The sequence below is a fragment of the Actinoplanes sp. NPDC000266 genome (assembly GCF_042899005.1).
In the GTDB taxonomy this organism is placed as follows: Bacteria; Actinomycetota; Actinomycetes; order Mycobacteriales; family Micromonosporaceae; genus Actinoplanes.
In genome coordinates this window covers 1-226,188 of sequence record NZ_JBIAZI010000014.1, presented here as the reverse complement: position 1 = coordinate 226,188, position 226,188 = coordinate 1, and the positions used below count along the sequence as shown (strand labels likewise).

At 71.4% G+C, this 226,188-nt stretch carries 213 protein-coding genes and 1 pseudogene (1 of these 214 only partly in view); 93 read left to right on the top strand and 121 right to left on the bottom strand.

Going from position 1 to position 226,188, the window contains the following annotated elements; translation table 11 throughout:
• Both ACFY36_RS43645 and ACFY36_RS43640 read right to left on the bottom strand, forming a co-directional pair.
• On the bottom strand, positions 1–1,029 hold the 5' portion of the coding sequence (locus ACFY36_RS43645; protein WP_499751820.1) for a dihydrolipoyl dehydrogenase family protein. 312 nt of this gene lie to the left of the window's left edge; the window shows 1,029 of its 1,341 coding nt (coding positions 1–1,029); its start codon is at positions 1,027–1,029; its stop codon lies off the left edge, out of view.
• A gap of 75 nt (positions 1,030–1,104) precedes the next feature.
• Positions 1,105–1,560 carry a VOC family protein gene (locus ACFY36_RS43640; protein WP_499751819.1) on the bottom strand — a complete coding sequence of 152 codons (456 nt, stop codon included), beginning with the start codon at positions 1,558–1,560 and terminating at the stop codon, positions 1,105–1,107.
• Between the two features lie 89 nt (positions 1,561–1,649).
• Between ACFY36_RS43640 and ACFY36_RS43635 the strand changes: the two genes are divergently transcribed.
• The 3 genes from ACFY36_RS43635 to ACFY36_RS43625 all read left to right on the top strand — a co-directional run bounded on the left by ACFY36_RS43635 (position 1,650) and on the right by ACFY36_RS43625 (position 4,264).
• Complete coding sequence (locus tag ACFY36_RS43635) at positions 1,650–2,918, top strand: FAD-dependent oxidoreductase (protein ID WP_499751818.1); 1,269 nt, start codon at positions 1,650–1,652, stop codon at positions 2,916–2,918.
• 59 nt (positions 2,919–2,977) lie between these two features.
• Complete coding sequence (locus ACFY36_RS43630; protein WP_499751817.1) at positions 2,978–3,388, top strand: hypothetical protein; 411 nt, start codon at positions 2,978–2,980, stop codon at positions 3,386–3,388.
• An 81-nt stretch (positions 3,389–3,469) separates the two neighbouring features.
• Positions 3,470–4,264, top strand: a complete 795-nt coding sequence (locus tag ACFY36_RS43625) for a glycosyltransferase family 2 protein (protein WP_499751816.1) — start codon at positions 3,470–3,472, stop codon at positions 4,262–4,264.
• On the opposite strand, the gene ACFY36_RS43620 is transcribed toward ACFY36_RS43625, so the two are convergent.
• The gene (locus tag ACFY36_RS43620) at positions 4,240–5,226 is read right to left on the bottom strand and encodes a hypothetical protein (protein ID WP_499751815.1); all 987 of its coding nucleotides are present in this window, start codon (positions 5,224–5,226) and stop codon (positions 4,240–4,242) included. The two genes, ACFY36_RS43625 and ACFY36_RS43620, sit on opposite strands and share 25 nt — an antisense overlap.
• A 38-nt stretch (positions 5,227–5,264) precedes the next feature.
• On the opposite strand from ACFY36_RS43620, the gene ACFY36_RS43615 reads away from it, so the two are divergent.
• Positions 5,265–5,780: a GNAT family N-acetyltransferase gene (locus ACFY36_RS43615; protein ID WP_499751814.1), complete on the top strand. Its 516-nt coding sequence runs from the start codon at positions 5,265–5,267 to the stop codon at positions 5,778–5,780.
• Here ACFY36_RS43615 and ACFY36_RS43610 read toward each other — a convergent pair.
• On the bottom strand, positions 5,758–6,231 hold the full coding sequence (locus ACFY36_RS43610) for a hypothetical protein (protein ID WP_499751813.1): 474 nt from the start codon (positions 6,229–6,231) through the stop codon (positions 5,758–5,760). The genes ACFY36_RS43615 and ACFY36_RS43610 overlap by 23 nt on opposite strands.
• A gap of 64 nt (positions 6,232–6,295) precedes the next feature.
• Here ACFY36_RS43610 and ACFY36_RS43605 point away from each other — a divergent pair, with 64 nt between their 5' ends.
• From ACFY36_RS43605 to ACFY36_RS43595, 3 genes are all read left to right on the top strand, one after another.
• Positions 6,296–6,994, top strand: a complete 699-nt coding sequence (locus tag ACFY36_RS43605) for a nitroreductase (RefSeq protein ID WP_499751812.1) — start codon at positions 6,296–6,298, stop codon at positions 6,992–6,994.
• Positions 6,995–7,100: 106 nt separating this feature from the next.
• Entirely contained in the window at positions 7,101–7,580 is a 480-nt protein-coding gene (locus ACFY36_RS43600; RefSeq protein WP_499751811.1) for a hypothetical protein, read from the top strand.
• A 408-nt stretch (positions 7,581–7,988) separates the two neighbouring features.
• On the top strand, positions 7,989–8,852 hold the full coding sequence (locus ACFY36_RS43595; protein WP_499751810.1) for a hypothetical protein: 864 nt from the start codon (positions 7,989–7,991) through the stop codon (positions 8,850–8,852).
• Positions 8,853–8,887: 35 nt separating this feature from the next.
• Here the strand turns inward: ACFY36_RS43595 and ACFY36_RS43590 are convergent, their stop codons facing one another.
• The 6 genes from ACFY36_RS43590 to ACFY36_RS43565 are packed head-to-tail and all read right to left on the bottom strand — an operon-like array spanning position 8,888 to position 13,266.
• Positions 8,888–9,325, bottom strand: coding sequence for an OsmC family protein (locus ACFY36_RS43590; protein WP_499751809.1), 438 nt, complete (start codon positions 9,323–9,325; stop codon positions 8,888–8,890).
• A gap of 10 nt (positions 9,326–9,335) precedes the next feature.
• The gene (locus ACFY36_RS43585; protein WP_499751808.1) at positions 9,336–10,163 is read right to left on the bottom strand and encodes a PfkB family carbohydrate kinase; all 828 of its coding nucleotides are present in this window, start codon (positions 10,161–10,163) and stop codon (positions 9,336–9,338) included.
• A 10-nt stretch (positions 10,164–10,173) separates the two neighbouring features.
• Entirely contained in the window at positions 10,174–11,106 is a 933-nt protein-coding gene (locus ACFY36_RS43580) for an NADP-dependent oxidoreductase (protein ID WP_499751807.1), read from the bottom strand.
• Positions 11,103–11,852, bottom strand: a complete 750-nt coding sequence (locus ACFY36_RS43575; protein WP_499751806.1) for an alpha/beta hydrolase — start codon at positions 11,850–11,852, stop codon at positions 11,103–11,105. The genes ACFY36_RS43580 and ACFY36_RS43575 overlap by 4 nt, the downstream gene beginning before the upstream one ends.
• 33 nt (positions 11,853–11,885) lie before the next feature.
• Complete coding sequence (locus tag ACFY36_RS43570) at positions 11,886–12,683, bottom strand: ABC transporter ATP-binding protein (RefSeq protein ID WP_499751805.1); 798 nt, start codon at positions 12,681–12,683, stop codon at positions 11,886–11,888.
• Between the two features lie 13 nt (positions 12,684–12,696).
• The gene (locus ACFY36_RS43565) at positions 12,697–13,266 is read right to left on the bottom strand and encodes a sigma-70 family RNA polymerase sigma factor (RefSeq protein WP_499751804.1); all 570 of its coding nucleotides are present in this window, start codon (positions 13,264–13,266) and stop codon (positions 12,697–12,699) included.
• Between the two features lie 176 nt (positions 13,267–13,442).
• Between ACFY36_RS43565 and ACFY36_RS43560 the strand changes: the two genes are divergently transcribed.
• Both ACFY36_RS43560 and ACFY36_RS43555 read left to right on the top strand, forming a co-directional pair.
• Entirely contained in the window at positions 13,443–14,513 is a 1,071-nt protein-coding gene (locus ACFY36_RS43560) for an aldo/keto reductase (RefSeq protein WP_499751803.1), read from the top strand.
• The gene (locus tag ACFY36_RS43555) at positions 14,510–15,106 is read left to right on the top strand and encodes a TetR/AcrR family transcriptional regulator (protein WP_499751802.1); all 597 of its coding nucleotides are present in this window, start codon (positions 14,510–14,512) and stop codon (positions 15,104–15,106) included. Before ACFY36_RS43560 ends, ACFY36_RS43555 begins: the two co-directional genes overlap by 4 nt.
• On the opposite strand, the gene ACFY36_RS43550 is transcribed toward ACFY36_RS43555, so the two are convergent.
• On the bottom strand, positions 15,090–15,713 hold the full coding sequence (locus tag ACFY36_RS43550; RefSeq protein ID WP_499751801.1) for a TetR/AcrR family transcriptional regulator: 624 nt from the start codon (positions 15,711–15,713) through the stop codon (positions 15,090–15,092). The genes ACFY36_RS43555 and ACFY36_RS43550 overlap by 17 nt on opposite strands.
• 82 nt (positions 15,714–15,795) lie before the next feature.
• On the opposite strand from ACFY36_RS43550, the gene ACFY36_RS43545 reads away from it, so the two are divergent.
• Positions 15,796–16,452 carry an alpha/beta hydrolase gene (locus tag ACFY36_RS43545; protein WP_499751800.1) on the top strand — a complete coding sequence of 219 codons (657 nt, stop codon included), beginning with the start codon at positions 15,796–15,798 and terminating at the stop codon, positions 16,450–16,452.
• Here the strand turns inward: ACFY36_RS43545 and def are convergent.
• A complete protein-coding gene (gene def, locus ACFY36_RS43540) occupies positions 16,439–16,975 on the bottom strand; it encodes a peptide deformylase (protein ID WP_499751799.1) in 537 nt (178 codons plus the stop codon). The genes ACFY36_RS43545 and def overlap by 14 nt on opposite strands.
• 27 nt (positions 16,976–17,002) lie before the next feature.
• The gene (locus ACFY36_RS43535) at positions 17,003–17,311 is read right to left on the bottom strand and encodes a hypothetical protein (RefSeq protein ID WP_499751798.1); all 309 of its coding nucleotides are present in this window, start codon (positions 17,309–17,311) and stop codon (positions 17,003–17,005) included.
• A 117-nt stretch (positions 17,312–17,428) separates the two neighbouring features.
• On the opposite strand from ACFY36_RS43535, the gene ACFY36_RS43530 reads away from it, so the two are divergent.
• Positions 17,429–17,893, top strand: a complete 465-nt coding sequence (locus ACFY36_RS43530) for a hypothetical protein (RefSeq protein WP_499751797.1) — start codon at positions 17,429–17,431, stop codon at positions 17,891–17,893.
• Complete coding sequence (locus tag ACFY36_RS43525; RefSeq protein WP_499751796.1) at positions 17,890–18,198, top strand: winged helix-turn-helix domain-containing protein; 309 nt, start codon at positions 17,890–17,892, stop codon at positions 18,196–18,198. Before ACFY36_RS43530 ends, ACFY36_RS43525 begins: the two co-directional genes overlap by 4 nt.
• A 10-nt stretch (positions 18,199–18,208) precedes the next feature.
• Here ACFY36_RS43525 and ACFY36_RS43520 read toward each other — a convergent pair whose 3' ends face one another.
• The 4 genes from ACFY36_RS43520 to ACFY36_RS43505 all read right to left on the bottom strand — a co-directional run bounded on the left by ACFY36_RS43520 (position 18,209) and on the right by ACFY36_RS43505 (position 24,313).
• Positions 18,209–19,750, bottom strand: a complete 1,542-nt coding sequence (locus tag ACFY36_RS43520) for an Ltp family lipoprotein (protein ID WP_499751795.1) — start codon at positions 19,748–19,750, stop codon at positions 18,209–18,211.
• A gap of 59 nt (positions 19,751–19,809) precedes the next feature.
• Positions 19,810–20,139: a YciI family protein gene (locus ACFY36_RS43515; RefSeq protein ID WP_499751794.1), complete on the bottom strand. Its 330-nt coding sequence runs from the start codon at positions 20,137–20,139 to the stop codon at positions 19,810–19,812.
• Between the two features lie 66 nt (positions 20,140–20,205).
• Complete coding sequence (locus ACFY36_RS43510; RefSeq protein WP_499751793.1) at positions 20,206–21,588, bottom strand: alpha/beta hydrolase; 1,383 nt, start codon at positions 21,586–21,588, stop codon at positions 20,206–20,208.
• An 88-nt stretch (positions 21,589–21,676) separates the two neighbouring features.
• Positions 21,677–24,313 carry an ATP-binding protein gene (locus ACFY36_RS43505; RefSeq protein ID WP_499751792.1) on the bottom strand — a complete coding sequence of 879 codons (2,637 nt, stop codon included), beginning with the start codon at positions 24,311–24,313 and terminating at the stop codon, positions 21,677–21,679.
• A 56-nt stretch (positions 24,314–24,369) separates the two neighbouring features.
• Between ACFY36_RS43505 and ACFY36_RS43500 the strand changes: the two genes are divergently transcribed.
• From ACFY36_RS43500 to ACFY36_RS43485, 4 genes are all read left to right on the top strand, one after another.
• Positions 24,370–24,615: a hypothetical protein gene (locus tag ACFY36_RS43500; protein ID WP_499751791.1), complete on the top strand. Its 246-nt coding sequence runs from the start codon at positions 24,370–24,372 to the stop codon at positions 24,613–24,615.
• 9 nt (positions 24,616–24,624) lie between these two features.
• Complete coding sequence (locus ACFY36_RS43495; protein WP_499751790.1) at positions 24,625–25,110, top strand: hypothetical protein; 486 nt, start codon at positions 24,625–24,627, stop codon at positions 25,108–25,110.
• A gap of 2 nt (positions 25,111–25,112) precedes the next feature.
• Positions 25,113–25,841 carry a CPBP family intramembrane glutamic endopeptidase gene (locus ACFY36_RS43490; protein WP_499751789.1) on the top strand — a complete coding sequence of 243 codons (729 nt, stop codon included), beginning with the start codon at positions 25,113–25,115 and terminating at the stop codon, positions 25,839–25,841.
• 81 nt (positions 25,842–25,922) lie between these two features.
• Entirely contained in the window at positions 25,923–27,968 is a 2,046-nt protein-coding gene (locus ACFY36_RS43485) for a glycoside hydrolase family 99 protein (protein WP_499751788.1), read from the top strand.
• Here the strand turns inward: ACFY36_RS43485 and ACFY36_RS43480 are convergent.
• The gene (locus ACFY36_RS43480) at positions 27,956–28,276 is read right to left on the bottom strand and encodes an ArsR/SmtB family transcription factor (protein WP_499751787.1); all 321 of its coding nucleotides are present in this window, start codon (positions 28,274–28,276) and stop codon (positions 27,956–27,958) included. The two genes, ACFY36_RS43485 and ACFY36_RS43480, sit on opposite strands and share 13 nt — an antisense overlap.
• Before the next feature lie 183 nt (positions 28,277–28,459).
• Here ACFY36_RS43480 and ACFY36_RS43475 point away from each other — a divergent pair, with 183 nt between their 5' ends.
• Positions 28,460–29,101, top strand: a complete 642-nt coding sequence (locus ACFY36_RS43475) for a class I SAM-dependent methyltransferase (RefSeq protein ID WP_499751786.1) — start codon at positions 28,460–28,462, stop codon at positions 29,099–29,101.
• Between the two features lie 1,223 nt (positions 29,102–30,324).
• Here the strand turns inward: ACFY36_RS43475 and ACFY36_RS43470 are convergent.
• Complete coding sequence (locus ACFY36_RS43470) at positions 30,325–30,990, bottom strand: GntR family transcriptional regulator (protein ID WP_499751785.1); 666 nt, start codon at positions 30,988–30,990, stop codon at positions 30,325–30,327.
• A gap of 96 nt (positions 30,991–31,086) precedes the next feature.
• Here ACFY36_RS43470 and ACFY36_RS43465 point away from each other — a divergent pair, with 96 nt between their 5' ends.
• From ACFY36_RS43465 to ACFY36_RS43420, 10 genes are read left to right on the top strand one after another with little or no spacing between them, the layout of a single operon-like run.
• Entirely contained in the window at positions 31,087–32,127 is a 1,041-nt protein-coding gene (locus ACFY36_RS43465) for a sugar ABC transporter substrate-binding protein (RefSeq protein ID WP_499751784.1), read from the top strand.
• A 10-nt stretch (positions 32,128–32,137) separates the two neighbouring features.
• Positions 32,138–33,223: a mandelate racemase/muconate lactonizing enzyme family protein gene (locus ACFY36_RS43460; RefSeq protein ID WP_499751783.1), complete on the top strand. Its 1,086-nt coding sequence runs from the start codon at positions 32,138–32,140 to the stop codon at positions 33,221–33,223.
• Entirely contained in the window at positions 33,220–34,254 is a 1,035-nt protein-coding gene (locus ACFY36_RS43455; RefSeq protein ID WP_499751782.1) for an ABC transporter permease, read from the top strand. Before ACFY36_RS43460 ends, ACFY36_RS43455 begins: the two co-directional genes overlap by 4 nt.
• Positions 34,251–35,207 (top strand): ABC transporter permease, encoded by a 957-nt coding sequence (locus ACFY36_RS43450; protein ID WP_499751781.1) that lies wholly within the window; start codon positions 34,251–34,253, stop codon positions 35,205–35,207. The genes ACFY36_RS43455 and ACFY36_RS43450 overlap by 4 nt, the downstream gene beginning before the upstream one ends.
• Positions 35,207–36,730: a sugar ABC transporter ATP-binding protein gene (locus ACFY36_RS43445; RefSeq protein ID WP_499751780.1), complete on the top strand. Its 1,524-nt coding sequence runs from the start codon at positions 35,207–35,209 to the stop codon at positions 36,728–36,730. The genes ACFY36_RS43450 and ACFY36_RS43445 overlap by 1 nt, the downstream gene beginning before the upstream one ends.
• A complete protein-coding gene (locus tag ACFY36_RS43440; RefSeq protein ID WP_499751779.1) occupies positions 36,727–37,671 on the top strand; it encodes an aldo/keto reductase in 945 nt (314 codons plus the stop codon). The genes ACFY36_RS43445 and ACFY36_RS43440 overlap by 4 nt, the downstream gene beginning before the upstream one ends.
• Positions 37,668–38,492, top strand: coding sequence for an amidohydrolase family protein (locus ACFY36_RS43435; RefSeq protein ID WP_499751778.1), 825 nt, complete (start codon positions 37,668–37,670; stop codon positions 38,490–38,492). Before ACFY36_RS43440 ends, ACFY36_RS43435 begins: the two co-directional genes overlap by 4 nt.
• Positions 38,489–39,760, top strand: coding sequence for an enolase C-terminal domain-like protein (locus tag ACFY36_RS43430; protein WP_499751777.1), 1,272 nt, complete (start codon positions 38,489–38,491; stop codon positions 39,758–39,760). Before ACFY36_RS43435 ends, ACFY36_RS43430 begins: the two co-directional genes overlap by 4 nt.
• Positions 39,751–41,229 (top strand): aldehyde ferredoxin oxidoreductase N-terminal domain-containing protein, encoded by a 1,479-nt coding sequence (locus ACFY36_RS43425; RefSeq protein WP_499751776.1) that lies wholly within the window; start codon positions 39,751–39,753, stop codon positions 41,227–41,229. The genes ACFY36_RS43430 and ACFY36_RS43425 overlap by 10 nt, the downstream gene beginning before the upstream one ends.
• 51 nt (positions 41,230–41,280) lie before the next feature.
• Entirely contained in the window at positions 41,281–41,997 is a 717-nt protein-coding gene (locus ACFY36_RS43420; RefSeq protein ID WP_499751775.1) for a hypothetical protein, read from the top strand.
• Here the strand turns inward: ACFY36_RS43420 and ACFY36_RS43415 are convergent.
• A complete protein-coding gene (locus tag ACFY36_RS43415) occupies positions 41,963–42,421 on the bottom strand; it encodes an NUDIX domain-containing protein (protein ID WP_499751774.1) in 459 nt (152 codons plus the stop codon). The genes ACFY36_RS43420 and ACFY36_RS43415 overlap by 35 nt on opposite strands.
• A gap of 71 nt (positions 42,422–42,492) precedes the next feature.
• Between ACFY36_RS43415 and ACFY36_RS43410 the strand changes: the two genes are divergently transcribed.
• On the top strand, positions 42,493–43,215 hold the full coding sequence (locus ACFY36_RS43410) for an SDR family NAD(P)-dependent oxidoreductase (RefSeq protein ID WP_499751773.1): 723 nt from the start codon (positions 42,493–42,495) through the stop codon (positions 43,213–43,215).
• Between the two features lie 9 nt (positions 43,216–43,224).
• Here the strand turns inward: ACFY36_RS43410 and ACFY36_RS43405 are convergent, their stop codons facing one another.
• Positions 43,225–43,566: a putative quinol monooxygenase gene (locus tag ACFY36_RS43405; RefSeq protein WP_499751772.1), complete on the bottom strand. Its 342-nt coding sequence runs from the start codon at positions 43,564–43,566 to the stop codon at positions 43,225–43,227.
• Between the two features lie 27 nt (positions 43,567–43,593).
• Positions 43,594–44,226 (bottom strand): HD domain-containing protein, encoded by a 633-nt coding sequence (locus tag ACFY36_RS43400; protein WP_499751771.1) that lies wholly within the window; start codon positions 44,224–44,226, stop codon positions 43,594–43,596.
• Positions 44,227–44,296: 70 nt separating this feature from the next.
• On the opposite strand from ACFY36_RS43400, the gene ACFY36_RS43395 reads away from it, so the two are divergent.
• From ACFY36_RS43395 to ACFY36_RS43375, 5 genes are all read left to right on the top strand, one after another.
• The gene (locus tag ACFY36_RS43395; RefSeq protein WP_499751770.1) at positions 44,297–45,727 is read left to right on the top strand and encodes a GNAT family N-acetyltransferase; all 1,431 of its coding nucleotides are present in this window, start codon (positions 44,297–44,299) and stop codon (positions 45,725–45,727) included.
• A complete protein-coding gene (locus ACFY36_RS43390; protein WP_499751769.1) occupies positions 45,724–48,246 on the top strand; it encodes a LuxR C-terminal-related transcriptional regulator in 2,523 nt (840 codons plus the stop codon). The genes ACFY36_RS43395 and ACFY36_RS43390 overlap by 4 nt, the downstream gene beginning before the upstream one ends.
• 49 nt (positions 48,247–48,295) lie before the next feature.
• The gene (locus ACFY36_RS43385; protein WP_499751768.1) at positions 48,296–49,090 is read left to right on the top strand and encodes an alpha/beta hydrolase; all 795 of its coding nucleotides are present in this window, start codon (positions 48,296–48,298) and stop codon (positions 49,088–49,090) included.
• 20 nt (positions 49,091–49,110) lie between these two features.
• Entirely contained in the window at positions 49,111–50,103 is a 993-nt protein-coding gene (locus tag ACFY36_RS43380) for a nitronate monooxygenase (protein ID WP_499751767.1), read from the top strand.
• 97 nt (positions 50,104–50,200) lie between these two features.
• On the top strand, positions 50,201–50,518 hold the full coding sequence (locus ACFY36_RS43375) for a DUF6401 family natural product biosynthesis protein (protein ID WP_499751766.1): 318 nt from the start codon (positions 50,201–50,203) through the stop codon (positions 50,516–50,518).
• Here the strand turns inward: ACFY36_RS43375 and ACFY36_RS43370 are convergent.
• Positions 50,511–51,326 (bottom strand): PRC and DUF2382 domain-containing protein, encoded by an 816-nt coding sequence (locus ACFY36_RS43370; RefSeq protein WP_499751765.1) that lies wholly within the window; start codon positions 51,324–51,326, stop codon positions 50,511–50,513. The genes ACFY36_RS43375 and ACFY36_RS43370 overlap by 8 nt on opposite strands.
• 109 nt (positions 51,327–51,435) lie before the next feature.
• On the opposite strand from ACFY36_RS43370, the gene ACFY36_RS43365 reads away from it, so the two are divergent.
• Entirely contained in the window at positions 51,436–52,077 is a 642-nt protein-coding gene (locus ACFY36_RS43365; RefSeq protein WP_499751764.1) for a DUF2382 domain-containing protein, read from the top strand.
• Positions 52,078–52,095: 18 nt separating this feature from the next.
• Here the strand turns inward: ACFY36_RS43365 and ACFY36_RS43360 are convergent, their stop codons facing one another.
• On the bottom strand, positions 52,096–52,728 hold the full coding sequence (locus ACFY36_RS43360; RefSeq protein WP_499751763.1) for a hypothetical protein: 633 nt from the start codon (positions 52,726–52,728) through the stop codon (positions 52,096–52,098).
• A gap of 15 nt (positions 52,729–52,743) precedes the next feature.
• Between ACFY36_RS43360 and ACFY36_RS43355 the strand changes: the two genes are divergently transcribed.
• Together ACFY36_RS43355 and ACFY36_RS43350 are read left to right on the top strand one after the other, a co-directional pair.
• Positions 52,744–53,817, top strand: coding sequence for an MFS transporter (locus ACFY36_RS43355; protein WP_499751762.1), 1,074 nt, complete (start codon positions 52,744–52,746; stop codon positions 53,815–53,817).
• 82 nt (positions 53,818–53,899) lie between these two features.
• Positions 53,900–54,826, top strand: a complete 927-nt coding sequence (locus ACFY36_RS43350) for an SLAC1 family transporter (RefSeq protein ID WP_499751761.1) — start codon at positions 53,900–53,902, stop codon at positions 54,824–54,826.
• A 176-nt stretch (positions 54,827–55,002) separates the two neighbouring features.
• Here the strand turns inward: ACFY36_RS43350 and ACFY36_RS43345 are convergent, their stop codons facing one another.
• The 3 genes from ACFY36_RS43345 to ACFY36_RS43335 form a co-directional block, all read right to left on the bottom strand.
• Positions 55,003–55,401: a hypothetical protein gene (locus ACFY36_RS43345; protein WP_499751760.1), complete on the bottom strand. Its 399-nt coding sequence runs from the start codon at positions 55,399–55,401 to the stop codon at positions 55,003–55,005.
• Positions 55,402–55,555: 154 nt separating this feature from the next.
• Entirely contained in the window at positions 55,556–56,344 is a 789-nt protein-coding gene (locus ACFY36_RS43340) for an SAM-dependent methyltransferase (protein ID WP_499751759.1), read from the bottom strand.
• A 48-nt stretch (positions 56,345–56,392) separates the two neighbouring features.
• On the bottom strand, positions 56,393–59,152 hold the full coding sequence (locus ACFY36_RS43335; protein WP_499751758.1) for a DEAD/DEAH box helicase: 2,760 nt from the start codon (positions 59,150–59,152) through the stop codon (positions 56,393–56,395).
• 64 nt (positions 59,153–59,216) lie between these two features.
• On the opposite strand from ACFY36_RS43335, the gene ACFY36_RS43330 reads away from it, so the two are divergent.
• Positions 59,217–59,957, top strand: a complete 741-nt coding sequence (locus tag ACFY36_RS43330; protein WP_499751757.1) for an HAD family hydrolase — start codon at positions 59,217–59,219, stop codon at positions 59,955–59,957.
• A 6-nt stretch (positions 59,958–59,963) separates the two neighbouring features.
• On the opposite strand, the gene ACFY36_RS43325 is transcribed toward ACFY36_RS43330, so the two are convergent.
• From ACFY36_RS43325 to ACFY36_RS43295, 7 genes are all read right to left on the bottom strand, one after another.
• A complete protein-coding gene (locus ACFY36_RS43325) occupies positions 59,964–60,236 on the bottom strand; it encodes a hypothetical protein (RefSeq protein ID WP_499751756.1) in 273 nt (90 codons plus the stop codon).
• Positions 60,237–60,277: 41 nt separating this feature from the next.
• Positions 60,278–61,186, bottom strand: coding sequence for a diacylglycerol/lipid kinase family protein (locus ACFY36_RS43320; RefSeq protein ID WP_499751755.1), 909 nt, complete (start codon positions 61,184–61,186; stop codon positions 60,278–60,280).
• Positions 61,187–61,204: 18 nt separating this feature from the next.
• Positions 61,205–62,170, bottom strand: coding sequence for a twin-arginine translocase subunit TatC (tatC, locus tag ACFY36_RS43315; RefSeq protein ID WP_499751754.1), 966 nt, complete (start codon positions 62,168–62,170; stop codon positions 61,205–61,207).
• A 9-nt stretch (positions 62,171–62,179) separates the two neighbouring features.
• Positions 62,180–62,521 (bottom strand): Sec-independent protein translocase subunit TatA, encoded by a 342-nt coding sequence (gene tatA / locus ACFY36_RS43310; protein WP_499751753.1) that lies wholly within the window; start codon positions 62,519–62,521, stop codon positions 62,180–62,182.
• A 162-nt stretch (positions 62,522–62,683) separates the two neighbouring features.
• Positions 62,684–62,881 carry a hypothetical protein gene (locus tag ACFY36_RS43305; protein ID WP_499751862.1) on the bottom strand — a complete coding sequence of 66 codons (198 nt, stop codon included), beginning with the start codon at positions 62,879–62,881 and terminating at the stop codon, positions 62,684–62,686.
• A 15-nt stretch (positions 62,882–62,896) separates the two neighbouring features.
• Entirely contained in the window at positions 62,897–63,856 is a 960-nt protein-coding gene (locus ACFY36_RS43300) for a helix-turn-helix transcriptional regulator (RefSeq protein ID WP_499751752.1), read from the bottom strand.
• Positions 63,853–64,821, bottom strand: a complete 969-nt coding sequence (locus ACFY36_RS43295; RefSeq protein ID WP_499751751.1) for a helix-turn-helix transcriptional regulator — start codon at positions 64,819–64,821, stop codon at positions 63,853–63,855. Before ACFY36_RS43295 ends, ACFY36_RS43300 begins: the two co-directional genes overlap by 4 nt.
• Positions 64,822–64,982: 161 nt before the next feature.
• Between ACFY36_RS43295 and ACFY36_RS43290 the strand changes: the two genes are divergently transcribed.
• Together ACFY36_RS43290 and ACFY36_RS43285 are read left to right on the top strand one after the other, a co-directional pair.
• Positions 64,983–65,957, top strand: a complete 975-nt coding sequence (locus tag ACFY36_RS43290; protein ID WP_499751861.1) for a cation diffusion facilitator family transporter — start codon at positions 64,983–64,985, stop codon at positions 65,955–65,957.
• Positions 65,958–65,968: 11 nt separating this feature from the next.
• The gene (locus ACFY36_RS43285) at positions 65,969–67,057 is read left to right on the top strand and encodes a DUF3866 family protein (protein ID WP_499751750.1); all 1,089 of its coding nucleotides are present in this window, start codon (positions 65,969–65,971) and stop codon (positions 67,055–67,057) included.
• Here ACFY36_RS43285 and ACFY36_RS43280 read toward each other — a convergent pair.
• Positions 67,032–67,679 carry an O-methyltransferase gene (locus tag ACFY36_RS43280; RefSeq protein ID WP_499751749.1) on the bottom strand — a complete coding sequence of 216 codons (648 nt, stop codon included), beginning with the start codon at positions 67,677–67,679 and terminating at the stop codon, positions 67,032–67,034. The genes ACFY36_RS43285 and ACFY36_RS43280 overlap by 26 nt on opposite strands.
• Before the next feature lie 84 nt (positions 67,680–67,763).
• Here ACFY36_RS43280 and ACFY36_RS43275 point away from each other — a divergent pair, with 84 nt between their 5' ends.
• Positions 67,764–68,156 (top strand): DUF4362 domain-containing protein, encoded by a 393-nt coding sequence (locus ACFY36_RS43275; protein ID WP_499751748.1) that lies wholly within the window; start codon positions 67,764–67,766, stop codon positions 68,154–68,156.
• Positions 68,157–68,286: 130 nt separating this feature from the next.
• Here the strand turns inward: ACFY36_RS43275 and ACFY36_RS43270 are convergent, their stop codons facing one another.
• The 5 genes from ACFY36_RS43270 to ACFY36_RS43250 form a co-directional block, all read right to left on the bottom strand.
• Positions 68,287–69,132, bottom strand: coding sequence for an AraC family transcriptional regulator (locus ACFY36_RS43270; RefSeq protein WP_499751747.1), 846 nt, complete (start codon positions 69,130–69,132; stop codon positions 68,287–68,289).
• A 14-nt stretch (positions 69,133–69,146) separates the two neighbouring features.
• Complete coding sequence (locus ACFY36_RS43265; protein WP_499751746.1) at positions 69,147–69,659, bottom strand: flavoprotein; 513 nt, start codon at positions 69,657–69,659, stop codon at positions 69,147–69,149.
• A 215-nt stretch (positions 69,660–69,874) separates the two neighbouring features.
• Positions 69,875–70,066 carry a hypothetical protein gene (locus ACFY36_RS43260; RefSeq protein ID WP_499751745.1) on the bottom strand — a complete coding sequence of 64 codons (192 nt, stop codon included), beginning with the start codon at positions 70,064–70,066 and terminating at the stop codon, positions 69,875–69,877.
• Between the two features lie 22 nt (positions 70,067–70,088).
• Positions 70,089–71,447: a Pup--protein ligase gene (gene pafA / locus ACFY36_RS43255; protein ID WP_499751744.1), complete on the bottom strand. Its 1,359-nt coding sequence runs from the start codon at positions 71,445–71,447 to the stop codon at positions 70,089–70,091.
• Positions 71,448–71,486: 39 nt separating this feature from the next.
• The gene (locus ACFY36_RS43250) at positions 71,487–72,146 is read right to left on the bottom strand and encodes a TetR/AcrR family transcriptional regulator (protein ID WP_499751743.1); all 660 of its coding nucleotides are present in this window, start codon (positions 72,144–72,146) and stop codon (positions 71,487–71,489) included.
• A gap of 56 nt (positions 72,147–72,202) precedes the next feature.
• Here ACFY36_RS43250 and ACFY36_RS43245 point away from each other — a divergent pair, with 56 nt between their 5' ends.
• A complete protein-coding gene (locus tag ACFY36_RS43245) occupies positions 72,203–73,102 on the top strand; it encodes an alpha/beta fold hydrolase (RefSeq protein ID WP_499751742.1) in 900 nt (299 codons plus the stop codon).
• Complete coding sequence (locus ACFY36_RS43240) at positions 73,099–74,031, top strand: dTDP-glucose 4,6-dehydratase (RefSeq protein ID WP_499751741.1); 933 nt, start codon at positions 73,099–73,101, stop codon at positions 74,029–74,031. Before ACFY36_RS43245 ends, ACFY36_RS43240 begins: the two co-directional genes overlap by 4 nt.
• A 51-nt stretch (positions 74,032–74,082) precedes the next feature.
• Here the strand turns inward: ACFY36_RS43240 and prcA are convergent, their stop codons facing one another.
• The 7 genes from prcA to arc form a co-directional block, all read right to left on the bottom strand.
• Positions 74,083–75,000, bottom strand: coding sequence for a proteasome subunit alpha (prcA, locus tag ACFY36_RS43235; RefSeq protein WP_499751740.1), 918 nt, complete (start codon positions 74,998–75,000; stop codon positions 74,083–74,085).
• A 50-nt stretch (positions 75,001–75,050) separates the two neighbouring features.
• The gene (gene prcB, locus ACFY36_RS43230; RefSeq protein WP_499751739.1) at positions 75,051–75,890 is read right to left on the bottom strand and encodes a proteasome subunit beta; all 840 of its coding nucleotides are present in this window, start codon (positions 75,888–75,890) and stop codon (positions 75,051–75,053) included.
• Positions 75,809–76,495: an endonuclease VII domain-containing protein gene (locus tag ACFY36_RS43225; protein ID WP_499751738.1), complete on the bottom strand. Its 687-nt coding sequence runs from the start codon at positions 76,493–76,495 to the stop codon at positions 75,809–75,811. Before ACFY36_RS43225 ends, prcB begins: the two co-directional genes overlap by 82 nt.
• Before the next feature lie 22 nt (positions 76,496–76,517).
• Positions 76,518–76,733 (bottom strand): ubiquitin-like protein Pup, encoded by a 216-nt coding sequence (locus ACFY36_RS43220; RefSeq protein WP_097321086.1) that lies wholly within the window; start codon positions 76,731–76,733, stop codon positions 76,518–76,520.
• A 99-nt stretch (positions 76,734–76,832) separates the two neighbouring features.
• Positions 76,833–78,350 (bottom strand): depupylase/deamidase Dop, encoded by a 1,518-nt coding sequence (dop, locus tag ACFY36_RS43215; RefSeq protein ID WP_499751737.1) that lies wholly within the window; start codon positions 78,348–78,350, stop codon positions 76,833–76,835.
• Positions 78,351–78,397: 47 nt separating this feature from the next.
• On the bottom strand, positions 78,398–79,624 hold the full coding sequence (locus ACFY36_RS43210; RefSeq protein ID WP_499751736.1) for an acyltransferase family protein: 1,227 nt from the start codon (positions 79,622–79,624) through the stop codon (positions 78,398–78,400).
• Between the two features lie 69 nt (positions 79,625–79,693).
• Positions 79,694–81,475, bottom strand: coding sequence for a proteasome ATPase (arc, locus tag ACFY36_RS43205; protein WP_499751735.1), 1,782 nt, complete (start codon positions 81,473–81,475; stop codon positions 79,694–79,696).
• A 174-nt stretch (positions 81,476–81,649) separates the two neighbouring features.
• Here arc and ACFY36_RS43200 point away from each other — a divergent pair, with 174 nt between their 5' ends.
• Positions 81,650–81,943, top strand: coding sequence for a ferredoxin (locus tag ACFY36_RS43200; protein ID WP_499751734.1), 294 nt, complete (start codon positions 81,650–81,652; stop codon positions 81,941–81,943).
• Between the two features lie 91 nt (positions 81,944–82,034).
• Here the strand turns inward: ACFY36_RS43200 and ACFY36_RS43195 are convergent, their stop codons facing one another.
• The 3 genes from ACFY36_RS43195 to ACFY36_RS43185 all read right to left on the bottom strand — a co-directional run bounded on the left by ACFY36_RS43195 (position 82,035) and on the right by ACFY36_RS43185 (position 84,835).
• On the bottom strand, positions 82,035–82,625 hold the full coding sequence (locus tag ACFY36_RS43195; protein ID WP_360254539.1) for a hypothetical protein: 591 nt from the start codon (positions 82,623–82,625) through the stop codon (positions 82,035–82,037).
• Positions 82,626–82,691: 66 nt separating this feature from the next.
• Positions 82,692–83,684 (bottom strand): tRNA (adenine-N1)-methyltransferase, encoded by a 993-nt coding sequence (locus ACFY36_RS43190; RefSeq protein WP_499751733.1) that lies wholly within the window; start codon positions 83,682–83,684, stop codon positions 82,692–82,694.
• Positions 83,681–84,835, bottom strand: a complete 1,155-nt coding sequence (locus ACFY36_RS43185) for a site-2 protease family protein (protein ID WP_499751732.1) — start codon at positions 84,833–84,835, stop codon at positions 83,681–83,683. Before ACFY36_RS43185 ends, ACFY36_RS43190 begins: the two co-directional genes overlap by 4 nt.
• Positions 84,836–84,890: 55 nt before the next feature.
• On the opposite strand from ACFY36_RS43185, the gene ACFY36_RS43180 reads away from it, so the two are divergent.
• The 4 genes and pseudogenes from ACFY36_RS43180 to ACFY36_RS43165 all read left to right on the top strand — a co-directional run.
• The gene (locus ACFY36_RS43180; RefSeq protein ID WP_499751731.1) at positions 84,891–85,949 is read left to right on the top strand and encodes a RecB family exonuclease; all 1,059 of its coding nucleotides are present in this window, start codon (positions 84,891–84,893) and stop codon (positions 85,947–85,949) included.
• Between the two features lie 152 nt (positions 85,950–86,101).
• Positions 86,102–86,461: a hypothetical protein gene (locus ACFY36_RS43175; protein WP_499751730.1), complete on the top strand. Its 360-nt coding sequence runs from the start codon at positions 86,102–86,104 to the stop codon at positions 86,459–86,461.
• A gap of 267 nt (positions 86,462–86,728) precedes the next feature.
• Positions 86,729–87,421 carry a LuxR C-terminal-related transcriptional regulator gene (locus ACFY36_RS43170; RefSeq protein ID WP_499751729.1) on the top strand — a complete coding sequence of 231 codons (693 nt, stop codon included), beginning with the start codon at positions 86,729–86,731 and terminating at the stop codon, positions 87,419–87,421.
• A 58-nt stretch (positions 87,422–87,479) separates the two neighbouring features.
• Positions 87,480–88,280, top strand: a pseudogene (locus ACFY36_RS43165) (universal stress protein); the annotation flags it as partial.
• Between the two features lie 392 nt (positions 88,281–88,672).
• Here the strand turns inward: ACFY36_RS43165 and ACFY36_RS43160 are convergent.
• Genes ACFY36_RS43160 through ACFY36_RS43145 form a run of 4 tightly spaced genes read right to left on the bottom strand, consistent with a single transcriptional unit; the run spans position 88,673 to position 92,077 of the window.
• On the bottom strand, positions 88,673–89,620 hold the full coding sequence (locus tag ACFY36_RS43160) for a hypothetical protein (RefSeq protein ID WP_499751728.1): 948 nt from the start codon (positions 89,618–89,620) through the stop codon (positions 88,673–88,675).
• Complete coding sequence (locus ACFY36_RS43155) at positions 89,617–90,093, bottom strand: hypothetical protein (protein ID WP_499751727.1); 477 nt, start codon at positions 90,091–90,093, stop codon at positions 89,617–89,619. Before ACFY36_RS43155 ends, ACFY36_RS43160 begins: the two co-directional genes overlap by 4 nt.
• The gene (locus ACFY36_RS43150) at positions 90,090–91,235 is read right to left on the bottom strand and encodes a macrolide family glycosyltransferase (RefSeq protein ID WP_499751726.1); all 1,146 of its coding nucleotides are present in this window, start codon (positions 91,233–91,235) and stop codon (positions 90,090–90,092) included. The genes ACFY36_RS43155 and ACFY36_RS43150 overlap by 4 nt, the downstream gene beginning before the upstream one ends.
• Positions 91,232–92,077, bottom strand: coding sequence for a patatin-like phospholipase family protein (locus ACFY36_RS43145; RefSeq protein WP_499751725.1), 846 nt, complete (start codon positions 92,075–92,077; stop codon positions 91,232–91,234). Before ACFY36_RS43145 ends, ACFY36_RS43150 begins: the two co-directional genes overlap by 4 nt.
• Before the next feature lie 129 nt (positions 92,078–92,206).
• On the opposite strand from ACFY36_RS43145, the gene ACFY36_RS43140 reads away from it, so the two are divergent.
• A complete protein-coding gene (locus ACFY36_RS43140) occupies positions 92,207–93,007 on the top strand; it encodes an alpha/beta fold hydrolase (RefSeq protein WP_499751724.1) in 801 nt (266 codons plus the stop codon).
• Here ACFY36_RS43140 and ACFY36_RS43135 read toward each other — a convergent pair.
• The 4 genes from ACFY36_RS43135 to ACFY36_RS43120 form a co-directional block, all read right to left on the bottom strand.
• Entirely contained in the window at positions 93,004–95,733 is a 2,730-nt protein-coding gene (locus ACFY36_RS43135) for an ATP-binding protein (RefSeq protein ID WP_499751723.1), read from the bottom strand. The genes ACFY36_RS43140 and ACFY36_RS43135 overlap by 4 nt on opposite strands.
• Before the next feature lie 793 nt (positions 95,734–96,526).
• Positions 96,527–96,676: a hypothetical protein gene (locus ACFY36_RS43130; protein WP_499751722.1), complete on the bottom strand. Its 150-nt coding sequence runs from the start codon at positions 96,674–96,676 to the stop codon at positions 96,527–96,529.
• Positions 96,676–98,007, bottom strand: a complete 1,332-nt coding sequence (locus ACFY36_RS43125) for a DUF4097 family beta strand repeat-containing protein (protein WP_499751721.1) — start codon at positions 98,005–98,007, stop codon at positions 96,676–96,678. Before ACFY36_RS43125 ends, ACFY36_RS43130 begins: the two co-directional genes overlap by 1 nt.
• 23 nt (positions 98,008–98,030) lie before the next feature.
• A complete protein-coding gene (locus tag ACFY36_RS43120; RefSeq protein ID WP_499751720.1) occupies positions 98,031–98,519 on the bottom strand; it encodes a hypothetical protein in 489 nt (162 codons plus the stop codon).
• 243 nt (positions 98,520–98,762) lie between these two features.
• Here ACFY36_RS43120 and ACFY36_RS43115 point away from each other — a divergent pair, with 243 nt between their 5' ends.
• Together ACFY36_RS43115 and ACFY36_RS43110 are read left to right on the top strand one after the other, a co-directional pair.
• Positions 98,763–99,503, top strand: coding sequence for an ABC transporter ATP-binding protein (locus ACFY36_RS43115; RefSeq protein WP_499751719.1), 741 nt, complete (start codon positions 98,763–98,765; stop codon positions 99,501–99,503).
• Positions 99,503–102,031 (top strand): ABC transporter permease, encoded by a 2,529-nt coding sequence (locus tag ACFY36_RS43110; protein WP_499751718.1) that lies wholly within the window; start codon positions 99,503–99,505, stop codon positions 102,029–102,031. The genes ACFY36_RS43115 and ACFY36_RS43110 overlap by 1 nt, the downstream gene beginning before the upstream one ends.
• Here ACFY36_RS43110 and ACFY36_RS43105 read toward each other — a convergent pair.
• The gene (locus ACFY36_RS43105; RefSeq protein WP_499751717.1) at positions 102,000–102,662 is read right to left on the bottom strand and encodes an HAD family hydrolase; all 663 of its coding nucleotides are present in this window, start codon (positions 102,660–102,662) and stop codon (positions 102,000–102,002) included. The two genes, ACFY36_RS43110 and ACFY36_RS43105, sit on opposite strands and share 32 nt — an antisense overlap.
• A gap of 86 nt (positions 102,663–102,748) precedes the next feature.
• Between ACFY36_RS43105 and ACFY36_RS43100 the strand changes: the two genes are divergently transcribed.
• A complete protein-coding gene (locus tag ACFY36_RS43100; RefSeq protein ID WP_499751716.1) occupies positions 102,749–103,462 on the top strand; it encodes a YqjF family protein in 714 nt (237 codons plus the stop codon).
• On the opposite strand, the gene ACFY36_RS43095 is transcribed toward ACFY36_RS43100, so the two are convergent.
• Positions 103,443–104,219 (bottom strand): class I SAM-dependent methyltransferase, encoded by a 777-nt coding sequence (locus ACFY36_RS43095; RefSeq protein ID WP_499751715.1) that lies wholly within the window; start codon positions 104,217–104,219, stop codon positions 103,443–103,445. The genes ACFY36_RS43100 and ACFY36_RS43095 overlap by 20 nt on opposite strands.
• A 96-nt stretch (positions 104,220–104,315) precedes the next feature.
• Between ACFY36_RS43095 and ACFY36_RS43090 the strand changes: the two genes are divergently transcribed.
• The gene (locus ACFY36_RS43090; RefSeq protein ID WP_499751714.1) at positions 104,316–104,591 is read left to right on the top strand and encodes a YggT family protein; all 276 of its coding nucleotides are present in this window, start codon (positions 104,316–104,318) and stop codon (positions 104,589–104,591) included.
• On the opposite strand, the gene ACFY36_RS43085 is transcribed toward ACFY36_RS43090, so the two are convergent.
• The 5 genes from ACFY36_RS43085 to hpt are packed head-to-tail and all read right to left on the bottom strand — an operon-like array spanning position 104,588 to position 108,965.
• Positions 104,588–106,033 carry an RNA-guided endonuclease InsQ/TnpB family protein gene (locus ACFY36_RS43085; protein ID WP_499751713.1) on the bottom strand — a complete coding sequence of 482 codons (1,446 nt, stop codon included), beginning with the start codon at positions 106,031–106,033 and terminating at the stop codon, positions 104,588–104,590. The genes ACFY36_RS43090 and ACFY36_RS43085 overlap by 4 nt on opposite strands.
• Positions 106,034–106,045: 12 nt before the next feature.
• Positions 106,046–106,834, bottom strand: coding sequence for a hypothetical protein (locus ACFY36_RS43080; protein ID WP_499751712.1), 789 nt, complete (start codon positions 106,832–106,834; stop codon positions 106,046–106,048).
• Positions 106,835–106,851: 17 nt separating this feature from the next.
• On the bottom strand, positions 106,852–107,565 hold the full coding sequence (locus ACFY36_RS43075; RefSeq protein WP_499751711.1) for an SDR family oxidoreductase: 714 nt from the start codon (positions 107,563–107,565) through the stop codon (positions 106,852–106,854).
• Positions 107,566–107,574: 9 nt separating this feature from the next.
• Entirely contained in the window at positions 107,575–108,402 is an 828-nt protein-coding gene (locus tag ACFY36_RS43070; RefSeq protein WP_499751710.1) for a helix-turn-helix domain-containing protein, read from the bottom strand.
• The gene (hpt, locus tag ACFY36_RS43065) at positions 108,399–108,965 is read right to left on the bottom strand and encodes a hypoxanthine phosphoribosyltransferase (RefSeq protein WP_499751709.1); all 567 of its coding nucleotides are present in this window, start codon (positions 108,963–108,965) and stop codon (positions 108,399–108,401) included. Before hpt ends, ACFY36_RS43070 begins: the two co-directional genes overlap by 4 nt.
• A gap of 103 nt (positions 108,966–109,068) precedes the next feature.
• Between hpt and ACFY36_RS43060 the strand changes: the two genes are divergently transcribed.
• Complete coding sequence (locus tag ACFY36_RS43060; RefSeq protein WP_499751708.1) at positions 109,069–109,839, top strand: CDP-alcohol phosphatidyltransferase family protein; 771 nt, start codon at positions 109,069–109,071, stop codon at positions 109,837–109,839.
• On the opposite strand, the gene ACFY36_RS43055 is transcribed toward ACFY36_RS43060, so the two are convergent.
• Complete coding sequence (locus tag ACFY36_RS43055) at positions 109,802–110,221, bottom strand: GNAT family N-acetyltransferase (protein ID WP_499751860.1); 420 nt, start codon at positions 110,219–110,221, stop codon at positions 109,802–109,804. The two genes, ACFY36_RS43060 and ACFY36_RS43055, sit on opposite strands and share 38 nt — an antisense overlap.
• Before the next feature lie 58 nt (positions 110,222–110,279).
• On the opposite strand from ACFY36_RS43055, the gene ACFY36_RS43050 reads away from it, so the two are divergent.
• The 3 genes from ACFY36_RS43050 (at position 110,280) to ACFY36_RS43040 (ending at position 112,712) form a co-directional block, all read left to right on the top strand.
• Positions 110,280–110,831: a hypothetical protein gene (locus tag ACFY36_RS43050; protein WP_499751707.1), complete on the top strand. Its 552-nt coding sequence runs from the start codon at positions 110,280–110,282 to the stop codon at positions 110,829–110,831.
• Between the two features lie 115 nt (positions 110,832–110,946).
• Entirely contained in the window at positions 110,947–111,816 is an 870-nt protein-coding gene (locus tag ACFY36_RS43045) for a PAC2 family protein (protein ID WP_499751706.1), read from the top strand.
• A 104-nt stretch (positions 111,817–111,920) separates the two neighbouring features.
• Entirely contained in the window at positions 111,921–112,712 is a 792-nt protein-coding gene (locus ACFY36_RS43040; RefSeq protein ID WP_499751705.1) for a GntR family transcriptional regulator, read from the top strand.
• On the opposite strand, the gene ACFY36_RS43035 is transcribed toward ACFY36_RS43040, so the two are convergent.
• The 7 genes from ACFY36_RS43035 to ACFY36_RS43005 all read right to left on the bottom strand — a co-directional run bounded on the left by ACFY36_RS43035 (position 112,698) and on the right by ACFY36_RS43005 (position 118,624).
• Complete coding sequence (locus tag ACFY36_RS43035) at positions 112,698–113,249, bottom strand: P-loop nucleotide/nucleoside kinase family protein (RefSeq protein WP_499751704.1); 552 nt, start codon at positions 113,247–113,249, stop codon at positions 112,698–112,700. The two genes, ACFY36_RS43040 and ACFY36_RS43035, sit on opposite strands and share 15 nt — an antisense overlap.
• A 104-nt stretch (positions 113,250–113,353) precedes the next feature.
• Positions 113,354–113,665 (bottom strand): hypothetical protein, encoded by a 312-nt coding sequence (locus ACFY36_RS43030; RefSeq protein WP_499751703.1) that lies wholly within the window; start codon positions 113,663–113,665, stop codon positions 113,354–113,356.
• Positions 113,666–114,073: 408 nt separating this feature from the next.
• Positions 114,074–115,315 (bottom strand): cysteine--1-D-myo-inosityl 2-amino-2-deoxy-alpha-D-glucopyranoside ligase, encoded by a 1,242-nt coding sequence (gene mshC, locus ACFY36_RS43025; RefSeq protein ID WP_499751702.1) that lies wholly within the window; start codon positions 115,313–115,315, stop codon positions 114,074–114,076.
• A gap of 52 nt (positions 115,316–115,367) precedes the next feature.
• The gene (locus tag ACFY36_RS43020; protein ID WP_499751701.1) at positions 115,368–116,183 is read right to left on the bottom strand and encodes an SCO1664 family protein; all 816 of its coding nucleotides are present in this window, start codon (positions 116,181–116,183) and stop codon (positions 115,368–115,370) included.
• Positions 116,180–116,788 (bottom strand): DUF3090 domain-containing protein, encoded by a 609-nt coding sequence (locus ACFY36_RS43015; RefSeq protein WP_498652184.1) that lies wholly within the window; start codon positions 116,786–116,788, stop codon positions 116,180–116,182. The genes ACFY36_RS43020 and ACFY36_RS43015 overlap by 4 nt, the downstream gene beginning before the upstream one ends.
• Positions 116,789–116,897: 109 nt before the next feature.
• On the bottom strand, positions 116,898–117,572 hold the full coding sequence (locus ACFY36_RS43010) for a histidine phosphatase family protein (protein ID WP_499751700.1): 675 nt from the start codon (positions 117,570–117,572) through the stop codon (positions 116,898–116,900).
• Positions 117,572–118,624 carry an LLM class oxidoreductase gene (locus tag ACFY36_RS43005; RefSeq protein WP_498687369.1) on the bottom strand — a complete coding sequence of 351 codons (1,053 nt, stop codon included), beginning with the start codon at positions 118,622–118,624 and terminating at the stop codon, positions 117,572–117,574. Before ACFY36_RS43005 ends, ACFY36_RS43010 begins: the two co-directional genes overlap by 1 nt.
• A gap of 129 nt (positions 118,625–118,753) precedes the next feature.
• Here ACFY36_RS43005 and ACFY36_RS43000 point away from each other — a divergent pair, with 129 nt between their 5' ends.
• Complete coding sequence (locus ACFY36_RS43000) at positions 118,754–119,731, top strand: aldo/keto reductase (RefSeq protein WP_499751699.1); 978 nt, start codon at positions 118,754–118,756, stop codon at positions 119,729–119,731.
• 7 nt (positions 119,732–119,738) lie between these two features.
• On the opposite strand, the gene ACFY36_RS42995 is transcribed toward ACFY36_RS43000, so the two are convergent.
• Entirely contained in the window at positions 119,739–120,068 is a 330-nt protein-coding gene (locus ACFY36_RS42995) for a hypothetical protein (RefSeq protein WP_499751698.1), read from the bottom strand.
• Positions 120,069–120,165: 97 nt separating this feature from the next.
• A complete protein-coding gene (locus tag ACFY36_RS42990; protein WP_499751697.1) occupies positions 120,166–120,903 on the bottom strand; it encodes a nucleotidyltransferase family protein in 738 nt (245 codons plus the stop codon).
• 263 nt (positions 120,904–121,166) lie between these two features.
• Between ACFY36_RS42990 and ACFY36_RS42985 the strand changes: the two genes are divergently transcribed.
• Positions 121,167–121,358, top strand: coding sequence for a DUF5703 family protein (locus tag ACFY36_RS42985; protein ID WP_360254473.1), 192 nt, complete (start codon positions 121,167–121,169; stop codon positions 121,356–121,358).
• Between the two features lie 51 nt (positions 121,359–121,409).
• Here the strand turns inward: ACFY36_RS42985 and ACFY36_RS42980 are convergent, their stop codons facing one another.
• Positions 121,410–122,081, bottom strand: coding sequence for a hypothetical protein (locus ACFY36_RS42980; protein WP_498652188.1), 672 nt, complete (start codon positions 122,079–122,081; stop codon positions 121,410–121,412).
• Between the two features lie 23 nt (positions 122,082–122,104).
• Complete coding sequence (locus ACFY36_RS42975) at positions 122,105–123,412, bottom strand: M20/M25/M40 family metallo-hydrolase (protein WP_499751696.1); 1,308 nt, start codon at positions 123,410–123,412, stop codon at positions 122,105–122,107.
• 68 nt (positions 123,413–123,480) lie between these two features.
• On the opposite strand from ACFY36_RS42975, the gene ACFY36_RS42970 reads away from it, so the two are divergent.
• The gene (locus ACFY36_RS42970; protein WP_499751695.1) at positions 123,481–124,062 is read left to right on the top strand and encodes a hemerythrin domain-containing protein; all 582 of its coding nucleotides are present in this window, start codon (positions 123,481–123,483) and stop codon (positions 124,060–124,062) included.
• Positions 124,063–124,162: 100 nt separating this feature from the next.
• Complete coding sequence (locus ACFY36_RS42965; protein ID WP_499751694.1) at positions 124,163–125,158, top strand: LysR family transcriptional regulator; 996 nt, start codon at positions 124,163–124,165, stop codon at positions 125,156–125,158.
• A gap of 25 nt (positions 125,159–125,183) precedes the next feature.
• Here ACFY36_RS42965 and ACFY36_RS42960 read toward each other — a convergent pair whose 3' ends face one another.
• Positions 125,184–127,709, bottom strand: coding sequence for an ATP-dependent Clp protease ATP-binding subunit (locus ACFY36_RS42960; protein ID WP_499751693.1), 2,526 nt, complete (start codon positions 127,707–127,709; stop codon positions 125,184–125,186).
• Between the two features lie 130 nt (positions 127,710–127,839).
• Here ACFY36_RS42960 and ACFY36_RS42955 point away from each other — a divergent pair, with 130 nt between their 5' ends.
• The 9 genes from ACFY36_RS42955 to ACFY36_RS42915 all read left to right on the top strand — a co-directional run bounded on the left by ACFY36_RS42955 (position 127,840) and on the right by ACFY36_RS42915 (position 137,396).
• Positions 127,840–128,220 carry an NYN domain-containing protein gene (locus tag ACFY36_RS42955; RefSeq protein WP_499751692.1) on the top strand — a complete coding sequence of 127 codons (381 nt, stop codon included), beginning with the start codon at positions 127,840–127,842 and terminating at the stop codon, positions 128,218–128,220.
• Positions 128,221–128,429: 209 nt separating this feature from the next.
• Entirely contained in the window at positions 128,430–129,608 is a 1,179-nt protein-coding gene (locus ACFY36_RS42950) for an MFS transporter (RefSeq protein WP_499751691.1), read from the top strand.
• 28 nt (positions 129,609–129,636) lie between these two features.
• Entirely contained in the window at positions 129,637–130,584 is a 948-nt protein-coding gene (locus tag ACFY36_RS42945) for a methyltransferase (protein ID WP_499751690.1), read from the top strand.
• A 49-nt stretch (positions 130,585–130,633) separates the two neighbouring features.
• A complete protein-coding gene (locus ACFY36_RS42940; RefSeq protein WP_499751689.1) occupies positions 130,634–131,578 on the top strand; it encodes a methyltransferase in 945 nt (314 codons plus the stop codon).
• A complete protein-coding gene (locus tag ACFY36_RS42935; RefSeq protein WP_499751688.1) occupies positions 131,575–132,672 on the top strand; it encodes a carboxylate-amine ligase in 1,098 nt (365 codons plus the stop codon). Before ACFY36_RS42940 ends, ACFY36_RS42935 begins: the two co-directional genes overlap by 4 nt.
• Positions 132,673–132,898: 226 nt before the next feature.
• Positions 132,899–133,159 carry a hypothetical protein gene (locus ACFY36_RS42930; RefSeq protein WP_097321034.1) on the top strand — a complete coding sequence of 87 codons (261 nt, stop codon included), beginning with the start codon at positions 132,899–132,901 and terminating at the stop codon, positions 133,157–133,159.
• 4 nt (positions 133,160–133,163) lie between these two features.
• Entirely contained in the window at positions 133,164–134,069 is a 906-nt protein-coding gene (locus tag ACFY36_RS42925; protein ID WP_499751687.1) for a hypothetical protein, read from the top strand.
• Positions 134,062–136,695, top strand: coding sequence for an FtsK/SpoIIIE domain-containing protein (locus tag ACFY36_RS42920; protein ID WP_499751686.1), 2,634 nt, complete (start codon positions 134,062–134,064; stop codon positions 136,693–136,695). Before ACFY36_RS42925 ends, ACFY36_RS42920 begins: the two co-directional genes overlap by 8 nt.
• Positions 136,692–137,396, top strand: coding sequence for a hypothetical protein (locus ACFY36_RS42915; protein ID WP_499751685.1), 705 nt, complete (start codon positions 136,692–136,694; stop codon positions 137,394–137,396). Before ACFY36_RS42920 ends, ACFY36_RS42915 begins: the two co-directional genes overlap by 4 nt.
• Here ACFY36_RS42915 and ACFY36_RS42910 read toward each other — a convergent pair.
• The gene (locus ACFY36_RS42910; RefSeq protein WP_499751684.1) at positions 137,316–137,594 is read right to left on the bottom strand and encodes a Fic family protein; all 279 of its coding nucleotides are present in this window, start codon (positions 137,592–137,594) and stop codon (positions 137,316–137,318) included. The two genes, ACFY36_RS42915 and ACFY36_RS42910, sit on opposite strands and share 81 nt — an antisense overlap.
• Before the next feature lie 59 nt (positions 137,595–137,653).
• A complete protein-coding gene (locus ACFY36_RS42905) occupies positions 137,654–139,288 on the bottom strand; it encodes a sensor histidine kinase (protein ID WP_499751683.1) in 1,635 nt (544 codons plus the stop codon).
• 78 nt (positions 139,289–139,366) lie between these two features.
• On the opposite strand from ACFY36_RS42905, the gene ACFY36_RS42900 reads away from it, so the two are divergent.
• A complete protein-coding gene (locus tag ACFY36_RS42900; RefSeq protein ID WP_499751682.1) occupies positions 139,367–142,525 on the top strand; it encodes an NACHT domain-containing protein in 3,159 nt (1,052 codons plus the stop codon).
• Here ACFY36_RS42900 and ACFY36_RS42895 read toward each other — a convergent pair.
• The 11 genes from ACFY36_RS42895 to ACFY36_RS42845 form a co-directional block, all read right to left on the bottom strand.
• The gene (locus tag ACFY36_RS42895) at positions 142,509–143,426 is read right to left on the bottom strand and encodes a type II secretion system F family protein (protein ID WP_499751681.1); all 918 of its coding nucleotides are present in this window, start codon (positions 143,424–143,426) and stop codon (positions 142,509–142,511) included. The genes ACFY36_RS42900 and ACFY36_RS42895 overlap by 17 nt on opposite strands.
• A 2-nt stretch (positions 143,427–143,428) precedes the next feature.
• On the bottom strand, positions 143,429–144,394 hold the full coding sequence (locus ACFY36_RS42890) for a type II secretion system F family protein (protein ID WP_499751680.1): 966 nt from the start codon (positions 144,392–144,394) through the stop codon (positions 143,429–143,431).
• Complete coding sequence (locus ACFY36_RS42885) at positions 144,391–145,761, bottom strand: TadA family conjugal transfer-associated ATPase (protein WP_499751679.1); 1,371 nt, start codon at positions 145,759–145,761, stop codon at positions 144,391–144,393. The genes ACFY36_RS42890 and ACFY36_RS42885 overlap by 4 nt, the downstream gene beginning before the upstream one ends.
• On the bottom strand, positions 145,758–146,930 hold the full coding sequence (locus ACFY36_RS42880; RefSeq protein ID WP_499751678.1) for a CpaE/TadZ family protein: 1,173 nt from the start codon (positions 146,928–146,930) through the stop codon (positions 145,758–145,760). Before ACFY36_RS42880 ends, ACFY36_RS42885 begins: the two co-directional genes overlap by 4 nt.
• Complete coding sequence (cpaB, locus tag ACFY36_RS42875; protein WP_499751677.1) at positions 146,927–147,724, bottom strand: Flp pilus assembly protein CpaB; 798 nt, start codon at positions 147,722–147,724, stop codon at positions 146,927–146,929. Before cpaB ends, ACFY36_RS42880 begins: the two co-directional genes overlap by 4 nt.
• 23 nt (positions 147,725–147,747) lie before the next feature.
• Entirely contained in the window at positions 147,748–148,962 is a 1,215-nt protein-coding gene (locus tag ACFY36_RS42870; RefSeq protein WP_499751676.1) for a pilus assembly protein TadG-related protein, read from the bottom strand.
• Complete coding sequence (locus ACFY36_RS42865) at positions 148,950–149,318, bottom strand: TadE/TadG family type IV pilus assembly protein (protein WP_499751859.1); 369 nt, start codon at positions 149,316–149,318, stop codon at positions 148,950–148,952. The genes ACFY36_RS42870 and ACFY36_RS42865 overlap by 13 nt, the downstream gene beginning before the upstream one ends.
• Before the next feature lie 68 nt (positions 149,319–149,386).
• Positions 149,387–149,566 (bottom strand): Flp family type IVb pilin, encoded by a 180-nt coding sequence (locus tag ACFY36_RS42860; RefSeq protein ID WP_499751675.1) that lies wholly within the window; start codon positions 149,564–149,566, stop codon positions 149,387–149,389.
• 126 nt (positions 149,567–149,692) lie between these two features.
• Positions 149,693–150,100, bottom strand: a complete 408-nt coding sequence (locus ACFY36_RS42855) for a response regulator (protein WP_499751674.1) — start codon at positions 150,098–150,100, stop codon at positions 149,693–149,695.
• A gap of 70 nt (positions 150,101–150,170) precedes the next feature.
• On the bottom strand, positions 150,171–151,409 hold the full coding sequence (locus ACFY36_RS42850) for a cupin domain-containing protein (protein ID WP_499751673.1): 1,239 nt from the start codon (positions 151,407–151,409) through the stop codon (positions 150,171–150,173).
• 14 nt (positions 151,410–151,423) lie between these two features.
• A complete protein-coding gene (locus ACFY36_RS42845) occupies positions 151,424–151,669 on the bottom strand; it encodes a hypothetical protein (RefSeq protein WP_499751672.1) in 246 nt (81 codons plus the stop codon).
• A 96-nt stretch (positions 151,670–151,765) separates the two neighbouring features.
• Between ACFY36_RS42845 and ACFY36_RS42840 the strand changes: the two genes are divergently transcribed.
• The gene (locus ACFY36_RS42840) at positions 151,766–152,518 is read left to right on the top strand and encodes a DUF72 domain-containing protein (RefSeq protein WP_499751858.1); all 753 of its coding nucleotides are present in this window, start codon (positions 151,766–151,768) and stop codon (positions 152,516–152,518) included.
• A 10-nt stretch (positions 152,519–152,528) separates the two neighbouring features.
• Positions 152,529–153,317, top strand: a complete 789-nt coding sequence (locus tag ACFY36_RS42835) for an aminotransferase class IV (protein WP_499751671.1) — start codon at positions 152,529–152,531, stop codon at positions 153,315–153,317.
• On the opposite strand, the gene ACFY36_RS42830 is transcribed toward ACFY36_RS42835, so the two are convergent.
• The 8 genes from ACFY36_RS42830 to secA2 form a co-directional block, all read right to left on the bottom strand.
• Positions 153,302–153,898, bottom strand: coding sequence for a sugar O-acetyltransferase (locus ACFY36_RS42830; RefSeq protein WP_499751670.1), 597 nt, complete (start codon positions 153,896–153,898; stop codon positions 153,302–153,304). The two genes, ACFY36_RS42835 and ACFY36_RS42830, sit on opposite strands and share 16 nt — an antisense overlap.
• A complete protein-coding gene (gene aqpZ, locus ACFY36_RS42825; RefSeq protein WP_499751669.1) occupies positions 153,895–154,683 on the bottom strand; it encodes an aquaporin Z in 789 nt (262 codons plus the stop codon). The genes ACFY36_RS42830 and aqpZ overlap by 4 nt, the downstream gene beginning before the upstream one ends.
• Positions 154,684–154,741: 58 nt before the next feature.
• Entirely contained in the window at positions 154,742–155,233 is a 492-nt protein-coding gene (locus ACFY36_RS42820) for a UTRA domain-containing protein (RefSeq protein ID WP_499751857.1), read from the bottom strand.
• A gap of 305 nt (positions 155,234–155,538) precedes the next feature.
• The gene (locus tag ACFY36_RS42815; protein WP_499751668.1) at positions 155,539–156,420 is read right to left on the bottom strand and encodes a DUF72 domain-containing protein; all 882 of its coding nucleotides are present in this window, start codon (positions 156,418–156,420) and stop codon (positions 155,539–155,541) included.
• A 69-nt stretch (positions 156,421–156,489) separates the two neighbouring features.
• Positions 156,490–156,909, bottom strand: a complete 420-nt coding sequence (locus ACFY36_RS42810; RefSeq protein ID WP_499751667.1) for a TraR/DksA family transcriptional regulator — start codon at positions 156,907–156,909, stop codon at positions 156,490–156,492.
• A 167-nt stretch (positions 156,910–157,076) separates the two neighbouring features.
• Positions 157,077–157,709 (bottom strand): nucleoside/nucleotide kinase family protein, encoded by a 633-nt coding sequence (locus tag ACFY36_RS42805; protein WP_499751666.1) that lies wholly within the window; start codon positions 157,707–157,709, stop codon positions 157,077–157,079.
• A gap of 11 nt (positions 157,710–157,720) precedes the next feature.
• Positions 157,721–158,194 (bottom strand): winged helix-turn-helix domain-containing protein, encoded by a 474-nt coding sequence (locus ACFY36_RS42800; RefSeq protein ID WP_499751665.1) that lies wholly within the window; start codon positions 158,192–158,194, stop codon positions 157,721–157,723.
• Between the two features lie 263 nt (positions 158,195–158,457).
• Positions 158,458–160,752, bottom strand: a complete 2,295-nt coding sequence (gene secA2, locus ACFY36_RS42795) for an accessory Sec system translocase SecA2 (RefSeq protein WP_499751664.1) — start codon at positions 160,750–160,752, stop codon at positions 158,458–158,460.
• A 121-nt stretch (positions 160,753–160,873) separates the two neighbouring features.
• Here secA2 and ACFY36_RS42790 point away from each other — a divergent pair, with 121 nt between their 5' ends.
• The 4 genes from ACFY36_RS42790 to ACFY36_RS42775 are packed head-to-tail and all read left to right on the top strand — an operon-like array spanning position 160,874 to position 165,270.
• Positions 160,874–161,614 carry an ATP-binding protein gene (locus tag ACFY36_RS42790; RefSeq protein WP_499751663.1) on the top strand — a complete coding sequence of 247 codons (741 nt, stop codon included), beginning with the start codon at positions 160,874–160,876 and terminating at the stop codon, positions 161,612–161,614.
• The gene (locus ACFY36_RS42785; protein ID WP_499751662.1) at positions 161,611–162,612 is read left to right on the top strand and encodes a chemotaxis protein CheB; all 1,002 of its coding nucleotides are present in this window, start codon (positions 161,611–161,613) and stop codon (positions 162,610–162,612) included. The genes ACFY36_RS42790 and ACFY36_RS42785 overlap by 4 nt, the downstream gene beginning before the upstream one ends.
• 20 nt (positions 162,613–162,632) lie before the next feature.
• Positions 162,633–164,486 carry a CheR family methyltransferase gene (locus tag ACFY36_RS42780; RefSeq protein ID WP_499751661.1) on the top strand — a complete coding sequence of 618 codons (1,854 nt, stop codon included), beginning with the start codon at positions 162,633–162,635 and terminating at the stop codon, positions 164,484–164,486.
• Between the two features lie 58 nt (positions 164,487–164,544).
• Positions 164,545–165,270 carry an ATP-binding protein gene (locus tag ACFY36_RS42775; protein ID WP_499751660.1) on the top strand — a complete coding sequence of 242 codons (726 nt, stop codon included), beginning with the start codon at positions 164,545–164,547 and terminating at the stop codon, positions 165,268–165,270.
• Here ACFY36_RS42775 and ACFY36_RS42770 read toward each other — a convergent pair whose 3' ends face one another.
• Positions 165,271–166,434 carry a SigB/SigF/SigG family RNA polymerase sigma factor gene (locus ACFY36_RS42770; protein WP_499751659.1) on the bottom strand — a complete coding sequence of 388 codons (1,164 nt, stop codon included), beginning with the start codon at positions 166,432–166,434 and terminating at the stop codon, positions 165,271–165,273. It lies immediately after the preceding gene.
• Between the two features lie 3,040 nt (positions 166,435–169,474).
• Between ACFY36_RS42770 and ACFY36_RS42765 the strand changes: the two genes are divergently transcribed.
• Positions 169,475–169,996: a hypothetical protein gene (locus tag ACFY36_RS42765; RefSeq protein WP_499751658.1), complete on the top strand. Its 522-nt coding sequence runs from the start codon at positions 169,475–169,477 to the stop codon at positions 169,994–169,996.
• A gap of 37 nt (positions 169,997–170,033) precedes the next feature.
• Here the strand turns inward: ACFY36_RS42765 and ACFY36_RS42760 are convergent, their stop codons facing one another.
• The 3 genes from ACFY36_RS42760 to ACFY36_RS42750 all read right to left on the bottom strand — a co-directional run bounded on the left by ACFY36_RS42760 (position 170,034) and on the right by ACFY36_RS42750 (position 185,008).
• Complete coding sequence (locus ACFY36_RS42760) at positions 170,034–171,479, bottom strand: RNA-guided endonuclease InsQ/TnpB family protein (RefSeq protein WP_499751657.1); 1,446 nt, start codon at positions 171,477–171,479, stop codon at positions 170,034–170,036.
• Positions 171,480–171,548: 69 nt separating this feature from the next.
• Entirely contained in the window at positions 171,549–172,856 is a 1,308-nt protein-coding gene (locus ACFY36_RS42755; protein ID WP_499751656.1) for an SGNH/GDSL hydrolase family protein, read from the bottom strand.
• Between the two features lie 1,526 nt (positions 172,857–174,382).
• Positions 174,383–185,008: a hypothetical protein gene (locus ACFY36_RS42750; protein WP_499751655.1), complete on the bottom strand. Its 10,626-nt coding sequence runs from the start codon at positions 185,006–185,008 to the stop codon at positions 174,383–174,385.
• A 416-nt stretch (positions 185,009–185,424) separates the two neighbouring features.
• Between ACFY36_RS42750 and ACFY36_RS42745 the strand changes: the two genes are divergently transcribed.
• Positions 185,425–187,002: a lysylphosphatidylglycerol synthase transmembrane domain-containing protein gene (locus ACFY36_RS42745; protein WP_499751654.1), complete on the top strand. Its 1,578-nt coding sequence runs from the start codon at positions 185,425–185,427 to the stop codon at positions 187,000–187,002.
• 4 nt (positions 187,003–187,006) lie between these two features.
• Here the strand turns inward: ACFY36_RS42745 and ACFY36_RS42740 are convergent, their stop codons facing one another.
• Positions 187,007–187,417: an Imm7 family immunity protein gene (locus ACFY36_RS42740; RefSeq protein ID WP_499751653.1), complete on the bottom strand. Its 411-nt coding sequence runs from the start codon at positions 187,415–187,417 to the stop codon at positions 187,007–187,009.
• A 58-nt stretch (positions 187,418–187,475) separates the two neighbouring features.
• Here ACFY36_RS42740 and ACFY36_RS42735 point away from each other — a divergent pair, with 58 nt between their 5' ends.
• Positions 187,476–188,660, top strand: coding sequence for a low temperature requirement protein A (locus tag ACFY36_RS42735; protein ID WP_499751652.1), 1,185 nt, complete (start codon positions 187,476–187,478; stop codon positions 188,658–188,660).
• Positions 188,661–188,724: 64 nt separating this feature from the next.
• Positions 188,725–189,105, top strand: coding sequence for a hypothetical protein (locus ACFY36_RS42730; protein WP_499751651.1), 381 nt, complete (start codon positions 188,725–188,727; stop codon positions 189,103–189,105).
• A gap of 22 nt (positions 189,106–189,127) precedes the next feature.
• Here the strand turns inward: ACFY36_RS42730 and ACFY36_RS42725 are convergent, their stop codons facing one another.
• Entirely contained in the window at positions 189,128–190,510 is a 1,383-nt protein-coding gene (locus ACFY36_RS42725; protein WP_499751650.1) for an aspartate aminotransferase family protein, read from the bottom strand.
• A 10-nt stretch (positions 190,511–190,520) separates the two neighbouring features.
• Positions 190,521–191,786 carry a 4-aminobutyrate--2-oxoglutarate transaminase gene (gabT, locus tag ACFY36_RS42720; protein ID WP_499751649.1) on the bottom strand — a complete coding sequence of 422 codons (1,266 nt, stop codon included), beginning with the start codon at positions 191,784–191,786 and terminating at the stop codon, positions 190,521–190,523.
• A 105-nt stretch (positions 191,787–191,891) separates the two neighbouring features.
• Here gabT and ACFY36_RS42715 point away from each other — a divergent pair, with 105 nt between their 5' ends.
• Entirely contained in the window at positions 191,892–193,286 is a 1,395-nt protein-coding gene (locus tag ACFY36_RS42715; RefSeq protein ID WP_499751648.1) for an aldehyde dehydrogenase family protein, read from the top strand.
• 2,001 nt (positions 193,287–195,287) lie between these two features.
• Here the strand turns inward: ACFY36_RS42715 and ACFY36_RS42710 are convergent.
• From ACFY36_RS42710 to ACFY36_RS42675, 8 genes are all read right to left on the bottom strand, one after another.
• The gene (locus ACFY36_RS42710; RefSeq protein WP_499751647.1) at positions 195,288–195,848 is read right to left on the bottom strand and encodes a TetR/AcrR family transcriptional regulator; all 561 of its coding nucleotides are present in this window, start codon (positions 195,846–195,848) and stop codon (positions 195,288–195,290) included.
• A gap of 64 nt (positions 195,849–195,912) precedes the next feature.
• The gene (locus ACFY36_RS42705) at positions 195,913–196,755 is read right to left on the bottom strand and encodes an ABC transporter permease (protein WP_499751646.1); all 843 of its coding nucleotides are present in this window, start codon (positions 196,753–196,755) and stop codon (positions 195,913–195,915) included.
• Entirely contained in the window at positions 196,752–197,618 is an 867-nt protein-coding gene (locus tag ACFY36_RS42700) for an ABC transporter permease (protein WP_499751645.1), read from the bottom strand. The genes ACFY36_RS42705 and ACFY36_RS42700 overlap by 4 nt, the downstream gene beginning before the upstream one ends.
• A gap of 1 nt (position 197,619) precedes the next feature.
• Positions 197,620–198,864: a polyamine ABC transporter substrate-binding protein gene (locus tag ACFY36_RS42695; RefSeq protein ID WP_499751644.1), complete on the bottom strand. Its 1,245-nt coding sequence runs from the start codon at positions 198,862–198,864 to the stop codon at positions 197,620–197,622.
• A 1-nt stretch (position 198,865) separates the two neighbouring features.
• Positions 198,866–200,026, bottom strand: a complete 1,161-nt coding sequence (locus ACFY36_RS42690; RefSeq protein ID WP_499751643.1) for an ABC transporter ATP-binding protein — start codon at positions 200,024–200,026, stop codon at positions 198,866–198,868.
• 32 nt (positions 200,027–200,058) lie between these two features.
• The gene (locus ACFY36_RS42685) at positions 200,059–201,495 is read right to left on the bottom strand and encodes a gamma-aminobutyraldehyde dehydrogenase (protein WP_499751642.1); all 1,437 of its coding nucleotides are present in this window, start codon (positions 201,493–201,495) and stop codon (positions 200,059–200,061) included.
• 161 nt (positions 201,496–201,656) lie between these two features.
• On the bottom strand, positions 201,657–202,994 hold the full coding sequence (locus ACFY36_RS42680) for an aspartate aminotransferase family protein (protein WP_499751641.1): 1,338 nt from the start codon (positions 202,992–202,994) through the stop codon (positions 201,657–201,659).
• The gene (locus tag ACFY36_RS42675; protein WP_499751640.1) at positions 202,991–204,478 is read right to left on the bottom strand and encodes a CoA-acylating methylmalonate-semialdehyde dehydrogenase; all 1,488 of its coding nucleotides are present in this window, start codon (positions 204,476–204,478) and stop codon (positions 202,991–202,993) included. Before ACFY36_RS42675 ends, ACFY36_RS42680 begins: the two co-directional genes overlap by 4 nt.
• A 58-nt stretch (positions 204,479–204,536) precedes the next feature.
• Here ACFY36_RS42675 and ACFY36_RS42670 point away from each other — a divergent pair, with 58 nt between their 5' ends.
• On the top strand, positions 204,537–205,850 hold the full coding sequence (locus ACFY36_RS42670; protein WP_499751639.1) for an aminotransferase class I/II-fold pyridoxal phosphate-dependent enzyme: 1,314 nt from the start codon (positions 204,537–204,539) through the stop codon (positions 205,848–205,850).
• Here the strand turns inward: ACFY36_RS42670 and ACFY36_RS42665 are convergent.
• On the bottom strand, positions 205,847–206,743 hold the full coding sequence (locus tag ACFY36_RS42665; protein WP_499751638.1) for an SDR family NAD(P)-dependent oxidoreductase: 897 nt from the start codon (positions 206,741–206,743) through the stop codon (positions 205,847–205,849). The genes ACFY36_RS42670 and ACFY36_RS42665 overlap by 4 nt on opposite strands.
• Positions 206,744–206,861: 118 nt before the next feature.
• Between ACFY36_RS42665 and ACFY36_RS42660 the strand changes: the two genes are divergently transcribed.
• Together ACFY36_RS42660 and ACFY36_RS42655 are read left to right on the top strand one after the other, a co-directional pair.
• The gene (locus ACFY36_RS42660) at positions 206,862–207,449 is read left to right on the top strand and encodes a Uma2 family endonuclease (protein WP_499751637.1); all 588 of its coding nucleotides are present in this window, start codon (positions 206,862–206,864) and stop codon (positions 207,447–207,449) included.
• A 5-nt stretch (positions 207,450–207,454) separates the two neighbouring features.
• On the top strand, positions 207,455–207,991 hold the full coding sequence (locus tag ACFY36_RS42655) for a Uma2 family endonuclease (RefSeq protein ID WP_499751636.1): 537 nt from the start codon (positions 207,455–207,457) through the stop codon (positions 207,989–207,991).
• 4 nt (positions 207,992–207,995) lie between these two features.
• Here the strand turns inward: ACFY36_RS42655 and ACFY36_RS42650 are convergent, their stop codons facing one another.
• Entirely contained in the window at positions 207,996–209,834 is a 1,839-nt protein-coding gene (locus ACFY36_RS42650) for a serine/threonine-protein kinase (protein ID WP_499751635.1), read from the bottom strand.
• A gap of 133 nt (positions 209,835–209,967) precedes the next feature.
• On the opposite strand from ACFY36_RS42650, the gene ACFY36_RS42645 reads away from it, so the two are divergent.
• Complete coding sequence (locus tag ACFY36_RS42645) at positions 209,968–210,981, top strand: LacI family DNA-binding transcriptional regulator (RefSeq protein WP_499751634.1); 1,014 nt, start codon at positions 209,968–209,970, stop codon at positions 210,979–210,981.
• Here the strand turns inward: ACFY36_RS42645 and ACFY36_RS42640 are convergent, their stop codons facing one another.
• From ACFY36_RS42640 to ACFY36_RS42630, 3 genes are read right to left on the bottom strand one after another with little or no spacing between them, the layout of a single operon-like run.
• Positions 210,982–211,875: a carbohydrate ABC transporter permease gene (locus tag ACFY36_RS42640; protein ID WP_499751633.1), complete on the bottom strand. Its 894-nt coding sequence runs from the start codon at positions 211,873–211,875 to the stop codon at positions 210,982–210,984.
• Between the two features lie 2 nt (positions 211,876–211,877).
• Positions 211,878–212,807: a carbohydrate ABC transporter permease gene (locus tag ACFY36_RS42635; protein ID WP_499751632.1), complete on the bottom strand. Its 930-nt coding sequence runs from the start codon at positions 212,805–212,807 to the stop codon at positions 211,878–211,880.
• Positions 212,804–214,132, bottom strand: a complete 1,329-nt coding sequence (locus ACFY36_RS42630) for an extracellular solute-binding protein (protein WP_499751631.1) — start codon at positions 214,130–214,132, stop codon at positions 212,804–212,806. The genes ACFY36_RS42635 and ACFY36_RS42630 overlap by 4 nt, the downstream gene beginning before the upstream one ends.
• Positions 214,133–214,407: 275 nt before the next feature.
• Between ACFY36_RS42630 and ACFY36_RS42625 the strand changes: the two genes are divergently transcribed.
• Complete coding sequence (locus ACFY36_RS42625) at positions 214,408–216,738, top strand: glycoside hydrolase family 3 N-terminal domain-containing protein (RefSeq protein WP_499751630.1); 2,331 nt, start codon at positions 214,408–214,410, stop codon at positions 216,736–216,738.
• A gap of 236 nt (positions 216,739–216,974) precedes the next feature.
• On the opposite strand, the gene ACFY36_RS42620 is transcribed toward ACFY36_RS42625, so the two are convergent.
• Complete coding sequence (locus tag ACFY36_RS42620; protein WP_499751629.1) at positions 216,975–219,836, bottom strand: helix-turn-helix transcriptional regulator; 2,862 nt, start codon at positions 219,834–219,836, stop codon at positions 216,975–216,977.
• A gap of 187 nt (positions 219,837–220,023) precedes the next feature.
• Here ACFY36_RS42620 and ACFY36_RS42615 point away from each other — a divergent pair, with 187 nt between their 5' ends.
• Together ACFY36_RS42615 and ACFY36_RS42610 are read left to right on the top strand one after the other, a co-directional pair.
• On the top strand, positions 220,024–220,887 hold the full coding sequence (locus ACFY36_RS42615) for an alpha/beta hydrolase family protein (RefSeq protein WP_499751628.1): 864 nt from the start codon (positions 220,024–220,026) through the stop codon (positions 220,885–220,887).
• Between the two features lie 104 nt (positions 220,888–220,991).
• Positions 220,992–221,564: a hypothetical protein gene (locus ACFY36_RS42610; protein ID WP_499751627.1), complete on the top strand. Its 573-nt coding sequence runs from the start codon at positions 220,992–220,994 to the stop codon at positions 221,562–221,564.
• Here ACFY36_RS42610 and ACFY36_RS42605 read toward each other — a convergent pair.
• Positions 221,498–221,932 carry a hypothetical protein gene (locus ACFY36_RS42605; protein ID WP_499751626.1) on the bottom strand — a complete coding sequence of 145 codons (435 nt, stop codon included), beginning with the start codon at positions 221,930–221,932 and terminating at the stop codon, positions 221,498–221,500. The two genes, ACFY36_RS42610 and ACFY36_RS42605, sit on opposite strands and share 67 nt — an antisense overlap.
• 330 nt (positions 221,933–222,262) lie before the next feature.
• Between ACFY36_RS42605 and ACFY36_RS42600 the strand changes: the two genes are divergently transcribed.
• The 5 genes from ACFY36_RS42600 to ACFY36_RS42580 all read left to right on the top strand — a co-directional run.
• Positions 222,263–223,264, top strand: a complete 1,002-nt coding sequence (locus tag ACFY36_RS42600; RefSeq protein WP_499751856.1) for a LacI family DNA-binding transcriptional regulator — start codon at positions 222,263–222,265, stop codon at positions 223,262–223,264.
• Entirely contained in the window at positions 223,261–223,707 is a 447-nt protein-coding gene (locus ACFY36_RS42595; RefSeq protein WP_499751625.1) for a hypothetical protein, read from the top strand. Before ACFY36_RS42600 ends, ACFY36_RS42595 begins: the two co-directional genes overlap by 4 nt.
• 51 nt (positions 223,708–223,758) lie before the next feature.
• Complete coding sequence (locus ACFY36_RS42590; RefSeq protein ID WP_498661763.1) at positions 223,759–224,748, top strand: LacI family DNA-binding transcriptional regulator; 990 nt, start codon at positions 223,759–223,761, stop codon at positions 224,746–224,748.
• Positions 224,749–224,816: 68 nt separating this feature from the next.
• Entirely contained in the window at positions 224,817–225,821 is a 1,005-nt protein-coding gene (locus tag ACFY36_RS42585; protein WP_499751624.1) for a 5'-3' exonuclease, read from the top strand.
• Between the two features lie 122 nt (positions 225,822–225,943).
• Positions 225,944–226,188: energy-coupling factor ABC transporter permease (locus ACFY36_RS42580; protein WP_499751623.1), on the top strand; the 245-nt coding region annotated here is incomplete at its 3' end.

The following is a 226,188-nucleotide window of genomic DNA, read 5'->3' as shown; positions in this document are numbered from 1 at the left end:
GGCCACCTGGGGTTCGGTGAAGATGACCCGGGGCGAGTTCGGGCCGTCGGCCAGGTGCTCGGTGACGATGCTGCGGCCCAGGATCTCCCCGGCGGCGATGCCGGCCTGATATTTGGCCATGTGGGTGAACAGCGCCTTGCCGTTCAGGTCGCCGATCACGTAGAGCCAGTCGCGTCCCGGCACCCGCATGCGGTCGTCGACGGCGATGTAGCCGTCCGTCTCCAGCCCGAGGTCGCGCGTCTGGGGCGTCCGGCCGGTCGCCACGAGGATCTCGTCGGCCCGTACCGAGCCGCCGTCGCTGAGCTTGACAGTCACGCCGCTGTCGTCACGGCGTACGGAAACTGCTGTTGCTTTCTCATGGATCTCAACCCCCTGCTTGCGCAGGTACGCCCCGACCTGCTCCCCCGCGAAAGGCTCCTCCCGGGGCAGCAGGCCGTGGTCGCCGACGATCACCGTGACCCGCGAGCCCAGCGAGGAGTACGCCTGGGTCAGCTCGGCCCCGACCACACCGCCCCCGATGACGATCAGCGAGGCGGGAACCGCCCCGGCCGTCGTCGCCTCCCGGTTGGTCCACGGCCGGGCCCCGGCCAGGCCCTCGATGTCCGGCAGCGCCGCGCGGGTGCCACCGGCCAGGATCACGGCCCGGCGGGCCTCGATGATGTCGTCGCCGACCGCGACCCGCTTCTCCCCCGCGAGCCTGCCCCAGCCCCGGATCAGCGTGATGCCCCGCTCGGTGAGCCAGGGCACCTGATAGCCGTCGTCGAGGTGGCCGATGAGCTCGTCCCGGTTGGCCAGCACGGCGGGCACGTCGAGCGGCCCGGCGACCACGCCCGCGGTGGCGCGCGCCTCGGCCAGCAGCTCACCCGGCCGCAGCAGCGCCTTGGACGGGATGCACGCGTAGAACGAGCACTCCCCGCCGACCTTGTCGCCCTCCACGATCGCCACGCTCAGACCCGCCTCGGCCAGTTTCCCGGCGGCCACCTCGCCGCCGGGACCCGCGCCGACCACCACCACGTCGAAACTCTGCATACACAGATCTTCGTATACGGGGACCCCCGGCGGGCCCCCGTGGCGGACCCTGGTGCCCGGGGACCAGGGTCCGCCCTAGTCCCAGCTGCGGCCCGGATGCCGTGTGGTGACCTCCTGCACGAAGAACAGGTTCCCGTCGGGGTCGGCGAAGGAGAACCAGGAGCTGTACGACTTGCGCTCCGGGTGCGCTCCCGGCACCCGGTCGGCGGTGCCGGCGTGGTGGAAGACACCGCCCTTGTCGTGGAAGACGTCACTCACGTCGACACCCTTGCCGGCCAGCTCGTCGCGGGCCTCGTAGATGTCGGAGGTGACCAGCGTGATGCTCTGCGAGGTGCCGGGCGCCTCCTGGGTGATGGCGTTGCCCAGCATGATCGACGCCGCCGACCGGGGCGGGGTGAAGGCCACCAGCCGCAGGCCGTCGGCGCCGGTGTAGTCGGTGTCCTGGCGCCAGCCCAGGCCGGCGAAGAACTCCGTGGACACCTCGACGTCCGAGACGGGCAGGACCACGACCTCGATCTTGAAATCAGCCATGACCCCAGCGTCGCCGCCGCTCCACTGGTCTCGCCCCAGTCGCGGTCCCTGGCATTGAACACTGGGCCCGGTCGCGCGTGGTTCCGGTCATGGAAGACGTCATCATCGTCGGCGCCGGGCCCACCGGGCTGTGGCTGTCGGCGGAACTGGCCCTGGCGGGCCTGTCGGTCACGGTGCTGGAGCGGCGCTGGACGCCCGCGGAGTTCTCCAAGGCGATGGGGGTGCACGCGCGCACCTTGGAGGTGCTGGCCATGCGCGGGGTGGCCGAGCCGCTGATCAAGGCGGGGCATCCGCTGCCCACCTGGCACTGGGGCTTCCTGCGCAGCCGGCTGAACCTGGCCGTGCTGGACACCCCGTACCCGTTCATGCTGGCCGTTCCGCAGACCCGGACGGAGGCCCTGCTGGAGGAGCACGCCGTGCGGCTGGGAGTACGGATCGTGCGCGGTCACGAGGTCGCATCAGTGCGGCCCTTCGACGACCACGTGGCCGTCGACGGCGTCCCGGCCCGCTACGTGGTGGGCTGCGACGGCGGCGGTTCGGCCGTCCGCAAGGCGGCCGGGATCGGTTTCCCCGGCACGGACAGCAGCGTGGTCGCGTTCGTGGCGGACGCGGTGCTGGACGACCCGCCACCGCCCGGCTTGTCGGTGGTCGGCCCGGCCGGCTCGCTGATCGTGGCCCCCGCCCCCGGTGGCCGCTTCCGGGTGGCCGGCTACGACCCGCTCCACCAGGACACGGCGGCCCCGTTCCCGGTGGACGACCTGCGCGACTTCCTGATCCGCGTGACGGGCGGCGACTGCGGCCTGCGCGAGGCGTTCTGGCTGTCCCGTTTCGGCAACGCCACCCGGATGGCCTCGTCCTACCGGGAAGGCCGCCTGCTGCTGGCCGGCGACGCGGCCCACATCCACTTCCCCACCGGCGGCGTAGGCCTGAACACGGGCATCCAGGACGCGATGAACCTGGGCTGGAAACTGGCCGCGGTGATCCGGGGCGAGGCCCCTCCATCGTTCCTGGACACGTACGAGGCCGAGCGCCGCCCGGTGTCGGAGGCGGTGGCCGCGGACACGCAGGCCCAGACCGTCCTGCTCACGGCCGTCACCCCGGAGGGTGCGGCGCTGCGGTCGGCCGTGGACACGATGGTCGCCCAGCCCGACATCAACCGCCGCCTGGCCGAACAGGTCAGTGGGCTCTCGGTGGCCTACCCTTCGGCTGTCCGCGCGCCGGCCTCGACGTTCGCCCTTCTGCACGCCGGCCGCCCGGTGCCCCTGCCCGAGGACCCGAACCAGCTGGTACGCCCCGACGGCTACCTGACCGCCGGCGGATTGTTCCTCCAGAAGTCACGAGCGGTGAGGCCCGCGTAGCCGTAGAGAAGCCGGGAACGAGAAGGGGAGGAAGACTGTCCAGCGCTCGCTTGGCCTGCGTGGCCCGGCTGCTGTCGTTCCTCCTCGCCCGGAGCACCCATCCCGACCACCCGGCCGCGCCGGCGGCCACCGTCAGCAGGGCCGCCGGCAGCACGACGCCACGCGCACCGGAAACGGCGAAGGTCAGCCCGGCCGCGATCGAAAGGCTGACCGCGAGCTTCGAGAACACCCGGGCATCACCCGCGGCCTCGGACCCGAGCGACTCGATCCGCGCACGGTCGTTGCAGGCCGCGAAGGTGACGACGAAGACGATCGCCGCGCCACCCAGCGCGAGCGGCCACGAGAAATCCAGCGCGGCGTTCGAGTCCTTCTTGTCGAGCACGAACAGCGTCGTGAGGATCCCGAAGAAGAAGAAAGGAAGCGACAGGAGCAGCAGCGCGCGGCCTTCGACGATCCGCTCGTACTTGTAGAAATTGTGGCTGCCCGCGGTCGACGGCCCAGTGGGTTTCATCTGAGGGGGAACGGGCGGCCCCAAGGAGAGAACGAGGCTCATGGCGGCCAGGAACGGGCCCGTTCGCGCGTCGGCGGTGATATCGACACCCGCACCGCCCGGAGCCTCGCCGGAATCAGCCGGCGCCCGCCGTTCTCGCCCTCTTCCCTGTCTCAATGAGCGTCCGTCGGTCGGAGAGGTGGTCCGGCATTCACTGGCCACCCTGGAGCGGCTGCGACTCCGGGGCGAGGTGGTCGTGTGCGACAACGGCTCGCACGACGGATCGGCCGACCTGGCGCGGTCGGCGGGAGCCCGGGTGGTGCTGCAGCCGGTGCGCGGATATGGCATATCCGTGCTCACGGCAGCGGCGGCGGCCAGCGGAAGAGTGCTGGTCGTCATGGACGCGGACGGCTCCTACAGTTGCGACGACATCGGCCACCTCGTCGCTCCGGTCCTGTCCGGACACGTGGACTACGCGCGCGGCTCCCGATTTTCGGCCGGCACCTCACCGCAGGCCATGACATTCGCGCGCAGATATATCGGAAATCCCGCCTTGACGGCGCTCCTCCGGCACGTCGGCGGCATCGCGTGGAGCGACGGGCAAAGCGGAATGTGGGCCATTTCGGCCGACAGGCTGCAAAAAATGAATCTGCGGTCACCCGGCATGGAATTCGCCCACGAAATGCTTCTCGAAATTCAGCGGACCGGCGCGAGGTGGGTCGAGATCCCCATAAAATACCTCCCGCGCCAGGGCCGTTCGAAACTCCGGCCGGTACGTGACGGATTGCGGCACCTGTCATTCCTCTGGCAGCGCTACCACCGCCCCGCCGACTACCCGTCATCAGCGGCGAACTGATAAAACCCTCTGCTTCGTACGATGTCGTGCAGCTCCGGATCGGTGTCCTCCAGCGCGTCGTCACCGAACAGGGCGACGGTCACGCCGACCGCGCGCGGATCGTCCGCCGAACGCCGGTGCCGGCGCCGGGCCTCCGCGAGGACCCACGCGCCGTCCGGCGACACCGCGCCCCGGTCCTCGGGAAGCCTGATCGGACGACCCGCCCAGGTCAGCATTCCGGCGACCGTCACCAGAACCGCGGCCGCGGCGAGCCCGCCGTCGGCCAGCAGGACCAGAGGCGCCGCCACCAGGCCCAGCGCGACGACCACAACCGGCCACGGGCTGTGCCACGGGCGTGGGGTGAACTCGTCGCGGACGTCGATGTCGCGCAGCAGGCCCTGGGCCGTCAGCCGTCCGCTCAGGGCGGTCAGCTCCCGGTCGACCTCCGCCGGCCGCTGCGGCCCACTGTGCCGCAGCGGCGACAGGCCCGGCAGGTACAGGTTGTCCGGTCCGGCCGCGACGCGGACCAGGGTGGCGGCCAGCCGGTCCTCGAAGTACGGCGGGGAGGCCGGGGCGACCTGCCGCTCGCGGTGCCGCGGGTGGGTGGCGAGCGCCCCCGCCGCCCGCAGCCAGGCGATCACGCCCAGCAGCGCGGCGCGGTCTCCGCCGGCCAGACGTCCGAGCTCCGCCGGCCCCAGCCGGTCCGGCAGGCCCCAGGGCCGCTGGCCGGCCCCGTCGCCGTCCTTGCCGCGCGCGTGAAGTTCCTCGTACGCCGCCAGCTGCTGACGCCCCCGCCGGCGAATCTCCGCACCCGTGACCACCGCGGCCAGCACGACGAACGCGGCCACCACGGCGAGCACCACGGGCGACCGCAGCCCCCGTCCCGCGCCGGTCGCCACCCCGAGACCGATCACGAGCGCGCAGTCCGCCAGCAGAACAAGCCAGAGCCGAGGACGGGAGGCCTTACCGATCAGATCGATCACGCCGACCATTATGGACCGGCGGGGCGCATGCTGTTGCCATGGAAGACAGACGAGACAGGGCCCTGGCCTACCGCCGTCATCACGGTGGCGAGCTCAGCGGCCTGTTGGCGCTCGCCGTGCCGGCGTCCCCGCCGGCGCCACGGCCGGCGGACGTCGAGGTGGAGCCGGTGGACCACACGTCACCGGTGGCGCTCATCCGGGAGAACCTCGACGTCAACGAGCAGGGGTTCGACCCGGCGGCGAAGCCGGTCGGCGACGACCAGGCCGAGGCGTTCCGGTACGAGCTGGAGTGCGCCCGCGCGGTCACCGTGCGGGCCGGCGGACAACCGGTGGCGGCCGGGATGGTCCTGCCCGTCTGCGCGGGAGTCACCGAGATCGCCGGAGTGACCACCCTGGCGCCGCACCGAGGGCGAGGCTACGGGCGGATCGCCACCGAGGCCCTGCTCGAGGCCGCCGCCGAACTCGGCGCCGACCTGGTGGTGCTCGGTACCGACGATCCGGTCGCGCGGCGGCTCTACGAACGGATGGGTTTCACCGCCGTGCCTGTTCGATGAGCGCTTGGTCGAGCAGGCCCGCCAGACGACGGCTGAATGGGCTGTCCTCGTCGGGAGTCACAAGCGTGACGAGCGAAAGCCCGGCGGTTATCAAGCTTGCCGGGTACGGATCGAAGCGGAAGCCCGAGCGCTCGTACGGCTCCTCATCGACGCGTATCGCGATCGCCGGCTGGGCCGCGGGTTGATAGAACACGGCGAACGGTCCCTCGCCGTCGTCCATGAGCGAGTAGCCGGCTTCATCCCAGTGATGGTCCATCGCGGCATCACGGGCGACAAGAACCTCCCCGGCCCCAGGTTGCACCCCGCCACGCACTCGGGCCCAGGGCAGAAGTGGCCCGTCCAGTCCGACCAGCATGCTGGGCCAGGTGAGATGGACGAGGTCCACCATGGCCCGTACGGCGTCACCGGCCGGCGCGCGGGCGATGACAACCCTGTCGTATCCGGTGATCATGTCTCGCCCCGATCGACTGTCCGCGGGAAGCGCCGGTCGACGATGATCGCAGAAGCGCGACAGGTTGGCGAGCGAGGAGGAGGAGCCGGTGGACGTGTACGAAGCGGTCAGCAGCCGCCGGTCGGTGCGGGCGTTCAGCGATCGGCCGGTGCCCCGGGAGGCGCTCGAGCGAGTGCTGGCCGCGGCGGCGCGGGCGCCGTCGAGCGGAAACCTTCAACCTTGGCGTTTGTACGTCGTGACGGGCGAGGCTCTGGCCGACCTGAAGGAACGGGCGACCGCACGGGCGCTGGCACGCGATCCGGGCGACGAACGGGAGTACCCGATGTACCCGGCGGAACTGGTCCCGCCGTACTCCAACCGCTTTTATGACGCCGCGTCCCAGCGCTACCTCGCGCTGGGAATCGACCGCGACGACCCGGACCGGCCCATGAAGATCGCCGCCCTGAACACGGGAGCGTTCGGAGCACCGGTCGTGCTGTTCTGCTACGTGGACCGGACGATGGGCCCCGGCCAGTGGGCCGACGCCGGGATGTACCTGCAGACGCTCATGCTGCTGCTCAGGGCGGAGGGCTTGCACAGCTGCCCGCAGGTGATGTGGACGATGTACCGAAGGACGGTCAGCCAAGCGACCGGAGCCGCCGACGGCCTATCGCTCTTGTGCGGCGTCTCGGTGGGATACGAACAAGAGGGCGCACCGCAGGTGATGACAGGCCGGGCGCCCCTGCAAGAAACAGTCACATTCGTCGAGTGGCTTCGTCCGTGAGTGCCGGCGCCAACCAGAGCGACACCTCGGGCTCTCGCATTGCTGGCCCTGGGCGCTGACCATGCGCCATCATGCTCACGATCGATTTCATGCGTCAGGAGCACCGATGCGCCGTCAGATCGAAGTGGCCCTCGTGGCGGTGGTCGCCGCCATGGTGGGCGCGGTCGCCTACCACGCCGTCGACACGTGGCCGAGCGCCGCCGAAACCCCGCAGCCCCCGACCATCAGCATCGCGCCGACCACCTTCCGCATCAACGGCGACACGATCAGGATCTACGGCGAGCCGATCCGCATCAACGACGACCCGCTGCCGCTCACTTTCGAGGTCACCGGCACCGGCCAGGTCGACGTCACCTACTCCCCCGACGCGAGCGGCACGACCACCCACACCCGGGTGACGGCGCCGTGGAAGACGACCGTGCAGGCGCCCCCGCACATCGGAGCCAACGCCGTAACCCTGACTGCCAGAACCACCAGCACGCAGGCCGGCGCCACTGTCACCTGCCGCATCGTCATCACCGAGTTCACCGGCATTCCTTTCGCCGAGGACACCGATTCCGGTCCACACGCCGAGGCCAACTGCTGACGCTGACGGTCAGTCATCTCGGATACTCGTGTCGTGGAACGACGTTGGACGCACATCGGCCGGCTCTGGACCAACGGTGAGCCATACCTCGCCGCTGACTTCGGCATTCGGCACCTTTGGCTCGGCTTCACCGAGGACGAGTACTTCGATCGCATCGTGGGCCTGAGCCCGGAGGAGATCAGCATCCCGCTCGGGGACGAAGCGGCGGCACCGCGGAACACGGGCCACCTTCCCGGGACAACGACACGGGACTCCGCCTTCCAGCCGGCGGCGCGAGGTACCGGGTCGAAGCCTGGTCCTACACCGAACTCGGCCCCTCCGGTTGCTTTGCTCGCTGGCTGTTGACTCCCCTGTGATCAACAGCCACCCGGAGCTGCATAATCGAGTGTGCCCGCGGACGAACAAAGTGTGCCCTTCCGCTGGAACCTGGTGACTCCCGATCAGCTCGGCTCGCTGCTCAGCGGCACCACGGCGCCGGACCTTTGGTTCCTCGACGACCTGGTCACATGCGCCGGAAAGGTACTCGCCCGCAGTGGGAACGGCGATCTCGTCTTCGTCGGCAGGTCGTTGGACTCGATGTTCGACCTGCTCAGCGGCGCGCTGGCGAACTGCCGTGAGGAACGGCAGGTGGGCCGGCTGCCGCTGTCGTTTCAGCGGTCCGGTGCCGGGTCGTGGCGACGGTGGCGGCGGCGCCCGCTGACCCCCGCCGAGCAGGCACAAGCACGTCGGCTCGTGAGCGGTGCCGGCGTGACGCCCCACGGCCTCGCGCGCCGTCAGCGACCGATAACGTTCGTGGACGTGGTCCACCACGGCTCGACCTTCACCGAACTGTTCGACTTGCTGCGGGCCTGGATCGGCGATGAGCACGAGGCGTGGCCGGTCATCCGGCGAAAACTACGGTTCGTCGGCGTGACCAGCCGGACGAAGACCAGCCCCAACACCTACCGGTGGCAGCAACAGGCGGCTTGGACCCGGCAGCTACCCGCTCGCGCGGTGACGAATGTGTCCCTGCCCCCTGTGGTGTGGTCGTACTTCGGCGATCACCAGACCAAGCTGACCCGCACGTTCCGACCCGGCCAATGGCTGGCCGACGCGCCCGGACCCCGGCGAGGCGAACAAACCCGCCAAGCCCTCGCCGAAGCCGCCGCAGTGGTGACGTACGGTCGCAGCGCACCCGGACGACGGGCCCTGGCCCGCGCTATCGGCCGCGAGCCCACCCTGTCCCAGCCCTGGCTCCGCGCCCTCGTCACCGACCTGAACCGCGCCGGTTGAACCGCGAAACCAGGGGGCGAGCACCCTGCGTACGGTCACGTCTGCTGGGGCGTGACGCGGGTGTCGACCTGGGTGCCCAGCTCGACCGTGCGGGAGACCGTGCACAAGCGGTCGTGGGACATTCGCGCCGCTCGGGGCAGCATCTCCCGGGCCGCGTCGCCCTCCGCGCCCTCCGGGAAGACGACGCCCAGCTCGATGGCCAAGTTGACCAGGCGGTTGCCGCCCGCCTCGTCCTTGACCTTCTCGCCGGTGACCTGGACCTCGAAGCTCTCCGGCTCCGCCCGCTTGCTGGTGATGTAGTCGACGTCCGCGCCCGTGCAACCGCCCAGCGCCGCCAGCAACAGCTCCACCGGCGTGAAATCCGCCCCGTCCCCCGTTCCGATGGTGATGGTGCCGCCGCGGGGGTTCCGTACCTCGTACTGCCCCAGGCTCTTTCGCTTCAGGCTCACCGATCGCAGTTTGTCGTCCGTCATGGCGACAAACCTAAAGCAACGAGCCGCGCTTCTGGACCGCCTGTGCTCCCACTCGCACCGCCGTGGCCACCGCGTCGGGCAGGGCGCGTCCCCGGCTCAGTTCCACCGCGAGCGCGGCCAGGAACGCATCGCCCGCCCCGCTCGAGTCCACGGCTTCCACATGGGGTGCGCTCACCGCGCCGGTTCCGCTTCTTTGGCCGTACGTCGCCCCGCGCGCCCCGGCCGTGACGACGACACCCGGGATTCCGAGGTCGAGCAGGCCCTCCACCGCCTCCCCCGCGTCCACCCTCGTGGTCCCCAGGACGGCCGCCGCCTCGTGCTCGTTCACCACGTACAGGTCCAGGGCCGCCAGCTCCACCCCCGGCTCCGGGATGAGGTTGCCGATCAGCAGCCTCGGGCGGGGCAGCGCCCGCACCGCCGCCGCCGGCACGTCCAGCTGCGCCACCACGACGTCGGCGTGCACCTGGGCGGCGTCGAACGGGGTCGGGTCGGTGGCCGGTGAGCGGGCGAACGTGACGTACGACTCGCCGTCGGGGGTCACCTCGATGATGGCGGCGCCGGTCGGAACGCCGGGCAGCAGCCGGAAGCCCGTACTGTCCACTCCGAACTCCGCCAGTGTGCGGGCCAGCATGCGGCCCCAGTCGTCGTCGCCCGCGTTCGCCACCAGGGCCGCCCGGCCGCCCAGGCGGGCCACCGCGCACGCCTGGTTGAACGCCTTGCCGCCGGGGGTCACGCTCAGCGGGGAGCCGAAGGCCGTGCGGCCCTCCGACGCCCTGTGCGGCACCCGGACGGTCAGGTCGGCGTTGGCCCGGCCGAAGACCGCTATCCGCTCAGTCACCATCCGATTGTCACGCGGCGAGCGGCGGGCTCAGGACGATCTTGCCGCGCAGTTCGCCCGCGGCGTACCGGCGGTGCACCAGCGGCGTCTCGGTCAGCGGCAGCCGTTCCGCTATCCCCGGGGTCACGCCGTCGCTGTCGACCAGGCGGGCTATCTCGGCGAGCTGCCGGGTGTCCCGGCGCACCGCCATCACCGACGTGGTGACCCGGCGCCGGGGGTCGGCCGGGGCCGCGCCCGTGATCGACACCAGGTGGCCGCCGGGACGGACCTGGGCGACCAGGCCGGTCAGCTCGTCACCGCCCGCCGCCGCCGCGTTCAGGGCCGCGTCGACCATCGGGGTGACGACCGCGCCCCGGTCGCGGCCCATCACCAGGTCGGCTCCCGCCGTCAGGGCGGCGCCGACGCTTCCGGGGCCGGCCCGGCCGATCACCGTGGTCCCGGCCAGCTTCGCGAACTGCACGGCCAGGCGGCCCACCGCGCCGCCGGCGCCGTTGACGAGCAGGCGCTGGCCGGGCTCGACGCGCAGGTGCTCGTGGACGGCCTGCCAGGCGGTCAGGCCGGCCACCGGCAGGGCGGCCGCGTCGGCCAGCGGGATGCTCGACGGCGCCGGGGCGAGCGCCTCGGCCGGCACCACCGCCAGCTGCGCCGTCGCGCCGTCGGCCTCCGGCGGCAGATAGGCGATCACCGGGTCGCCCACCCGATATCCGGTCACGCCCGGGCCGAGGGCGGCCACCCACCCGGACAGGTCGAAGCCGGGGATGTGCGGGAGCCGCACCGCGTACGAGTAACGCATCGACCCGGACCGGATGGCGGCGTCGGCCGGGTTGAACGACGTGCCGGCCACCTCGACCAGCACCTGGCCGGGACCGGGGACCGGGCGCGGCGCCACCTCGTAGCGCAGCACCTCCGGCCCGCCGTACCGGTAATAGCGGATCGCTCTCATGGCCTTCCCTCGGAAAGCTCGATGTAACGCTTACGCAGGCCGGCCGCGTCCGGGCCGGTCAGCGCCAGGGTGTCGTGGCCGACGCCCAGCGACGCCGGCAGGGTCCAGGTCAGCAACCGCAGGCCGCAGGCCTCGGCGATGCGCCGGGGCACGGTGACGGCCGCCACCGGGTCGACCACGCCGTCGGTCTCGCTGATGGCGACCGCGATCGAGCGCAGGCGGGTCCGCCGCGGCGGGTCGGGCAGGCGGTGCACGATCGTCAGGTAACGGGTGACGGCGGCCAGCGAGTAGCCGCGCGACGTGATGCGGTCGGGCAGCAGCCCCCGGCCGTACAGGAAAGTCAGAGGCCGCACCGCCCAGGCCGGCACGTTCGACGGCCCGAAGAACGGCGAGAGCAGCAGCAGACGCCGGACGGTGTCGCGGTTCTGGGCGAGCCAGGTGGCCAGCACGGCGCCGCCGGAGATGCCGACGACGGTCACCTCGTCGCCCAGGCCGGCCACGATGTCGAGCGATTCCGAGGCGTACGCCAACAAACCGTCCACCGTCACCCGGTGATGCGCCAGCGGATCGGCCGTGCCGTGGCCGGGAGCCCGCGGAACCCAGACGTTGTAGCCGCGCTCGAAATAATCGCGCGCGAGGTCGTCGTACTGATCGGGGCCGAGGGTGTAGCCGTGCAGCAGGAGGACGGCACGCGGGGTGCGGCCGCCGTGGCTCAACAGGCGGCTACGCGCGTCGATCAGCTCCATATCCCACTAGCAACGTCCCAGGTGGCGCGCTGTTCATGTCGGCTGCCTCACACGGGCCCGGGCCGCCCAGCGGCCGTCCTCGTGGGCCACGCTGATCGGGTGGCCGAAGGCGGCCGTGACGTTCTCCGTCGTGATGGTGGCCACGGCCGATCCGGCCGCGACGACGCTGCCGCCGCGCAGCAGCAGGGCGTGGCTGGTCGTGGTCGGCAGCTCTTCGAGGTGGTGGGTGACCACGACCGAGGCGAGCTCCGGCTGCGATTCGAAGAGCACGTCCAGGGTCTCCAGGAGCTGCTCGCGGGCGGCCACGTCGAGCCCGGTGGAGGGCTCGTCGAGCAGCAGCAGCCGCGGCCGGATCACCAGGGCCCGGGCGATCAGGGCCCGGCCCCGCTCGCCCTGCGACAGGGTGGGCCAGCGCTCGTCCGCGATCGCGGCCAGGCCCAGGCGGGCGATCAGCGCCTCGCCGCGGGCGAGCTCCTCGCCGGTGGGCCGCCAGCGGTTGGGCGACTCGACCGAGCCGGTGAGGCCGGTCAGCACGACCTCGCGCACGGTCAGCGGCGAGCGCAGCGGGTGGCGCGGGTTGACGTGGCCGATGCTGCGGCGCAGCGTCTGCATGTCGACCCGGCCCAGCCGGTGCCCGAGGATCTCCACCGTGCCCGACGTGGGATGGGTCTGCGCGCCGCAGAAGCCGAGGATCGTGCTCTTGCCGGCGCCGTTCGGCCCGAGCAGCGCCCAGTGCTCGCCGGCGCGGACCGTCAGGTCGATCCCGTGCAGGATCTCCTTGCCCTGCCGGCGGAACCGCACGTCCCGCAGCTTAACGACGTTATCGATCACGCGGTGAAGAGTACTAGCGCCGGGGACGGCTGGCCGGGCGGCCGCCGCGCGGGCGCTCGTTGTCCGGGCCGGCCATCGAGCGGCGCAGCGACTGCAGCGCGTAGAAGGCGCGGGACTTGACCGTGCCGACCGGCACGCCGAGACGCTGGGCGGTCTCCCGGGTGGAGCGGCCCTCGAAGTAGAGCTCGGTGAGGATGCGCTGGTGCATCAGGCTCAGCGAGCCGATCGCCGAGCGCAGCGACTCCATCGCCACCACGGTCTCGGTGATGTCGTCCATGCCGGCCGACGGGAACGCGTCGACCAGCTCGACGCCGACCGGGCGGACCCGGGTGCGGCGGATGGCGTCGATGCCGACGTTGCGGGCCACGATGAACAGCCAGCGGCGGGTGTGCTCGGCCTCGGTGGGCAGGTCGTCCAGGTGACGCCAGACCCGGATCATGGTCTCCTGGAGCAGGTCCTCCGCGCTTTGCCGGCTGGCGGCGGTGAAGCCGTTGAGATATCCGAGCAGGACCTGGCCGTACTCGCGGTGCACGTCGCCGAGCCGCTGCGCCGGTGTAGCCGCTTCCAAGATCGTCGTTGCCACGTCAAGCCCCCAATGCGATTGATTGCCTCGGTATCCACCGTCGCCGTCCAGGGGCCCCCGGCGAACCCGTGCGGCACCCTGGTCGGCGTACTGGTGGCCCCTGGGGCCACCCCCGGTGCCCCGTGACACATCGATTGGACTTGCGGGTCCATTTTTGCGGCGTCACCGTTACCGCCATGAATCACTACTACCTGCTCGGCCGCTCCGGACTGCGCGTCAGCCGCCTGGCCCTGGGAACCATGAACTTCGGCGTCGACGGCTTCCACGCTGCCTACGGCAAGACCGAGGAGGAGGCGGAGCCGATCTTCCGGGAGTACGTCGACAACGGCGGCAACCTCATCGACACGGCCGACTTCTACACGGCCGGTGAGAGCGAGCGCATCCTCGGCCGGCTCATCGCCCGGGCCGGCAACCGTGAGCGCCTCGTGCTGACCGGCAAGTTCACCAACACGATCGACCCGAGCGACCCGAACGCCAGCGGCAACGGGCGCAAGCACATCGTGCGGGCCCTCGACGCCTCGCTCAAGCGGCTCGGCACCGACTACCTGGATCTCTACCTGCTGCACACGTGGGACCGGATCACCCCGGTCGAGGAGGTCGTGCAGACCTTCGACGACCTGGTCCGGGCCGGCAAGATCCGCTACGCGGGCCTGTCCGACACCCCGGCCTGGTACGCGGCACGGGCGCAGACGTACGCCGAGGCGCACGCCATGACCCCGATGGTCAACCTCCAGCTGCCGTACGCCCTCAACAACCGCGGCATCGAGCCCGAGTTCGCGCCGATGGCGCAGACCCTGGGCATCGGCATCACGGCCTGGAGTCCCCTGGCCGGCGGCCTGCTCAGCGGCAAGTACCGGGCCGGCGCCCCGGCCGAGGGCCGGTTGGCCGGCACCGAGATCAGCCCCCGCGACCAGAAGATCATCGACGCCCTGGACGGGGTGGCGACCGAGCTCGGCCGCCCGATGGCCCAGGTCGCGATCAACTGGACCGTCACCCAGCCCGGCATCGCCTCGGCCATCGTCGGCGCGTCGAGCGCCGCCCAGCTCAAGAGCAACATGGCGGCGCTGGACTTCGAGCTGCCTTCCCACGCGCGCCACATCCTCGATGAGGCCAGCGCCCCGGAGACCCCACAGCTCTACTCGATGTTCACGCCCGAGTACCAGTCGTGGATCGTCAGCCCCGGCCTGGCCATCGGCGACAAACCGGCGGGATACGCTCGGCCGGTGATGAACGCGGCGGCGAAGTGACCCGAACCTTGACCCCCAAGGGGGAACAGACCCGCCGCCGCATCGTTTCCGGTGCGGCGGCGGAGCTGCGGGAGCGCGGCGTCGACGAGGTACGCCTCGAGGACGTCATGGCCCGCACGGGGACCAGCAAGAGTCAGCTCTTCCACTACTTCCCCGACGGCAAGGAGGGCCTGCTGCTGGCCGTGGTGCAGCAGGAGGCCGACCAGGTGCTGGCCGATCAGGAGCCGTACCTGAGCCACCTGACCTCATGGGAGGCCTGGGGCAAGTGGCGTGACCGCGTCGTCGACCGCTACGTCTCCCAGGGCGATCGGTGCCCGCTCCGGGGCCTGCTCGGCGACACCGGACGGCGTGCTCCCGCGGCCCGGGCCGTGCTGACCGGCCTGATGGACCAGTGGCAGGCCGCCCTCGCCACGGGAATCCGTCAGATGCAAGAAAGTCACGACATCTCAGACACTATCGATGCCACGAGGGCGGCAGCCGGGCTGATCGCCGGCATCCAGGGCGGCGTGCTGCTGCTGAGCAACACCGGCCGTACGGAATATCTCGAATCCGCCGTCGACCTCGCGATCGACGGCCTCAAGCGGGGCGCCTGAAGGTCCCGTACCACTGGAGCCGGGCCAGCTCCCGCGCGACCGCGCCGTCCTCCTCGGGCGCACCCGACGCCACCTGATGAGCGATGGCCTGCATCCCGCCGTAGATCATGAGCCGGCCGGCCGCGGACGGCTCCAGATCGGCCGTCGTACGCCCGGCTTCCTGCTCGGCCGTCAGCAGCCGCGTGGCCAGCCCGGCGAACTGGTCGAGCTGACCCGCCCACGCCTCGCGCACCGCCTCGTCGTACGCCGTCACCTCGAGCACGGCGGCCAGCGCGGCCGGCCGCGCCCGGTAGAACCGGATCACGTCGGCCATCGTGCGCTCGAACGACTCCAGGGCGTCCGGCGCGCCCGGGTCCCACGCCTGCATGATGGCGTACGCCGCGCCGGCCAGGCTTCCCGCGAGGCTCAGCGCCAGCTCGCTCTTGTCGCGGAAATGCAGGTAGAACGTCGAGCGCGCGACCCCCGCCTCGGCCGCGATGCGCTGCACCCCGAGCTCGGTGAAGGTGGCGCCACCGGCCAGCAGACGCTCGGTCGCGGCCACGATCTGCGCCTGGACGGCGGCGCGCCGGTCGGGCCCGGCCGAGGGGCGGCGTGTGGTGGACGGCATTTCACGATCCTAGATCGCCCGATGTACGGTTTCCCGCGTCGGACACAGTGTCCGACATAGTGTCTCCACGGGAGGACCCACCATGACGACGGTGATGCTCGTACACGGGGCGTGGCACCGGCCGGGCACCTGGTCGAAGCTCGAGAAGGAGCTGCACGGGCTGGGGTACGACACGGTCACCCCGGCCCTGCCGAGCGCCGGCGCCGACCCCACGGGCGACGTGCACGACGACGCGGCCGTGATCCGCGGGGCGCTGGACGCGATCGACGGCCGGGTCGTCGTCGTGGCCCACTCCTACGCCGGCATCCCGGTCACGGAGGCCGCCGCCGGGGTCGAGCGCGTCATCTTCCTGGCCGCCTTCATGCCCGACGCCGGCGAGTCGATGTACACCCTGCTCGGCATGCCCGCGCCGGCCGAGATCCCGGCCGGGCTCTTCCCCCTGCCCGAGGACCCGCACGCCGCCCTCTACCACGACGTGGAGGACGCCGGGGCGGCCCTGAAGGAGCTCGTCGGCCAGACCCACTCGTCGTTCGCCACCCCGGTCGGCCGGGCGGTCTGGCACGACGTCCCGTCCACCTACATCGTCACGGACGACGACCGCTCGATCCCGGCCGAGCTGCAGAACGAGCTCGCCAAGCGGGCACAGGACGTACGCCACCTGGCGAGCTCGCACTCACCGCACCTGTCGATGCCCGCCGAACTGGCGAAGGTCATCGACGAGATCATCAGTGCGGGCTGACCTTGACCTGAGCGTCGTCGAACCACGCGGCCTCGCGGAGAGTGGCCAGCAGCCGCTCCCGCCCGGCCGCGTCCTGCCGGTCGATGAAGAGCACCCCGTCGAGATGGTCGGTCTCGTGCTGGATGCAGCGAGCCAGCAGCCCGGCCCCGACCACCTGCACGGGGTCGCCGTGCTCGGTGTAGCCCTTGGCCGCGACGTTCATGCGGCGCTTGGTGTCGAGGTAGATGCCCGGGATCGACAGGCAGCCCTCGGGCCCGTCCTGCTCCTCCTCGTCGGGGAACTCGAGCACCGGGTTGATCAGGTGATCGAGCTTGGCGTCGTTGCCGGGCAGATCCGGGTTGATCGCGAAGACCCGCAATCCCACCCCGATCTGCGGAGCGGCCAGGCCGGCGCCCCGCGACTTGGCCAGGGTCTCATTGAGATCGCGGACGAGCTGGCGCAGCTCCGCGTCGAAACTGGTGACGGGGTCGGCGACCCGGCGCAGCACCGAATCGCCGACTTTCCGGATGGACACAACGGTCATGGAGAAAACGTACCTCTGCTCTGGCTTTCAGCTCGCGCGGAAGCTCTTGAACTCGCCGGTGCCGAAGCTGCGCAGGGTGCCGAGGTTGTAGGCGTAGCCGGTGCAGTTCGCACCTGTCCAGGCCTCGACGTTCTGCACATTCGACCAGCCGACGAGCAGATTGGCGGTGGACGGGAAGGCCGTGCACGCTCCGTCCGGGTCGGCGTAGTTCGCCACCGGCGTCGTTCCGTTGTAGAAGGTCAGACCGGTGTTCCAGTCCGGCGTGGCCGCGGCGGCGGGGCTGGCCACGAGACCGGCGGCGACGATCGCGGCGGCCAGGGTGACGGTCCTGCGCATATTTGATGCCTCCCAGAGACGGTTTGCCCTTTTGAACGGATCGAACCAGCCGAAGTTCAGAGAGATCTCAGGGAAAGTACTTGCCTAACAGGAAAGTACTAGCCGATACTTCAACCCATGGATCCCATCGACGCCGAGCTCGCCCTCGCCGAGGTCCGCATCCGCCGCGACCAGGTCGTCACGTCCAACCTGGTCCCCACCTGGTTCTGGCCCACGATCGGCGCCCTCATGCTGCTGTTCGTGGCCGCCGTCGAGAGCCGGATCCCGTGGCTGGTCGCCACCGGTTCGGCCGTCTACGGCCTGGGCCTGGCCGCCGCGATCGGTGCGGTCGCCTTCCGCTCCCGCGTGCAGGTCCGCAACGCCCTGCTCGGCCCGCGCGGCGCCCTGGCCATCGCCGCCTTCGCCCTGTCACTGGTCGCCGCCGGCCTCGCCCTGGCCTTCACCCTGAAGGCGCTCGGCACCCCGCACCCGGCCACCATCGCGATGGTGCCCGTCGCCCTGGGCATGGCCTTCGGCGGCCCGCGCCTGATGGCGTACCTCCGCCGCCTGATGCTTTCCCGCCCCTTGGCCGGCGCCCGGTGACCGAGCCACGATTCGACGACCTCATCCACGCACCGACCAGGCTCTCCTTGGTGAGCCTGCTGACCGCCGCCGAGTGGGCCGACTTCAAGTTCCTCCGCGAGCAGACCGGCCTGTCCGACTCGGCCTTGTCGAAACAGCTGACCACTTTGGAGGAGGCCGGCTACATAGACATCCGAAAGTCCTTCGTGGGCAAACGCCCACGCACCTCGGCCCGCCTGACCCCCACCGGCCGCGAGGCTTTCGCCGCCCACGTGGCGGCCCTGCAACAGATCGTCGCCCGCGCGGGCCTGGAGATAACCCCATAGAGGTACGCCGTCAGAGCCCCGCCTTCTCGACTCCATGAACAGCCTGCGAGTGCGTGTAGCCGCCGCCGGCATCCGACTCCAGCTGTGCGATCAGCCCTCTACGGGAGAAACCGGAGAATGCCAGATAGTCCTTGGCCGACCGGACAGCCTGCTCGTTGAAATCGACGCCCAGAGAATCCACCGCGAGGGTCGCCTCCTCAACCGAATAACCGCCACCAGCGTCCGAGGACAGCTGCGCGATCAGCCCTTTGCGAGAGAAACCCGAAATTGACAGGAAGTTCTTGGCCGACCGGACAGCCTGCTCGTTGAAATCGACGCCCAGAGAATCCACCGCGAGGGTCGCCTCCTCAACCGAATAACCGCCACCAGCGTCCGAGGACAGCTGCGCGATCAGTCCCTTACGAGAGAAACCCGAAAACTGCAGGTAATCCCAGGCCGACCGGACGGCGTTCTGCACCGCCAGTGGCTTGACGACTGCGGGCATGGCTACCGGTTCCGGGGTGGGCTCCTCGGCCGGCACCGTATGGGCGTCGGCAACGGGCTCGGTGGCCGGGAGGCCGGCTGTGGGGGCGAGGCGTTCCAGCAAGGCGAACATGACCCGCGCCGAAGCGTGGGCGGCGAAACGCTTGTAGCGATCGTCCTTTCCAGTGTCAGCGTGGTCCATCACGCCCTTGGCGACCAGCCAGGGGATTCCGTGCTCATCGGCCACGGTAGCGATCGTCGCAGCCTCCATCTCCACGGCGGCGATCTTCCGTATTCCCATGACCTGCAACCGATCCCAGATCCCGGCATCAGCGACGACGGCGCTTCCACTGGCCATCGGGGCGGTGAGCACGCGGAACGGAAGGCGTTCCGGTCCGTCGACATCGTCGTACAGCCGCCGCCGCACAACGTCGGATCCCTCGCTGGTCAGCACGGCCTCGCCGCTCGGCTCACGGCGGATCCAGCCTCGCTCCTCAAGGCGATCCAAGCGCGGTCGCCAGGTGCCGGCCGGGAAGTACCGGCTGCGCGCGGGATGGTTACGCGGCTGCTGGCCGCGGAACAACTGCTCGAGGAACCAGAGCAACGCCTCGTCCTCGCTGGCGTCACCCTGCCCGGCCATCGTGCTGATATCGAGGTCCTGCGCGGCGCGCACCCAGCCGGATTCCAGCGAGTACTGCCGGTGATCGCCCTGGAACCCAGAATCCGAGTGTTTGCCCTCGTCCCACTCATAAACGGGATTGCCGACCACAACGTCACCCAGCGCCGTATCGGCCGGATTGCCCGCGCACACGCCACACATGGCCAAAAACGCCGGGCGAAGCCGGTAGACCAGCGACGCGGCAAACTGCCCGGCTACTCGACCGCCCATCCGCGTCGGCCGGGCCAGCGCCACCGTGAACCGGGTCTTCCCGTCAACGCGGTACTCACCCCACAAGAACGGCGGGACACCATCCAGCCCACGATCCTCCCACCGAAGGACTCCGGACGAACCGTCGGCCAGACCGGCCGTCCTGGCCGCCTCGAACTCCTCCGGCAACGCGGCGATCACCAGTACGCCGACCCGGTCCATGCTTCCCCCATTGCGATTCTCTGTGCTTTTCACACGGGCGCCGGCCTGGAGACAACCCCTCAGGGCGGCCCCGGGCACTCCAGCACCGCGATCGAATTGCCGGGGAACAGCACCAGGTGCGGGTGGCCGGAGAAGATCTGTGCCGCCTCGTCGTGCGAGTTCGCCTCCACGATGGCGTAGGCGGTCAGGGCGTCGGTGAAATCCTCGACGCCCCGCGCCGTCACTCGCTTCTTGGCGTTGAGCGGCGCGCCGGGATCGACCAGCGCCCTCTCGTTGGCCCGCGCCCATGACGCCCAGGCATCGATGAACTCGGTCTGCCGCTGTTCGGTCAGTTCGGCCTTGTCGGTCTCGTCGGCGGCGCCGCTGAAGAGCGCGAGGAATCTGGCCATCACGGGATTTTAGAGGAGGTACGCCTCTTCTCCGGGGCGCCGCGCGACTTTCGCGCGTATCAGTGGTCAAGCCGTGATCGGCAACGTGGCGGCGATCGGCCACGCCACCAGCAGCGAACCGGCCAGGGCGATCGCCCAATCGGGGGCCGCCAGGCGGTTGAGCAGGGCGCTCCAGCCCGCCTGCAGCACCAGCAGGACGGCCAGGAGCGGCACCACCAGGAGCAGGAAGCCGTTGGTCAGGCCCAGTGTCGCCGCGGCGGTCAGAGCTACGACGGTGGCCGCCCCGACCGCCAGGACACCGAGCGTGCTGCCCCGGCTGAGCCGCTCGCCGGCGTACGAAAGAACCGCGAAACCCGCCCACACCACCGGAAGCAGCCACCACCGGGCGCCGGCCGGCCACATGTTCGTGAAGCCCAGCTGCAACGGCACGACGATCGTCACCGCTGCGTAGAGGACGAGCACCACCGCCCCGGGCGCCCACCGCGGTTTCTCCCGTGGGGCCACGAGGAGCAGAAGCCCGCCGAACAGGAACGTGAAAGCGACCGCGTAGTCGCCCGAGTCCAGCGGGAACCATGACGTCGGCAGCACGGCCGCCACCAGTGCCGCCACGAGCGCCGCGCCCGCGATCGGCGCCAGCAGGACCGGGCGGAACCGGTCGGGCCGGGCCCGGCCCCGGAACAGCAGGCGGGCCAGCGGATAGAGCCCCACCAGCAGACCCACGAACAGCAGACCGGCGCCGGCCACGCGGCGCAGCGGCGACGGGATCGCCGCCTGCGTGATCGGCCCGCCGAACCGCTGGTCCAGCCAGGCGACCGTCTCCCGGTGGGTCCTGGGGGCGTACAGGATGGAAATGTGCTCCACCCCGGGAATCGTCTCGGCCCGGCTGTCCGCGATCCGCGCGGCGGCGTCGGCCGCCGTGGCCCGGAAGCCCGCAAATTCGGCCTGGCCGACCAGCATCAGCAGGTTCTTCGGGTGGCCGTCGGGCACCGACGGCAGGGAGATGGCCACGGTGGCCACGATGTCGGGGTGCTCGGCCGCGTACGCGGTGACCGCCGTGGCGCCCATCGAGTGGCCCACCAACGCGATGCGGGCGTTGTCCACGTCCCGCAGGCCGCGCAGATGCCGCACCGCCACGTCGAGATCCTCCTGGAGGACGGCGTTGCCGGTCCGGGGCTTCGCGTTGGCCCCGTGACCGGCGAAGTCCAGCAGGACCACCACATAGCCCCGGGCGGCCAGGGTGTCCCCGAACTGCGCCATCAGCTTGGCCGAGCCCGCGTAGCCGTGGGCGACCACCACGCCGGGGCGCCGCTCCCCCGGTTTCAGCCCGGCCGGATGGACCTCGTGGAGAGGCACTCCGGCCACCACCGCCCGCCCGGGCGTCGACTCGCCGCCGGCCGAGGCCAGCAATCCCAGCCCGGTGGCGCCGAGGACCGCCGCGACGAGCGCCACTATGAAGATCCGCCTGCCTGAAAGCACAAGCGACGGTATCGAGCCCGGCCCGGTCGGCGCACTCCCGGAAACGTGCCGCCCGTACGCCTCAGGAACGCTCCACGAGGCGGGCGATCTCCTGGCGGGAGCTGACCGACAACTTGTGGAACAGGTTGCGGATGTGGGTCTCGACGGTCTTACGGCTCAGGTAGAGCTCGGCGGCGATCTCCGCGTTCGTACGGCGGTCGGTGACCAGGCGCGCGATCTGGAGCTCGCGGGCGGTCAGGGTGGCGAGCCCGCCGGTGGTGGGCACGCCGCGCGCGGTCCGGTGGTGGATGCTCCGGTCACCGAGACGGCGAAGGTCCCGTTCGATCTCGGCCACCCGGCGCGGGGCGCCGCAGCGGTCGTAGACGGCCCGGGCCAGCAGGAGTTGTTCGCGCGCGTGCGGGAGGTCGCCGGCGGCTTCCAAGGCCCGGGCGGCGAGGCGCCGGGCAGCGGCGGCGTTGAGGACGCCGTCCGTGGTCGCGGTGGCGAGGGCCAGTTCGGCGGCCGCGCGGTGGCGGCCCTCGTGCAGCGCCACCTCGGCGAGGGCCAAAGGGTCGGTCGCCTCGGCGGGACGGCCGAGCCGGAGGAGGCAGCGGGTCCGGAGCTCGTTGACAGCGGGGCGCAGCGGGGCCGGCATGTGCGCCTCGGCGGGCAGGATCTGCTCGGCCGGGCCGGGCTCGCCGGATTCCAGGAGGGCGGCCGCGAGCGCGGCGCGCGCCCAGACGGCGGGCAGTGTCATTCCGGTGTGGAGGGTCGTGCTCTCCCCGGCGGCCGCGCGGGCCAGGGCGAAGTCTCCGCCGGCCGTGGCGACCGTGGAGCGGGCCAGAAGTACCCAGCCGAGCATGGACGGATTCCCGGTGGCCCGGGCCACCTCGATCGCCTCGTCGAGCAGGGACTCCGCCTCCCGGAGCCGGCCGAGGGCGGCTCGCACCAGCCCGGCCCAGAACATGACGGGCACGTGATGGCCGGACAGGGCGAGGGCGCGTTCCGCGTGGCGTTCCGCCTCGGCCCGGCGCCCGGCGAAGAGTTCGGCCGCGGCCAGCCGGGCCGGCATCGGGTCGGGCGCGTGCCCGATCTGCGCGTCGGTGAGGGCGTCGACCAGCGCGGCCGCCTCGGCGCACGCGTCACCGGCGCCAGGGCCGCCGGCGAAGGAGGCACTCACGGCCAGGCCGACCGCGGCCTCCGCCGAGGCCGACGAGGCCAGGGCTCGGCGCGACCACGCCAGCGCCCCCTCGAAGTCCAGGCGGAACAGATGGTCCCGGGCCAGCGCGCCCAGGAAGCGCGCGTCCTCCTTCTCCAGGAACGCCAACTCCAGCCGGCGATGGGCCTCGTCGTGGTAGCCGAGTGTGTGTTCGAGGCCGGCGCAGGCGGCGATCAGCGGCGGATCGCCGGGCCGCAGACCGAGCGCGCGCACCATCGCCGACCGGGCCTCGGTGAGCCGGCCGGCCGCGCCCAGCGAGCGGCCCAGCGCCTCCCACAGGCCGGCGTCCTCCTCGGTCAGCAGGCCGATCGCCGCCTCGTACCAGGCCGCCGCCTCGGCCGGCGCCCGGCCGGCCACGTCGTCGCCGGCCGCCCTCAGCAGCGCCACCGCCTCCCGGTCGCCCCGGCGCGCGGCGTGCACGACGTGATGGGCCCGCCCCGCCGGGGGCACGCCCCGGTCGCGCAGGGCCGCGGCCACCCGCTCGTGCGCTCCGAGCCGCCACGCCCGGGGCGCCGCGTCGTAGACGGCCCGGCGCAGCAGCGGATGGCGGAACCGGAACCGCCGTGGCGTCTCGCCGGGCCGGATCAGGTCGCGCGACTCCAACTCGTCGATCGCCGCCGCCACCGCCTCCTCCGGCGCCGGGACCGCGGCCGCCGCCAGCTCCAGCGGGAACGGGTCTCCGGCGACCGCCGCGCCCGCCAGCACCCGCCTGGTGTCGCGGTCGAGCAGGGCCAGCTCGTCGGCGATCGCGGCCGCCACGGCCGCCGGAACCTCGTGGGCGGTTCCGGTGTGGCCTCGCGCGGCACGGGGTGAGCGCGCCAGCTGGCGCAGATAGAACGGGTTGCCACCGCTCTCGGCGTACACCGCCTCCGCTTCCTCGCCGACGAGCTCGCGGGCCTCGTCCAGGCTGAGCGGTCCCGGGTCGAGCCGGGTCACACCGGCCAGAGACGCCGCCAGGCGGGCCGGCATCTGCCGTGGCCGCGCCGCCATCGCCAGCAGCACCGGCCCGGCCGGCGGGCGGCGCAGCAGCGCGCAGATCAGCTCGATCGAGCCCGAGTCGGCCCAGTGCAGATCGTCGAGGACGAGCACGACCGGGTTCTTCTCGGCCAGCGCCTCGAGCAGCCGGCGCATCGCCCGATGTGTGCGATAGCGGGGGTCGCCACGAGCCGGTGGGCCCGCTCCGGCCGGCACCGACGGCAGGATCTCGGCCAGGTCGGGGTCGGCCAGCCCGTCCGGCGCGGCCGCGCGCAGATATTCGTCGAGGGCGTCGACGAACAGCCAGAACGGCAGGTCCCGCTCGAACTCCGAGGCGCTGCCGGTGAGCACGAGCATGCCCCGCGCGTCGGACCGGGCGGCCAGCTCGGCCAGCAACCGGCTCTTGCCGATGCCGGGCTCACCGGCGACGACCATCGCCCGGGCCGGACCACCGGCGAGCGCGTCCAGCTCGGCGCCGAACCGCGCGAGTTCGGCGTCGCGCCCTATCAGGGTGCCCGCGTGCACGACCTCAGGGTCGCACCCCGATGTCGGCCGGCGCCACGGTCGCCAGGCTCGGGGTTGTGCCTGTCTTCCTGCTCCACAACCGTCACGGCGCCGCCGACTGCGGCGTGGTCTTCGCCGCGTTCCGGGGCTTCGCGTCGCCGCTGCGGGGCACGGCCGCGCTCGCCTCGTGCCGCGGCGGCGGGCACGAGATCTGGTGGCTGGCCACGGCTCCCGACGAGCCCGCGGCGCTCGGGCAGCTGCCGCCCTTCGTCGCCGCGACCAGCACCGCCACCCGGGTTCACCACACCCATTTCTCGCTCTGAGGAGGAACGATGCTCGCCGAGACCGGCCTGGGCCTCTCGATCGTCTGCGCCGGGCTGTGGTCCGGCCTGCTGCTGACCCTGACCACGATCCTGCACCCGATCTACGCCGCCGAGGACGGCCGCGGCTTCGCCCTGCAACTGCGCGCCTTCCTCCCGACGGCCCGGCGTTCCCCGACGAACTACGCGCTGGTCGGCGGCCTGGTCCTGGCCCCCGTCCTCGCCCTGATCGGCCTGCGCGGCGACGCGTCCGGCGCCCCGTTCGTCCTCACGGCGGTGGGGCTCGCCCTGACCGTGGCCGGTCCGCTGCTGGTCTCCAACCGCCTGTCGGAGCCGCTCTACGACGTGATTCTCGGCTGGGACCCGGACGCGGTGCCGTCCGGCTGGGAGCGGACCCGCGGCCGCTACTTCGCCCTGAACTGGATCCGCGCGGTGCTCACCTGGGCGGCGTTCGCCCTGTTCCTGTCGGCCGCCTACGTCTACGCGACCTGGCCGTAGCCATGTCCGGGACCGTACGCTTCGCGCTGATCTTCGCGGCGGCCTGGCTGGCCCTCGACCGGCTCGCCACCGCGCCGCCGTACCTGCCGGCCGCCGTGGCCGCGCTCGCCGCCGCCTCGGCCGTCCTCGTCCTCGGCATGCGCTTCCTGCAGGGCCAGCCGTTGCGGCGACTGCCGGTGCTCCTGGGCCTGCGGCTGCGCCCGTCCACGCCCCGCGCCTGCCTGGTGGCCACGCTGATCGGCGCGGGCGTGATCGCCACCTATCTCGGCGGCGCCGCTCTGCTCGGCGTGCACCTCACCCTTCGCGGCAACTGGCCCGCGGTTCTGGTCGCCGCCCTGCTCTTCCACGGTGTCGCCGAGGAGCTGGTCTGGCGCGGCTTCGCCTTCGGGCATCTGCGCCGGCGGGCTCGTTTCGGCCAAGCGGTCGCCCTGTCCATTCCGCTGATCGCCCTGACCCACGTGCCCATCCTCATCACCTCGGGCCCGATGGTCGGCCTCCTGGCCCTGCTCAGCGCGGCCGTCACCTGCCTTCCGCTGGCCTGGTTGTGGGAGCGCGGCGGCCATTCGACGTGGCCGCCGGCGATCGTGCACGGCCTGATCGGCACATGGCAGCTGTGGGAGCGCACCTATCCGCCCCAGTTCACCGTCGTCGTCCTGGCCGCGTCCATCCTCGTACCCATGCTGGCCTTCCTGTATCGACCTTCCAGGAGTAAGGACAAAATATTTCATTGATGTGTCCAACTATTGCGGTCATGTGACGGGAAGCGGAATGATGACCGTCAATCCGTTCCCCTCCATCCCCACGGAGTCCCCATGCGCCTCACCCGTCGTACGCTGCTGTCCGCGACCGCCGCCGGGTCCGCCGCGGCCCTGCTGACCGACGCCGGCGGCGAACCCGCCCGGGCCGCCTCGCCGCCGGGCGACGTCGTCGGCAAGATCAGCGTCGGTTATCAGGGCTGGTTCTCGTGCCCGGGTGACGGCGCGCCGATCGGCGGCTGGTGGCACTGGAGCAGCGACCGCTTCCAGCCGCCGTCACCGAGCAACACGACGATCGTTTCCTGGCCCGATCTGCGGGACTTCACCCACACGTACCCGACCGCCTATCCCCATCTGGGAAACGGGGCCCCGGCCGCGCTGTTCTCCTCGTACGACCAGCAGACCGTCGACACCCACTTCGCGTGGATGCGCACCTACGGCATCGACACCGCCGCCCTGCAACGGTTCAACCCGGTCGGCGACGAGGGGCCCACCCGCGACGCGATGACCGTCAAGGTGCGCGCGGCGGCCGAGGCGACCGGCCGCAAGTTCTACATCATGTACGACGTCACCGGCTGGACGAACATGCAGTCCGAGCTGAAGACGGACTGGACCACCAAGATGTCCGCGCACACGGCCTCCCCCGCCTACGCGCGCCAGAACGGCAAACCCGTCGTCTGCGTGTGGGGCTTCGGCTTCAACGACGACGGCCGCCCGTTCGCCCCGGCCGCCTGCCTCGACGTCGTCAACTGGCTCAAGGCGCAGGGCTGCTACGTCATCGGCGGCGTGCCCACCTACTGGCGTGAGGGCAAGAACGACAGCCGCACCGGCTTCCTCGACGTCTACCACGCCTTCCACATGCTGTCGCCGTGGATGGTCGGCCGCACCGGCACCCTCGACGGCCTCGACTGGTTCCTGTCCAATGTGAACACCGCCGATCAGGCCGACTGCAACGCCCACGGCATCGACTATCAGCCGTGCGTGCTGCCCGGCGACCTGTCCTCCGGCCACCGCCGGCACGGCGATTTCTACTGGCGCAGCGTCTACAACATGGTGCGCCTGGGCGCCCAGGGTCTGTACGTCTCGATGTTCGACGAATTCAACGAGGGCAACCAGATCGCCAAGACCGCCGAGACGGCCGCCTCGGTGCCGGCCGGCACCGGCATCCGCGCCCTCGACGAGGACGGCACCTTCTGCTCGTCGGATTACTACCTGCGCATCACCACCGACGCCGGGCGCATGCTGAAGGGCCAGCTGGCGCTCACCGCCGTACGGCCGACCCCGCCCGCGCTGACCACCCCGCCGCAACCCACCGGAGATCTCGCCGCCGGCAAGGCGGTGAGCGCGAGCAGCACCAACGGCGGTTTCGCGGCCGGGAACGCCGTCGACGGCGGCGCCGCCACATATTGGGAGAGCGCCGGCGCGTTCCCGCAGTGGTTCGAGGTCGACCTCGGCGCCGCGCACGCCGTCACCCGCCTGGTCCTGCGCCTGCCCACCGGCTGGGAACGCCGCACCCAGACCATCGCCGTCCAGGGCGGCCCCGCCACGACGTACACCTTCGACCCCGCCTCCGGAAACACCGTGACCATCACGCTTCCCGGCACGGCGGTGCGCAATCTCCGGCTCACTTTCAGCGGCAACTCCGGCTGGCCGGCGGCTCAAATTTCCCAATTGCAGGTGTACGCCGACAGCACGCCCCCACCCGCAGCCGACCTCGCCCGCGGCCGCGCCACCACGGCGAGCGCCTCCGTGCAGAACTACACCCCCGGCAACACGGTCGACGGCGACCCCGGCACCTATTGGGAGAGCGGCAACAACGCCTTCCCGCAATGGATCCAGGTCGACCTGGGCGCCGCGACCACGGTCTCCCGCGTCGTCCTCAAGCTGCCGCCGTCGTGGGGCGCCCGCACCCAGACGATCGCCCTCTCCGACGGCACGGCGACGCTGTCGGCCGCCGCCCCGCGCGTCTTCGACCCCGCCCGCGGCAACACGGTGACCATCACCTGCCCGCCCACTCAGGCCCGCTACGTCCGCGCGACCTTCACCGGCAACACGGGCTGGCCGGCCGGGCAGCTCTCGGCCCTGGAGGCCTACTCCTCCTGACTCGCCGCCCTCTTCAGCCGGTCGAGGGCGCCCGTCCAGTACGCCTCGTACCGGGCCACCCACGGCGCCATGGCCCGCGCCATCGCCTCGCCGTCGATGGCGTACAGCTGATGGCGGCCCTGCCGGGTGGCGGTGACCAGACCCGCCGCCCGCAGGGCCATCAGGTGCTTGGAGATGCCGGAGGTCACCAGCCCCGGAAAGTGCGCCGACAGCTCGCTCACGCTCAGCGTCCCGTGCTCGGCGAGCAGATCGAGGATGCGCCGCCGGGTCGGGTCGGCCATCGCCCGGAACAGCTCCTCCTCAGTCACCGCCGCCCACCGCCACCGCCAGCCGCCCCGGATGCACCCACCCCGACCCCTCCTCGAGCCAGGACAGGACCAGCCGCCCCTCGAGCACGACCCACTCCTTCGCCTTACCCTTCGGTAATGCATTACCGTACGGTAAGACGTCACGAGGGTCAATGCCGCCGCGGCGGTGGAAGAATGAGGGGCGTGTATGAGCCCTACTGGGACACCACCGGCGCGGGGAAGACGTTCACGCATCCCGTCGACTTCTCGTGGCTGCCCGCCGGGTCACGGATCGTCGACTACGGGTGCGGCTACGGGCGGGTCACCGCTCTGGCCCGCGAGCACGGCTTCGCCGACGTCGAGGGCTTCGACCCGTCGGCGGCGCTGATCGAGCGGGCCCGCCGCGACCACCCCGGGCTACCGTTCCACGTGCTCGCCGATCCACCGCGGCTGCCTCACGCCGACGGCAGCGTAGACGCCGTGCTCCTGATCGCAGTCCTCACCTGCGTGCCGTCCGAGAACGACCAGCGCGACCTGATCGCCGAGCTGGCCCGCGTCCTGCGGCCGGGCGGCCTCCTCTACGTCAGCGACCTGCTACTGCAGGTCGACGACCGCAACATAGCCCGCTACGAGCGGGACGCCGGCACCCACGGCCCGTACGGCACGTTCCAAACCGACGACGGAGCCGTCCTGCGCCACCACAGCGCCGACTGGCTGGAACGACTGATCCTTTCCCACTTCGCCACCGCGGCCACGTGGGAGGTCGAGGTCGAAACCATGAACGCCCACCCGGCCACCGCCCTGCAGTTGGTAGCCCGAAAGACGCGCTTCCCCGGCCAGTCCTAGCCATTCTGGTGAAGATCGACGACTGGCACGGCCGGCCGGCGAAGCTGTCCAACGCCGAGCTGGTGACGATCGCGGTAGCTCGATAAATGCTAATCAGGAAGCGACCGAGCGGCACGCTTCAGCCGACGGCGGAGATCACCCTGGTCGCAATTCCGGTTTCGTCGATCATTTCGTGACGTCATTTCCGGCACGTGTGCTGCCGCAATTGCGCGCCGCCGGCCGGAGTCATGTGAAACATCCGATCCCGAATGGCCCGGTCGACGCCTACGAGCGACGCTTAAGGATCCACCCAGCCCGATGGACCCGGCCCGCGCGGCGACTTTCGCGTGACCCGCCGGCCGGTCCGGCGTCACCATCTCAGCCCGCGCCACCGCCTCAGCCCGATCCGTCGATTCGGGCCGCATTGCCGTCTCGGCCTCAACGGCCGGCTCGACCCGCACCCCCGCCTCGGCCCGTACTGCCTGCGGGGCCGGGGCGATGGGCTCGGCCCGGGCTGCCTGCTCGGCCTTGGTGGCCGGCTCGGCCCGGACTGTCGGGTCGGCCCGGACTGCCGGTTCGGCTTGGGTGGCCGGTTCGACCCGCGTCACTGTGTCGGCCTCGACCGGCTTTTCTGAACAACCGGCCGACGCGGTCGGCGGCACACGATCCGGACCGGAAGTGGTCACCGGCTGCTCCACGCACCCGCCCGGACTCGGGCGCCGCACCCAGTCGACCTCCTCATCCCAGACCAGCGGCGGTATCCGCTCAGTCGGATCATGCAAACCCAACTCCCCACACAAGCGCGAACACCCATGCAGGCGACACAACTTCAACGCATGGCGTCGTTTAAGACCCCATCGCCGCCGCTCATCCTGACCACGCCGGAACTCCACCATCTCCGGCGAATGACTCGGCACGCCCGACCAATCCCGCAAAGAAGCAATAACGGACCTCGAAAAGAACCCCAGCTGCGCCATGAACTATTATCCCGCACCCCGAAGATCGACAGCAAAGAAAGGATCACGCCAATCAAAAATAAAGTGTTTCCGGCCACCGAGATGTGCATTCTCATGCTGCGGACAAGGCGCGTCCCGTCACCAAGCGTAAGTGGGCCAGTGATGGCTGGTGTGAACGTTGGTCCGTGGAGGTTCTCGAGGAAACGATTCGACACGTCGCTGGTGTGGGGATACGCGCCAGCATGCTCTCGACACCGCGGCGAGAGCATTATTGAGCGAGCTCGACGCCTACTTAGTCTCGTCCTGGAAGGCGACCAGGTGCCGTTCCCGCGCGCGGGTCAGGTGGACCCTCATGGCCTCCTCGGCGGCGTCGGGGTCTGAGCGCTCGATCGCCGCCGCTATGCGCTGATGTTCGTCGTTGGTCACGGCTGTCTGGGCGTACGGGAAATAGCGCCTGTGCAAATGCAAGTGGGAGTGCAGCCGCGTGATGCTCTCGCGCAGCAGCGGGCTTCCGGAAGCCTCCGCGATCAGGTCGTGCAAGTGGGCGTCCAGGGCGGTGAACGCCGCGTGCCACTGGCGGTCGTCGCCGCCCTCTATCGTGCGGGCCGCCTCCACCGTCAGGGTTGAGCGCTGCTCCGGGGTCGCCCTCGACGCGGCCCAGCGGGCGGCCGCGCACTCCAGCAGCAGGCGCATGTCGAACATGTCGTTGAACTCGGCGCGGGTCAGCAGCGGGCTGACCGTATATCCGGCCAGGGGGCGCTTGCGGACCAGCCCCTCGGACTCCAGGCGGGCCAGGGCCTCCCGCACCGGCGTCGGCGAGACCTCCAGATCGCGGGCCAGGGCGTCGATGTTGACCCGGTCGCCCGGCTTCATGACGTGCTCCAGGACGGCCGAGCGGAGCGTGTCGTAGACATCGTCGCCCAGCGTGGAGCGCTTGAGCCTTGGCAGCGTCATGGAGCCACTCTTCCTGAGGTCTTGACGGTCCGGCATGTGACCCGGTACACATCCAGGAAACATCCTATAGGATCTACGAAGTTGAGAGGAAGCCGGATGAGTCTCGTGCGGCGTCTCGGCACCGGCGTCGCCCTCGTGGCGATCGTCGCGTCGGCCGGATGCACCAAGAAGAGCGACAACGAGCAAGCAGCGTCAGGTAAGACCCCCGGCCAGGTGAAGATCGCGCTGGTGCCGGGCGGTGCCCATCCCTACTTCCAGCCCTGGAAGACGACCGCGGCCGATGCCAAGAGCGAGTTCAAGCTCGCCGACGTCACCTTCAACGAGACCTCCGGCTGGGACCAGACCAAGCAGAACGACGTCGTGAAGTCCCTCGCGGCGCAGGGCTACAACGCCTTCGGGATCTTCGGTGTGGCCCCGGAGAACATCAATTCCACCTTCGAGGACCTCAAGCGCCAAGGTTTTGCCGTCGGTTCGCTCGCGTCCTGCCCGGCCGGCGACGTCGACAAGGCCGACTTCTGCCTCTCCACCGACGTGCAGGAGGCCGCCTACAAGGCGGCCAAGGCCGCCATCGACTCGATCGGCGGCAAGGGCAACCTCGTCCACCTGACCGGCAACAAGGTCGACTCGAACACCCAGCGGCGCATCGCCGGTGTCGAGAAGGCGGTCGGCGAGACCGGCGGGCAGGTGAAGATCCTCCAGGTCGTCACCGACATCGACACCGATCTGCAGACCGCGCAGAAGGCCGTGGCTGACCTCCTCGCGGCCAAGGGCTCGCAGATCAACGCGATCGTCAACACCGCCTACAACCCGGCTGTGGCCGCGGCCGAGGGTGTGAAGCAGGCCAAGCTGCCGATCAAGGTGATCGCCATCGACGACGACAAGACGATCCTCGACGGCATCAAGGACGGCTCGGTCGCCGGCACCGTCCTGCAGAACCCGGTCGGCCAGGCTCTCGTGGGGTCGTACGCGCTGATGAAGCTCTCCGGCGGCTGCACGATGAAGGAGCCCGGCGTGACCGTCGACTCCGGCTCCTTCGTGGTCACCAAGGCCGAGGTCGAGACGTACGAGAACGACCGTGAGGCGAAGACCGGCGAGCTGCGCAAGGCGTTCGACGACCAGTATCTGGCCTGTAACTGAAGGAGCACCCGTGCCCGTCATCACCCACGCCGAGGCGTACCTCATCGACGTGCCCGTCGAGACGTTGCGCACCGACGCCCTCCAGACGTTCCTGGCGCAGGAGACGGTGTTCGTCGAGATCCGTACGGACGACGGCGGTGAAGGCACCGGCTACACGTACACGATCGGCACCGGCGGCACCGCCGTGCTCGCGCTGCTGCGCGACTATCTGCTGCCCCGGCTGCCCGGGCAGGACCCGCGGCGGGTGGAGGCGGTGTGGCGGGACCTGTTCCTGCACACGAAGGCGACCACGGTCGGCGCCATCACGTCCCTGGCGCTGGCCGCGGTCGACACCGCGCTGTGGGACCTGCGGTGCAAGGAGGCCGGCCAGCCGCTGTGGGTGCTGGCGGGCGGGGCCAAGGACCGCATTCCCCTGTACGACACCGAGGGCGGCTGGCTCCAGCTCACCACCGAGGAGCTGGTATCCGGCGCGCTCACCAGCAAGAAGGCGGGGTGGCCGGGTATCAAGATGAAGGTCGGCCGGTCACCCCGCGAGGACGCCGAACGGGTCGCGGCCGTGCGGGCCGCGGTCGGCGACGGCTTCGACGTCATGCTCGACGCCAACCAGGCGCTGACCGCGAGCGACGCCGTCCGCCGGGCCAGGCTGCTGGAGCCGTACGACCCGTACTGGTTCGAGGAGCCGCTGCCGGCCGAGGACGTCGCCGGGCACGAGGCCCTGTCCCGCAACACCACGATCCCGGTCGCCGTCGGCGAATCCATGTACGCGCCGGGCCAGTTCGCCGAGTACGTGCGCCGCGGCGCGGCCGGTGTCGTCCAGGTCGACGTGGCCCGCGTCGGCGGCATCACCCCGTGGCTGAAGGTGGCGCACCTGGCCGAGGCGGCCAACATCGTGGTCTGCCCGCACTTCCTGATGGAGCTGCACATCAGCCTGTGCTGCGCCGTCCCGAACAGCCGCTATCTGGAACACATCCCGCAGCTGCGGGCCATCACCCTCGACGAGATCGCCGTCGAGGACGGCAAGGCGCTCGCCCCGTCGGCGCCCGGGCTCGGCATCGCCTGGGACCGCGACGCGATCGACGACCGGAGGAAGCGATGACGGCGGTCGCGGCCGCGCCGCGCGCCCGGAGGATGCCGATCTGGGCCAACCCGCGCCTGGGCCTGGTCGTGCTGCTGGTCGCGCTCGTCGTCCTGTTCACCGCGCTGCGGCCCGCTTTCATGGACACGCAGCTGACGCTCGTGCCCATGCAGGCCGACATCAGCGTCTACGTCGTGGTCGGCCTGTCCCAGCTGATGGTCCTGTCGCTGGGGCACATGAACATGGCGGTCGGCCGGATGGCCGCGACGAGCGCCTTCGCCATGGGCCTGGTCCACGACAAGCTCGGCTTCGGCCTCGTCCTGAGTCTCACGGCCGGGCTGCTGGTCGGGGCCGCGCTCGGCGCGCTGGCCGGGCTCATCATCTCGCGGACCGGCGTGAACTCGTTCGTGGTCACCCTGGCCATGGATTTCGCGCTGGTCGGCCTCATCACCATCCTCTACACCGGCGTCACCGACGGCGTGGCCTTCCCGACGATGCCGGCCGGCATGGAGGCATTGCGGTTCGACACGTTCGCCGACTACTGCCTGGGTGACGTCTGCGGGCCCCGGATCCCTTTGGTGGTCCCGTTCGCGGTCGCTGCCGCGCTACTGGCCGGTCTGCTCTTCCGCTATGCGCGGCTGGGCCGGGAGATGCTGATGACCGGCTCGAACATCCGGGCCGCCGAGCTGTCCGGCATTCCGACCCGCAGCCGCATCGTCCAGGCCCACGCGCTCAGCGGCCTGGTGGCCGGGCTGGCCGGGTTCCTCCTCGCCGCCAACAACGGCGCCTTCTCGGCCAGCATCGGTGACGGCTTCCTGCTGCCGTCGTTCCTCGCTCCCGTCCTCGGCGGCACGCTGCTGGCCGGCGGCGCCGTCAGTGTGCTCGGCACGGTTCTGGGCGCCACGCTCACCCAGGTCATCTACAAGGGCCTCAACCTGTTGCAGTTCCAGCTCGACCAGCTTCAGCTCTACATCGGACTCGTGCTGCTGGCCGCGCTGTCGCTGGACCGCCTCCGCCACGTTCTCGCCGAGAGACGAGGGGCCAAACCATGAAGCGCTTCTCCCGTACGCCGGAGTTCACGCTCACCGTCATCGCCATCCTCGGTTTCGTCGCGCTGGCCGTGGCCACCGGCGGCAACCTGCTCTCCTCGGGCACCCTGAGCGCGTTCTTCCGCTTCCTGGCCGTGCCGATCGTCATCGGGCTGTCCCAGATGGTGGTGCTGGCGGTCGGCCAGATGAACCTGTCGGTCGGCGCGCTCACCGGCCTGTGCGCGATGGTGTCGGCCTGGCTGATGCTCGAGACCGGGCTGCCGGCGGTGCTGGCGGTCCCGGCGGCGCTGCTGCTCGGCCTGGTCGTGGGCCTGGCCAACGGCGCCCTGGTGGTGCTGACGCGCATCAACGGCTTCATCGTCACCCTGGCCACGATGACCATCATTCAGGGGCTCCGGTACGGGGTGAACGGCCCGGACACTTTTCAGGGCTACTCGGAGGGCCTCCGGGCGTACGGGAAAGCCTCGTTCCTGGGTCTGCCCCTGGTTTTCCTGACCGCGCTGGCGGTGGCCGTGCTGGTCGGGCTCTACTTCGCCCGGACGGTCAGCGGGCGCCGGTTGCTGGCCAGTGGCGGAAGCCCTTTCTCGGCGCGGCTTTCCGGCATCTCGAACGACCGGTCGCTGATCGTCGCCCACGGCCTCTCCGGTCTGCTGGCGGGTGTGGCGGCGGTCCTCACGGTGGCCGCCTCGGGCTCGGTCAACGCGACCATCGGCGACGACCTGCTGCTGCCGAGCTTCGCGGCCCCGATCATCGGCGGCGTGGCCCTCGCGGGTGGCATGGTGAGTGTGACCGGAACCGTCCTGGCCGCCTTCCTCATCCGGCTCGTGGACGTCATGCAGGCCCAGTTCGGCATCAACCCGCGCTGGGTCGACCTGATCATCGGCGCCGTCGTGCTGGGCGCCGTCCTGCTCGGCACGGCACGTGAGAGGCTCACCGGAAGGCTGGCGACGACCTGATGCTGACCGCGGAGAAACTGGTCAAGACCTTTCCCGGCGTACGGGCCCTGGACGAGGCCACGCTCGAGCTGGGCGCCGGAACGGTCCACGCGCTGCTCGGCGAGAACGGCGCCGGCAAGAGCACCCTGGTCAAGCTGCTCACCGGCGTTCACCGCCCGGACGGTGGCCGGATCGTGCTCGACGGCGAGGAGCGGCATTTCGGCAACCCGATGGACGCTCAGCGGGCCGGAATCGGTGTGGTGCACCAGGAACGCAACCTCATCCCGGCCTTCTCGGTGGCCGAGAACATCTCGCTGCACCACCTGCCGAGCACCGGCGGCTGGGTCGACCGGGCGCGGATGCGCTCCGAGGCCCGGCGCGTCCTCGGCCTGCTCGAGGTCGACCTCGACCCGGACGCGCCCATCTCGCGGCTGTCGGTGGCGCAGGCCCAGCTCGTCGAGATCGCCAAGGCGCTCAGCCTGGACAGCAAGGTGCTGCTGCTCGACGAGCCGACCGCGTCGCTGACCGGCGACGAGGCCGACCGGCTCTACACGGTCGTGCGGCGGCTGCGCGACTCCGGGCACGCCGTGGTGCTGGTCAGCCACAAGCTGGAGGAGGTCTTCGCGGTCGCCGACACGGTCACCGTGCTGCGCGACGGCCGCAGCGTGACCGAGGCGGCCCCGCTCAAGGACTTCACCCAGAGCCAGGTCGTCGACCTCATGGTGGGCCGGGCGTACGAATCGGTCTCCCTTCCCGAACGCACCGTCTCCGCCACGGCCGAGCCGGCGCTGAGGCTCGACGGGGTTTCGACCGCGCTGGGCCACTCCGGCATCTCATTGTCGGTGCGGCCCGGAGAGATTCTTGGCCTGTACGGGCTGGTCGGCGCCGGGCGCAGCGAGCTGGCCAAGGCGATCCTCGGCCTGGAGCGGATCACCGGCGGCACCGTCGAGATCCACGGGAAGCCGGCCCGGATCGGGTCGGTCGGCGAGGCGCTGCGGCGGCATCGCCTCGGCTACGTCACCGAGGACCGCAAGGACGAGGGACTGTTCCTGGAACAGCCGATCGCCCGCAACATCGCGGTCACCGTGTGGCGGCGGCTGGCCAAGGCCGGACTCATCGGCGACAGAAGCGAACGGAAGCTCACCGACACGTACGTGGAACGGCTCGGCATCCGGATCGCCTCGCCGCAGCAGCTGGCCGGCCAGCTCTCCGGCGGCAACCAGCAGAAGGTGAGCCTGGCCAAATGGCTGGCCGCCGACTGCGTCATCCTCATCGTCGACGAGCCGACGGTGGGCATCGACGTCCGCACGAAGGCCGCCTTCCACGAGCTCATCGCCGGGCTGGCCGCGGACGGGCTGGCCCTGCTGCTCATATCCTCCGACCTGCCCGAGACAGTGGCCCTGGCCGACCGGATCGCGGTGATGAGCGGCCTGCGGATCGTCGGCGAGCTGGCCAACGACCACGACTACGCGCGGATGAGCCGGCAGATCATCCGGCTGATCCACGCCGGGACACACATCGAAACAGGAGTGAGCGCGGCATGAACCCGATCGAACGGGCCCGCATCGGCACGACCGGGGTCGAGGTGACCCGGCTGGGGCTCGGACTGGCGCCGATCGGCGGCCTCTACTCGCCGGTGAGCGAGGAGCAGGCTTCCGCGACCGTCGAGCGTGGCTGGGATCTGGGGATCCGCTATTTCGACGTGGCGCCGCTGTACGGCAACGGTTTGACCGAGCTGCGGGCGGGCCGGGTGCTGGCCCGCAGGGACCGGTCGTCGTTCACCCTGTCGACCAAGGTCGGCCGGTTGCTGCGGCCGGGCGACGGCGAGGACCAGGGCATCTGGGCCGAACCGGCCGACGTCGCCCCCGTGTTCGACTTCAGCGCCTCCGGCGTCCTCACCTCGTACGAGGAGAGCCTCGCCCGCCTCGGCCTGGACCGCGCCGACATCGTGCACCTGCACGACCCGGACGACCACTTCGAGGCGGCCTCGGGCGAGGCGCTGCCCCAGCTCGTGAGGATGCGCGCCGAGGGCCGGATCGGGGCTGTCTCGGCCGGCATGAACCAGTCGGCGATGCTGGCCGACTTCGTGCGCACGGGCCGGCTCGACTGCGTGCTGCTGGCCGGGCGTTACACGCTGCTGGACCGGTCGGGCGCCGACGAGCTGCTGCCGCTCTGCCTCTCCCGCGGCGTGTCGGTCATCGCGGCCGGCGTCTTCAACTCGGGGCTGCTGGCCGACCCGTCGCCGGACGCCACCTTCGACTACGCGCCGGTCGACCCATCGACCCTCGAACGGGCCATCGAGATGCAGCGGATCTGCGCGGAGTACCGCGTCCCGCTGCGGGCGGCCGCTCTCCAGTTCCCGTTCCGCCACCCGGCCATCACATGTGTGCTCGTGGGCGTCCGGTCGCCTGAAGAGGTGGAGGACGCGGTCAAAATGGCGACCCTGCCCATCCCGGAAGAGCTGTGGAAGGAACTCGACGCGTGATCATCGACGCGCACCACCACCTGTGGACCGCCGACTACGCCTGGATCCAGGACCCGTCGCTGGCCCGGATCCGGCGCGACTACACAGTGGACGATCTGCGGGCGGCGCTCGCCACCGCCGGCGTCGACCGGACCGTGCTCGTCGAGGCCGGCCGGGGCGACGACGCGGAGACGACGTCGTTCCTGGAGATCGCGGAGGCGACCCCGGAGATCGCCGGCGTCGTTGGCTGGGCCTCGCTCGCCTCACCGCGACTCGCCGCGACCATCGAGGGGCACCGCGCCGGGACCGGCGGGCATCTGTTGGTCGGCATCCGCGACCAGGTGCAGGGTAAGGGGCCCCTTTTCTTGGATGAGCTGCACGCTGGGCTGGCCACCGTCGCGGCGGCCGGGCTGGTCAACGAACTGGTGGTCAGCGCCGGCCAATTGCCCTCGGTGGCGCGGGCCGCGGCCGCCTTCCCCGACTCCGTGTTCGTTCTGGACCACCTGGGCAAGCCGGCCATCGCGGCCGGCGGCCTGGCCGAATGGCGTGACCTCGTCGCGCCCGTGGCCGCCCACCCGAACGTCGTCGCCAAGCTGTCCGGTCTGGTCACCGAGGCCGACCACCGGAACTGGACGGCCGGCGACCTCAAACCGTACGTGGAGACCGCCGTCGACCTGTTCGGCACCGACCGGCTGATGTTCGGCTCGGACTGGCCGGTCTGCGAGCTGGCCGCCACGTATGCCGAGGTGAAGAACGCCTTGGCGGAAACACTCGGCGGGATGCCGGAGGACGTCTTCGGCGGCACCGCCGTTCGCACCTACCGCTTGGAGCAACAACTTTGAACATCGTCGCCATCGAGACGTACGACGTGCGTTTCCCCACCTCGCGCGAGTTGGACGGCTCCGACGCGATGAACCCCGACCCCGACTACTCGGCCGCGTACGTGGTGCTGCGCACCGATTCCGGCGCCGAGGGCTACGGGTTCACCTTCACCATCGGCCGGGGCAACGAGGTGGTCCGGGCCGCGATCGACGCCCTGGCCCCGTTCGTGGTCGGGCGGGACGCGAGCGACCTCGGCGAGTTCTCGCGCCGGCTCACGCACGACTCGCAGATCCGGTGGCTCGGCCCGGAGAAGGGCGTCACCAGCCTGGCCGCGGCCGCGCTCGTCAACGCGGCCTGGGACCTGGCCGCGCGGGCCGCCGGCAAGCCGCTGTGGCGCTATCTCTCGGACCTGTCACCCGCGCGGATCGTCGAGATGGTCGACTGGCGTTACCTCAGCGATGCCCTCACGCCCGCCGAGGCACTGTCCATTCTGGAGGACGCCCGCGCCGGGAGGGACGAGCGCATCGCTCATCTGGAGCGGCACGGCTATCCCGCGTACACCACCTCGCCCGGCTGGCTCGGCTACGACGACGCCAAGCTGACCCGGCTGGCCCGGGAGGCCGTGGCCGACGGCTACCGCCAGATCAAGCTCAAGGTCGGCGCCGACCTGGCCGACGATGTGCGGCGGATGCGGCTGGCCCGCTCGGTCGTGGGCGACGACATCCGCATCGCGGTCGACGCCAACCAGCGCTGGGACGTGGCCGAGGCGATCGACTGGATGGCCGCGCTCGCCCCGTACAAGCCGTGGTGGATCGAGGAGCCGACCAGCCCGGACGACATCCTGGGCCACGCGGCGATCCGCCGGGGCGCGGGCGTGCCGGTGGCGACCGGCGAGCACGTGCAGAACCGGATCGTCTTCAAGCAGCTGCTCCAGGCCGAGGCGGTCGACTTCGTGCAGATCGACGCCTGCCGGGTGGCCGGCGTCAACGAGAACCTGGCGATCCTGTTGCTGGCGGCCAAGTTCGGCAAGCCGGTGTGCCCGCACGCGGGCGGCGTCGGCCTGTGCGAGGTCGTACAGCACCTGTCGATGTTCGACTACGTGGCCGTCTCGGGCAGCCTGGACAACCGCGTCATCGAATACGTCGACCACCTGCACGAGCACTTCACCGACCCGGTGGTCATCCGCGACGGCGCCTATCAGGCCCCGTCCGCGCCCGGCTTCTCGGCGCGGATGCTCCCGGCGTCGATCGCCCGGTACTCGTTCCCGGACGGGCCCGAGTGGGCCTGATCGCCGTTTCCCTCTCCGGCGGGGCGGCCCCGGTCGTCCCGCCGGTCGAGGGCGACTACGACGGCCCGGTGGCCGCGCTGCGGCACGTGCTGGCCGCGCCCGCCGGTGACCCGCCGGTGGCGCTCGTCGCGGGCACCGTCGGTGGTTCCGGCGCGGTGGGCACGGCCCGCTGCGCCGCCGTGGGTGTCTCGCCGCTGTCCGGCGGGATCGCCGAGACCCGGGCCGAGGGCCCGTTCGCGGCCGGCCTGCGGGCGGCCGGGGTCACCGGCGTCGTCCTGTACGGGCGGGCACCCTCCCCCTCGGTCGTCGTCATCGAGGACGGCGCGGCCCGGATCGAACCGGCCGGTGATTTGTGGGGCCTGGAGACCGGCGAGGCCACGTCGCTTCTGCTCGGCCGCTACGGCGCCTCGGCCGCCGTGGCGGTGATCGGGCCGGCCGGGGAGCGCGGGGTGCCGTACGCCTCGGTCATCACCTGCCGCCACCACCCGCTGCCGCGACTCGGCTTCGGCGCCGTCCTCGGCGAGCGCAACGTGAAGGCGGTCGTGTGCGTGGGATCTTCAGTTCCGCCGGTGCGCTCGCCTTCGGTCCTCACCTCACTGGCCGCCCGCTACGCCTCGGCGGCCTCGGCGAACTCGCTCTCGTCGTGGCAGAAGGGCCTTCCCGGCTTCGGCGTGTGGTCGGGCGAGCCCGGCTACGCCCCGGTCGACGGCTTCACCGACACCACGCGCGGCTTCAGCCCGCCGCCACCACCCGGCCCGGCGGCCATAGCCGCCTGCCCCGGCTGCCCCACCGACTGCGTCAAGGTGTACGCCGGCGCGGGGCTGCACCAGGAGGCACTGGCCGCCCTCGGTGGCGACTGGTCCCAGCTCCGCGTCCACGAACAGCAGGGCACCGATCCCGTCTCGGCGACCGGCCGCCTGACCGTCAATGGGGTGGCCGTCCCGCCGTTCGACCCGCGCGTGCAGCCCAATCTGGGACTGGCCTACGTGGTGGCCCCGATCGGCCCGCGCTACGACATCATCGAGCACGACCTCGACTTCGACCCGGTCGACGGCCTGCCCGCGGCCTATCCCGAAATGGAACGTCTGGGCCTGGCCGTCCCCCGCCCGCGCGGCGAGCTCGACGTGGAGCGCACGGCCCAGTTGATGCGCCTGTGGAGCGGTCTGGACGCCCTGGGCGTGTGCCTGTTCGCGTCCACACCGACCCGGCCGCTGACCCTCACGATGGTCGAGGACCTGGTCGAGGCGGTGACCGGCCGCCGGCCCGACGTGCTCGCGCTGGGCGCCACCCGCCTGCGCCTGCAACACCAGGTCAACCAGCGCCTGGGCCTTCCTCCCGGCGTCATGCCCGACCTGTTCTTCGACGAGCCGGTACGGTCGGGCAAATACGCGGGCGCCGTCCTGGACCGCCCGTCCTTCGAGGCCGCGGCCGACGCTCTGCGCGAAGAGGTCCTCACCTCCGCCCCGTGACGGTCGTCTCCTGGCGGGCCGCACGGGCGGGCCGGCACGGATGCTGGAGGGATGACACCGTTCGCGCTGCTGTTCGTGTCGTTCCTGGTGACGTTCGTGGCGACCCGCACCATCACGCGGCTGATCCGGGCCGGGGTCGGGCCGTTCCGCGACAACGTCTCCGGTGGCGTCCACATTCACCACGCGGTGCCCGGCATCATCCTGACGCTGGCCGGCGCCTACCTGTCGGTGGCGGTGGGCGGTCACCGGCCCTGGGCCGACATCGCGGGAGTGCTGATCGGGGCGGGTTCGTCGCTGATCCTGGACGAGTTCGCGCTGATCCTGCATCTGCAGGACGTGTACTGGTCGCCCGAGGGGCAGCTGTCCGTGCGGCTGGTGGCCCTGACGCTGAGCGTGCTGGGGCTGGTGCTGCTCGGGCTGAACCCGCTCACGTCCGACGCCGGCCTCGGCGCCGGCCACCTCACGGTGCTGGCGGCGGCACTCGTTCACCTCACGGCGCTCCTGGTCTGCGTACGCAAGGGAAAGTATTCGACGGCGGTCCTGGGCGTCTTCCTGCCACCGGTGGCCTGGATCGGCGCTGTTCGCCTGGCCCGGCCCACGTCGGCCTGGGCCCGCAAGCGCTACGACGCGGCCCGCCGGGCCCGCGCCCAGGCCCGCGCCGACGGCTTCGACGCCCGGTTCGGCCGCTGGGGCCTCGACATCGCCGATCTGGTCGCCGGGCGCCCGTCGGCCCCTAACCCGCCAGCAGCTCCGTCAGCGGCGCCCTGACGTCGGCCGGGTGCAGGTTGAGCGCCTCGAACTGCTCCGGCCCCGCCCACATCAGCTCGGATCGGTTGTCCGGCCCGTCGTCCAGCAGCTCGTCCCCCGCCCGCGCGGGCACCCCGGTGACCTCGCTCATCAGGAAGTAGAACGCCGGCCGCCCGTTGTGCCAGCCGGTCCACATCTGCCGGTCGATCGCCGCTCGCAGCGTGGTCTCCTCGCGCAGTTCCCGCACGGCCGCCTCGGCCGCGCTCTCACCGGCCTCGACGTGCCCGCCGGGAAGCACCGCGTAGTCGTGCCCGGGACACACCCGCTCCCCGTCCGAACACATCGGACAGTCGTCGTCCATCCGCAGGAACCGTTTGACAACCAGTACGCGAGCCCCGTCGACCACCACGGCGGCCGCCCTCGGAATCCTGTCGCCGTCCGTCATGAACCGGGTCCCCCATCGCCGCGTCCGATCTCCGCCAGACGGTGACGCACCGACCGGCCAGGCTCATCATCATGGACAACGCACTCGACGGAAAAGTCGCCCTGGTCATCGGCGGCGGGCGCGGCATCGGCGCGGCCGTGGCCCGGAAACTGGCCGGGGCGGGCGCCGGCATGGCCCTGACGTACCAACGGGATCAGGCCAGCGCCGAGGCCGTGGCCGCATCCGTGGCCGGGCCCGCCATCGCCTTCCAGGCGGACAGTGCCGACCCCGGGGCGGTGACCACCGCGGTCGACCGCACGGTCGCTGAGCTGGGCCGCCTGGACATCCTCGTCAACAACGCGGGCGCCTTCCGCCTGGGCCCGCTCGACCAGCTGACAAGCGGCGACCTCGAGGAGACGATCGCCGTCAACATCCGGGCCCCGTTCCTGGCCTGCCAGGCCGCCGCCCGCCACCTGCCGGCGGGCGGCCGCATCATCTCCATCGGCAGCAACGTGGCCGAACGCGCGGTCTTCCCCGGCTTCTCGCTCTACTCGATGAGCAAGACCGCCCTGACCGGCCTCACCAAGGCCCTGGCCCGCGAGCTGGGCCCTCGGGCCATCACGGTGAACCTGGTCAACCCGGGCCCCACCGACACCGACCTCAACCCGCCCGACGCCACGATCGCCGCCCTGACCGCCCTCGGCCACTACGCCGAGCCGGCCGACATCGCCGCCGCGGTCGCCTTCCTGGCCGGCCCGGAGGCGCGCTACGTCACCGGCGCCACGGTCAACGTGGACGGCGGCTTCACGGCGTGACGAGGGGCGCTATCCAGCCGAGAAGTCGGGGTACGCCGTGACCTGGGGGTTGGCGGCCACCCAGGCCTGCAGCTCGGGGCCCAGGGTGCCGTAGAGCTCGGCCGACACCATCGCGGCGGTGTCGGCCGCGCGGGCCAGGAGGTCGGCCGACCGTTCGTTGTGGGCGAGGGCGGCCGCCGTGTCGGCGTACTGCTCGATGACCAGGTATTCGCCCTCGACCGGGCCGAACCAGCGATAGGTCAGCGTGCCGGGTTCCTGGGCGGCGCGGGCGGTCAGGGCCGCCGTGACGTCCTCGAACTCGGCCCGCCGGCCGTCACGGGTGGTGAAGCGCGCGCGTACGAAGATGCTCATCGCTGTATTGCACCACCGGGGCGCTGGTCAGGACGGCCAGGCGGAGTTCTCGATGACGTCGACGAAGTCGATGTGGTGGTATCCGGGGACCCGGTGTTCGAGGACGTCGCCGTTCACCGTGCCGAACGTCGTGTCCGGGCGGTGGCGGAAACCCTCGGCGAAGGCGTCGACGATGGCCTTCTTGAAGCCCGGCCTCGGGTGGGCCTCGACCACCGCCCGGACCGCCTCCGGGTCGAGGTCGCCGAGGCCGATGCCCAGCACGTCGATCTCCACCCCGGCGGTGACCAGGGCGATCTCCGGCTCCAGGCGGTACGGGATCTCCGGTGTGGTGTGCAGGGCCACCGCCTCCCAGACCACGCGGGCCTCGTCCGGGCCGATGCCGTGCGCCAGCAGGAAACGGCGGGCCTCGTCGGCGCCGTCCATCTCGAAGCGCTGGTCGTCGCGCCCGTAGCGCGGGGTCAGGCCCAGGTCGTGGAAGAGCGCGCCGACGTACAGGAGCTCCGGTCTCGCCTGAAGCCCGAGCCGGCGTCCCTGCAGCGAGCCGAACAGGAACACCCGGTGGGAGTGGTGGAAGAGCAGGTCGTCGGTGGCCTCGCGGACCAGGGCGGTGGCCTCGCGGGCCAGTGCGGAGTCGGGAATGTCGATGCCGGCGATGGTCATGTGCCCACTCTCACCCGCGAACGGGCGGCGATGCCGTGTCCCTCCTGCCATGCTTGCCACAGATCGGGACATGGGAGGCAGGATCGTGCACCGGGTCACCGCGCTCGTCTTCGACGGCATGAAGATGCTCGACCTGGCCGGGCCGCTGGAGGTCTTCGCCGAGGCCGGGGGCTACGAGCTGGAGGTCAGGTCGCCCGACGGCCGCGACGTGGTCAGCTCGACCGGCGTGCGCGTGCCGGTCGACGGGCCCGCCCACGAGGCGCGGGACGTCGGCACCGCGCTCATCGTCGGCGGCGACGCCCTGCCGGTGACCCCGATCCCGCGGCCGCTGATCGAGGCCGCCCGCCTCCTGTCGGAAAAGGCGGGGAGAACGGCTTCCATCTGTACGGGGGCCTTCATCCTCGCGGCGGCGGGGCTGCTCGACGGCCGCCGCGCGACCACGCACTGGCGCCACGCCCGCCTGCTCGGCGCGGCCTTTCCCGATGTCACCGTCGAGCCGGACAGCTTGTTCGTCCGGGACGGGGCCGTCTACACCTCCGCGGGCGTCTCAGCCGGCATCGACCTGGCCCTGGCGCTGGTCGAGCGGGACAACGGCGAGCAGGCCGCCCGCACGGTCGCGCGGGAGCTGGTCGTCTTCCTCCAGCGCCCGGGCGGGCAGTCGCAGTTCTCGCCGTCGCTGGCGCTGCCCCGCCCGACCACCCCGAAGCTGCGGGAACTGACCGACGCGGTCGCCGCCGACCCGTCCGGCGACCACGCGGTCCCGGCGCTGGCCTCGCGGATCGCGGTCAGCCCGCGCCACCTCTCCCGCCTGTTCCGCGACGAGCTGGGCACCAGCCCGGCCAAATACGTCGAGTCGGTCCGGGTCGACGCCGCCCTGCGGCTGCTCACCGAGGGCCACTCGGTGACGGCGGCCGCCGGGCGCACCGGCATCGGCAGCACCGAGACGTTGCGGCGGGCCGTCATCGGCCGCATCGGCGTCACGCCCCGCGCCTACCAGCAGCGGTTCCGGTACGGTCGGCGCATGTCGGCGGATCTGCGGCCAGCCCGTGACGAGGACGTTCCCACCATCGCGCGGATCTGGGAATCGGCCTGGCGCGACGGGCATCTGGAGCACGTGTCCGAGGAGCTCGTCCGGCTCCGTACTCCCGAGACCTTCGACACCCGCACCGCCGCCATGGTCGCGCGGACGACGGTCGCCGTGCTCGACGGCGCGATCGTGGGCTTCGCCACCGTCGACGGCGACGAGGTCGAGCAGGTCTTCGTGGCCGCGGCCAGCCGGGGCAGCGGCGTGGCGGCCGAACTGCTCGACGCGGCCGAGCGGCAGGTCGCGGCGGCCGGGCACGAGACGGCCTGGCTGGCCGTGGTGGCCGGCAACGCGCGGGCCCGGCGCTTCTACGAGCGGCGCGGCTGGGCCGACGACGGCGCCTTCGACTATCAGGCCCGGCACGCGGGCGGCACGATCGCCGTGCCCTGCCACCGCTACGTCAAGCGGGTCGCGTGATCGGGCGCGCCCGCGAGCTGGCCCGCCTCCGCGACTTCACGGCGCTGCTGCTGCGCGGCGAGGCCGGGGTCGGCAAGAGCGCGCTGCTGGCCGCCGTGCCGGCCGACGGCTTCACCGTGCTGCGGGCCACCGGTGTGCCGGCGGAGACCGCGATTCCGTACGCCGGTCTGCATCAGCTCCTGCATCCGCTGGCGCCCCTGCCCGACAGCATCGGCGCGGCGCTCAAAGGGACCAGCGTCCCGTCCGTGATGGCCCTGGGCGTCGCCCTGCTCGACCTGCTCGCGGCCGGTCCGCCGCTGATGCTCGTGGTCGACGACGGCCAGTGGTTCGACGAGCCGAGCGTGCAGGTCCTCGCGTTCGCGGCCCGGCGCCTGGGCGACCTCCCGGTCCGTTTCCTGGTGGCGGTCCGCGACGGCGAGCCGTCCGCCTTCGACGACGCCGGCCTCGACGAGCTGACCGTCACCGAACTGTCCGATGAGGACGCGGCCGAGCTGCTCGACAGTCGTTTCCCCGATCTGGAACCACCGGTGCGGCGCCAGGTGCTCCAGGAGGCCGCCGGCAACCCGCTCGCCCTGGTCGAGCTGCCCACCGGCGCCACCGCGGGCCTCGACCATCTGCCGCTGACCCGCCGCCTGGAACGGGTCTTCGCCTCCCGCCTGCGCGCGCTGCCGGCCCGGGAACGGGCCGAGCTGCTGCGCCTCGCCCTGGACGGGGCCGGCCGTCAGGGGTACGGCTCCCAGTACGTTCCCCGTGATGTCGAGACCGCCCGCGCCACGGGCCTGCTCGAACCGGCCCGGCTGGCCTTCCGGCATCCGCTGGTCGCCTCGGCGGTCGTGCAGCTGGCCTCCCCCAACGAACGCCGCGCGGCCCACGCCGACCTGGCCGCCCTGCACGCGAACGACCTGGAACGCCGCGCCGTCCACCTGGCCGCGGCCTCCGTCGACCCGGACGCCGCCGTCGCGACAGCCCTGGAGGAGGCAGCCCGTTCGGCCGTACGCCGGGGCGGGGCCACGACCGCAGTCCAGTGGCTGACCCGCGCCGCCGAGCTGAGCCCGGCCCCGGCCGACCGCGACCGGCTCCTGGGCGACGCCGCCTTCATCGCCGGCCAGGCCGGTCTGCTGGAACGCGCCGAGATCCTGGTCGCCGCGACCGGCCGGATCGCCTCACCGGACGCCGTGCTGACCGCCGCCTACGTGGCCCTCTACCGGCACGGCGACGTCGGCATGCACGGCACCGTGGCCGGCGTCCTGCGGGCCCGGCACGCCGAGCTGGACGACGCGATGCTGGCCCGGGTCGTGCACCTGCTGCTGGCCATCAGCCAGTTCGCGGCCGACCCGGCGGTGTGGCGGGCCACCGACGAGCTGGTCGACCTTCTCCGCGACCGGCTGCCGGCCACCGCTCTGCTCGCGCGCGACGCGTGGAGCGACGTCGCGCACCGCGGGGCGGGCCTGCGCGACCGGATCCGCGAGGCGGTCGCCGCCACCGACGAGGCCGAGCCGTGGGACCTGATGCGCCTCGGCGTGGCCGCCTTCTACACCGACTCGCTGGCCGACCTGCGCCCCTACCTCGACCGGATGGTGGAGCGCGAACGCGACGCGGGCGCGGTGACCACGCTGATGACGCTGCTCCAGCTGCTGGTCCTCGACGACATCGCGACCGGCCGGTGGGACGACGCCGTGCGCGGCTGCGCCGAGGGTCTCGCGCTGACCGCCGAGCACGGCAACGAGCTGTTCGGCCATCAGTTCCGGGCGTTCCTGGGCCTGGTGGCGGCCCAGCGCGGCGAGACGGCCCGCGCCGCCGAGCTGCAGGCCGAGGTCGAGGCGTGGGCCCGGCCGCGGCGGGTCGGTTTCCTGCTCCAGTTCGCCGAGGACATCGGCGTGCTGTCGGCGCTCAGCTCCGGCGACTACGAGACGGCCTGGACGTACGCGTCGGGCATCACGGCGCCGGGCACCTTCCCGCCGTACGCCCAGCACGCCCCGCGGATGCTGCTCGACCTGGTCGAGGCCGCCCTGCACACCGGCCGCGACGCCCAGGCGGAGGCCCACGCGACGGCCGCGGCCACGCTGCGGGGCATCTCGCCGAGGCTCGACCTGCTCGTGGAGGGCGCGCGGGCGATGACCGCGCCCTCCTCGGAGACCTTCGCCGCCGTACGCCGGGAGCCGTTCCCCTTCGAATGGGCCCGCGTCCGCCTGGCCGAGGGCATGTGGCGGCGCCGGCGCAAGGAGAAGACCGAGGCCCGGGTGGCGCTGACCGAGGCCCTGGCCGTCTTCGAGCAGCTCGGCGCGGCGCCGTGGGCCGCCCGCGCGCGGCAGGAGCTCCAAGCCGGCGAGGTGTCGACCTCGGCGACGCTGACCGCGCAGGAGAGGCACATCGCCGAGCTGGCCGCGACCGGGCTGAGCAACAAGGAGATCGGCGCCCGGCTGTTCCTGTCGCCGCGGACCGTGGGCGCTCACCTGTACCGCATCTTCCCGAAACTCGGCATCACGTCGAGGGCGGCGCTGCGCGACGCGCTGGGTTAGGTCATTCAACTGATTCGGGTGCCATGACTGCGGGACGACTCTTCTCGGCATGACACCTGTTGTTCTCATCCACGGTCTCTGGCTCCACTCCTCCTCCTGGCAGCCCTGGAGCGACCTGTTCGCCGCCCGCGGCTTCGACCCGGTGGCGCCCGGCTGGCCCGGCGAGCCCGCGACCGTCGCCGAGGCCCGCGAGAACCCGTCGGCGGTGGCCGGCATCGGCATCGACGACGTCGTCGCCCACTACGCCTCGGTGGTGCGCGGGCTGCCCAGCGCGCCGGTCATCATCGGCCACTCCTTCGGCGGTCTCATCACGCAGAAGCTGCTCGCCATGGGCCTGGGCCGGGCCGGCGTGGCCATCGACCCGGCCCAGATCAAGGGCGTCAAGCCGCTCCCGTTCGCCCAGCTGCGCTCCGGTTTCCCGGTGCTGGGAAACCCGGCGAACAAGCGCCGGGCCGTCTCGCTGACGGCTTCGCAGTTCCGGTACGGCTTCGGCAACGCCCTCGATCCGGAAGAGTCGGACGCCCTGTTCGACCGCTGGACGATCCCGTCGCCGGGCCGCCCGCTGTTCGAGGCGGCATTCGCCAACTTCACGAAGAACTCCCCGGCCGCCGTCGACACCGGCCGCGCCGACCGCGCTCCCCTGCTGTTCGTCTCGGGCCAGCGCGACCACACCGTGCCGGACGTGGTCACCCGCGCCGCGTTCAAGCTGTACGGCGACTCCACCGCGGTCACCGACCTCAAGCAGTTCCCCGACCGGGGCCACTCCCTGACCGTCGACCCCGGCTGGCGCGCCGTGGCCGACGCCACCTTGGACTGGTTGTCCCGCCAGGGCATCACCCGGTGACGGCGTCGTAGGGTCGGTCCATGCGCGAACTGCCCGGTCCCATCGTCGTCGCCCCGATGGCGGGCGGGCCCACCACAGCGGCCCTGGTCGTCGCGGCCGGGAAGGCCGGGGCGCTCGGCTTCCTCGCGGCCGGGTACAAGACGCCGGCGGCGGTCGAGGAGGAGCTGCGGACGGTACGGAGCGCCGACGTGCCGTACGGCCTGAACATCTTTGTGCCGATGCCGGCGCCGCCGGACCGGGAACCGCTCCTCCGGCACCGGGAGAGGCTGTTCGCGGAGGCGGCGCGCTACGGGGTGGAGCTGCCGCCGCTGCGTCTCACCGACGACGACCATTTCGACGCCAAGGTGGCGCTGGCGATCGAGTACGAGGTGCCGTACGTCAGCTTCACCTTCGGTGTTCCGCCCGCCGACGCTGTCGCCGCCCTGCGAACTGTGCTGATCACGGTGACCAACCGCGACGAGGCGGTACAGGCTCTGGCCGCCGGGCCCGATGCCCTCATCGCCCAGGCCGGAACGGCCGGCGGTCACGCCTCGACCACCGACCCGGCCGCCTACGCGGGCACCACGACGGCCTCGGAGGTGCTGGCCGACGTGCTCGCGGTGACCTCGCGGCCGGTCGTCGCGGCCGGCGGCACCGGCTCGGCCGCCGACGTGGCGGCGCTGCTGGCCGCCGGCGCGGCCGCGGTGCAGGCCGGGACGTACTTCCTGCTGGCCGACGAGGCCGGCACCCGGCCCGCCCAGCGCGAGGCCATGCTCTCCGGCGCCTATCGGGAAACGGCCGTGACCAGGGCGTTCACCGGTCATCCGGCGCGTGGGCTGCGCAACCGCTTCATCGACGCCTACTCCGAGGCGGCGCCGGTCGGATATCCGGCCCTTCACCACCTGACGGCGCCGATCCGGGCCGCCGCCGCGGCCGCCGGCGACGCGTCGGCTCTGAACCTGTGGGCCGGTACCGGCTTCGCCGCCGCCCGCCCCGGCCCGGTGGCCGAGCTGATCAAGGCGCTGACCCCGTAGGGATTCGTCCGGCCGGCCGACCACGACCCGGCCGAACGGGCCGAATGCCGGTTTTCGCCCTTGCCGGGTACGGAGAGGGTCCGTACGGTCGCTGGTCATGGAAATGAGGCAGCGGGTGACCACGGCGGCCCATCTGGCGCTGGAGCAGTGGTCACAGCGGCTCGGCGCGGACGGCATGGCGGCCATGCGGTCACGGCCCGGCCTCGCGGCGGCGGTCGACCAGCACATCGCGCAGATCCGCGACACCATCGGGAACGCACGGCCGGAGGCGCTGGCCGCCTACGCCGACGGGGTCGCCGACGCGGTCACGGCCAAGGGGTGGAGAGCCGGCGAGACCGCGAGAGGGTGGGAGGGCGCTTCCTGGCCCTCCCTGCACCTGCTCGCGGTCTGCGTCCTGGCCGAACGGCTCAGCTGAACCGGCGGTTGTCCTCGCCCGGGAGGTCGGCCTCGATGCGCTCCTTGCGCACCTCGCCGGTGACGGTCTCCTCGTCGGTGACGCGCTCCTTGCCCAGGCGCACCCGCTCGACCGGGACGGTCTCGGTCTCCACGACCGGGCGCTCGGCGTGCAGCGTGACCTCGTGCTCCGACTCGGTGAGGTCGGGGCCGGCCAACGCGGCGCCCCGGTTGGCGCCGGTGATCGGCTCGCGTTCGAGGCGGACCTCCTCGCGCTCCACCGGGATGGTGGCCTGCTGCTGCTCGGTCACCACGTACTTGCGCAGCCGGGCCCGGCCGGCCTCCTCGCGCCGGGTACCGGCCTCGAGGCGCTCCTCGGAGCGGGTCATCGCGCCGTCGTCGTCGCCGTCACGGTCACGGCCGGTGTAGTTGTCGTCCGTGCGGGAGTAGCCCGTGCCGGTGTAGTTGGCGTTTCCGGCGGCCGCACCGGCCTCGTAGGCGCGGGCGCTGTCCTGCCAGTTCAGCCCGTAGTACTCGTACAGCCGCTCGACGTCGTCCTGGGTCAGCGGCTCGTCGTGCGACGCGTCCACGTTGGGCGCGTCCTTCACCTTGGCCTTGTCGAACGGCAGCACCAGCCGGTCGCCGTCGAGGTCGGCCTGGCTGAGCGGCACGAACGACTCCTTGAGCCCGAACAGGCCGGTCTTGACGCTCGCCCATGTGGGCTGCCCGGCGCCGTCCTCCCACACCTGCCCGACACTGCCGATCTTGTCGCCGTCGGGGCCGTACACGTTGTGTCCGCTCAGAGCGCGGACCTGGTCCAGAGTAATCATCAGGGGGTCCTCCTTGGAGCTGGGTACGCCCCAATCCGTACCCGTGGCCTTTGCCGTCATGCATGCGATTCGAAAGTGTTTTACGCCGCCTCGTGGGTATCACCCGAAAATGGCGATCACACAGGATGATCTTGGCAACCTGAGCGGCGCCGAGGTATACGACAATGCCGGCCGTCCTCTCGGAACGGCCGGCCGGATCTACCTCGACCCGCACGGCGGCGAACCACTGTGGGTGACGGTCAGCACCGGCTCGATGAGCTTCCAGGAGTCCTTCGTGCCCCTGCGCGGTGCCCGCCTGGACAACGGCCGGCTGACCGTCGCGGTCGACGAGACCCACGTCCGGGCCGCGCCCATGCTGGACACGGAGGGTCCGCTGGAGCAGGCGGACGCCGACCGTCTCCAGGCGCACTACGGCTACGGCGACGCTATGACGCGCTCGGAGGAACGCCTGGTCACCAGCGTGCGGAAGGAACCCGTGACCAAGGTGCGCCTGCGCAAGCACCTGGTCACCGAGGAGCGTCAGGTGACCGTCCCGGTCACCCGCGAGGAGGTGCACCTCGAGCGGGTGCCGGTCGAGGCCCCGGACCTTCCGCCCACCGACACGACCCTCTACGCCGAGCGCCCCGTCGTGACGACCGAGCGGGTGCCGGTCGAGCGCGTACGCCTGAGCAAACAGACCGTGACCGACCAGGAAACCATTGCCGCTCCGGTCCACAAAGAACAGATCGAATACGAGGGCCCCGCCGACTGAACGGAATCGCGTGCCATTTCAGTCGCCGGGGCAGTCGTAACCGCCGACGAAGTAAACGCATTCGGTCCGGTTGTCGCGCCGCGCCTCTTGGAGATGATTGACGCCGTCGCGCACCGAGGTGACGACCGGGAAAAAGATCAGGAGCACGAGGACGACGAGGACGCCGGCGGTTCCGCGCGCCCGGTAGCGGGCCCCGGCGATCACCGCCGCCAGGAGCGGGAGACCCAGGGCCAGCAGCCCGCTGAGGAGCATGGTCCGGTCGATCGCCGAATAGTCGCCGAAGGTCTCCGGCGCGGCCTCCCGCAGCAGGCCCGGATCCCGGTCGGCGATCATCGGAAGCGCGACGCAGAGCAGCCAGAAGGCCACCGCGGCGGAGCCGGCGAACCCTTTGGCCACCGTCGTGCCGGTGAGACGTGCGGCGCTCCATCGGGCCGCCGCGACGAGACACAGCACGACCACCACGATCACGACCGCGCCCGCGACGCGCATGATGAGCTGGGCGGCATCGTGGTCGACGAACCACTCGGGCAGCAGCCCGACCGTGATCGCCGGGCTGGCCAGCGTCAGCGCGGCCGCGGCCAGCAACAGCCCGCCGAGCCCGATCACGACGGCGGTGAGCAGCGTCCGCGGGGATTCCCGTTCATCGATCACCGCCAGACTCTACCGATGGGATCGATGTACGTCCGGTGGGTGTGGTGCCGCGCGGTGCTGCACCGTGGATGGTGGCTGGTCACCAGCGTCTACCTGGTCGCCGACGCGCACCTCGGCCCGGCCCGGCTCGTCCTGATCGGGGTCGCCCAGGCCGTGGTGGCGCTCATCTTCGAGGTGCCCGCCGGCGTCGTCGCCGACACCCTGAGCCGCCGGTGGTCGCTGGTGGTCTCGCACGTGCTGATGGGCACCGCCATGCTGACGACGGGACTGGTCGACAGCTTTCCGGCGCTCCTGGCGACCCAGGCCCTGTGGGGGCTCTCGTGGACGTTCGCCGGCGGGGCCGACGTGGCGTGGATCAGCGACGAGCTCGGCGACCCGGCCGAGGTGCCGCCGGTGCTGATCCGGGCCGAGCGCGCGCAGCTCACCGGCACGGTCGCCGGGCTGGCCGGCGTCGGCGGGCTGGCCTGGCTGATCGGGCGAAGCCCGGCGATGGTCATCGCGGGCGCGTCGATGACGCTTCTTGGGGTGTACGTCGGCGCGCGCTTCCGGGAGCGCCGTTTCGTTCCCGCGCCGGCGCGGCGGTGGCGGGCGGCGTGGGCGATCCTGCGGCAGGGGGTGCGCGGCAGCCGCGTACTCCTGGGCGTCTTCGTGACCTCGATGCTGATGAACGGGATGGCCGACGCGTTCGGGCGCCTCTATCCGCTGCGGCTGACCGGGCTCGCGCCGGCGGCCGACCCGGTGGTGTGGTTCACCGGCCTCGGCGTGGTGATGTGCCTGGTGGGGGCGGCCGCCCTGCGACTCGTCCAGTCCCGGGCGGGCCGCCCGCGAACGGTACGCCGGGGCTATGTGGCGTCCTGCGCGGTGGCCGTGACCGGGGTCGCCGGGCTCGCGCTCGCGCCCGGAGCGGTGAGCGGCAGCGTCGCGGTGGTGCTGGCCGCGGGGGCGTTCCCGCTGACCCGGAGCTTCGCGACGCTGTGGGTCAACGGGGAGACCGCGAGCGCCGTGCGGGCCACCGTTCACTCGTTGCTGGCCCAGGCCGGCTACGTGGGGACCATCGTGTGCGGCCTCACGGTCGCCGTCGTCGGCTGACGGCCAGTCATCTGACTGATTCACGACGCCGGCCGAACGGCGAGCATTGGTCCCGGCAGAAACCACCGATGGAAGGACCACGATGCCGCTCAACCTCTTCGGTATCGCCTTCGGGCTCGCCGGGCTGGCCGGCACCTGGACGGCCTCGGCGGCAGCCGGCCTCGTGCCCGGTCTCGTGGGCGACGCGCTCTGGTGGGCGGTCCTGGTCGTCTGGCTGACGCTGCTGGCCCGCTACGTCACCACGGCCACACCGGCCGACCTGCGGCACCCGGTCCTGGGCCCGTTCGCGGCGCTGGTGCCGACCACCGGCCTGCTGATTGGCGGCCGCCTCGCCGGCACCTGGCTCACCGGCGGCCGGATCGTCGTAGCCGTCATGCTGGTGGCGGCCACCGTCTTCGCCGGCTGGTTCGTGGCCCACCTGCTCAACGGCGGCCTCGACATCGACACCCTGCACGCCGGCTATCTGCTGCCGACAGTCGCCGCCTCACTCGTCGGCGCCCAGTCGGCCGCCCTGGCCGGCTGGCACGCGATCGCGGTCGGCGCCTTCGGCGTCGGCATCCTGTTCTGGTTCCTGATCGGCGCGCTCCTCCTGGGCCGCCTGGCCCTGCGCCCGGCCCTGCCCGGCCCGCTGCTGCCCACCATGGCCATCTTCTCGGCCCCACCGGCCGTGGCCGGCAACGCCTGGTACGCCATCAACGGCGGCACCCTGGACACCATCGACCTGCTGCTGCTGGGCACGATGGTCCCGCTGCTGCTGGTGCAGCTGTTCCTGACCCCGAACTACGTGCGCCAGCCGTTCGCCCACGGCTTCTGGGCCCTGACCTTCACCATCGCCGCCAGCGGCACCTACACCATCCATTGGCTGTCCGGCGAACACGCGACGGCCTGGCGCCCGCTCTCCTGGCTGGTCCTGACCGTGGTGACGGCCTTGATCGGCCTGATCGCCGTGAAGTCGTCACTCCTGGCCCTGCGTAAGCAGTCCCACCACCGCACCCCGGTCCCGGCCTGACGATCGGGCCGCCCAGCCGCGCCGAGATGCGGTCCACGGTCTTCCAGTACGCGGCGCCGTCGCTCTCGTACACGTCCGGTTCCTCCACGCACAGCTGGTCGTAGACGTGCGCCACGCCGGCGGCCGTGGCCCGCTGGTCGCCGGTCAGGGTGACGGTATCGGAGATCAGCCGCTGGTCACGATCGCCGTGTCCGCGCCGACCACGTCGATCGGGGCGAGCGCGTCCAGCACCAGGACTCCCCCGGAGCGAAGCCCCGTTCGGGCGACTCCAGGACGACCGGTTCGCCGGGCACTCCGGTCGTCGCGCTCACGACCGAGCCGGTCTCGCCGAACGCCTGCTGTTCGAAGATGACCTCGAACGGCGCCGGGGCCACGAACACCGCCGACAGGGCCGGCGTGGTGGTGCCGACGACCGGCCGCGCAGGCCCGCGCACACACCCCGGCACGCCGCCGGTGGCGAGCCGGGTGGCCCGCGGGACACGCGGTGAGTTGAGAAACGGCCCGCCGGTCAGGATCGGGGCCGGCTCGGGCTCACCGCCCTCCAGCTCGGCGACGATCGTGCACGTGACGATCACACCGTCCTCGGGCAGAGCGCCGCATGCGGCTCAGCCGCCTCGAACGGTGCCGAGGGCATCACCACCACCACGGCCGTCGCCACTACGGGTCTGGCCTTGATCATCACCTGAGCCTGGGTGCTGTGATGTCCGGCCGGACGGACATCACCACCGGCTAGGGCAGGCGGGCCACGAAACCGTTGCAGGCTACGTCTTCCGCGGCCGGGCGGGGCTGGGGCTCGTCGGAGGCGTGCCAGTGGGCTACCGAGGCCACGCCCGGGTCGACGAAGTCGAGGCCGTTGAAGAGGCCGGCGAACGCTGAGCCGTCGCGGGCGTTGAAGCGGCCGTCCGGGTTGGCGGCGGTCAGCTTGGCGATCGCCTCGGGCGGCAGGTATTCCCACGTGGCGTGAGTGGCCGCCACGTAGCTGCCGGGTGGGAGGGCCTCGAGCAGCGTACGGACTATGCCTGTCACGTCCTCGTCGTCGCGGATGAAGTGCAGGACCGCGATCAGCAGCAGGCCGACCGGCTGGGTCAGGTCGAGGGTCGCCTTGAGGTCGGCGTGGTCCAGGATGGACCGTGGGTCGCGCAGGTCGGCGTCGAGATAGGCCACCGTGCCGGCCGGGGCGCTCGTGAGCAGGGCCCGGGCGTGGCTCAGCACGATCGGGTCGTTGTCCACATACACGATCCTGCCCGCCGGGTCGACGGCCTGGACCACCTCGTGGGTGTTGCCGGGCGCGGGGATGCCCGTGCCGATGTCGAGGAACTGCCGCACCCCGCGCGAGGCGATCAGCCGGGCCGCACGGCCGAGGAAACGGCGATTTTCCAAGGCCATCGTACGGATCGACGGCATGGCCGCCTCGATCGCGTCACCGGAGGCACGGTCGGCCGCGAAGTGGTCCTTGCCGCCCAGCCAGTAGTTGTAGCGCCGGGCCGGATGAGCGACCGTGGTGTCCACCCTGTCCAATGCGGCTCCCCATGTTCATACATCGACAGTGCGGACATCCTACGATGATCACAGTCCGGCCTGATAGGCCAGAACCCCCCGGTTGACCAACTTGATCGCCTCGCGGGCCGTGTCGCGCACCTCGGCCGACGCGGCCGACGCCTCGCGGACCTGGCCGAGCAGGTCGAGCACCTGCCGGGCCCAGCGCACGAAGTCACCGGCCGGCATGTCGGCGTCGAAGTTGTGCCCGCTGGCCAGCACCCGGGCCAGCGGCTCGCCGCGCGCCCACCGGAACATCGGCCACACGAAGCCCGGGTCGGGCTCCCGCGTGAGGCTGAGCCCGTGCGCCGACTCGTCGGCGGCGATCTCGCCCCACAGCTTCGCGCACGCGTCGACGGCCGAGGTGATCGGGCCCTTCGGCACCGACGCGCGGTCGTCGCCCTCACGGCGCGACTCGTAGAGCACCATGGACACCGCGGCCGCCAGCTCGTCGGGGGCCAGCCCGTCCCAGACGCCCTGGCGCAGGCACTCGGCGACCAGCAGGTCGGCCTCGGACCAGATGCGGCCCAGCATGCGCCCGGCCTCGGTCACCTCGCCGCCACTCTCGCCATCGGACAGATAACCGCGCTCGGTCAGCACCGCGCAGACCTGGTCGAAGGTGCGGGCCAGCGACCCCGTGCGCCCGGCGACCTTGTCGCGCAGCGCCTCGGTGTCACGCTCGAGCCGGTGCCGCCGCTCGGCCCACCGGGCGTGGTCCTCCCGCTCGGGGCAGGCGTGGCACGGGTGCTGCCGCAGCCGCACCTTGAGCAGCGCGATCTCGGCGTCCTCACCCGGCTGGGCACCCTTGTTGCGGCGACGGCCGCCGCCGTGCCGGTCGAGGCCGGTCGCGGCGATCTGCGCGGCCAGGTCGCGGCGGGCGCCGGGCGAGCGGTGGTTGAAGTGTTTCGGCACGCGGAGCCGGTCGAGCACCTCGGCCGGCCCGCCGAAATCGGCCGGGCTGACCCTGCCGGCCCAGCGGTCCTGCGTCAGGACCAGCGGGCGCGGCTCGCCGAACCCGCCGGTCGGCGCCTCGAGCACGACGGCCAGGCCGGCGCGGCGCCCCTGCGGCACCCGGATCACGTCGCCGACCCGCAGCTTCTCCAGCGAGGACGTCGCGGCCGCCCGCCGCTGCGAGGCCCCCTCACGGGCCATCGCCCGTTCCCGGTCGGCGATGGCCACGCGGATCGCGAAGTATTCGTCGAAGTCGCCGTGGTGGCAGGCGGCGTCGTTGCCGTACGCCTGCATGGTGTCGACGTTGCGCTGCACCTGCCGCGCGAGCCCGACCACCGACCGGTCGGCCTGGAACTGCGCGAACGACGACTCGAGCAGCTCCCGCGATTTGTCGGCCCCGACGGTGCCGACAAGATTGACGGCCATGTTGTACGACGGACGGAACGACGACCGCAGAGGATAGGTCCGCGTGGACGCGAGCCCGGCCACGTGCCGCGGGTCGACCTCGGGGCTCCACAGCACGACCGCGTGACCCTCGACGTCGATGCCGCGCCGGCCGGCCCGGCCGGTCAGCTGGGTGTACTCCCCCGGGGTCAGGTCGACGTGGGCCTCGCCGTTGAACTTGACCAGCCGCTCCAGCACCACGCACCGGGCCGGCATGTTGATGCCCAGCGCCAGCGTCTCGGTGGCGAAAACGGCCTTGACCAGGCCCTGCACGAAGCACTCCTCGACCGCCTCCTTGAAGGCGGGCAGCATGCCGGCGTGGTGGGCGGCCAGGCCCCGCTCGAGCCCGTCGAGCCACTCCCAGTAGCCCAGCACGGACAGATCCTCACGCGGGATGCTGGCCACTTTCGCCTCGGCGATGCGCCGGATCTCGGCCCGTTCGTCGGCGTCGGTCAGCCGCAGGCCGGCGCTCAGGCACTGTTGCACGGCGGCGTCGCAGCCGGCCCGGCTGAAGATGAACAGGATCGCCGGGAGCAGGCCGGCCCGTTCCAGCCGGTCGACCACCTCGGCCCGCGGCGGCGGTTGCCACCGTTTCGACCGGCCGCCCCTGGGCCCGTACGACCGATCGGTCAATTCGAGGCGGCGCTGCATCTCCCGGGTGTAGCGCAGCAGCTCGGGATGCACGTCGTGTTTCTTGGCGGCGTCGGCGTCGTGGAACAGGTCGAACATGCGGCGCCCGACCAGCATGTGCTGCCAGAGCGGAACCGGCCGGTGCTCGCTGACCACGACCTCGGTCTGCCCGCGGACGGTGACCAGCCAGTCGGCGAACTCCTCGTAGTTGCTGACCGTCGCCGACAACGAGACCAGGGTGACCGACGACGGCAGGTGGATGATCACCTCTTCCCACACCGCGCCCCGGAACCGGTCGGCCAGGTAGTGGACCTCGTCCATCACCACATAGGCCAGGTTCTTCAGCGCGGCCGAGCCCGAATAGAGCATGTTGCGCAGCACCTCGGTGGTCATCACGACCACCGGGGCGTCCCCGTTGATGACGTTGTCGCCGGTCAGCAGGCCCACCTTGTCGGGACCGTAGCGCTCGACCAGGTCGTGGTACTTCTGGTTGGACAGCGCCTTGATCGGCGTGGTGTAGAAGCATTTGCGCTCGCCGGCCCGCAGGGCGAGGTGGACGGCGAACTCACCCACCACGGTCTTGCCGGCGCCGGTGGGAGCACACACCAGCACGCCGCTGCCCCGTTCGAGCGACTCGCACGCGGCGCGCTGGAAGTCGTCGAGGTCGAAGCCGACGTCGAGCATGAAATCGTCGAGCGCCGGAAACTCGGCCGCCTGGGCCGCCCGCCGCTTCGATTCCGCATACCGTTCGGCGGGACTCGTCATGACCACAAGGCTAGTTCGTGGGTGTGACAACTTGCAGCATGGGCGCGATGGGTATGGTGCTCCCGTGCCGGATGTTGAATCGACCGATCACCCTCCCCATCGGCCGCACCGTCAGGTCGACGCCGTGCTGTTCGACTTCCACGGCACGTTGGCGCAGGTGGAAGACCCTGTGACATGGGTTCTGGCGGCGGCCCTGGCCTGCGGTCACACCCTCGAGCGGGGCAAGGCGACGGTCCTGGCGGACCGTCTGGTGACGGCCGGGCGCGCCGGCGGGCCGCTTCCGGCCCGGGTGCCGCCTCATCTGGCCGAGCACTGGTCGGACCGGGATCTGTACGCCCACAGCCATCGGGCGGCGTACACCGGGCTGGCCGCGACGGTCTCCACGGATGTGGAGGGGCTGGCGGACGCCCTCTACGACCGGCTTCTGGGCCCGGACGGCTGGCTTCCGTACGCGGACACGGCCTCCACGCTACGAACCCTGCACGATGCGGGTGTGAAGGTGGCGGTGGTCAGCAACATCGGCTTCGACATCCGGCCCCATTTCGACGCGTGGGGGATGTCGTCGCTGGTCGACGCGTTCGCGTTGAGCTACGAAGTGGGACGGACGAAGCCCGACCCGGCCATCTTCCTCCGGGCGTGCGGGATGGTGGGGGCTGATCCGGAACGGACATTGATGGTCGGCGACACACCGGCCGACGCGGGGGCGGTCAAGGCGGGGTGTGCGGCCCTGGTGCTGCCGGCGGCCGAGCCGGGAAGGCCCAACGGCCTCGGTGCGACGCTGGCCCTGGCCGGGTGCGCGGCGTAGGGGCCGTCAGGCGTAGGAGTCCAGGGACAGGCCCTGGCGGACCTTGAGGGGCTTGGGCTCGGCGCCGGCGGCCTGACGGTCGGCCACGGCCTGCTCGATCGCGCCGAGCGCCGGCTTCTCGCCGATCGCCTTCTCGGCGGAGGCGGCCCCGGCCGGCTTCGCGCGGTCGGCGGTGGCGGCCTGCGACTGGGCGGCAGCGGCCTCGGCCATGTCCTTCAGGGTGCTGCGGGCGCTGGCGAAGGCGGCGGACGCGAGCGAGCTGAGCGAGGTCATCTGCATGCCTTCACGTTCGGCCGCGGCCGGGGTTTCTGACCGTGTGGCTACCGGAGCAACCGGACTGCACCCGGCACACACGTAATGTCGAGCTCCAGCGGGCCGACCCGCTCCCCGTCGGCGTAGCCGATGATGTCCGCCGAGCGCAGCCGGATGCGAGATGCGCGGAATGTCCGGACACGCCGATCATGGACATGTGTGCCGCGATTGAGGCGCGGTTTGAGGCGGGCCAGGGCCAGCCGGCCGAACGGCACGGCCACCACGACGTCGAGCAGGCCGTCGTACGGGTCGGCGCCGGGCAGGATGCGCATGCCGCCGCCGTAGCTCGCGCAGTTGCCGACCGCGACCAGCATGCCGGTGAAACCGTGGTCGGCCCCGTCGATCTCCAGCTCGTACACGCGGGGCCGCAGCCGGGCCAGCTCCAGCAGGATGGCCAGGTCGTAGCGGCGCGGCCCACGCGGCCAGCGCATCCGGTTGGCCCGCTCGTTCACCAGGGCGTCGAAGCCACCGGCCAGCACCGCCCCGAACCACCGCTCCTGGTCCGGCGACGCCTCGGCGAGAGGGGTCATTCGGGCCAGATCTACGGGTGTGGTGCGTTTTGCGAGGATTGCGTCGGCGATGGCCGAGGCGGCCTCGAAGACGTCAGTGGGGACGCCGACGCCGGCGGCGAAGTCGTTTCCTGTGCCGGCCGGGATCACGCCGAACGGCACCGAAGAGGTGGCCACCGCCTGCAGCGCGCGGTGCACGGTCCCGTCGCCGCCCACGGCGATCAGGGCCGCGGGCCCGGAGGCGACGGCCGCCCGGCACGCCTGTTCGGCGCCGGGGCCGCTGTGAGCTTCCAGGATCCGTACGGCCCCGGCCCTGGAGAGGGTCTTCACGATCCTGGGAAGCAGATCGCGGTGCCGGCCTCGCCCCGCGGAGGGGTTGGCCAGCACCGCGATCTCATTGCTCGTCACAGCCGAGGAGCGTAGACCCTACGAGATGTCGTCGAAGCGCCCGTCCAGCGGCCGGGGTTTCGCCACGGGGCTCGGCCCCTCGATGGGTGTCGGCGCCTCGATCGGGTCGGACGCGCCGACCGGCACACGGTCGTCGGCCAGCGGGGAGATCTCGTCGTCGTCGAGCTCCGCGTACAGCTCCTTGCCCCGGCCCTTGCGCTTGTCGTTCAGGAAGGCGACACCGACCGCGATCCAGTACAGCAGGATCATGCAGGCGGCCAGCAGCGTCATGCCGAACGGGCCCGGGTCGGGGGTGGCGATCGCCGCGAAGGCGAACGACAGGAAGACCACGATCCGCCACCAGCCGGCCAGCTTGCGGGCGCTCACCACGCCGGTGAAGTTGAGCATCAGCAGGATCAGCGGGAACTCGAAGGCCGCGCCGAAGATCAGCAACATGTTGGTCACGAAGCCGATGTACGACGAGACCTCGAGTTTTGTGCTCTCCCCGAGGACGCCGGCCTCCATGATGAAGGCGAGGCTGTGGCCGACCACCAGGTAGGCCAGCACGGCGCCGGCCACGAACAGCGGCACGGAGATCGCCACGAAGACGTACGCCCACTTGCGCTCGTGGCGGTGCAGGCCGGGCGCGATGAACGCCCAGAGCTGGTAGAGCCACACCGGGGCGCCGACGATGAGGCCGACCCACAGCGCGATCTTGAGGCGCAGGAGCAGGGTGTCGCCGACGCCGAGGACGACCCAGTCGCAGTACTGGGTGCCGTCGGCGCGGACCGCCTGTGAGCTCGGCAGCCGGCAGTACGGCTCCTCGAGCAGGTGGAAGACCCACTTGGAGAGGATGAACCCGACGATCAGGCCCACCACGAGGCCGAGCGAGGCGACGAAGAGCCGGTTACGAAGCTCCCTGATGTGGTCCATCAGGGTCATCGAGCCGTCGGACGCCTGCTGGAACTTGCTGGGCCCTTTGTTGCGGCGAAGGGTCAGCTGCATGGCCGAGGGTCAGCGGTCGTTGGTGCGCTGCACCGGGTCGACATAGGGCTGCGCCGGCGGCTGCTGCGGCTGCGCGGGCTGCTGGTACGCCGCGGAGGGCGGCGGCTGCTGCTGGTACTGCTGCTGCTGGTACGGCTGCTGGACCTCGCCCTGGATGGGCTGGCGGCTGTACTGCGGCTCGGCCTTCTCGGCGACATCGTTGTTGTCGTCGACCAGGCCCTTGGTCTCGGCCTTGATGATCCGCAGCGACCGGCCCAGGGAACGAGCCGCGTCGGGAAGACGCTTCGCGCCGAAGAGCAGCACGAGGACCACCACGAAGACGATGATGTGCCATGGCTTGAGGGCGCCCATGGGTTTACTCCAGTCGGTCGGATCAGTTGTGCGGGGTCCATCGTACGTGTCAATTCTGGGGAGTTGACCCCGTGGACCCACTGGTTTTGGCACTATCTCCCGAAGTCTTGGACAACGGGGAAGGAACGCGGACGCTACCGGCGCGTCAAGAATCTGTAAAGACTACTTGCGGATCTGGGGCAGGGACTCGACCCGCTGTTGCAGCGCTTCCGCCTGCTTCTGCAACTCGAGCACCTCGGCCTGGCGGCGCTGCAACTTCACGACCGCGCGGCGCAGCCCGCCCAGCGGTCCGAGCAGCCGCCCGCCGGCGACGCCGAGAATGACCAGCGCGAGGACCACGACGGCGATCCAGATCCACATCAGCACCGGGCCACCCTACCGGCCGGGCGTGCTGTACTGATCCAGCGCGGCCGTCGCCTGGTCGTGAATCCGGGTGAGCAGCTCCGGCGGCCCGAGCACGGTCACGTCGGGCCCGAGGCCGAGCAGCAGCCGCTGGGCCCAGCCGAGGTCGGTGACCCGCATGGTCACGACCCACTCGTCGCCGCTGCGCGTCACCTCCTCCACCGGGTAGTACTCGGTGATCCACCGGCTCCCCCGGCCCACCCGCAGCGTCACCAGCTGCAGCTCCGGTCCCGGCCGGAAGACGCCCTCGCTCACGTCGTGCGGCACGGCCTCCTCCGGAGGCAGGGACGGTTCGCCGAGTTCCTCGTACGCGTCGATGCGGTCCACCCGGAACAGGCGCGTGCCCTCGGCGCGGCGGCACCACGCCTCCAGGTAGGCCCGGCCGTCGACCATGACCATGCGCATCGGGTCGACGACCCGCTCGGTCGTCTCGTCGCGGGCCGCCGTGTAGTACGTCATCCGCAGCGCGTGCCCGCCCTCGACGACCGCCCGGAACTCGTCGAGGCGCTTCTCGTTGCCGGGCAGGCGCACCTCGACCGGCGCGTCGGCCTGGTCGCCGGCCGCCGTCTCGATCTTGGCCAGGGCGCGCTCGATGACGTCGCGGTTGCCGGTGCCGGGCGTCTCGGCCAGCATCCGCAGCGCCACCACCAGGGCCAGGGCCTCGTCCTGGGTCAGGCGCAGCGGCCGGTCGATGCCGGCGTCGTGGCTGATCGTCACGGTGGTGTCGTCGAGCGCCATGTCGATCAGGTCGCCCGGGCCGTAGCCGGGCAGCCCGCACACCCAGAGCAGCTCCAGGTCCTCGCGCAGCGTCTTCTCGGTGACCCCGAAGTCGGAGGCGGCCTCCGAGACGAGGATGCCGGGGCGGGCCAGGAGGTACGGGACGAGGTTGAGCAGCCGGCCGAGGCGGTCGCCGGTGGGGCGGGGTCCGGTCATGAGCGGGCCACCACTTCCTTGAGACGCTGGATGACGGCGTCGCGCACTTCCGGCGGGCCCTCGACACGCACGTCCGGCCCGTAGCCCACGATCTTCGAGGCCAGGTAGTCGGCATCGCCGTACGAGAGGGTCAGCCGGTCGCCCTCGGGCCCGGGAACCGTGTCGGTGGCCCAGCGGCGCAGCATGGCGCCGCGTCCCGGCTTGACGATGACCGTGGCCCGGCCGTTGTGGGCCACCGGGCCCGACCACTTGGCGACGTGGCTGATCAGGTCGGGGTTCTCGGGCGGGGTGAACGCGTCGGTGCGGCCGACCGCCTTGACCGCGCCGACGATCCGCGAGAGCCGGAAGCAGCGGGTGGCGCCGCGGTCGCGGTCGTGGCCCACCACGTACCACCGGCCCCGCCAGCAGACCACGCCCCACGGCTCCAGGCGGCGGGTGGCCGGGTCGTCGACCTCGGGCACGCGGTACGAGAAAGTCACCGCCCGGCGATCACGGGCGGCGGCCGCGAGGGGCCCGAACGCCGGGTCGACCGTGACGACCGGCTCGACGCCCAGGGTGGCCTGCGGGTCGACCTCGACGCCGGCCGCGCGCAGCTTGGCCAGCCCGGACGACGCGGCGGCGGCGAGACCGGCGTGCTGCCAGAGCCGCGCGGCGATGCCGACCGCGGCCGCCTCGTCGGGCTCCAGCAGGATGTCCGGAAGGGCGTACTCCCGGTGGGCGATGCGATAGCCCGGCTCCTGGTCGAAGACGCTGGCCGTGCCGGTCTCGAGCGGAACGCCGAGCTCGCGCAGCTCGGCCTTGTCACGCTCGAACTTGCGCTGGAAGGCCTCGTGGTCGCGCGGGTCCTCCGGGTCGTGCTCGTAACCGGGCACGGTCAGGGCGATCTGCGCGGCGGTGAGGAACCGTCGCGTGGACAGAAGGCAGATCACCAGGTTCACCAGGCGCTCGGTGCGGGTGCGCGACACGATTGGCAACGCTAGCAGCAAGGACGCCGGGGTGACGTACGCGCTACTCCCCGGCGGTTTCCGGCGGCCGCCGCCAGGAAAGGATGGGCCGGGTGAGTCCCGCACAGACCCCAGACGAGCAGTTCCCGGTCGGCCTGGCCGCCGCCGAACCGCTCAATCCGATCGATTCGCCCCAACAGTCCGAAGAACCGGAGAATGAGAGCGTCGGCACGGTCGTCGTGGCCGGCGCCGCCAACCTGGGCATCGCCGCCGCGAAGCTGGTGGCCGGCCTGATCTCCGGCTCGGCCGCCATGATCTCGGAGGCCGCGCACTCGCTGGCCGACACGATCACCGAGGTCTTCCTGTTCGTGGCGCTGCGCCGCGGCGCCCAGCCGGCCGACGAGGAACACCCGTTCGGGTACGGCAAGGAGGGTTACGTCTGGGCGTTCATCGCCGCGATCTTCACCTTCGTGGGCGGCGCCGGCTTCTCCATCTACCACGGCGTCATGACGATCATCGACGGCGAGCACAGCGGGAACTACCTGTGGTCGTACATCGTGCTGGCCGTTTCTTTCGTGGCCGAAGGCCTCTCGTTCCTGCGGGCGCGCCGGCAGGTGGCGGGCGAGTCGATGCGCTGGGGCATCACCCCGTGGCGGTTCCTGCGGCTCACCCCCGACACCACCGTCAAGGCCGTCTACTTCGAGGACTCGGCCGCCCTGATCGGCCTGATCCTGGCCGGCGCCGGCCTGGCCCTGTCGCAGCTGACCGGCGACGAGATGTGGGACGGCGCGGCGTCGGTGGCCATCGGCGTGCTGCTGTTCCTGGTGGCCACGATCCTGGCCAAGAGCAACGCGTCGCTGCTGGTCGGCCGGGCTGTGCCGCGCCAGGTGCACAACCTGATCGCCCAGGACCTCAACGCGATCCCGATCGTGGTGGCCGTCCCGACCCTGCTGACCATGCAGCTCGGCCCGGGCGACATCCTGGTCGCGGCCAAGGTCGACTTCGTCGACGAGTGCACCGGGGCCGACATCGAGGCCGCCTCGGACGACGCCGAACGCCGCCTGCGGGCCCGCTTCCCCGGCATCCGGTACGTCTTCCTCGACCCGACCCGCGGCGCGGCCGGACGCAACCACATCGACGGCGGCGTCGACGGATAGGGTCTGACGCCATGGTGCGGTGGCGGTCGGGGACGGTTCAGAGGGTACGGCGACAGTGGCGAGGCGCCGTCGAGCTGGACGTCTCGACCGGTGACGGGCCCGTCCGCGCCCTGGCCTATCCCCCACTGGTCGGCTCGCCGGTGGAGGGCGACCGGGTGCTGCTCAACGTCGGCGCCCTGGTGATGGGTCTCGGCACCGGCGGCTACGCCCTGGTGGTGGCCCTGCCCGACCGGCTGCCGGCCGATCCGGTGGACGACGGCACCACCCGCGACTCCGGGCATCTGGTCAAGGCCCGCTACACGCCGCTGCAGATCATCGGGCTCGGCGTCGACGAGGAGGCCTCCCCGCACCGCGCGGTCATGGAGGCGGCGACCTCCCTCGACGGCATGCCGGTGGTCACGGCCGACCTCCACTCGGCCCTGCCCGCCGTCCTGGCCGGGGTGCTGTCGTCACGACCGGACGCCCGCGTCGCCTACGTGATGACCGACGGAGGGGCTTTACCAGCTTGGTTCTCCCGTACGCTCGACGGCCTGGCCGGGCATATGAGCGGCACCGTCACCACTGGTCAGGCGTTCGGCGGCGACCTCGAGGCGAGCACGGTGCACACGGGCCTGCTGGCGGCCCGGCACGTGCTCGGCGCCGACGTGACGATCGTGTCCCAGGGCCCCGGCAACCTGGGGACGGGCACCGCGTGGGGCTTCTCCGGGGTGGCCCTGGGCGAGGCCGTGAACGCGATCGGCACCCTCGGCGGCCGGCCCGTCGGCTCGCTGCGGATCTCCACCGGCGACGCCCGCGACCGGCACCGCGGCGTCTCCCATCACAGCCTCACGGCGTACGGCAAAGTGGCCCTGCTCCCGGCCGACCTGCCGGTCCCCGACGGTCTTGACCCTTCGATCCTCGCCGCCTTGGAGCCGCTGGCGGCGAGACACCGCATCGTGACCGTGCCGGCCGGCGGGCTGGACGAGGCGTTGCGCGCCTCGCCCGTCCCCCTGTCCACGATGGGCCGCAAACTCGACGAGGACCACACGTACTTCCTGACCGCCGCGGCCGCCGGCCGGCACGCGGCGAGCCTGCTCAGCCCAGCTTCCGCACCAGAGTGACCCCGTCGCGGACCGGCAGCAGCACCGACTCGACCCGCTCGTCGCCGGCGATGCGATCGTTGAGCCCGGCCACCACGACGTCGGACTCGTCGGAGGGCCGCAGCACCCGGCCGTCGCGCAGCGTGTTGTCCAGCACCAGCAGCCCGCCGGGCCGAAGGCGAGGGACGAGCTCGTCGTAGTACAGCGGATAGCCGGTCTTGTCGGCGTCGACGAAGGCGAAGTCGACGCCCGGCTCGGCCGGAAGCGCGCGCAGAGTGCCGGCCGCGGGCCCGAGCCGCAGCTCGATCCGGTCGTCGACGGCGGCGCGGGCCCAGTAGCGCCGGGCCACCGCCGTGTACTCCTCGGAGACGTCGCAGCAGATCAGCCGCCCGTCCTTGGGCAGCCCGCGGGCGATGCAGAGCCCTGAATAACCGGTGAAGACGCCCACCTCGACGGCGTTCCGGGCGCCGGTCAGCCGGACGAGCATCGTGAGCAGCTCACCCTCGTCGTGCGAGATCTGCATGCCGGCCGCCTCCGGGAAGAGCCGCCGGGTCTCGGCGGCCAGATCCCGCAGGACATCGTCCGGGGGCGTGCAGTGGGCCAGAAGGTAGTCGCTGATCGCGTCGCTGATGATTTCCGCCATGCACCCACCGTCGGCCTTTCGCGCCCGGCCCGCAAGCACGGGAGCCGAACGCGGCGCCGGCGCGTCCCACTCCACATGAGACGCGTGCTGGTTCCCGTGATGATGATGGCGGCCGCCCTGTCCGGGTGCTCGGAGTCCGAGGCGGCGCCGCCCGACGTGCTGAGGCTGGCGCCGTCGGGATCGGTGACCGATTGCGGCACGTTCACCCTCGATCAGGGTGAGCGCGTGCCTGAGGACGCGGGGTTGTGCCTGCTCACGGCGTCGAAAGAAGGCCGGGTGGCCCAGCTCGAGGTGACCGCCCCGACGGTCGAGGGCGACCCGATCATCACCGTCTACGCGACCCGCCCCGACGGCGGCATCGAGGTGGTGGAGGACACGCGCCAGGACGAATTCGGCGCGAAGGAGGTAACCCGCGAGATCTGCACCGGCCCGATCATCGACGAGAACGGCCTCCACTTCACTGCGTGCGGCTCCTGAGACGGAGCGGGGGCCCATGGGCGGGAGCGGGCGCGGGCAGAGCGGGCGCGGGCAGAGCGGGCGCGGGCAGAGCGGGCGCGGGCAGAGCGGGCGCGGGCAGAGCGGGCGCGGGCTGGCCGGCAGTCCGGGGTCAGCCGACTCGGAAGGCGCCAGGGGTGGTGCCGGTGGCCTCCCGGAATGCTCGGCGGAGCTGGGTCTCGCTCGTGAAGCCGCAGGCGGGGGCCAAGTCGGCGATCGGGCGGTTGGGGTGCAGGCGGAGGAGGCGCTGGGCCTCGGTGGTGCGCAGGTGGCGTAGTTCGCCGGCCAGGGAGCGGGGCTCGTCGGCGAAGAGGCGGAACAACGCCCGGCGGGACAGGTGGCAGGCGACGGCGACGGTGTCGGCGTTCAGGTGGGGGTCGCGGAAAGAGCGGCGCAGGTGGTTCAGGACCTGCTCGCGGGCCAGGTCGCCGGGTGGTGGGGGTGTGCCGGCGGCCAGCGACAGGGCCTCGCCCAGCAGGCCGATCGCGTGGGGGACGAAGGTGGCGGGGATGTCCGGTGGCAGCGCGCGGAAGAACGCGGCTACCGCGCCGGCCGGGCCTGTGCCGGTCAGGGGGACGGCTGCGGCCCGGCGCAGCGAGCGTTCGGGGACCAGGCCGCGCGGCACCTGCACGACCACCTGCTCGAACGGGTCGGCGAAGGTGAAACCGAAGGGGCGGGTGCTGTCGCAGAAGACCAGATCACCCGGCGCCAGGCGGGCCGTGCGGCCGTCCTGTGAGAACTCGCTGCGGCCGCTGACCTGGATGGTGGCGAGCGCGTAGGCGCCGGCGGTGTCGTCCGTGCGGCGCACCCGGTGCGGGGACGCGGCGACCGTGGTGACGCGCAGGTCGCCGGCACCGGACGGGCGCAGCCGGGCCTCGAACGGAGGCGGGCCCAGGGGTTCGGCGGTCAGGGGGACGAACGCGCGGGTGATCGCCGCCCGGTAGTCGCTGAACTTCATACCCCGATCATGGATCAGCCGAGGGCCTCCTTGGTTGCGGCGACAACCTCTGCGGGCGACGGCAGGGCCGGGCCGGCCGGGCCGGTGACCGGGCCGACGACGCGGTAGCCGTCCTGGCGCAGGCGCTCGATGGTGCGGCCCACGGCCGGTTTGGTGATCATTGTCGGGCCCATCATCGGGAAGAAGACGACCGGCACGGTCGCGGCCAGGATCACGCCGCCGAGCAGATTCGGGGCGGCGCCGGACGCCGCCACCGACAGCATGTTGGCCGTGGCGGGCAGGACCAGGACGGCGTCGTGCGACGCGGCCAGCGCCGCCTGGTTGTCGGTCGGCCACTTGGCGGGGTCGTCCCCGGTCACCACCCGATCAGCGTGCAGCGCCACCGTCGGCGCGGGCAGGAACAGCCGCGCCGAGTGTGTCATGACGACCGTGATCGAGGCGCCGAGGTCGGCGCGCAGGGCGTTCAGATAGGCCGGGAGCCCGGTGACGGCGATGGAGCCCGAGGCCCCCACGAGCAGCTTTGTCATGACCCAACGGTCACCCCGGTGGCCGGCTCCCCCGCACACCGTGAGTGCCAGGCGGCGATCAACCAGTGCCGGGTTTTCGAGCGCCACCACTCACTCAGGTCGCCGTGGCGTGGTGAGCGTTCCGGGCGCGCCAGCGCCCTGCTCGCCGCGCCGCGGCCCTCGGCGTGAGCGACGGTCTATATGCCCCACCCCGCTACGACATCCCGATCTTGACCTTATGAAGTGATGATCAGATAGAGCCAGCCGGCCAGGATCAGCCCGAGGACGACCGCCATCGCCCATGTCGGAATGCGATGACCGCCGGCTCGATTGCGCTGGATCTCGGCGCGGATGCGGTCGCCCTTGCGCTGGACGCGACCCACTCGCACGTCAGCGTCGGAGCGCTCGGGCTGGTCGGGAAGTGACATGTCCCGACCAGCCTAAACCCCACTACATGCTGGCGATCAGGCGCTCCACGCGCTCGTCGTAGGCCCGGAACGGGTCCTTGCACAGGACTGTCCGCTGGGCCTGGTCGTTGAGCTTGAGGTGCACCCAGTCGACGGTGAAGTCGCGGCGCTTCTCCTGGGCGTGGCGGATGAACTCGCCGCGCAGGCGGGCCCGGGTGGTCTGCGGCGGGGTCTCCTTGGCCTCGAAGATCTCCAGGTCGTTGGAGATGCGGTCGACCTGCTTGCGCTTCTCCATCAGCGCGTAGAGGCCGCGGCCCCGGCGCACGTCGTGGTAGGCCAGGTCGAGCTGGGCGATGCGCGGGTGCGACATCGGGATCTCGTGTTTGGCCTGGTAGCGCTCGATCAGCTTGTATTTGGAGACCCAGTCGATCTCGCGGGCGACCGGGTCGAGGTTCTCGGTCTCGATGGCGTCGAGCACCCGGCCCCACAGCTCGACGACCCGCTTGGCGGTCTGGTCGCCGCCGCGGCGCTCGACGAACTCGGTCGCCTTGGCCAGGTATTCGCGCTGGATCTCGAGGGCGCTGACCTCCTTGTTGTTGGCCAGGCGGATCTTGCGGCGGCCGGTGACGTCGTGGCTGACCTCGCGGATGGCCCGGATCGGGTTTTCCAGGGACAGGTCGCGCATGACCACGCCGGCCTCGATCATGCGGAGCACGATGTCGGCGCTGCCCACCTTGAGCAGGGTGGTGACCTCGTTCATGTTCGAGTCGCCGACGATCACGTGCAGGCGCCGGTAGCGCTCGGCGTCGGCGTGCGGCTCGTCGCGGGTGTTGATGATCGGCCGGGACCGGGTGGTGGCGCTGGAGACGCCCTCCCAGATGTGCTCGGCGCGCTGCGACAGGCAGAACACGGCCCCGCGCGGGGTCTGCAGCACCTTGCCGGCGCCGCAGATCAGCTGGCGGGTGACGAGGAACGGGATGAGGACGTCGGCGAGCCGGCCGAACTCGCCGTGCCGTGACACGAGGTAGTTCTCGTGGCAGCCGTACGAGTTGCCGGCGGAGTCGGTGTTGTTCTTGAACAGGTAGATCTCGCCCGCGATCCCCTCGTCGTGCAGCCGTTTCTCGGCGTCGACGAGAAGGCCCTCGAGGATCCGCTCGCCGGCCCGGTCGTGGGCGACCAGGTCGGTGACGGAGTCGCACTCGGGCGTCGCGTACTCGGGGTGGGAACCGACATCCAGGTAGAGGCGGGCGCCGTTACGGAGAAAGACGTTGCTGCTGCGTCCCCAGGACACCACTCGGCGGAACAGGTAGCGAGCCACTTCGTCCGGAGACAGCCGCCGCTGCCCCCGGTAGGTGCACGTGACTCCGTACTCGGTCTCGAGGCCGAAAATTCGCCGTTCCATGACGAAACATTAGCCTCATCGGCCACCCGATGGCAGCCATCAAACCCCTAGCAGGCCAACGAGAACCCGGGACACCGTGTCCTCGAGGCGTGGCTCCGGCGCCGGCCGGCCACCGGCCAGCGCCGCCGTCAGGTGAGGGTGCCGTCCCTCGGCGACGACGTGGGCCAGATAGGCGCCCTGCCTACGGCGCGCGTCCGGGCCGGCCTCGTTCAGGACGAAGGCGGCGGTGAGGGTGGTCAGCACGGCGTACGCCTCCAGCTTGCGCCCCACCTCGGCCGGGTGCCCGTCCAGCACCGCCAGGACGTGCTCCAGCAGGCCGGCGCCGTGCGGGCCGAGCGGCGCCCGGGTGAGCACGAGCTCGGGCAGCCAGCGGTGCCGCAGCATCAGCTCGCGCGCCTGCCGGGCCACCTCGAGCAGGCCCGGCAGCCAGGGGCCGCCCGGCTCGGGCAGCTCGTATCCGGCCGCGACCTCGTCGGTCATCAGGTCGAGCAGGTCGTCCCGGCTGTCGACGTAGCGGTAGAGCGACGCCGCCCCGGTGCCCAGCTCGGCCGCGACCCGACGCATCGAGACCGCGGCCAGGCCCTCCCGGTCGGCCAGGGCGATCGCGGCCGCGGTCACCTCGGCCCGGGAACGTTCGGCGGGCCGCCCGACGCCCGTACGCCGCTCCCGGAGCCACACCGGAACTCCACTTTCGGTCACGCCCCAGCTTAGCTAACATCGTTCGCGAACACTGTTCTCGAATGAGGGAGGCCGCGATGACCTCGGACACCGCGCACAACGGCGACGTGCGGCTCGCCGTCGACGACCTCGGCGGCGCCGGCGGCGACCCGCTGCTGCTGATCATGGGGCTGGGGGTCTCCCGCTTCTACTGGCCCGACGGGTTCGTCGCCGGGCTGATCGACGCCGGCTTCCACGTGGCGTCGTTCGACGGCCGCGACTCCGGCGGCTCCACCCGCTTCGACGGCGCCCCGGCCACCGATCCGCTGTCCGGGCTGCTGCGCCGGCGGCCGCTCGCCTACACGGCCGAGGACATGGCCGACGACACCGTCGCCGTGCTCGACGCGCTCGGCTGGCCGCGGGCCCACCTGTTCGGCGTCTCGCAGGGCGGCCTGGTCGCCCAGCGGACCGCGCTGCGCCACCCGGAGCGGGTGCTCACGATGACCACCTACGCCGCCGTGCCCAGCGACGCCCGGGGCCTCGGGGTGCTGCGCTACGTGCGCCTGCCGTTCCTGGTGCGCATGGCCCGCATGCGCCATCCCGCCGGCCGCGACGGTGACGTGGCGGCCGGGATGGACCTGCTGCGGGCGGTCGCCTCGCCGATCTACCCGTTCGACGAGGAGGACGCCCGGCGGCGCGTGGAGCGCGAACTGGACGCCGGGCTGCCCAGCGGGGTCCGGGACAGCCGCGCCCAGGCCCGGCAGACCAGCGCCTCCTGGCACGGCCCGCGCCTGCGTGAGCTGCGCGTGCCCACTCTCGTGATGCACGGCGAGCGCGATCCGCTCGGCCGCCCCTCCGCCGGCCGGCGCATCGCGGCGTCGGTGCCGGGCGCCCGCTACGTCGAACTGCCGGGCGCGGGTCACGACCTGCCACGGGAGGTCTGGCCGACGGTGATCCGCGAGATCCGCGCGCTCGCCATAGACTCACGGGCGGGATGAACGTTCTGGTCACCGGTGGCGCCGGGTTCGTCGGCTCGCACTTCGTGCGGGCCGTCCTCGACGACCGGCTGGTGGGCCTTCAGGGTGCGCCGGTCACGGTTCTCGACAAGCTTCTGTACGCCGGGACGGCGTTCGCCAACCTCAACGACGTCGCCCACGCGAAGCGGCTCGACTTCCACCCGGGCGACGCGGCCGACGCGGCGATCGCCGAGATGGCCCTGCGCGGCTGCGACACGGTCGTGAACTGCGCCTTCTCCCCCGGCCCGGACCACGTGCTGGCCACGGCGGCGCTGCTGGAGGCCGCCCACCGTCAGGGCGTCGCCCGATTTGTTCACATGTCGTCGGATTCCGTGTACGGGTCGATCCCCGAGGACCCGGTCGGCGAGGATTTCCCGCTGTCACCGACGACGCCGGCCGCCGCCTGCGTGGCCGGCGCCGACCTGCTGGCGGCGGCCTTCCACCGCACGCACGGGCTGCCGGTTGTCATCGTCCGGGCCGCCACCACGTACGGAAGCCACCAATCACCCTCCGCGACACTCCCCCGGGCCGTCACGGGGCTGCTGGAGGGGCGCACGGTGCCGATGTGCCCGGAGCGGGTGCGGGACTGGCTGCACGTCGACGACCTCTGCCAGGCGATGGCCGTGGCGACGACGTCGGGCACGGCCGGCGAGACGTACCACGTCGGCGGTTCGGTCGAGCTGAACGAGCGTGACCTGCTCGAACTGGTGCTGGCCGAGGTCGGCGCGGAAGCCGGGCAGGTGACCGTCGTGCCGCCGGGGCCCGGCGACGACCGGCGCTACGCCCTGGACGACGAGAAGATCCGCACCGAGCTGGGCTGGCAGCCGCGGGTCGAGTTCACGTCGGGCCTGGCCCGGACGGTGCGCTGGTACCGCGACCATCCGGACTGGTGGCGCCCCCAGCTCGGCTGACGGCGCGTCAAAGCTCGGGGCGCGGCTGTTACCGCCGCGCCCCGGTGCAAGTCAGGATCCGTCGCCGTTGACGCCGTCGGCCGGCTCGGCCGGGTCCTTCGGCTCGGCCGCCTTGCCCTTGGCGCCCGCCTTGCCCTTGGCGTCCGCCGTGTTCGCCGCGCCCGCCTTGTCGGCCGCGTCCTCCTCGGAGGCCGCGGAGACGGTCGGCTTGTCGGTGGCCGGGCTCGGCGGGGCGGCGTCGACGTCGCCCAGCTCCTTCTCCGGCACGTCCTGGCCGCCCTCGAGCAGCGTGGTCAGCGCCGCACCGGCGATCCGGCGGAAAGCGCGGCCCTTACGGCGCCGGTCGAGCACCGCCACCTCGAGCTGCTTCACGGTCAGCTGACGGGTGGCGCCGTTCTCGCCGCCCACACTGCCCAGCGCCTCGGCCGCCAGAGCCAGCGCGGCCGGCAGGTCGGCCGCGGTGTCGTGCCGCTCACGCAGCACGTTCGAGATCGCCTCGGCCTGCCCGCCCATCGCCATGAAGCCGGGCTCGTCCATCACCGAACCGTCGTAGGTGATCCGGTAGAGCTCGTCGGTCTCGGGCGAGGAGCCGACCTGCGCGACGCAGATCTCCACCTCGTACGGCTTCTGGGTCTCGGTGAAGATGGCGCCCAGCGTCTGCGTGTACGCGTTCGCGAGGCCGCGCCCGGTCACGTCGCGCCGGTCGTAGCTGTAGCCGTTGAGGTCGGCCATCCGCACGCCGGCCCGGCGCAGGTTCTCGAACTCGTTGTACCGGCCGACCGCGGCGAAGCCGATCTTGTCGTAGATCTCGGAGATCTTGCGGAGCGTGGTGATGTTCTCGGCGACCAGCAGGATGCCGCCCTCGTACGTCAGCACCACGGCGGAGCGGCCGCGGGCGATGCCCTTACGGGCGTACTCCGAGCGGTCACGCTGGACCTGCTCGGGTGATGCGTAGAACTGCATGGCCACGGGTGGCTACTCCCTCATGAAGTCGACTGCGGGCTCTTGTCGGCGGGCGTCTAGCCGCCCGGGTTCTCCATGCGGCCGGAGACCACCTGCTCGGCCACCGCGGTGATCTCCTGCTCGGACAGACGGTGGGTGCCGTTGGCCGTCGCGCTCATCACCACCGGGAAGATCTTGCGGGTCAGGTCGGGCCCGCCCGTCGCCGTGTCGTCGTCGGCCGCGTCGTACAGCGCCTCGACGGCCAGCCGCACCGCGTCGTCGGTGCTGATGCCGGGCCGGTACTTCTTCTTCAGCGCCGACTTCGCGAACAGCGACCCGGAACCGATCGAGTCGTAGCCGGTCTCCTCGTAGAGCCCGCCGGCCACGTCGAAACTGAAGATGCGCCCCACCCGGGCCGGGTCGGACGGCGTCAGATCGAAGCCCGCGAACAACGGCACCACCGCGAGGCCCTGCATGGCCGCGCCGAGGTTGCCGCGCACCATGCCGGCGAGCCGGTTCGCCTTGCCGTCGAGCGAGAGCATGGTGCCCTCGATCTTCTCGTAGTGCTCCAGCTCCACCTGGAACAGCCGCATCAGCTCGATGCCGATGCCGGCCGTGCCGGCGATGCCGATCAGCGAGTACGAGTCGGCGGGGTGCACCTTCTCGATGTCGCGGCTCGCGATGAGATTGCCCATGGTCGCCCGCCGGTCGCCGCCCATGACCACGCCCTCGGCGGTGGCGATGGCCACGATCGTCGTCCCGTGCGGCGCGATGTCAGCGGCCATTCCCGGCGGCAGGGGCCGGCGCCCCGGCAACATCTCGGGCGCCGCCTGGGTCAGGAACTGCGTGAAGGACGACGTCCCCGAGTTTTGGAAGAACGCTGGTAGACGCCCGGATGGATCAAAGTCCATTGCCACGTGGTTCCTTTCAGATACGTGATCGCCTCGGCGAGGAACACAGGGTTGTCCCGGAACTGCCCGAGCCCGCCGTTGCAGTTGAAGCACAATATCCCGCGCACCCACCCAGTGCGATGATCGTGATCGACGTGTTGAGGGTCAGGAGCGCCACAGATCGCACACACCCCACCCTGCTCCGCCAGAAGCTCTCGGGCGTCCGCTTCGGTGATGCCATATCGATGCCGCAGGTGATACTCGCGCGTCCCGCCGTAGAGCCGCTCTTTCGACTCTCGACCACGAGCGTTGTGGCACGGCTTGCAGTAGCGGCCATGCCCTCCGCTGTCGTTACGGCTGCGGGGAAACTCCAGCAGTGGCTTCGTCTCCCCGCAGTCCGGGCAATAGCGGTGCCCTTCGGGCACCACACGCCGAGCCTGGACGTCCCGACCCGCCTGTTCGCGAAGCCGCTTGGCATAGCTCGCCTTGGACCGCACGTTGAAGCAATCCTTGCAATAACTGCCGCGGCCGGACGGCCGCTTGCTGCTCGCGCAAAAGAGATCGAGCGGCTTCCACTCGCCGCAATCGCGACAGCGTCGCCGCCCGTCCTCGTCATCATTCGGGAGAGGCATGTCCGTTTTGCCCGCCTATGCCCTATTCGCCCCCTTTTTGCACGTAGCCACGGACGAACTCTTCTGCGTTCTCCTCCAAAACGGAGTCGATTTCGTCGAGGAGGTCGTCTACGTCTTCGGTGATTTCGGCGTGCCGCTCGGCTACCTCCGGGTTGGCCTCAGTGGTGACGTCCTCAACCTCTGAGTCCTGCCGGCCCTTGCCGGACTGCGACTGACCGCCGGTGTCTCGAGTTGCCATGGGGTACCACCTTTCTAGCCACCCGAAGCCCGCGACATCGGGTGGCTAAAACCTACCTCGCCGTTGTGACAAAAAACCGCCCGCGGCCGCTGGTGTTTCTCAGCGGCTGGTGATGACTTCCAGGAGGTCCTTCGCGCTCTCGCACTTGTCGAACAGCGCGCCCACGTGCTTCTTCGTCCCGCGCTCGGGCTCCATCATCGGCACGCGCACCAGCGACTCGCGCCCGACGTCGAAGATGACCGAGTCCCAGCTCGCCGCGACCACTTCGGACGCGTACTGGGCCAGGCAGCGGCCGCGGAAGTACGCCCGTGTGTCCTCCGGCGGCTCGGACATGGCCAGCTGCACGTCGGCCGGGTCGAGCAGCGTCTTCATCGAGCCGCGCGCGACCAGGCGGTGGTAGAGGCCCTTCTCGGGGCGCACGTCGGAGTACTGGAGGTCGACCAGCTGGAGTTTCGGCGACGACCAGTTCAGCTCCTCGCGCTCGCGGTAGCCCTCGAGCAGCCGCAGCTTGGCCACCCAGTCGAGGGTGTCGGCGCACTCGAACGGGTCGCGGCCGAGCTTGTCGAGGATGTCCTCCCAGCGGTCGAGCACGTCGAGGGTCTGCTCGTCGGCGTCGTCGCCCTCGCGCTCCTCGACGAACGCGCGGGCCCGCTCGTAGTACGCCCACTGCAGGTCGAGCGCCGTGAGGCGGCGGCCGTCGCGCAGCCGCATGAGGTGTTTGAGCGACGGGTCGTGGCTGACCGACTTGAGCTCGCTGACCGGGTCGGCGATGCCGAGGTCGCCGCTGAAGACCTTTTCCTCGATCATGTTGAGGACCAGCGACGTGGTGCCGACCTTGAGGTAGGTGGCGATCTCGGACAGGTTGGCGTCGCCGATGATGACGTGCAGGCGCCGGTATTTGTCGGCGTCGGCGTGCGGTTCGTCGCGGGTGTTGATGATCGGCCGCTTCAGGGTGGTCTCGAGTCCGACCTCGACCTCGAAGAAGTCGGCGCGTGAGGAGATCTGGAAGCCGGAGCCGGAGCCGTCCTGGCCGAGCCCGACGCGGCCGACGCCGGTGAAGATCTGCCGGGTGACGAAGAACGGCGTCAGGTGGGCGACGATGTCGGCGAACGGCGTCTGCCGGCGCATGAGGTAGTTCTCGTGCGAGCCGTACGAGGCGCCTTTGTTGTCGGTGTTGTTCTTGTAGAGCTGGATACGGTGGGTGCCGGGGATGGTGGCCGCCCGCCGTGACGCCTCGGCCATGACGCGCTCGCCGGCCTTGTCCCACTTGACGACGTCGAGCGGGGTGGTGCACTCGGGCGTGCTGTACTCGGGGTGCGCGTGGTCGACGTAGAGCCGGGCGCCGTTGGTCAGTATCACGTTGGCCAGGCCGAGGTCTTCGTCGGCGAGGGCGTCCGCGGGGTCGTAGGCGGCTCCGGAGTAGGTGAATCCGCGTGCGTCGCGCAACGGCGACTCTTCCTCGTAGTCCCACCGGGCCCGGCCGCCGCGGTTCAACTCGGGTCGTGCGCCGTAGGCATTGACCACCTGTGATGAGGTGACCATGGGGTTGGCGCCGGGCTGCCCCGGGACGGAGATGCCGTACTCGACCTCGGTGCCCATAATCCGTCGAACGCTCATGCGACCACCCCGCCCGCCGTGCTGCCCCTGCTGCTCATGTACCGAGCCTAGACGCTCTGGCGCTGGTTCTCGCCCCGGCCCGTGCCCGGTAAAGCACGCTCGGTGGCCGTTATCGGCCTCCCCGAGCCGCCCCCGGAGATCTTGCGGGCCAGGGCTTGGGCCGGAAGTTCCACCATTCGGTACGACAGCCACGCCAGCCCTATCGCCGAGGTGAGGTACGTAATCCCTGCGAGCAGCCGTACGGGCACGGGCTGCGTCCCGAGTTCCGGGACGAGGCGGAGCATAAGGAAGAGCAGCACGACGTGCAGCAGATACAGCGAGTAGCTGATCTGTCCGAGCCACGGCAAAACGAGAGGCATGGTCCGGTTTCGCATGGCGTATGCGAAAAGGACCGTGGCGATCAGGGCGGCCGTGGTGGCGTACGTCCTCTGAGAACCGAGGAGTCCGAGAGTGACCATCGTCAGGGCGGTGAGGCCGGCGAAGCGGCCGATCTGCCCGTGCTGCCACCGGTAGACGACGGTGCCCGCGAACATCACCGCCAGGAACGTCAGGGCTTGCGGTGAGGAGGCGACGGTGCTGCCGGCGTTGGGATGCCCGTTGAGCGCCGGAACAAACACGACGGCCAGGCCGAGCACGCCGGCGGCCTTGAGGCAGCGCTGCTTCAGACAAGCAAGAACAACCAAAACCAGAATCAGCAGGAGTACGCCTGCGAGTGCGCGCCGGTGCGCGAAGGAACCGCCCAACAGGTCGTCGGGCAGGTGCGGCCCGGCCAGCAGCGCGACCAGGGCCAGCCCGCCCGCCCACCAGGCGCTGAGCCGGTGCAGCCGCCAGGCGTGGAGCCCGGTGACGATCAGGTAGAACACCATCTCGTACGACAGGGTCCAGAAGACCCGGACCACACCGCGCACCCCGGCCAGGTCGGGGGTCATGCTCGCGTGGGCGAGGACGCCGGTGACCGTCTCGGTGCGCAGGGAGCCCGGCCAGTGCATGAGGCCCGCCGTGACCAGCAGGGTGACCAGGGCGATGGTGACCAGATAGGCCGGGTAGATCCGCAGCAGGCGGCCGGTCCAGAACCGGCGCAGCGAGCCGTGGCGTTCCAGCGACATCGGGATGACGTACCCGCTGACCAGGAAGAACAGCAGTACCGCGTACTTACCCAGGTCGATCTGCCGGTAGATCGCCATGTGGCGCTCGACGCCGATGATCTGCGGGCTGAGGTGAAAGAGGACGACCGTCAGCGCGGCGTAGCCCCGGAGCGCGTCCAGCCACGCCATGCGTCTCATGGTGGGTAGAACGAGAACGCGGGCCGGGGGAAACCCCCGGCCCGCGCCCGATAACCGTCGTTACAGGTACTGACCGGTGTTGCTGGCCGTCTCGATGGAGCGGCCGGCCTCGGCGCCCTTGCCGCCGGAGACGAGCGTGCGGATGTAGACGATCCGCTCGCCCTTCTTGCCGGAGATGCGGGCCCAGTCGTCGGGGTTGGTCGTGTTGGGCAGGTCCTCGTTCTCGCGGAACTCGTCGACGCAGGAGTCGAGCAGGTGCTGCAGGCGCAGCCCCTTCTTGCCGGAGGTGAGGAACTCCTTGATGGCCATCTTCTTGCCACGGTCCACGATGTTCTGGATCATCGCGCCGGAGTTGAAGTCCTTGAAGTACAGGACCTCCTTGTCACCGTTGGCGTAGGTGACCTCCAGGAAGCGGTTCTCCTCGGACTCCGTGTACATCCGCATGACCACGGCGTCGATCATCGCGGCCACCGTGACGTCGGCGTCGTTGCCGTGCTCGGCCAGGTCGTCCGTGCTCAGCGGAAGGCCGGACAGGATGTACTTGCCGAAGATGTCCTTGGCCGCCTCGGCGTCCGGGCGCTCGATCTTGATCTTCACGTCGAGCCGGCCCGGCCGCAGGATGGCCGGGTCGATCATGTCCTCGCGGTTGGAGGCGCCGATCACGATCACGTTCTCCAGGCCCTCGACGCCATCGATCTCGCTGAGGAGCTGAGGAACGATCGTGTTCTCCACGTCGCTGGAGACACCGGAGCCACGGGTCCGGAAGATCGAGTCCATCTCGTCGAAGAACACGATCACCGGGGTGCCCTCGCCGGCCTTTTCACGGGCCCGCTGGAAGACCAGGCGGATGTGCCGCTCGGTCTCACCGACGTACTTGTTCAGCAGCTCCGGGCCCTTGATGTTGAGGAAGTAGCTGGTGTGCTTCTCCTCGCCCCGGCGCTCGGCGATCTTCTTGGCCAGCGAGTTGGCCACCGCCTTGGCGATCAGGGTCTTGCCACAGCCGGGCGGGCCGTAGAGCAGGATGCCCTTCGGCGGGCGCAGCTGGTGCTCCCGGAACAGGTCGGCGTGCAGGAACGGCAGCTCCACCGCGTCGCGGATCTGCTCGATCTGCGAGTGCAGACCGCCGATGTCGGTGTAGTCGACGTCGGGGACCTCCTCGAGGACGAGCTCCTCGACCTCGCTCTTGGGGATCCGCTCGTAGGCGTACGCCGAACGCGGCTCGATCATCAGCGAGTCGCCCGCGCGGAGCTTGCTGATCTCGAGCGAGTCGGCCAGGGAGACGATGCGCTCCTCGTCGGCGTGCGAGACGACCAGAGCACGGTCGCCGCGCTCCCCGTCGGGGCCCGCGAGGACCTCCTTGAGGGTGACGACCTCGCCGGTGCGCTCGAAGCCGAAGGCGTCGACCACGTTGAGGGCGTCGTTGAGCAGGACTTCCTGGCCCTTTTGGAGGTCTTCGACCGTCAGGGACGGCGAGACCGCCACACGGAGCTTGCGGCCGCCGGTGAAGACATCGACGGTGCCGTCCTCGTGCAGTTCCAGGAATACGCCGTAGCCGCTGGGCGGCTGGGCGAGCCGGTCAATCTCTTCCTTGAGAGTGACGATCTGGGCCCGGGCTTCCTTCAAGGTCGCCACGAGCCGGTCGTTGTTCTCGGTCACTCGGGCCAGCTGCGCCTGCGTCGCCGCAAGCCGTTCCTCGAGCTGCCGGACGTGTCGTGGGCTTTCGGTCAACTTCCGCCTGACAAGGGCGAGTTCCTCCTGCAGGAACGCGACCTGGCTGGAGAGATCGTTGGCCTCTTTTTCCCAACGTGCGGCGCGGTTGTCCGCCTCGTCGCTGCGTGCCACGTCCCACCTCCCCGGGGGCTCGAACGTCTTGGGTTAACACTAGCCGCTGCGGGCCGGATTTCGACCCATGCAACACCCTCGTCACCGAGTCTTGATCCATTCGGCTGGTCCTCGCAAGTGACTTGTCGGAGGGTTCCGGTACGGTCGGCGAGGGGCTATTCGCGGGAGGTACGGGTGTCGGCACAGACCGGTAACGACGAGCTGCAGGTCTGGGTCGATCAGGACCTGTGCACCGGTGACGGGCTCTGCGTGCAGTACGCGCCGGAGGTCTTCGAGCTCGACATCGACGGACTCGCCTACGTCAAGGACACCGCCGGTGAGCTGCTGCAATCCCCCGGTGAGCGCACGGCCGTGCCGTCCCGGCTGCTGCTCGAGGTGATCGACTCGGCCAAGGAGTGTCCCGGCGACTGCATCCACGTCGTGCGGCGCGCCGACGACGTCGAGATCGCCGGCCCCGACGCCGCCTGAGACTCTTTACGTACGGCCGTTTTCCGCTCCCCGACGGCCCGGGGGTTCAGTCGTGAATTCGCGGAAAAAGTCACACGCCGGAAACCGAAGTTTAGAGTGTCGGCCGTCCCACCAGAGAGGCGACGACGCGCGAAAACTCCTCAAGTCGGGCGATTTGTCCGGGTCCGCCGTCGTCGAGCGTCTTGCCGAAGCGCAGCGCGTCGTGCCGGATCGTCTGCCGGGACTCGCCCTCGTCCATGCCGGGCGGCGGCACCGCGTCGTCGACCGAGCTCAACAGCAGGTAGACGTCGATGCTGTCGACCCGGGCCTGCCCGTTGGACGTGCGGGTGAGCCGCCGCCGGCAGCCCACCTCGGTGACCGTGGACAGCGGCACCACCCGCAGCGACGAGGTCATCGAGCCGACCGGGCCATCACCGGGCGCCACATCCTCACCGTGCCACAGCACCAGGCGGCTGCCGTCACAGATGACGACCTCCTGCCAGACGCCGTTCACCTCGTTGACGAAGCGCTCCAGGGTGAAGCAGAGCACCGAGGCGCCGCGCAGGACCCCGAAGAGCGCGTCGAGCGCCACCTCGGGGTCGCGCAGATAGGCCCGGGCGGCCGAGTCGAGGTCCTGGTAGGGCGACCAGTCGGGGAAGACAGCCGGCATCTCGTTGCTGCCGCCGAACGGCGGAGAACTCATAGCGCCCACCCGATCCTCCCCGGTAATTCGTGCCGCTTGGAAGCTACCCGAACCCGGTGGGTGCCGTCACATCTCCGGGGCCTCTTCGGGGCTCTCGTCGTCCGAGCGAGTGTCATCGATCTCGGCCACGGCCGCGGCGGCCAGCGCGGCCTGGGCGGCGCGGCGCAGCGCGTACGCCTCGGCGCCCTTGCTCGGCTTGCGCCGGCGCGGCGGGGCGGTGACACCCGGGGCGAGCTTGCGCGCCGAGACCAGGAACGCGGTGTGCGCGATCATCCGGTGGTCGGGGCGCACGGCCAGGCCCTCGGCGTGCCAGTCGCGCACCAGCGACTCCCAGGCCCGCGGCTCGGTCCAGCCGCCGCGCTCGCGCAGCGCCTCCACCAACTCGGACATCTGCGGCGTGGTCGCCACATAGCCGATGAAAACTCCGCCCGGGATGAGCGAGCGCTCGACCATGTCGAGCGCCTCCCACGGGGTCAGCATGTCCAGGATTATCCGGTCGAAACCGGTCTCGGTGTTGGTCGCCACGTCGCCGTGGTGCACGTGCCAGGCCGGGTGGGGGCCGCCCAGGAAGGCCTCGACATTTTTGCGGGCGATCGCGGCGAAGTCCTCGCGCAGCTCGTACGAGTGGAGCTCGCCCCCGGTGCCGATGGCGCGCAGCAGCGACATCGACAGGGCGCCCGAGCCGACGCCGGCCTCGAGCACCTTGGCCCCGGGGAAGACGTCGCCCATGGCCACGATCTGGGCCGCATCCTTGGGATAGATGACCTGGGCGCCGCGCGGCATCGACAGCACATAGTCGCTGAGGAGCGGGCGGAGCGCGAGATAGGCCGTACCACCGGACGAAGTCACCACGCTGCCGTCCGGCAGCCCGATCAGGGCGTCGTGGGCGAGCGCGCCCCGGTGCGTGTGGAACTCCTTGCCCGGTTGCAGCACGATCGTGTGCATCCGGTTCTTCGGGTCCGTGAGCTGGACGCGATCGCCCTCCCGGAACGGCCCGCGGTGGGCGGGCAGCGAGTCGGTGTCGACGGCGGCAGGCGTAAGGGTCACAGCTTCGTTCACTTCCGTTGCTTGATAGGTCGTCGGGGTTCCAGCACCTGGGCGACGTCGCCGACGCGGAGCACCCCGACGACATCGTCGCCGGAGATGACCACGTACTGCGCGGCGGGATGCGCCTGGAGGGCGCGCACCACCTGCTCGCCGCTGAGGTCCAGCGGCAGCGCGGGCACCGCGTCACGCGAGCGCGACACGCTGTCCACCGCCACCCACGGGCGGCGATCCACGGGAACCCGCTCGGCGGCGACCGGGTCGACCAGTGCGGTGAGATTACCGGCCGAGTCCGAGACGGCCAGCACCACGTTCGGCCGCGGGTCCTCCGAACGGCGCCGCTGCGCCTCGCCGAGGGGGGTGCCGGCGGGCACGGTGAGCAGCGGGCGGGCCAGCTCGCGCAGCTTCACCAGCGGGAAGCGCCGGGTCATCCGGGCCAGCCGGATCGACTGGCCGGCGCCCTGCCACAGCGTGAAGACGACGAGCAGGACGAAGAGCATGCCGAACAGGGTCAGCGTGCCCAGCTGGTAGAACCACAGGGCGACCATGGCGGTGCCGAAGGCCAGGACCCGCCCGGCCCAGCCGGCGGCCTCGGTGGCCCGGTTCCGGTCCTTGATCAGCGCCCACAGCCCCGCCCGCAGCGCCCGGCCGCCGTCGAGCGGCAATCCGGGCAGCACGTTGAACAGCGCGACCAGGATGTTGCTGGCGGCGAGCTGAAAGGCGATCTGACCCGCTGTCGTACGGTCCGGGAGCGCCACCGTGGCCGCGGTGGCCAGCCCGCCGAGCACCAGGGACACGGCCGGCCCAGCCAGGCTGACCAGGGCGTCGATCCGCGGGGTGGGCGCGTCGCGGTCCATCTCGGTCCAGCCGCCGAGCAGCTCGAGCGTGATGCCGCGCACCCCGATGCCGAAGCGTCGGGCGGTCAGCGCGTGACCCAGCTCGTGCAGCAGCACGGAGCCGAGCAGGCAGATCACAAAACCGAAGCCGACCAGGTACGCCACCGGGCCGGGCAGGGCGAGGCCGTCGCGCACGTAGTTGCCGTACACATAGGTGACCAGCACGGCGAGCAGGATCATCGATCCGTTCACGAAGACCGGGATGCCCAGGACGTGCCCCACCGGCCGGGCGCCGCGGCGGTTCCTGGGTGTCGTCCTGCTCTCGTCCACGCCGTCGATGCTACGGAGTCGGTTTTCGTCGTACCCCTGCCCTAGCCTCTTGGACATGACAGCACCCACGGTCTCCCCACCCCCGCCCGGCTCCTCCCGCCGGGACTCCACCGACCGGCCGGCCGGGCCTTCGCTGTCGCCGTCGCGGGCGGCCGACTTCAAGACGTGCCCGCTGCTGTTCCGCTTCCGCACCATCGACAAGCTGCCCGAGCAGCCGTCGGCCGACCAGGTGCGGGGCACGCTGGTCCACGCGGTGCTGGAGAGCCTGTTCGACCTGCCCGCCGCCGAGCGCACCCCCGAGGCCGCGGCCGCCCTGGTCGAGCCGGCCTGGCAGCGGGTCCTGGCCGAGGAGCCCCGGGCGGCCGAGATCCTGAACGCGGCACCGCCCCGTGGCGTGACCGACCCCGCCGCCGTGGCCGCCGAGGCCGACGCCACCGGCTCCCCCGCCGCCTCCGGTGACCCCGCCGGCCTCGGCGCTCCTGTTTCGCCGATTCCCGGTCAGGCGGCGCTGGTCGAGGTGGCCGAGGCCGATGAGGCCGCCCGGCTGGCCCGTTTTCTCGACAGCGCCCGGGCCCTGCTGCCCGGCTACTTCGCGGTCGAGGACCCGCGCCGCCTCGAGCCGGCCCAGCGCGAGAGCCTGGTCTCCACGCTGATCGACGACGAGCTGCTGATCCGTGGATACATCGACCGCCTCGACATCTCCCCCGCCGGCGACCTGCGCGTGGTCGACTACAAGACCGGCGGCGCCCCGCGTGAGGCCTTCGAGGGCCGGGCCCTGTTCCAGCTGAAGTTCTACGCCCTGGTCCTGTGGCGCACCCAGGGCGTCGTCCCCCGCGTCCTGCGCCTGCTCTACCTCAAGGACGCCGAGGCCCTCGACTACAGCCCCGACGCCGAGGAGCTGGAGAGATTCGAGCGCACCCTGGTCGCCCTGTCCGCCGCCATCGAACGGGCCAAGCGCGACCAGGACTTCCGCCCCAAACCCAGCCGTCTCTGCGGCTGGTGCAACCACCAGGCGCTGTGCCCCGAGTTCGGCGGCACCCCACCGCCGTTCCCCGCCGCCCCCGACGTCCTCCAGATCGACACCACCCCCACCGACGACGACCGCCTGGCCTGACGGCCCATCATGACCACCCGCCAGTACGGGTCTCCACGCCTGATCCGGTCCCTCCCCGACGCCGCGTGGCTGCCCGCGGGCAGCACGGCCGAGGTGTGGGCCGGCGACAGGGCTTCGACATTCCTACGCTGTTCCTGGAGGGATTGTCGGCAATGGAGGGTGTGTCCCGCCTGACCCGGCAATACCTGCCCGCCGCGCAAAGGCGCCCCGAGGCCGGCGGCTCGTCGCGGGCGGCGGAGGCGCCCCAGGCCGCCACGTTCGGCGGCGGCGTGGAGACGCGGTGCGTCGGCTACGTCCGCAACATCGTCCCGGAGCCGGACGAGGGTTACCGGCTGCCCGTGCCGTTGGCGCATGTCCCGGTCTTCACGCCGCGCGATCCCGCCCTGGCCCCGGCCGAGGGCGCCGGCACGTGGATCGCCGCCGCGGAGGCCCCGGCGCTGCTGGCCGAACGGCACTGGTGGCCCATCGCCCAGGAAACCTTCGGCCTGCCGGGTGCAACCGCCGCCCGGTGAGTCAACGCTGTCGCTAGCCGGCGGGTGACAGGGCGCCCCCGGTGAAAGAGGGGGCGTCGCTCGGGAGGGGGTGACAGGGCGCCCCCGGTGAGGAGGGGCGTCGCTCGGGGGTGGGTGACCCAAGGCCGCCGGTCAATGGTGGACGCCGGCCGACGATGGCGCTACAGGCGGGTGACCGGGGACGCCGGGCCCGGGTGGACGTCGCCCGGGGTTACGGCGATCGCTTAGGGTGGCCGCCATGTACGCCGCTGTTGGCCTGGAGTGCCGGTGACCGCCCCGCGACCGCTGCGGATTCTGGTGGCCGATGCGGCGCCCATGCAGCGGTCGGGGCTCCGGATGGTTCTCACGGCGGCCCCGGCCGGCGGCGGCGCGGCCGAGATCGTGGTGGCGGGGGAAGCGGGGGACGGCGGCGAAGCGGTCGATCTCGCCCGGCGGCTGCTGCCCGATGTGCTGATCACCGATCTGGTGCTGCCGCGCGTCGACGGGCTCGGGGTCACCCGGGCCGTCACCGGGGCCGGGCTGCCCGTGCGGGTGCTGGTCATGGCGGCCGGCGACACCGACGACGACGTGCTCGCCGCCATCGCGGCCGGGGCGGCCGGTTTTCTGAGCAAGGACGTGCCGGGCGCGGAGCTGATCGCGGCCGTACGGGCCGTCGCCGCCGGCGGTGCCGTCATCACACCGTCGGTGCTGGCGCGGATCCTGGCTCGGGTCGCCGACGCTCTGCCGGCGCCCGAGACCACGACTGCCGGCAAGCTCGACGCGCTCACCGAACGGGAACGCGAGGTTCTCGTGCACGTCGCCCGCGGGCATTCCAACGCCGAGATCGCCGCCGCGCTGCGGGTCAGCGAGACCACGATCAAGACCCACGTCGGTCATGTCCTGACCAAGCTGCGCCTGCGCGACCGCACCCAGGCCGTCGTCCTCGCCTACGAGACGGGGCTGGTGAAGCCGGGCGCCTGACGCGCTGTCACGAATCGGGGGCCGGCCGGGTCTCCGTGACGAGACTAGGAGGCGCAGCATGGTCGCACCGGTGATCGTGGGTATCGACGGATCTGAGCAATCTCTGGCCGCAGTGCGGGTCGCGGCCCTTCAAGCGCGGCGCCGCGGGCTTCCGCTGCGGATCGTGCACGCCTTCATCTGGCCGTCCCTTCACGTGGGGGTCGGGCCGGTTGCCGACGACATGCCGGGGACGGGGCTCAGGCATCAGGCCGAGGATCTGCTCGCCGAAGCGGTCGCCGTAGCCGGCGACGTCGCCCCGGGCGTGCCGGTTGCCACGGCGCTGGTCGACGGGGCAGCCACGCCCGTACTCCTGCACGAGTCGCGGGGAGGGTCGCTTCTCGTGCTCGGGGATCGCGGGCTGGGCGGCGTCAGCGGGCTCATCATCGGGTCGGTGGCCGTGCACGCCAGCGCCCACGCGCACTGCCCGGTCCTCGTCGTCCGCGGTGACGACCATCCGGGCGGGCCCGTCGTGGTCGGTGTCGACGGGTCCGAGGGTTCGCGGCTGGCCGTCGCGGCGGCGTTCGAGCAGAGCGCCTTCCTCGGGGCCGATCTCGTCGCCGTGCTCGCCGGTGACGACAGCCCGGGGGCCCGGCTGCTGCTCAGCGAGGCGCTGGCCGGCTGGGGCGAGCGCTATCCCGACGTGACGGTGCGGACGGAGGCCGTACGGGAAAACGCTCGTCATGCTCTGATCGAAAGGTCGAAGACCGCTCGGCTCGTCGTCGTCGGCGCCCGGGGACGCGACACCTTCAAAGGTCTCGTGCTCGGCTCGGTCAGCCAGGCTCTCCTGCATCACGCGGCCTGCCCGGTCGAGGTCGTGCGCGCGGCCGCCGTGCTGCGGGAGAAGGGTGAGCCGGCGGACAACGTCGACGTGTTCATCGACCGGCCGGCCGAGGCGGTCTCCGGTCTCGTGCCGGACCGGCAGCTGATGGCCGAGCTGCTGGAGGATCTGCGGGCGGCCGGGGTCGACGTCTCCGGCGTGACCGTGCTGCACGGGCCCGAAGGGGTCCGGATCCTCGACAGTGACGGCAGCCGGCACGGATGGCATTCGCGGTTCGTCCGGTTCTTCCAGAACTGGGGGTACGACGACGCCATCCTCAACCTGTACGACGAGGGGCTGCGCAAGGGCGAGGTGGCCTTCATGATCCCGGCCGGGCCGGACGAGAAGCACGAGATCGCGCGTCTGGTCCGGCAGCGGCGGGGACATGCCGTGCACTACTTCGGGCCGGAGCGGGCGGAGTCCCTGAGCGGCCCGTGACGGGTGCGGACTATTTCGATCACCGTCGCGGCGGTGCGGTCGAGGTGGCTGCGCCCGTCCGGCAGTTTCGCGCCGGGGCTGATGTAGCTGAGCGGGCCGACGTGGGTGGCCGGGTCGAGCCGGTGCACCTCGACCTTGCCCTCGCGCCGGGCCCGGTTCCAGCCGCTGGATCGCAGCAGGGCCCACCGCTGCGGGAAGATGCGCGTCCCGGTCCGCTCGATCCAGTCGGCGCCGCTGGTGAGCTGGTCGACGTGCTCGGCGTGGGTGAGGTCGTTGGCGCCGTTGTGGAAGCCGCCCAGCGTGATCGGCCACAACGGCGCCCGCAGCCGCGTCCAGATCTCGTCCACCGCGCCCAGGGCGAGCTGCGCGCCGCCGCTGTATCCGAGCAGCACCACCGGAATGCCGCAGTCCGGCTCGTAGCCCGCGTGCCGGAGCTGCGCGGCGATCTGCGAGCCGACCGCCCGGTTGTAGAGCGGCCGGTAGCGGCGGTCGGCGGCGATGAAGATCTGCATCACGTTGTGCAGGAACAGCAGCAGGCCGGCGCGGTGGCGCAGCCACGTCCACACCCGCCGGTCGGCCAGCGGGTCGGCCAGCGGCGAGTACGGCAGCACCTGGCCGAGGACCCGCAGCTCCGGCGCGCCCTCGATGACCGCGCGCACGAGCTTGCCGCCGTCGCGGGTGTCACGGAAGCGCCGTTTGCCGATGCCGTCGAGATAGACCAGATAGGCGGCGGGCGGGCGGTCCGGTTCCGCTCCCCGGGCGTACGGCATCCCGGGCGGCAGCGCGGTGGCGGGAGTACGCCAGCGGGCCGCGTAGGTCATCAGCTCGAACCGGGCCAGCAGCGCCTCCGCCAGCAGCAGCGGGCCCAGCCCGGCCAGCAGCACCACCAGCAGCACCCCGCTCACGCCGCCACCGTCCCTGGTGAGACCCGGGTGAGCCGCGCGACCACCCGCCGGACGGCCTCGACGGCCAGGGCCAGCCCCACCCCGGCCACCGCCACGCAGCCGGCCGCGGTCCACCACCCCTGCTCCGTGGCCGCCGCGACCGCTCCGGCCAGGCCGGCGCCCACACCCACCAGGAGCAGGAAATGCAGCAGCGGCCCGAGCAGCGGAAAGGCGAGAACCGCGGCCAGCAGCAGCGGCGCCGCCAGTCCCGGCGTCCACAGCCGTACGGCGTCGCCCGGGGCCAGCCCGAGCAGGGCGCCCGCGGTCAGCGGCCACAGCGTGAAGACCGTGGCGTCGACCACGGCCCCGAACAGCAGCAGGCCGACCGCCGCCGACCGCGACGCCCCGGACCGGCGTGCCACCACCGGCAGCACCCGTCCCAGCGCCTCGGACAGCCCGGCGAACAGCAGCACGACGGCCACCCCGGTGCTCATCGGACGGCCCGGCGGCGGCCGATCTCGGCGTAGCCCTCGAGCTCGTCGGCGGCGCGCAGGGCCCCGCCGGCTTCGCGCTGGGCGGTTTGAAGGGCCCGCGCGGCCCGGCCGAACGAGGGCTCGCCGAGCAGCCGGCGGGCGAGGGCGCCGACGTCACCGGACCCCAGCGTCAGCCCGGCGCCCAGCGCCTGCACGCGCGAGGCCACCAGCGGCTGGTCGGCGCCCTGCGGGACGACCAGCATCGGCACCCCGGCGTACAGGGCCTCGTTGACGCTGTTCATGCCGCCGTGGGTGACGAACAACGCGGCGCGGTCCAGGATCTCCGGCTGCGGCACCCTCCGGTGGGCCAGCACGTTGGCCGGCAGGTCGCCGAGGGCGGCCGGATCGGTCTGCCCGGTGGCGACGACCACGGTTCCGGCCAGCGGGGCCAGGGCGGTGGCGAAGCGGCGCAGCAGCCGGGGGTCGGCGCTGAAGACGGTGCCCAGGGAGGCGTACAACACCGGATCTTGAAGTTGGCTCAGGGGGAAGGTGGGAATCGCCGGCCGGGCGCCGATGCTGGGGCCGACGAACCGGTACGAATCGTCGAACTCGGCGGCGCCGATCTGGAACGCCCGCGACGTGAAGACCAGGTTGAGCGGCTGGCGGATGTTGCCCAGGTCGACCAGCGGCAGCCCACGGCGCCCCAGCCGCCGCCGGGAGCGCAGATAGCCCGGCGAGAGCAGAAGTCCCCAGGATCCGGCGGTCGGGCTGGGCGCCCCCCGGTTGAACGCGAAGGTGGTGAATGTCGAGGCCGCCGGCACGCCGAGCTCCCGGGCGGCCACGGCACCCCAGGGACAGGCCGAATCATGCACGATCAGATCCGGCCGTACGGACCTCAGGTCGCTCAGCACGGCAGGCAGCACCCGCACGGCCATGCCGGCCAGCGCCGCGACCAGCCCGGCCGGCGTCGGCGGATCCGGGATCGCCAGATCGCCGCCCGGGTAGGGGCGGACGGTGGCCCCGGCCGCCGCGATCTCGTCACCGAACGCGGCCGGCGTGTGATAGCTGACGCTGTGCCCGCGCCGGACCAGCTCGGCCACGATCGGCAGGGTCGGGTTGACCCGCCCGTGCATGCCGATGTTGAGGAACGCGACGGTGCTCATCGCCCGGCCCCCGTCAGCGCGCGGCCCCGCTCCCGGTAGAGGCCGGGGCCGTCCACGTGGAGCCGGTCGAGGAAGTCACCGGCGGCGACGGCGGCGGTGCTGATCAGCCGGCGGGCGTGCCCGAAGTCCCACGGCGACGGCCACCGCTCGACACCGGTCGGCAGGACGACGACCGGCAGGTGCCGGGCCACCTCGGCCAGATCGCGTTCGACCTGGTGGCGGAAGAGCAGCTCGCCGGCCCGGGCGGCGATGGCGCCGGCCCGGGGTGGCGGCGCGGTGAACCGCGAAGGCCCGAGCGACAGCACCACCACGCTGGCCGCGCCGGCTTCGAGCGCCGCCCGCACCGGGACGTAGGCGATCACCCCGCCGTCGGCCAGCAGCCGGCCGTCACGGGCGACCGGCGGGAAGATCCCGGGGATGGCCGCGCTGGCCAGCAGCGCGGACTCGAGGTCACCGCGGTCGAGCAGCACCTCGCCGCCGGTGACGAGGTCGGTGGCGACCGCCGTGAACGGGATCGGGAGATCCTCGATGAGCGGGGGCAGCCCGGCCCGGCCGATCAGCCGCCGCAGGCCGCCGTCGCCGCACAGGGCGGCCCGCGCGGGGCCGATCGGGAAGACGTCGCGCCGGCGCAGCCGGGTCCACACCTGGTCGAGCCAGGGCGCGGCCCGGTCCGGGTGGGCCGCGGCGATGGCGCCGGTGAGGGCGCCGACCGACGTGCCGACGATGAGGTCGGGGACGAAGCCGCGCCGCTCCAGCGCGTACCCCACCCCCGCGTGCGCCGCGCCCAGCACCCCGCCGCCGCCGACCACCACGGCCACGGGGCGAGGCAGGAGGTCATCCATGATCCACCCCTCTCTATGAACCGGTCCGCCCTTCAGACCGCACCGGCCCGCGAATCCGTGACAGCCGTGTCACGCCAGAGCGCCGGCGCGTGGTCTGCATCCCGACCGATCCATCCAGGAGGAGGAACCATGAACAGAAGATCGCTCGCGGTGGCCCTCACCGCGGTGGTGGTCGCGGCGCTCGGCCTCGGGCCGGCGCAGGGCGCCCTGGCCCAGCCGGCGAAACCGACCGTCGTGCTGGTGCACGGGGCCTGGGCCGACGCGTCGAGCTGGAACAAGGTCATCCCGAGGCTGCTGGACGACGGCTATCCCGTCGTCGCGGTCGCCAATCCGCTGCGCTCGTTGCCGGGCGACGCGGCGTACATCCGGGCCTATCTCGAGTCGGTGAAGGGGCCGGTCGTCCTGGTCGGGCATTCCTACGGCGGCGCCGTGATCACCAATGCGGCGACCGGGCTGAAGAACATCAAGGCACTGGTGTACGTCAACGCGTTCGCACCCGACACGGGAGAGAGCGCGACCGCGCTGGCCGGGCCGGACTCGGCGCTCTCGGCCGACCCGGTCACGATCTTCGACTTCGTGCCGGCCACGCTGCCGCCCACGCCGGCCACCGACCTGTACCTGAAGAGGCCGACGGTGTTCGCGTCCTTCGCGACCGGGCTGAACGCCCGGGACAAGGCGCTGGTGGCGGCCACCCAGCGGCCGGCAACGCTCGGGGCGCTGAACGAGCCGTCCGGGGCGCCGGCCTGGAAGACGATCCCGTCGTGGTACCTCATCGGCGCCCACGACGCGATCATCCCGCCCGCCGCCGAACGCGCCATGGCCCTGCGGGCCGGATCGAAGATCATCGAGTACGGCGGCGGCCACCTGGGACTGCTCTCCGACTCGCGGACGGTCGCTCAGGGCATCGAACGGGCGGCGCGGGCCCGCTAGGAGTCGGAGCGGCGCAGCTGCCGGCGGGAGGTGATGCCGAGCTTGGTGAAGACCTTGCGCAGATGCCATTCGACGGTGTGCGGGCTGAGGAACAGCTGGGCCCCGATCTCGGGGTTGGTCAGGCCGCGCCCGGCGAGCCGGGCGATGTGCGCCTCCTGCGCGGTCAGGGCGTCGTCGGCCCGGGTCGCGACCTCGGTGACCGGCCCGCCGGCGGCGGCCAGCTCGTGGCGGGCCCGTTCGGCGAAGGCGCCGGCGCCGGCCGCCGTGAGCATGTCGTAGGCGGTGCGCAGGTGGCCGCGGGCGGCCCGGCGGCGGTTCTGGCGGCGCAGCCACTCGCCGTACAGCAGATGGGCCCGGGCCGTCTCCGTCCGGATCCGGGTCCGGCCCAGATGATCGATCGCCCGCCGGTACAGGACGTCGGCCTCGCCGCCGTCACTGGCCAGCAGGGCGCCGGCGCGGGCCAGCGAGCCGAGAGCCCAGTCGGTTCCGCTGGCCCGGGCGGTCGAGGCCAGGCGGTCGTACGCCTCCCCGGCGGTTCCCGGGTCGCCACTGCGCACGGCCGCCTCGACCAGCTCACCCAGCGCCCAGTAGACGATGGCCGAGTGGATCGGGTGGGCGGCGGCGGCCCGGGCGGCCGGAATCGCCTCCTGGTAGCGGCCCAGGCCGTTCAGCAGCACCGCCCGCGCCCAGTTCAGGGCGAGGATGGCGGCGGCCTCACCCCGCGCGGCGGCGTCGGCCATGCCGGCCTCGATCAGCGGGGCGGCGACCGCCTCGTCGCCCCGCCAGGCGGCCAGGGCCGAAGCGCTGTAGGGGGCCAGCGCGACGCCGGTGGCCTCGCCGATCGCCTGGATCTCGGCGACCCGTGACGCGGCCGCGGCGGCGTCACCGGCGAACAGCTCGACGACGGCGAGCGAGCTCAGCGTCAGCGGCAGCGCGCTGAGATCCCCGACGGCCCGCGCGACCCGGACGTGCCGCCGCGTCACGGCCGCCCACGTCTCGTCGTCCCAGAGGTCGGCCGCGGTCATCCCGGCCAGCCAGAGCCAGCCCTGATCGCCGTCCCCGGCGCTCTCCGCACGGAAGCCCGTCAGCGCGCGGAGCACCAGCGGGGCGGCGGTGAGGTAGCCGTCGGTGCGGGCCACGGCCAGGCTGTCCAGCAGATCGTCGCCGGGGCGGTGCCGTTCGGGCCGCGGCGAGGCGCGGATCGCCCGGGCCACCTCGGCCACCCCATCGGCGGCGAGCACGGCCGCGCCCATCGCGTCGCGGTAGGTGTCACGGGCCAGGGCCGCGTCCAGCGGCTCGAACCGGCGGGCGGCCTCGAGCAGCAGCCGCGGCGCGACCATGTCGTGCCCGGACGCGAAGGCGATCTGGGCGCGCATCAGGGCCGTGGTGGCCCGGTGCCATTCGGAGGCCGGGCCCTCGTCGGCGGTCACCAACAGTTTCAGCGCGACCTCGAAGGCGCCGCAGCGCATCTCGGCCTCGGCCGCGGCCAGGGCCCGGGCGGCGCGGGTGGCCGGGTCGGGGGTCAGCTCGGTGGCGCGCCGCAGGAACTCGGCGGCGGCCGCGACGCCGCCGCGGCGCTGGGCGCGCTCGGCCGAACCGGCCAGTTCGGCGGCGACGTCCTCATCGGGCTCGTCGGCCGCGTTGGCCCGGTGCCAGGCCCGCCGGTCGGGGTCGGTCGCGGCGTCGGTGGCTCGGGCGAGAGCCTGATGTACGTCACGGCGAGCGGCCGGGGACGCCGCCCGGTAGACCGCCGTCCGCACGAGCGGGTGACGGAACCGTACCCGCGAACCCAGCTCGATCAGCCCCGCCGCCTCGGCCGGCGCACCGGCGGTGGCCGGCAGATCGAGCAGCCCGGTGGCCCGGCGCAGCAGCCCGGCGTCGCCGAGCGGTTCGGCCGCGGCGGCGAGCAGCACGGTCTGGGCCGGGGCGGGCAGGGCCCGTACGCGCTGGGCGAAGTTGCGCTCGATCTTGGTGTCGAGAGGCCGGGCGTCCGGCCGGCCGAACCCGCCGGCCAGCTCGGCCGCCGTCAGCCCCCGGGGCAGCTCCAGCAGGGCGAGGGGGTTGCCCCGGGTCTCGGCGACGATGCGGTCGCGCACCTGCTCGTCGAGACGCCCGGGAACGGCCGAGTCGAGCAGGGCGCGCGCATCCTCGTCGGAAAGGCCGCCGACCGGCAGATCGGGCAGGCCGCGCCAGGCCGGCCCGGCCGCCGCCTCACGAATCGCGAAGACCACCCCGGCCCGCTCGGCCAGCAGCCGCCGGGCGGCGAAGGTGAGGGTCTGCGCCGACGTGCTGTCGAGCCACTGCGCGTCGTCGATCAGGCAGAGCAGCGGCTGATCCTCGGAGACGGCGGCGAGCAGGCTGAGGACGGCCACCCCGACCAGGAACTTGTCGGGCGCCGGCCCGGCCGCATGGCCAAAGGCCACCGAAAGAGCGTCCCGCTGCGGCTCCGGAAGCCGATCGCGGGCGTCGAGCATGGGCGCGCACAACTGGTGCAGCCCGGCGAAGGGAAGCTCCATCTCGGACTCGGCCCCCGAGGCGAGCGCCACCCGGCAGGCGGGGGCGCGCCCTCCGGCGTACCGCAGCAAAGCCGACTTTCCGACCCCGGCTTCACCGTGGATCACCAGGGCCCGGCCCCGCCCGGCCCCCACGTCGGCGATCAGTCGATCCAGGACCGCGCACTCCGCCCGCCGCCCGCGGAGCCCGCGCGGTGCGGCACGGCTCGTCATGGCTCAATCCCCCGCCCTGAGGCTAAAGCCTGATCACGGGCTGGCGGTAGGCCCTCCCGATCACCGAGAGCCCGCCCTTCCCCACAGTCAGCCCGAACATCACGGACATTTCGGCAACCATCCGGCTCAAGGGATGCCAACGCAGGACTCGCATGGCACACGGAGGCGCAGCCGCAGGGGCGGAGGCGCGGCCGCACGGGCGGCGCGACCACGCGGGCGGCGCGGCCACGCGGGCGGCGCGGCCACGCGGGCGGCGCGGCCACGCGGGCGGCGCGGCCACGCGGGCCAAGGCGCGGCCGCACGGGCGGCGCGGCCACGCGGGCGAAGGCGCGGCCACGCGGGCGGAGGCGGCACAGAAGGTGACCGCGCGCGAGACGCACCGCGCGGAAGGCGGCCACGCCCGAGCCGAGGCGCAGGAGGCTAGTTCGCGCGGAGGGTGAGGCGGGGCGCGGGAAGCTGGCGCGGGAGCAATCAGCGCGGAGGGCCAGGCGTGCGCGAGGCGAGGACGGGAGCGGGGGCGCGCGAGAGCCGTGGCGCGGGAGGCGACGTGCGGGGGTAGGCGCGCGGGAGGCGACGTGCGGGGGTAGGCGCGCGGGAGGCGGCGTGCGGAGGCAGGCGCGCGGGAGAAACGCGCGGGAGGCAGGCGCGGGAGGCGGCGAGCGGGGGCAGGCACGAAGGAGGCAGGCGCGCGGGAGGCAGGCGGGCGGGAGGCAGGCGGGCGGGAGGCAGGCGCGCGGACTGTGGGCACGGCGAACGCCCCGAGTGGGGCTCGGGGCGTTCGGGCGGCGGCGGGTCAGCCGCGGCGCGGGTTCGGGGTCGGGCCTCTGCTCACGGGCCACTCCGGCGGGGCGAAGCGGTCGGCGCGGCCTTGGCGGCCGGAAAGGAGGCGGCGGCGTACGCCGCGGGCGGAGTTCTCGACGCCGAAGCGGTTGTCGGGGAGCATCAGGCTGCCTTCCTGTTCGGGGTGGCTCGGAAGATGTGGATGTCGCCGCTGGCCGTGCGGACCCGCAGCTCGATGGTTCCGGGGGCGCCGGCCTCGGGCGGGAGGACGTCGTCGGGCACGGGCTCGGGCGTGGGGTCGTACGCGGATGCGGGACCAGGCTCAGTGCCAGGGCCAGGCTCGGTGCCAGGGCCAGGCTCGGTGCCAGGCCCAGGCTCAGATCCGGGACCGGGCTCGAAGCGGCCGTGCTCGTACCTGGAGCCGGGCGCAGGCGGGGCACCGGGCGCGGAGGGGGCGCTGGGCGCGTGCGGAACACCAGGCGCGGGCGAGGCGCTGGGCGCGGGTGGAACACCAGGCGCGTGCGGGGCGCCGGGTGGGGCAGTGGGCGGCGGCGGGCCGGGAACGCCGCCGGGGCCGGGGCGGAAGTCAGGACCGGGGCCGGGCCGGAAGCCAGGACCGGGGCCGGGGCGGAAGTCGGGGCCGGGGCCGGGCTCGAAGCCGAAAGTCGGCACGTGGACGGACTGGAGCATGGCCTTCAGGCCGGGCACCGCCGACAGACCGGGCAAGGAGTCCAGGTCGACGAAGGCGCCGATGCCCACGCCCGGCGGCGGGGGTGGCGGGGCCGACGCCTCGGGGGTCAGGTCGCTTGTCGTGCGGCCCGACGCGCTGCTCAAGTCGAGCCAGACCCTTGTGCCGGGGGTGATGCCCACGGTGACGTCACCCGAGGCCGCCCGGATGTCGCCCGTGCCGTTGACCATGCGGCCGATCTCGATGTCGCCGCTTGCCACCGTCGAGCGGACCGAGCCTCCGATGCTGTCGATGCGGATGTCGCCGCTTGCCGTCTTGGCGCTGACGTCACCTGTGACGTCACCGATGCGGAGGTCGCCCGAGGAGCTTTCCGCCTTCAGCGAGCCGCCCACCCTCCGGACCCGGAGGTCGCCGCTGGCCGCCTGGAGTTTGGCGTCACCCGTGACGTCGGCCAGGTCGACGTCGGCCGAGGCCAGGTCGAGGTCGACCGCCGACCAGACGCCCTCCGCCCTGACGTCGGCCGACGTGCTGCGGCCGGTCAGCGCGCTGCCCAGTGGCACGCGGGCCGTGATGCGCAGTTTCGGCGAGCGGCGCAGGCGCCATCCGGAGTCGGCGCCGGGGGGCTCGATCAGCAGGCGGTCGCCCTCGAGGACGACCCGGGTGCGGTCGGCGTCGTCGCGGCCCTTGTCGTCGAACGGCTCGATGTCGACCTGCACCGAGTCGCGGGACTCGGCGACCAGGTCGACCGTGCCGTTGAGGGCCCGCAGCGCCACGACGACCGGGGCCGGGTGCTCGAACTCGTACATCTGCGTCTCCTGAGAAAAGGGGGTCAGGCCTGGAAATATCCGGTGATGCGCTTGGAGCTGCGCGTCTGGTACGCCGGCGGGGCCGCCGGGCCGTTGACGGCGGCGGTGACCGCCCGCACGAGCCAGGCGTTCACCGAGATGCCCTCGGCCGCGGCCGTCTGCTCGACGTGGGTCTTCAGGGCCTCGGGCATGCGCAGCGTGAGCCGGGTGAGGTCGCCGCCGTCGACCGGCGGCGGTGGGGGCGCGGCCGGCGCGGCGGTGGGCTCCGGCGCGTGCTGGGTGACGACCAGGTCGGCCTCGCGGCCGCGCAGCCGCACCTCGACGGTGGCGTCCCGCAGCCGGGTGGTGATCTCGGCCGCGGCGTCGGCCAGCGCCTCGAGCAGGGCGAGACGGGCCGACGGTTCGAGCGAGTGGCCGAGCAGCTCGGCCGCGCGGGTGGTCTCGGGGCCGCCGGGGGCGGCGGCCGCGGCCAGGTCCGCCCGGAGGGTCTCGAGGTACGGCGTCAGGTCCATGGCACCACTATGACGTCAAAGGTGACGTCAGTCAAGCGTCATCAGTGACATCTCAGGGTCCACCCTGATGTCACCTACGGATTTCCCGTACCGAAATCTCCGCGTCGCGATACGCCCCTGGGCTGACGTTTCCGCCCTCGTGCGCCGAAACACTGAGTCGGCCGGCCGGGGACACGCCCCGGCCGGACCACAGGCGGGGCCGGCCGACGGGGGCGGCACCGCACCTACCAGGGGGCAGGACGCATGAACGGGACATCGGTGGCGGCGCGCGCCGAACAAGTGTGGAAGGTGTACGGCTCCGAGGAGGCCCGCGTGGTCGCCCTGCGCGGCGTGAGCGCGAGCTTCGGCCGCGGCCGGTTCACGGCCATCATGGGCCCGTCCGGCAGTGGCAAGTCGACGCTGATGCACTGCCTGGCCGGCCTCGACACGGTCACCCGCGGCACCGTGCACATCGGCGACACGGAGGTGACCGGGCTCGGCGACAAGGCGCTGACCCGGCTGCGCCGTGACCGGGTCGGATTCATCTTCCAGCAGTTCAACCTGCTGCCGACGCTGACCGCGGCCGAGAACATCCGGCTGCCCATGGACATCGCGGGCCGCAAGCCCGACCCGCAGTGGTGGGACACCGTGATCGAGACGGTCGGTTTGAAGGACCGCCTCGGTCACCGGCCCAGCCAGCTCTCCGGCGGTCAGCAGCAGCGGGTCGCGTGCGCGCGGGCGCTGGTCAGCCGGCCCGACGTGATCTTCGCGGACGAGCCGACCGGCAACCTCGACTCGAAGTCGGGCGCCGAGATCCTGTCGTTCCTGCGCGACAGCGTGCGGGAGCACGGACAGACCATCGTCATGGTCACCCACGACCCGGTGGCCGCCAGCTACACCGACCGGGTGGTCTTCCTGGCCGACGGCGAGATCGTGGCCGAGCTCGACAACCCCACCCCGGAGACCGTGCTCGAGGCGATGAAGTCCGGGGAGGTGCTGGTCTGATGCTGCGCGCGACGCTGAAGAGCCTGCTGGCGCGCAAGCTGCGGCTGGTGCTCTCCGGCCTGGCCGTGGTGCTCGGCGTCATGTTCGTCTCCGGCGCCTTCGTCACCACGGACACGCTGGGGCGTACGTTCGACAACCTGTTCGCCGAGGGCTATGCGACCACCGACGTGGCGGTGACCGCGAAGCCGAAGGTCGCCGTGGCCGAGATGGACGGCGAGGAGGTGCCGACGCCGCTCAAGGCCTCGGTCGTCGACCAGGTGGCCAAGGTCGAGGGCGTCAAGGAAGCGATCGGCATGGTCGGCACCGACGGCGCCCGGGTGATCGGCTCGGACGGCAAGGTGGTGACCAGCTTCGGCCCGCCGCGCATCGGCGCGAACTGGACCGGCCTCGATGCCATCATGGAGATGCGCCAGGGCCGCGGGCCGGCGGCCGACAACGAGATCGCGGTCAACGCCGAGGTCGCCAAGGCCGCGAACATCAAGGTCGGCGATCAGGTGGCGGTGCTGACCCAGCTGCCCAAGCAGACCTTCAAGCTGGTCGGCGTCTGGGGCTACACCGACGACCGCGACTCCATCGGCGGCGTCCAGGAGGTCGCCTTCACCACCCCGGTCGCCCAGCGTTCCATGCTCGGCCAGACAGGCGTTTTCACCCAGGTCACCGTACGGGTCGACGGCGGCACCACGCCGGAGGCGGTGCGGGACCGGATCTCGGCTGATCTCGGCGAGGCGTACGAGGTCAAGACCGGAAAGCAATTGGCCGAGGACAGCTCGGCCGGGTTCAAGGAGGCGCTGAGCTTCTTCAACAACATCCTGCTCGGCTTCGCCGGGGTGGCGCTGTTCGTCGGCATCTTCCTGATCCTCAACACGTTCTCGATCATCGTGGCCCAGCGGACGAAGGAGCTGGCGCTGATGCGGGCGCTCGGCGCCAGCCGCCGCCAGGTCATCAACTCGGTGCTGACCGAGGCCGTCGCGATCGGCCTGATCGCCGCCGTGCTCGGGCTCGGCGCCGGCATCGGGGTGGGCGCGCTGCTGGTCTGGCTGTTCGGCCGGATGAGCGGCGGCATGAGCCCGGCCACGGTCGGTGTGCCGCCGGCCGCGATCCTCAGCGCGCTGATCGTCGGTGTCGTCGTGACGGTGGTGGCGGCGGTGCTGCCGGCGCTGCGGGCGTCGCGGATCGCCCCGGTCGCGGCGATGCAGGACGTCGCCACGCCCGACCGGCCGCTCACGAAGGTCACCGTGGCCGGCGCGATCGTCGGCGCGGCCGGGGCGGCGCTGCTCGGCGTCGGCCTGTACGGCGCGAGCTCGCTGCTGCTGATCCTGGCCGGCGTGCTGGTCACCTTCATCGGGGTCGCGCTGCTCACGCCGGTGATCTCGAAGCCGGTGGTGGCGCTGCTGGGCCGGTTGTTCTCGTGGTCGGTGCCGGGCCGGCTGGGCCGGCTCAACTCGGGCCGCAACCCGCGCCGCACGGCGATCACCGCGGCCGCCCTGATGGTCGGCATCGCCCTGGTCACCGGCGTCACCGTGGTCATGGACTCGGCCAAGCAGAGCCTGGCCGCGCAGGCCGAGGACACCATCAAGGCGCAGATCGTCGTCTCGGGCGAGCAGAGCGGCCCCCGGCCGCCGACGTTCGACGAGGGGGTGCTGACCAAGGCGCAGCAGATCACGGGCGTCCGCTCGGTCGCGGGGGTCTGGAACGACCAGGCGGTCATCGACGGCGAACGGACGTACGTCAATGCCACCGACGACCTGGCCCAGCTCGCCGACACCTTCGGGACGCCGGGCCTGACCACGTTGCGCAGCGACCAGATGGCCGTCAGCGTGGAGGAGGCCACGGACCGCGGCTGGACCGTGGGCAGCGTCCACGAGGTGCAGTTGCCCCGTGGTGAGCTGCACAAATACACGATTGCGGCGACGTACGACCAGGACCGCATGCCCGGCAGCTATCTGCTGCCGGCCGCGGCGACCAAGGAGTTCGGGCTCACCCAGCCGATCTTCGGTTTCGTCCGGCTCGACGACGGCGTGCCCGTCGACCAGGTGCTGCCGCAGGTCAAGCAGCTGGTCGCGGACAGCCCGGAGGTCAACGCGACCGACCGCAGCGCCTTCATCGCGCAGCAGTCCGGCGATTTCGACACGGTCATCACGATGGTGCAGGTGCTGCTCGGGCTGGCGATCCTCATCGCCGTGCTCGGCGTGGTCAACACCTTGGCGCTGAGCGTGCTGGAGCGTACGAGGGAACTCGGTCTGCTCCGTGCCGTTGGCCTGGGAAGGGCGCAGACCATGCGCATGGTCACGGTCGAGGCGGTGGTGATCTCGGTGTTCGGCGCGCTGCTCGGCGTGGTGGTCGGCGCCGGGCTGGGCACCGCGGTGGTCCGCGCGCTCGACGGCGAGGGCATCACCGACCTGGTGCTGCCCTGGGAACGGATGGGCCTCTATCTGGGCCTGGCCGCCCTGGTCGGCGTGCTCGCGGCGGTGCTGCCGTCGATCCGCGCGGCCCGGCTCAACGTTCTGTCGGCAATAGCCCACGACTGACGAGCAGGCTCGCCAGATAGTCGGGGTCCACCCCCACCAGCGAGGTGCGCAGGTGGACCCCGTCGGTGGGCGGGAGCTCCAGTTCGGCCGGCACGGCCAGCACGGCCGCCCCCGAGGCGAGCGCGCTGGCCACGCCGGTCGGCGAGTCCTCGATGGCGACGCAGTCCTCGATCGGCACGCCGAGCAGGGTGGCGGCGGTCCGGTAGGGCTCGGGGTCGGGCTTGGGCATGGTGACCTCGTCGCCGACCACCACGACGTCGAAGTTCTCGGCGCCCAGCGTCTTGAGCGCGACCTCGACGAGGCGGCGGCCGGTCGAGGTGACCAGCGCCGTCGGCAGCCCGGCCAGGCGTACGGCCTGAAGCAGCTCCATGGCGCCGGGCCGCCACACCAGGCCCTCGCCGAACAGCTCGAAGACGCGGTCGGTGAGCCACTCGACGTCGGGCGCCTCGGGCCGGCCGGGCTGGCCCAGATCCTCCCGCAGGATCCGCATGCTGTTGGCCATGCTGCTGCCGATCATCGCGTGGCGCGCCTCGGGGGACAGCGTCCCGCCGGCGTGCGCGGCCAGCTCGTGCAGCGCGATCTCCCACACCTTCTCGCTGTCCACCAGCGTGCCGTCCATGTCGAAGAGCACCGCTGCGGGTCGTCGCGCGTTCAGAATGAGCTCCCATCGTCGTCTGCCGTCCCATTCTCTCCGAGCCGCGGCGTAGCGTCTGGCGCATGAGAGACGTCTCACTGGAGCCGGTCACGTCCGTCACACCCCGGCCGGTGCGGCGGGCGCTGCTGGCGCAGCAGTGGCTCTCGGTGGCGTTCCTGCATTGGCCGCTCGCGCCCGCGCTCGCCGCGCCCTTGATGCCCGCGGGGACAGTGCCCGACACGTTCGACGGCCTCACCTACGTCGGGCTGATCGGCTTCCGTATGCGGGGCATCCCCTACTTAAGTAGCTTCCTCGAGACGAACGTCCGTCTCTACTCTGTGGACTCCGAAGGCCGCCGGGGCGTCGTCTTCCTCTCGATGGAGGCGTCGCGCCTCGTGCCGGTCCTGGTCGCGCGGGCCACGCTCGGCCTGCCGTACGTGTGGTCACGCATGCGCCTGCGCAGAGAGGGGGACGATGTCACGTATTCGACCCGGCGCCGTTGGGGTACCCGCGCGGGCAGCGAGATGACGATCCGGGTCGGTTCGCCGGTGACCGATCCGACGCCGTTGGAGCTGTTCCTGACCTCGCGCTGGGGGCTGCACAACCGGGCCTGGGGACGCACGATGCACCTGTCGAACGAGCATCAGCCGTGGCCGCTGCACCACGCCTCGGCCGAGTCGCTGACGGACGGGCTCATCGCGGCGGCCGGGCTGCCGGCGCCGGCGGGACCGCCCGTCAGCGTGCTCTTCTCCCCCGGCGTCGCCGCCGTCTTCGGGCCTACCGCTTCCGGGCGATGACGACGTCGGTGCAGACCTGGAACTCGATGCGGCCGCCGTGCTCCTCGATGACGGCCGCGGTGTCGGCCAGGGCGGCCTCGGCCGTGGCCGGTTCGAGGATCCGGTACATGGAGACCGTGCTGAGATAGTCGCGGTAGGTCTGCGCGTCGTACGTCAGCACACGCTCGTAGCGGCGGGTCTCCAGGCCGGTGAAGCGCTCGTCGGTCGCTCCGGTGGCGGGCAGCTCCTGCTCGAACTCGGCGAGCATGGCGCCCTCGGCGGCCAGGAACCGGTGGGCGGTCTCCTCGGTGAGGCCGTGCCGGGCGTCGACCTCGGCCAGCGCTGCGTGCAGGGCCGGGTCGGCGACCAGGAAGAGGTTCCAGAACGGGGCGAAGACGCCGCCCGGGGCCAGAGCGCCCAGGGCGAGGCCGGCGCGCCGCTCGGGGTCGACCCAGTGCCAGGCCTGGGCGCTGAAGAGCAGCCCGTACGGCCGGTCGGGCCGCCAGTCCTCCAGCGGCGACTCGACCACCGTCACGCCGGGCACGTTGCGCCGCAGCAGCCACGCCATGCGTGTGTCGGGCTCGACACAGGTCAGGTCGACGCCGGGCCGGGCGAACAGCGCGGTCGCCTTGCCTGTGCCCGCGCCCACCTCGAGCACCGGCCCGGGGCCGGCCTCGGCCAGCAGATCGCCGGCCAGCTGCTGGGGATATCCGGGCCGCACCCGGTCGTACTCGTCGGCCGCCTCACCGAAAACCGTTCGCCGTTCACGCACGCTCATGGGGCAGAAACCTACCGCTCAGACGCCACACAGCGACTGCACAGTTTTCCGACGCACAGTAGGTGCACCAACCCATCCGGTTACTGGAGGTTCCTCGTGGGTGCTGTCCTCGCCGTCGTGAGCCTGGTGCTCCTGCTGGTGCAGCTGCTGCTCGTGGCCCGGGCGGTGCTCGACTGGAGCGTCGTCCTGGCCGGCCCGTCCGCCCCCGGCGGCCTGCGGTCGCGTCTGACCAGCGGCGTCTTCAACCTGACCGAGCCGATCCTGGCCCCCGTCCGCCGGGTCGTCCCGCCCATCCGGGCCGGCGGCATGTCCATCGACCTGGCCTTCATCATCGTGTTCTTCGCGATTGTCCTGCTGAGGGCGTTCATCTAGTGCGGTGTCCACGAACGTTCGCCGGAGGGGTTCCGGCGGTGTTGTGGATCCTCGCCCACAGGGGTGGACGAGCGACTCCCCGCCAGTGCAGGTGGGGCGGGCCTCCGCCGGCCAACTGACCCGCCGGCCGCCGCCCGGGGTGGGTGGCGGCGGGGGTCACGCCGTGCTGGTCCGGCACCGGGAAGGTGCCGTCCGGCTCGACGGTGCGTGACCACAGCACTCATCTGAGCGGGTGCGGTGGTGGTAACGCTGCCCGGGGTTCGGGCGGCGATGGTGAACGCCGCGGCGAGATCACGATGCCCGGCGAACCGACAATGCCGGCAGACCATGACCCTGCCGCGCGGTTTGGTGATCCTCTTGCCGCAGTGTGGGCAGGTCGAAGAGGTACCGCGTTCGTCGACCAGATGCACCCGGATCCCGGCCAATGCAGCTTTGTCTTGCAGGACTTGCAGGGTGCGGCCGATCTGCCACTGCCGCAGCCGCAGGTTGTGCCGCCGCCCGGCCGGCAGATCGAGCACACCGCGGGGATCGCCGACGGTCAGGGTGCCGATCTGCTGTTCGACGGCCCACCCGACGACCGTCTTGGCGGCCTCATGTAGGGCCTGCTGGACGCGGCGGCGGTGCCGGCCTTCGGCCAGCCGGGCGCGGCGGCGGGTCTTACGCCAGCGCCGTGACCCCCGCTGGCCTTTACTGGGTGCCCGGGCGGCGGTGGCGCGGCGGCGGGCTTTGCTGTCGGCCAAATGCAGGCGGTGTTCGGCGCGGATGGCCCGGCCGGAGACCAGCAGCGCCGCACCGTCGCGGGTAGCAACCGCGAACGGATGAATGATCCCGCAATCCACCCCTGCGGCCCGGTCTGGGTCGGGTTGCTTGCCGGCCGGGTAGGCGGCGACCGGGAGTTCGGCGGTGACGTCGACGCTCAGTCGGCCGTCGGCGAACAGCAGGGTCACCGACCGTACGGTCTCGACCGGGTACGGCACCGCCCGATCCAGCCGCAGCAGCAACGCCTGGCAGCCCCGGGCGACCGGTAGCCGCAGGCGGTGTCCGTCAAGGCCGAAGGTGCCGTGGTACCAGCGGATCGGCATCAACGAGCGCCGGCGGCGCGGATACCGCACCTCGAGGGCGCCGGCTTTGCGGCGGGCGGCCGCGGAGAACCAGGCATCCGAGTAACGCCGTAACACCGACCGGGCACCTGTGCTGTCGAGCTCGCCGAAGGTCCCGGGTCCGGACTCGGCCAGCAGGCGGCACAGCTCCTGATAGCCCGCCGCCGGGGCGTCCCCACGCCGGCGCCGCCAGCCGTTGACCTCCAGCACACACGCCCACACGTCCCCGGCCGAGCGCAGCAGGCCGAAACAACGCTGCCGCTGCGCGCGGGTCAGGCGCAGCCCGACCCGGGCGGTGCGGTGCACGACCGGATCGGGGCTAGCGCCACGACGTCTAGGCATAGAGCAAGAATGTCACGGCCGTCGAACCCGGTCAACGTTCATGGACACCGCACTAGCGTCAGGGAAAAAACCTGTGTGCTGGACCCACAGGTTCTCCTCGACGTAGACGCCGTGGTCCCGCTCGACGTCCACGCTCACCAGATTGAGGGCGTCGGGCACCACGTAGTCGTACGTCACCGGGAAGACCATCCCGGTCCAGCTCTCCCACTCGGCCACCGTCCCGGCGATCACCATCGACTCGGCGGCGGGCGCCAGGATCCGGGCCCCCATGCGCTGGTGGGTGCGGATCCACGGGTCGATCGACAGCCCGTCGGGCCGCTTCCACCCGGCGTACTCGGCCATCGGCACCGTCGGATAACGGTGTTTCCACGTCGGCCGCAAAGGCGCGATGACATTCACCAGACCTTTGCTGTACGCCCGGCGCGTCAGCTCCTGGAGCACGGCGGTGGCCAGACCGCGCTTGTCGTGGGCCGCCCCCACCGCCGCCGCCATGAAGCTCAGCGTCGTCGCCTCTTTGCCGGCCTCGTAGCCCTCGACCGCGCGGACCAGCGCGCCGTCGTAGCCGGTCGGCAGGTCCTCAACGGTGCCGTCCCAGGCCAGCGGCACACCCCAGCCGCCGGCCAGCACGGCGCCGCCGTCGCCGAGGGCCATCACGTCGAAGAAGCTGAAGTGCTCCTCGACCCGCCCGAGGTACTTCTTGGGCACGTCGTCGTGGAAGATGAACTCCGGCCAGCGCTCACGGAAGACCGTCGCGGCCTCGTCCTGCAACTCCGGGTGATCGACGCGCGTCACGATCTTCACCCCCGCGAGAGTAGACGCTACATACCTCCGGTGGCGCGGATGTTCTGCCCGGTGATCCAGCCCCCGTCCGGCGACGCCAGGAACGCGACCACGGCCGCCACGTCGCCCGGCCGCCCGAGCCGGCCCAGAGGGCTCATCCCGGCCGCCCGCTCCAGCGCCTCCGGCGGATTCACCGCGCGCAGCAGGTCGGTGTCGGTGGCGCCCGGCGACACGGTGTTCACGGTGATCCCGCGCGGCCCGAGCTCCTTGGCCGCGACCGCGGTGATCTGCTCGAGCGCGCCCTTGGTGGCGCAGTAGAGGGCCAGCCCCGGCCCCGCGGCCACGGTGTTGAGCGTCGAGATGTTGACGACGCGGCCACCGTCCCGCAGCAGCGGGATCGCCTCGCGGAGGGCCAGCAGCGGGAACTTCACGTTGATCAGGAACGCCCGGTCGATGTCCTGTTCGCCGAGCTTCTCGATCGGCATGGCCTCCACGAGCGCCGCGTTGTTGACGAGGATGTCCAGCCCGTCCCGCACGGGCGCGAACATCGCCGCGATGGCGCCCGGATCCTCCTGATCGGCCCGCACGGCGACGGCCCCGGGCACCGTCGCGGTGACCTCTTCGGCGGCCGCCCGGTTCTCCCGGTACGTGAACACCACCCGCGCCCCGGCGGCGGCGAGCCGCTCCACGATCGCCCGCCCGATCCCCCGCGACCCACCGGTCACCAATGCCGTCTTCCCCGTCAATGTCATGCCCGCAAGCTAGGCCCCCGGCGCGGCCCCGGTCTTGTACAAATGCGCACCCGCCTCCTGGAACAGCACCCGCAGCTCGGCCGGCGTGAGCCCGGCCAGCGCCCGCACCTCCCGGCTCAGATGCGCCTGGTCCACGTAGCCGTTGCCGGCCGCCGCCACCGAGAGCTCCGTTCCCCGGCCGAACTGCCCGGCCGCCCGCTGGAACCGGGCGATCCGCCGCACCTGCCCCGGCGAGACACCGACGTCGCGCCGGAAAGCCCGCTCCAGCCACCGCCGGGTCACCCCCAGCCCCGCCGCGACGTCACCGGCCCGCGGCGCCCCGTCCTCCTGCAACCGCCGCCACGCCTGCGCCACGGCCCGGTCCACCCCAGCCCGCCGGGAACGGAAGACGGCGCCCAACGCCGCTTCGAGCAGGTCGAAACGTGACTCCCAGCCGGGTTGCGCGGCCAGCCGGCCCGGCAGCTCGGTGGCGTACGGGCCCAGCAGCGCCGAGAGCGGCACGGTGGCGCCGGCCAGCTCACCCATCGGCAGGCCGGACAGCGCGGCCACACCGGCCGGGGTGAGCCCGGCCGACACGCCCTCTCCCCATGTCGTGTCGCCGCCGGTCGCCGCCTGTGCGCGCGGGCCGGTGACGATGCCGGACGGGGAGGCGAAGTCGATGATCAGGGTGGCGGACGGCAGCGCCAGCAACCGGTGGGCGACCGGAGCGCGCGTGCCCGACCGGAACCCGGAATATCCGGTCACCAGGCCGCGCAGGGCCGGACGGGACCGGCCCACCACGACCTCGCACGGGAGGGCGGGCACGTCGAGCGGCACCGAGTGCACCTGGCCGGTCATGAGCTGGAGAGAACCTCGTAGACCTGGGGAGACAGGACCGCGGCGCAGCGCAGATTCCGGTAACGGCCCTCGTGGTCCAGCCCGTAGCCGACGATGAGCCCGGGGCCGACGTCGAAGCCCACGTACGTCGGGGTGTCGGCGAAGCGGGCCGTCTCCGGTTTGCGGAGCAGGGCGCAGACGGCGAGGGAGCGCGGGGCGCGCTGGGCCAGGTTGGCGATGATCCAGGTCATGGTGAGGCCGGTGTCGATGACGCCGTCGACGATGACCACGTCACGGTCGCGGATGTCGACGTCGAGGTCCTTGAGCAGGCGTACGGAGCCCGAGGCCCGGTTGCGGGTGCTGTACGACTTGATGGCCATCCAGCCGATCTCGGCCTGGGCCGGATAGGCGCGGGCCAGGTCGACCGTGAAGGTCGCGGCGCCGCCCAGCACACCGACCAGCACGGGGACGTCGCCGTTGTAGCGGTCGTGAAGCTCGGTGGCTAACGCGGCGACCCGGGCGAGGATCTGCTCCTCGGTCAGGATCACCGTTTCGAGATCACCGGCGACGTGGTTGGCGTCCACCTCGAAGACCTCCCGGGTGCTTGAGGATCTTTGTCTTTCCAGGACGATTCAGGTTCTAGTAAGGTCCGCGAAGTCCGAAGTTCACCTTCATGGGGCGGCAGGCATGGCGCGGCACTACACCCTCGACGAGATCCGGTCGCGGACGTACAAGGAGAAGGACGCGTGGTGGACCGTCCTGCTGGTCGATCCGCTCGCGGCACGGCTCGTCAAGCTGGTGGCCCCCTTCCGCTCGGTCACGCCCAACCGGCTGACCGTACTGGCCTTCATCGTCGGGCTCGGCTCGGCGCTGTGCTTCTGGCGTGCAAGCTACCCCTGGCTGCTCGCCGGCGCGCTGCTGTTCCACCTCAGCTTCGTCCTGGACTGCATGGACGGCAAGATCGCCCGCCTGCGGGAGGAGTCGTCGCCGTTCGGGTCGTGGCTCGACTACGTGTTCGACCGGCTGCGGGTGCTGGCCTGCGCGGTCGGCCTGTTCGGCGGGCAATATCAGGCGACGCACGATTTCGTGTACGTCTGGATGGCCGGCCTGGTGATCTTCCTCGACATGTTCCGCTATCTGAACGCGCTGCAGATGGGCAAGGTGCGGGCCGAGGTCGGCGCCCCCGACCCGGTGGTGGTCGTCGACGCGCCGGTCGGGATGACCGAGGCGCCGGGCTGGTGGAAATATCGCAACCTGCTCGTCGGCCGCCGCATCCGGCCGCATCTGTTCAGCGGCATCGAGTTCATGATGTTCGTCTTCATCGTCGGGCCGGTCCTGAAGCAGATCGTCGCGCTGACCGTGCTGTCGTCGCTGCTGCTGGTCGCGTTCGAGCTGCTGCTGATCTACCGGCTCTACAACTTCACCCGAGCACATCGTCCATCACTGTCACCTCTGTGACCGCCGCGAAGCCGCTCGTCGCGTAAAGGTCGATCGCCCGGACGTTGGCGGTCTCGGTCTGCAGGGAGAGCCGGTGCGCGCCGCCGGCCCGAGCCTCCTCCTCGACCGCGGCCAGCAGCGCCCGGGCCAGCCCCTGCCGGCGCGACGCGGGACGGACGTAAAGATCCCGGATCAGCCAGACCGTACGCAGGGTCAGCGCGGCCGGGACAACCGCCACCGTGCAGATCGCGCCGTCGGCCGCCCACACCTTCATACGGCCCGCCTCGACCTGCTCCCGCAGCCACGCCTCCACCGCCTCCGGCGCGGGATTGGCCCCGTAGTGCTGCCGGTACTCGTCGAGCACCTTCGCCGCCTCGCCGTACGGCGGCCCGGTCAGTCGCATCACGTCCACCCATCCATAATCGCCCGCTATGTACGGAAAGATCGGTCATAATTCGAGCGTGGCGCACATCGACGAAGTGCTCGGACCGGACGACGACACGCTGACGTTCTTCCAGCCCCGGGCCAACGTCTTCGTCACCATGCTCTGGGTCGTGGCCGCCGTCTGGGTGACCACGCTCGGGCTGTTCACGCTGCTGCGCATGGCCCTGGGCGACACTCTCACCGCCGGCGGCCTGGTCGTCACCGTGGAGCTGGCGCTGATCGTCCCGGTCGTCCTCTCGGCCCTGCTCATGCTGGCCGTGTGGAACCGCCTCGGGTGGCTGCACACGTCCATGCGCGGCCTCGACTTCGCCGCCACCGGCCGCCGGCCCGTCCACCTGCCCTGGGCCGGGGTCGACACGGTGGCACTGCGCTACCGGGGCCCCTTCGCCGAGCTGATCGTCACCCCGCGCGACGGCGAGTTCGCCCAGGAGATGGAGGGGCCGGGCCGCGCGCCCCGCACCCGGCGCCGGGACGGCCGGGTCGCCTACCTCGTCGACGTCGGCCTCATGTCGCCGGGCCCCGAAGTGCTGATCGCGGAGCTGCATCGGCGCATCCCGGCCAAAGTCTGACGTCCTGGTGACGTACCAAATAACTCGATTTTGCCGTTTTAGCGGCGAAATGCGGGAGCGCTGAGCGCGGCGCGGCCGACGGGTGCTGCGGTGCGGGCGCAAGTAGGCTTTGCCTATGACTGAGTTCGACGGCCTTCCGCTGCTCCGCTCCCCCGTGGCCATCGCCGCCTTCGAGGGCTGGAACGATGCTGCGGACGCATCGACCGCGGCCGTGGAACACCTCGAGCAGGTGTGGCAGGCCCGCGAGATCGCCGCCATCGACCCGGAGGACTTCTACGACTTCCAGGTCAGCCGGCCCACCGTCACGATGTCCGACGGCGAGACCCGCAAGATCGAGTGGCCGACGACGCGGTTCACCGTGGCCAGCCCGCCCGGCAGCGACCGCGACGTGGTGCTGATCCGCGGCATCGAGCCGAGCATGCGCTGGCGCACCTTCTGCGAGCAGATCCTCGAGATCTGCCACAGCCTCGAGGTCAACCGCATCGTCCTGCTGGGCGCGCTGCTGGCCGACGTGCCGTACACGAGGCCCCTGCCGATCAGCGGCTCCGCCACCGACAAGGGCGCGGCCGAGAAATACAAGGTGGTGCCGACCCGCTACGACGGCCCCACCGGCATCGTCGGCGTCCTCCAGGAGGCGTCCGGGCGGGCCGAGCTGGACGCCCTGTCGTTCTGGGTGCACGTGCCGCACTACGCCAACAACCCGCCCTGCCCCAAGGCGACGCTGGCCCTGCTCAGCCGCCTCGAGGACGTGCTCGACCTGCCGGTGCCCATGACCGACCTCGCCGAGGAGGCCGACGAGTGGGAGAAGCGCGTCCGGGCCGCCGCCGAGCAGGACGCCGAGCTGGGTGAATACGTCCGCGAGCTCGAAGAGCGGGTCGGCGACGAGGGCATCCAGCCGCTGACCGGCGACGAGATCGCCAGCGAGTTCGAGAAATACCTCCGCCGCCGCGGCGGCTCAGCCGGCCCCACCGCCGGTTCCTGGTAGCGCTTCCGCACGCCCGGCCGTCTTTCCGAGCGGGCCGGGCGTGTCGCTGCCGCGTGTCACACCGCCTCTGACGCATCCTAGGAACCTAGGGTCTAGGAGGTCGCATGACGATCAATCCCGGCGCCGCTGAGTTCCCTCACCGGCAGATCGCCGCCCAGCTGCGGGAACGCATCCGGCGCGGCGACTGGCAGCCCGGCGAACGGCTGCCCTCCATTCCCGCCATGGCCGAGATGTTCGGCGTGGCCAAGCAGACGGTCCAGCGCACCGTGGACCAACTGCGGGTCGAAGGAATTCTCATTACAAAACCGGGTTCGGGTACGTATGTGCGCGGCACCCGGCGGCGCCTCAACCGCCTGTCCCGCGGCCGCTACGGCGCCCATCGCGGTTATCACGCCGACCTGGCCGCCCGATATCGGCAACAGCTGGTGAGCGTGGGCCGCGAGCCGGCGCCCCCGGAGGTGGCCGACGCGTTCGGCGTCCGCGACGGCACCGAGATGCTGGTGCGCCGCCACATCGTCAAAACCGACGACGCCACAGTGGAGCTCGGCGCCTCATGGTTCCGGGTCACCGACGCCAGCGGCACCTCGCTGGAGCGCCCCGAGTCCTTCGGCCGGCCCCTCTACCAGGAGGCCGAGGAGGTGCTGGCCAAGAGGTACGCCTCGGCCACCGACACGATCAGCGCCCGCCAGCCCAGCCGGGACGAGGCCGAGATCCTCCAGATCCGCCCCGACACACCGGTGCTGCACCTGCTGCACGTGGCCTTCGACGAGTCCCGCAAACCCATCGAGGTCGCCCAGGCCACCTGGCCCGGTCCCATGACGACACTGACCGAGGAGTACCGGATCCCCGCGCCGGTGCCCGAGCCGGAACCGGGGCCCGGCCTAGCCCTCACCTAGGGACGGCCAGAACCGCTGAGCCCAGGCGAACCAGGTCGCATCCCCGGGCGGCGGCGATGGGAGGAAGGAACCGGAGAGCTCGTCCGCGCCGGGCACCTCGAACTGCTCCCGCCACGGGCCGAGTTCCTCCTCGGCCATGGGGAACGCCTGCTCCGGCGTGGTCCTCCAGCGGTCCTGGATCCGGCGCCACTGCACGTCGCGGTCGACCGGCAGGTACACGATCTCGCACGACGCCCCGGCCGAGGCGGCCATCCAGCGCAGGGCCGAGCGCTCGTCGCGTGACCAGAATCCGAAGTCGAGGATGACGCTGAGCCGCAGGCGCAGGGTGTCGAGGGCCAGCGCGACGAGCCGGCCCTCCAGCAGCCACCGTTTGCCGCCGGGCTCCTGGTGACGGTCGTCCGGGCCGAACAGGGTGAGCGCCCACTCGTCGGCGGTGAGCCGCAGGGCGCCACGCTCCGCCGCCAGCTGCCGCGCGCGAAAGGTCTTCCCCGAACCGGGAAGGCCGACCATCAGGAACAGCGTGGGTGCCTCGTTCATGCGCTCCATGGTGCTCCGGCGGAAAACGAAAAACCCCGGAGCGTCCAAAGTGGGCGCCCCGGGGTTCCAGTCGACGGCTACGGGAGCCGTGCGGGTGTGGCTGGTCAGCTGAAGGTGCCGCCGTTGCCGAGGAGGCCGAGACCCAGACCCTGGTTCTTCTCGCCGTTCGGGCTGAGCAGGTTCAGCAGGCTGACCTGGGTGTACTCGTCGTTGTCCTCGTTGTGGAGGCGGTAGTCGAGGTCGTAGCTCCGCGAGTCGTAGTCGTAGTCGAAGTCGACGTCGTTGCCCCACGGGTTGTTGGCGACGACGGCTGCGTGGCTGTCGTGGGAGGCAGCGGCGGAGGCGGGACCCGCGAAGGCGAGGCTCGCACCGGCAGCCAGCAGAAGACCCCCAACGTACATGACCGGACGACGCATGGTATTTCCTTTCGGACGATTGTTTGACCACCGAAAGTCTGGACCGTTTGTCGGCAAAATGTGGCTGATTTCGGATAGGTACGACCGACCGCGTACGAAATCCCCAAACCGCCCAGTAACCCAAGATCACCGTCTAAAGTCCTCGCGGGGCGGCCTGCCGCCGATCGCGGAAAAGGACGCCGGTCCCGCGCGGGAAGGTCGCGAACAGGGGCGGCGAGCGCGCGAAGAACGGCGCTGGGCGCGACACGCCAGGAAATTCGGCAGCCGGGCGAAAAGAAGCGCCCGGCAATCCGAAGAAAGCCGGGCGCTGCAAGGCGGACCGGGCCCCGCTGAGTCAGCGCCGGGCGCTGCAAGGCGGAGCCGGGGGCTGGGGAGCGGAACCGGGGGCTGGGGAGCGGAACCGGGGCGTTACAGGCGGATGCCCAGCAGAGCGTCCACGGTACGGGACATCAGGGCCGGGGCCTCGGTGTCGTCGCCGACCGCGGACAGGGCCGCCTCGGACCAGGCGTCGACCAGGGCCAGGGCGGCCGGGGCGTCCAGGTCGTTCGACAGGCTTTCCCGTACGGCGGCCAGCAGGCCCTCGCCCGACGGGCCCGCGGGGGCGGCGGCGGCGGACCGCCAACGGGCCAAGCGGTCCTCGCCGGCCTTCAGGACCTCGTCGGTCCACTCGCGGTCGGTGCGGTAGTGGCCCGAGAGCAGGCCCAGGCGTACGGCCATGGGGTCCACGCCGTCGCCTCGCAGGCGGGACACGAAGACCAGGTTGCCCTTGGACTTCGACATCTTCTCGCCCTCCAGGCCGATCATGCCGGCGTGGACGTAGTGGGCGGCGAACGGCTCGGCGCCGGTCAGCGTCTCGGCGTGGGCGGCCGAGCACTCGTGGTGGGGGTAGATCAGGTCGCTGCCGCCGCCCTGCACCTCGATGGTGTCGCCCAGCAGGTTCAGGGCGATCGTCGTGCACTCGATGTGCCAGCCGGGGCGGCCGGGGCCCAGGTCGCCGCCGTCCCACGCCGGCTCGCCGTCGCGGGCGCCGCGCCACAGCAGGGGGTCGAGCGGGTCGCGCTTGCCGGCACGGGCCGGGTCGCCGCCGCGCTCGGCCGACAGGGTGGTCATCTCGTCGCGGGAGTATCCGGACTCGTAACCGAAGCGCGGGGCGGCCGAGATGGCGAAGTACACGTCGCCGGTGCCGTCGTCGAGCGTGTAGGCCGCGCCGTCGGCGAGCAGCTTGTTCACGTGGGCCACGATCGACGGGATGGACTCGACGGCGCCCACGTAATGCGCCGGCGGGATGATCCGCAGGGCCTCCATGTCCTCGCGGAACAGGGCCGTCTCGCGCATGCCCAGGACGATCCAGTCCTCGCCGTCACGCTCGGCCCGCTCGAGCAGCGGGTCGTCGATGTCGGTCACGTTCTGCACGTAGCGGACCTCGTGGCCGTTGTCGCGCCACAGGCGGTTGACCAGGTCGAACGTGATCATCGTGGCGGCGTGGCCCAGGTGGGTGGCGTCGTACGGGGTGATGCCGCAGACGTACATCGTCGCCGCGTCGCCGGCCGGCTCGGACGGCTGCACCGAGCGGCGGGCCGAGTCGTACAGGCGCGGCGGCTGCCCCGAGCCGGGCAGGGTCGGCACATCGTGCCCGGTCCAAGCGTCCATGGTTGTGAAGCCTATCCAGCTGGTAGGAACAAAGGCGCGCGTCCGTGACCTACTACACGGGCGGCCAGGGGATCGCCGGCCAGTCCTGCGGCGGCTGCGGGAAGCGGCCCGCGCGCAGCAGCCGCTTGGCCCGCAGGCGCACGTGCTGCACCTCGGAGATCGTCAGGTGCTCCTCGAGGGCCGATCCCAGTTCGCCGTCGAGCTGGGCGATCAGCCGGGGCAGGAGCGCCGCGGCCTCGTCGATCAACGGCTTGCCCGTCCAGCCCCACAGGACCGTGCGCAGTTTGTTCTCCACGTGGAACGAGACGCCGTGGTCGACGCCGTGCACCGAGCCGGTGGCCGGGTAGAGCACGTGGCCGCCCTTGCGGTCGGCGTTGTTGATCACCGCGTCGAAGACCGCGAGCCGGGCCAGGCGCTGGTCGTCGGCGTGGGCCAGCGCGTACGCGTCGCCGTCGTCGTCGCGGGCGTTGGCCACCGCGATCCAGCCCTCGGGCACGTCGTACGCCGGCACGAAGCCGATCAACGGCGTCAGATCCTCCGGCTCGTCGATCCACAGCTGCAGGGCGCCCGAGCCGAGCGGCCCGTCCCGCAGGATCGTCGGCGGCACCAGGTCCCAGCCCGTGGCCTGGGACACGAGATAGGCCGACACCTCGCGCCCGGCCAGCGTGCCGTCGGGGAAGTCCCACAGCGGTTTCTCGCCGCGCACCGGCTTGTAGACACAGCGCCGGGTCACGCCGGACAGTGTGATCTCGGCCCGCAGCGTCGTGTTCGAGGCGTCGACGAGCCGGCCCTCGATCTCCATCTCGCCGTGGGCGAGCAGCTCGAGGGCGTCGCTCTCGGCCAGCGCCGCCGCGGGCTCAGCCGTCACCGGTGGTAGCCGTTGTGCCGGGGGCAGAGGTGGCCGGCCGGGTCGAGCGGCTGGCCGCAGAGCGGGCAGGGCGGCCGGCCGGCGGCCACCACGCGGCGGGCCCGGTCGATGAAGGCACGGGTCGCCTCGGGGGTCAGCCGCACGCGGAGCCGGTCGAGGTCGTCGTCGGGCTCGTCGTCCTCGTCCTCGTCGTCCTCGACGTCGTCGTCGTCCGGGTCGTCACCCGGGTCGCCGCCGAGCTCGATCTCGACCTCGGACTCACCCGCCTCGATGGCCTCGATCACCACCGTGCTGGTGTCGACGTCGAAGGCGAGCCCGAGCGTGCCGACGCGGAACTCCTCGTCGACCGGAACGTCGAGCGGCTCGTTGTCGTGCCCGGCGAGCATGGCCGTCTCGGGCAGCGAGACACCGAACCGTTTGTTCGCCTCGACGAGCAGTTCCTCGAGTTTCTCGGCGAGGAGCGACACCTGGACCTTCTCCAGCGCGACGCTGATCACCCGGCCGCCACCGCGGGCCTGGAGGAAGAAGGTCCGGTCGCCCGGCTCGCCCACCGTCCCGGCCACGAACCGCTCGGGCGGCTCGAAGGAGTGCACCTGGTGGGTCATGGAACAACCCTATCCACCCTCACCCGGCCCCGCGCATCCCCACAGGGCCGGGTTCGCCCACGGCGCAACGCTCACCAGCCAGCGGTAACACGCCGGTCACACTCTGCTCTCAGACCCCGGCTCCCGCACCGCCGCCCACGGCGGCGTCGGAGGCGACAGCCGCCTGGGGCACGAGCGACGACAGGTCCGAGGTGTCGTTGACGCGCACCACGAAGGGCCGCGTCGGCGTGTACCGGATCACGGTCACCGAGGCCGGGTCGGCGACGATGCGCTGGAACTGGTCGAGGTGCAGGCCGAGCGCGTCGGCCACGATGGCCTTGATCACATCACCGTGGCTGCAGACCGCCCAGAGGGCTTCCGGGCCGTGCTCCGCCGTGATCTTGGCGTCCCATCGCCGTACGCCCGCGACCGCCCGCGCCGACATCGCCGCCATCGCCTCGCCGCCCGGGAAGACCACCGCGCTGGGATGCTGCTGCACCACCGGCCACAGATCCTCCTTGGCCAGCTCCTTGAGCGGGCGACCCTCCCAGTCGCCGTAGCCGCACTCGGTGAAGGCCTCGTCCACGACCGGCGTGGCACCGGGCAGGGCCAGCTCGACGGTCGTCCGGCACCGGATCAGCGGGCTGGTCACCACGGCCACCAGCGGCAGCGCGCGCAGCCGCTCACCGGCCCGCTCGGCCTGGCGGCGCCCGGTCTCGTCGAGCTCCACCGGGAGCCGGCCGGCCAGTTCGCCGGTGGCGTTGGCGGTCGTGCGCCCGTGCCGGAGCAGCAGAACGGTGGCCACTACTCGGCCACGCCGGATTCTTCGTACGCCTCGGCGACGATCCGGAGGGTGTCGAGGCCGCTCTTGAGATCGCCGACGTACGGGCTGATGGAGAGCGTGCCGACGCCGGCCGCGGCGTACTGCCTGATCCGCTCCTTGACCTGGATCTTGTTGCCCAGGATCGAGGTGCGCTCGATGAACTCCTGCGGCACGGCCTCGGCCGCCTCGGCCTTCTTGCCGCTGAGGTAGAGATCCTGAACCTTGGCCGCGGCGTCGGCGTACCCCATGCGTACGGCCAATTGGTTGTAGAAGTTCTGCTCCCGGCTGCCCATGCCGCCCACGTAGAGCGAGGCGTAGGGCCGGATCACGTCGGCGCACCAGGCCACGTTGTCGCCGAGCACCACCGGCACCGTCGGCGCCACGTCGAAACCGGTCAGCCCCAGGCCCTTCTTGGCCCGGCCACGCTCGATGTGCTGCAGATACTCCCCCGCGGCGTCCGGCGCGAAGAAGATGGCCAGCCAGCCGTCGGCGATCTCGCCGGCCAGCTCCAGGTTCTTGGGGCCGACGGCGGCCAGGTAGATCGGGATGGCCTCGCGCGGCGGGTGGAAGCCGAGCCGCAGCGCCTTGCCGGGCCCGTCCGGCAGAGGCAGCGTGTAGTGCTCGCCCTGATACGAGACCGGCTGCCGGGCGATCGCCATTTTGACGATCTCGACATATTCCCGGGTACGCCCGAGCGGCTTGCCGAAACGCACGCCGTGCCAGCCCTCGGACACCTGCGGGCCGGAGACGCCCAGGCCGAGCCGGAAACGGCCGCCGGAGAGCGTGTCGATGGTGGCCGCGGTCATCGCGGTCATGGCCGGGGTGCGGGCCGGGATCTGCATCACGGCGGCGCCCAGGTCGATCTGCTGGGTCTGCCCGGCGATCCACGAGAGCATGCTGACCGTGTCCGAGCCGTACGCCTCGGCCGACCAGGCGACGGCGTAGCCGAGCCTGTCCGCCTCCTGGGCCATCGCCAGATGGTCCTGCGGTGTGCTCCACGCCGATTGATAACCGAGGCTCAGTCCCAGACGCACGTGCGCTCCCCTCCATTTTCGCTGTTCGCAGCCTAGTGGCCCACGCTCGGTGATCTCGGTCAGGTAACCGACCGGTTCGACCTGGGCGTCAGCATTTCCCTATGGAGACTGTCTGAATAAGGTTCACTCATGCAACAGCGACCGCTCGGCCGAAGCGGGCTGGCGGTCTCGCGGCTCGCCCTCGGCACCATGACCTGGGGCCGGGACACCGACCCGGACGACGCGGCCGCGCAGCTCAAACTCTTCCTCGAGGCCGGCGGCACGCTGCTCGACACGGCCGACGTCTACGGCGACGGCGACGCCGAGGCCGTGATCGGCTCGCTGCTCGACCACCTGGTCCCCCGCGACGAGGTGGTCATCGCCACCAAGGCCGGCCTCACTCCGCACGGCTTCCGCACCCGCGACGGCTCCCGCGGCAACCTGCTGCGCTCGCTCGACGCGTCGCTGCGCCGGCTCGGCACCGACTACGTCGATCTCTGGCAGGTGCACGGGTACGACCCCATGACGCCCCTCGAGGAGACTCTCGGAGCCCTGGATCACGCCGTGAACAGCGGCCGCGTCCGCTACGTGGGCGTCTCCAACTTCGCGGCCTGGCAGACCGCCCGCGCCGCCACGTGGCAGGCGGCCTATCCCGGCCGGGCGCCGATCGTGGCCTCCCAGATGGAGTACTCGCTACTGGAGCGGGGCATCGAACGCGAACTCCTGCCGGCCGCGGCCGGCCTCGGCTTCGGCGTGCTGGCCTGGTCGCCACTGGGCCGGGGCGTGCTGACCGGCAAATACCGCAACGGCCGCCCGCTCGACTCCCGGGCCGCCACCGAACATCTGGCCGCCTTCGTGCAGACGTACCTGGAACCCCGTAGTTCCAGCATCGTCCAGGCGGTCGTCACCGCGGCCGCCGGCCTGGGCGTCTCACCGGTCGAGGTCGCCCTGGCCTGGCTGCGCGACCGCCCCGGCGTGGCCGCACCGATCCTGGGCGCCCGCACGGCCGGCCAGCTCCAGGGCGCCCTGCTCAGCGAGGACCTGACCCTGCCGGCCGAGATCGCCAACGCCCTCGACGACGTCTCCGCCATCGACGTGGGCTACCCCGAGCGCGACGGCGAGGCCTGACGCCCGGTCACTTGGCCAGTTCCCCGGCGAGCACGACGACGAGAACAAGCGCCACCACCCCGGCGACGACCCCGAGCCGCACGGCAAGCGAGGAGCGCCTCATCGATCGGGGCCGGTTCACCCAGTGGCTCCCCCGGTTCGCGATCGTGGCTTTCGCCTTCGCCGAGAGCAGACTCGACTTCGCGATGGCGTGCCGCATCGCCCGCAGCTCGGCGTCGGCTTCAGCTTCCCGCCGGCTCCGGCGCCACCGCCGCACGCCGATCACCGCGCCCACCAGCACGATCACTCCACCCACGACGGACGCGACCTTGTCAGCGCCGTCGAGCCAGCCCTCCATGGCCGCAGTGTAGAAGTGCCGCACACGGTACGCGCTTTCCCAGCACCGGGCCCGACATCGGCGTTGCCTGTCCTTGCCGGCCGAGAGTTGTCGGCGTTTACCTGGTTATCAAGGAGGCCAGCGGGCTACCCGCGAAGATCTGGTCGGGGTACTGACTTACGTCCAGCTGTATGGCCGCTGGGTCGGTGGCCAATTCGTAGACGACACGATATCGATCCGTCAGCGCCGTGATGTCCTCGTCCGTCAGGTTGATGTAGGCGGACCTGTTACGCAGAAGTTTCATGGGTTCCCTGCTCGACCAATGCAGCTCGTCCATGAACGATGCCGAAGCGGCCGCATTCTCGTAGCCCTGCTTCCGCACCTTCCGGAAGAATTCCTCCCCATTGCCGCGCGGGACGACGTCAACCTTCAAGTCCACGTCGCCGAGGCGATCTGCAGCAGAATCCAGATAGCTTCCGAAGACCGTGATCGAGGCGATGGCGTAGAGCCGGGCCGGGTCGGCGTTGTACGCGCGAGCGCGTGCCAACACTCCCGCCAACAGCTCCTCCGCCTTGGCGCGACTCACCGGTCGACCGAAGCCGGCCTGTGCCAGAGCATTGCCCTTGACCGTGGTCCGCCACCATTGCCCGGTGTCATTGACGCTGCGCGGGTCCGGCTCGACGTATCCCTCTTCCGCGAGGGCGGCAAGGAGGTCGCGCGCCTCCGCTTGGCCGCAACCTCGGTAGCGAGCCATTACCTCGATGGGGAAGGCTTCGTGGCGAAAGAGCTTTCTCGCCAGGTCCCTCGCGGTGACTGCATCGAGGCCGGCGATCACGTCCGTCTTAGCGACACGCACCCTGTTCACCTATGCCCTTCACGATGGCTGCGGCCCAGGCTATCGGCCGCCCCCGGTCCTCGCGCCTCGATCCTCTGGGCGGTGTACCGGTAGTCACGGACGGCGGTTTGTGACCTCTGCCGCAACGCCGGCGTTCGGACCTGGCTTGACCAGGCGAGATCCGGCAATACACGCTTCGCCGCTCTGCTCCGGGTGTCGCTCAGAGTGAATAACCGCTGGTCAGAGCTTGTCGGAGGGGCTGGAAGAGGTGCACTCTAGCTTCCATGGACTACGAATACGCGCCGCTGAGGTTGCCCTCGAATGTCGATCGGTTGACCGCGGCGGCGCAGCTCGCCATTCAGGCGGAGTTCTCGGGCTGGGAGCTGGCGCGCGTGCAGCTCTACCGGGACGGCACCCGCAAGGTGATGCTCCGCCGTCGTGTGCAGCCGACCCCGCAGCCGGGGTTGAGCTACTGAGAAAGGCCCGTCCGTTGCGGACGGGCCTTTCTTGGCTACAACCGAAGATGCTCAGTGGTGGTGACCGGCGTGGTCCTCTTCCTCGTCCGGCAGGTACGGGTGCTCGTCGAGGCGCCCGACCAGCAGGTCGCCCTGCTTCGGGGCGAACGGGCCGTCGCCGTCGGAGTCCTCGAAGGCCTCCAGGTCGAGCGGCTCGGAGATCTCGCTGACGGTCAGCAGGCCGTCGAGCGGCTCCAGCTCGGGCACGTCCAGCGACGACAGCGAGCCGTCGCCGGCCTGGAGCAGCTCGAGCACGGCCTCGCCGACCGTCTCGACCGCGCCCGGGTCCTCGTCCTCCGGCACGGCGCTGCGCCGGGCCACCTCGGCGCGCCGCAGCAGCGCCGAGATGCTCGGCACGCGGTAGTCGCGGCGCTGGCGCACGGAGAGGACCTGCGGGTAGGGGTCGGTCGACTCGGCCGGGTCGAAGCCGTCGACGCCCAAGCCGAAGCGCTGGTCGGCCTCGTCGGGGTCGATCGACTCGACGTCCCAGGGCGTCACCTCGCCGTACGCGTCCAGCATCTTCTCGTCGTACGCGAAAGAGGCGTTGTTGAGGTTGACGTACGCCTGCCAGACGTCGTCGTCGTCCATGCGGCCCTCGGCCGCCTTGACCGCTGTCAGGTGCGCCCGGGCGGCCTCGACGACCCGCTCGAGGGCGGCGTCGAGCTCCGCGTTCTGGTCAGTCATCGGAGTGGGTCCTTCCACACAAATCAGCTGTTACGGAGCAGACGGTCGAGCACACGCACGCCGAACTCTAGCCCCTCGACCGGGACCCGCTCGTCAATGCCATGGAACAACGAGGAGAACGCCAGGTCGGCCGGGAGTTTCAGCGGGGCGAACCCGAAACACCGGATCCCCAGGGTGGAGAAGGCCTTGGCGTCGGTGCCGCCCGACATCATGTACGGGATGGTGCGCGCGGCCGGATCCTCGGCCCGCAGGGCGTCGCTCATGGCCTCGACCAGCGCCCCGTCGAAGCCGGTCTCCACGGCCGTCTGCTGGGAGACGTGCTCGATGTCGACGCCGGGGCCGATCAGCTCGCGCAGCTCGGCCAGGAAGGCGTCGGCGTGCCCGGGCAGCGTGCGGCAGTCGATCGTCGCGCTGGCCCGGCCGGGGATCACGTTGTCCTTGTAGCCCGCCTCGAGCCGGGTCGGGTTGGCCGTGTTGCGGACCGTGGCGCCGATCATGTTGGCGATCGGGCCGAGCTTGGCGATGACCTCCTCGGGCTTCTCCGGGTCGAGCTCGACGTCGAGCGCCTCGCTGATCTGCTCGAGGAAGGTGCGCACGGTCGGGGTGAGCACGGTCGGGAAGCGGTGCCGGCCGACCCGGGAGACGGCCTCGGCCAGCGTGGTGATCGCGTTGTCGTCGTGCACGAACGAGCCGTGCCCGGGGCGGCCGGTGGCGTTCAGGCGCAGCCAGTCGAGGCCCTTCTCGGCGGTCTGCACGAGATAGAGGCGCAGGTCGTCGTTAACGGTGAAGGAATAGCCGCCGACCTCGCCGATCGCCTCGGTGACGCCCTCGAACGCGTCGCGGTGGTTGCGCACGAGCCACTGCGAGCCGTACTCCATGCCGGCTTCCTCGTCGGCCGTGTACGCCAGCACGATGTCGCGCGGCGGCACGTAGCCGGTGCGCTGCCACTCGCGGACCACCGCGAGCATCATCGCGTCGAAGTCCTTCATGTCGATCGCGCCGCGGCCCCAGAGGTAGCCGTCCTTCTCCTCACCGGAGAACGGGTCGACCGACCACTCGCTCGCGTCGGCCGGGACCACGTCGAGGTGGCCGTGCAGCATCAGGGCGCCACGGCTGCGGTCGGCGCCGGGGATGCGGGCGAACAGATTGGCCCGCGTCGGGGCCGACTCGTGGATCTCGGACTCGATGCCCACCTCGCCGAGCTTCCCGGCGACGTATTCGGCCGCGACGCGCTCGCCGACCGTGGTGCGCGGGTCGCCGGTGTTCGTGGTGTCGATGCGCAGCAGGTCACGGCAGAGGCCGGTGACCTCGTCGACGGCGGTGGTCTTCATCCGCTATTCCTACCAGCAGATCGTTAAGGGGGTTTGTGGGGAGCGCCACTTGGGGAAACGTGACGGCCGTGACTTCGCTGAATCTTCCCCCGCTTCCGCCCATGGGTGGCGAGACCACCGGGCGCAATGTCGTCGACGTCATCACCCGAGAGCACCGTGAGCTGCTCGAGCTCTGCGACCGCATGCTGGCGAACCCGGACGACAGGAGGGTCACCGACGTCGTGATCGCCACGTTGTCGCGGCACCTCAGCTGCGAGGAGCAATATCTGTACCCGGCGATCCGCAAGGTGGTGCCCGGCGGCGAGGAGCTCACCGACCGCGAGCTGGCCGAGGATCAGGCCCTGCTGGTCACGTTGCAACAGTTGCAACGGGATCCCTCGGCGAAGGCCGACGTGGCCGCGGCCGTGCGCCGGCACGTCGACGCGGACGCCGAGGAGCTTCTTCCGGTTCTGACGCAGATGGTCCCGATCGAGGATCTGATCCGCGTCGGCAACCGCTTCGAGACGGCCCAGGAGGCCGCGCCGACCCGCCCGCACCCGGCCACCCCGTCCACTCCCCCGTGGAACAAGGTGGTCGATCCGGCCGTGGCCGTGGTGGACAAATTGCGCGATGCCGTCACTCGTCGCACGACGTACGCCAAGGATTTGTAGGGAAAACACCGGATTCGTTAACCCATTTGTCACAAGTGGGGGATGTTTCGAAGGCGCGTAGGTCTAGCCATCTATGTATATGTGGTCCTAACGTCACGCTATGAACCTGGAGCTGCGGCACCTGAAGGTGGTCTGCGCCATCGCGGAGACCGGCAGTGTCACCAAGGCGGCATCGCAGCTGGGGCTCGCACAGCCGGCGCTGACCGCGCAGCTGCAGCGCATCGAGCGCACCCTGGGCGGGCCGCTGTTCGAGCGGGACCGCCGGGGCGCGCGCCCGACCGCGCTCGGCGAGCTGGTCCTGGCCCGCGCCCGAGTGCTGTTGCCGGCCATGAAAGGCCTGCAGGACGAGGCGGCCCGGCTGGCCGGCGCGTCCGGTGAGGGCCGGATGAGCCGCTACCGGTTCGGCGCGATCGGCGGTCCCATCCTGGGCGGCATGGTCCACCGGCTCTCGATGGCCGAGCCGGAGGCCCAGATCACCACGTACGCCTCGTACTACGTCGACGAGCTGGCCAACATGGTGATCGCCGGCAAGCTCGACTACTGCCAGGTCGGCGTGTGCGGCGACGCCATCCCGTCGGCCGACTACGGCCTGGTGTGGCAGACGGTCGCGGTCGACGCGGTGTGCGTGCTCATGCCCGAGGACCACCCGAACGCCAAGGGCACCGATGTCGACCTGGCCGAGCTGGCCAACGAGCAGTGGGTGGCCGGCACCGGCGACGGCTGCTTCGGCGACTGCTTCGCGGCGGCCTGCGCGCGGGCCGGCTTCACCCCGCGGCGGGTCCTCGAGAGCGACATCCGCGGCTGCGTCGACATGGTCGAGGCCGGTTCGGCCCTGGGACTGTGCCAGCCGACGTTCCGGGCCCCGGCCGGGCTGGCCCACCGTCCGCTGCGCGGGGCTCCCCTGCGCTGGCGCTACGTGATCGGGTGGCATCCCGACTCGCCGGCCGCGCTCAGCGCGCACAAGCTGATCGAGATGGCCCAGGACGCGTACGTCGAGGTGGCCGCGCGCAACCCGGCCTACCTCGACTGGCGTGTCGACTATCCCCACCTGGGCGTCTACGACGGTTTGGCCAACAGCTTCAGGGGCCCGGCGTGAGCCGGGCCCCTGGTCGCGACTGACGTCAGGACGCTTCGAAGGTCAGCTTGCCGTCGGCCGCGCCGACCTTGACCTTCTGCCCGGGCGCCAGGTCGGCGCCGAGCAGCATCTTCGACAGGCGGTTGTCGAGGTCACGCTGGATGACCCGGCGCAGCGGGCGGGCGCCGTACTCGGGCTGGAAGCCCTTCTCGGCCAGCCAGTCGATCGCCTCGGTGGTGATCTCCAGGCTGATGTCCTGCGCGTGCAGGCGCCGCCGCGTCTCGTCGAGCATGAGCTCGGTGATCTGCCGGACCTGCTCCTGCTCGAGCTGCCGGAAGACGATGATCTCGTCGATCCGGTTGATGAACTCGGGCCGCAGCTGCTCCTTGAGCCGGCGGTCGAGCCGGTCCCGCAGCTCCTCCTCGGCCGCGCCACCGGAGCCGGTGCCGAAACCGACGCTGCGCCGGGTGCCGCTGATGATGTCCGAGCCGAGGTTGCTCGTCATGATCAGCACGGTGTTCTTGAAGCTCACCGTGCGGCCCTGGCTGTCGGTCAGCCGGCCGTCGTCGAGCACCTGGAGCAGGATGTTGAAGACGTCCGGGTGGGCCTTCTCGATCTCGTCGAGCAGCACGACGCTGTACGGGCGGCGGCGAACCGCCTCGGTCAGCTGACCCGCCTCGTCGTAGCCGACGTAGCCGGGAGGGGCGCCGACCAGGCGCGACACCGTGTGCCGCTCCTGGAACTCGCTCATGTCGAGCCGGATCATCCGGTCCGAGTCGCCGAACAGCGCCTCGGCCAGCGACCGGGCCAGCTCGGTCTTGCCGACACCGGTCGGTCCCAGGAACAGGAAGCTGCCCACCGGCCGGTCCGGGTCGCCGAGCCCGGCCCGCGAGCGGCGGACCGCCTCGGCCACCGCCTCGACGGCGTCGTCCTGGCCGACCACCCGCTCGTGCAGATAGCCCTCGAGGCGGAGCAGGCGCTCCTTCTCCTCCTCGGTGAGCTGGGCGACCGGGATGCCGGTGGCCCGCGACACGACGTCGGCGATGTCGGCGTCGGTCACCTGGGGCACGCCGTCACCGGTCACGCCCGCGGTCGCGATCTGCTCCTTGAGCGAGTTGATCTCGTCGCGGAGGGCCACCGCCTTCTCGTAGTTCTCGGCCGCCACCGCCTGGTCACGGTCGCGGGAGAGCTGCTCGAGGCGGCGCTCCTTCTCCCGTACGTCGGCGTCGGGGGTCTTGACCCTCAGCCGCACCCGGGCGCCGGCCTGGTCGATGAGGTCGATCGCCTTGTCCGGCAGGAACCGGTCGGTGATGTAGCGGTCGGACAGCTCCGCCGCGGCCTGCAGGGCCTCGTCGGTGATCCGCACCTGGTGGTGCGCCTCGTAGTTGTCGCGCAGGCCGCGCAGGATCGACACGGTGTCCTCGACGCTGGGCTCGCCCACCAGCACCGGCTGGAAGCGACGGGCCAGGGCCGCGTCCTTCTCGATGTGCTTGCGGTACTCGTCGAGCGTGGTCGCGCCGACCACCCGCAGCTTGCCGCGGGCCAGGGCCGGCTTGAGCATGTTCGAGGCGTCCATGCCGCCACCCTCGCCGCCGCCACCGGCGCCGACGAGCGTGTGGATCTCGTCCAGGAAGACGATCAGCTGGTCGCCCGAGTCCTGGATCTCGTCGATGACCTTGCGCAGGCGCTCCTCGAAGTCGCCGCGGTAGCGGGTGCCGGCCACCAGGCCGGCCAGGTCGAGCTGGATGACCCGCTTGTTCTCCAGGGTCAGCGGCACGTCGCCGTCCACGATGCGCTGGGCCAGGCCCTCCACGATCGCGGTCTTGCCGACGCCCGCCTCACCGATCAGCACGGGGTTGTTCTTGGTACGCCGGGAGAGGATCTCGACGGCCTGCTCGATCTCGCTGGCGCGGCCGATGACCGGGTCGATCTCGCCGCGGCGGGCGAGCTCGGTCAGGTCGACGCCGAACTGCTCGAGGGTGGGGGTGTTGGCGTTGCCGCCGCTGCCACCGCCGCGCGGAGCGCCGGGGCGCGGGGCGCCCTGCTGCGGCTCGGCCGACTGCTGGAGCGCCTGCGGGTCGAGCTTGCCGCCCAGCAGCCGCCCGGCCGCCGAGTCGGGGTTGAGGCCCAGGGCCATCAGGATGTGCTCGGGGCCGACGTACGAGGCGCCGACCGCGCGCGAGATCTGCAGGCTGTCGAGCAGCGCCCGCTTGGCGGCGGGGGTCAACTGGACCTGCGTGGGCGGCTCCTCGCTGACCCCGGCCGGGCGGCCGAGGGCGGCCAGCAGCGAGTCGGGGTCGGCGCCGGCGCGGCGCACGGTCTGCTTCATCGGCTCGAGCTGGAGGGTCGCCCAGAGCAGATGGTCGGTGTCGAGGTCGGCGATGGTGCGGTCGGGGTCGGCCAGCTCGGCCGCCCGGCGCGCCGACGCGGACAGCACCTCGCGGGCGTCGCCGCTCATGTACTTGGTGATATCGATGCGCTGCGAACGGCGCGGGTCCGCCGCGCCGAAGAAGCGCGCGAAGAAGTCGTCCCACTGACCGGGCCCGCCCGGTCCGATCGGTCCGATGCTCATACGTCTTCTCTCTTCTCCGTAGCCGTTGTGCCGGGGGCCTTTACCCACCTTGCACGACCCCTATCAGCGCCGTGCCGGATCGATTGATTCCCGATCCGGAGCAAAAGTTGACTCGGGTAGGCTCAACTTCATGACCGTACCTCTGGTGATCGTCGACGGGGCCAATGTCGTGGGTTCGGTACCCGACGGGTGGTGGCGTGACCGGCGCGGCGCGGCCCTGCGGCTGCGCGACGCATTGACGCCGATCATGGAGAACGGCCTGACCGATCTGGCCGGCCCGGTCGAGGTCGTGCTGGTGGTGGAGGGTAAGGCCCGGGAGACCCCGCCGGCCGAGGGCGGCGTGCGCGTGGAGCGCGCCGACGGCTCGGGCGATGACAAGATCGTCGATCTGGTACGTGGGGAAGCCGCACCCAGGCGCATCGTGGTTGTGACGGCCGATCGGGGATTGCGCGACCGGGTGACACAACTGGGGGCCGAAGTGAGGGGCCCGTCGAGCGTGCCGAGGCGCTAAAGTGTGACGATGCTCCCACGGACGGTAGCCCCGCCCTGGGCTCCCGCTGGGACCTGGCTCACTCCCCCGCTCCCCCTGTACGGCGACGATCACGAGCGCCGCGACCTCGCTCCGGCGTCCGGCGCGCTCGCGCTGAGCTCACGTCCTCGCCGCCGCCGCTGAGTTCGGCTCCGGCCGCGGCTGTCCGCCGGACCCCCGGAGTGAGTCACATGTCCGCATCCGCAGATCCGCGCGCCGGCGCCCGTGCCGTGCTGCGCCGGCCCTTCGTCCCGCTCGTCCTCACCGCCAGTCAGGTCGGGCGGCTGCCGCTCGGCGCGTCGCCGCTGGCCCTGTTGCTGTTCGCCCGCGAGACGGTCAGCCTGGCCGCCGCCGGGGCGCTGGTCGCCGTCTTCACCGCCGGCATGGCCGCCGGCGCGCCCGCGCTGGCCCGGGCCGTCGACCGGTGGCGGCAGCCGCCGGTCCTCTACGGCTCGGCCCTGGTCTCCGCCGCCGGCTACGCGCTCGTCGTGCTCAGCGACGGCCGCACCGCCCCGATCGTCGCCGGCGCGGCCCTGGCCGGCCTGGGCACCCCGCCGATGGAGGCCTGCCTGCGGGCCCTCTGGCCCGATCTCGTGCCCCCGGCGGCGGTGCACGCGGCGTACGCCCTCGACGTCGCCCTTCAGGAGGTCATCTTCGTGGCCGGGCCGCTGGTCACCCTGGCCGCCGTCGCGATCGGCGGGCCGGCGGCCGGCCTGGTCACCGCGGCCGTGCTGCAACTGGCGGGGGTGGCCGCCTTCGTCCGGGCGCCCGCCGTCCGCCGCTGGCGGGGCCGCCCGGCCCGCCGGCACTGGCTGGGCCCGCTGCGCGAGCACCGCCTGGCCGTCATGGTCGCCGGCATCGCCTGCGCGGGCGCCGGCGTCGGAAGCATCCCGGTGGTCTTGACCGGCTATGCCGAGGCGGCCGGGGACCGCTCGCTGACCGGCTGGCTCCTGGCCGCCCAGGCCGGCGGCGCGCTCGTGGGTGGCCTTCTCTATACGCGCGCGACGCCGGGCGGCCCCCGCCGCCTGCCGCTGCTGGCCCTGTGGTTCACGGCCGGATATCTGCCGCTGCTGATCGCGCCCGGGCCGGCCCCGATGGCCGTCCTGCTGGCGGTCAGCGGCATCATGCTCCCGCCGCTGCTGACCGCGGTCTTCCTCACCGCCGACCGCCTCGCCCCCGAGGGCACCGCCGTCGAGGCGTTCGCCTGGATCATGACCGCCTTCAGCGTCGGCAGCGCCCTCGGCGCGGCCGTGGCCGGGCCCCTCACGGACGCCGGCATCCGCTACGGCTTCGCCTTCGCGCCGGTGGCCGCCGTCCTGGCGGTCGGGGCCATGTCCTACGTGGCACGCCACCCGAACCGAGATGCATGATTTGCCCGATATAGGGGACTCGGCGGGTATGACCGTCCCCGTGCGGGATCTCGACAGCGCCGACGCCGCGCTGGTCGGCCTCGGCCGCAAGCTCGAGGAAGCCCGCTACCGCTTCACCGCAGTCACGCCGGCCACTCACGAGCGGGTGAACCGGCGATCCCACAACGCGTACGCCTTCGGGTTCCGCGACGTCTTCGGGTGGAGCCGGCCGTTCGGGCCGGGCGTGCTCCCGGGCCCGATCGTGGAGCTGATGGACGAGGCCGGAGTGCTCGATCAGGACGGCGACGAGTGGCACAGCACGGTGCGCTTCTCGATCTGCGACAACGGCCTGTTCGTGCACTCCGCCTCCCCGGACCGGCCCGGCTCGGTCTTCTACGGCGCCTGCACCCGTGCCATGGCCCGCGCCGTGGCGGCGCACATCGACGCCCGCGCCTGGCCGGTGCGGCGGGCGGTCGACATCCGGTGCGGCATCGGCGCCCGGGCCATCGCGGTCGCGCGGCGCCGGCCCGGTGCGACAGTGCTCGCCGCCGACGTCAGCCCCGAGGCCCTGCGGTTCGCCCGCGTCAACGCCGCGCTGGCCCGCACGCCCGGTGTCCGGCACTGCCCCGGCGACCTGCTCGACGACGTGGGCGGCACCTTCGACCTCATCGTGTCCTGCCCGCCGTTCATGTTCGATCCGGGCCGGCAGACGTATCTCGGCGGTGAGCCGCACGCGCTGTCGACCGCCATCCTGGACCAGGCCGCCGCCCACCTGGCCCCGCACGGCTCGCTGCTGCTGTTCAGCGGCGCCGGCGTGGTCGGCGGCCGCGACCTCTTCCAGCGGGCCGCGGCCGAGCACCTCACCGGCACCGGCCTGGCCTGGACCTATCGGGAGCTGGACCCCGACGTGTACGGCGAGGAGCTCGACGGCCCGCGCTACGGCGACGCCGAGCGGATCGCGCTGGTCATGCTCGTCGCCACCCGGGGACCGAGGTAGGCCGGGTTCCGGCAGGCATGGGCGGGGCGATCGTGGGCATGCGGGCGCCATGACGATCACCGCCATCACTCCGGGCCTCGATGCCGCCCTGGCCGATCTGGGCCGGGCCCTGCGCGAGGCCGGTTACGAGTTCACGACTGTCACGCCGGCCACCCATGAACGGGTCAACCGGCGTTCGCGGAACCGTCGGGCGTGCGGGCTCCGGGACGTGTTCGGCTGGAGCCGGCCGTTCGGCCCGGGTGTGCTGCCGGACCGGATCGTCGAGCTGATGGACGCGGCCGGGGTGCTGCGGCGCGACGGTGACGAGTGGCGCAGCGCGGTGCGGTTCTCCTCGTACGACGGTGAGCTCTTCGCCCATTCGGCGTTCCCGACCGACGCGGAGGACTCGGTCTTCTTCGGCCCCGACACCTACCGGATGGCCGGCGCCGTGGCCGCCCACGTCGAAGGCCGGGAGCGGCCGATCCGGCGGGCGGTCGACATCGGCTGCGGCACCGGGGCCGGGGCGGTCACGGTGGCCAAGCGGGCGCCGGAGGCCGAGGTGCTGGCGGTCGACATCAACCCGGCGGCGCTGCGGCTGGCCCGGATCAACGCCGCGCTGGCCGGCACATCGGGGGTACGCCCGTGCCGCAGCGACCTGCTGAACGACGTGGACGGGGAGTTCGACCTGATCTTCGCCAACCCGCCCTTCATGATCGACCCGGCCGGGCGGGCGTACCGGCACGGCGGGGCGCACGGGCACGAGCTGTCCATGGCGATCATCGACGCGGCCGCGGAGCGCCTGGCGCCGTACGGCAGCCTGGTCCTGTTCGCCGGGACCGGGATCGTCGGCGGGACCGATCCGTTCCGTGAGGCCGCGGCCGAGCGGCTGGCCGGGACCGGCCTGCGGTGGACCTATCGCGAGTGGGATCCGGACGTGTACGGCGAGGAGCTCGACGGGCCGGCCTACGCACACGCCGAGCGGATCGCCCTCGTGCTGCTGACCGCGACCCGATGAGCGGGCCGACGGTCGGCGTCGAGGAGGAGTTCCTGCTGCTCGACCCGCGCACGGGCGAGAACGTGCCGGTCGCGCCGGCGGTGGCCGGCAAGCTGCCGGAGCAGCTGCGCGGGCAGAGCCGGCGCGAGTTCCGGCACAGCATGATCGAGATGGTGACGCCGGTCTGCTCGAGCCTCGCCGAGGTGCGGGAGAGCCTGACCGCGATGCGGCGGGCCGCCGGCGAGGCCGCGGCGGCGGCCGGCGCGAACCTGGTCGCGCTCGCCGCCACGCCGGTCGGCGAGCCCCAGCTGCTCGTCACCGACGATCCCCGCTACCGGGCGATCGCCGGGCACTACGGCCCGATCGTCGACGACCCGGCCGTCTGCGGGTGCCACGTGCACGTCGGCGTGCCCGACCGCCGGACCGCGATCCAGGTCGGCAATCACCTGCGGCCCTGGCTGCCGGTCGTGCAGGCGATGTTCGTGAACTCGCCGTTCTTCGCCGGGGCGGACACCGGGCACGCGAGCTGGCGGGCCATGCAGCTCGACCGGTGGCCCGGACTCGGGCCCACGCCCTACTTCGAGTCGGAGACGGACCTCGAGCGCACGGTACGTCTGCTCGTCGGCGCCGGCGTGATGATGGACGACAGCCTGCTGCTCTGGCACGCGCGGCCCTCGGCCCGCTATCCGACGGTCGAGGTCCGGATGGCCGACGTCTGCCCCTCGGTCACCGACGCGGTGCTGCTCACGGCGCTGATCCGGGCGCTGGTCGGCACGGCCCTGGATGACATCCGGGCTGGCCGGCGGGCGCTGCCCATCCCGGACTGGGTGCTGACGGCGGCGCACTGGAACGCGGCCCACAGCGGCCTCGGCGGCATGCTGCTGGACCCGTCGCGGGAAACCTCGCGGCCGGCCTGGGAGATGGTCGGCGAGCTCGTCGAGACGGTCACGCCGGCCCTGGACCGGCACGGCGACCTGGACATCACGTACGAGTTGTTGGCAGCGCTGCGTACCGTGGGCACCGGCGCCGACCGGCTGCGCCGCGAGCACGAACGCACCGGGGGCGACCTGCCGGCCACGCTGGCCGGCGCGGCCGGGCGCACGCTCGCCGGGTGAAAGATCACCCGTGCGGTTCAATCCTGTTCACTCAAGAACGATCACCAGTCGTCCGGAAAACGCCCGAAGTGGACTGTCACCGGTCGTACGGGAAGAGTGTTTTCGCAGGTCGTGCCACCCGTCAAGCGGGGGTGCGGCAAAAGGGGCGTGCGGGGATAGCCGGACAGGAACGGGGCAGTAGGCTTCAGGACAGTAGTCGGGTTCCGCACAGCAGGAGGCTGCACGGGTGGCCAGTGTCGCCGAGGTCAAAGCGGCCGTCGATGCCGCACTTCAGCAGGTGACCGAAGGGCAGGCGGCGATACAGGCGGCCCGGGAGAAGATCGGCGAGGCCCAGCAGAGCCTGGCCGCCGCTCTCGACGGCAGCGGCAACGACGCGGTCGGCGCGGCCCACGCGTCCCTGTCGCAGGCCGACCAGTCGCTCGAGGAGTGCCTGGGCGCCACGCTGCTCGCGGTGGAGCAGGCGCAGACCTACACGGCGATGCTCTGACGCGATGTCGCTGATCCAGGAGCTCGGCGCCCGGCTTCGCGCCACCTCGGACGAGTTGCCCACTCCGCAGGTGACCGTGGCGATGGAGAAGCTGCGCAGCGCGACCGAGATTCTCATGTGGGTGCGCGAGCAGTCGGTCGACCCGATCGGCGTGCCGCAGCTGTCCAACGCCACCGAGGCGGCCGAGCGGGCCGCGGCCGCGCTGCGCCTCGCCCAGGACGCCATCGCGCAGTACCTGGCTTCCGTGGGTCTCAGCGGCGATGCGAGCGCTCCGCCCGACCGTGACTGGAAAGCCGGTCTTCAGCAGCCCGATTCGGCTGCGCAAACCGGAGAAAATCCCGAAAAGCCCGAGCAACTCGGACCGTGGTGGCAGGAGCGGGTCACGCAGCTCACCGGCGAGCCGGCGCCCTCCTCGTCCGATAAATCGGACAAACCAGATACGGCGGAGCTGCTGCGCCGGGTGGCTTCGGGGGTACGGGCCGGTGACCGCGCCCGGCTCGGCCGCGAGCTGCACGGCGTGAACGCCTCGACCGGGCTCGCACTGTCCGCGGTCACCCCGCCCGTCCTGCACCGGCTGGCCGGCGACCTGCTCGGCCACGAGCCCCGCCCCGAGGACGTGCCGCGGCTGCGCTCGGCCGCCGAGGGCCGGGTCAGATCGCTGCTGCCGGGCACCTCGCCGGCCGTGCTCGAGACCCTGATCGCGCGCATCTGCCGCGTGCCCGTGGAGGGCGGCTCCCCGCGGCCGCCCGGCCACCCGGCCGACAACGCGGTGACCGCCAGCGTGCTCACCGGTGTCCTGCTGGCCCGGCTGGGCCGCGACGCGGGCACGCTCGACCCGTCGGCGCCCGACCCGGTGCGCCGTCCCGCCGAAGCCTCCGACTCCCCCGGGAGCCCCTCCAGCCATGGCTGAGTCGACCGCACAGCAGGTGATGGAGATCCGGGCCGGGCTGTCGCACGCGCTCGGCGCGGCCGCGATCGCCCTCGACCGGGCCAGAGGCGCGCACGCCGCGGCCGTCGAACGGCGGCGGCGGGTCGAGGCGGCGGCCGGGGCGCGCCTGCGCAAGATCGACGACGCGCGGGACGCCCGGCTGGCCGAGATCGACGACCAGCACCGGGCCGACCTCGCCGCGTACGCCCAGGCCGCCGCGGCCGCCGCCGACCGGGCCGCGCCCGGCGCCGCCGGCGACCCGTGGGACGACTGGCAGGCCACCCCGCTCGACCGGGCGGCCGAGCTGCGGGTGGGCCGGCTGCTGCTGCCGCACCCGGAAGAGGTGCCGGCGCTGGTGCCGCTGCTCGACCGCGGCCACGTGGTGGTCCGCGGCGACCAGGCCCTGGGCGACGAGGTGGTGGCCGGGCTGCTGCTGCGGGCGCTCGGCACCGCCGCGCCCGGCCAGGTGCGGCTCATCGGATACGACCCCGAGCACCTGGGCGGCGGGCTGGCCCGGTTCGCGCCGCTGGCGCCGGCCGGCGTGCTCACCTTCGTCGGGCCGGGCGGGCTGCCGGCGTTGCTCGACGACCTGACCGCGCACGTCCGGCGGATCAACGAGACGGTGCTGGCCGGCGAGTACACGTCGCTGCGCGAGCTGAACGCGGCCACCCACCGGCGGCCCGAGCCGTGGCGGGTCGCCGTGCTGCTCGGCGCGGGCGACCTGGGCCGGGCCGAGCAGGCCCAGCTGCAACGGCTGCTGCGCACGGGTGCGGCCTGCGGCGTACACCTGGTCATTCAAGGTCTGCCGGTGCAGGCGGCCGACGGGATCGAGTTCATCACCGCCGCCGGCGGCGACCACGCGCGTGTCAGCAGCGCCGGCGCGTTGCCCGTACGGCTCGATGGTGGTCCTCCGCAAGCGGTGGTGGCAGCGACCTGCCGCCGGATCGCCGAGGCCGTGGAAGCCGGGCCCGCGCCGGTGGCGCTGGACAGTCTGCTGCCGCGGGAGGAATGGAAAGAGAGCGCGGCGACCGGGCTCAGCGCGCCCCTCGGCGACAGCCCGCAAGGCGTGCCGGTACAGGTGACGCTGGCCGACTATCCGCCGCACGCGCTCATCGCCGGCCCGTCCGGCACCGGCAAGACCAACCTCATCTACGCCTGGATGGGCGCGCTGGCCGCCCGCTACTCCCCGGCCGAGCTCGCCTTCTACCTGCTCGACTTCAAGGAGGGCGTCTCGTTCGCCCGGTTCGCGCCCGGCCGCCGCGACCCGAGCTGGCTGCCGCACGTCCGGCTGGTCGGCGTGAACGTCAACACCGACCGCGAGTTCGGGCTGGCCCTGCTGCGCTTCCTCGGCGAGGAGCTGCGGCGCCGGGCCGACGCGGCCAAGAGGTACGAGGTGACGAACCTGGCCGAGCTGCGCGCCGAGGACCCCGAGGGCAGCTGGCCGCGCATCGTGGCCGTGGTCGACGAGTTCCAGGTGCTGCTCTCCGGGCGCGACGCGGTGGCCGCCGAGGCAGTCGACCTGCTCGAAGACCTGGCCCGGCGCGGGCGGTCCCAGGGCATCCACCTGATCCTGGCCTCGCAGGACGTCAGCGGCATCGAGGCGCTGTGGGGACGGCCGGCCCTGGTGGCGCAGTTCTCGCTGCGCATCGCCCTGCCCCGCGCCCGGCGCATCCTGGCCGAGACGAACACGGCGGCCGAGTCGCTGCCGCGCTACCACGCGGTCGTCAACGCCGACTCGGGCGCGATCGAGGCCAACAAGGTGGTCCGGGTGCCGGCGGCCGGCGACCGCGAACGGTGGAACGCGCTGCAGCACCGGCTGTGGCGCAAGCGCCCGCCCGAGCTGGGCCCGCCCCGCCTCTTCGACGGCGACGTGGTGCCGCGGCTGGCCGACAGCCCCGACTTCCGGCGGCTCACCCCGGCCGAGCCGGTGGCGGCGCCGATGGTGCTGGTCGGCGAGACGATCGACGTGGCGGCCCGTTCGGCCCGCACGGTCCTGCGGCGTGCGCCCGGCCGCAACCTGGCCGTGCTCGGCACCCGCATGGACGAGGCGTGCGCGATCCTGTCGACCGCGGCCGTGTCACTGGCCGCGCAGTTCCCGCCGGACGGCGCCCGCTTCTCGATCCTGTGCCTCGACCCGGACGCGCGGGCGGCCGCCTCGGCACTCTGCACCGACCTGCCCGACTGCGGCTGGTACGAGGCCGACAACGCGGACTGGCTGCTCGAGGACGCGGCGGCCGAGGCGTCGGCGTCGTGGCCGGCCGACCGGCCGCACTTCCTGGTCATCTACGCGGCCGACGCGCTGCCGGGCGGCAAGGAGGCGGCCGAGCAGCTCCGCACGATCCTGCGCCAGGGCCCGGAACGCCGCCTGCACGTGCTCGGCTGGTGGCGGGGCGCGGCCCTGCTGCGCGACGCGCTCGGCGGCCAGGCGTCCCGCACCGACCCGATCGGCGCGTGGGTGGCCCTGGACGTGCACGGCAGCGAGCTCGCCCCGTTCTATCCGGGAGCGGGCGCGCCGGCCTGGTACCCGCGCCCGTGGCGGGCCCTGCACTTCGACCGCTCGGTGCACCGTGGCGCCGAGGTGATCATCCCCTATGGAGCCGGGTCATGACACAAGGCTTGCAGCCGGCCGACTTCGAGACCGCTGACTACCGCAGCGTGCTGCGCCGCTTGACCACCCTCGACGACGAGGCGGCCACGATGAGGGCCGAGGCGGCCCACTGGCACGAGGAGCGGGTGGCCGCGGCCGAGGAGGCGATCCGGGCGGCCGACGAGGCGGTGCGTTCGACGTCGCACGAGGTGGCGCAGGCCCAGCGGGCCCTGGAGGAGGCGGACGCCCGGGCGGCCGGCCTGTGGTCGGAGTACGTCCACAAGGTGGGCCCGGTGGCGGAACGCTACGGCCGCACGGTCCCGACGGCGGCCATCCCCCGCCAGCGCTCCGACCGTGACGCCGACGACTACTTCGACGAGGTGGCCAACAAGGTTAAGTACACGGCGCCGGCCCGCCCGATCACCAGCGGCGTCAAGCTGCTGTTCGGCGTGTTCGGCTTCCTGGGCGGCGTCGTGGGCGTGATCCTGCACCAGGTCCTGCGCGAGAACGGCGGCTCGGCCACGGGCACATGGAAGGACGCCCTGCCGGTGGTGGCCCTCCTGGTCCTGCTGGCCTGCCCGGTCCTGGCCGTGGTGGCCGCCAAGCGGGTGGCCGACCGCCGAGGCGTAGGCCTGGACACGTCAACGGTCGTCACGGTCCTGATCACCGGCTTGGTGACCGCCGGCATCCTCCTGACCGCGGTGCGAGCGGCGGCCGCTTAGCCGTTGAAGGGCGGCAGCGATGAACACAAGGTCGGCGAGCAGCCGGGTCGAGCGGCCGTTGCCATCGGCGAAAGGACGGATCCGGACGATCTCGGCGTGCGCGGCGATGCCCAGCTCGCGAGGAGTACGGATCGGAGGCAGAAGGGCCTCTATCTGCTCGTCGGTGACCGGCGTTTCACCGTAACCCGGTGTCAGCACTGTCAGGCGGCCTTCGACCTGCGCCCCAAGAATTCCTCGACCTTGGCGGAGCGCCTATATTAGCGGGCCAAGTGGAGGCGCAGGACTGTGCCGCCGCCGGGGGCGTCGTCGATGGAGATGCGGCCGTTGTGGCGTTCGGCGATGCGCAGGCATGTCGACAAGCCGATGCCGTGGCCCTTTCGGGACGTGGGGTCGACCTGGGTGAACATGTCGAAGACGCGGTCGCGCTGGCCGGGTGGGATGCCCAGGCCGTTGTCGGTGACCGTGATGTCCCAGCCGGTGGCGGTGGCGTTCGCCGCCACCCGCACGTGCGGGGTGCGGTCGGGGTGGCGGTACTTGATGGCGTTGTCGACCAGGTTCTGCAGGAGCTGGCGGAGCAGGGTGGGGTCGCCGGTGACGTGCGGCAGGTCGGGGGCGACGGTGACCGTGGCGCCGGTGCTCTCGATGAGGGTGCGCAGGTCGGTCGTCACGTGGGTCAGCACCCCGGCCAGGTCCACCGGCTCGGTCGTGCACGGGGCGTGGCCCGCTCGGGCGTACGAGAGAAGGGCCTGGACCAGCTGTTGCATGCGGTCGGTGGCGGCCACCGCGCCCGACATCCACTTGCGGGCCCGGTCGTCCATCACCTCGCCGTACGTCTCGGTCAGCATCTCCAGGTAGCCGCGGGCGCCGGCCAGGGGGCGTACGAGATCGTGGCTGACCGCGGCCGCGAAGCCCTCCAACTCGTCGTTCGAGCGCTGGAGCTCGGTCACCAGGTCCTGGATCTGGCGCAGGTGTTCGCGTTCGCGGGTGACGTCGGTCAGGGCGACGACCGCGCCGATGCGCCGGCCGTTGTCGGCGATCATGCTGCGGGCGCTGGCCGTCAGTGTCAGCAGGGCGTCGTCGGCCGTGCGCAGGACCAGTTCCTCGTTGTCGAGGTTGACGTCCTCGTGCAGGGCCCGGAACAGGGGGCCGCTCTCGTCCGGCACCTCGGTGACGCCGTCCGGCTGGAGCAGTTCCAGGCGGCCCGCGATCTCGGCCAGGTCGCCGGCGCCGCCGCTCTCCAGGGCGCCGCCCCACCGGCGTACGGCCCGGTTGAGAACTGTCAGTTGACCTTTTTCGTCGGCGGCCACGATGCCGACGTCCACGGTGTCGACCAGAGTCTCGACGAACTTGCGGCTGTGCTCGGCGGTGATCGCCATCTCGGCCGCCAGGCGGCCCTGGCGGCGGCGCTCGAACAGGCCGACCAGCACGTCGGCCAGGTCGGTGAGGCGCTCGATCTGGCGGGGCGTGAGCTCCTTGACCACGTCGTCGAAGACGCAGAGGGTGCCCAGGGCGTAGCCGTTGGGGGCGATCAGCGGGGCCGAGGCGTAGAAGCGGACGTTGGCCATGCGGCCGTCGACCCACGGGTTGGCGGCGTACAGGTGATGCTCGCGGGCGTCCGGCACGTGCACGAACCGGCCCTTGCGCAGCTGGATGTCGCACATCGAGTCGGTGCGGGCCGAGTTGCCGCCCTCGAAGCCGACGGTGGTGAGCTGGCACTGCCGGTGCTCGTCGATCAGGTTGAGGGTGGCCGTGGGCACGTCGGCCACCATCGCGGCGACCCGCACGACCGCCGACAGCTCGTCGTCGGCCGGAGCGTCGAGCAGCCGGTACTCGTGCAGCGCCGCCAGCCGGCGACGCTCCAGCTCGGGCGGGTCGAGCAAACTGGCCGTCACCTTCTCTTCGATCGGCCGCCGGGCCCGATCGCTTAGCGGCTCTTGAGAACGAACGGCGCGGCTGGGCAGGATACGGACATGCCGGCACTGGAAGTCGCGACGTACGTCCTGGGCACCGCCGTCGCCAAAACCGCGTGCGGCCTGTGGGCCGGCGAGAACAAGCTGCTCAACGAGATCGGCAACAGCACCGTCGACCGGGTGGCGGCCGCCCTGACCGGCGGCCGTCAGCAGCGCCAGTTCATCCGGATCTGGGAGGAGGCGGCCGAGGCGGTGTCCGACCGCCTGGAAACGTGGATCACCACCGAGTTCCGCACGGTGGAACCGGCCGAACGGGAAGCGGCGGTCCTGGCCGTGCGGGACACGTTCGAGCAGGCGGCGCTGTCGGAGGCGGATCTCTTCAAGAGCGACCTCGACGCGGGATTCCTCGGGCGACATCTGCGGTCGCAGTCACCCGATCGCGCGGGCCGGGCGGGGCTCTCCGAGGGCGGCACCCGGCTGTACGACCTGTTGCTGCGCGAGTCGGCCGCGTACACGATCGAGATCGCCCGGACGCTGCCGGCCACGAGCGTCAACGCGCTGACCGAGCTGCTGGCCCGCAGCCGGCAGATCATCGGCGATCTGGAGGCGGTGCTCGACCGGCTGCCCCGGTTGCGGGTCGGCGCCGACTTCGAACGCGACTACCGCCAGCTGGTCGCCAACCTTCTGGACCGGATCGAGTTGTACGGCGCCACGGTCTCCGATTCGAGCCGGGCGTATCCGCTGTCGGTGGCCTACCTCAGCCTGCACGCGAGCCAGGCCACCGGCGACGACCGACTGGTCAGCGTGGAGGAACTGGCCGGCGCCAGCGACCGCATCTTCATCCGGGGCCAGGCCGGCCTGGGCAAGACCACACTGTTGCAGTGGATCGCGGTCAACAGCGCACGCCGGACCTTCCCCGACCACCTGAACAGCTGGAACGCGACGGTGCCGTTCTTCGTCCCGCTGCGGCGCTTCGCCACCGCCGACCTGCCCGCGCCGGGAGATTTCGTCAACGAGGTCGGCCGGCACATCGCGGACGAGATGCCGGCCGGCTGGGTGCAGGAGCAGTTGCGCTCGGGCCGCGGCGTCGTGCTGGTCGACGGGATCGACGAGCTGCCCGACGACCGCCGGATCCACGCCCGCCGGTGGATCTCCGAGCTGATCGCCGCCTTCCCGCGTGCGCGATACGTGGTCACCTCCCGGCCGGGCGCGGTCCCGGCGGAGTGGCTCGGCGGCGACGACTTCCGGGTGGTGGAGCTGGCCCCGATGGACCGCCAGTCGGTGACGGTGTTCGTGGAGCGCTGGCACCGGGCGATGCTCGAACAGACCCGGACGCTCGAACAGCGGGAGTCGATCCTCGACTATCAGCGGCGCCTGCTGCGGGCGATCGACCGCAACCGGCACCTGCGGCAGATCGTCGCCTATCCCCTGCTGTGCGCGCTGACGTGCGCGCTCCACAAGGACCGGCGCGGCCAGCTGCCGAGCAGCCGGATGGAGCTGTACGAGGTGGCGCTGCACATGCTCCTGGAGAGGCGCGACGAGGAGCGGGAGATCAAGGCCCTCAACACCCTCAGCCGTACGCAGAAGATGCTGCTGCTGCAGGACCTCGCCTACTGGCTGATGCGCAACGGCCAGTCGGACGCGGCCAAGGAGGAGGCGCTGGACCGGATCGCGGTCAAGCTCCGGAAGATGCCGCGCGTCGCCCTCGACGAGCACGAGACCTACCAGGTACTGCTCGAGAGAAGCGGCCTGATCCGCGAGCCCACCCACGACCGGGTCGACTTCATCCACCGGACCTTCCAGGAGTACCTCGCGGCCAAGGAGGCGGTGGACGAGGGCGACCTGAGATCACTGGTGCTGCACGCCGACGAGGATCAGTGGCACGAGACGATCGTGATGGCCGCCGGCCACACCAAGGCGCGGGGCAGCAAGACTCTCATCGAGGGTTTGCTCGCCAAGGCCGAGAAGCGGGCCGACAGCGGCCAGAGCACCGTCATGAGGCTGCTCGCCCTGGCCTGCCTGGACACGTCGGCGGAGTGCCCGGAGGACGTGCAGGCGGCGGTTCTGGAGGTGACGGGACAACTTCTGCCGCCGGAGAACGAACGCTATGCCGACATGCTCGCGCAGGCCGGCTCGTTGTCGCTTGATCTCCTCATGAAGTCGGGACCGGCGACCGAGGAGCAGACATCACTCACGATCCGCGCGGTCGGCAAGATCGGCGATCCGACGGCCATCGACTTCCTGGCGGAGTTCGCGGCGAGCACGTCGGTAGTCGTGCACGAGGCCCTCGTCGACGCGTGGCAGTATTTCGATCCGGCGGTCTATGCGACACGGGTGCTGCGCGATGTGCCGTTCGGTTCCTCGGAGAACGTGACGATCAGCGATCGGAACCTGCTCGGGTTCCTGCACCTGCTCAGGAATGCCCGCGCGGTGAAGGTGCAGTCGTCGCCCGACGCGCCGCCCGTCGACTTGTCGTTCGCGCGCGACAATCCGAGGCTCGGGGGAATCCAGGTCCCCTCCTGTGGCGACCTGTCTCCGCTGGAGGGCAGTGATCTCGCGGCATTGTCGGTGTCATCTCAAGGCGATCACGAATTAGATCTCCGTCCGCTGGCGGGTCTTGCGAACCTCCGGTCGCTGATGGTTCATGGCAGCAACCTGAGGAATGCCGGCGAACTCACGAGGCTGAACAAGCTCCGCGCCGTCGGCGGCTCGCGCTTGCTGCTCTCGCAGTTGGCCCGAATGCCGTCGGCATCCCCGGTCGCCCTCGTCGTCGCCTCCGACACCCTTCAGGACGACTCCCTGAGTTTCCTGACCGTGTGGGCGGAATCGGTCACCGATGTCCGGCTGATCGGCGACTGTCCGCGCGACCTCTCGCCGCTGACCGGTCTGAAGCGCCTGTCGAATCTGGTTCTCATGAGCGGCACGACTGTCGACGACGCCGCCATCGGCCGGTTGGCCTCTCTCGAACGGATTCAACTGATGTCCGATCCCGACACCATCAACAGCACGCTCCCGCATCTGGCGCGGCTGAGGAACCTCCGCGCCGTCTACCTGCTGTCGTACGACGAGGGCACCATCGACCTGGCCCCGCTGGCCGGGCTGGAGGGACGGACGGTCAAGCTGAATCTGGGCGGCCGCATCGATCTCACGGGTACCGAAGGGGTCAGCGGGCTGTCGATCAGCGGCGGCCGGGCCAGGAGAATTAGCCGAAAGCCTTAGAGAGGGTGATCACCGCGGGGCCTACGACCACGATGAAGATGGCGGGGAACATGCAGAACATGACCGGGAACAGGAGCTTCACCGGGACCTTCTGTGCCATCTCCTCGGCTCGCTGACGGCGGCGCATGCGCTGGTCGGCCGCGTGTTCGCGGAGGATGCCGGCTACCGAGATGCCCAGCTCGCCGGCCTGGATCAGCGCCGTCATCAAGCGCTTGAGGTCTCGTACGGTCGTTCGGGTCGCCAGTGAGCGCAGCGCCTCCGTTCTCGCCACTCCCAGGCGCATCTCCTGCAGCACCCGGTTCAGCTCGTCGGCCATCGGGCCCGTCGTCGCCGTTGCCACCTGGTCCATGGCCGAGTCCAGGCCCAGGCCGGCCTCCACGCCGATCACCATCGCGTCCATCACGTCCGGCAGCGAGTAGAGGATCTTCTCCTGGCGTTTGATCCCCGCGTTGTAGACCAGCAGCTGGGGCAGCAGGTAACCCACGATCAGGCCGGCCGGGGCGCCGATCAGCACCGAGTCCGTCTTCTCCGTCCAGCCGTACGCGAAGAACGCCCCCACACCCGCACCGGCCACCGCCCCGAACGGGCGGGCCCTCATCACCCTCGCCAGCGGCCACGCCGGCGGGTTTCCGGCGTAGTCGAGCAGGCGGCTCAGCCGGTCGCGGTCGGCGGCCGGGGTCAGCACCTCGGCGAGCCGGTCCAGGCCGGCGATGACCACCGAGCGCAGCCGCCGCTGCAACGCGCTGCCGGTGTCGCGCCGCATCTCCGGGCCGGTGCCGAAGGCCGCCAGCGCCCGCATGATCCGGTCGAAGCGCGGCGGCGGCAGCAGGATCGCCGTCGCTACCAGCGCGAACGCGAGCACCACGCCGGCTACGGCCGCTCCGAGCACGACGTTCGCCATGGTTACGCCTTCACCTGGACCACCACGCGCAGCCAGATGGCGCCGATGGTGATCGCCACGATGCCGAAGGCCAGCATGGCCCAGCCGAGCGGCTCGGTGAACAGGGGCTTCAGGTAGGCCGGCTCGGTCAGGTAGAGGACCAGGGCGGTGCCGATCGGCATGGCCGTCAGCACGTAGGCCGACATGCGGCCCTCGCCCGAGAGCGCGCGCACATGCCGGCGCAGATACGAGCGTTCGCGCATGGTGTCGGCGGTGGTCTGCATGACATCGACCAGGCTGCCGCCGACCTCGCGCTGCAGGCGCAGGGCCATGACCAGCCACAGCATCTCGTCGCTGCGGGTGCGTTCGCCGATGCGTTCGAGCGCGTCCTCGAAGCTGCCGCTGATGCGGGTCTCGGACAGGGCGCGGCGCAGCTCGGAGGCGACCGGGCCCTCGTCGTCGCGGACCGCCGCCTCGACCGACTGGTGCATGGTGAAGCCCGAGCGCAGCGAGCTGATCATCAGTTGGAGGGCGCCGGGGAGCTCGTCGGCGAACGCCTGCTCGCGGCGCCGGATCCGCGCCCGGAGCAGCGCGTTCGAGCCGAAGAAGCCGGCCAGCAGGCCGAGCGGCAGGGCCACCGCGAACGGCACGAACAGGGTCAGCAGCACGACCGTGGCCAGGCAGGCGTACAACCGCACGGCCAGCCAGTCGGCCGGGCGGGTGGTCGCGCCGAGCCGGTCGAGCAGGGGCGCGCTGCGCTCGGCCAGGGCGCTGAGCAGCTCGGAACGCTCCACCTTGCGGCCCGAGGCGTGCATCAGCCGCCGCCACCAGGCGTCCTTCTCGACCTCACGCCGCACGGTGAAGTGCTGGAGCGAGGCCAGCCGGCGCTGGATCGGTGTACGCCCGAACGTCGCCGCCAGCACCGCGTAGGCCAGCAGGAAGGTGGCCGCCGAGGCGGCGCCCACCGCGATGACGAAGGCCGGGATCACCGCGGGCGGCCCGAGAACAGCGCCGGCGGCAGGGTCACGCCGTAGCGGGCGATCGCCTCGGCGAACTGGGGGCGGATGCCGGTCGAGCGGAGACCGCCGGCGGCGCCCGGTGTGTCGGAGCCGGCCGTGGGGTCGTACAGGAAAAGGTCCTGCAGGGTGATGACCTCCGATTCCATGCCGGCCACCTCGGTGATGTGGCTGATCTTGCGGGTGCCGTCCTTGTAGCGGCCGACCTGAAGGATCAGGTCGACGGCCGAGACGATCTGGTCGCGGATGGCGCGGCTGGGCAGGTCGAGCCCGGCCATCAGCACCATCGTCTCGAGCCGGGACAGCGCGTCGCGCGGCGTGTTGGCGTGCAGGGTGGTCAGCGAGCCGTCGTGGCCGGTGTTCATCGCCTGGAGCATGTCGAGGGCGGCCGCGTCGCGGACCTCGCCCACGACGATCCGGTCGGGGCGCATCCGCAGCGCGTTGCGCACCAGGTCGCGGGTGGTGACCATGCCCCGGCCCTCGGAGTTGGGCGGGCGGGTCTCGAGGCGTACCACGTGCTCCTGGTCCATCTGCAGCTCGGCCGCGTCCTCGATGGTCACGACGCGCTCGTCGACCGGGATGAAGCCGGAGAGGATGTTCAGGATCGTCGTCTTGCCGGAGCCGGTGCCGCCGCTGACCAGGATGTTGCGGCGGCCGCGGACGCAGACGTCGAGGAATTCGGCGGCGGGCCGGGTCAGGGTTCCGTACGACAGCAGGTCGCCCACGGTCAGCGGGACCGAGGAGAACTTGCGGATGGTCAGCGACGAGCCGTCGATGGCGATCGGCGGCACGATCGCGTTGACCCGGCTGCCGTCGGGCAGGCGGGCGTCGACCATGGGGCTGGCCTCGTCGACCCGGCGGCCGACCCGCGAGCAGATCCGGTCGATGATGCGGCGCAGGTGGGCCTCGTCGTCGAACTCGGCGCCGACCCGCTCGATGCGGCCGAAGCGTTCCACGTACACCGACTGCGGCCCGTTGACCATGACCTCGGTGACCGAGTTGTCGCGCAGCAGCGACTCGATCGGGCCGTGCCCGAGCACCTCGTCGACGACCTCGTTGACGATCCGCTGCCGGTCGGCACCGGACAGCGGGGTCTCCTCGCGGGCCAGCAGGTCGTTGAGGGCCTCGCGGACCCGGCCGTCCAGCTCCTCGGTGCCCTCGCCGCGGCCGGCCGCGTACAGCGACGGTCCCAGCTCGTCGGCCAGCTTGCGCTGGATGCGCTGGCGGACCTCGTACACCTGGTCGTTGACCGGGCGGCCCGGGCGGTGCCGCTCCTCGGCGGCGGGGGCGGGCGTCTTGTCGGCGGGGGTGTTGGCGCCGATGCGCGAGGAGAGGCTCATGCCTTGCCCTTCCGGGACAGGAACCGCCGCCGGCGCTCGGGGGCGGCCTCCACGCCGGCGCAGCGGTCGGCCAGGGCGCGGATGGCCCGGCTCACCGGATGAAGCGGGTCGGTCTGCGCGAGCGGCTCGCCCGCGTTGACCGAGACGGTCACGTCGCGGCTGGAGGGCACCTGCACGGTGAAGGGCATGCCGACCGCGAGCTCGACCTCGGCCGGGCTCAGGCCGACCTGGGTGTTGGCCCGGTTGAAGACCAGCAGTCGCTTGTCCTGCGCGTAGTCGAGCAGGTCGAACATCTCGACGGTGAGCCGCACCGATTTCAGGGTGGGCAGGTCGGGGGTGACGATCGGGACGTACCAGTCGGTCATGTCGAGCGCGGCCAGCACCTGGTCGGTGACGACGGCGGGCGTGTCGACCACGATGAAGTCGTAGAGCGGCCGGGCCGCGTCGAGCAGCTCGACCACGAACTCGCGGGTCACCTTCTCGCCCTCGGCCGGGCTGGGCGGGGCGAGCAGGGTGTCCAGGCCGGGTTTGTACGGGGTGACGATCGAGCGCAGGCCCGGCTCGTCGAGCCGGCCGGTCATGGTGACGCCGCCGGCGATGTTCCGCTCGGGCGAGAGCTTGAGCATGATGGCGATGTCGCCGAACTGGAGGTCGAGGTCGATCAGCAGGACGCGGCGGCCGCCGCCGGCCAGGGCCACGGCCAGGTTGGTGGCGAGCATGCTGCGCCCGTTGCCGCCCTTGCCGGAGAAGAGCGTCACGACCCGGCCGTACGGGGCGTTGTCGGCCGACGTGCGCAGCGTGGTGCTCAGCGCCTTCGACAGGTCGATCGAGCGGATCGTGGCGTCGCGCAGCCCCTGCTCGTCGTCCTCGGCCACGATCTCCCGTACGCCCGACTGCAGGCACCGCAGCACGACCCCCGGCTCCACCACCTTGCGGATCAGCACGACCCCGATGAGCGGGCGCTGGAGCCGCTGGTAGGCGGCGACCATCAGCGACTCCTCGAGCTCGACGGTGGCGCCCAGGATGATCAGGATGGTCTCCGGGTAGCGCCGCAGGTGCGCCTCCAGGTCGGCCATCCCGTCGAGCATGGTGCAGCCGACCTCGCGGAAGGCCGGCCCGATCTGCGAGCGGCGGGCGTCGTCGGGTTCGACGTAGACGTAGAGGCTCACGGGAACAACCCGGAGATGTCGACACCCGGCCCGGGCACGGCGGTCGCCTCCGGTCCCAGCATGGCCAGGTAGAGCAGTCCGGTGCGGGCGGCGTGCACGAGGCGCTGCGCGTCCTCCGAGTCGACCGCGAGCGTGGCCACGTACCGCACGTAGGTGGCCTGGGAGGTGCCGGCTCTGGTCGCCGACGGCGAGACCGAGGCCGAGACCGACGGCGCCGGTGTCGGCTGGGGCGTGATGTCGGGGGCCAGCGCCTCGCCGATCGAGATGACCACGGCCCGGGGCAGCAGCAGCCGGGTGGTCTGCTCCTCCGAGCTCTGCGCGCTGGCCGGGAAGGTGCCGTAGACGGCCACCCGGTCGCCCGCGATCAGATTGCCGGCGACCTGGGTCGGCACGCTGAGCTCGACGGTGACCGCCAGCATGCCCTTGGGCACCGTGAAACCGCGGGCCGACGCGGAGGCGGAGGGGACGGCGGCCTGGAAGAGCGGGCGCATCAGCAGCTGCTTGCGCTCGGCCGTGGCCGACAGCGTGAGCCGGTCGAGGTCGCTGGTCCAGCTGGTCAGGGTGCCCTCGGGCACGGTCCGGGCCGGCATCAGGACGCGCTCGGCCATGCCCTTGGCCCGGATGTCGGACCCCTTGGTCCCGGCCGGGATGCGCTGCTTGGCCACCAGCACCCACACCCCCTTCACCCCGTTGAGAGCCCGCCGGTCCGCGGAGTGCGCGTACGCCAGGATCGCCACCCCGCTGATACCGGCCAGCAGCAGTGCGGCGAGCAGAATCAGGACACGCCGTCGCATGTCTCCACAATCTCAGTAAACGGTCACCCAGTACGGCCAATCACCTGGACTCCGTAGTCCGGTGAGGTGCCGAAGGTGGTCGGGAAGCGCTGCGTGATCACTGATCGCGTGAAATAGCCGTAGATGCACGTCTGAAGGGCGCAGGCGGTCGTCCGCAGCGAGTTGAGACCATCGCTGAACAGCGTCGACAGCGTGCCGGTGAGCCCGGAGATCAGGGTCTCGTAGCCGGTGAGCACGAACGGCGCGAACCCGACGATGTGGAAGGCGGCCGGCAGCAGGTTGAGCGCGCCGACCACCTTGTCGAAGATCGGCACGAGGACCGCCTGCCCCTTGGCGATGACCTGGTTCATCACGTTGAAGCACTTGATCGCGCCGGCCAGGTCGAGCAGTCCGGTGTACATCCACAGGTCGACCGTCGCGGCCGGCGCGATGGTGGTGCGGCAGTTGGCGTCGGCGTGGGGCGTGAGCCAGGCGTAGCCGTTGGGGTTACCGGCCAGGATGTCGGCCGTGGTGTTCTTGCAGCCGGACAGGATCCCGTTGTTGACCGGGATGGAGAAGTTCTGCGGGGGGCCGAGGCCGAGCAGCCCGAGCAGGCCGGTCCCGCCGAGCAGCGGGTCGAGGACCGGCAGGCGCAGAAGCTTGTCGCCGTTGCCGCTGAGCCGTTCCCAGTCGCACTTGGAGATGGCCAGGGCCAGCACGCTGGCGTTCACCGGCACTCCCCACGCCACCCGGGCGCACGCGCCCACCTTGGTGCCCTTGTAGGTGCCGCCGACCAGCGTCTGGGCGAGCCGCGGCGGGATCAGGGTGGTGGTGTCGGTGTTGAGGGTGGTGGTGCGCACCTCGACCTGGTGCCCGTTGCCGGTGACGGTGGGCTGGGGACGGCACGTGGTGGCCGTGTTCCAGGTGGTGGGGCAGTTGCTGTTGTCCAGGCAGATCTGCGCGCCCGCCTGGCCGTCCTTGGCGTTCTTGGAGGCGTACGCCTGCGCGTTGAGGGTCTGCGCCGGGACCGTGCAGTCGGCCTTCTTGAGGATGCAGGCCTGCGCGACCTTCCAGGAGGCGGCGTCGGCGCCGCTCTGCAGCTGCTCGCGTTCGGCGTACAGCAGGCCGACGTCGATGACGACGGCGCCCATGCCCAGCAGGATGCTCATGCTGAGGAACAGGGCGACGACGACGGCGATCGCGCCGTGGTCGTGGTCCTCGCCGGGGCGGCGGGGCACGAGGGAGGTCAGCCGAGGCACGACATCACCCCGATGGCCTTGATCGTGTGGGCGCCCGGCTGGCTCGTGCCGCCGTACAGCACAAGCAGTTTGAACAGTGGGGTGGCCGGGTCGAAGGTCCGGGTGACGGTCACGGACGAGTCGACGACACCGGTGCCGCAGACGGCCGGGCCGCTCGGATACTGGAGCGCGACCCCCGTGCCGACGATGCCCTGGACCTTGTTCTTGACCTCGGTGACCGTGCCGTTGAGCGCGCCCGTCCGGGCGCCCTCGCGGGCGGCCTCGGTGAGCTGGATGTACTGCTGGAGATAGCGCCCCATGTCGATGATCGCGAAGAGGATCAGCAGGAGCAGCGGCAGGACGATCGCGAACTCGATCGCCGCGACACCGCGATCGCCGCGGGCGGCCCTAGGGACCGGCCCGCGGCGCGAAGGCGGGCGATCGGTCAGATGGCCGCGATGAGCTTCTCGATCATGCCCTTGATGTCGTCGCGCAGCAGACCCAGGGTGGCGACGAGGCCACCGGCGATCAGCGCGGCCAGGATCGAGTACTCGACGGCGGTCGCGCCCTCGTCCGACTTGTGGGCGGCGCGGACGTAGGTGACCAGCATCTTGAAGAATTCCATGGTGTTGTCCCCCAGGTATCAGTGGCGACCGGTTCCGGTGGCCAGTTGCCATACACATCGGGAGACGAAAGGTCTGCTTGAGATCGATCATGGTTGCAGGGTGGTCGCCGTCGGTTGCTATCCGGATCAGCGTGACGCCGTCGAGCCCTGGGCCAGAACGGCGCGCAGCGTGCCGGCCAGGACGTCGGCGCTGAACGGCTTGGCCAGGAACGGCGATCCGGCGCGGATCATGCCCTTCTTGACGGCGATGTCCTCGGGGATGCCGGAGATGTAGACGATCTTCATCTCGGGCCGGACGGCCGCGGCCGAGCGCGACAGCTCACCGCCCGAGACGCCGGGCAGGCCCAGGTCGGTCAGGAGCACGTCGATCCGTCCGCTGTGCACGCGGCAGGTCATCATCGCGGTCACCGGGTCCTTGGCGGCGAGCACATCGAAGCCGCGCATCTCGAGCATCTGCGTGGTCATCTCACGCAGATCCTCGTCGTCCTCGACCAGGAGGACGACCGGTCCGGTCCGTTCCGTACGGTTCCACATCGAGATCCACGCTAGCGAGGACCGCGGGGGTCACGGGCCGGGTTCCGCGAAGAACCCGGCCGTTTAATTCTCAGACATTGGGTACGGCGAGCGCCTCGTTCAGCAGGCGGCGGGCCAGCACCATCCGGTCCGCGTCGTCCTGAAGGGGCAGATCGCCGACCCGGACCGGCGCACCGCTCAAAGCCAGCCGCAGCGCGGGCGCGCAGTAGGCCGGGAACCGCATCGTGCGCCCCACCAGCCGCAGCACCACGTGCTCGGCCCCGTCGCCGGCCAGCCGCCAGCGCAGGCCCTCGCGGGCCCGGATCTCGTCGTCCGGCCCGAGACCGGCCGCGAAGTCGAGCTGGGCCAGCGGGCTCACCGGCTCGGGGCGGGCCGACGGCCAGTCCCGCGCGCGCAGCCGCTCGGCCACCTGGGCCGGCTCGACCGTGCTCAGCCAGTCGCGCAGGGCCTCGACCGTCTCGGTGAGCTCCGGCTCGATCGCCTCCGGATCGGAGACGTCCACGCCGTACGGCAGGGTGGCCCGCAGGCGCGCGTCGTCCAGGGCGAGGCCGAGCAGCTCCTCGACCATGGCGTAGCGGGTCATGGCCCGGACGCCGATGGTCAGGTGCAGCGAGCGGGCGCCCTGCGCCTCGGCCGAGTGGAGCCAGCCGCGGGGCAGGTAGAGCGCGTCGCCCGGCTCGAGCAGGATGTCGTGGGCGGGCTCGCCCTCGGCGGTGGCGCCGACCTCGTCGGCCCGGCCGCCCCAGGCCTGCTTCTCCAGCGGGTCGGCCAGCACCGGCTCGTGCAGGCGCCAGCGCTTGGTGCCGTCGACCTGCAGGACGAAGACGTCGTGGGTGTCGTAGTGGGTGCTGAAGCCCTGGCTCTGCGGAGGGGTCAGATAGGCGTTGACCTGCAGCGGGCGGCGCAGCTCGGCGCCGAGCCGGCGGCTGTAGTCGATCAGCGGGGGCCAGAGCCGGTGCAGGCCCTGGAGCACGAGGGTGGCGCCCTCGGCGTACAACCGCATGACCTTGTCGTCGATGACCTGGTCGCCGATCTCGGCCCCGGCCCCGCCGCCGCCGGTGAAGCGGCCGGCCGGGAGCACGGTACCGCGCTGGGCGACCCGCAGGAAGGGGGTCCGCAGCCCGTGGCGGGAGAGGAGCTCGTCGACCGCGGCCGGGGAGAGCAGGTCGGCGAAGCCGTCGGGGCCGGCCAGCTCGGCGGCCCGGGAGAGCAGGGGCACGCGGCCCCAGTAGGCGGCGGCGAACTTGCCCGGCTCCACCGCCACGGCGCGGGAGAGCGCCGGGCTTTCGCCCGGCGCGTCGATCGTCATCCCGGTGTTCCTGATCAGTTGGCGGAGCCGTCGGCGCCACCGTCGTGGCCGCCCGGGTTGGCGCCACCATCGGCCGGGCCCTCGGCCGAGCCGTCGGCGCCGCCGTCGTGGCCGCCCGGGTTCGCGCCGCCGTCCGCGGGACCCTCGGCCGAGCCGTCCGCGCCGCCGTCGTGGCCGCCCGGGTTGGCGCCGCCGTCGGCCGGGCCCTCGCCGGTGGCCGAGCCCGAGGTGGTGGTGATGTCGTCGTCGCTGAGAGACATGAGAGCTCCTTGTGGGTCCGTGGTGCGTGGGACCCCGCCATACCCCGTGATCATCCCGTCTAACCCGGCGGGGATCGGGGTATCGGAGCTCACGTGATGCACATCGGCACCTCGGGGTGGCAGTACAAGGACTGGCGTGGTGGCCTCTACCCCGCCGGGCTGCCGCAGAGGCTCTGGCTGGAGCATTACGCGGAGCGTTTCCAGACGGTGGAAGTGAACAACGCCTTCTACCGTCTGCCGTCGCGGGAGACGTTCGAACAGTGGCGGTCACGGACGCCGGGCGACTTCCGCGTCGCGGTGAAGATGAGCCGCTATCTCACCCACATCAAGCGGCTCAAGGACCCGGACGAGCCCGTTTCGCGTTTTTTGTCCCGGGCGGAAGGGCTCGGCGACAAGCTCGGTCCCGTGTTGATCCAGCTCCCGCCCACCCTCAAAGCGGACTTGACTTCCCTGGACGCGACTTTGAGCCTGTTTCCCGCGGATGTCCGGGTTGTCGTCGAACCTCGGCACGACTCGTGGTTCACGCCCGATCTATGTGACTTATTGCGGCAAAGACGGGCCGCGCTGTGCTGGGCGGATCGCCGGAGCCGGCCTATCGCTCCCCTGTGGATCACCACCGACTTCGTCTATCTGCGGCTGCACGAGGGCCGGGCCAAGCCGTGGCCACGATACGGCCGGGCGGCGCTGCGGACGTGGGCGGAGCGGCTCACCGGCGTACGGGAAAGCTATGTCTTCTTCAACAACGACCCCGGCGGCGCGGCGGTGATCGACGCGGCCGCGCTGGCCGCCGAGGCCGATCGGCGTGGCCTCGGCCGCACCCGCACCCCCGAGATCAACCCCCGCCCGTAGGCTTGCTGAGGTGCGCAATCTCGAGCTGAACGGCCACGTCCCCGACCTCGCCGAGACCCATCGGCTGGCCACGATCAACTATGGCCACTTCACCTCGATGCAGGTCCGGTCGCTCGCGGTGAAGGGCCTGGCGCTGCACATGGCCCGCCTGGCCGACGGCAACGAGGAGTTCTTCGGCTGGAAGATGGGCGTCGACGACGAGGCCCGCGTGGTCTCGCTCATCCACCACGCGCTCGGCGGTCACCGCGACGCCTCGGTCCGGGTCTCGTTCGTCACCGGTCCCGAGGAGGGCAGCCCGCCCGACGTCGTGGTCGCGGTCAGCGATCCACGTCCTTCGGACCCCACAAAACCTTTGCGGGTACGCACGGACAGCCACCGCCGGGACTGGCCCGAGCAGAAACACTCGGCCACCATGGGCCTGTTCGTCGCCCGCCGCCAGGCCGTGCGGGACGGCTACGACGACGCCCTGTTCGTCGGCGACACCGGCCTGGTCAGCGAGGGCAGCACGTGGAACGTGGCCTTCCACGACGGCGAGCAGGTGATCTGGCCCCAGGCGCCGATGCTGCGCGGCACCACCATGGTCCTGCTCCAGATCGCCATGACCATGAACGGCGTCCCGTGGACGCTGCGCCCGGTCCCCCAGGCCGACCTGCCCGCCCTCACCGGCGCGGTCGCGGTCAACTCGGCCTGCCCGGCCCAGCCGATCGCCTGGATCGACAACCAGGCCTACCCGTCGAGCGACCGCCTGACGGCCCTGCTGAGCGACACGTGGAAGTCGGTGCCCTACGACGAGCTCTGAAAGCCGGTCCGGTCGGCGGCGGTGATCTCCCGCAGCACCCGGGCCGGCACCCCGGCCGCGATGACACCGGCCGGGATCGAGCGGGTGACCACGCTGCCCGAGCCGACGATCGCGCCGTCGCCGATGGTCACCCCCTGGTTGATCGTGACCCCGCCGCCGATCCAGACCCGGTTCCCGATCGTGACCGGCTTGGCGTAGCAGCCGCCGGCCGCCCGCTCCCCCGCGTCGATGGCGTGGTTGGAGGTGTAGACGCCGACCCGGGGCCCGAAGAGCACGTGGTCGCCGATGGTGATGCCGCCGCCGTCGAGCATCACGCAGTCGAAATTGGCGTAGAAGTGGTCGCCGACGCTGATGTTGAAGCCGAACTCGCACCGGAAGGTCGGCTCGAAATGGCAGTCCCGCCCGGCCGTCTTCAAGAGGCGCGCCAGGATCGCCGACCGTTCCTCCTGGGGCCGCCCGAAGCTCGCGTTGTACTCGTCGGTCAGCAGCACGGTCCGCTGCCGTGCCTCGACGAGCTCCGCGGTCAGGTCGTCGTACATCAGCCCGGAGAGCATCCGCTCCCGCTGCTCCTCAAGCGTCACCGCATGATCTTCTCACCCTCCACGACGTCCTGGCCCTCGGCGGCCACGGGCTCGGCCCCGGTCTCGCCGGTGAGGTGCCGGTAGACGACGCCGGCGACGGCGGCGCCCAGCAGAGGCGCGAGCCAGAACAGCCACAGCTGGGCCAGAGCCCAGCCGCCGGCGATCAGGGCGGGCCCGGTGGAGCGGGCCGGGTTCACCGAGGTGTTGGTGACGGGGATGCTGATCAGGTGGATGACGGTCAGCGCGAGCCCGATGGCGAGCGGCCCGAGCCCGGCCGGCGCCCGGCGATCGGTGACCCCCAGGATGATCAGCACGAAGACCAGGGTCAGCAGCGCCTCGACGAGGAAGGCGGCCCCGACGGTGTACCTGTCCGGCGAGTGGGCGCCGTACCCGTTGGCGGCGAGCCCGTCGACATCGAGGCGATAGCCCGGGCGGCCTTCGGCCACCACGAGGAGCACGGCCGCGGCCGCGATGGCCGCCACGACCTGGGTGGCCATGTACGGCAGGACGTCACGTGACCGGGTGCGGCGGCCGAGCCAGAGCCCGAGCGTCACGGCCGGGTTGAAGTGTCCGCCGGAGAGGTGCCCGACGGCGTACGCCATGGTCACCACCGTCAGCCCGAAGGCCAGAGCGACGCCCAGCATGCCGATACCGGTGGGCGCGCGGGCGGCCAGAACGGCGGCGCCACACCCACCGAAGACCAGCCAGAACGTCCCGAGAAACTCGGCCGCCAGCCGCCTGCCGAGTGTCGCCTCCGCCACCGCCGCCACGTCATGATCTCCCACGAGATCCACCGTCGCCGCCCCGGCCCCGAAGGTCATCACCCCTCGCGGATGAGGCCGATCAAGGTGCCGGCGTTGCGCTGACCATGTACTCCAGTTCGTATGCGCCGGCGTCCAGCACCATGTCGTTCACCTCGACGCATCGGCGTTCGGCGGCGTAGGCGCGCCGAGTGATCGCCACTACCCACGCGCCCCGGGGCAGCGACAGTGCCGTCACCTCGGCCGCTGTGGGCGCCCGGAAGACGAGCCGCTCCTGGAACATCTCCGGCCCGATCCCCGCCGCTTCCATCCGGGCGTAGATGCCGCCCGGGCCGGGACCCGTGTAGGCGATGGCCGGCGCGACCGCCACCACGTCCAACGGAATGAAGCTCGTCGCGATCTGCACGATCCGGTCTTCGACAGCGAAGCGGCGTGCCCTGACCAGAACGGCCGCCCCGGCCGGCACGCCGAGCGCTTCCGCGATGTGCTCGGGGGGCCGCTTGTTCCTCGACCTCGACGTGCACGACGCGGATCCTGTCCCCGGTGTCCGCGTCCTGAACGGTCGGCAGCCGATCGCCCTCAGTCAGGCGCCGTTCCTCGATGTCGGCCTTGATCTGATCGGCGATCTCTCGGTATGCCGGTGCACCCATGGTGTTCAGGACCTGTGGTGGTCAGATCGAACTCAGGAGTTGGCGGGTCGGAATAGCCTACCCGCCACCTTGCGAACACCATGAACGACCATGAGCTGGCCGAGCTCCGCGCGGAGAGCCTGACCCGAGCCGCATCATTCGCTGGACCACGCTGCGCGAGCGGCTGCTGTTCTGACCGGGTGGGCCGGGGAGCCGAGGGCCACTCTGGCCTCCGACCGGTCTTCACCGGTCAGCTTGCGTCTTCGCCGGCCAGAAGGTCGATCAAGGTGCCGGCGTTGCGCTGGGCGTAGTCGGAGTAGCAGTTGTTCATGAAGACCTGGGTGGCGTCGGCCTCGGCGGCCAGCTCCTTCAGGCGCGGCGCCCACGACGCCAGTTCCTTCCTCGGATAGTCGTAGCCGAACTTCTCGTGGATGTCCCTGCTGGTCCACTTGTCGCTGTGGCCGTGGAAGCGGACCACCGCCAGGTCTGACGTGGCGGCCAGGATCGGCGGGACCGACGACTTGTGGCCCTGCGGCATGTCGACGCCGACGAACGGCAGCTTGTGGGCGCGCAGGAAGTCCAGAGTCTCGTTCTGATTGGCGCCGTCGAACCACGACGCGTTGCGAAACTCGAAGACCGGGCGCAACGGCTTGCACCTCGACGCCACCTCGAGCAGATATTCCTTGTTGGACTTCTTGATCCCGAACCAGGGCGGGAACTGGAAGAGCACCGCGCCGAGCTTGCCCGCCTCGACGAGCGGATCAAGGGCCGAGAGAAAACGGGTCCAGATCTCCTCGTACGTCTGTGGCGGCACATCGCCCGGATAGACGTTCTTCTTGTCCGTCTCGGGGCGCAGATCCTTGTAGATCGCCGACACCTTCGTCGGATGGCCGGTCAGCATGCTGAAGGCCTTGATGTTGAACGTGAAGCCGTCCGGCGTGCGCTGCGCCCACAGCCGGGTCGTCTGCTCGGCCGGCGGCCCGTAGTAGGTCGAGTCGACCTCGACCACTCCGAACTGCTTCGCGTAGTACGCCAGCCGCTTCTCGGGCGTGTCCGCCGAGGCGGGGTACCAGCCCGAGGCGAGCAGCGTCTTGTCCGTCCAGGACGCCGTACCGACCTCGATCGTGCCCATGGGCCCAAGCTAGTCCCGATAGGCCGGGTCCGCCGCTCGACGAGCGACGGACCCGGAACGCTGGTGGTCTCAGCCCGCGCGGCGCTCGCGGTTCTGCTTGCAGTGCACGCACGTGGTCGCCGACGGGAAGACCTCGAGCCGCTCCCAGGGGATCGGGTTCGAGCAGCCCTCGCAGTTGCCGTACGAGCCGTCGTCCAGGCGCGCCATGGCGTGCTCGGCCTGGGTGCGCCGGTCCAGAAGGGTCCGCAGCAGGGACGTGGCGGCGTCGCGCTCGGCCGTCTTGGACCCGCTGTCGGCCTGGTCGTCACCGGCGGCGTCGCCGATCTCGACCAGCCGGAGCTTCTGGTTCTCGGCCACCGCTTCCTCGTACTCGGCGTTGATGTCCTCGAACCGGCCGCGCAGGATGACCCGGATCTGCTCGATCTCCTCCGGCGTACGCCCCACCTTGGCGGCACCCTTACCCGTGATAACCGCTCCATTGACGAGCATGCGCTCCCCTGCCCTTCCTCTGCCCCTACCGGTGGGTTCCCCCGGGAAACGACCCCATCGCACCGTGGTGCCGCCTGATACCCGCCGCCGGAGATCCCAAACGGGGCCTCCGCTGAAAAAGTAACCGGAGCATAACTGTCAGTGGTCGGTCGCGCTACAGACTCGCTTCACCAACGTTCTTCGACGAGCGCCGGACGGCGGAGATCGTCCATCCGGACGACGATGTCGGCGAAGGAGGCGGGCGCGACCTCCTCGGCGTAGCGGCGGAAGGCCGGCGCCGTCCAGCGTTCCGCTTCGGGCGTACGGCGCAGCAGCGCGCCCTCGCTGATCTCGAGGTGCACCGTCACGTCGAAGCTCAGACCCCCGCCGAGCAGCAACGGGCCGCTGACCAGCACCACCGCGTTCTTTTCGAGCGAGACGTACGGGGACCGGGCCGCCCGGTCGGTCGACGCGTTCCACAATTTGGTCACCACCCGGCCCGGCCCGCCGGGCCCGGTGGGGTCGAGAACCTCGCGGGCCAGACCGGCCTCGTCGAACCAGCCGGCGTAGAAAGTGTCGGGATTGTCCCGGCCGAACTCCAGCCGCACCGAGGCCGGCCGGAGGAAGTCGGAGGTGTCGATCCTCACTACCGGGCGGCCGCGCTCCCTCAGCGGATCCACCAGGGAATCCGCGAGATCGCCGGGCCGGGCCGCAGCCGGGCCGTCCACCGCAACTCGGAGGTAACTGTCGGGTTCCCGACTCATCAGGAAATCGGCCAATTCATTCACGAGGTTGCCGGTCGAGACGGGTCGCACACGCACGCGGAGCAAGATTACTCGTACGGCTGGACGATCACCCGCGCGTCGTCGGCCAGGCGGTAGCCCACCCCGTACACCGTGGTGATGACCGGGACCGAACCGCCCAGCTTGAGCCGCAGCCGCCGCACGTGGACGTCGACCGTGCGCTCGCCGGTGTGGTCGTATCCCCAGACGCCGGACAGCAGCTGCCCGCGGGTGAAGACCCGGCGCGGCCGCTCGGCCAGGAAGAGCAGGAGATCGAACTCGAGGCGGGTCAGAGGCAGCACCTCGCCGTCGAGCACCACCTGGCGGCTGCCGGTCAGCAGGCGGATCTCCGGGCCGCTTCCCGCCGCCTCCTCTTCGACCGCAATGGTGCCCTGATTGTCCTCCACCAGCTCGCGCACGGCCTCGATCAATCGGCGGGCCTGCGGGCTGAGCGTGTCGCCGGTGAGCGGGATCGCCAAGGTCAGCGTGAGAGCGGGCGGTCTATCAAGCGCATTGACCGGCATTTCTGTTTCAGCCCCCTGAAAACGCGAATACGACTGATCACACTCCGTAAACCGCGAACGATATTTCCGGTTTCGGGTATGCCTGGTCAACCCGGCAACCACAGTGTGGGAAATCCGTTCCAGAATCAGCTTGCCTCACCGGAAATGCATTTTCCGAACGGATTCTGTCAGCCTGATTAAGGGTCGCCGAACAGGCGTTTCTGAGACAAGGACCACACAAAAAACGCCGGGCGGGCCGCCCGGCGTTCTTTGTTGCGCGGTCGTCAGTCGTTGCTGGAAATCAGGCGGCGGCCCACCGCGGCGATGAGCCGGTCGAGCTCGGAGCCGAACGGGTTGTCGTGCACCAGATAGGTCCACGTGGCGCTCGGTCGCACGATCTTGGCGCGGTCGGGCTCCCAGCCATCCTCGAAATCGGTCTCCTCGAACGTCTCGATCGTGCGCTTCTCGACCTCGAGCAGCAGCGTCTGGAACGCCGGCACGGCCGACCGGTGGAACTCGTCGAGCGGGTCGAGCTTGCCCAGCGCCCGCAGGTGCACGCCCTCGCGCACCTCGGAGAGGTAGGCCAGGTGGTCGACCCAGAGCCGGTCGAGCTGGAACAGCGCGATGGCCCGGGCCGCCTCGGAGAGCACGTCCTCGTCGAGCTCCTTGGCCTTCTCGGGCGAGCGCTCGAGCAGCATGATCGCCGCGACCTCGGAGGTGAGCAGCCGCTCGCGGCGCTCGGCCAGCGCCACCCGCTGCTGCTCGATCACGACGCTGTAGCGCCAGGTGTTGCGGTGGATCTCGTGGTTGACGCCCTCGGCCACCCGCTGGGCATGCTCGACCGCGTAATTGACCTGGTCGTCGTGCACGACGCCGTCCATGTCCATCCGCGGCGAGGCCGGCAGGATGTCGCCCGCGTGGCGGGTGACCAGCTCGTCCTCGAGGCTGACGAAGAAGACCGAGCCGCCCGGGTCGCCCTGGCGGCCGGCGCGCCCGCGCAGCTGGTCGTCGACGCGGCGGCTGTCGTGCCGGCCGGCGCCGATCACGTAGAGGCCGCCCAGCTCGACCACCTGGTCGCGGTCGGCCTCGTCGCTGCCGCCGAGCCGGATGTCGACGCCGCGGCCGGCCATCTGGGTCGAGACGGTGACCGCGCCCAGCGCGCCCGCCTCGGCGATGATGGCCGCCTCCTCGGCGTCGTTCTTGGCGTTGAGCACGCTGCTCGGCACGCCGGCCGCGGCCAGCTGCTTGGCCAGCAGCTCGGACGCCTTGACGTCGAGCGTGCCGACCAGCACCGGGCGGCCCTTGTCGTGCGCGATCTTGATCTCCTCGACCAGCGCCTCGTCGCGGGTGTCGTGGGCCGAGTAGATGCGGTCGGGCTCGTCCTCGCGGATGTTCTCGGCGTTCGACGGGATGACCGCGACCTCGAGCTTGAAGTATTCGCGGAGCTGCTCGCCGACGTGCACGGCGGTCGCGGTCATGCCGCAGACCGTCTTGTAGAGGGCGATGTACGCCTGCACGGTGATCGTGTCGAGCACCTCGCCCTCGGCGGTGGCGCTCAGGCCCTCCTTCGCCTCGACGGCCGCCTGGAGGCCGTCGGGCCAGCGCCGGCGCTGGGCGACCCGGCCGCGCATCTCGTCGATCAGCTCGACCGAGCCGTTGCGCACGATGTAGTCGACGTCGCGGCTCAGCAGCGTCTCGGCGTGCAGCGCGACGTTCACCGCCGACAGCTGCTGGACCTGGTCGTCGGCGTAGAGGTCGACGCCGCCGAGCTTCTCCTCGACCTTCTTGAGGCCGGCCTCGGTGAAGGCGACGCTGCGGCCGTCCTCGGCCACCTCGTAGTCCTTGCCGCTGATCAGGTCGCGGACCAGGTCGGCCGCCTCGTGCACCGGGTCGCTCTCCGACGACAGGCTGCCGGCCAGCACCATGGGCACGCGGGCCTCGTCGATCAGGATCGAGTCGGCCTCGTCGACGATGGCCGTGGCCAGCTCCCGCTGCACCCGGTCCTCCACGTCGGTGACCAGCTGGTCGCGCAGATAGTCGAAGCCGCCCTCGCTGACCGACACATAGGTGACGTCGGCCTTGTACGCCTCGACGCGCTCGTCGTGGGTCGACGCCTCGGTCACCCAGCCGACCGTGAGGCCGAGCAGCTTGTAGACCGGCTCCATCCACTCCGCGTCGCGGCGGGCCAGATAGTCGTTGACAGTGAGGATGTGCACCGGGCCGTGGCCCAGCCGCACGTGACCGAACGCGGCGATGGTGGCGGTCAGCGTCTTGCCCTCACCGGTGGCCATCTCGGCGACCCGGCCGTCGAGCAGCGCCATCGCGCCGAGCAGCTGAACGTCGTACGGCCTCTGCTCGAGAGCCCGCCAGGCGGCCTCCCGGCCGACCGAGCAGATCTCGGCGTAGTCGCTCGCCTCGTTCGCCGCCGCGGTCAGCGCCTCGTCGTCGAGCTCGCTGAGGGCCTCCGCGTGAGCTTCGATCGCCGGCAACCTCTTGCGGAGCGGCGCGAGGTCGACCGTGGTGCCCGGACGCTGCAGAAACTTGCGGAAACGGCCCTTCAGCCGCTGAGACACACCCATGGCGCGCAACGGTACTCGATTTACCTGAGCGCTAGGTCACGACACCGCCGCCTTCCGGACGTTTGTGGGCGCCCCGGTGCGGGCACCATCCCCCGACGGACCACGGGTGGAGGGAAACACCTTGCCGAATCAGCTGGTGTGCCGGCCCGAACAGGCGGGCCCGGTCGCCGTGCTGCGGATCAACGGGACGCTCGACCAGCTCACCGGCGACGCCTTGCAGCAGGCGATCCGCCTGCGCCTGGCCACCGGGCCGAGCCGGTTGCTGCTCGACGTGGCCGAGATGCGGGTGGGCGATCCGCTCGGGCTGGCCGCGCTCAGCGCCGCGGTCTGCGAGACGGCGGAATGGCCGAACGTGCCCATCGTGGTCTGCGGCGCCGACGAGCACACCCGGGAGACCGTCGTCGAAGCGCCCTCCTGCGAGAGCCTCACGTTCTCCGACGACTGCGACGAGGCGATCGCCGAGGGCGCCACCGAGCCCGGGCCGCCGCGCCTGCACGTCCGGCTCCGGCCGGTGCCCGACGCCTGCCGCCAGGTGCGCACCCTGGTCATCCAGGCCTGCGCGACGTGGCAGCGCGGCGAGCTGTCCGCGGTCGCCGCGCTGATCGCCACCGAGCTGGTGGCCAACGTCGTGCGGCACGCGCACACGACGATGGAGTTCACGGTGACCGCCCTGCGCGACGGGCGGCTGAGCATGAGCGTGCGCGACCACAGCCGCCGGATGCCGAAGCCGACCGAGGCCGCGGTGACCGACGCCGGCGGCCGCGGGTTGCGATTGGTGCGCGATCTGACCGACGCGTGGGGTGTTCTCCCGGTGTCCGACGGTAAAGTCGTGTGGACGCAATTGACCCCCGGAGCCTCGTGAGCCAGCATCGCGACGTAGTGGCAGTCGGCGCCTCCGCCGGAGGCGTGGAGGCCCTGCGCTCCCTGGTCGCCGGTCTGGGTCCCGACTTCCCGGGCGTGATCCTGGTCGTCCTGCACATCGCCCGCTCCGCGCCGAGCGCCCTGCCGGCCATCCTGACCCGCAGCGGGCCGCTGCCGGCGGTCACCGCGGCCGACGGGGCGGCCCTGGCGCCGGGCCACATCTACGTCGCGCCCAGCGACCACCACCTGCTGCTGCTCGACGGCCACATCCGGCTCACCCGCGGCCCGTCCGAGAACGGGCACCGCCCCGCGATCGACCCGCTGTTCCGCTCGGTGGCCCGGGCCGCCGGTCCCCGCGCCGCCGGCGTGGTGCTCTCCGGCTCGCGCGACGACGGCGCGGCCGGGCTGGCCGCCATCTCCGCGCAGGGCGGCGCCACGGTCGTGCAGGATCCGGAGGACGCGCTCTGCCCGTGGATGCCCCAGGCCGCCATCGCCCGGGTCACTCCTGACCACATCCTCCCGGTCGCCAAGATCGGGGCCCTGCTCACCGGGATGGCCGACATGGACCTGCCCGACTCACGCCCGCCGCGCGACCGACTCCTCGACTTCGAGGTCGCGGTGTCCGACCTCCGCCAGGACGCGCCCACCACCGACGAGGTGGCCGAGCCGGCCGGATACGGCTGCCCCTCGTGCGGCGGCAGCCTCTTCCAGATCGAGTCCGACCCGCTCCCCCGGTTCCGCTGCCGCGTGGGGCACGCCTGGTCGCCCGAGAGCCTGCTCGACGAGCAGGCGGTCGCGCTCGAGGGCGCCCTCTGGATAGCGCTGCGGGCGCTCGAGGAGAAATCCGCGCTGAGCCGCCGCATGGCGCATTCCCGGCATTCGGGCAGTGGCGCCCGCTTCGACGACATCGCCAACGAGTCCGAATCCGCCGCCTCGACCATCCGTAAACTCATCGACCGGCTCGGCACGCCGACCGACGGCCCGCTGCACACGGCATGACGTACGGTAGCGTCTTTGCCGTGCAGCCGACGGACCCGAATTTCGAAGCGCTGCTGGTCTATCTGAAAGAGTCTCGCGGTTTCGACTTCACCGGGTACAAGCGGTCGAGCCTGATGCGGCGAGTCAGCCGCCGGATGAGCCAGGTCAACGCCAGCGACTACCAGGAATACCTGGATTTCCTCCAGGTGCACCCGGACGAGTTCACCGCGCTCTTCAACACGATTCTGATCAACGTCACGGCCTTCTTCCGCGACGCCGACGCGTGGGACTACCTGTCCAAGGAGGTCCTCACCCCGATCGTCGAGGGCAAGGCCGACAACGCCCCGATCCGCGTCTGGTGTGCCGGCTGCGCCTCCGGCGAGGAGGCGTACACGCTGGCGATCGCCCTGGCCGAGGTGCTCGGGGTCGACGGCTTCAAGGAGCGCGTCAAGATCTACGCCACCGATGTGGACGAGGAGCAGCTCAACGAGGCCCGCCAGGCCACGTACGGCGAGCGCCAGATGCAGGGCGTGCCCGAGGATCTCGTCGACCGCTACTTCGAGCCGGCCGCCGGCGGCCGGTTCGCCTTCCGCAAAGACCTGCGGCGCTCGGTCATCTTCGGCCGCAACGACCTGGTGCAGGACGCCCCGATCTCCCGGATCGATCTGCTCACCTGCCGCAACACGCTGATGTACTTCAACGCCGAGACCCAGGCCAAGATCCTCGGCCGGTTCCACTTCGCCCTGCGCGACGCCGGTGTTCTCTTCCTCGGCAAGGCCGAGATGTTGCTCAGCCACGGCAGCCTGTTCACGCCGATAGACCTCAAACGCCGCGTGTTCCGCCGCGTCCCCCGCCTCTACGCGACCCCCGGTGTCGCCTTCGCCGAGCCGGCGCCGACCACCAGCCTGCCCGTGACCGGCCTCGACGAGCTGCGCAACGAGGCGTTCGCGGCCAGCCCGCTGGCCCAGCTCGCGCTCACCTCGGACGGCATGGTCGCGCTCTCCAACCGTCAGCTCGACACGATCTTCGGGGTCTCGTCGCGCGACATCGGCCGGCCGTTCCGCGACCTCGAGCTCTCCTACCGCCCGGTCGAGCTGCGCCGCTTCATCGAGCAGGCCCAGCTGGAACGCCGCACGCTGCGCATCTCCGACGTGGAGTTCCAGCGCGGAACCGAGCAGCTCAACCTCGAGGTGCAGATCAGCCCGCTGGCGGGCGCCGACGGCAGCCTTCTCGGCGTCAACGTCATCTTCCACGACGTCACCGCGTCCCGGCGCCTCAAGGACGAGCTGGAACACGCCAACCAGCAGCTCGAGGCCGCGTACGAGGAGCTCCAGTCGACGAACGAGGAGCTGGAGACCACCAACGAGGAGCTCCAGTCCACGGTCGAGGAGCTGGAGACCACCAACGAGGAGCTCCAGTCGACCAACGAGGAGCTGGAGACCATGAACGAGGAGCTCCAGTCCACCAACGACGAGCTCCAGAGCATCAACGACCAGCTGCGGATCAGCAGCACCCAGCTCGACGAGGCCAACGAGTTCCTCGAGACCGTGCTGACCAGCATGCAGGCCGGCGTCGCGGTGGTCGACCCCGACCTGCGCATCCGCATGTGGAACAGGCGCGCCGAGGACCTGTGGGGCCTGCGCTCGGGCGAGGTGATCGGCCAGCATTTCCTGAACCTCGACATCGGCCTGCCCATCGACCATCTGCGCCCGCTGCTGCGCGGCGCCCTGGGTCCCGACGGCGAGGTGGCCGAGATGCAGGTCGACGCGGTCAACCGCCGGGGCAAGTCGATCTCCGTACGGGTGGCCTGCACCCCCCTGCGCCGTCGCGAGGGCGGTGCGCGCCCCGAGGGTGCGATCATCGTCATGGAGACCGCCGCCACGGAATCGGCCTGAGCGGTTTGTCCATGGTCGGCCGGGGTATCCGGCGTGCGGTCGGGTCAGGAGGTGGGACATGGCCGTCGGTTTCGAGGTCACCGGCACCCGCTCCGAACTGATCGTCCGGCTGAGCGGCACCCTCGGCCTGACCGACGTCTCGGGGGTGCACACCCGCCTGCTCAAGGCGCTCGCCGAGCAGCCCGAGGCGCTGCTGGTCGACGTCTCCGCGATGACCGTCGACCAGCCGCTGGCCCTGGCCGTCTTCACCGCCGCCAGCCGCCAGGCCACCCGCTGGCCCGGCATCCCGGTGCTGATCTACGGCGCCCAGCCGCGGGTGCACGAGCTGCTGACCGGCCCGGCCTACTATCGCCTGCCCGTCTTCGGCGGCCTCGAAGCCGCCCGCGAACAGGTCGGCGCCGCGCTGCCGGCCCTCTCCGAGGAGCTGCTGCCGCTGTCCGGCGCGCCCCGCCACGCCCGCGACGTCGCCACCGAGGCCTGCCTGCGCTGGGACCTGCCCGGCCTGATCGCGCCGGCCAGCCTGATCGCCAACGAGCTGGTCAGCAACGTGGTCGACCACGCGCACACGATGATGACGCTGCGCCTGTCGCTGCGCCCGCGCTATCTGAACATCGCCGTACGGGACGGCTCGCCGGCCGAGCCCATCCGCCCCGGCCCGGCCGCCGCCGACCTCAAACGCGGCCGCGGGCTGCTGCTGGTCGACGCGTCGGCCCACGCGTGGGGCTGGATGCCGTCGGCCGACGGCAAGGTGGTCTGGGCCTCGCTGGCCCGCCCCCGCGACTGATCAGCTCTCGCTGAGCAGACCGGCCAGGCCGGTCACGGCCAGAATTCCGGCGACGTACGGCTGCGCGCCGCTCAGCCTCAGCTTCACCTCGGCCACCGACGCCGCCGACGCGGCGTCCACCAGCACGGCGATGCCGGCCGCGTCGAGCAGCGGCACCGCCGACAGGTCGATCACCACCGGCTCGTCCCCGGCCATGCCGATGGCGTGCCGCAGCCCGAGGCGCAGCCGCTCGGCGGTGTCCCGGTCGACCTCGCCCCGCACCCGGGCCAGCACCACGCCGCCCTCGCGGGTGGTGACGACCTCCATCGGGCTGCGCTCGGGTCGCGACTCGGCGCCCTCCCAGCGCGGCGGAACGTCGCTCAGCATGGCCTCCCGCAGCCAGGTCAGCGCGCGGGTGAGCAGCCGCGACACGTGCATCTGGGAGATGCCCAGCTCGGTGGCGATCTCGGCCTGGGTGCGGTTGCCGTAGAACCGCAGCGCCAGCATCCGCCGCTCCCGGGCCGGCAGCCGCATGAGCAGGTCGGCCACGGTCACCTTGTCGTCGACCAGCTCCAGGTCGCTGTCGACGCCGCCGATCATGTCGCCGAACTCGGCCGCACCCTCACCACCCATGGGCGCGTTGAGCGACGAGGGCGCGTATCCGGCCGACGACTCCATCGCCTCGAGCACGGCGCTGACGTCGACGTGCAGCCGCTCGGCGATCTCGGCGGCGGTCGGCGTACGGGAGAGCATGCTGGTCATGACCATGGTGGCGTGCCCGACCTCGAGGCTGAGATCCTGAAGCCGCCGCGGAACGTGAACACCCCAGGTCTTGTCGCGGAAGTGCCGCTTGATCTCCCCCGAGATGGTGATGACGGCGTACGCGGTGAAGGACCCGCGCTCCGGGTCGTAGCGGTCGACGGCCTTCACGAGCCCGAGCCGGGCGACCTGCTCGATGTCCTCGAAGGTCTCGCCCCGCCCGCGATAGCGGCGGGCCAGCCGCCCGGCGAAGGGCAGGCACAGCCGGGTGAGCTGCTCGCGCAGGGCGGCCCGCTCACTCTCCGGCGCGGCTTGCGCCCTTTCGGCGTACGCCAGAGCGGCGGCGTCCAGGTCGTCGAGCCCGTCACCGGCCTTCCGCCCCGGCAGGTCCTGCTGTCGAGCCTTCTTCACGTCGCGCGCGAACATCGGCTCTCCCCTCGACGACCGAACCGCCCGGCCCCATCGGGACACGACCCCCCGGTCGCACGCTTGTCGGGCAGCCCAGGTCATCGGCCCAGCCACCCTCTCGGCGACGTTACTGCCCGGCGTGCCGAGACCTCAAACACTTGAACGACTGCAACCAAGTTTCCCCCGTCAGGCGGACGCCGGGCCCGGCTCCTCCCCACCCTCGAGCGGCCGATTGACCTGCCCCATGTTGGGAGCTTCGAGCCGGGGCCGATTGGCCCGGGCACCGTTGTTGGCGCCGGTCGCTTGAGCGGCCGCGGGCGGCCGGTTGAGCTGTCCCCCACCGGCGCCTTCACCGGGAGCCCGGTTCGGCACGGCTTCGGCCGCCCGCATCCCGAGCCCACTGGGCGCGTCGTCGAACCCACCACCGAACCGAACAGCCTGCCCTTCACCGCCGGCCGGTCCGCCACCGGCAAGCCCAGCCGGCCCACCACCAGCCGGACCACCACCTGCCAGGCCACCACCAGCCAGGCCACCACCAGCCAGGCCACCACCAGCCGGGCCACCACCAGCCGGGCCACCACCAGTCAGGCCACCGCCCGCAACGCCACCAGCCGGGCCCGCGCCCATCGCGCTCCCCGCCGCAGCCGCAGAGCCGCCGGGCACGGCGCCGGCCGGACCCGAAGCTCGACCGGGCAGCCCGCTCGGCGCGCTGTCACTCGGTCCCGGCACCCCGCTCGACGCGTCGTCCTGAGCGGCTCCCGCCCCGAACGCACCGGCACGAGGCAATCCACTGGGCTCCTCCCCCTGCGGTTGCGTCCCGCCACCGGTCCGGCCAGAATCCGCACGCGCAAGCCCACTCGGCTCGGACACCCCCGGCCCGGCCGCACCCTGCTGCTCCCCCGGAGCCTGGCGCCCGAGTCCTCCAGCCAGGGAAGGAGGCTGCCCCGGCCCGGCGGCGTGAGGCGGCTGAGCGTTGCGCGGCTGCCCCGGTCCATAGGGCTGCGGCGCGGCACCTCGCGATTCCGAACCGGCGAAAGACTGACCCGACGACTCAACCCCGGCTCCATTGAACGAAGCGGGCGATCCCAGAGCACCCGGAGCAGCAGGCCGCCCGCCGGCAGCCGAAGCGTCAGGCGACCCGAGGCCGGACGAAGCATTAGGCGACCCGCCGGCAGCCGAAGCATGAGGCGACCCGCCGGCAGCCGAAGCATTAGGCGATCCAAAGCCGGTCGAAGAGTCAGGCGATCCACCGGCAACCGAGGCGGGAGGCGACCCGAAGGCAGCCGAGGCGGCCGACGGCAGGCCGGACGAAGCGTCAGGCGACCCGAGGCCGGACGAAGTGGCCGGCCGCTCGGAAGCCGGCGCGGCAGGTGGCTCGAAAGCGGCCGCGGCCGTCGGCGGCTCGAAAGCGGCCGGCGCGGCGGGTGGCTCGAAACGCTGCGCGCCGACCGGCGGCTCGAAGGGCGGCGGGGTGAGCGGCTGCGGCGGCCTGTCCTCAGGGGACGGAGCCCGCTCCGGAACCGGGCGCCCGGCCGGCGAAACGGGACCGCTACCGCCGGCCGCCGGCGTGGGGTGACCATTGACCCCCGTCGGCCGCGCCTGATTCGGACGCGCCGAAGGTGTGAAGCGCGGAGCGTCCAACGGGCGGTTCTGCCGCCAGTCGGGCGGAAGCGCAGCAGGCGGCGCGGGCGGCCGAGCCGTGCCCACCGCCGAGTCACGGACGTCCCCCTCGACCACCACCGAGGGAACAGCGCGTTCCTCGACCTCAGCCGGCAGCCTCTCCACCACCGGAACGGAATGTTCCGCTCCAATCGGCGATTCCGCCGCGCGTGTCTCTGGTGACGCCTTCTGCTCAGCTTGCGCCTCATCCTTGGCCGACCACGGATTCTCCAGATGGATTCCGGATTCGGCGGCCCATGCCGGTTCCGGCCGAGCGGGTTCCTCCGGCGGATTGGAGCGCAAGCCGCTCGATGACGGCGCCTCGAACGCGAGGTCCACCGCCTTCGACGGCGATCCGTTCGCGAAGCCCGTCCCGGCCGTAGGCTCACCCCGACCCCCCGCCGCCTCACCGATCCCGTCGGCCTGATCCGCATCCCACCGTGGCAGATTCGCGGTGAGGCCGGGCACCACGGGCTCGTCGGCCGCGGAAGCCTCCCAAGCGGCAGGGCCGGGCGCCGCGGGAGAAGCCAGCCGATGGGCACCCTCGTCGCCGCCGGCGGAACCGGAAGAAGGCCGCGCAGCATCAGTGAGCGATCCGAAAGCAAGCGAGTCGAGCTCCGCGGGCGAACCAAAAGCAGGCGAATCGAGCTCCGTGGGCGACCCAAAAGCAGGCGCATCGAGCTCCGTGGGCGAACCGAAGGCCGGCGACCCGAAGCCCGCCGGTGAGCCGAAAGCGGGCCTCTCCAGATCCGTGGGCGCGCCGAAGGCGGGCCGCTCGACGCCGGCCGGGGAACCGTAGACAGCGTCGTAGGTCGGCGGCTTCGGTGGCGCCGGCGAGGCGTGGGCCGCGTAGTACGGCGGCGAATAGCCCAGGTACGCCGACGAGCCCGGCCCGCTCGCCTCCGGGCCGCCGCCCAGCCCTCGCCGGGACGCCGCCACCAGCCCCGACGCCTCGGCCAGGCCGGCCGCCTCCAGGACCTCGGCCAGGCCCGCCGCCTCCAGGACCTCGGCCGCGGCCCGGCTCGCCGCGCACGGCAACGGCTCGCCGCATGAGGGGCAGGCCGTCACGCCGGGGCCGCCCGCGTGGGCCTCGATCATTTCCCGGGCGGTGCGCGCGAGGACGCTGTCCGGGTTCACGAACGCCTTCGTCGGTGCCACTTTTCCGCCCCCATCGCGACTCGGCGAACCTGAGAACAGTTCACCGCCGGAAGGTGGCGATTCGCGCGATTTTCCGCAGATCGGGGACGCGCGGGGCGTACGAGCCGAAATTTCCGGGTCTCCGCCCTGGTGGGTGGGGCAAAGCGGGCCCGCGATGAGCGAAGTGATCGCTAAATTCACTCACGGTGTGGATCTAGTAGCTCTCCGTACGATGTGAATACTTCTCAGGAGGTGATCCCCCATGGACGACGTCGAGCTGCACCGCGAGCAGATCCTCCGGCACATCAGCCCCGTCATCACCGGCCGGTTCGCCGGCTTCCAGGCCTCGTACACCCGCCAGATCAAGATCGGGCGATCCGCCCTGATGGCGATCTTCGTGGCGGCCGGCATCACCCAGATGATCGGCTCTTTCCTGCGGATGCGCGGTCCCCGGCGCAGCTTCAAGGAGCTCAAGAAGGGCCCCGAGTTCCTCGTCACCCCGGTGCGGATCCGTGACGACCTCGGGCAGGTCTACGAGGTCGAGATGCACGGGCAGCTGCCACAGTCGGCGCTGCACCGCGGCGATCTGGTCCAGCTCACCACGGCGCCGCAGAAGGACCAGACTCTTCCCGTACGCCTGACGCAGGTCATCAACCTCACCACCATGCAGCCCCTGACCCCGCGCATCCCCACCATGTGGTCGCATCTGGGCCCGGCGCTGCTCCTTCAGGCCATCCTCGGCGTCGCCGTGGTCGCCGCGCTCATCGCCTTCGCCGTGGCATGAGCGCGCCGCCAGAGCTTGCCGAAGCGCGCCGCCAGAGCTAGTGCGGTGTCCACGAACGTTCGCCGGATGGGTTCCGGCGGTGTTGTGGATCCTCGCCCACAGAGGTGGACGAGCGACTCCCCACCGTTACGGGTGGGGCGGGCCTCCGCCGGCCAACTGACCCTCCGGCCGCCGCCCGGGGTGGGTGGCGGCGGGGGTCACGCCGTGCTGGTCCGGCACCGGGAAGGTGCCGTCCGGCTCGACGGTGCGTGACCACTGCACTCATCTGGGCGGGTGCGGTGGTGAGAGCGCTGCCAGGTGTTCGGGCGGCGATGGTGAACGCCGCGGCGAGATCACGATGCCCGGCGAACTGACAATGCCGGCAGGTCATGGTCCTGCCGCGTGGTTTGGTGATCCTCTTGCCGCAGTGTGGGCAGGTTGAGGAGGTGCCGCGTTCGTCGACCAGATGGACTTGGATTCCGGCCAGGGCGGCTTTGTCTTGCAGGATTTGCAGGGTGCGGCCGATCTGCCACTGCCGGAGCCGCAGGTTGTGCCGCCTGCCGGCCGGCAGATCGAGCACACCACGCGGGTCCCCGACGGTCAGCGTGCCGATCCGGTGCTCGACCGCCCAGCCGACCACTGTTGTGGCGGCCTCGTGCAAGGCCTGCCGCACGCGGCGGCGGTGCCGGCCTTCGATCAGCCGGGCCCGGCGGCGGGTCTTGCGCCAGCGCCGCGATCCGCGTTGCCGTTTGCTGGGTGCCCGGTTGGCGGTGGCGCGGCGGCGGGCTTTGGTGTCGGCCAAATGCAGGCGGTGCTCGGCGCGGACGGCCCGGCCGGAGACCAGCAGCGCCGCACCGTCGCGGGTAGCGACCGCGAACGGGTGGATGATCCCGCAATCCACCCCGGCGGCCCGGCCCGGATCAGGTCGCTGCCCGGCCGGATACGTGGCGATCGGGAGTTCGGCGGTGACGTCGAGGCACAGCCGGCCGTCGGCGAACAGCAGGGTCACCGACCGCACCGTCTCGGCCGGATACGGCACCAGCCGATCCAGCCGCACGGTCAACGGCGGCCGGCCCTGCGCTACCGGCAGCCGCAACCGGCGGCCCTCGACGGTGAAGGTGCCGTGGTACCAGCGGATCGGCATCAACGAGCGCCGGCGACGCGGATACCGCACCTCGAGGGCGCCGGCTTTGCGGCGGGCGGCCGCGGAGAACCAGGCATCCGAGTAACGCCGTAACACCGACCGGGCGCCCACGCTGTCGAGTTCACCGAACGTGCCCGGCCCGGACTCGGCCAGCAACCGGCACAACTCCTGAAAGCCTGCCGCCGGGGCGTCCCCACGCCGGCGCCGCCAGCCGTTGACCTCCAGCACACACGCCCACACGTCCCCGGCCGAGCGCAGCAACCCGAAACAACGCTGCCGCTGCGCGCGGGTCAGGCGCAGGCCGATCCGGGCGGTGCGGTGCACGACCGGATCGGGACTAGCGCCACGACGTCTAGGCATGGAGCAAGGATGCCACGGCCGTCGAACCCGGTCAACGTTCATGGACACCGCACTAGCCGAAGCGCGCCGTCACAGCTTGTCGAGCGGGATGGCGTCGGCCATCGCCTGCATGCCGGCGTCGTTGGGGTGCAGGTGGTCGCCACCGTCGAAGGCGGCCCGGAGCTTGCGCGGGTCGGCCGGGTCGCGGACGGCCTGGTCGAAGTCGGCCACCGCGTCGAAGGCGCCGCCACCACCGGCCCGGATCCAGTCGTTGACCTGGTTGCGCACCTGGTCGAGGGCCGGCGACCACGGGCCCCAGCCCTGGAACGGCGTCAGCGTGCCGACGACGACCTTCAGGCCCTGCGCCTTCGCGCGCGCCGCGAGGTGGGCCAGCCCGGCCCGGATCTGAGCCGGGTCGCCCTGCCGCGGCTGCTGCATGATGTCGTTGATGCCGAACAGGATGACGACCGTGCGGGCGCCGGCCTGTTCGAGCACGTCGTCGGCGAACCGGGACTGCCCGGAGTGCCCGGCCTTCGAATCGATCTTGGTGTACGGGTATTCGGCGTCGAGCAGGAGACGGTTGCCCCCGATGCCCAGGTTGGCCACGCCGTAGTCGGGCTCGGGACCGGCCGCCAGCCGGGCCGCCAGCAGGTCGGGCCAGCGATGGTTGCCGCCCCGGAGGGTGGCCGAGCCGTCGGTGATCGAGTCGCCGAAGGCGACGATCGTGCCCGCGGCGCCGCTCACGTCGACCCCGGTGAGGAAGAACCAGGCCGTGGTCCGCGACGTGTATTGCCTGCTGGTCGGGTCGGCCGCCGCGTCGGCCGCGCCCGGGCTCACGAACGACACCTGGCGCCCGTCGACGTGCCAGGTCGCCATCGGGGCCCGGACCGGGGTCCAGACGCTGACCAGCAGGTCGGTGTCGGCCGGCACGTCGAGCGTGACCGGATCGCTGAGAACATCGGCGCCGGCCGGAACCGAAACCCACTTGATGCCGTTGAACAGAACGTCGCGCACCGTACCGGGCGCGGCGCTGCCGTCGCTCGCGTCGACCGAGCCGTCGCGGCGCCCGCCGGCGTGGGCCGAGATGGCGACCGTGACGTGGCCGAAGACCAGCGGCGCGGTGCCGAAGCGGTTGGTCAGCCGGACCCGGACCTTGGGGCCGCCGACGGTCGTGTGCACCACGTTGCGCACCGTGTGGCCGGCCGGGCCGTTACGGAAGCCGGACGAGGGCGCGGCCGCCCAGGCCGTGGACCACTCCGGTCCGGCCGGGGCCGCGGCCGCCGGCGCGCCCTGGGGTGCGGGTGGTGTCACGCGTAAGGGGCCGAGGGCCACGTAGGTGACGGTGAGAATCGTGGACAGGACAGAAGTCGCCACGACGCCGATCACCAAGCGCCGCATTCTCACGCTGTGGCCCTCCCCAGGGTCTCGTCCGGATGAAATCCGGTACAGCAGGGTACCGCTGCGGTGTCGTCCCCCGGCGTCAACCTTCATCACATCGACGAGGATGGAAGGGACACCCTGTGCGATCTCATGCTTTGGTGTCGTCTGGCGCGACACGCCGAGCGTGTGGGAGTTTGAACTTCGTCCAGAAAGGTGGTGTGCCATGGGCGAGGAAGTCGAGCAGACCAACTTCACCCGTGAGGACCGCGCCAAGTACAGGCACAAGATCCGGCGGAGTCTGGACGTGTTCGCCGCGATGTTGCGCGAGTCGCGGTTCGAGTTCGAGCGGCCGCTCACCGGCATGGAGATCGAGCTCAACCTCATCGACGAGCAGGCCGATCCCGCCATGCGCAACTCCGAGGTGCTCGGCGCCATCGCCGATCCGGACTTCCAGACCGAGCTCGGCCAGTTCAACATCGAGATAAACGTTCCGCCCCGCCGGCTGGCCGGCGACGAGAACGTCGACCTCGAGCGCAGCCTGCGGGCCAGCCTGAACAACGCCGAGTCGCACGCCCGCAAGGTCGGCGCCCACACCGTGATGATCGGCATCCTGCCGACGTTGCGGCGCGAGCACATGACGCTCGAGGCGCTGTCGGCCAACCCGCGGTACAAAGTGCTCAACGAGCAGATCTTCGCGGCCCGCGGCGAGGACCTCGACATCCGCATCGACGGTGTCGACCGGCTCGCCGTCACCACCGACACCATCGCGCCCGAGTCGGCCTGCACCAGCACCCAGTTCCACCTTCAGGTCAGCCCGGCGCAGTTCGCGGCGTACTGGAACGCGGCCCAGGTCATCGCCGGCGTCCAGGTGGCGCTCGGCGCGAACGCGCCGCTGCTGTTCGGCCGCGAGTTGTGGCGTGAGACGCGCATCCCGCTGTTCGAGCAGGCCACCGACACCCGTTCCGAGGAGATAAGGGCACAGGGTGTACGTCCCCGGGTGTGGTTCGGCGAGCGATGGATCACGAGCGTGTTCGACCTGTTCGAGGAGAACGTGCGCTACTTCCCGGCCCTGTTGCCGATCTGCGACGAGGCCGACCCGTCCGAGATCCTCGAGCGCGGCGAGATCCCCGAGCTGTCCGAGCTGCGGCTGCACAACGGCACCATCTACCGCTGGAACCGGCCCATCTACGCCGTGGTGAAGGGCCGTCCGCACCTGCGGGTGGAGAACAGGGTGCTGCCGGCCGGGCCGACGGTGGTCGACACGATGGCCAACGCAGCGTTCTACTACGGCCTGATCCGCACCCTGGCCGAGGCCGAGCGCCCACTGTGGACGCAGATGAGCTTCAGCGCGGCCGAGGAGAACTTCCACACCTGCGCCCGGCACGGCATCGACGCCAGCGTGTTCTGGCCGGGCCTGGGATATATCCAGGTCACCGAGCTCGTGCTGCGGCGGCTGCTGCCGATGGCCCATCAGGGCCTCGAGAAGTGGGGTGTCTCGGCGTCCGAGCGCGACCGGTTGCTCGGCATCGTCGAGCAGCGTTGCCTCACTCACCGGAATGGCGCCGCCTGGCAGGTGCAGACCTTGCATGCCTTGGAGGCCGACGGTAACGACCGCCAGGACGCGCTGCACGAAATGCTGCGGCGATACCTTCCGCTGATGCACGAGAACCTCCCGGTCCACGAGTGGCCGTACCCGTCCTGACCGTTTCCGGCGTCGCCGGCCGGCGTTCGCGCACCAGCAGCACCAGCGCGGCGCCGACGGCGATCAGCAGGAACGACATCAGGCCGAGCCCGGCCACCTGGGCGCCGGTGGTGGGCAGGTCCTCGTCCTCGCCGCCGTCACCGCTGTCGCCGCCGTCGTCACCGTCCCCGCCGTCGCCGTCGTCGCTGTCGTCGTCATCGGTGGCGGCGGCGCTCAGCTTGAGCCAGACCTGGACGGTGTTGTCGGCCGAGTCGCCGTCGGCGCTGGTGGTGCTGACGGTGACCCGCATCGGATAGGTGCCGGACTTCGCCGACTCGTGCGCGTCGAGGGTGAGCCAGAGTTCGCTGCCGGCCAACGACGCTGTGTCCGGCGCCTCGCAGATCACGTCGTTGGAGGCGCTGGTGTCGTCGACGGCCGCGCAGGGCGCCTCGACGGTGTTCTCCTCGGTGGTCGCGGCGAGCGCCGAGACCTCGGCGACGCCGTCGCCGGTGTCGGCGTCGGTGTCGGTGTCGGTGTCGGTGTCGAGGGTGCCGTCGATGAGGATCGCGGCATCGAGGACGGTGACCCCGGCCGGCGGCGCGACGGTGAACCGCACCTCGTCGGCCGTCTCGCTGCCGTCGTTCGTGTACGGGATCTTCACCAGCAGCGGGGACCCCGGCCTCATCGGATGCGCCGGTTTGCCGTACCGGATGGCGAGGTTGACCTTGTGGCGGCCGACCGTGATGCCGGGGATCGCCACGTCGTCACGGCCGCCGCACGTCTGGTCGAAGACCGGATCCGCGCTGAGCGCCTCGTCGACGCACCCACCGGAGAGCACCTGGTCGTCATCGGCGCCGGAGTCGACGATCAGCGGCAGCGAGATGAGCTTGCGGGCGCCCGCGTTCAGCGAGATCCGGCAGACCACGATGCGGTCGCTGTCGCCCGCGGAGCAGCCGGTGGGCAGGGTGCCGCGGGTCGTGCCGTCCGGGATCCGGATGGTCGCGGTGTAGTCGGTGGCGTTGCCCGGCCCGGAGTTGACCAGCGTGATCGGCAGGATCGTCGTCTGGCCCGGCGCGGGCCGGGCCACCGAAGGGCTGCCGACGGTCACGCCGATGGAGTACGAGGTGTTCACCGTGCTCACGAGGACGCCGGCCGCGGTGAGCCGGTCGGCTGTGTCGCCCGGATCGACCAGCGTGATCCCGGTGGCCCGCCAGGCCGCGCCGTCGGCCGCGGCCGAGCTGACCGTGACCGAGAGCCGCAGCACCCTGGGTGTGCCGGCCGCCAGGTCGACGCCGGTGCAGGTGACGGCGTTGCCGGTGATCGTGCAGCTGTCGTCGCCGAGCGCCGCCCCGGTGACCCGGAAGCCGCTGGGCAGCCCGGTCAGCGGCACGGTGAGTGTGAGGCCGGTGTGCGCGACGGTCGCCGAGAGCCGGACCAGGGCCGTGCCCGACCCGCCGGCCGCGGTGACAGTGCCGTCCACGCTCAGCGTGCCGGTGGTGCTCAGGGGCTGCTCGACCGGCGTGGCGTCGATGTCGACGTCGAGGTCGTCGCCGCAGGCGCTGTTGCCGTCATCCGAGACGCAGCCGCCGGTCAGCGAGTCGCCGTCCTCGACGCCGGAGGAGACGATCAGGGGCAGGGCCCAGGTCAGCGAGTCGTCCGCCTCGACGCTGTACGTGCACGTCAGCACGGTGGCGCTGGCGAGACGGCAGTCCTGCTGGGCCCGTCCGGACAGGGCGCCGAACTCGGTGTTGTTCGCGGCGATCACCGTGGCCGTGCGGTTGGTGGCGTGCGACGGGCCGGCGTTGGCCGCGGTGACCGTCAGCGTCGTGGTCTCCCCCGGCTTGACCGTACGGCTGGTGTTGACGGCCGTGAACGTCACCGCCGACTCCGGGTCGCCCACGGTGAACAGGTCGGCGTTGATGCCGGTGCTGGTCTCGCCGTTCGCGGTCACGGTCATGCCTGTGGCCCGCCAGCGGTCGCCGGGTGTGCCGCCCGGATCGGAGTTGACGACCACGGTGACGGCCGTGTTGAGCCCGGAACGCAGGTCCACGCCCGTACAGCGAATCTCGATGTTGGTGAATCCGCAGGTCGAGCCGGCCGGCCCGGAGACACCGGTGATGGTCAGGCTCGACGGCTTGCCGGTGAGCGGGATGGTGAAGACGGCGTTGTCGACCACACCCTCGGCGGTGACCCGGATGGTGCCGGAGGCGGTGCGGCCGGGCACGACGGTGGTGTCGGCCTGCGCCATCTGTAGGCGGCCGGCGAGCGGCGTGGCCAGGACGATGGCGGGGATCGCGACGTCCGGCGGCACGGCGCAGGAGCCGTTGCCCGCGGATTCGACGCAGCCTCCGGTCAGCGGGGTGTCCGGGTCGGCGCCGGGGTCGATCGTGATCGGGACGGCGAGCGAGAGGCGGCCGTTGCCGGCGACGGTGACGCGGCAGTCGAGCCGGGTGTCCGAGGTGCGGGTGCACAGGCCGGCCGGCGCGCCGATCAGCGCCGGGAAGGTGGCCCCGGCCGGCGCCAGCACGGTGTAGCCGAGCCGGGTGCCCTGTGAGAGGCCTTCGTTGGTGAAGTTGAGGGTCAGGGCGCCGGTCGCGCCGGGCAGCAGGCTGTCGGCCGACGGCTCCGTGACGTCGACGGTGACCCGCACGTCGGCGGCGCCGACGGTGGCCGCCGTGAGCGGCACGTGGGTGGACTGGGCGCCCTGCGCGATCTGCACGTCGGTCTGCCACGTGTCGTTGGCCGGCGCGTCGTCGGCGACCTGCGCGGTCAGCGTGATCGGGGCGGTGCCGTTGGCCGCCAGCGTGATGTTGCGGCACGTCACGTCGACGCCGCTGGTGATCGTGCAGGCGCCGCCGTCGACCCGGGCCTGGAGCACGCGCATGCCGGTGGGCAGGGTGGCGGCCGGGATGGTCACCACCAGGCCGGCGCGCGCCTGTGCCGTGTGGACGTTGATCAGCACGGTGCCGGTCGCGCCGGGCACGAGTGTGGGGTTGTTGCCGTCGACGGTGACCGACTGCGCGAGGGTGGGCGTGAGGGTGATCGCCGGCAGGTTCTGGTCGCAGTTGTCGTCCCGGTCGGTGTCGAGGCATCCGCCGTCCACCGGCTGCGACGGGTCGGCGTTGGCCGGGATCCGCACCGGCAGCGACCAGGTGATCGGGGCCGGGGCGCCGGCGGCCAGGTCGAACCGGCAGTCGAGCTGGGTGGTGCCGACCGGCGCGCAGTCGGTGGCGGCCCGTCCGGCCAGCTGGCCCCAGGTGGTGCCGGTCGGCGCCTTGATCCGGATGGCGACGCCGGTCGCGTCGGAGGCGCCGGTGTTGTCGACCGTGGCGGTCAGCGTGGCCGTGGTGCCGGTGGCTATCGTGCCGGTCGGCGCGGTGAGGGTGTACTCGATCCGCGGCTGCGGCGGGCCGGTGCGCAGCAGCACGCCGGAGGCCTGGCTGGTGGCGCCCGAGCTGTTGGTCAGCGTCACCACGGGCGCCCACACCACGCCCGCGGGCAGGGCCGGTGAGGGGCGCATGACCAGGTCGAGCAGCGCCTCGTGGTCACCGTCGGCCAGGGCCACGCCGGTGCAGGTGATCATGCTGCTGTTGACCGTGCACTGCGAGCCGGCCGGTCCGCCGGCGCCGACGACGGCGATGCCGGGGTCCTTGCCGGTCAGCGGGACCGTCAGGGTGAGGCCGGTCAGGGCGCCGTCGGTGTTGACCCGGACGTGCCCGGTGCCGGTGTCGCCGGGCACGATCGTGGCCTGGTCGACGGTCATCCGGGCCCGGTCGGCGAAGGGTGTGCCGAGGGTGAACGCGATGGCCGTGTCGCAGACGGAGTCGCCGGGCACGTCGGCGCAGCCGCCGCCGAGGCTGCCGCCGGCCGTCGCCGAGGTCGCGACCCGCAGCGCGAGCTTGAACGAACGGGACTGCCCGGCCGCCAGATCGGAGACGCAGGTGACCTGGGTGGCCGAGTCGGCCGTGCAGTGCGCGGCGGCCGGGGTGCCGGCCAGGTCGGCGAAGGTGGTGCCGGACGGCGCCGTGAACACGGCCCGGGCGCCGGGGTGGTCGGACAGGCCGTCGTTGGCCATCCGCACGGTCACCTCGGCCGTGCCGCCGGGCAGCACGCTGCCCGGCGCCGGCAGGTCGAGGCCGATGGTGAGCTGCCGGTCGGGCGGCCCGACGGTGAGGGCGAGCGGGCCCAGCGTGGCCCGGCTGCCGGCGCCGGCCGGGTCGGTCACCGTGATCACCGGCGTCCAGGTGGCGCCGGCCGCCGTGCTCGAGGCGGTCTCGAGGTCGATCGCGAGCGTGGCCGTGCCGCCGGCGGTGATGGTCGTCGCGGGACAGGTGATCGTGGCGCCCACGGTGCACGGCGCGACGCCGAGGCGGGCCGCGGCGACGGTGACACCGGACGGGAGACCGGTCAGGCTCACCTCGACGGCCAGGCCGGCCCGGGCCAGGCTCGAGCTCAGCACGATGGTGGCGGTGCCGTCGTCGCCGGGCGCCGGCGTGGCCGGCGTGGTGGTGTTGTCGACGGTGAGCACCGCGCCGAGCGGGGCGCGCACGCTGAAGCCGGGAATCGCCCGGCCACAGCTGTTGTCGCCGGCCAGGTCCAGGCAGCCGCCGGTGAGCACCGTGCCGCCGGTCGCGTTGGCGGGCACCACCAGCGGAAGCTCGTAGGAGGCGACCACGCCGTTGCGGGACACGTCGGTGCGGCAGGTCAGCGTGGACGGGGTGGTGACGGCGCAGTCGGTCTGCGCGGCGCCGACGAGCGTGCCGAAGGTGGTGCCGGTGGGCGCGGTGATCCGCACCGGGGCCCGGAAGTTGGGCACGATGCCGGTGTTGGTGACGTCGGCCGTGATCGTGACCGTCTGGCCGGGAAGCACCACGTCGTTCGCCGGAACACCGCTCAGGGCGGCCGACAGGGAGTACGCGGCGGTGCCGACCCGGGAGAGCAGCTCGTCGGTGCGGACCGTCTCGCCGCCCGGGCCCCGCAGCTCGATCCGCTGGGCGGTCCAGGTGGTGCTCTCGGCGAGGCCACCGGTGTTCGTGACGTTGACGGTCAGGGTCGCCGGGACGTTCGCGGTGAGCGACAGCGGGCAGAGCAGGTCGCCGCCGATGTCGAGCGCGCACGGCGCGACCGGGGGCGTGACGCTGTGCCCGGCCGGCAGGCCGCTGAGCGGGATCAGCACGTCCACGTTCTGCGTCTCGGCCGACGTGACGACGAGCCGGGCCGCCACGGTGCCGCCGCCGATGGGCAGGTCGGCCCGTTCCGCCCGTACGGTGATCTCCTGATCGAACCGCGTGGTGAGCGGGATCGGCGGGAGCGCCCGGTCGGCCGAGGTACAGGCGCCGTCGTTGTCGAGGTCCACGCAGCCGCCGGTGATCGTCCCGGTGGGATCGGCGTTGCGGTCCACTGTCACGGGCAGGGCGATGGTCAGGGTGTCGCCGGCGTCGATGCCGGCCGTGCAGGTGATCCGGGCCGGCGTGACGATGGTGCAGCCGCTGGGCGCGGAGCCGATGGTCGTGCCGGGCGGCGCCACGAAGCCGACCGTGACCCCGGGCGCATCCGACGGCCCGCTGTTGGCGACGTGGACCCCGATGGTGCCGGCCGCGCCGGGCTCGACGCCGGCCACCGGGTCGAACGTCGTGACCAGGGGATGCCGCGGGGCGCCGGTGACGGCGAGCGGACGGGTGCCGTTCAGGGTCGCCGTGCCGGTGCCGTCGGCGAGGGTGATCGAGGTGGTCTCCCACTTCACGCCGGCCGCCAGATCGGCCCCGGCCGAGGCGGTCAGGGTGACGGTTCGGCTCTGACCGTCCGGAATGGAGGCCCAGGTGCAGGTGACGAGGTTCGTGGGGTTCTGGGCGCAGCCCGGGTTCGGGGTCAGCGTGTCGAGGGTGATTCCCGGGGGCAGGGCGAGCGGGAAGCTGACGGTGAAGTTGGTCAGAGTCCCGTGCTCGGCCGTCACGCTGACGGTCGCGGCGCCCGAGTCGCCCGGGGTGATGGTGGCCGGGGTGACGGCCACCGTGGCGCGCCGCTCGATCGGCGTCCGCAGCGAGAAGGCGGCGATCGCGTCCGAGCCGTTGCCGCAGCCGGGCACGCCGGTCAGGTCGACGCAGCCGCCGCCGATCGGGGTGAAGATGTCGGCGTTCAGCGGCACGGAGATCGGCGGGGTGAGCGTGGCGCTGCCGTTCGCGGCCACGTCCACCCGGCAGAACAACTGATCCGGCAGCGTCTTGAGGCACCCCGCCGGCGGGGTGCCGAAGACGGTGCCGGTGGGCGCGGTGATCAGGGCGATCTGGCCGCTCGCGAAGGACGGCCCGGCGTTGCTCAGCGTCACGGTCAGGTTCGCCGTCTGGCCCGGGTCGACCGTGCCACCGGCCGGTCCGGCCGCGGTCGTCACCGTGACCGCGGTCCGCGGCGCGCCGATCACCGCGAGGTCGCCGGTGCCGGCCGCGGTCTCGGTGCCGTCGGTGACCGCGATGGCGGCCGTCCAGGTCGCCGCGGCCGCGGTGGGGCCGGCCGCGACCTGCACGGTGATCTCGGCGTCGTGGCCCGCGCCGCTCAGGTCGACGCCGGTGCACGTGAACGACCCGTTCGGGTTGCGGGTGCAGACCGACCCGAGCGGACCGGCCACACCGGACACGGTCAGGCCGGCGGGCGCGACGGTCGGCACGGTGACGGTGAGCCCGGAGATGTCGGCGGCGGCGGCGATCCGGATCCGGCCGGTGTCGCCCGCCCCCGGCGCCATCGCGGCCCCGGTGGTGGTGATGGTCAGCCGGTTCTGCAGCGGGGTGGCGATCGCGATCGGCGTGATGGCGCCGTCCGATCCGGTGCAGACGCCGTTGCCGTCGAGGTCGACGCAGCCGCCGCTGAGCGGCACGCCGGCCCGCACGTTGGCGTTGACCGCCAGCGGGAACGCCCAGCTGAGCGGGGCGGCGGCCACGGTCAGGTCGAAGGTGCAGGTGGCCTGGGCGCCGCCCAGCAGCAGACGGCAGGCCGGGTCGCCGGCGCCGGTGAAGGTGGCGCCGCTGGGCGGCAGGACGGTGACGGTCGCCGCCCGGGCGTCGGACGGCCCGGTGTTGTCGACCTGGACGGTCAGCGTGCCGGCGCCGCCGGGCAGGATCGGGGTGTTGCCGGCATCGGCGGTCGCGGCCAGGGTGTACCGGGCCGCGCCGACCCGGGCCAGCACCTGATCGGGCGCCGGAACCGTGCCGGCCGCGATCTCGGTGGTGATACCGGCCGCGGTCCAGGCGGTGCCGGTGGCCGCGCCGGCCGGCGCCGAGACGGTCACCTCGATGTCCTTGGGCGCCAATGGGTCGACAGTGCCGACCGTGCAGGTGGCGACGCCGTTGGTCACCGGGCACGGTGTGCCGTTGCCGACCGTCACCGCGGGCGCCTGCAGACCGCCGGGCAGCCCGGTGAGCGGGATGTTCACCGTGACGCCGGTCAGCGTCGAGCGGGTCGCCGTGACGCGGACGGTGCCGGTGGCGGTGCCGCCCGGTGTCACGGTGGCGGCGGTCGAGCTGATCGCCACCTGGGCCGTGGCCGGCACCTTGAGGGTGATCGACGGGAGCTGGACGTCGCCCGTGCCGCAGCCGGAGAAGCCGTCCAGATCGACGCACCCGCCGCCGATCGTCGAGCCCGGCTCGGCGTTGGGCGCGGTCACCAGCGGGATGGTCAACTCCGGGGTGGGCTGGTTCACCGTCAGGGTGACCGCGCAGGTGAGCAGCGTGCGGCCGTTGTCGACGGTGCAGAGCTGCGCGGTGGCCGGGTCGGTGAGCTGGCCGAACGTGGTGCCGGCGGGCGCCGGGACGGTGAAGGTGCCGCCGGTGACGGCCGACGGGCCCTGGTTGGTCACGGTCAGTTTGAGCTCGGCGGTCTCGCCGGGCGCGACCGTGCCGGGCGCCGGCGGGGTGACCGACGCGGTCAGCGCGTATTCGGGAAGGCTGGTCGTGGCGAGCGCGCCCAACGTGGTGACGCGTTCGCCGCCGGTGTCGACGGTGACGCCGGTGGCGGTCCAGGTCGTGCCCACGGTGGCGTTCGAGGGCACCCGCACGGCGATCTGGACGTCCTTGGGTGCGCCGGCCGTGAGGGCGACGCCGGTGCAGACGATCGACGTGCCCGCCGGGTCGCAGACGCCGCCGGACACCGTCGCGCCGGTGACCGTCCAGCCGGCCGGCAATTGTCCCTTGGGGACGGTGACGGTCACGCCGGTCTCGGCCTGGGCCGAAGTCAGGGTGATCCGGCCGGTCCCGGTCTGTCCCGGTGTGACGACGGCCGGGCTGACGAGAGCGGCCAGCCGGGCGCTGAGCGCGGCCCGGAGGGCGATCGCGGGCAGGGCCGGATCGGAGGCCCCGCAGACGGAGTCGTTGTCGACGCTCACACAGCCCCCGGTCAGCGGGGTCGCCGGGTCGGCCGTCGGCAGCACGAGCAGCGGCAGCGCGAACGTCGTGGGCGGGTCGGCGGGCGTACGGTCCAGCGTGCACCGGATCGTGGTGGGCGTCAGGAGGGTGCAGGCGGCCGGCAGGCTCAGCGCGGTGAAGGTGGTGTTGCGCGGCGCCACCACGACGAACGGGGCGTTGCGGGCGTCCGACGGTCCCTGGTTCTGCACGTCGATCGTCATCGTGGCCGGCTGGCCCGGGCTGACGGTCCGGTCGGCCGGGCCGCGCGCGTCGACACCGAGCGTGAAGCGCGGCACGGCGGTGATGACGACCGCGCCGCTGGCCGTGCCGGTCGAGTCGCCCGACTTCGCGGTCACGGTGCCGGTCCAGCTGGCGGTTGTGCCCGAGGAGATCGATACCGGCAGCGAGAGGGCGACCGACCCGGCGGTGCCGTTGGCGGCGGCCGGGACGGTGATGTTGGAGCAGCGGATCTCGGTGCCGACGGTCAGGCAGTTGCCGCCGCCCGGGCTGTTCATCGGCCCGATCGTGTATCCGGCGGGCAGCCCGGTGATGGTGACGGTGGTGCCGGCGGCGGCGAGCGCGCCCGAGTTGGCGATCCGGATGGTCGCGGTGGCCTCGGGCCCGCCCGGCGTCACGGCGGCCGGGGTGATGCTGACGCCGCCGGTCAGGTTCACGTCGGGGTCGGTGATGGTGAGCAGCCGGCCGTGCCCGGTCACCGCGGTGCCGTTGAGGCTGGTCGTGACGTTCGTGAGGTCCCAGGTGCTGCCGGGGGTGGTGGTGCCGGTGGCGGAGACATTCAGGGTCAGGGTGGCGGTGCCGTTCCGGGTGACCGACACCCCCGTACATCTGACGTTGCCGTTGGCCACCGAGCACTGGCCGCCCGGAATCGTGGCCGAGCCCACCGTCACGCCGCTGGGCAGGCCGGTGAGCGGGACGGTGACGACGGCGCCGTCGGCGTCCGAGGGGCCGTTGTTGGTGAGCCGGACGGTGGCCTGGGTGCTCTTGCCGGCGGCGAGCTGGGTCGCGTCGACCGTGAAGGCGCCGCTGGTCGTCGACCGGGCGAGGGCGGTGACGAGCGGGCCCTGGCCCTTGACGGTCATCGTGGCGGTGGGGGCGCCGGGCACCGGGACGCTGGTCGCCGTGATCGTGTCGGCGCCCGGCGACCAGGGCGGGGCCGAGCCGGTGGCCGACGGCTTCAGCTCGACCGGCAGGTTGACCCGGGCGGTGCTCTTGCCCGGGACGGTGACGTCGTCGCAGATGATGAAGTTCGCGTTCGACGTCATGTCGCAGGCGAGGTCGCCGACCGACGCCGGCTTGAGGGTGTAGTAGGCCGGGTCGGGCTTCGGGATGCGGATCGTGGTGTGCGGCGCGGCGACCTCGCCGGTGTTGGCGACCGTGATCCAGGGGGTGCCGGACTCGCCGGGCACCAGCGAGGTGGGCCCGGTGGCGATCGCGCCGAGCTTGACGGTGCCGGTGCAGTACGCCTCGGCCACCACCACGCTCCCGCTGAGCAGGGTGCCGAGCACCTTGATGGCGTCGACGCTCACCGCCCGTACGGTGACGTCGAACTTGCCCGTCGAGGTGTTCCAGACCGCGTTCTGATAGTTGGTCCTGGCGGTGAGGATGCCCGGGATGGTGACGCTGACGTTCGCGGCCACGCTGGCGGTCAGGCCGAGGACCTTGAGGTCGGCGATCGTCACCCCGGCGGTGAACTCGTCGGCCGTCATCTTGCAGGCCGAGTCGACGGCGTCGGCGGTGATCGTGTTGGTCAGCAGGTTGAGGCCGGCGACGCGGCTCTGGGCCCGGGCGCCCTTGGTCGCGGGCTCGGCCACCGTGCTGACGGCGCCCGCGTTGAGCACGAGGGGCACGTTGGCCAGGGCGACGTTGTGCGCCTCGGCCGCGTCGTCGTGCCAGTCCGACGTCTCCGGGATGGTGATCTTGGGCGCGAGCCCGAGCACGTTGAGCTCCACCCGCACGGCGTCGGCCGAGGTCGTGACAGAGGACGCGGCGTACGCCACCCCAGGCACCATGAGCAGCGAGAACGTCACCACGAGGGCGAGCAGCGCCGCCAGCGGCCGGCCGAGCCTTTCCGCAACCACAGACCGATCTTCGACGGCAAAAGTCGGATATGTCTCTCGTTTAAGCGATGTCTCGACATTTCTTTCATGTTCCAGCCGCACCTGATACGGGGCTCACCGGTCACGATGGCCACAGCTGCCACTTTCGTCCCCGTTTCGGCCACCATGGCCCGCCGGATCCTTCGTGGACGGTGCCGGTCTGGCCGGATTCGTTGCGCCGCAAAGATTTCCGGCGGTACGTCCATTCAGGAACCATGGGCGCCCCTCGCCCCGACTGCGACGCTGCTCACGCACGGGCATGCGGAGTCGATCATCGGCGTTGCCTCCTGGCGTAGAGCACGTGATTTGCTTCTCAGTGAGAAAACTTGCGTGATAGGCAATCTTTGGCGGATCCTTGTCGGAGGCCAACCAAAGAACGGGCACGCCAGGAGCCAGCGGTGACACAAGCAGTGGAGCGGTCCGCCGGGACCGCGGCGGAGGACGATCCGCCGGTCGCGCGCAGCCGCTGGGGCCGCCGCCTCCGGATCGCCGGCGTGATCGCGGTCCTGGCCCTGTTCGCGGTCGAGCTGGTGCTGGGCTGGTCGTCGCTGGCCGGCGCCCTCCACCAGCTGCGGACGCCCCACGTCGGCTGGCTCGCCCTGGCCACGCTGGCCGAGGTCGCGGCGATGGGCGCCTACGCCCGGATGCAGGGCCGGCTCCTCCAGTCGGCCGGGGTGCGGGCGTCACACCTCGACAACGTCAAGCTCACGTACGCGGCCCACTCGCTCAACGAGACGCTGCCCGGCGGCGCCGCCTTCTCGACGCGGCTCAACTATCAGCAGATGCGCCGCTTCGGCGCGAGCCCCGCCATCGCCTCCTGGACCATCGCGCTCAGCGGCATCCTGTCGGCCTGCGCCCTGGCCGTGGTCACCGTGGGCAGCGCCCTGGCCGCCGGCGGCGGCGCCGACTGGACCCACCTGGCCGCCCTGCTGGTCGCCACGATCCTGCTGATCCTGGGCGCCCGCCGCGTGGCCCGGCGCCCCGAGTCGGCCGAGGCCCTGATCCGCACGCCGCTGGCCGCCGTGAACCGCCTGCGCCGCCGTCCGGCGACCCACGGCCAGGACAGCATCCGCGACTTCCTCCAGCAGTTGCGCGCCGCCCGCCTGCGCCCCGCACACGGCGCCGCCGCCGCGATTCTGGCCGTGGCCAACTGGTTCCTGGACGCCATCTGCCTGTGGCTGTGCTTCCGGGCCGTGGGCGAACACCCGGCCGGCCTGACCGCGGTCCTGCTGGCCTTCTGCGCCGCCATGGCGGCCGGCACCATCACGATCGTCCCCGGCGGCCTGGGCATCATCGACAGCGCCCTGATCCTCGGCCTGATCGCCGGCGGCGTGACCACCCCCGCCGCGGTGGCCACGGTCGTCCTCTACCGCATCATCAGCTTCGGCTTCATCATCGGCCTCGGCTGGCTCTCCTGGCTCCACATCCGCCACACCACCCGCCAGGCCACGCCGCCCGCCCTCACTTCTCCCCCGCTCACCCCGGCCCTGACCGCCCCCGCCTTCCCCGCCACCGCCCCTGCCTTCACCGCCACCCCGGCCGTCGCGTTCTTCCCCACCGCGGCCTCGGTGGCGCTCGTCCCAAGATCGCGGAACTCGACGAAGAAGACCGAGAGCCGGATGGCCGCCAACCTGCCGCCCACCTCCGGCCGGCGACTGGCGAGCTGGACGAAAGCGAACGCCGCCAAGACCAACGCCTCGCTACCACCCGAGGCCAACGCCGCCAAGAGCAGGCCGTCGCTCACCTCGGAGGCCAACGCCGCCAAAGCCGCCGCGCTACCTCCACCGGAACCGAAAGCCGCCGAGATCAGCGCGTCGCTCGCGGCTGAGGCGTGGGCCGGCGTCTCGCTCCCCTCCGAGAGAAACGGCACCTCGGAAGCCCCGCCGCGAACAAATGCTGTAAAAGCCGCACTTCCCCTCGGTCAGCGGCCGGTCGTGGAGGCGGAACCCGAGGTTTGCCCGCTCCCCTGCCTTTGAAAGGTCAGGGCGAATACGGGTCCTCGAGCGCCGGAATGACGGGCGACAACAGCGGCTCCCGGTGAGCCGAGAGCTCTCCCCGGGCCAGCCGGAGCACGCGGACCTCGTTCTCGTGGCCGGGCGCCTCGTCGTCGAGGGTGTGGAGCAGGCCGTACGAGCCGGGGGCGAGCTCGGCGACGTACAGGAAAAGGTCCTTGATGTCCGGGTCCGACCGATGGTTGGAGAAACCTCCCACATGAAGGAAGGCCTGGCCGTTCATGAAGCGGAGATCCGCCAGGTAGGGGCTGTCGACGGCGGCGAGGTGGGCGCGGAGGGCGCCGACGATCCCGGGCAGGCGCTCCGCCTCGAGATCGTCATCGGCGTCGGTGGCGGCGGCCGTCGCCCTGACCGTGATCCATCCGTGGTACTCGAACACCGCCGGATTCTAGGAAACGACGCGTAGAACCGCCTGCCTGAGGGAAATGCGTCGGTCGATGAGTAACGACCGCCAAGCGCCCCTGATCGAGCCGCCCCGCCTCCGCACCGAGGAGGAGCGGCACGCCACCCGGCTCGAGCTGTTCTTCGACCTCGCCTATGTGCTCGTCGTGGCCGAGCTCGCGCATTCGTTCGCCGGCCACCTCGACCTCGGTGGCGCCCTCACCTTCGCCGGGCTTCTGGTGGTGACCTGGTGGTCGTGGGTGACCACCACGCTCTACGCCAACCGGTTCGACACCAACGACGTCATCTACCGGATCGCCAAGCTCGCCATGACCGGCGCCGTCGTCGGCATGGCCGCCTCGGCCCAGTCGGCCACCGGCGCCGACGGCGCCCGCTTCGCGGCCTGCTATCTCGCGACGCGGGTCATTCTCCTTCTTCTGTACGCCCGTGCGTACCGCCACGTCCCCGACGCCCGCCGCACGATCGCCATCTACCTCACCGGCGCCGGCGTCGCCGCCGTCCTGTGGGCCGCCTCCATCCCGTTGGAGGGCACCCCGCGGTACGTGCTGTGGGCCGCCGGCATCCTCATCGAGGCCACCGCTCCCCTGGTCGCCACCCGCCTCGGCGACGACGTGCCCCTGCACCTCGATCACATGCCGGAGCGGTTCGGCCTGTTCGTGATCCTGGTGCTGGGCGAGTCGATCGCCTCGCTGGCCACCGGCGTGCACGACGCGCACTGGTCGGGCTCGTCGGTGGTGGCCGCCGGGGTCGCCTTCTGCGCGGTGGCCGCCCTGTGGTGGGTCTACTTCGACCTGGGTGGCGCCGCCGGCAAGAGGCAGTTGATCGAGGACAGCGACGAGGACGAGGAGAGTGGGGTCGTCGACGCGTACATCTATGGTCATCTGCCGTTGATCGTGGGTCTGGCCATCGCGGCGGTCGGCATCGAGCAGTTCGTGGTGCACCCGGCGGGCGAGCTCGACAGCGCCGGCCGGTGGGCGCTGCACGGCGGCGTGGCCCTCTATCTGATCGGCGTCGCGGTCGTGATGATGGGGACGTCGGGCCGGCTGCGGTCGGCCTGGCCGTGGCCGGCGGCGGTCATCCCGGTGATCGCGGGGCTCGGCTTCCTCGAGTCGCTCGAACCGGTGCTGGCCGTCGGAGCGGTGACCCTCATCCTGGTCGCGACGGTTCTGGCCGGCATCTACGAGCAGCGGCGGGGCGCGCTGCGCACGACCGAGACGTAACCAAGTCCCGCCACCGCCCGTTGATCAGCGCACACGGGTCTCACCACAACTCAAGGCGGGCGGATTGCGCGGTTTCGGATCGTTCATCGCTGTCGTCACACTGATCGTCACAGTGCTGGCCCTGGGGCGCGACTACTACGAGATCACGTACGAGCCGGACGACGGTATCCACGCCGACTTCGGCAAACAGCCGGACGACGACGAGCACAGCCGGGTCGAGCCGGCGCCGCAGCCGAAGCTGGGCGTCGTGAAACCCCGGCGCACGCGTGACGCCGTACCAAAGGAAACCGAGACCGAAGAACCCGAGATCATCCCGTCGCCGTCGGAGACGACGGCGGAGCCGTCGGAACCGCCGACCTCGCCACCTCCGACGGAAACGCCGACGCCGACGATCACGGAGACCACCTGGGAGCCAGGCGGAGGACCGGCCACCCCTGCCCCATAGAGGGGTGGCCGTCCGCCGGAGCTCAGAGCTGGTTCGACGCCTCGGTGAGCACGGAGCGCAGAATCTGCTCGATCTCCTGGAACTGCGCCTCGCCGGCGATCAGCGGCGGCGCGAGCTGGATCACCGGGTCGCCCCGGTCGTCGGCGCGGCAGTAGAGGCCCGCGTCGAACAGCGCGTGCGAGAGGAAGCCGCGCAGCAGGCGCTCCGACTCCTCCTCGTTGAAGGTTTCCTTCGTGGCCTTGTCCTTGACCAGCTCGAGGCCGAAGAAGTAGCCATCACCGCGGACGTCGCCGACGATCGGGAGGTCGGTGAGGCGCTCGAGGTACGACCGGAACAGATCACTGTTGTCCCGGACGTGGCCGTTGAGGTTCTCCCGTTCCATGATGTCGAGGTTGGCCAGGGCCACCGCCGAGCCGACCGGGTGGCCGCCGTAGGTGATGCCGTGCGCGAACCAGTTGGTGCCCTCGAGGAACGGCTCGGCCAGCTTCTCCGAGGCGATCATCGCCCCCAGCGGCACGTAGCCGCTGGTCAGGCCCTTGGCCACGGTGATGATGTCGGGCGTGTAGCCGTACTTGTTCCCACCGAAGTATTCGCCCAGCCGGCCGAAGCCGCAGATCACGTCGTCGGAGACGAGCAGCACGTCGTAGCGGTCGCAGATCTCGCGGACCCGCTGGAAATATCCGGGCGGCGGCGGGAAGCAGCCCCCGGCGTTCTGCACCGGCTCGAGGAAGACCGCGGCCACCGTCTCGGGACCCTCGAACTCGATCGCCTCGGCGATGCGGTCGGCGGCCCAGACACCGAACTGCTCCGGCGTCATGTTCTCGTCGGGACGCCGGTAGTAGTTGGTGTTCGGCACGCGCATCGTCGACGGCACGAGCGGCTCGAAGTCCTGCTTGAGCGCGGGGATGCCGGTGATCGACAGCGCGCCCATCGAGGTGCCGTGGTAGGCGATCGACCGCGAGATGACCTTGGTCTTGGTCGGCTTGCCGACCCGCTTGAAGTACGAGCGGGCGAGCTTCCACGCCGACTCGACGGCCTCGGAGCCGCCGGTGGTGAAGAAGACCCGGTTGAGGTCGCCCGGGGTGAGGTCGGCGATCCGGTCGGCCAGCTCGACGGCCTTGGGGTGCGCGTACGACCAGATCGGGAAGTAGGCGAGCTCGCCGGCCTGCTTGGCGGCGGCCTCGGCCAGCTCCTGCCGGCCGTGTCCGGTCTGCACGACGAACAGCGCGGACAGGCCGTCGAGATATTTGCGGCCGGTGGAGTCCCAGACGTAGCAGCCGTCGCCGCGCACGATCATCGGGATGTCGGCCTTCTTGTAGCTCGACAGCCGCGTGAAGTGCATCCACAGGTGGTCTTTGGCGTCGCCGGCCAGCTTCTCGTAGTCGGGTGACTGGAGGTCGGTCAAGGGGTGCTCCTTAAAAGCTCTGCTCGAGCAGGGTGAGGCCGCGGTCGAGCTCGTCGTCGGAAATGATCAGGGGCGGAAGAAGGCGGATGACATTGCCGTACGTTCCGCAGGTCAGCAGGAGCAGGCCGAGTTCGTGGGCCTTCTTCTGTACGGCGGCGGTCGTGACCGGATCGGGGCTCCGGTTCTCGTCCTTGACCAGTTCCAGGGCGAGCATCGCTCCGCGGCCGCGGATCTCGCCGATCACCGGGTGTTTGGCGGCGAGCGCCTCCAGCCGGGGGCGGGCCACGGCTTCGATGTGCCGGGCGGCCGCGGCCAGGTCGAGCTCGCGCATGGTCTCGATCGAGGCCAGGGCGGCGGCGCAGGCGATCGGATTTCCGCCGTACGTCCCCCCGAGGCCCCCGGGGTGCACGGCGTCCATCAGCTCGGCCCGGCCGGTGACCGCGGCCAGCGGGAGCCCGCCCGCGATGCCCTTGGCCGTGGTGATCAGATCGGGCACGACACCCTCGTGCTCACTGGCGAACCACGCGCCGGTGCGGCAGAACCCGGTCTGGATCTCGTCGGCGATGAACACCGCTCCGTTTTCGCGGCTCCAGCCGGCCAGCGCGGGCAGGAAGCCCTCGGCCGGCACGACGAAGCCGCCCTCGCCCTGGATCGGCTCGATCAGCACGGCCGCGACGTTGGTCGCGCCGACCGTTTTCTCGATCTGGGAGATGGCGTACGCCGCCGCGGCGGCACCGTCGTTCCCGTCGCGGAACGGGTACGACATCTGGACCCGGTAGATCTCACCGGCGAAAGGACCGAACCCCTGCTTGTACGGCATGACCTTCGCCGTGAGCGCCATGGTGAGGTTCGTCCGCCCGTGGTACGCGTGGTCGAAGACGACGACCGCCGGCCGCCCGGTGGCGTGGCGGGCGATCTTGACGGCGTTCTCGACGGCCTCGGCCCCGGAGTTGAACAGGGCGGACCGCTTCTCGAAGTCGCCCGGGGTGAGCGCGGCCAGCTCCTCGCACACCAGGACGTACTGCTCATAGGGCGCGATCATGAAGCACGTGTGCGTGAACCGCTCGACCTGCTTCTTGACCGCCTCGACCACCTTGGGCGCGGAGTTGCCCACGTTGGTGACGGCGATGCCGGCCGCGAAGTCGATCCACTCGCGCCCCTCGACGTCGGTCAGGGTGCCGCCCGAGGCGGTGTCGACGTACGACGGGATCATGCTGCTGACCCCGCGCGCGACGACCGCCGCGCGGCGCCGGTGCAGATCGGCCGAGCTGGGCATGTCTCAACTCCTTCAGGCTTAGAGCTCGGATCATTTCACTGATTCCGCAGCGAACGGAAGCCCTGACAACTATTTCCGTGTTACATCTCTGGGTACGCTGCGCCCGTGATCCCCTTCTACGTAGCCGGGCGCCCGGCCACCAGCACCGATGCCCTGACGGTCCGCAACCCCGCCACCGGCGAGGTCGTGGGCGCCACCTCCTACGCCACCGATGCACAGGTCGAGGAGGCGGTCGCGGCCGCCGCGACCGTGCCCGATGTGGGGGTGGCGGACCGGGTCGCCGCCCTGGACGCGATCAGCCGGCAGTTGGCCGCCCGCACCGCCGAGATCGCCGCCCTGATCACCGCCGAGAACGGCAAGCCGGCCACATGGGCGGCGGCCGAGGTGAACCGCGCGGTGTCGACGTTCCGCTGGGCGGCCGAGGAGGCCCGGCGCTTCTCGGGCGACCTGCAGCGCCTGGACACCGACCCGGCGGCGAAGGGGAGAATTGCGCTCGTACGGAGGGTGCCGCGCGGCCCGGTGCTGGGAATCGCGCCGTTCAACTTCCCGCTGAACCTGGTCGCCCACAAGGTGGCGCCGGCCCTGGCGGTAGGCACCCCGATCATCGTGAAGCCGGCCCCGGCGACCCCGCTCACGGCGCTGCTCCTGGGCGAGATCATGGCCGGCTTGGACCTGCCGCCCGGCATGTTCTCGGTGCTGCCGGTCCCGAACGACCGCATGGAGGCCTTGGTGGCCGACCCGCGTCTGCCGGTGGTGTCGTTCACGGGCAGCGGCCCGGTCGGCGCCCAGATCCAGGCGGCGGTGCCACAGAAGCACGTGACTTTGGAGCTGGGCGGAAACGCGGCGGCCCTGATCGCGGCGGACTGGGACGACCTGCCGTTCGCGGCGCGGAGGATCGCGACGTTCGGCAATTACCAGGCCGGGCAGAGTTGCATCGCGGTGCAGCGGGTGATCGTGCACGCGAGCCATTTGCCGGCTTTCACGCCATTGCTGGTGTCTGCGGTCGAGGCTTTGGACGAGACGTCCGACGTGGGCCCGGTGATCGACGATCGGGCGGCGGACCGCATCGAAAAGTGGATCTCGGAGGCGGTGCAGAAGGGCGGCCGAATCCTGACGGGAGGTAAAAGGTCGGGCACGCGGATAGCCCCGACGGTCCTGACAGACGTGCCCCCGGACGCGAAGGTGTGCGCGGAGGAGGTCTTCGGCCCGGTACTGGTCCTGTCATCGGTGGCGTCGGACGAGGAAGGCCTCGCAGTGATCAACTCGTCGGCCTACGGATTGCAGGCGGGGGTGTTCACAAGGCGACTGGATCTGGCGTTCGCGGCCCATCGGCGACTCGAGGTGGGCGGCGTGATCGTGGGCGATGTCCCTAGTTTCCGGGCTGACCAGATGCCGTACGGGGGCGTGAAAGGCAGCGGGGCGGGGAGGGAAGGGGTGGCCAGCGCTATGGAGGATTACACAGAGCCTCGGGTCATGGTGCTTACTGGGGTGGATCTTTGAGATAGCGGATTGACCACCCGCTCACCCCTCCCAGGTCGGGCCGGCCTCGCCGCGCGAGTCACGTTGGCGGCGGGGCTGGGTTGTGTGTAGGCCGCGGGTGCGGGGTTTTGGCTTGCCGGCGCGTCGCCCTGACCGTAGGGCTGGGCCTTGCGCACGCCACGGGAGCGAGTGCCGGGTTGCGCCTCGCCGGCCGCGTCACCCCGACTGCAGGGTCGGGCTTTGCGCACGCCACGGGAGCGAGTGCCGGGTTGCGCCTCGCCGGCCGCGTCACCCCGACTGCAGGGCCGGGCTCTGTGCACGCCACGGGAGCGAGTGCCGGGTTGCGCCTCGCCGGCCGCGTCACCCCGACCGCAGGGCCGGGCTCTGTGCACGCCACGGGAGCGAGTGCCGGGTTGCGCCTCGCCGGCCGCGTCACCCCGACCGCAGGGCCGGGCTTTGCGCACGCCACGGGAACGGGTGCGGGGTTGCGCCTCACCGCCCGCGTCACCCCGACCATAGGGCCGGGCTTTGCGCACGCCACGGGAACGAGTGCCGGGTTGCGCCTCACCGCCCGCGTCACCCCGACCATAGGGCCGGGCTCTGCGCACGCCACGGGAACGAGTGCCGGGTTGCGCCTCACCGCCCGCGTCACCCCGACCATAGGGCCGGGCTCTGCGCACGCCACGGGAGCCAGTGCCGGGTTGCGCCTCACCGCCCGCGTCACCCCGACCATAGGGCCGGGCTCTGCGCACGCCACGGGAGCGAGTGCCGGATTGCGGCTCCTGCCCTCCACGGCAGCGAGTGCGGGGTGAGCCTGCCGGTGCGGCCCGGCTCTGCTCGCTATCGGAGCGCGCGTGGCGTTGAACCTATTGGGTCGGCTTGCGCTTAGCCTTCCCCGAGTCTCGCATTATGCCATCTCCCCTTCCCTGATCAACTCATGGCATATTTGCTGGGATTAGGACCTGCGGCAAAGTTATCACGCGAATTACTCTCAGGGCGATGCCCGCAAAAATCCGTGGTTGAAGTTGGCATGATCGACAATGGCTTGCGGATGGATGTGGCGGGTGAATGGCGGGATAATTGGTCATGCGATACCAGCAGATTGGGATGTTCTCTCGGAAGCAACTGTCCGCCATGACTGATCGCACGCTTTCGCCTAAGTGGTCGCCCGAGCGGGACGCGGACCGTCGCGAATTCGACCGCCGCCGCAAGTGGGGTCTCGCGCAACGCCACGGCATGAAGCTCTTCCGGTTACGCGTCGAGGAGCGTGACCGCCTGGCCCGGGCGGAAGCCGAGGCCAAGGCGCGGCTCACGGCCCCGACATCAGTGCCGCAACACCGAGCGCGGCCGCCGGCACAGGTTCGAGCGCAGGAACAGACGCCGGTGCCGGCGACGACGCGCGTGCCGCTGCCGACAGAGCAGTCCCAGATGATGGCGCCGACAGAGGCAAACCAGCGAACAGCAGCACGAGTAGGGCCGCAGCCAACAGCAACGAAGCCGGCGCGGGATCCTGCACATGAGACAACACCGAAGGACGCAAAGGCACCTGCCCACGAAACGACGCCGAGACGCGCACAGGCAACGAAGGCTGGACAGGTACCCGCGCGTGAAACGACGCCGAGACCGGCACAAGCATCAAAAGCCGGACAGGAACCCGCGCGTGAAACGACGCCGAGACCGGCACAAGCATCAAAAGCCGGACAGGAACCCGCGCATCAAACCCCGCCGAGACCCGCACAGGCGCCAAAGGCTGAACGGGAGCCCGCGCTTGAAATGACGACGAGAGCGCGGAACCATGAACCGGGAGCGGCGCGTGTCATCAAAACCTTGACTCGGGCATTCAAGGCTATGTGCGCCCGGGCCCAGCGAATATGGCCGCCCCCGCGCGACGAAGCTAAGCGACCGCACGGCAGGTGGCAATACCAATTGCCGCGATGCCCAGAATTCTGGCCGCCCGATGAGAAGCTCAGCAAATGTTACGCGCGCGGGAGCCCCGATATAAAACCGGCCCCGGGAATTGGCTCAAACGGGCTGGGCCCGTAAACCCTCGACCACCAATTGCAGGAGTCGCTCTCGCTCCTCCAGTTCGGGAGCAGCCTCCGAAGTCCACGCGACGGCGTTCACCAAGGCGAAAAGCTCCGCCGCCGTCAAATCGGGGCGGATCTTTCCGGACTTTTGGGCGCTGGCCAGCAGCGCTCCCCCGGCGTTGCGCATGGCGTCGCATGAGGAGTACAGCGGGGAGTTCTCGTCGGCCAGCGTGGCCATGATCGAGGCGGGGAGGCCCTGGTAGGCGCCTGCACCGTACGCGAACTCGATCAGCCAGGTCTCCAGCGCCCGTGCGGGGTCGTGCTGTTCGGCCAGGGCGGCGGCGCGCAGCGTCAAGTGGTCGAAGCGGCGGCGCATCAACTGGTCCAGCAAAGCGTCTCTTGACGGGAAGTGGCGGTAGAGGGTTCCCAGCCCTACCTCCGCGCGACGGGCCACGTCTCGCAATGAGGCCTGGGTTCCCTGTTCCCGTACGACCACTCGGGCCACGTCGAGGATTCGCTCTCGATTGCGCCGCGCGTCCGCTCGAAGCTCGCCCACAATGGGAGCCTAGTCCGGAAAGCCGGAAATGGGGCGGGGTCCCGAGCCCCCGCCCCGGACGGGCTCAGTCCTTCTTGGTGACGCGGCGGGAGCGGATGTTGCTGATCACGGCGAACAGGACGCCGACGGCGAAGATCAGCGTGCCCATGACGTTCACCTGGGGTGGGATTCCTACCCGGGTGGCGCCCCAGATGAACAGCGGGAACGTCTCCGTTGTGCCGGCGGTGAAGTTGGTGACGATGAAGTCGTCGATCGACAACGCGAAGGCCAGCAGGACGCCCGAGAAGACCGCGGGGAGGATGATCGGGAAGGTCACCTTCCAGAACGTCACCCAGGGGGTCGCGCCCAGGTCGGCTGCCGCCTCCTCCACCGAGCGGTCCAGGGTCATCACCCGGGCCCGGACCACCGTGGCCACGAACGAGATGGAGAACATCACGTGGGCGATGGTGATCGTGACCGCGCCCAGGCCCACCTGCAGCGAGGCGAAGAGGGTCAGCAGGGAGGCGCCCATGATCAGCTCGGGGCTGGAGATGGTGGCGAACATGATCAGGTTCAGGGAGCCGGCGCCGCGGAAGCGGTAGCGGCCCAGGGCGTATCCGATTCCGGTGCCCAGGGCGCCGGCCAGCAGGCTGCTCACGATCGCGATGAGGATCGAGTTGATCAGGGCCTGGGTGAGGTTGGAGAGCTCGAACAGCCTCGCGTACCACTTGAACGTGAAGCCGACCCACTCCTGGTTGTAGCGGCCGGGAGTGTCGTTGAAGCCGAACGCGATCATGACCGCGATGGGGAGCACGAGCCAGGCGATGATCACCCAGACGTACGTGTGCATGAAGCCGGTGCCGGTGATGCGCCGCCGCGGCTTCGGAACGGGCGTCTGTGCGGGCCGGTCGAGAGTCTGGGTCGTCATCGCGCGGCCACCTTCATGACGTCTTCGGTGCCGAGCATCCGGGCGTACAGGAAAACGCCGATCAGCAGCACCGCCATCAGCACGAACGAGAGCGCCGAGGCCGTCGGATAGTCGGAGTTGACCAGGTACTGGGCCTGGATGACCTGGCCGATCATCGTCGTGCCGGCGCTGCCGAGCACCGCCGAGTTGACGTAGTCGGACGAGGCCGGGACGAACGTCATGAGCACGCCGGCGAAGACGCCGGGCAGGGCCAGCGGGAAGACCACCTTGCGGAACGTGGTGGCCGGGTTGGCGTACAGGTCACGCGCCGCCTCGACCACGCGCGGGTCGATGCGCTCGAGCGCCACGTAGATCGGCAGCACCATGAACGGCAGGAAGTTGTAGACCAGGCCACCGATCACCGCGTACGAGGTGCCCAGGATGTGGAACGAGTCGCCGACCAGGCCGATGGAGCGCAACGGGCCGAGCACCGGCCCCTCGTCGGCCAGGATCTGGCCCCACGAGATCGTCCGCAGGACGAACGACACGAAGAACGGCAGGAGCAGCAGGAAGAGGTACGTCGACTTGCGCCGGCCGCCGTGGAAGGCGATCCAGTACGCCACCGGGAAGGCCAGCGCGATCAGGATGATCGTCGTGACGGCGCCGTAGATCAGCGAGCGGAAGATCTGGGTCTCGTACGCCGAGATGGCGTCCACATAGGTCTGCCAGTGCCCGGTGAAGCGGTAACCGTTCACGATGTCGCCCTCCTGGAGGGAGAGCGACAACATCGTGATCATCGGTACCGCGAAGAAAATCAACAGCCAGATTCCGCCGGGAAGAACCAGCAGATAGGGCGCGAGCTGCCGTTTTACGCGGTTTTTCATGTCATCCCAGCACGATAGGTTCGAAGGTCTTCTGGAACTTCTGCTGCTCGGAGATCGCCTCGAACGCCACGTAGTAGTGCAGCTTGGCGTACTCGGCGGCGGTCGGGAAGACGAGCTTGCTGTTGGCGATGGCGAGCATCGCGTCCTTGTCCTCGCCGGTCAGCTTGGCGGCGTCGGCCCGCAGCTGAGCCTGCGCGGCCGGCACCGGGCAGACGTAGTTGATGTAGGAGGCGAGCGAGGCCGCGTACTGGGTCTCGTAGAAGAAGTCCATGAGCTTGAGGGCGTCGACCGGGTTCTCCGCCGTGACCGGGATGGTCATGTTGTCGGTCCAGATCGTGCCGCCCTCCTCGGGGATCACGAACTCGAGGTTCGAGTTGTCCGAGAGGTTCTTCTGGAAGATGTCACCGGACCACGCCTGGGTGATCCAGATGTCGCCCTTGCCCAGGGCGTCGACGTAGCTCTGGTCGTAGTACTTGCGGACGAGGGGCTTCTGCTCCTTCAGCTTGGCCGCCGCCTTCTCCCAGTCCTCCGCCGTGGACTTGGCCGGGTCGACGCCGATCGCCATGAGGCCGAAGTTGCCGAGCTCCTGGATGTCGGACATCATGCCGATCTTGTTCTTGAACGCCGGGTCCCACAGGTCGGCCAGCTTGGTGATCTTGCGGCCGGTCTTGGCCGGGTCGTACGCGATGCCGGTCATGCCGGAGGCCCACGGGATGCTGTACTGGTTGCCCGGGTCGAACGCCTCCTTCTTGTACGCCTCGGCGGCGTTCTTGGTGTAGTTCGGCAGCTTCGCCAGGTCGAGCGGAGCGAGGAAGCCCGAGTCGCGGAACTGCGTGAACTGGAAGCTGTTGGTGATGACCATCAGGTCGTAGTTGATGGACTGGCCGGCCGACAGCTGCGGCTGCACCTTGGCGAACCAGGGGCCCATCTCCTGGATGACCTCGTCGTACTTCACCGTGATGCCGGTCTTGGCGGTGAACGCCTTGAGCTCCGGCTGCTTCGGGTCCATGTAGAGCGGCCAGCCCGCGAAACGCATCTTCTTGTTCTCGACCTTGCCGTTCCAGAACTGCGCGACGGCGTCGGGAGCGGCGCTCGCCGTCGACGTGCCCTTGCCCTGCACGCCGCAAGCGGCGAGGGCGGCGGCCGAGGCGGTCAGACCGGAGAGCTTGAGCGCGTCGCGACGCCCGAACCGCCGGTTGGTCAGACCGCGGAGCAGGGAGGGGTCGGAAAAGTTCGGCGCGGACATATCAGACTCCGATCATGTATGAATGCTGGGGGGCCCAGGTCAGATAGACGCGGTCGCCGCGATCGGCAAGATCGTCGGCGTTGGAGGCATTTTGATCGAAGACAGTAAAGTCCGCACCGGCCGCTGTGGCTACGGTGTAATTCGTTGAGGTTCCGTGATAAACGACTTCGGTCACTGTGCCCGAGAGCACACTGCCGCCGGTCGCCGTCACGGGCGGAACGCCACGGTGTAGGTCGATCTTCTCGGGCCGGATCGACACCTCGACCTTGTCGCCCGCGCGCACCGCGCCCTCCACCGGCACGACCACACGGTCCTGAGCGGTGTACGAGAGCAGCCCCAGCCCGCCCTCCACACGCTCCACACGGCCGTCGACGATGTTCGAGGTGCCGATGAAGCCGGCCACGAACCGGCTGGCCGGCTTCTCGTAGATCTCCCGCGGCGAGCCGAGCTGCTCGATCACGCCGGCGTTCATGACCGCGATGCGGTCCGACATGGTCAGTGCCTCGCCCTGGTCGTGGGTGACGTAGACGAAGGTGATGCCGACCTCGCGCTGGATGCGCTTGAGCTCGATCTGCATCTGCTGGCGCAGCTTGAGGTCGAGCGCGCCCAGCGGCTCGTCCAGCAGCAGCGCCCGCGGGCGGTTGACCAGGGCCCGGGCCAGCGCCACGCGTTGCTGCTGACCGCCGGACATCTCGCGCGGCGAGCGCTTCTCCATGCCGGTCAGCGACACGATCTCGAGGATCTCGCCGACCCGGCGCTTGATCTCGTCCTTGCCGGTCTTCTTGCGCTCCAGGCCGAAGGCCACGTTCTGGTACGTGTTCAGGTGCGGGAAGAGCGCGTAGGACTGGAACACCATGTTGACGTCGCGCTTGTTGGCCGAGACGTGGGTGACGTCCTTGCCGTCGAGGAACACCGTGCCGGCCGTCGGCTCCTCGAAGCCGGCGATCATCCGCATCGTCGTCGTCTTGCCGCAGCCCGACGGGCCCAGCAGCGAGAAGAACTCACCCTGGGCAATAGCCAGGTCGGTCCGCTTGACCGCGGGAACGGTCTCGCCGTGCGACAGGTAGTTCTTGAGCACGCCGGCGAACTCGATCGCCGGCGTGCCGGCCGCGGGCGCTGTCGTCGTCCGGGGACGGGCCACGCTGTGCTGGGGGGTGGTCATGGCGTTCCTCTTCGCGGTGGTGGTGAAATCAGTCAGCCCAGAAAGCTCATGACGTGCTTGATTCGGGTGTACTCCTCGAACCCGTACATCGATAGGTCTTTGCCGTAGCCCGAATGCCCGAAGCCGCCGTGCGGCATCTCCGACACGAACGGCAGATGGGTGTTGATCCAGACGGCGCCGAAGTCGAGACGCCTCGAGACGCGCATGGCGCGGCCGTGGTTCTGCGTCCAGACGCTGGCGCTCAGGCCGAACCGCACGTCGTTGGCCCAGCGGACGGCGTTGTCCTCGTCGTCGAACTCCTGAACGGTGATGACCGGGCCGAAAACCTCGTCCTGGATCATCTCATCACGCTGCTTCAGTCCAGACACGACGGTCGGCTCGAGGAAGTAGCCGCGCTCGCCGATCCGCTTGCCACCGGCCACGATCGAGGCGTGCCCGGGCGTACGGTCGAGGAAGCCCTGGACCCGGGCCAGCTGGTTCGCGTTGTTGACCGGGCCGAAGAAGGCCTCGGTGTCGGACGGGGCGCCGACCCTGGTGTCGCGCGCGGCCTGGGCCAGCGCGGCGGTGAAGTCGCTCGCGATCCGCCCGTGCACGAGCACACGGGTGGCGGCCGTGCAGTCCTGGCCGGCGTTGAAGTAGCCCGCGCCGGCGATGGCGGCCGCGGTCGCCTCGATGTCGGCGTCGTCGAAGACGATGACCGGGGCCTTACCGCCAAGTTCGAGGTGGGCCTTCTTGAGGTCGGCCGCGGCCGAGACCGCGACCTCCATGCCGGCCCGGGTCGAGCCGGTGATCGAGACCAGCTGCGGAGCCGGGTGGGCGACCACGGCGCGGCCGGTGTCCCGGTCGCCGCAGACGACGTTCAGCACGCCCGGCGGAAGGAACTCGGCCGCGATCTCGGCCAGCAGCAGGGTGCTGACCGGGGTGGTGTCGGACGGCTTGAGCACCACCGAGTTGCCGGCCGCGATGGCCGGGGCGAACTTCCACACCGCCATGACCATCGGATAGTTCCACGGGGTGATCTGCGCGCACACGCCGATCGGCTCGCGCCGGACGAACGACGTGTGGTCGCGCAGATACTCCCCCGCGGACCTGCCTTCGAGGTTGCGCGCCGCGCCCGCGAAGAAGCGCAGCTCGTCGACCATCGGGCCGATCTCCTCCTGCCGGGTCGCCTCGACCGGCTTGCCGGTGTTGCGGCACTCGGCGTCGATCAGCTCGCCGGCCCGCGCCTCCACGGCGTCGGCGATCTTCAGCAGCGCCCGCTGCCGCTCGGCCGGGGTGGCGTCCCGCCAGACCTCGAACCCCTTCTCGGCGGCGGTCATGGCCGCGCCGACGTCACGGGATGAGGAGACCGGCGCGAGCGCGTACGCCTCCCCGGTGCTGGGGTCGATCACCTGGGAGGTGACCCCGTCAACGGTGTCGGCGGCGGACCCACCGACAAAGTTGCGCAGAACGGGCAGAGCGGCGCTCACTGAATATGACCTCCGAGGAAGGCGCTGTGACAGCTCCCACACGAAACGACGTGAGGGACCTTGACACATGCGACGGACTGAAGACAAGGGAATCCGAAGTAATTTCCAAACCTGAAACGGAAATCGTGGTTCCATGGCCGAGAAAGCTACGTAATCCGGGGTTAGCCTGTGTAATACCTGTCGGCCGCCACGAGTGCCTCGTCGAGGATCGAGAGACCCTCTTCGACCTCGGCCGCGCTGACCGTGCACGGCGGCGCGACGTGCACCCGGTTGAAGTGGGTGAAGGGCCAGAGCCCCCGCTCCTTGCAGGCCGCGGCCACCTCGTTCATCGGGCCGGCGGCCGCTCCCCCGGCGTTGAACGGCACGAGCGGCTCCCGGGTCTCCCGGTCCCGTACCAGCTCGATCGCCCAGAAGACGCCCAGGCCACGGACCTCGCCGACGCTGGGGTGCTTCTCAAAAAGCGATGCCAACCCGGGCGCGATCACGTCGTCGCCGATGGCGCGGGCGTGCTCGACGATCCCCTCCTCCTTGAAGATCTCGATCGAGGCCACCGCGGAGGCGCAGGCGAGCGGGTGGCCCGAATAGGTCAGGCCGCCCGGGAACGGGCGCTCGCGGAACGTCTCGGCGATCTCGTCCGAGATGACCACGCCGCCCAGCGGCAGGTAACCCGAGTTGACGCCCTTGGCGAAGGTGATCAGGTCGGGCGTGACGCCCCAGCGGTCGACGGCGAACCACTCGCCGCACCGGCCGAAGCCGGCCATCACCTCGTCGGCGATGAAGACGATGCCGAACTCGTCGCACAGCGCGCGCACACCGGCCAGATATCCGGGCGGCGGCACGAGGATGCCGTTGGTGCCGACCACGGTCTCGATGAGCACGGCGGCGATGGTCGCCGCGCCCTCGAAGACGATCGTGTCGCGCAGGTGGGCCAGCGCCCGCGTCGTCTCCTCCTCCGCCGAGGAGGAATAGAAGGGCGAGCGGTACGGGTACGGGCCCCAGAAGTGCACGACCCCGACGGCGGTGGGCTCGTTCGCCCAGCGCCGCGGGTCGCCGGTGGCGGTGATCGCGGTCGAGGTCGAGCCGTGGTAGCTGCGGTACATCGACAGCACCTTGTGCCGGCCGGTGTGCCCGCGGGCCAGCCGCACCGCGTTCTCGTTGGCCTCGGCGCCGCCGTTGGTGAAGAACACCTTGTTGAGCGGGCCGGGGGCGAGTTCGCTGATCAGCCGGGCCGCCTCGCCGCGCTTGTCGTTGGCGAAGGCGGGCTGGATCGTGCAGAGTTTCGCCGCCTGCTCCTGGATCGCCGCCACCAGCCGAGGGTGCTGGTGCCCGATGTTGACATTCACCAGCTGCGACGAGAAGTCCAGATATTTCGTGTTCTCGTAGTCCCAGAAGTAGGAGCCGAGCGCGCCCGCGACGGGCATGGGGTTGATGAGCCCCTGCGCGGACCAGGAGTGGAAGACGTGGGCGCGGTCGTCCGCGCGTACGAGGTCGGCGGTCATCGGTTCGTGGGGAAGCCGAGGTCGATGGAGGACGTGCCCGGGTCGGGCCAGCGGGACGTCACCACCTTGGAACGGGTGAAGAAGTGGATGCCGTCCGGCCCGTACATGTGGGTGTCACCGAACAGCGAGGCCTTCCACCCGCCGAACGAGTAGTAGGCCACCGGCACCGGGATCGGCACGTTCACGCCGACCATGCCCGCGTTCACGTCGAACTGGAACTGCCGGGCCGCGCCGCCGTCACGGGTGAAGATGGCGGTCCCGTTGCCGTACTCGTTGTTATTGATCAATTCAACGGCTTCGGTGTACGTCTTGGAGCGCACCACGCAGAGCACCGGCCCGAAGATCTCGTCGGTGTAGACCTCCATGTCCGGCGTGACGTTGTCGAGCAGCGTGACGCCGAGGAAGTAGCCGTCGCCCGGCACGTCCGCCTCGCGGCCGTCGGCGATCACCTTCGCGCCCGCCTCGACGCCGCGGGTCACGTAGCCCGCCACCTTGTCCCGGTGCTGGGCGCTGATCAGCGGGCCCATCTGCGACTCGGGGTCGGTGCCGGCGCCGATCCTCAGCTTGGGCAGCCGGGCCGCGATCGCGTCGACCAGCGGGTCGGCCGCGTCGCCGACCGCGACCACCACCGAGACGGCCATGCAGCGCTCGCCGGCCGACCCGTAGGCGGCGTTGACGGCGGCGTCGGCGGCCGCCTCGATCTCGGCGTCCGGCAGCACGATCATGTGGTTCTTGGCGCCGCCCAGGGCCTGCACGCGCTTGCCGTGGCTGGTGCCGGTCTCGTAGATGTGCTTGGCGATCGGGGTCGAGCCGACGAAGCTGACGGCGGCGATGTCCGGGTGGGTGAGCAGGGCGTTGACCGCCTCCGCGTCACCGTTCACGACGGTGAAGACGCCGTCGGGCAGGCCGGCCTCCTTCCACAGCTTGGCCAGGAAGAGCGCCGCCGACGGGTCCTTCTCGCTGGGCTTGAGCACGAAGGCGTTGCCGGCCGCGATCGCGGTGGTGCACATCCACAGCGGCACCATGGCCGGGAAGTTGAACGGGGTGATGCCGGCGACCACGCCGAGCGGCTGGCGGATCGAGTAGACGTCGACGCCGGTGGCCGCCTGCTCCGAGAAGGAGCCCTTCATCAGGTGCGGGATGCCGGTGGCGAACTCGGCGTTCTCCAGGCCACGGGCGACCTCGCCGGCCGCGTCGGAGAGGACCTTGCCGTGCTCGCTCGTGATGATCGCGGCGAGGTCGCCCGAGTGCGCGGCGAGCAGCTCGCGGAACTTGAAGAGGACGGCCGAACGCTTCGACAGCGACGCCGAGCGCCACGCCTGGGCCGCCTCCTTGGCGACCGCGACGGCGTCCGCGACCTCGGCGGACGAGGCGAGGGCGACCTCGGCGGTCTGCTCGCCGGTGGCGGGGTTGAAGACGGGCCCGACCCGGCCGGACGTGCCGGCCCGTTCGGCGCCACCGATCCAGTGCGCGATACGAATCATGAGCGGAGATTACGTAACACCTCTGGACCGAACAATGGCCGAATCGTACTGTCACAAAGTGCTTGACGACGTGAAACAACGGCTCGTCGATATCTCCGCGAAGGGCCTTGCCGAGGCGATCGGCCGCGCCGTCGGTGACGGCGCGCTTCACCCAGGGACAAAGCTTCCGCCCGTACGCCGGGTCGCCGTCGCCCTGCAGATGTCGCCCACAACCGTCAGCGCAGCCTGGCAGTTGCTGCGCCGGTCGGGAACCATCCGGACCGACGGACGTCGCGGCACCATCGTCGCCGAGGACCGGCTCAGCGGACCGGGCCGCTACCGGGCCGCGCTGCGCGGAGGCTCCGGAATTCCCCTGGACCTCTCCACCGGCGTACCCGATCCGTCGCTTCTCCCGTCGTTGCCGCCGCTGGCCGGCCTGTCCCCCGCGCCCACCAGCTATCTCGACGAGCCGGTCCTGCCGGCGCTGGCGGCGCTGCTGCGCGAGAGCTGGCCCTATCCGCCCGAGCGCCTGGCCATCTTCGACGGCGCCATGGACGCGATCGACCACGTCGCCTCGGCCCTGCTGCGCCTGGGCGATCGCGCGGTCGTCGAGAACCCGTGCTTCCCGCCCCTGCTCGACCTGCTCGACGCCCTGGGCGTCCAGGTCATCGGCGCGGACGCGGACGCCGAGGGCATGATTCCGGATCAGCTCGCTGCGGCCCTCGCTCAGCGCCCGGCCGCCGTCTTCCTGCAACCTCGCGCCCACAACCCCACCGGCGCGTCGTGGTCGGGCTCGCGGGCCGCGGCACTCGCCGCGGTGCTTGCGGAGACCCCTCAGGTGTACGCCGTGGAGGACGACTCCGCCTCGGACGTAGCCTCCGCCGAGCTCTTCTCCCTCGGGTCGCACCTGCCGCGCCAAACGGTCCACGTGCGCAGCTTCTCGAAATCGCACGGCCCCGACCTGCGCCTGGCCGCCGTGGGCGCCCCCGCCGCCGTGCTCGACCCCATCCTGGAACGGCGCCTGCTCGGCCAGGGCTGGACGAGCCGCCTCCTGCAACACCTGCTGCTGAGCCTGCTCACCGACGCCGGTTCCGTCGCCGCCGTCGCCCACGCCCGCGCCGAGTACGCGGCCCGCCGCCGCCTCATCGAGTCGGCCCTGTCCCTGCCACCCGGCGACGGCCTGAACCTGTGGCTGCCGGTCGCCGACGAACAGGCCGCCCTGATCTCCCTGGCCAGCGCCGGCATCGCCGCCGCGGCCGGCGCCGCCTTCACCGTCGGCACCGGCACCCCGCACCTGCGGGTGACCGTCGGCCTGATCGCCGCCGACCACACCTCCGTCGCGGCCCGCCTGGCCGAGGCCGCCCGCGCCCCGGCCCAGGCGGTGCCCCGCTAGAGGGCCTTCTCGGCGAGCTCCCACAGGCGGTCGGCCGCCGCCGGGTCGAGCGACCACGGGGCCACGCCGCCGGTCGCGTCGGGGCCGCCCGGGACGGGCTCGGCCTCCTGGCAGTAGATGAAGTAGCGGCCGGTGACCTCCTTCGGCAGCGGGTAGGCGGCCAGCAGGACGTTGGTGGCGGCGGCCTGCTCGGGGGTGGAGAAGTACTCCGGCAGCTGGGCGTCCTCGCCGGCCATCCCGAACGCGCGCAGCGTGTCCTCGTCGAGGTGGCGCTGGAGGTTCGTGGCGACGTACCCCGGATCGGAGGTGTTGGCCAGCACCCCGTCGGCGGCCCAGCGCCGGGCGAGCGCCACGGCGAACAGGCTGCCGGCCACCTTCGAGTTGCGGTAGGCCTCCCACGGGTCGTACGGATGCCGCTCGAACTGCGGATCGTCGAAGTCGAACGCGCCCTTGGCCTGGATGCCCGAGCTGATCACCACGACGCGGGACTCCCCCGCCGCCCGGAGGTGCTCGTGCAGCCCGGTGACGAGGGCGAAGTGCCCGAGGAAGTTGGTGGCGAGCTGAAGCTCCCACCCGGCGGCGGTGGTCTCGCGCGTCGGGTAGGCCATGATCCCGCCGCCGGCGACGATCCCGTGCAGCGGCCCGTCCCAGCCGGCGGCGAATGCGCGCACCGAGTCGAGGTCGCTCAGGTCGAGCGCCCGCTGCGCCCCTTGCGGCCGCCGCGTAGGCACGACGACCTCGGCTCCCGCGTCGGCCAGCGCCCGGCTGGTGGCCAGGCCGATACCGGAGGCGCCGCCGGTCACGATGTACCGGCGCCCCGTGAGGTCGATCCCCTTCAGCACCTCGCCGGCGGTGGTGCTGCCATCGAACGGCGTAACAAACGGCTCACTCATGCCGACTACTACGCACGCATACGCCCGAAATTCACCACTGTGACCGCCGACGCATCACCCGAAAGGGTGTCACGGGACCAGTTGCTTCATCACTACTAGTCGTGTGACCATTTCGACCATGAGCGCACCCCACACATTGCCCGTGATCGGCCCCTTCCTGGACCACTCCCTGCCCTGGACCGAGGCGGACTACCTCGCGCTCGGCGAGACCAACCCGCGCATCGAGCTGGTCGACGGTGGACTCCAGGTCACCCCAGCCGGCGACCTCGCACACCAGAGCGTCCTGCAGAACCTCGTCCGGCTGCTGCATCCCGCGGCCCGAGCAGCGAACATGCACGCCATCTCGGCCATCAATGTGCGGCTGGCCCCGGGGCGCATCGTGATTCCCGACGTCACGGTGGGCACGATGGGGCGGATCGGCGACGTCGCCGACGCGGCGGAGGTCGCACTGGTCGCGGAGATCCTCTCGCCCAGCAGCGTCCTGCTGGACCGGGTGTGGAAGCGGGAGCTCTACGCGGCCGCCGGGATCGACTGGTACCTCCTGGCCGAGCCGGACCTGCCGGACTACGAGGGCCTCACCCTCCGGCTGCTCCACCGCCGCGACGGCGGCTACGACGAGGTCTCCGTGGCGCGGGACGGCGAGACCCTACGGTCCGATCGGCCGTTTCCCCTCGAGCTGTTCACTGACGCGCTGATCGACATCTGACTGCCATGACTCCCCTGACCGAGGCCGAGTACCTCGCCATTTACGAGCCCGCGCGCCGGATCGAGCTGATGGATGGGCGGCTGCGGCCCAGTCCGGCGCCGAGCTGGCCCCACCAGGAGATGTCGTGGCTGCTGGTGGGAGCGCTGCGCGCGGCGGTCGAAGCGGCCGGGTTCCGGGTCGCCGCGTCCATCAACGTGCGGCTCGACATCGACCGCATCGTCGTCCCGGACATCGTGGTGACGCGGGATCCGCAGCCGGGGCTGGTCATCGACAGCACCGATGTCGTGCTCATCGCGGAGATCGCGCCGGAGACCGCGCTGACCGACCGCGGGCTGCAGATCCGGTACGCCGCCGCCCACATCCCCTGGTACCTGCTGGTCGAGCCGCATCGGCCGACGCCCAACGTGATCCGCATCCAGCTGTTCCGGCTCAGCCACGGCCACTACGCGCGGCAGGCCGCGGCGATCTCCGGCGACGTGCTGACGGCGGCCAAGCCGTTCGCCATGTCGCTGCGGCCGGAGGACTTCCTGGCCGGCCAGTGACGGCTCAGCGGCGGGCGGGGCGGAAACTGTCGAAGATCAGCTGGAGGTCGTCGCGGTAGCGCTGCCAGTCGGCGTCCCGGGTCTGCCAGTAGAAGCCGTAGGCCTGGGTCGTCGCGGTGATGACGCCGCGGTTGTTGACGTGCTGACGGGTTCCGTTGCGGTTGAAGGTGAACTCCCAGTCGGCCGCCTTGCGGAAGTAGTCGACCGGCTTGATGTGGATCTCGCGATAGGAGGGGAAGTCACCGGCCGAGACCCGGTAGTCGGCCTTGGACCGCCAGTCGGCCACCGGGTCGGGCTCCGGCTTGCGGGTCTGGTCGATGCCGAGGATCCGGCCGGTGGAGCTGTCGCGGAAGTAGACCATCGTGCCTTCCTTGGAGCGGGTCCAGCCCTCGGGCACGTAGACCGCGAATCCGGTCGCGTCCTTGTAGTCGCGCCAACCGCCGGGTAGCGCCGGCAGGCCCGATCCCGAGCCGGCGGCCGGCGCGGTGGTTGCCGGCGCGGCGGACGTCCGAGAAGCGGCGGGGCTCGGACTGCCCGGCGCGGAAGCGGAAGACGACGCGGTGGCCGAGGCGGACCCGGTCGGGCCGGCGGCCGCTCCGGGCTCCGACGCTACAGGAGCCGTAGCACCGGGCGGAGCCTCGGCGGTCGGGTCACCGCCGGAGCCGGCCCCGGATCGGACCACCATCCACACGACTCCCGCCAGCAGCAGGACGGCGACCGCGGCCCCGAGGAGCACCCGCGCCCGATGCGAGCCGCGCACCGCGGTCGGCGTCGAGTCCGGCGGCACCTCGCGCGGCGCCAGCACATCGCCGGCCGGCGGCACCTCGCCGGCTGTTGAGGGCGGCGGCACTTCGCCGGCTGTTGAGGGCGGCGGCACTTCGCCGGCCGTAGGGGGCGACGAGGAGGAAAGGGGCGAGTCGGAGGGCGGGCGCTGCGACGGGATAGGCGTGACCGGCGTTCCCAGGGCGGCCGAGGCGTGGTCTTCGCTCGGCGAGCCGTCGGGGGACTCGATGCGGTCGGGCCGGTCGTCCCTGCGTACCACCGAAGCATGTCCGTAGGAACCGGAAGCCGCCGCGCGCAGCAGATGCTCCGCCTCGGTCGCGTCGATCCGCTCCGCCGGATCCTTGCGCAGGAGGCCGGTCAGCACCGGCTCGAGCGGGCCCGCGCGATGCGGCGGATCGGGCTCGTCAGCCGCGAGCGCGGTCAAGGTGGCGATGGCCGATGTGCGGTGGAACGGGGACTGACCCTCGACCGCGGCGTAGAGGGTCGCGCCCAGGGACCACAGATCGGAGGCCAGGCCGGCCACTCCGGTCTTCGCGCGCTCGGGCGACATGTACTCGGGCGAGCCGATCAGCACATCGGAGGTGCTGATCAGGGCGTCGCCCTCGATGGTGGCGATGCCGAAATCGGTCAGCAGCACGCGGCCGTCGTCGGCCAGCAGAACGTTGGCCGGCTTGACGTCGCGGTGGGCCACGCCCGCCCGGTCCGCGGCTCGCAGCGCGGCCAGCACCTCCAGGCCGATGCGGGCGACGCGGCGCGGATCCATCGGGCCCTCGTCGCGCATCGCCTCCTGAAGGGAGCGCGACGGGACGTACTCCATGACGATCCAGGCGTGCTCGTCGACCTCGAGGACGTCGAAGACCTGCACCACGTTCGGATGCCCCAGCCGGGCCGCCGCCCGGGCCTCGCGCAGCAGCCGGCGATGCTCGGCGTCGCCTTCCTGGAGGAGTTCCTTGATGGCCACGTCGCGCTGGAGGACCTCGTCGCGGGCGCGCCAGACGCGGCCCATGCCGCCCTGCCCGAGTGACTCGTCCAGCCGGTAGCGACCGGTAATGAGGGGCATGCGGGTCGATATACCCCGCCGTGCGCGTACTCAGACCTGCGCGGATGCATCCAACCGCTGCGGAATGTGCAATACTTCCGGCACTCGGAATCGAAAGTTTCGAAGCATGGTCCGAGCAAACAAGGAGAGTCGGATGGCCGTGGGCGGGCGACGGGTGACGATCGCGACCATCGCGGAAGCCGCGGGAGTCTCGGTTCCTACGGTGTCGCGAGTGCTCAATGGGCGCACCGACGTGTCGCCGGAGACCCGCGACCGGATCGAGCACCTTCTCCGGGAGCACGACTACCGCCCTCGTAACTCTCGGCAGCCGCTGCGGGCCGGGCTGATCGACCTGGTGTTCCACGATCTGGACAGCCCATGGGCGGTCGAGCTGATCCGGGGCGTCGAGGAGGTCACGCACGCGGCCGGCGTCGGCACGGTGGTGTCGGCCGTGCACCGGCGGACCGCGTCGACCCGGCAGTGGCTGCAGAACCTGCGGTCGCGGCAGTCCGACGGCGTGATCCTGGTGATCTCCGACGGGGCCGGCCCGGTCAGCACGGAGCTGCACCGGCTGAACGTGCCGATGGTGATAATCGATCCGGCGGGCGGCGCGGCCGCCGACGTACCGACGATCGGGGCCACGAACTGGTCGGGCGGGCGCAGCGCCACCGAACATCTGATCTCGTTGGGCCACAAGCGGATCGCTCTGGTCGAGGGGCCGCGCACGCTGCTGTGCAGCCGGGCCCGGCTCGACGGCTATCGGGCCGCGCTGGAGTCGGCCGGCATGCGGGTCGACCGCAGGCTCATCGAGCCCGGCGACTTCAACCACGAGTCGGGTTTCGCGGCGGCCGAGCGGCTGCTGGGCCGCGACGACCGTCCTACCGCGATCTTCGCGTCGAGCGACCAGATGGCGCTGGGCGTCTACGAGGCGGCGCGGCTGCGCGGGCTGCGGGTGCCGGACGATCTGAGCATCGTCGGCTTCGACGACCTGCCCGAGGCGCGCTGGTCGTCGCCGCCGCTGACGACGGTGCGCCAGCCTTTGGCGGATATGGGTGGGCTCGCCGCGCGTACCGTTCTGCGGTTGTCGCGCGGCGAGCCCATCGAGACTCCCCGGGTGGAGCTGGCCACCGAGCTGGTGGTCCGGGAAAGTACCGCCCTGCTTGCTTAGTTACTTGCCGAAGCCGGCCGTCAGACCGCTGAGCAGCTGGCGCCGGCCGATCGCGTAGAGGATCACGATCGGGACCGTGGTCAGCGTGACCGAGGCGGCGATGGCGGGCACGTTGATGCCGAACTGGCCCTGGAAGTTGGCCAGCGCGAGCGGGATCGTGCGCTGGTCGGGGCTCTGGGTGAGCACCAGGGGCAGCAGGAATCCGTTCCAGACGTTGAGCGCGCTGTAGATCGTCACGGTGACCAGGGCGGGCCGGGTCAGCGGGAACGCGAGGCGCCACATGGTGCCCCACTCGCTGGCACCGTCCATGCGCATCGACTCGAAGAGCTCCTTCGGGACGTCACGGATGAAGTTCGACAGCACGAGCACGGACAGCGGGATGGCGAACGCGATCGACGGCAGGATGATCGCGGCCAGGGTGTCGTACATCTTGAGCTTGATGATGATCAGGTAGACCGGGATGATCACCGCCTGCAGCGGGATGGCCAGACCGGTCAGGAAGACCCAGTTCATGGCCTTGAGCGTCCGGTTGCCGGCGCCGCGGACGATCGCGTAACCCGCCATGAAGCTGATCACGACGGCCGGGACGACGGCGCCGATGGTGACGACCACGCTGTTGAAGAAGTAGCGGACGAAGTCCGCCTCGATGACCGACTTGTAGTTCTCGAACGTCAGGTCGGTCGGCGGGGCCAGGGGGTTGGTGATGAAGTACGTGTCCTGGGTCTTGAAGCTGGTGATGACGATCCAGTAGATCGGCAGCATCACCACGAACAGCCAGAGCCAGCTCAGGGAACCGCCGGCCCAGTTGTAGCCCTTGGTGCGGCGCTTCTTGCTGGGGCGGCCCGGGGTGCCGGTGACGGTCGTCGAGGGAGTCCGCTCGGTGAGGGTCGACATCTTCAGACTCCTTCCATCTGGCTCTCGTCGGCGCGGCCGCCGAGCCGCCGGAACAGCAGCGACAGGCCCAGTCCGACGAGGACCAGGATGACGGCGATGGCGCTGGCCGGGCCCATCAGGTTGGCCTGGAAGCCCTTCTGGTACATCTCCAGCGCGAGGGCCCGGGTCGAGTCGCCGGGGCCGCCGCCGGTCAGTACGTAGATCAGGTCGAAGAACGTCAGCGAGCCGACCACCATCAGCGTCGACGACGTGATGATCGTGTACTTGAGCTGGGGCAGCGTGATGGAGAAGAACTGCCGCACCCGGCCGGCGCCGTCGATCTGCGACGCCTCGTACATGCTCGTGGGGATCTGCCGGACCGCGCCTTGGTAGATCAGCGTGTGGAACGGGATGAACTGCCAGGACACGATGAAGATCAGGGTGGCCATGGCGAGCGTCGAGTTGCCCAGCCAGTCCTTGTTGAGCGCGTCGATGCCCAGGCCGGAGCCCAGACCGAAGTTCGGGTCGAGCAGCGCCTTGAAGGTGATGGCGATGGCGGCCGAGCTCAGCAGCAGCGGGATGAAGAACAGCACCGCGAGCAGCTCGCGGTAACGCTTGCTGGTGGCCAGGAACGTGCCGAGCAGAATGGACATCGGCGTCTGCACGAGCCAGGACAGGGCCATGATCACGAAGGTGACCCAGAGGGCGTGCGGCAGGCCCGGGTCCTGCAGCGTGGCTTTCCAGCTGGTCAGGCCGGTGACCTCGATGTCGCCGATGCCGTTCCAGGTGGTGAAGCTCAGGAACAGCACGCCGAACAACGGGATGATGCCGAAAAGTACAAACCAGACGAACGCCGGCAGCGCCATCCAGGTGACGGAGCCGGAGCCGCTCCGCCCGCCGCTGGAGGAGGAACTGCCTTTCGTCCGTACGACGGGCGGAGCGATGGTGGTCACTTGCCGATGACTCCGTTCATGGCGTCGACCCACTGCTGCGGGCTGACCTGCAGCTGGAACAGCTTCGCGATGTTGTCCAGCAGGGTCTCGGCAGCGGTCGGGCTCAGGGCCTGGTCCCAGGACTGGGCGAAGACCTTCGCACCCCCCGCGATCGCGGACATGTCCTTGAGGAACTGCGCGTCGTCGCCCGTGAACAGGCTATCGCTGTTCTTCAGGACCGGCACGCCGCCGGACTTGACCCAGCCGGCCTTCTCCTCGTCGTCGACCAGCGTGGTGGAGAAGAACTTCTTCGCGATGTCCTTCGCCTCGGTCGAGGCCTTCGAGGAGATCGAGAGGTACTGGCCCGGGTTGCCGACCGTGTTGCTCGGGTCGCCCTTGCCGCCCTCGACCGGCGGGAAGTTCATCCAGCCCAGGCCGCCGTCCTTGACGAAGTTGCCACCGTCGGCCTTCTGGATGCCGTACGACCAGGAGCCGTGCACCATCATGGCGGCCTTGCCGGTGTAGAGCAGGGCCTGGTCGGCGTTCGAGTCGGCCGTGGTCGACGAGAAGCCCTTCTGGAAGCCGTTGGCCTTCACCAGGTCCTGGATCTTGGTCAGCATGTCCAGGACGGCCGGGTCGGACCAGGCGTCCTTCTCGCCGGCGAAGACCCGGTCGAAGACCTCGGAGCCGGCCGTGCGGTCGAGCAGGAACTCGAGCCACATCATGTTCGTCCAGCGCGACTGGCCGCCGAGCGAGAACGGGGCGATCTTCTTCTCGTTGAACTTCGGGACCAGCGCCATGATCTCGCCCCACGACTTCGGGGGCTCGACGCCGACCTTCTCGAAGACCTTCTTGTTGTAGAACAGGACGATCGGCTGCACGGTCTCGATCGGCAGGGCGTAGATCTTGCCGTTCACCGTGGCCGCGCCGAACGAGGACGGGAGGATCTTGTCCTTGACGGCGGCGTTCTGGCCGAGCCAGTCGGTCAGGTCCTCGACCTGGTTCGAGGTGACGTACTCCTTGAGGCCGCCACCGCCCCAGCCCCAGATCATCGTCGGGCCCTGGTCGGCGCCGAGCGCCGTCTTGATCTTCTGCTTGTAGGCGTCGTTCTGGAAGAACGTCGGGGTGATCTTGGTGTCCGGGTTGGCCTTGTTGAACCGGTCGATCGCCGCCGTGCGGATCGGCTCACCGGGCTCGCCACTCAGCGACCAGTAGCTCGCCGCGCCGCCGCCACCGCCGCTGGAGCCACCGCTCTTGTCCTCCGGGCCGGAGCTGCCGCAAGCCGCCAGAGCGGCGGCACCAGCTGTACCCGCGGCCAGGCCGAGGAAGTTACGCCTATTGATCACGCTGATCTCCGTATTAGTTTTTTTGCCGCTCGGATTGGGTGGTCGTCCGCGTCACAGAGCCTGCAACTTTCGTACAACGACCGCAAGTTAACGTGAGGTTTCGTTAACGTAGGGTTTCAGGGTGATCATGTCAAGGGTCTTGCCGTGGTCGCGCTCCCACGGCAAAAGTGGACGCCGTCCTCCCTCGTCGCCGAAGGGCAACCTAAGATCATCCAGCGCCGAAAGTTCGCGCTGTGAAAACACTGAAAGTTTCGGAACCTCTGAGGAGTTGCGCCGTGACCGTAGAACATCGATGGCAGGATCCGGCGCTCCCCGTCGCTGACCGCGTTGACGCCCTGCTGGCCGCCATGACCATCGAGGAGAAGGTCGGGCAGCTGGGCAGCCGCTGGCTCGGCAACGACATGCAGGACGAGGAGGAGACCGACCCCGAGGAGACCCTCAACGTCGCTCCCATGCAGGACGTCTTCGCCGCATCGGGCACCATCTCCCTCGAGGAGGCCAGCCGGCAGGGCCTCGGGCATCTGACCCGGGTGTACGGCAGCAAGCCGCTCACGCCGGCCGAAGGCGCCGCCGAACTGGTCCGTCAACAGCAGATCGTCCTCGCCAACTCCCGTCTGGGCATCCCCGCCCTGGTTCACGAGGAATGCCTGACCGGCTTCACCGCCTTCGGCGCAACGGTCTATCCCGCCGCCATCGCCTGGGGCGCTACCTTCGACGAGTCGCTGGTCGAGCGGATGGCGGCCGCGATCGGCCGCGACATGGCCGCCCTCGGTGTGCACCAGGGCCTGTCCCCGGTGCTCGACGTCGTGCGCGACTACCGGTGGGGCCGGGTCGAGGAGACCATCGGCGAGGACCCGTACCTGGTGGCGCTGCTCGGCGCGGGCTACGTCCGCGGCCTGGAGAGCGCCGGCGTGATCGCCACCCTCAAGCACTTCGCGGGCTATTCGGCCTCGCGCGGGGCCCGCAACCACGGCCCGGTGTCGATGGGCCGGCGCGAGCTGCTCGACATCATCCTGCCGACCTTCGAGACGGCGATCCGCGAGGGCGGCGCCCGGTCGGTGATGAACAGCTACTCCGACATCGACGGCGTGCCCGCCGGAGCCGACCCGTGGCTGCTCACGACGGTGCTGCGGGAGAAGTGGGGCTTCACCGGCACGGTGGTCTCGGACTACTGGGCTGTGCCGTTCCTGGCCTCGACCCACCACATCGCGGCCGACGAGGCCGAGGCCGGGGCGCTGGCCCTGACCGCCGGCATCGACGTGGAGCTGCCCGACACGCTGGGCTTCTCGGCCGACCTGATCTCCCGGGTGCCCGAGTCGGTGATCGACCAGGCCGCTCGCCGCCTGCTCACGCAGAAGATCGCGCTCGGCCTCCTCGATCCGGACTGGACGCCCGCGTCTTCGGTGGCGAATGCATCGAATGTCCAGCTGGACTCTGCTGACAACCGCGCGCTCGCCCGCGAGATGGCCGAGAAGTCGGTCATTCTCCTCGATCCGGGCACGGCGCTGCCGCTGGCCGCGTCGAGCAAGGTCGCGGTGGTGGGCCCGGCGGCGGACGACGCCCGCACGTTCATGGGCTGCTACGCGTTCCCCAACCACGTGCTGCCCCGCTACCCCGGCATCGGCCTGGGCATCGAGGTGCGCACGGCCGTCGAAGCGCTTCGGTCCGAGTTCTCCGAGGTGTCGTACGCCCGGGGCTGTGACGTCAACAGCGATGACCGCTCCGGCTTCGCCGAGGCGGTGGCGGCGGCCCGCTCGGCCGACGTGGTGGTGGCGATGGTCGGCGACCTGGCCGGCCTGTTCGGCCACGGCACCTCGGGCGAGGGCTGCGACGCCGAGGACCTGCGCCTGCCCGGCGTGCAGGCCGACCTGATCGAGGAACTGCTGGCCACCGGCACGCCGGTGGTGGTCGTGGTGGTCAGCGGACGGCCGTACGCGCTGGGCGGCATCGCCGGCCGCACGGCCGGCCTGGTGCAGGCGTTCATGCCGGGCGAGGAGGGCGCTTCGGCGATCGCGGGCGTGCTGTCGGGCCGGGTGCAGCCGGGCGCCAAGCTGCCGGTGCAGATCCCCCGCCACGCGGGCGGGCAGCCCGGAACGTACCTGCAGCCGGCCCTGGGTGTGGAGAACACCGGGGTCACCAACCTCGACGGGACGCCGCTGTTCCCGTTCGGCCACGGCCGCTCGTACACGACGTTCGAGGTCGACGACCTGCGCGTCAGCGCGGCCTCGGTGGCGACGGACGGCGAGTTCACGGTGACCGCGCGGGTGCGCAACACCGGCGAAAGGCAGGGCGACGAGGTCGTCCAGCTCTACCTGCACGACCCGATCGGGCAGGTCACGCGCCCGGTGAAGCAGCTGACCGGCTTCGCCCGGGTGCCGCTGGAGCCGGGCGAGGCCAAGGACGTCGAGTTCACGGTGCACACCGACCGGACGGCGTACACGGGCCGCGACCTCACGACGATCGTCGAGCCGGGCGACATCGAGATCATGGTCGGCACCTCGGCCGCGAACCTGCCCTGCCGCGGCCGGGTGACCCTGACCGGCCCGGTGCGCGAGGTGGGCCGCGACCGCCGCCTCGTGACCCCGGTCGAGGTACGCAAGGCCTGACCCTGATTAGAGAGACGTCGATCCGCCCGTTCCGATAATTCGGGCGGATCGGCGTCGAAACTTATCGCCGCTTTCCCGAGACCTTCCGGCCGGGCGCGCCGCAAAGGTCTGCCCCTTCACCCACAGCCCGATCTTCCCGTTTGACCCACCGCCGCTTCCCACCTGGCCGTCTCATCCGGGCGTGCCATCCGGCCGTCTCATCCGGCCGTCTCATCCGGGCGTGTCATCCGGGCGTGTCATCCGGCGAGGAGGCGGGCGAGCTCGGTTCGGGATCGCACGCCGAGGCGGGCGAACACGTTGCGCAGGTGATGGTCGATGGTCCGCGGGCTCAGATGCAGTTGCCGGGCCACTTCACGGTTGGTCGCCCCCTCGGCGACCAGGCCGGCGATCCGCTCCTGCTGGGCCGTCAAGGGCGTACGGCCGACGGGGTCGACCTTGGCCCCGGCCGCCCGCAGCTCCCGCATCGCCTGCTCGGCCCACGGCCCCGCGTCGAGCCGGTGGAAGGTGTCGACGGCCCGGCGCAGATGGTCGCGCGCCTCGGCCGGCCGCCGCCGCCGGCGCAGGTGACGGCCGTAGAGCAACTCGGTGTGCGCCCGAGCGAACCCCGGATCGTCGTCGCGCCCATGCCACCCCAGCGCCTCCCGGAAGTGGTCCTCGGCCGCGTCGTGGTCCGCCGCCGTCAGCGCCCGGCACCGCGACCGCAGGGCGAGCCAGCCGCTCTGCCGGGTCCGCCCCGCCCACTGATCGAAGACGGAGGTCCCCTCCGGCGCTGTCGTCTCCGGGCCGAGATGCGCCGACGCCTCCAGCAGATGGGGCGTGATCGCGACACGCAGGATCAGGGACCCGCCGGCGAAGACGCCCGCGAGCCGTTCCGCGGCCGCCGCCTGCCGCCCGGCCACCAGGTCGAGCAGGGCCTCCGCCCAGTCGCCCAGCCCCCGCACCTCGGCGTCGGCGTGCCGGGTGGCCGCGAGACGCTCGGCCGCCGACTCCCGGTCCCCGACGAACGCGGCCAGCAACCCGAGCAGCGCCAGATGCGTGTCGGCGAGGTCGGGCCGGCCCGCCCCGCGCGCCACCGCGGCCCCGTCGAGCGCCGACGCGGTGGCGTGGTCGTACCGCCCGGCGGCCAGATCGGCGAAGGCCGCCACCTCCAGGGCCGCCGGCACCAGCGCGTGGGCGCCGGACTCCCGCGCGAGCCCGGCGGCGCGCCCGGCCAGCCGCGCCGCCCGCTTGTCCTGCCCGAGCACGATGCCGGTGTTGGCGGCCCGGATGAGCCCGGCCGGGTCGGCGGTCCGCTCGGCCAGCCGCAGCACCTCCCGCAGGTGCCCGAAGGCCGCCTCGTCGGCCCCGGTCATCAGGTCGGCCACGCCGGCGACGTGATGCAACGCCATGGCGAGGTCGACGGCTCTCGCCTCATCGAGCGTCATGGCCTGATGCTTCGCGGTCAGCTGATGCCGCGCCGCGTCGAGGTCCCGTACGACCGGCGCCGGCCCCCGCGCGTCCGCCGCCGCTCTCGCCGTGACCAGCTCCCGGCCGGCCTTGGACCGCTCGTCGGCGAACCGGGCCGCCGCCTGCCGCGCCAACTCGGGGTAACGGCCCGGCTCGCCCGTACGGCTACAGGCGTCCCCCGCCAGGAGAAGCGCGTCCAGGGCCCCACGCGGATCGGCCGGCAGCAACTCGGCCGCCACATCGAGCAGCACTTCCTGGGCCGCGCCCGGAGCCGACCGCAGGTTGATCTCGGCCAGGGCGCCGCGCGCCCGCGCCCGTACGCTCGCGCTCCCCCGCAGCTTCCCGGCCCGCCGCACCAGCAGCCCGGCCTCGTGCGTGCGCCCGGCCGCCATCAGCGACCGCGCCGCCGCGAGCAGGGCGGCCGCCGCCGCACCGGGCGCGGCGCTGAGCTCGGCGGCCCGGCGTTGCGCCACCGCCGCCGCGATCGGCGGCGCCCCTTCCGCCGCCGCCAGCAGCTCCCGCGCGAGTTCCTCGTCCGGCCCCACCTCCACCGCGGCCAGGTGCACCAGCGCCGGCAGCCGCCGCCCGCCCCCGCCGAACACACCGGCCAGCGCCAGATGCGCCGCGTGCCGCCGCCCCAGCGGCTCCTCCTCGAAGACCACCGACCGCGCCACCGCCGGCGTGAACCGGACCCCGTCCTCGCCCACGGTCACCAGCCCGGCCCGATCCGCCAGATCCAAATCGGACAAGCGGACTCCCTGCGCCTCGCCGGCCATCCGCTCCGCGGCCGCGAGCAGTTCGGCCGGGCGGGCGCCCGGCTCGGTCGCGGCCAGCAGAAGGAGCGTGCGGGTGCGCAGCGGCAACGACGCCAGCTCGTCCCGGAGCCGCCGGCGGAGGCCGCTGTCCGGCGGCAGCGTGGCGGGAAGGGCGGCATAGCCGCGACGCTGCTCCGGCGTCAGCGCGGTGGCGAGGTCCACGAGGGCGGCCGGGTTCGCGTGAGCGATGTCGAGAAGCCCGGCGGCGACGTCGTCGGTGATGCCGGGCGCCCGTCGCCGAAGCAGTTCACGGCACGATTCCTCGCTCAGGGACCGTAATTGCCGCATCGGCAGGCCGGCCGCGGCCGCGTGCCCGGCCGCGCTCGCGGTGACCGTGGCCAGCAACGCGACGGACACCCCGGCGACGCGGCGGGCGACCAGCCGGATCACCTGCCAGGTCGGCCCGTCCAGCAGATCCGCGTCGTCGAACAGGCAGAGTACGGCCCGCTCCCGCGCCGCCCGGCGCAAGAGCGCCACCACCGCCAGGCACAGGGGCAGCGGCCCCGTGCCCGGATCGCGCCCGGCCGCCACCGCGAGCAGCGGCTCCCGCCACTCCGCCGGCAGATCCCGCACCGAGCCGGCCGGCGACTCGATCAGAAGCTCGATCAGCCGCTCGAGCCCGCCGTAGGCGACCTCCGCCTCGTCCGCGTGCCCCGGCACCGGGACCACCAGCCCGTTCGCGACCGCGCCGGCGGCGGCGCGCAGCATGGTCGTCCGGCCCTCGCCCGGCCCCGCGGCGAGCACCAGCGCGCCACCTCGCCCCTCAGCCGCCTCTTCGATCAGGCCGGCGATCGCCGCCAGGTCGGCGTCGCGCCCGAGCGGGGCAACTTCATGCACTGCCGGTGCATTAAGCATGCGGCGAGTCTGTCCATCCGGGCGGCGTCGGGGAAGGCCTTTTCGGTTGATGAAATTTCGCGCTCGTTAACGGGCGGTTGCGAACACCGGTGGTTTCGCCGATGCGCGACATGCCCTGAGCGGCAAAAACTGACCGCCATCAATCTCCTACCCCCGAGGAGCGTGTCCGGTGCACCACCTTCGTAAGGTCTTCGCCGCCGCGGTCGCCGCCGTGGCCCTCTCCGTCACGGTCGGCGTGGCGCCGGCCCAGGCGGCCGACAACCCGTACGAGCGCGGCCCGAACCCGACGCTCGCGGCGCTCGACGCCAGCCGCGGCCCGTACTCGGTCGCCACGGAGAACGTCTCGTCGCTCGTCACCGGCTTCGGCGGCGGCGTCATCTACTATCCGACCACCACCAGCGACGGCACCTTCGGCGCCGTCGCGATCTCGCCCGGCTTCACCGCCACCTGGTCCAGCCTGTCGTGGCTCGGCCCGCGCATCGCGTCGCACGGCTTCGTGGTGATCGGCATCGAGACCAACACCCTGCTCGACCAGCCCGCCCAGCGCGGCGACCAGCTGCTGGCCGCCTTGGACTACCTGACCCGGTCGAGCTCGGTGCGCACCCGCGTCGACTCGTCCCGGCTCGCCGTCGCCGGCCACTCCATGGGTGGCGGCGGAACCCTCGAGGCGGCCCGCGACCGGCCGTCGCTGCAGGCCGCCATCCCGCTCGCACCGTGGAACCTCACGAAGTCGTGGTCGAGCAACCGCGTACCGACCCTGATCGTCGGCGGCGAGTCCGACACGATCGCCCCGGTCGGCACCCACTCGGAGCCGTTCTACAACAGCCTCAACTCCGGCTCCGAGAAGGCGTACCTGGAACTCAACAACGCCAGCCACTTCTTCCCGCAGTCGGTGAACACGCCGACCGCCCGCCTCGCGGTCTCCTGGCTGAAGCGCTTCGTCGACAACGACACCCGCTACGACCAGTTCATCTGCCCCGGCCCGACCGGCCTGGCCATCCAGGAGTACCGCAGCACCTGCCCGCTCGTCTGACCTCACTCCCACGAGGGGAGTACGCCGGCGGCAATCCCGCCGGCGTACTCCCTTAAGGGGTCCCACCGATTCCTGATGGGCCGCCCCGTTCCTACGCTCCGTTCATGAGATTGATGGCGGTCGTCGCGCCCCTGCTGATGCTCTGTTACGGCCTTTTGCGGTGGGTGGACGGCTGGGACGGCGACCGCGGCAACGGCCCGGCCTGGGATGTCGGCCACGTCGCCTTCTTCGCCGCGATGGTCCTGTTCGCCGTCCTGGCCGTCCGGATGCGCGGGCTCATCACCGGGCGCCGGGCCGTGACGGTGGCCGCGTCGCTCGCCGCCGCGGCGGCGGTCTTCGGCGTGGGCTGCTTCCTGTGGGTGATCACCGGCGACCTGTTCGACGGCTTCCGCGAGCGCGCCCCGCTGCCGGACGTCCTGGAGACGACCGGCCCGGCCCTGTTCGGCCTCGGCATCGTCGTCCTGATGGGCTTGCTGGCCGCCGCGCGCCGTCTTCCCTGGTGGAGCCCTGTGCTGTTCCTGGCCGGCTTCCTGGCGATCCCCGTCGACCTGGACCTGCTGCCGTTCGCCGCCACCGCGATCCTGATCGCGTTCGCCCCGCTCGCGTCCGCTCAGACCTCTTCGGCGACCACCGTGGGAACGTCGTCCGGCCCGACGTCACGCCGCGAGAGGGCATAGGCCGAGCTTCCCTCGTACGCCTCGGCCAGCTTCAGCGCCACCATCGGCCCCTCGGCCAGAGGCGGGACGTCCTCAATGACCTCGTACCGCAACTCGTGGACATCACCACCGGGAGCCGCGTCCTCGAGGACCAACCGGCGGACGCCGGGATCCGGGGACTCCCACCTGCCGAAGAAGGTCTCCACTTCGACCACCTCGACGGCCGCCGGGCCGAGGCGGGTCCAGCGGATCGTCGTCAGCGCGGCACCGCCGGCGTTCTCCCAGACCGACCAGCCCGAGCCGTCCGCGTGGAAGGCGACGCAGCTGGCCTCCATGGACCCGTACTCGTAGGGCGCGCTGTCCCAGAGTCCCACCAGCTCGTCGCTCACCGCGCCATCATCGCTGAGAGCGTTCACACGTCCGGGCTACCCACGTGACACCGCCCAGCGGTGACAACGAGGCGGGTGAAACATCGTCGATACACGAAGGACACGATCCGGCACCGCCATGATCGCTGTCAAGGTCCCCGTTTGGCCCTGTCACCGCGCATGCCCGCCAATGTCACGAACAGGTAACGGGGGTGTAATGGACCCTTGACAGCGCGTACACCCACCCAGCATGTTTGCGTTCACATTTGCCCAGCCCGCCGGTAAAGGACGACCTCTGATGAAGGCACAGCCGGACGCCGGGACGATCGGCGCATGAGCCGCCGCCCCGTGATGTCCGATGTGGCCGCCCGGGCGGGCGTGTCCCATCAGACGGTCTCGCGTGTGCTGAACGGCCACCCGCACGTCTCACCCACGACCCGCACCCGGGTGCTCGCCGCCATCGCCGAGCTCGGCTACCGCCGGAACCTGTCAGCCCGGGTGCTGGCCACCGGGCGCTCCAACGTGGTCGGCGTGGTCGCTCAGAACACGACCCTCTACGGCCCGTCGAGCATGGTGCAGGCGATAGGCGAAGCCGCGCTGGGCGCCGACCTGTCCCTGACCGTCGGCCACGTCGCCGGATACGACGCCACCGCGGCGTCCCGGCGGATCGTGGAGCGGCTCGTCCAGCAGGGCGCGGCCGGCCTGGTCTTCATCGCACCGGTCGACGCCGCCGCCGAGGCGATGCGCCTCGTACCGCCCGGCATCCCGATCGTGACCGTCGACGGCCTGCCCGAGTGGAACGTCACCAACGTCTCGGTCGACCAGTACGCGGGCGGCCGGCTCGCCACCCGGCACCTGCTGGAGCACGGCCACCGTACGGTCTGGCACGTCGCCGGCCCCGAGCAGTGGCACGGCAGCCGGGCCCGCGAGGCCGGCTGGCGGGCCGCGCTGGCCGAGGCCGGCGCCCAGGCCCCGCCGATGCTGCGCGCCGGCTGGTCGGCCGCGTCGGGCTACCAGTGCGGCCGCATGCTGGCCCGCATCCCCGACTGCACCGCCGTCTTCGCGGCCAACGACCACGTGGCGCTGGGCGTGATGCGGGCGCTGGCCGATCAGGGCCGCCGCGTCCCCGAGGACGTCAGCCTGATCGGCTTCGACGACGTGCCCGAGGCCGCGTATTTCCACCCGGCCCTGACCACGGTCCGGCAGGAGTTCGCCGACGTCGGCCGCCAGGCCCTGCGGCTGCTGCTCGACCAGCTCGTCGCCGGTTCCCGGACGGAGGCCTCGGCACTGGTCGAGCCGGCCCTGGTCGACCGCGACACGGTGGCCCGCCCGCCGGACCGGAGCGGGTCATGACGGTCGAACCCGGCGACGCGCGCGAGATCTGGTTCCTCACCGGCAGCCAGGACCGGCACGGCGAGGACACCCTGGCCCGGGTGGCCGCGCAGTCGCAGCAGGTGGTGGCCGAGCTCGACGGCTCGGGCGACGTGCCGCTGCCGATCGTGTGGCGCCCGGTGCTGACCGACGCCGCCGCGATCACGGCCACGATGGTCGCCGCGAACACCGACGACCGCTGCGCCGGCGTGATCGCGTGGATGCACGACTTCTCCCCCGCCAAGATGTGGGCGGCCGGGCTCGAGACGCTGCGCAAACCTCTGCTGCGCCTGCGCGCGCCGGCCGGCCTGCCCCGGCCGTGGACCACCGCGACCGCGTTGCCGACCCACCGGAAACGATCAACTAGATCGCCGGTGGTCGATGAACGGGCGACGGCGTATCAGCTGCTCGCGGGAGGGCTGTGATGAGGCGATATCCTGCCCCGGGTGAGCGTGAAGCGCGGACGACCGCCGGGCATGATGGACGTGGCCCGGCTGGCGGGGGTCTCCCATCAGACAGTCTCACGGGTGCTCAACGAGCACCGGAACGTGAGCGAGCAGACCCGTCTCAAGGTGCAGGCCGCGATCGCCGAACTCGGCTATCGGCCCGACCGGGCGGCACGCGCCCTGGTCACCGGCACCTCCAAGGTGATCGGCGTCGTCACCCAGAACACGGCGCTGTACGGACCGGCAATGATGCTGACCGCGTTCGAGGAGGCCGCCCTGGCGACCGGATTCGCGGTGAACGTGGGTAGCGTCCGCAACCTCGACGAACGCTCCATCGCCGACGCCGTCGAGCGCCACCTCGACCAGCGGGTCGCCGGGCTCGTGGTGATCGCCCCCGTGGCGAGCGCCGGCCCAGCCCTGGCCCAGCTCCCCGAGGACGTGCCGCTGGTGACCATCGACGGCGACCCGGAGCGCACCAGCACGCTGGTCACGGTCGACCAGGTGGCCGGCGCACGGGCCGCCACCGAGCACCTGCTGGCGGCCGGCCACGAGACGGTCTGGCACATCTCCGGCCCGTCCGACTGGTTCGACGCCGCCGGCCGGGTGCGCGGCTGGGAGTCGGCGCTGCGCGACGCCGGCCGCGAGATCCCGCCGCTGCTCACCGGCGACTGGGGCGCGGCCTCCGGATATCGCAACGGCCAGCTGCTGGCCCGCCTGCCCGAGGCGACCGCCATCTTCACCGCCAACGACCACATCGCGCTCGGCCTGTTGCGCGCGCTCAACGAGCACGGGCGGCGCGTCCCCGAGGACGTGAGCATCGTCGGCTTCGACGACGTGCCCGAGGCCGAATACTTCACCCCGCCGCTGACCACCGTCCGCCCCGACTTCGACGCCGCCGCGACCGCGACCCTGGAACTCCTGCTCGCCCAGATCGAGGAGGAGACCACCGCCGACGCCGCCCGGCGCACCATCGCGCCGTCCCTGGTCGCCCGGGAGAGCGTGGCTCCCCCGCCGGCCTGACGCCCAGTTCCCCCGCCGGGACCATCAGGGGAGTGATGGTTCCGGCGGGCCCGCGTACCCTCTTTGAGGTGCCGCTGCTATTGGTCCTCGACGGGAACAGTCTCCTGCACCGGGCCTACCACGCCGGCGCCGGTGACGGCTGGGTCGACGCTGACGGCCGGCCGATCTGGGCCTTGCGCGGGCTTTTCGGCTATCTCGCCCGGGCCACCGCCCACCTGCGCCCCGACGCCCTGATCGTCGGCTTCGACTGCCCTTCCTCGTCGGCGCGGCGCCTCACCTACCCCGCGTACAAGGCACACCGCCCCGACAAGGCGCCCGACCTGACGGCCCAGCTGCTCGAGGCGCCGTCGCTGCTGCGCGACGCCGGGGTCTGCACGGTGGTCCACGAGTCGTGGGAGGCCGACGACGTGCTGGCCAGCGCCGCCGCCTCGGCCCGCCGCGACGGGTGGCGCTCGGTGCTGATGACCAGCGACCGCGACGCGTTCGCCCTGCTCGACGAGCACACGTCGGTCCTGCGCGTGCGCAACGGCGGCTTCGACGAGGCCGTTCTCGTCGAGGCGGCGGGCCTGCCCGAGCTCTACGGCGTGCACCCCTGGCAATACCGTGACTTCGCCGCGCTTCGCGGCGACCCGTCCGACAACCTTCATGGTGTACGCCGGTTCGGCGCGGCCACCGCGGCGAAGTTGCTGGCCGCGTTCGGCAGCGTCGAGGCCGCCTGGGAGGCCGGCGCCGCGCTCGTCCGCGACGCCGTGGGCGATCACGCCGCCAAGCACTTCACCGACCCGTCCGCCCGCGAGATCGTCGACCGCAACCGCGAGCTGATGAGGATGCGCCTCGACCTGCCGATCCCCCCGCTCGCCTCGGCCCGCCTGCCCCTGAGCATGACTGTGATGAGAAAGGCATTGCGGACGCGCGGCATCAATCTCGGCCCCTCGCTGTGGGCCCTGACCGGCGGCTCGCCCCCGGTCGTGGAGGACGGCGCCGACCCGATTCCCGAGGTCAGGCCCTGGGTGTTCCGCGGCGGCCTGACCGCCCGCCGCGATCCGACGCCGGGCCAGCTCTCCCTCTTCTAGCGTCGCCGCACCCTCCCCTTCACTTGATCTTCAGCCTTCTGTCTAGTTGCCAACTCTTTGCAACAGCATCCGCACGCCAATATGCTGCGAATCCCTACAAACATTCTGAGAGGAGGCCCGTCATGGAGACGACGGCGATGCACATAGCCAACGGCATCGTGAACGGTCCGGTGTCAGCGATCTTCGCCGTCTTCGCGGTCGTGGCGCTGGCCTTCTGTGTCCGTAAAGCCCGCGCCGATCTCGACGACCGCCTGGCCCCCATGGCCGGCCTGGTCGCGGCGTTCATCTTCGCGGTGCAGATGCTGAACTTCCAGGTCCTGCCCGGCGTCTCCGGCCACCTGCTCGGCGGCACCCTCGCCGTCATCCT

Bases quoted from the DNA above. Each gene is read 5' to 3' on its own strand.
- ACFY36_RS43640 (WP_499751819.1), bottom strand. From the start codon at position 1,560: ATGGCTGATTTCAAGATCGAGGTCGTGGTCCTGCCCGTCTCGGACGTC.
- ACFY36_RS43635 (WP_499751818.1), top strand. From the start codon at position 1,650: ATGGAAGACGTCATCATCGTCGGCGCCGGGCCCACCGGGCTGTGGCTG.
- ACFY36_RS43625 (WP_499751816.1), top strand. From the start codon at position 3,470: ATGGCGGCCAGGAACGGGCCCGTTCGCGCGTCGGCGGTGATATCGACA.
- ACFY36_RS43615 (WP_499751814.1), top strand. From the start codon at position 5,265: ATGGAAGACAGACGAGACAGGGCCCTGGCCTACCGCCGTCATCACGGT.
- ACFY36_RS43610 (WP_499751813.1), bottom strand. From the start codon at position 6,231: ATGATCACCGGATACGACAGGGTTGTCATCGCCCGCGCGCCGGCCGGT.
- ACFY36_RS43600 (WP_499751811.1), top strand. From the start codon at position 7,101: ATGCGCCGTCAGATCGAAGTGGCCCTCGTGGCGGTGGTCGCCGCCATG.
- ACFY36_RS43590 (WP_499751809.1), bottom strand. From the start codon at position 9,325: ATGACGGACGACAAACTGCGATCGGTGAGCCTGAAGCGAAAGAGCCTG.
- ACFY36_RS43580 (WP_499751807.1), bottom strand. From the start codon at position 11,106: ATGAGAGCGATCCGCTATTACCGGTACGGCGGGCCGGAGGTGCTGCGC.
- ACFY36_RS43575 (WP_499751806.1), bottom strand. From the start codon at position 11,852: ATGGAGCTGATCGACGCGCGTAGCCGCCTGTTGAGCCACGGCGGCCGC.
- ACFY36_RS43560 (WP_499751803.1), top strand. From the start codon at position 13,443: ATGAATCACTACTACCTGCTCGGCCGCTCCGGACTGCGCGTCAGCCGC.
- ACFY36_RS43550 (WP_499751801.1), bottom strand. From the start codon at position 15,713: ATGCCGTCCACCACACGCCGCCCCTCGGCCGGGCCCGACCGGCGCGCC.
- ACFY36_RS43545 (WP_499751800.1), top strand. From the start codon at position 15,796: ATGACGACGGTGATGCTCGTACACGGGGCGTGGCACCGGCCGGGCACC.
- def (WP_499751799.1), bottom strand. From the start codon at position 16,975: ATGACCGTTGTGTCCATCCGGAAAGTCGGCGATTCGGTGCTGCGCCGG.
- ACFY36_RS43535 (WP_499751798.1), bottom strand. From the start codon at position 17,311: ATGCGCAGGACCGTCACCCTGGCCGCCGCGATCGTCGCCGCCGGTCTC.
- ACFY36_RS43530 (WP_499751797.1), top strand. From the start codon at position 17,429: ATGGATCCCATCGACGCCGAGCTCGCCCTCGCCGAGGTCCGCATCCGC.
- ACFY36_RS43520 (WP_499751795.1), bottom strand. From the start codon at position 19,750: ATGGACCGGGTCGGCGTACTGGTGATCGCCGCGTTGCCGGAGGAGTTC.
- ACFY36_RS43515 (WP_499751794.1), bottom strand. From the start codon at position 20,139: ATGGCCAGATTCCTCGCGCTCTTCAGCGGCGCCGCCGACGAGACCGAC.
- ACFY36_RS43495 (WP_499751790.1), top strand. From the start codon at position 24,625: ATGCTCGCCGAGACCGGCCTGGGCCTCTCGATCGTCTGCGCCGGGCTG.
- ACFY36_RS43490 (WP_499751789.1), top strand. From the start codon at position 25,113: ATGTCCGGGACCGTACGCTTCGCGCTGATCTTCGCGGCGGCCTGGCTG.
- ACFY36_RS43485 (WP_499751788.1), top strand. From the start codon at position 25,923: ATGCGCCTCACCCGTCGTACGCTGCTGTCCGCGACCGCCGCCGGGTCC.
- ACFY36_RS43470 (WP_499751785.1), bottom strand. From the start codon at position 30,990: ATGACGCTGCCAAGGCTCAAGCGCTCCACGCTGGGCGACGATGTCTAC.
- ACFY36_RS43465 (WP_499751784.1), top strand. From the start codon at position 31,087: ATGAGTCTCGTGCGGCGTCTCGGCACCGGCGTCGCCCTCGTGGCGATC.
- ACFY36_RS43455 (WP_499751782.1), top strand. From the start codon at position 33,220: ATGACGGCGGTCGCGGCCGCGCCGCGCGCCCGGAGGATGCCGATCTGG.
- ACFY36_RS43450 (WP_499751781.1), top strand. From the start codon at position 34,251: ATGAAGCGCTTCTCCCGTACGCCGGAGTTCACGCTCACCGTCATCGCC.
- ACFY36_RS43445 (WP_499751780.1), top strand. From the start codon at position 35,207: ATGCTGACCGCGGAGAAACTGGTCAAGACCTTTCCCGGCGTACGGGCC.
- ACFY36_RS43440 (WP_499751779.1), top strand. From the start codon at position 36,727: ATGAACCCGATCGAACGGGCCCGCATCGGCACGACCGGGGTCGAGGTG.
- ACFY36_RS43420 (WP_499751775.1), top strand. From the start codon at position 41,281: ATGACACCGTTCGCGCTGCTGTTCGTGTCGTTCCTGGTGACGTTCGTG.
- ACFY36_RS43415 (WP_499751774.1), bottom strand. From the start codon at position 42,421: ATGACGGACGGCGACAGGATTCCGAGGGCGGCCGCCGTGGTGGTCGAC.
- ACFY36_RS43410 (WP_499751773.1), top strand. From the start codon at position 42,493: ATGGACAACGCACTCGACGGAAAAGTCGCCCTGGTCATCGGCGGCGGG.
- ACFY36_RS43405 (WP_499751772.1), bottom strand. From the start codon at position 43,566: ATGAGCATCTTCGTACGCGCGCGCTTCACCACCCGTGACGGCCGGCGG.
- ACFY36_RS43400 (WP_499751771.1), bottom strand. From the start codon at position 44,226: ATGACCATCGCCGGCATCGACATTCCCGACTCCGCACTGGCCCGCGAG.
- ACFY36_RS43395 (WP_499751770.1), top strand. From the start codon at position 44,297: ATGGGAGGCAGGATCGTGCACCGGGTCACCGCGCTCGTCTTCGACGGC.
- ACFY36_RS43385 (WP_499751768.1), top strand. From the start codon at position 48,296: ATGACACCTGTTGTTCTCATCCACGGTCTCTGGCTCCACTCCTCCTCC.
- ACFY36_RS43380 (WP_499751767.1), top strand. From the start codon at position 49,111: ATGCGCGAACTGCCCGGTCCCATCGTCGTCGCCCCGATGGCGGGCGGG.
- ACFY36_RS43375 (WP_499751766.1), top strand. From the start codon at position 50,201: ATGGAAATGAGGCAGCGGGTGACCACGGCGGCCCATCTGGCGCTGGAG.
- ACFY36_RS43370 (WP_499751765.1), bottom strand. From the start codon at position 51,326: ATGATTACTCTGGACCAGGTCCGCGCTCTGAGCGGACACAACGTGTAC.
- ACFY36_RS43365 (WP_499751764.1), top strand. From the start codon at position 51,436: ATGGCGATCACACAGGATGATCTTGGCAACCTGAGCGGCGCCGAGGTA.
- ACFY36_RS43355 (WP_499751762.1), top strand. From the start codon at position 52,744: ATGGGATCGATGTACGTCCGGTGGGTGTGGTGCCGCGCGGTGCTGCAC.
- ACFY36_RS43350 (WP_499751761.1), top strand. From the start codon at position 53,900: ATGCCGCTCAACCTCTTCGGTATCGCCTTCGGGCTCGCCGGGCTGGCC.
- ACFY36_RS43335 (WP_499751758.1), bottom strand. From the start codon at position 59,152: ATGACGAGTCCCGCCGAACGGTATGCGGAATCGAAGCGGCGGGCGGCC.
- ACFY36_RS43325 (WP_499751756.1), bottom strand. From the start codon at position 60,236: ATGCAGATGACCTCGCTCAGCTCGCTCGCGTCCGCCGCCTTCGCCAGC.
- tatC (WP_499751754.1), bottom strand. From the start codon at position 62,170: ATGCAGCTGACCCTTCGCCGCAACAAAGGGCCCAGCAAGTTCCAGCAG.
- tatA (WP_499751753.1), bottom strand. From the start codon at position 62,521: ATGGGCGCCCTCAAGCCATGGCACATCATCGTCTTCGTGGTGGTCCTC.
- ACFY36_RS43305 (WP_499751862.1), bottom strand. From the start codon at position 62,881: ATGTGGATCTGGATCGCCGTCGTGGTCCTCGCGCTGGTCATTCTCGGC.
- ACFY36_RS43300 (WP_499751752.1), bottom strand. From the start codon at position 63,856: ATGACCGGACCCCGCCCCACCGGCGACCGCCTCGGCCGGCTGCTCAAC.
- ACFY36_RS43285 (WP_499751750.1), top strand. From the start codon at position 65,969: ATGGTGCGGTGGCGGTCGGGGACGGTTCAGAGGGTACGGCGACAGTGG.
- ACFY36_RS43280 (WP_499751749.1), bottom strand. From the start codon at position 67,679: ATGGCGGAAATCATCAGCGACGCGATCAGCGACTACCTTCTGGCCCAC.
- ACFY36_RS43270 (WP_499751747.1), bottom strand. From the start codon at position 69,132: ATGAAGTTCAGCGACTACCGGGCGGCGATCACCCGCGCGTTCGTCCCC.
- ACFY36_RS43265 (WP_499751746.1), bottom strand. From the start codon at position 69,659: ATGACAAAGCTGCTCGTGGGGGCCTCGGGCTCCATCGCCGTCACCGGG.
- ACFY36_RS43260 (WP_499751745.1), bottom strand. From the start codon at position 70,066: ATGTCACTTCCCGACCAGCCCGAGCGCTCCGACGCTGACGTGCGAGTG.
- pafA (WP_499751744.1), bottom strand. From the start codon at position 71,447: ATGGAACGGCGAATTTTCGGCCTCGAGACCGAGTACGGAGTCACGTGC.
- ACFY36_RS43245 (WP_499751742.1), top strand. From the start codon at position 72,203: ATGACCTCGGACACCGCGCACAACGGCGACGTGCGGCTCGCCGTCGAC.
- ACFY36_RS43240 (WP_499751741.1), top strand. From the start codon at position 73,099: ATGAACGTTCTGGTCACCGGTGGCGCCGGGTTCGTCGGCTCGCACTTC.
- ACFY36_RS43225 (WP_499751738.1), bottom strand. From the start codon at position 76,495: ATGCCTCTCCCGAATGATGACGAGGACGGGCGGCGACGCTGTCGCGAT.
- ACFY36_RS43220 (WP_097321086.1), bottom strand. From the start codon at position 76,733: ATGGCAACTCGAGACACCGGCGGTCAGTCGCAGTCCGGCAAGGGCCGG.
- dop (WP_499751737.1), bottom strand. From the start codon at position 78,350: ATGAGCGTTCGACGGATTATGGGCACCGAGGTCGAGTACGGCATCTCC.
- ACFY36_RS43210 (WP_499751736.1), bottom strand. From the start codon at position 79,624: ATGGCGTGGCTGGACGCGCTCCGGGGCTACGCCGCGCTGACGGTCGTC.
- ACFY36_RS43195 (WP_360254539.1), bottom strand. From the start codon at position 82,625: ATGAGTTCTCCGCCGTTCGGCGGCAGCAACGAGATGCCGGCTGTCTTC.
- ACFY36_RS43180 (WP_499751731.1), top strand. From the start codon at position 84,891: ATGACAGCACCCACGGTCTCCCCACCCCCGCCCGGCTCCTCCCGCCGG.
- ACFY36_RS43175 (WP_499751730.1), top strand. From the start codon at position 86,102: ATGGAGGGTGTGTCCCGCCTGACCCGGCAATACCTGCCCGCCGCGCAA.
- ACFY36_RS43155 (WP_499751727.1), bottom strand. From the start codon at position 90,093: ATGAGCACCGGGGTGGCCGTCGTGCTGCTGTTCGCCGGGCTGTCCGAG.
- ACFY36_RS43150 (WP_499751726.1), bottom strand. From the start codon at position 91,235: ATGAGCACCGTCGCGTTCCTCAACATCGGCATGCACGGGCGGGTCAAC.
- ACFY36_RS43145 (WP_499751725.1), bottom strand. From the start codon at position 92,077: ATGGATGACCTCCTGCCTCGCCCCGTGGCCGTGGTGGTCGGCGGCGGC.
- ACFY36_RS43140 (WP_499751724.1), top strand. From the start codon at position 92,207: ATGAACAGAAGATCGCTCGCGGTGGCCCTCACCGCGGTGGTGGTCGCG.
- ACFY36_RS43135 (WP_499751723.1), bottom strand. From the start codon at position 95,733: ATGACGAGCCGTGCCGCACCGCGCGGGCTCCGCGGGCGGCGGGCGGAG.
- ACFY36_RS43130 (WP_499751722.1), bottom strand. From the start codon at position 96,676: ATGCTCCCCGACAACCGCTTCGGCGTCGAGAACTCCGCCCGCGGCGTA.
- ACFY36_RS43125 (WP_499751721.1), bottom strand. From the start codon at position 98,007: ATGTACGAGTTCGAGCACCCGGCCCCGGTCGTCGTGGCGCTGCGGGCC.
- ACFY36_RS43120 (WP_499751720.1), bottom strand. From the start codon at position 98,519: ATGGACCTGACGCCGTACCTCGAGACCCTCCGGGCGGACCTGGCCGCG.
- ACFY36_RS43115 (WP_499751719.1), top strand. From the start codon at position 98,763: ATGAACGGGACATCGGTGGCGGCGCGCGCCGAACAAGTGTGGAAGGTG.
- ACFY36_RS43110 (WP_499751718.1), top strand. From the start codon at position 99,503: ATGCTGCGCGCGACGCTGAAGAGCCTGCTGGCGCGCAAGCTGCGGCTG.
- ACFY36_RS43100 (WP_499751716.1), top strand. From the start codon at position 102,749: ATGAGAGACGTCTCACTGGAGCCGGTCACGTCCGTCACACCCCGGCCG.
- ACFY36_RS43095 (WP_499751715.1), bottom strand. From the start codon at position 104,219: ATGAGCGTGCGTGAACGGCGAACGGTTTTCGGTGAGGCGGCCGACGAG.
- ACFY36_RS43085 (WP_499751713.1), bottom strand. From the start codon at position 106,033: ATGCCTAGACGTCGTGGCGCTAGCCCCGATCCGGTCGTGCACCGCACC.
- ACFY36_RS43075 (WP_499751711.1), bottom strand. From the start codon at position 107,565: ATGACATTGACGGGGAAGACGGCATTGGTGACCGGTGGGTCGCGGGGG.
- ACFY36_RS43070 (WP_499751710.1), bottom strand. From the start codon at position 108,402: ATGACCGGCCAGGTGCACTCGGTGCCGCTCGACGTGCCCGCCCTCCCG.
- ACFY36_RS43060 (WP_499751708.1), top strand. From the start codon at position 109,069: ATGGCGCGGCACTACACCCTCGACGAGATCCGGTCGCGGACGTACAAG.
- ACFY36_RS43055 (WP_499751860.1), bottom strand. From the start codon at position 110,221: ATGCGACTGACCGGGCCGCCGTACGGCGAGGCGGCGAAGGTGCTCGAC.
- ACFY36_RS43045 (WP_499751706.1), top strand. From the start codon at position 110,947: ATGACTGAGTTCGACGGCCTTCCGCTGCTCCGCTCCCCCGTGGCCATC.
- ACFY36_RS43040 (WP_499751705.1), top strand. From the start codon at position 111,921: ATGACGATCAATCCCGGCGCCGCTGAGTTCCCTCACCGGCAGATCGCC.
- ACFY36_RS43035 (WP_499751704.1), bottom strand. From the start codon at position 113,249: ATGAACGAGGCACCCACGCTGTTCCTGATGGTCGGCCTTCCCGGTTCG.
- ACFY36_RS43030 (WP_499751703.1), bottom strand. From the start codon at position 113,665: ATGCGTCGTCCGGTCATGTACGTTGGGGGTCTTCTGCTGGCTGCCGGT.
- mshC (WP_499751702.1), bottom strand. From the start codon at position 115,315: ATGGACGCTTGGACCGGGCACGATGTGCCGACCCTGCCCGGCTCGGGG.
- ACFY36_RS43015 (WP_498652184.1), bottom strand. From the start codon at position 116,788: ATGACCCACCAGGTGCACTCCTTCGAGCCGCCCGAGCGGTTCGTGGCC.
- ACFY36_RS43000 (WP_499751699.1), top strand. From the start codon at position 118,754: ATGCAACAGCGACCGCTCGGCCGAAGCGGGCTGGCGGTCTCGCGGCTC.
- ACFY36_RS42995 (WP_499751698.1), bottom strand. From the start codon at position 120,068: ATGGAGGGCTGGCTCGACGGCGCTGACAAGGTCGCGTCCGTCGTGGGT.
- ACFY36_RS42985 (WP_360254473.1), top strand. From the start codon at position 121,167: ATGGACTACGAATACGCGCCGCTGAGGTTGCCCTCGAATGTCGATCGG.
- ACFY36_RS42980 (WP_498652188.1), bottom strand. From the start codon at position 122,081: ATGACTGACCAGAACGCGGAGCTCGACGCCGCCCTCGAGCGGGTCGTC.
- ACFY36_RS42975 (WP_499751696.1), bottom strand. From the start codon at position 123,412: ATGAAGACCACCGCCGTCGACGAGGTCACCGGCCTCTGCCGTGACCTG.
- ACFY36_RS42965 (WP_499751694.1), top strand. From the start codon at position 124,163: ATGAACCTGGAGCTGCGGCACCTGAAGGTGGTCTGCGCCATCGCGGAG.
- ACFY36_RS42960 (WP_499751693.1), bottom strand. From the start codon at position 127,709: ATGAGCATCGGACCGATCGGACCGGGCGGGCCCGGTCAGTGGGACGAC.
- ACFY36_RS42955 (WP_499751692.1), top strand. From the start codon at position 127,840: ATGACCGTACCTCTGGTGATCGTCGACGGGGCCAATGTCGTGGGTTCG.
- ACFY36_RS42950 (WP_499751691.1), top strand. From the start codon at position 128,430: ATGTCCGCATCCGCAGATCCGCGCGCCGGCGCCCGTGCCGTGCTGCGC.
- ACFY36_RS42945 (WP_499751690.1), top strand. From the start codon at position 129,637: ATGACCGTCCCCGTGCGGGATCTCGACAGCGCCGACGCCGCGCTGGTC.
- ACFY36_RS42940 (WP_499751689.1), top strand. From the start codon at position 130,634: ATGACGATCACCGCCATCACTCCGGGCCTCGATGCCGCCCTGGCCGAT.
- ACFY36_RS42935 (WP_499751688.1), top strand. From the start codon at position 131,575: ATGAGCGGGCCGACGGTCGGCGTCGAGGAGGAGTTCCTGCTGCTCGAC.
- ACFY36_RS42925 (WP_499751687.1), top strand. From the start codon at position 133,164: ATGTCGCTGATCCAGGAGCTCGGCGCCCGGCTTCGCGCCACCTCGGAC.
- ACFY36_RS42920 (WP_499751686.1), top strand. From the start codon at position 134,062: ATGGCTGAGTCGACCGCACAGCAGGTGATGGAGATCCGGGCCGGGCTG.
- ACFY36_RS42915 (WP_499751685.1), top strand. From the start codon at position 136,692: ATGACACAAGGCTTGCAGCCGGCCGACTTCGAGACCGCTGACTACCGC.
- ACFY36_RS42900 (WP_499751682.1), top strand. From the start codon at position 139,367: ATGCCGGCACTGGAAGTCGCGACGTACGTCCTGGGCACCGCCGTCGCC.
- ACFY36_RS42895 (WP_499751681.1), bottom strand. From the start codon at position 143,426: ATGGCGAACGTCGTGCTCGGAGCGGCCGTAGCCGGCGTGGTGCTCGCG.
- ACFY36_RS42885 (WP_499751679.1), bottom strand. From the start codon at position 145,761: ATGAGCCTCTCCTCGCGCATCGGCGCCAACACCCCCGCCGACAAGACG.
- cpaB (WP_499751677.1), bottom strand. From the start codon at position 147,724: ATGCGACGGCGTGTCCTGATTCTGCTCGCCGCACTGCTGCTGGCCGGT.
- ACFY36_RS42860 (WP_499751675.1), bottom strand. From the start codon at position 149,566: ATGGAATTCTTCAAGATGCTGGTCACCTACGTCCGCGCCGCCCACAAG.
- ACFY36_RS42855 (WP_499751674.1), bottom strand. From the start codon at position 150,100: ATGTGGAACCGTACGGAACGGACCGGACCGGTCGTCCTCCTGGTCGAG.
- ACFY36_RS42850 (WP_499751673.1), bottom strand. From the start codon at position 151,409: ATGACGATCGACGCGCCGGGCGAAAGCCCGGCGCTCTCCCGCGCCGTG.
- ACFY36_RS42845 (WP_499751672.1), bottom strand. From the start codon at position 151,669: ATGTCTCTCAGCGACGACGACATCACCACCACCTCGGGCTCGGCCACC.
- ACFY36_RS42840 (WP_499751858.1), top strand. From the start codon at position 151,766: ATGCACATCGGCACCTCGGGGTGGCAGTACAAGGACTGGCGTGGTGGC.
- ACFY36_RS42815 (WP_499751668.1), bottom strand. From the start codon at position 156,420: ATGGGCACGATCGAGGTCGGTACGGCGTCCTGGACGGACAAGACGCTG.
- ACFY36_RS42810 (WP_499751667.1), bottom strand. From the start codon at position 156,909: ATGCTCGTCAATGGAGCGGTTATCACGGGTAAGGGTGCCGCCAAGGTG.
- ACFY36_RS42800 (WP_499751665.1), bottom strand. From the start codon at position 158,194: ATGCCGGTCAATGCGCTTGATAGACCGCCCGCTCTCACGCTGACCTTG.
- secA2 (WP_499751664.1), bottom strand. From the start codon at position 160,752: ATGGGTGTGTCTCAGCGGCTGAAGGGCCGTTTCCGCAAGTTTCTGCAG.
- ACFY36_RS42775 (WP_499751660.1), top strand. From the start codon at position 164,545: ATGGCCGTCGGTTTCGAGGTCACCGGCACCCGCTCCGAACTGATCGTC.
- ACFY36_RS42770 (WP_499751659.1), bottom strand. From the start codon at position 166,434: ATGTTCGCGCGCGACGTGAAGAAGGCTCGACAGCAGGACCTGCCGGGG.
- ACFY36_RS42765 (WP_499751658.1), top strand. From the start codon at position 169,475: ATGGACGACGTCGAGCTGCACCGCGAGCAGATCCTCCGGCACATCAGC.
- ACFY36_RS42760 (WP_499751657.1), bottom strand. From the start codon at position 171,479: ATGCCTAGACGTCGTGGCGCTAGTCCCGATCCGGTCGTGCACCGCACC.
- ACFY36_RS42755 (WP_499751656.1), bottom strand. From the start codon at position 172,856: ATGCGGCGCTTGGTGATCGGCGTCGTGGCGACTTCTGTCCTGTCCACG.
- ACFY36_RS42735 (WP_499751652.1), top strand. From the start codon at position 187,476: ATGAGTAACGACCGCCAAGCGCCCCTGATCGAGCCGCCCCGCCTCCGC.
- gabT (WP_499751649.1), bottom strand. From the start codon at position 191,786: ATGCCCAGCTCGGCCGATCTGCACCGGCGCCGCGCGGCGGTCGTCGCG.
- ACFY36_RS42705 (WP_499751646.1), bottom strand. From the start codon at position 196,755: ATGACGACCCAGACTCTCGACCGGCCCGCACAGACGCCCGTTCCGAAG.
- ACFY36_RS42700 (WP_499751645.1), bottom strand. From the start codon at position 197,618: ATGAAAAACCGCGTAAAACGGCAGCTCGCGCCCTATCTGCTGGTTCTT.
- ACFY36_RS42695 (WP_499751644.1), bottom strand. From the start codon at position 198,864: ATGTCCGCGCCGAACTTTTCCGACCCCTCCCTGCTCCGCGGTCTGACC.
- ACFY36_RS42690 (WP_499751643.1), bottom strand. From the start codon at position 200,026: ATGACCACCCCCCAGCACAGCGTGGCCCGTCCCCGGACGACGACAGCG.
- ACFY36_RS42680 (WP_499751641.1), bottom strand. From the start codon at position 202,994: ATGACCGCCGACCTCGTACGCGCGGACGACCGCGCCCACGTCTTCCAC.
- ACFY36_RS42675 (WP_499751640.1), bottom strand. From the start codon at position 204,478: ATGATTCGTATCGCGCACTGGATCGGTGGCGCCGAACGGGCCGGCACG.
- ACFY36_RS42665 (WP_499751638.1), bottom strand. From the start codon at position 206,743: ATGAGTGAGCCGTTTGTTACGCCGTTCGATGGCAGCACCACCGCCGGC.
- ACFY36_RS42660 (WP_499751637.1), top strand. From the start codon at position 206,862: ATGAGCGCACCCCACACATTGCCCGTGATCGGCCCCTTCCTGGACCAC.
- ACFY36_RS42655 (WP_499751636.1), top strand. From the start codon at position 207,455: ATGACTCCCCTGACCGAGGCCGAGTACCTCGCCATTTACGAGCCCGCG.
- ACFY36_RS42650 (WP_499751635.1), bottom strand. From the start codon at position 209,834: ATGCCCCTCATTACCGGTCGCTACCGGCTGGACGAGTCACTCGGGCAG.
- ACFY36_RS42645 (WP_499751634.1), top strand. From the start codon at position 209,968: ATGGCCGTGGGCGGGCGACGGGTGACGATCGCGACCATCGCGGAAGCC.
- ACFY36_RS42640 (WP_499751633.1), bottom strand. From the start codon at position 211,875: ATGTCGACCCTCACCGAGCGGACTCCCTCGACGACCGTCACCGGCACC.
- ACFY36_RS42610 (WP_499751627.1), top strand. From the start codon at position 220,992: ATGAGATTGATGGCGGTCGTCGCGCCCCTGCTGATGCTCTGTTACGGC.
- ACFY36_RS42600 (WP_499751856.1), top strand. From the start codon at position 222,263: ATGTCCGATGTGGCCGCCCGGGCGGGCGTGTCCCATCAGACGGTCTCG.
- ACFY36_RS42595 (WP_499751625.1), top strand. From the start codon at position 223,261: ATGACGGTCGAACCCGGCGACGCGCGCGAGATCTGGTTCCTCACCGGC.
- ACFY36_RS42590 (WP_498661763.1), top strand. From the start codon at position 223,759: ATGATGGACGTGGCCCGGCTGGCGGGGGTCTCCCATCAGACAGTCTCA.